This is a genomic window from Rhizobiales bacterium NRL2 (assembly GCA_001664005.1).
GTDB lineage: Bacteria > Pseudomonadota > Alphaproteobacteria > Minwuiales > Minwuiaceae > Minwuia.
In genome coordinates, this window is the sequence record CP016093.1 from 3,309,250 (window position 1) to 3,539,935 (window position 230,686).

At 65.5% G+C, this 230,686-nt stretch carries 208 protein-coding genes, 2 tRNA genes and 2 pseudogenes (2 of these 212 running past the window's edge); 105 read left to right on the forward strand and 107 right to left on the reverse strand.

Annotated features, from left to right (window positions below; genetic code table 11):
• The 4 genes in view from TEF_15415 to TEF_15430 are tightly spaced (at most 14 nt apart) and all read left to right on the forward strand, a layout consistent with a single transcriptional unit that may run on beyond the window.
• On the forward strand, nt 1-1,262 hold the 3' portion of the coding sequence (locus TEF_15415) for an allophanate hydrolase (GenBank protein ANK83530.1). 556 nt of this gene lie to the left of the window's left edge; only the last 1,262 of its 1,818 coding nucleotides appear in the window; its start codon lies off the left edge, out of view; the stop codon is at nt 1,260-1,262.
• The gene (locus tag TEF_15420; protein ID ANK82023.1) at nt 1,243-1,926 is read left to right on the forward strand and encodes an isochorismatase; all 684 of its coding nucleotides are present in this window, start codon (nt 1,243-1,245) and stop codon (nt 1,924-1,926) included. Before TEF_15415 ends, TEF_15420 begins: the two co-directional genes overlap by 20 nt.
• Entirely contained in the window at nt 1,926-2,129 is a 204-nt protein-coding gene (locus TEF_15425; protein ID ANK82024.1) for a hypothetical protein, read from the forward strand. The genes TEF_15420 and TEF_15425 overlap by 1 nt, the downstream gene beginning before the upstream one ends.
• A gap of 14 nt (nt 2,130-2,143) precedes the next feature.
• Nucleotides 2,144-3,520, forward strand: a complete 1,377-nt coding sequence (locus TEF_15430) for an amidase (protein ID ANK83531.1) — start codon at nt 2,144-2,146, stop codon at nt 3,518-3,520.
• A 4-nt stretch (nt 3,521-3,524) separates the two neighbouring features.
• Here TEF_15430 and TEF_15435 read toward each other — a convergent pair whose 3' ends face one another.
• The 4 genes from TEF_15435 to TEF_15450 form a co-directional block, all read right to left on the reverse strand.
• Complete coding sequence (locus tag TEF_15435) at nt 3,525-4,442, reverse strand: ABC transporter permease (GenBank protein ID ANK82025.1); 918 nt, start codon at nt 4,440-4,442, stop codon at nt 3,525-3,527.
• Nucleotides 4,439-5,512 (reverse strand): ABC transporter permease, encoded by a 1,074-nt coding sequence (locus TEF_15440; GenBank protein ANK82026.1) that lies wholly within the window; start codon nt 5,510-5,512, stop codon nt 4,439-4,441. The genes TEF_15435 and TEF_15440 overlap by 4 nt, the downstream gene beginning before the upstream one ends.
• Nucleotides 5,509-7,041 carry an ABC transporter ATP-binding protein gene (locus TEF_15445; protein ID ANK82027.1) on the reverse strand — a complete coding sequence of 511 codons (1,533 nt, stop codon included), beginning with the start codon at nt 7,039-7,041 and terminating at the stop codon, nt 5,509-5,511. Before TEF_15445 ends, TEF_15440 begins: the two co-directional genes overlap by 4 nt.
• Nucleotides 7,042-7,115: 74 nt before the next feature.
• Nucleotides 7,116-8,081 carry a BMP family ABC transporter substrate-binding protein gene (locus tag TEF_15450; protein ID ANK82028.1) on the reverse strand — a complete coding sequence of 322 codons (966 nt, stop codon included), beginning with the start codon at nt 8,079-8,081 and terminating at the stop codon, nt 7,116-7,118.
• Nucleotides 8,082-8,365: 284 nt separating this feature from the next.
• On the opposite strand from TEF_15450, the gene TEF_15455 reads away from it, so the two are divergent.
• The 9 genes from TEF_15455 (at nt 8,366) to gabD (ending at nt 16,649) form a co-directional block, all read left to right on the forward strand.
• Complete coding sequence (locus tag TEF_15455) at nt 8,366-9,148, forward strand: molybdate ABC transporter substrate-binding protein (GenBank protein ID ANK82029.1); 783 nt, start codon at nt 8,366-8,368, stop codon at nt 9,146-9,148.
• A gap of 9 nt (nt 9,149-9,157) precedes the next feature.
• Entirely contained in the window at nt 9,158-9,853 is a 696-nt protein-coding gene (locus TEF_15460) for a molybdate ABC transporter permease (protein ANK82030.1), read from the forward strand.
• A complete protein-coding gene (locus tag TEF_15465) occupies nt 9,850-10,947 on the forward strand; it encodes a molybdenum ABC transporter ATP-binding protein (protein ANK82031.1) in 1,098 nt (365 codons plus the stop codon). Before TEF_15460 ends, TEF_15465 begins: the two co-directional genes overlap by 4 nt.
• A 21-nt stretch (nt 10,948-10,968) precedes the next feature.
• The gene (locus tag TEF_15470; protein ID ANK82032.1) at nt 10,969-11,748 is read left to right on the forward strand and encodes a hypothetical protein; all 780 of its coding nucleotides are present in this window, start codon (nt 10,969-10,971) and stop codon (nt 11,746-11,748) included.
• 187 nt (nt 11,749-11,935) lie between these two features.
• Nucleotides 11,936-12,151, forward strand: a complete 216-nt coding sequence (locus tag TEF_15475) for a hypothetical protein (protein ID ANK82033.1) — start codon at nt 11,936-11,938, stop codon at nt 12,149-12,151.
• A gap of 15 nt (nt 12,152-12,166) precedes the next feature.
• Complete coding sequence (locus TEF_15480; protein ID ANK82034.1) at nt 12,167-13,024, forward strand: hypothetical protein; 858 nt, start codon at nt 12,167-12,169, stop codon at nt 13,022-13,024.
• A gap of 115 nt (nt 13,025-13,139) precedes the next feature.
• Nucleotides 13,140-14,087 carry a sodium:calcium antiporter gene (locus TEF_15485; GenBank protein ANK83532.1) on the forward strand — a complete coding sequence of 316 codons (948 nt, stop codon included), beginning with the start codon at nt 13,140-13,142 and terminating at the stop codon, nt 14,085-14,087.
• A 107-nt stretch (nt 14,088-14,194) separates the two neighbouring features.
• The gene (locus tag TEF_15490; protein ANK82035.1) at nt 14,195-15,154 is read left to right on the forward strand and encodes a lipase; all 960 of its coding nucleotides are present in this window, start codon (nt 14,195-14,197) and stop codon (nt 15,152-15,154) included.
• A gap of 67 nt (nt 15,155-15,221) precedes the next feature.
• A complete protein-coding gene (gabD, locus tag TEF_15495; protein ANK82036.1) occupies nt 15,222-16,649 on the forward strand; it encodes a succinate-semialdehyde dehydrogenase (NADP(+)) in 1,428 nt (475 codons plus the stop codon).
• On the opposite strand, the gene TEF_15500 is transcribed toward gabD, so the two are convergent.
• Nucleotides 16,646-17,017 carry a hypothetical protein gene (locus TEF_15500; GenBank protein ANK82037.1) on the reverse strand — a complete coding sequence of 124 codons (372 nt, stop codon included), beginning with the start codon at nt 17,015-17,017 and terminating at the stop codon, nt 16,646-16,648. The genes gabD and TEF_15500 overlap by 4 nt on opposite strands.
• A 243-nt stretch (nt 17,018-17,260) precedes the next feature.
• Here TEF_15500 and TEF_15505 point away from each other — a divergent pair, with 243 nt between their 5' ends.
• The gene (locus tag TEF_15505; protein ID ANK82038.1) at nt 17,261-19,552 is read left to right on the forward strand and encodes a nitric oxide reductase large subunit; all 2,292 of its coding nucleotides are present in this window, start codon (nt 17,261-17,263) and stop codon (nt 19,550-19,552) included.
• Nucleotides 19,553-19,629: 77 nt separating this feature from the next.
• Nucleotides 19,630-20,100 carry a hypothetical protein gene (locus tag TEF_15510; GenBank protein ID ANK82039.1) on the forward strand — a complete coding sequence of 157 codons (471 nt, stop codon included), beginning with the start codon at nt 19,630-19,632 and terminating at the stop codon, nt 20,098-20,100.
• Nucleotides 20,101-20,106: 6 nt separating this feature from the next.
• Here TEF_15510 and TEF_15515 read toward each other — a convergent pair whose 3' ends face one another.
• The gene (locus TEF_15515; protein ANK82040.1) at nt 20,107-20,943 is read right to left on the reverse strand and encodes a 2,5-dichloro-2,5-cyclohexadiene-1,4-diol dehydrogenase; all 837 of its coding nucleotides are present in this window, start codon (nt 20,941-20,943) and stop codon (nt 20,107-20,109) included.
• 167 nt (nt 20,944-21,110) lie between these two features.
• On the opposite strand from TEF_15515, the gene TEF_15520 reads away from it, so the two are divergent.
• From TEF_15520 to TEF_15530, 3 genes are all read left to right on the forward strand, one after another.
• Nucleotides 21,111-21,716 carry a hypothetical protein gene (locus TEF_15520; protein ID ANK82041.1) on the forward strand — a complete coding sequence of 202 codons (606 nt, stop codon included), beginning with the start codon at nt 21,111-21,113 and terminating at the stop codon, nt 21,714-21,716.
• A gap of 24 nt (nt 21,717-21,740) precedes the next feature.
• On the forward strand, nt 21,741-22,922 hold the full coding sequence (locus TEF_15525; protein ANK82042.1) for a hypothetical protein: 1,182 nt from the start codon (nt 21,741-21,743) through the stop codon (nt 22,920-22,922).
• Between the two features lie 235 nt (nt 22,923-23,157).
• Nucleotides 23,158-24,291: a hypothetical protein gene (locus TEF_15530; protein ID ANK83533.1), complete on the forward strand. Its 1,134-nt coding sequence runs from the start codon at nt 23,158-23,160 to the stop codon at nt 24,289-24,291.
• Nucleotides 24,292-24,300: 9 nt separating this feature from the next.
• On the opposite strand, the gene TEF_15535 is transcribed toward TEF_15530, so the two are convergent.
• Nucleotides 24,301-25,080 carry an enoyl-CoA hydratase gene (locus TEF_15535; protein ID ANK82043.1) on the reverse strand — a complete coding sequence of 260 codons (780 nt, stop codon included), beginning with the start codon at nt 25,078-25,080 and terminating at the stop codon, nt 24,301-24,303.
• The gene (locus TEF_15540; GenBank protein ANK82044.1) at nt 25,080-25,847 is read right to left on the reverse strand and encodes an alpha/beta hydrolase; all 768 of its coding nucleotides are present in this window, start codon (nt 25,845-25,847) and stop codon (nt 25,080-25,082) included. The genes TEF_15535 and TEF_15540 overlap by 1 nt, the downstream gene beginning before the upstream one ends.
• 214 nt (nt 25,848-26,061) lie before the next feature.
• Here TEF_15540 and TEF_15545 point away from each other — a divergent pair, with 214 nt between their 5' ends.
• Nucleotides 26,062-26,751, forward strand: a complete 690-nt coding sequence (locus TEF_15545; GenBank protein ANK82045.1) for a hypothetical protein — start codon at nt 26,062-26,064, stop codon at nt 26,749-26,751.
• Nucleotides 26,752-27,093: 342 nt separating this feature from the next.
• On the opposite strand, the gene TEF_15550 is transcribed toward TEF_15545, so the two are convergent.
• Nucleotides 27,094-28,110 carry a taurine dioxygenase gene (locus TEF_15550; GenBank protein ANK83534.1) on the reverse strand — a complete coding sequence of 339 codons (1,017 nt, stop codon included), beginning with the start codon at nt 28,108-28,110 and terminating at the stop codon, nt 27,094-27,096.
• Between the two features lie 40 nt (nt 28,111-28,150).
• Nucleotides 28,151-32,110: a hypothetical protein gene (locus tag TEF_15555; protein ANK82046.1), complete on the reverse strand. Its 3,960-nt coding sequence runs from the start codon at nt 32,108-32,110 to the stop codon at nt 28,151-28,153.
• 193 nt (nt 32,111-32,303) lie between these two features.
• Between TEF_15555 and TEF_15560 the strand changes: the two genes are divergently transcribed.
• The 5 genes from TEF_15560 to TEF_15580 all read left to right on the forward strand — a co-directional run bounded on the left by TEF_15560 (nt 32,304) and on the right by TEF_15580 (nt 38,093).
• Entirely contained in the window at nt 32,304-34,106 is a 1,803-nt protein-coding gene (locus TEF_15560) for a hypothetical protein (protein ANK82047.1), read from the forward strand.
• 386 nt (nt 34,107-34,492) lie between these two features.
• Nucleotides 34,493-36,031, forward strand: a complete 1,539-nt coding sequence (locus TEF_15565) for an AMP-dependent synthetase (GenBank protein ANK82048.1) — start codon at nt 34,493-34,495, stop codon at nt 36,029-36,031.
• Nucleotides 36,032-36,274: 243 nt separating this feature from the next.
• Nucleotides 36,275-36,844, forward strand: a complete 570-nt coding sequence (locus TEF_15570) for a hypothetical protein (protein ID ANK82049.1) — start codon at nt 36,275-36,277, stop codon at nt 36,842-36,844.
• 156 nt (nt 36,845-37,000) lie between these two features.
• Nucleotides 37,001-37,867 (forward strand): hypothetical protein, encoded by an 867-nt coding sequence (locus tag TEF_15575; GenBank protein ID ANK82050.1) that lies wholly within the window; start codon nt 37,001-37,003, stop codon nt 37,865-37,867.
• Nucleotides 37,868-37,901: 34 nt separating this feature from the next.
• A complete protein-coding gene (locus TEF_15580; GenBank protein ID ANK82051.1) occupies nt 37,902-38,093 on the forward strand; it encodes a hypothetical protein in 192 nt (63 codons plus the stop codon).
• 90 nt (nt 38,094-38,183) lie between these two features.
• Here TEF_15580 and TEF_15585 read toward each other — a convergent pair whose 3' ends face one another.
• The 3 genes from TEF_15585 to TEF_15595 form a co-directional block, all read right to left on the reverse strand.
• The gene (locus TEF_15585) at nt 38,184-38,438 is read right to left on the reverse strand and encodes a prevent-host-death protein (protein ANK82052.1); all 255 of its coding nucleotides are present in this window, start codon (nt 38,436-38,438) and stop codon (nt 38,184-38,186) included.
• Nucleotides 38,439-38,889: 451 nt separating this feature from the next.
• Nucleotides 38,890-39,672, reverse strand: a complete 783-nt coding sequence (locus tag TEF_15590) for a hypothetical protein (protein ID ANK82053.1) — start codon at nt 39,670-39,672, stop codon at nt 38,890-38,892.
• Between the two features lie 27 nt (nt 39,673-39,699).
• Nucleotides 39,700-41,007: a hypothetical protein gene (locus tag TEF_15595; protein ID ANK82054.1), complete on the reverse strand. Its 1,308-nt coding sequence runs from the start codon at nt 41,005-41,007 to the stop codon at nt 39,700-39,702.
• Between the two features lie 304 nt (nt 41,008-41,311).
• On the opposite strand from TEF_15595, the gene TEF_15600 reads away from it, so the two are divergent.
• Entirely contained in the window at nt 41,312-41,989 is a 678-nt protein-coding gene (locus TEF_15600; protein ANK83535.1) for a hypothetical protein, read from the forward strand.
• Entirely contained in the window at nt 41,986-43,029 is a 1,044-nt protein-coding gene (locus TEF_15605) for a hypothetical protein (protein ANK82055.1), read from the forward strand. The genes TEF_15600 and TEF_15605 overlap by 4 nt, the downstream gene beginning before the upstream one ends.
• 38 nt (nt 43,030-43,067) lie before the next feature.
• Here TEF_15605 and TEF_15610 read toward each other — a convergent pair whose 3' ends face one another.
• From TEF_15610 to TEF_15670, 13 genes are read right to left on the reverse strand one after another with little or no spacing between them, the layout of a single operon-like run.
• Nucleotides 43,068-43,388 (reverse strand): hypothetical protein, encoded by a 321-nt coding sequence (locus TEF_15610; GenBank protein ID ANK82056.1) that lies wholly within the window; start codon nt 43,386-43,388, stop codon nt 43,068-43,070.
• Between the two features lie 24 nt (nt 43,389-43,412).
• Nucleotides 43,413-43,646, reverse strand: a complete 234-nt coding sequence (locus tag TEF_15615; protein ID ANK82057.1) for a transposase — start codon at nt 43,644-43,646, stop codon at nt 43,413-43,415.
• A gap of 16 nt (nt 43,647-43,662) precedes the next feature.
• A complete protein-coding gene (locus TEF_15620; GenBank protein ANK82058.1) occupies nt 43,663-44,913 on the reverse strand; it encodes a conjugal transfer protein TrbI in 1,251 nt (416 codons plus the stop codon).
• Nucleotides 44,913-45,932, reverse strand: a complete 1,020-nt coding sequence (locus TEF_15625) for a P-type conjugative transfer protein TrbG (GenBank protein ID ANK82059.1) — start codon at nt 45,930-45,932, stop codon at nt 44,913-44,915. The genes TEF_15620 and TEF_15625 overlap by 1 nt, the downstream gene beginning before the upstream one ends.
• Nucleotides 45,929-46,624, reverse strand: a complete 696-nt coding sequence (locus TEF_15630; GenBank protein ANK82060.1) for a conjugal transfer protein TrbF — start codon at nt 46,622-46,624, stop codon at nt 45,929-45,931. The genes TEF_15625 and TEF_15630 overlap by 4 nt, the downstream gene beginning before the upstream one ends.
• A 3-nt stretch (nt 46,625-46,627) precedes the next feature.
• Nucleotides 46,628-47,950: a P-type conjugative transfer protein TrbL gene (locus tag TEF_15635; GenBank protein ANK82061.1), complete on the reverse strand. Its 1,323-nt coding sequence runs from the start codon at nt 47,948-47,950 to the stop codon at nt 46,628-46,630.
• A 20-nt stretch (nt 47,951-47,970) separates the two neighbouring features.
• On the reverse strand, nt 47,971-48,684 hold the full coding sequence (locus tag TEF_15640; GenBank protein ANK82062.1) for a P-type conjugative transfer protein TrbJ: 714 nt from the start codon (nt 48,682-48,684) through the stop codon (nt 47,971-47,973).
• The gene (locus TEF_15645; protein ID ANK82063.1) at nt 48,681-51,146 is read right to left on the reverse strand and encodes a conjugal transfer protein TrbE; all 2,466 of its coding nucleotides are present in this window, start codon (nt 51,144-51,146) and stop codon (nt 48,681-48,683) included. Before TEF_15645 ends, TEF_15640 begins: the two co-directional genes overlap by 4 nt.
• Nucleotides 51,140-51,403: a conjugal transfer protein gene (locus TEF_15650; protein ID ANK82064.1), complete on the reverse strand. Its 264-nt coding sequence runs from the start codon at nt 51,401-51,403 to the stop codon at nt 51,140-51,142. Before TEF_15650 ends, TEF_15645 begins: the two co-directional genes overlap by 7 nt.
• Nucleotides 51,400-51,726, reverse strand: a complete 327-nt coding sequence (locus tag TEF_15655; protein ID ANK82065.1) for a conjugal transfer protein TrbC — start codon at nt 51,724-51,726, stop codon at nt 51,400-51,402. The genes TEF_15650 and TEF_15655 overlap by 4 nt, the downstream gene beginning before the upstream one ends.
• 17 nt (nt 51,727-51,743) lie before the next feature.
• Nucleotides 51,744-52,724, reverse strand: a complete 981-nt coding sequence (locus TEF_15660) for a P-type conjugative transfer ATPase TrbB (GenBank protein ID ANK82066.1) — start codon at nt 52,722-52,724, stop codon at nt 51,744-51,746.
• On the reverse strand, nt 52,721-53,140 hold the full coding sequence (locus TEF_15665) for a CopG family transcriptional regulator (GenBank protein ANK82067.1): 420 nt from the start codon (nt 53,138-53,140) through the stop codon (nt 52,721-52,723). The genes TEF_15660 and TEF_15665 overlap by 4 nt, the downstream gene beginning before the upstream one ends.
• A gap of 9 nt (nt 53,141-53,149) precedes the next feature.
• Complete coding sequence (locus tag TEF_15670; protein ID ANK82068.1) at nt 53,150-55,198, reverse strand: conjugal transfer protein TraG; 2,049 nt, start codon at nt 55,196-55,198, stop codon at nt 53,150-53,152.
• A gap of 283 nt (nt 55,199-55,481) precedes the next feature.
• Here TEF_15670 and TEF_15675 point away from each other — a divergent pair, with 283 nt between their 5' ends.
• Complete coding sequence (locus TEF_15675; protein ANK82069.1) at nt 55,482-56,096, forward strand: hypothetical protein; 615 nt, start codon at nt 55,482-55,484, stop codon at nt 56,094-56,096.
• Nucleotides 56,097-56,394: 298 nt separating this feature from the next.
• On the opposite strand, the gene TEF_15680 is transcribed toward TEF_15675, so the two are convergent.
• From TEF_15680 to TEF_15710, 7 genes are all read right to left on the reverse strand, one after another.
• Nucleotides 56,395-57,579, reverse strand: coding sequence for a hypothetical protein (locus TEF_15680; protein ID ANK83536.1), 1,185 nt, complete (start codon nt 57,577-57,579; stop codon nt 56,395-56,397).
• 275 nt (nt 57,580-57,854) lie between these two features.
• Nucleotides 57,855-59,834: a conjugal transfer protein TraI gene (locus TEF_15685; GenBank protein ANK82070.1), complete on the reverse strand. Its 1,980-nt coding sequence runs from the start codon at nt 59,832-59,834 to the stop codon at nt 57,855-57,857.
• Between the two features lie 355 nt (nt 59,835-60,189).
• Nucleotides 60,190-60,552: a hypothetical protein gene (locus tag TEF_15690; GenBank protein ANK82071.1), complete on the reverse strand. Its 363-nt coding sequence runs from the start codon at nt 60,550-60,552 to the stop codon at nt 60,190-60,192.
• Nucleotides 60,553-60,806: 254 nt separating this feature from the next.
• Nucleotides 60,807-61,457 (reverse strand): lytic transglycosylase, encoded by a 651-nt coding sequence (locus TEF_15695; GenBank protein ANK82072.1) that lies wholly within the window; start codon nt 61,455-61,457, stop codon nt 60,807-60,809.
• Nucleotides 61,445-62,008, reverse strand: a complete 564-nt coding sequence (locus TEF_15700; GenBank protein ANK82073.1) for a hypothetical protein — start codon at nt 62,006-62,008, stop codon at nt 61,445-61,447. The genes TEF_15695 and TEF_15700 overlap by 13 nt, the downstream gene beginning before the upstream one ends.
• Entirely contained in the window at nt 62,001-62,231 is a 231-nt protein-coding gene (locus TEF_15705; GenBank protein ID ANK82074.1) for a hypothetical protein, read from the reverse strand. Before TEF_15705 ends, TEF_15700 begins: the two co-directional genes overlap by 8 nt.
• A 179-nt stretch (nt 62,232-62,410) precedes the next feature.
• Nucleotides 62,411-62,743, reverse strand: coding sequence for a hypothetical protein (locus TEF_15710; GenBank protein ID ANK82075.1), 333 nt, complete (start codon nt 62,741-62,743; stop codon nt 62,411-62,413).
• A 733-nt stretch (nt 62,744-63,476) separates the two neighbouring features.
• On the opposite strand from TEF_15710, the gene TEF_15715 reads away from it, so the two are divergent.
• Nucleotides 63,477-64,451 carry a cation diffusion facilitator family transporter gene (locus tag TEF_15715; GenBank protein ID ANK82076.1) on the forward strand — a complete coding sequence of 325 codons (975 nt, stop codon included), beginning with the start codon at nt 63,477-63,479 and terminating at the stop codon, nt 64,449-64,451.
• Nucleotides 64,452-64,891: 440 nt separating this feature from the next.
• Here the strand turns inward: TEF_15715 and TEF_15720 are convergent, their stop codons facing one another.
• The 4 genes from TEF_15720 to TEF_15735 form a co-directional block, all read right to left on the reverse strand.
• Nucleotides 64,892-66,631, reverse strand: coding sequence for a chromosome partitioning protein ParB (locus TEF_15720; GenBank protein ID ANK83537.1), 1,740 nt, complete (start codon nt 66,629-66,631; stop codon nt 64,892-64,894).
• A gap of 71 nt (nt 66,632-66,702) precedes the next feature.
• Nucleotides 66,703-67,125, reverse strand: a complete 423-nt coding sequence (locus tag TEF_15725) for a single-stranded DNA endonuclease (GenBank protein ID ANK82077.1) — start codon at nt 67,123-67,125, stop codon at nt 66,703-66,705.
• A 14-nt stretch (nt 67,126-67,139) separates the two neighbouring features.
• Nucleotides 67,140-67,343: a hypothetical protein gene (locus TEF_15730; GenBank protein ID ANK82078.1), complete on the reverse strand. Its 204-nt coding sequence runs from the start codon at nt 67,341-67,343 to the stop codon at nt 67,140-67,142.
• Nucleotides 67,340-68,245 (reverse strand): antirepressor, encoded by a 906-nt coding sequence (locus tag TEF_15735; GenBank protein ID ANK82079.1) that lies wholly within the window; start codon nt 68,243-68,245, stop codon nt 67,340-67,342. The genes TEF_15730 and TEF_15735 overlap by 4 nt, the downstream gene beginning before the upstream one ends.
• A 1,599-nt stretch (nt 68,246-69,844) precedes the next feature.
• Here TEF_15735 and TEF_15740 point away from each other — a divergent pair.
• The 4 genes from TEF_15740 to TEF_15755 all read left to right on the forward strand — a co-directional run bounded on the left by TEF_15740 (nt 69,845) and on the right by TEF_15755 (nt 73,693).
• Nucleotides 69,845-71,821: a hypothetical protein gene (locus TEF_15740; protein ANK83538.1), complete on the forward strand. Its 1,977-nt coding sequence runs from the start codon at nt 69,845-69,847 to the stop codon at nt 71,819-71,821.
• Nucleotides 71,822-71,836: 15 nt separating this feature from the next.
• The gene (locus tag TEF_15745) at nt 71,837-72,568 is read left to right on the forward strand and encodes a copper resistance protein CopB (GenBank protein ANK82080.1); all 732 of its coding nucleotides are present in this window, start codon (nt 71,837-71,839) and stop codon (nt 72,566-72,568) included.
• A 45-nt stretch (nt 72,569-72,613) separates the two neighbouring features.
• The gene (locus TEF_15750) at nt 72,614-73,063 is read left to right on the forward strand and encodes a pseudoazurin (protein ANK82081.1); all 450 of its coding nucleotides are present in this window, start codon (nt 72,614-72,616) and stop codon (nt 73,061-73,063) included.
• A 63-nt stretch (nt 73,064-73,126) separates the two neighbouring features.
• Nucleotides 73,127-73,693, forward strand: coding sequence for a hypothetical protein (locus TEF_15755; protein ANK82082.1), 567 nt, complete (start codon nt 73,127-73,129; stop codon nt 73,691-73,693).
• Between the two features lie 221 nt (nt 73,694-73,914).
• On the opposite strand, the gene TEF_15760 is transcribed toward TEF_15755, so the two are convergent.
• Nucleotides 73,915-74,190 (reverse strand): transcriptional regulator, encoded by a 276-nt coding sequence (locus tag TEF_15760; protein ID ANK82083.1) that lies wholly within the window; start codon nt 74,188-74,190, stop codon nt 73,915-73,917.
• Nucleotides 74,191-74,319: 129 nt separating this feature from the next.
• Between TEF_15760 and TEF_15765 the strand changes: the two genes are divergently transcribed.
• A complete protein-coding gene (locus tag TEF_15765) occupies nt 74,320-74,586 on the forward strand; it encodes a DUF2285 domain-containing protein (GenBank protein ANK82084.1) in 267 nt (88 codons plus the stop codon).
• A gap of 8 nt (nt 74,587-74,594) precedes the next feature.
• On the opposite strand, the gene TEF_15770 is transcribed toward TEF_15765, so the two are convergent.
• The 23 genes from TEF_15770 to TEF_15880 form a co-directional block, all read right to left on the reverse strand.
• Nucleotides 74,595-75,014 carry a hypothetical protein gene (locus TEF_15770; GenBank protein ID ANK82085.1) on the reverse strand — a complete coding sequence of 140 codons (420 nt, stop codon included), beginning with the start codon at nt 75,012-75,014 and terminating at the stop codon, nt 74,595-74,597.
• A 509-nt stretch (nt 75,015-75,523) separates the two neighbouring features.
• Entirely contained in the window at nt 75,524-76,156 is a 633-nt protein-coding gene (locus TEF_15775; protein ANK83539.1) for a conjugal transfer protein TraI, read from the reverse strand.
• Between the two features lie 96 nt (nt 76,157-76,252).
• Nucleotides 76,253-76,978 (reverse strand): transcriptional regulator, encoded by a 726-nt coding sequence (locus TEF_15780; GenBank protein ANK82086.1) that lies wholly within the window; start codon nt 76,976-76,978, stop codon nt 76,253-76,255.
• 261 nt (nt 76,979-77,239) lie between these two features.
• Nucleotides 77,240-77,995, reverse strand: coding sequence for a hypothetical protein (locus TEF_15785; protein ID ANK82087.1), 756 nt, complete (start codon nt 77,993-77,995; stop codon nt 77,240-77,242).
• Between the two features lie 670 nt (nt 77,996-78,665).
• Nucleotides 78,666-79,337: an isoprenylcysteine carboxyl methyltransferase gene (locus TEF_15790; protein ID ANK82088.1), complete on the reverse strand. Its 672-nt coding sequence runs from the start codon at nt 79,335-79,337 to the stop codon at nt 78,666-78,668.
• A complete protein-coding gene (locus TEF_15795; protein ID ANK82089.1) occupies nt 79,334-79,576 on the reverse strand; it encodes a hypothetical protein in 243 nt (80 codons plus the stop codon). The genes TEF_15790 and TEF_15795 overlap by 4 nt, the downstream gene beginning before the upstream one ends.
• A gap of 48 nt (nt 79,577-79,624) precedes the next feature.
• Nucleotides 79,625-80,701: a hypothetical protein gene (locus TEF_15800; protein ID ANK82090.1), complete on the reverse strand. Its 1,077-nt coding sequence runs from the start codon at nt 80,699-80,701 to the stop codon at nt 79,625-79,627.
• 52 nt (nt 80,702-80,753) lie between these two features.
• Complete coding sequence (locus tag TEF_15805) at nt 80,754-83,021, reverse strand: ATPase P (GenBank protein ID ANK82091.1); 2,268 nt, start codon at nt 83,019-83,021, stop codon at nt 80,754-80,756.
• 173 nt (nt 83,022-83,194) lie between these two features.
• Nucleotides 83,195-83,476 (reverse strand): hypothetical protein, encoded by a 282-nt coding sequence (locus tag TEF_15810; GenBank protein ID ANK83540.1) that lies wholly within the window; start codon nt 83,474-83,476, stop codon nt 83,195-83,197.
• A gap of 478 nt (nt 83,477-83,954) precedes the next feature.
• Nucleotides 83,955-84,140: a hypothetical protein gene (locus TEF_15815; protein ANK83541.1), complete on the reverse strand. Its 186-nt coding sequence runs from the start codon at nt 84,138-84,140 to the stop codon at nt 83,955-83,957.
• Between the two features lie 29 nt (nt 84,141-84,169).
• Entirely contained in the window at nt 84,170-84,952 is a 783-nt protein-coding gene (locus TEF_15820; GenBank protein ANK82092.1) for an enoyl-[acyl-carrier-protein] reductase, read from the reverse strand.
• Nucleotides 84,953-85,063: 111 nt separating this feature from the next.
• The gene (locus TEF_15825; GenBank protein ANK82093.1) at nt 85,064-86,848 is read right to left on the reverse strand and encodes a poly-beta-hydroxybutyrate polymerase; all 1,785 of its coding nucleotides are present in this window, start codon (nt 86,846-86,848) and stop codon (nt 85,064-85,066) included.
• Nucleotides 86,849-86,851: 3 nt separating this feature from the next.
• Entirely contained in the window at nt 86,852-87,862 is a 1,011-nt protein-coding gene (locus tag TEF_15830; GenBank protein ID ANK83542.1) for a phosphate acetyltransferase, read from the reverse strand.
• The gene (locus tag TEF_15835; GenBank protein ID ANK82094.1) at nt 87,855-89,072 is read right to left on the reverse strand and encodes an acetate kinase; all 1,218 of its coding nucleotides are present in this window, start codon (nt 89,070-89,072) and stop codon (nt 87,855-87,857) included. Before TEF_15835 ends, TEF_15830 begins: the two co-directional genes overlap by 8 nt.
• Nucleotides 89,062-90,885 carry a poly(3-hydroxyalkanoate) synthetase gene (locus TEF_15840; GenBank protein ID ANK82095.1) on the reverse strand — a complete coding sequence of 608 codons (1,824 nt, stop codon included), beginning with the start codon at nt 90,883-90,885 and terminating at the stop codon, nt 89,062-89,064. The genes TEF_15835 and TEF_15840 overlap by 11 nt, the downstream gene beginning before the upstream one ends.
• A complete protein-coding gene (locus tag TEF_15845) occupies nt 90,882-91,136 on the reverse strand; it encodes a hypothetical protein (protein ID ANK82096.1) in 255 nt (84 codons plus the stop codon). The genes TEF_15840 and TEF_15845 overlap by 4 nt, the downstream gene beginning before the upstream one ends.
• Before the next feature lie 76 nt (nt 91,137-91,212).
• Nucleotides 91,213-91,572 carry a cation transporter gene (locus TEF_15850; GenBank protein ID ANK82097.1) on the reverse strand — a complete coding sequence of 120 codons (360 nt, stop codon included), beginning with the start codon at nt 91,570-91,572 and terminating at the stop codon, nt 91,213-91,215.
• A gap of 15 nt (nt 91,573-91,587) precedes the next feature.
• Nucleotides 91,588-92,058 carry a hypothetical protein gene (locus TEF_15855; GenBank protein ANK82098.1) on the reverse strand — a complete coding sequence of 157 codons (471 nt, stop codon included), beginning with the start codon at nt 92,056-92,058 and terminating at the stop codon, nt 91,588-91,590.
• 92 nt (nt 92,059-92,150) lie between these two features.
• Entirely contained in the window at nt 92,151-92,789 is a 639-nt protein-coding gene (locus tag TEF_15860) for an RNA polymerase subunit sigma-24 (protein ID ANK82099.1), read from the reverse strand.
• 83 nt (nt 92,790-92,872) lie between these two features.
• A complete protein-coding gene (locus tag TEF_15865; protein ANK82100.1) occupies nt 92,873-94,186 on the reverse strand; it encodes an amino acid permease in 1,314 nt (437 codons plus the stop codon).
• Nucleotides 94,187-94,287: 101 nt separating this feature from the next.
• Nucleotides 94,288-94,797 carry a hypothetical protein gene (locus TEF_15870; GenBank protein ANK82101.1) on the reverse strand — a complete coding sequence of 170 codons (510 nt, stop codon included), beginning with the start codon at nt 94,795-94,797 and terminating at the stop codon, nt 94,288-94,290.
• Nucleotides 94,798-94,954: 157 nt separating this feature from the next.
• Nucleotides 94,955-96,142: an acetyl-CoA acetyltransferase gene (locus TEF_15875; protein ANK82102.1), complete on the reverse strand. Its 1,188-nt coding sequence runs from the start codon at nt 96,140-96,142 to the stop codon at nt 94,955-94,957.
• Nucleotides 96,143-96,193: 51 nt separating this feature from the next.
• A complete protein-coding gene (locus TEF_15880) occupies nt 96,194-96,916 on the reverse strand; it encodes a beta-ketoacyl-ACP reductase (protein ANK82103.1) in 723 nt (240 codons plus the stop codon).
• 503 nt (nt 96,917-97,419) lie between these two features.
• On the opposite strand from TEF_15880, the gene TEF_15885 reads away from it, so the two are divergent.
• The 6 genes from TEF_15885 to TEF_15910 all read left to right on the forward strand — a co-directional run bounded on the left by TEF_15885 (nt 97,420) and on the right by TEF_15910 (nt 103,953).
• Nucleotides 97,420-97,731, forward strand: coding sequence for a hypothetical protein (locus TEF_15885; protein ANK82104.1), 312 nt, complete (start codon nt 97,420-97,422; stop codon nt 97,729-97,731).
• A 314-nt stretch (nt 97,732-98,045) separates the two neighbouring features.
• Nucleotides 98,046-98,981, forward strand: a complete 936-nt coding sequence (locus TEF_15890) for a zinc ABC transporter (protein ANK82105.1) — start codon at nt 98,046-98,048, stop codon at nt 98,979-98,981.
• Nucleotides 98,978-99,892, forward strand: coding sequence for a hypothetical protein (locus TEF_15895; GenBank protein ID ANK82106.1), 915 nt, complete (start codon nt 98,978-98,980; stop codon nt 99,890-99,892). Before TEF_15890 ends, TEF_15895 begins: the two co-directional genes overlap by 4 nt.
• 117 nt (nt 99,893-100,009) lie before the next feature.
• Complete coding sequence (locus TEF_15900; GenBank protein ANK82107.1) at nt 100,010-100,903, forward strand: transporter; 894 nt, start codon at nt 100,010-100,012, stop codon at nt 100,901-100,903.
• Between the two features lie 1,592 nt (nt 100,904-102,495).
• Complete coding sequence (locus TEF_15905) at nt 102,496-103,008, forward strand: hypothetical protein (protein ID ANK82108.1); 513 nt, start codon at nt 102,496-102,498, stop codon at nt 103,006-103,008.
• Between the two features lie 264 nt (nt 103,009-103,272).
• Nucleotides 103,273-103,953: a hypothetical protein gene (locus TEF_15910; protein ANK83543.1), complete on the forward strand. Its 681-nt coding sequence runs from the start codon at nt 103,273-103,275 to the stop codon at nt 103,951-103,953.
• A gap of 442 nt (nt 103,954-104,395) precedes the next feature.
• Here TEF_15910 and TEF_15915 read toward each other — a convergent pair whose 3' ends face one another.
• Nucleotides 104,396-104,818, reverse strand: a complete 423-nt coding sequence (locus TEF_15915; GenBank protein ID ANK82109.1) for a transcriptional regulator — start codon at nt 104,816-104,818, stop codon at nt 104,396-104,398.
• Nucleotides 104,819-104,925: 107 nt separating this feature from the next.
• Here TEF_15915 and TEF_15920 point away from each other — a divergent pair, with 107 nt between their 5' ends.
• The 19 genes from TEF_15920 (at nt 104,926) to TEF_16010 (ending at nt 124,119) form a co-directional block, all read left to right on the forward strand.
• A complete protein-coding gene (locus tag TEF_15920) occupies nt 104,926-105,306 on the forward strand; it encodes a mercury transporter MerT (protein ANK83544.1) in 381 nt (126 codons plus the stop codon).
• A 19-nt stretch (nt 105,307-105,325) separates the two neighbouring features.
• Nucleotides 105,326-105,610, forward strand: coding sequence for a mercuric transport protein periplasmic component (locus tag TEF_15925; protein ID ANK82110.1), 285 nt, complete (start codon nt 105,326-105,328; stop codon nt 105,608-105,610).
• Nucleotides 105,611-105,614: 4 nt separating this feature from the next.
• Nucleotides 105,615-105,869 carry a transporter gene (locus TEF_15930; GenBank protein ID ANK82111.1) on the forward strand — a complete coding sequence of 85 codons (255 nt, stop codon included), beginning with the start codon at nt 105,615-105,617 and terminating at the stop codon, nt 105,867-105,869.
• Nucleotides 105,866-107,311, forward strand: coding sequence for a mercury(II) reductase (locus TEF_15935; GenBank protein ANK82112.1), 1,446 nt, complete (start codon nt 105,866-105,868; stop codon nt 107,309-107,311). Before TEF_15930 ends, TEF_15935 begins: the two co-directional genes overlap by 4 nt.
• An 8-nt stretch (nt 107,312-107,319) precedes the next feature.
• Nucleotides 107,320-107,535 (forward strand): hypothetical protein, encoded by a 216-nt coding sequence (locus TEF_15940; GenBank protein ID ANK82113.1) that lies wholly within the window; start codon nt 107,320-107,322, stop codon nt 107,533-107,535.
• Between the two features lie 68 nt (nt 107,536-107,603).
• The gene (locus TEF_15945; protein ID ANK82114.1) at nt 107,604-108,956 is read left to right on the forward strand and encodes a pyridine nucleotide-disulfide oxidoreductase; all 1,353 of its coding nucleotides are present in this window, start codon (nt 107,604-107,606) and stop codon (nt 108,954-108,956) included.
• Between the two features lie 196 nt (nt 108,957-109,152).
• Complete coding sequence (locus TEF_15950) at nt 109,153-109,611, forward strand: heavy metal-responsive transcriptional regulator (GenBank protein ANK82115.1); 459 nt, start codon at nt 109,153-109,155, stop codon at nt 109,609-109,611.
• On the forward strand, nt 109,608-110,360 hold the full coding sequence (locus TEF_15955; GenBank protein ID ANK82116.1) for a cytochrome C biogenesis protein: 753 nt from the start codon (nt 109,608-109,610) through the stop codon (nt 110,358-110,360). The genes TEF_15950 and TEF_15955 overlap by 4 nt, the downstream gene beginning before the upstream one ends.
• A 14-nt stretch (nt 110,361-110,374) precedes the next feature.
• Nucleotides 110,375-110,593, forward strand: a complete 219-nt coding sequence (locus tag TEF_15960) for a cation transporter (protein ID ANK82117.1) — start codon at nt 110,375-110,377, stop codon at nt 110,591-110,593.
• Complete coding sequence (locus TEF_15965; GenBank protein ID ANK82118.1) at nt 110,590-111,270, forward strand: hypothetical protein; 681 nt, start codon at nt 110,590-110,592, stop codon at nt 111,268-111,270. The genes TEF_15960 and TEF_15965 overlap by 4 nt, the downstream gene beginning before the upstream one ends.
• Nucleotides 111,267-112,736, forward strand: a complete 1,470-nt coding sequence (locus tag TEF_15970; protein ANK82119.1) for a hypothetical protein — start codon at nt 111,267-111,269, stop codon at nt 112,734-112,736. Before TEF_15965 ends, TEF_15970 begins: the two co-directional genes overlap by 4 nt.
• Nucleotides 112,737-112,745: 9 nt before the next feature.
• Nucleotides 112,746-115,283 carry a copper-translocating P-type ATPase gene (locus TEF_15975; GenBank protein ANK82120.1) on the forward strand — a complete coding sequence of 846 codons (2,538 nt, stop codon included), beginning with the start codon at nt 112,746-112,748 and terminating at the stop codon, nt 115,281-115,283.
• 48 nt (nt 115,284-115,331) lie between these two features.
• A complete protein-coding gene (locus tag TEF_15980; GenBank protein ID ANK82121.1) occupies nt 115,332-115,847 on the forward strand; it encodes a hypothetical protein in 516 nt (171 codons plus the stop codon).
• Nucleotides 115,844-116,443 (forward strand): hypothetical protein, encoded by a 600-nt coding sequence (locus TEF_15985; protein ANK82122.1) that lies wholly within the window; start codon nt 115,844-115,846, stop codon nt 116,441-116,443. The genes TEF_15980 and TEF_15985 overlap by 4 nt, the downstream gene beginning before the upstream one ends.
• Nucleotides 116,440-117,501, forward strand: a complete 1,062-nt coding sequence (locus tag TEF_15990) for a hypothetical protein (protein ID ANK82123.1) — start codon at nt 116,440-116,442, stop codon at nt 117,499-117,501. The genes TEF_15985 and TEF_15990 overlap by 4 nt, the downstream gene beginning before the upstream one ends.
• Nucleotides 117,488-118,753: an MFS transporter gene (locus tag TEF_15995; GenBank protein ID ANK82124.1), complete on the forward strand. Its 1,266-nt coding sequence runs from the start codon at nt 117,488-117,490 to the stop codon at nt 118,751-118,753. Before TEF_15990 ends, TEF_15995 begins: the two co-directional genes overlap by 14 nt.
• Nucleotides 118,744-119,310: a gamma-glutamylcyclotransferase gene (locus tag TEF_16000; protein ID ANK82125.1), complete on the forward strand. Its 567-nt coding sequence runs from the start codon at nt 118,744-118,746 to the stop codon at nt 119,308-119,310. The genes TEF_15995 and TEF_16000 overlap by 10 nt, the downstream gene beginning before the upstream one ends.
• A gap of 397 nt (nt 119,311-119,707) precedes the next feature.
• Complete coding sequence (locus tag TEF_16005; GenBank protein ID ANK82126.1) at nt 119,708-122,776, forward strand: hypothetical protein; 3,069 nt, start codon at nt 119,708-119,710, stop codon at nt 122,774-122,776.
• Nucleotides 122,773-124,119 carry a restriction endonuclease gene (locus TEF_16010; protein ANK82127.1) on the forward strand — a complete coding sequence of 449 codons (1,347 nt, stop codon included), beginning with the start codon at nt 122,773-122,775 and terminating at the stop codon, nt 124,117-124,119. The genes TEF_16005 and TEF_16010 overlap by 4 nt, the downstream gene beginning before the upstream one ends.
• A gap of 183 nt (nt 124,120-124,302) precedes the next feature.
• On the opposite strand, the gene TEF_16015 is transcribed toward TEF_16010, so the two are convergent.
• The 4 genes from TEF_16015 to TEF_16030 form a co-directional block, all read right to left on the reverse strand.
• Complete coding sequence (locus tag TEF_16015; protein ID ANK82128.1) at nt 124,303-125,703, reverse strand: hypothetical protein; 1,401 nt, start codon at nt 125,701-125,703, stop codon at nt 124,303-124,305.
• A gap of 331 nt (nt 125,704-126,034) precedes the next feature.
• Nucleotides 126,035-128,863, reverse strand: coding sequence for a hypothetical protein (locus tag TEF_16020; GenBank protein ID ANK82129.1), 2,829 nt, complete (start codon nt 128,861-128,863; stop codon nt 126,035-126,037).
• A 951-nt stretch (nt 128,864-129,814) separates the two neighbouring features.
• Nucleotides 129,815-130,906: an addiction module antidote protein, HigA family gene (locus tag TEF_16025; protein ANK82130.1), complete on the reverse strand. Its 1,092-nt coding sequence runs from the start codon at nt 130,904-130,906 to the stop codon at nt 129,815-129,817.
• Between the two features lie 14 nt (nt 130,907-130,920).
• Nucleotides 130,921-131,256, reverse strand: coding sequence for a hypothetical protein (locus TEF_16030; GenBank protein ID ANK82131.1), 336 nt, complete (start codon nt 131,254-131,256; stop codon nt 130,921-130,923).
• A gap of 107 nt (nt 131,257-131,363) precedes the next feature.
• Here TEF_16030 and TEF_16035 point away from each other — a divergent pair.
• From TEF_16035 to TEF_16090, 12 genes and pseudogenes are all read left to right on the forward strand, one after another.
• Nucleotides 131,364-131,899: pseudogene (locus TEF_16035) on the forward strand (ATPase).
• 180 nt (nt 131,900-132,079) lie between these two features.
• Nucleotides 132,080-133,641 (forward strand): annotated as a pseudogene (locus tag TEF_16040) (hypothetical protein).
• Nucleotides 133,642-133,952: 311 nt separating this feature from the next.
• Nucleotides 133,953-139,133 (forward strand): ATP-dependent helicase, encoded by a 5,181-nt coding sequence (locus tag TEF_16045; GenBank protein ID ANK82132.1) that lies wholly within the window; start codon nt 133,953-133,955, stop codon nt 139,131-139,133.
• A gap of 2 nt (nt 139,134-139,135) precedes the next feature.
• A complete protein-coding gene (locus TEF_16050; protein ID ANK82133.1) occupies nt 139,136-141,901 on the forward strand; it encodes a helicase in 2,766 nt (921 codons plus the stop codon).
• 2 nt (nt 141,902-141,903) lie between these two features.
• A complete protein-coding gene (locus tag TEF_16055; protein ID ANK82134.1) occupies nt 141,904-146,361 on the forward strand; it encodes a restriction endonuclease in 4,458 nt (1,485 codons plus the stop codon).
• Nucleotides 146,362-146,686: 325 nt separating this feature from the next.
• Nucleotides 146,687-148,321, forward strand: a complete 1,635-nt coding sequence (locus TEF_16060; protein ID ANK83545.1) for a hypothetical protein — start codon at nt 146,687-146,689, stop codon at nt 148,319-148,321.
• Nucleotides 148,322-148,334: 13 nt separating this feature from the next.
• Nucleotides 148,335-149,087, forward strand: coding sequence for a restriction endonuclease (locus TEF_16065; protein ANK82135.1), 753 nt, complete (start codon nt 148,335-148,337; stop codon nt 149,085-149,087).
• Nucleotides 149,088-149,300: 213 nt separating this feature from the next.
• On the forward strand, nt 149,301-149,756 hold the full coding sequence (locus tag TEF_16070) for a hypothetical protein (GenBank protein ANK82136.1): 456 nt from the start codon (nt 149,301-149,303) through the stop codon (nt 149,754-149,756).
• A 252-nt stretch (nt 149,757-150,008) separates the two neighbouring features.
• Nucleotides 150,009-150,206 carry a hypothetical protein gene (locus TEF_16075; protein ANK82137.1) on the forward strand — a complete coding sequence of 66 codons (198 nt, stop codon included), beginning with the start codon at nt 150,009-150,011 and terminating at the stop codon, nt 150,204-150,206.
• Between the two features lie 190 nt (nt 150,207-150,396).
• A complete protein-coding gene (locus tag TEF_16080; GenBank protein ANK82138.1) occupies nt 150,397-152,094 on the forward strand; it encodes a hypothetical protein in 1,698 nt (565 codons plus the stop codon).
• Complete coding sequence (locus tag TEF_16085) at nt 152,087-153,160, forward strand: hypothetical protein (GenBank protein ID ANK82139.1); 1,074 nt, start codon at nt 152,087-152,089, stop codon at nt 153,158-153,160. The genes TEF_16080 and TEF_16085 overlap by 8 nt, the downstream gene beginning before the upstream one ends.
• Before the next feature lie 17 nt (nt 153,161-153,177).
• Nucleotides 153,178-154,815 (forward strand): hypothetical protein, encoded by a 1,638-nt coding sequence (locus TEF_16090; GenBank protein ANK83546.1) that lies wholly within the window; start codon nt 153,178-153,180, stop codon nt 154,813-154,815.
• A gap of 2,749 nt (nt 154,816-157,564) precedes the next feature.
• Here TEF_16090 and TEF_16095 read toward each other — a convergent pair.
• The 4 genes from TEF_16095 to TEF_16110 form a co-directional block, all read right to left on the reverse strand.
• Nucleotides 157,565-157,641, reverse strand: a tRNA-Met gene (locus tag TEF_16095).
• Between the two features lie 67 nt (nt 157,642-157,708).
• A complete protein-coding gene (locus tag TEF_16100) occupies nt 157,709-158,677 on the reverse strand; it encodes a hypothetical protein (GenBank protein ID ANK82140.1) in 969 nt (322 codons plus the stop codon).
• Between the two features lie 176 nt (nt 158,678-158,853).
• Nucleotides 158,854-160,407, reverse strand: a complete 1,554-nt coding sequence (locus TEF_16105) for a fatty-acid--CoA ligase (protein ANK83547.1) — start codon at nt 160,405-160,407, stop codon at nt 158,854-158,856.
• A 127-nt stretch (nt 160,408-160,534) separates the two neighbouring features.
• Nucleotides 160,535-161,815, reverse strand: coding sequence for a hypothetical protein (locus TEF_16110; protein ID ANK82141.1), 1,281 nt, complete (start codon nt 161,813-161,815; stop codon nt 160,535-160,537).
• An 84-nt stretch (nt 161,816-161,899) separates the two neighbouring features.
• On the opposite strand from TEF_16110, the gene TEF_16115 reads away from it, so the two are divergent.
• The 8 genes from TEF_16115 to TEF_16150 all read left to right on the forward strand — a co-directional run bounded on the left by TEF_16115 (nt 161,900) and on the right by TEF_16150 (nt 169,595).
• Nucleotides 161,900-162,412 carry a phosphonopyruvate decarboxylase gene (locus TEF_16115; GenBank protein ANK82142.1) on the forward strand — a complete coding sequence of 171 codons (513 nt, stop codon included), beginning with the start codon at nt 161,900-161,902 and terminating at the stop codon, nt 162,410-162,412.
• A gap of 4 nt (nt 162,413-162,416) precedes the next feature.
• On the forward strand, nt 162,417-163,025 hold the full coding sequence (locus tag TEF_16120; GenBank protein ANK82143.1) for an aldehyde dehydrogenase: 609 nt from the start codon (nt 162,417-162,419) through the stop codon (nt 163,023-163,025).
• An 82-nt stretch (nt 163,026-163,107) separates the two neighbouring features.
• On the forward strand, nt 163,108-164,943 hold the full coding sequence (locus TEF_16125; GenBank protein ID ANK83548.1) for an ABC transporter: 1,836 nt from the start codon (nt 163,108-163,110) through the stop codon (nt 164,941-164,943).
• A gap of 37 nt (nt 164,944-164,980) precedes the next feature.
• Nucleotides 164,981-165,526 carry a hypothetical protein gene (locus TEF_16130; GenBank protein ANK82144.1) on the forward strand — a complete coding sequence of 182 codons (546 nt, stop codon included), beginning with the start codon at nt 164,981-164,983 and terminating at the stop codon, nt 165,524-165,526.
• Between the two features lie 23 nt (nt 165,527-165,549).
• Nucleotides 165,550-165,852: a sterol-binding protein gene (locus TEF_16135; GenBank protein ID ANK82145.1), complete on the forward strand. Its 303-nt coding sequence runs from the start codon at nt 165,550-165,552 to the stop codon at nt 165,850-165,852.
• Nucleotides 165,853-166,195: 343 nt separating this feature from the next.
• The gene (locus tag TEF_16140) at nt 166,196-167,146 is read left to right on the forward strand and encodes a serine/threonine dehydratase (GenBank protein ID ANK82146.1); all 951 of its coding nucleotides are present in this window, start codon (nt 166,196-166,198) and stop codon (nt 167,144-167,146) included.
• An 18-nt stretch (nt 167,147-167,164) separates the two neighbouring features.
• Nucleotides 167,165-168,277 (forward strand): serine/threonine protein kinase, encoded by a 1,113-nt coding sequence (locus tag TEF_16145; GenBank protein ID ANK82147.1) that lies wholly within the window; start codon nt 167,165-167,167, stop codon nt 168,275-168,277.
• Nucleotides 168,278-168,389: 112 nt separating this feature from the next.
• Entirely contained in the window at nt 168,390-169,595 is a 1,206-nt protein-coding gene (locus TEF_16150) for a pimeloyl-CoA dehydrogenase large subunit (GenBank protein ID ANK82148.1), read from the forward strand.
• Between the two features lie 141 nt (nt 169,596-169,736).
• Here the strand turns inward: TEF_16150 and TEF_16155 are convergent, their stop codons facing one another.
• From TEF_16155 to TEF_16165, 3 genes are read right to left on the reverse strand one after another with little or no spacing between them, the layout of a single operon-like run.
• Complete coding sequence (locus TEF_16155; GenBank protein ID ANK82149.1) at nt 169,737-170,171, reverse strand: hypothetical protein; 435 nt, start codon at nt 170,169-170,171, stop codon at nt 169,737-169,739.
• Nucleotides 170,171-171,193 carry a 2-oxoacid:ferredoxin oxidoreductase subunit beta gene (locus TEF_16160; GenBank protein ID ANK83549.1) on the reverse strand — a complete coding sequence of 341 codons (1,023 nt, stop codon included), beginning with the start codon at nt 171,191-171,193 and terminating at the stop codon, nt 170,171-170,173. The genes TEF_16155 and TEF_16160 overlap by 1 nt, the downstream gene beginning before the upstream one ends.
• 4 nt (nt 171,194-171,197) lie before the next feature.
• On the reverse strand, nt 171,198-173,078 hold the full coding sequence (locus tag TEF_16165) for a 2-oxoglutarate ferredoxin oxidoreductase subunit alpha (protein ID ANK82150.1): 1,881 nt from the start codon (nt 173,076-173,078) through the stop codon (nt 171,198-171,200).
• Nucleotides 173,079-173,296: 218 nt separating this feature from the next.
• Between TEF_16165 and TEF_16170 the strand changes: the two genes are divergently transcribed.
• The 3 genes from TEF_16170 to TEF_16180 all read left to right on the forward strand — a co-directional run bounded on the left by TEF_16170 (nt 173,297) and on the right by TEF_16180 (nt 174,902).
• On the forward strand, nt 173,297-174,055 hold the full coding sequence (locus TEF_16170) for a pseudouridine synthase (GenBank protein ID ANK82151.1): 759 nt from the start codon (nt 173,297-173,299) through the stop codon (nt 174,053-174,055).
• A complete protein-coding gene (locus TEF_16175) occupies nt 174,036-174,602 on the forward strand; it encodes a 16S rRNA (guanine(966)-N(2))-methyltransferase RsmD (protein ID ANK82152.1) in 567 nt (188 codons plus the stop codon). The genes TEF_16170 and TEF_16175 overlap by 20 nt, the downstream gene beginning before the upstream one ends.
• 90 nt (nt 174,603-174,692) lie before the next feature.
• On the forward strand, nt 174,693-174,902 hold the full coding sequence (locus tag TEF_16180) for a dodecin flavoprotein (protein ANK82153.1): 210 nt from the start codon (nt 174,693-174,695) through the stop codon (nt 174,900-174,902).
• Nucleotides 174,903-174,945: 43 nt separating this feature from the next.
• Here the strand turns inward: TEF_16180 and TEF_16185 are convergent, their stop codons facing one another.
• From TEF_16185 to TEF_16195, 3 genes are all read right to left on the reverse strand, one after another.
• Entirely contained in the window at nt 174,946-175,536 is a 591-nt protein-coding gene (locus TEF_16185; GenBank protein ID ANK82154.1) for a GCN5 family acetyltransferase, read from the reverse strand.
• A gap of 71 nt (nt 175,537-175,607) precedes the next feature.
• Nucleotides 175,608-176,870 carry a peptidase M16 gene (locus TEF_16190; GenBank protein ANK82155.1) on the reverse strand — a complete coding sequence of 421 codons (1,263 nt, stop codon included), beginning with the start codon at nt 176,868-176,870 and terminating at the stop codon, nt 175,608-175,610.
• Nucleotides 176,867-178,270, reverse strand: a complete 1,404-nt coding sequence (locus TEF_16195; GenBank protein ANK82156.1) for a threonine synthase — start codon at nt 178,268-178,270, stop codon at nt 176,867-176,869. Before TEF_16195 ends, TEF_16190 begins: the two co-directional genes overlap by 4 nt.
• 149 nt (nt 178,271-178,419) lie before the next feature.
• Between TEF_16195 and TEF_16200 the strand changes: the two genes are divergently transcribed.
• The gene (locus tag TEF_16200) at nt 178,420-179,745 is read left to right on the forward strand and encodes an omega amino acid--pyruvate aminotransferase (protein ID ANK82157.1); all 1,326 of its coding nucleotides are present in this window, start codon (nt 178,420-178,422) and stop codon (nt 179,743-179,745) included.
• A gap of 118 nt (nt 179,746-179,863) precedes the next feature.
• On the opposite strand, the gene TEF_16205 is transcribed toward TEF_16200, so the two are convergent.
• From TEF_16205 to TEF_16215, 3 genes are read right to left on the reverse strand one after another with little or no spacing between them, the layout of a single operon-like run.
• Nucleotides 179,864-181,120 (reverse strand): hypothetical protein, encoded by a 1,257-nt coding sequence (locus tag TEF_16205; GenBank protein ANK82158.1) that lies wholly within the window; start codon nt 181,118-181,120, stop codon nt 179,864-179,866.
• Nucleotides 181,117-181,626, reverse strand: a complete 510-nt coding sequence (locus TEF_16210; protein ID ANK82159.1) for a hypothetical protein — start codon at nt 181,624-181,626, stop codon at nt 181,117-181,119. The genes TEF_16205 and TEF_16210 overlap by 4 nt, the downstream gene beginning before the upstream one ends.
• A 43-nt stretch (nt 181,627-181,669) precedes the next feature.
• A complete protein-coding gene (locus TEF_16215) occupies nt 181,670-181,948 on the reverse strand; it encodes a hypothetical protein (protein ANK82160.1) in 279 nt (92 codons plus the stop codon).
• A 199-nt stretch (nt 181,949-182,147) separates the two neighbouring features.
• Here TEF_16215 and TEF_16220 point away from each other — a divergent pair, with 199 nt between their 5' ends.
• Together TEF_16220 and TEF_16225 are read left to right on the forward strand one after the other, a co-directional pair.
• On the forward strand, nt 182,148-183,128 hold the full coding sequence (locus tag TEF_16220; GenBank protein ID ANK82161.1) for a hypothetical protein: 981 nt from the start codon (nt 182,148-182,150) through the stop codon (nt 183,126-183,128).
• Nucleotides 183,128-183,898: a short chain dehydrogenase gene (locus TEF_16225; GenBank protein ANK82162.1), complete on the forward strand. Its 771-nt coding sequence runs from the start codon at nt 183,128-183,130 to the stop codon at nt 183,896-183,898. The genes TEF_16220 and TEF_16225 overlap by 1 nt, the downstream gene beginning before the upstream one ends.
• A gap of 356 nt (nt 183,899-184,254) precedes the next feature.
• Here the strand turns inward: TEF_16225 and TEF_16230 are convergent, their stop codons facing one another.
• The 8 genes from TEF_16230 to TEF_16265 all read right to left on the reverse strand — a co-directional run bounded on the left by TEF_16230 (nt 184,255) and on the right by TEF_16265 (nt 191,798).
• Nucleotides 184,255-185,136, reverse strand: coding sequence for a haloalkane dehalogenase (locus TEF_16230; GenBank protein ID ANK82163.1), 882 nt, complete (start codon nt 185,134-185,136; stop codon nt 184,255-184,257).
• Nucleotides 185,137-185,323: 187 nt separating this feature from the next.
• Complete coding sequence (locus tag TEF_16235; protein ANK82164.1) at nt 185,324-185,536, reverse strand: hypothetical protein; 213 nt, start codon at nt 185,534-185,536, stop codon at nt 185,324-185,326.
• A 153-nt stretch (nt 185,537-185,689) separates the two neighbouring features.
• On the reverse strand, nt 185,690-186,451 hold the full coding sequence (locus TEF_16240; GenBank protein ID ANK82165.1) for a precorrin-4 C(11)-methyltransferase: 762 nt from the start codon (nt 186,449-186,451) through the stop codon (nt 185,690-185,692).
• Nucleotides 186,448-188,232 (reverse strand): precorrin-3B C(17)-methyltransferase, encoded by a 1,785-nt coding sequence (locus TEF_16245; GenBank protein ID ANK82166.1) that lies wholly within the window; start codon nt 188,230-188,232, stop codon nt 186,448-186,450. The genes TEF_16240 and TEF_16245 overlap by 4 nt, the downstream gene beginning before the upstream one ends.
• Nucleotides 188,229-188,927, reverse strand: coding sequence for a precorrin-2 C(20)-methyltransferase (locus TEF_16250; protein ID ANK83550.1), 699 nt, complete (start codon nt 188,925-188,927; stop codon nt 188,229-188,231). Before TEF_16250 ends, TEF_16245 begins: the two co-directional genes overlap by 4 nt.
• The gene (locus TEF_16255; GenBank protein ID ANK82167.1) at nt 188,924-190,129 is read right to left on the reverse strand and encodes a precorrin-6Y C5,15-methyltransferase; all 1,206 of its coding nucleotides are present in this window, start codon (nt 190,127-190,129) and stop codon (nt 188,924-188,926) included. Before TEF_16255 ends, TEF_16250 begins: the two co-directional genes overlap by 4 nt.
• Nucleotides 190,126-190,761 carry a precorrin-8X methylmutase gene (locus TEF_16260; GenBank protein ID ANK83551.1) on the reverse strand — a complete coding sequence of 212 codons (636 nt, stop codon included), beginning with the start codon at nt 190,759-190,761 and terminating at the stop codon, nt 190,126-190,128. Before TEF_16260 ends, TEF_16255 begins: the two co-directional genes overlap by 4 nt.
• Nucleotides 190,762-190,766: 5 nt before the next feature.
• A complete protein-coding gene (locus TEF_16265) occupies nt 190,767-191,798 on the reverse strand; it encodes a sirohydrochlorin cobaltochelatase (GenBank protein ANK82168.1) in 1,032 nt (343 codons plus the stop codon).
• A gap of 266 nt (nt 191,799-192,064) precedes the next feature.
• Between TEF_16265 and TEF_16270 the strand changes: the two genes are divergently transcribed.
• Both TEF_16270 and TEF_16275 read left to right on the forward strand, forming a co-directional pair.
• Nucleotides 192,065-193,042, forward strand: coding sequence for a threonine-phosphate decarboxylase (locus TEF_16270; GenBank protein ANK83552.1), 978 nt, complete (start codon nt 192,065-192,067; stop codon nt 193,040-193,042).
• Nucleotides 193,039-193,980 (forward strand): cobalamin biosynthesis protein CobD, encoded by a 942-nt coding sequence (locus tag TEF_16275; protein ANK82169.1) that lies wholly within the window; start codon nt 193,039-193,041, stop codon nt 193,978-193,980. Before TEF_16270 ends, TEF_16275 begins: the two co-directional genes overlap by 4 nt.
• 176 nt (nt 193,981-194,156) lie before the next feature.
• Here TEF_16275 and TEF_16280 read toward each other — a convergent pair whose 3' ends face one another.
• From TEF_16280 to TEF_16295, 4 genes are all read right to left on the reverse strand, one after another.
• On the reverse strand, nt 194,157-195,542 hold the full coding sequence (locus TEF_16280) for a phosphomannomutase (GenBank protein ANK82170.1): 1,386 nt from the start codon (nt 195,540-195,542) through the stop codon (nt 194,157-194,159).
• 3 nt (nt 195,543-195,545) lie between these two features.
• Entirely contained in the window at nt 195,546-196,868 is a 1,323-nt protein-coding gene (locus TEF_16285) for a UDP-glucose 6-dehydrogenase (GenBank protein ANK82171.1), read from the reverse strand.
• Nucleotides 196,869-196,888: 20 nt separating this feature from the next.
• A complete protein-coding gene (locus TEF_16290) occupies nt 196,889-197,767 on the reverse strand; it encodes a UTP--glucose-1-phosphate uridylyltransferase (GenBank protein ANK82172.1) in 879 nt (292 codons plus the stop codon).
• Between the two features lie 76 nt (nt 197,768-197,843).
• Nucleotides 197,844-198,581: a hypothetical protein gene (locus TEF_16295; protein ID ANK82173.1), complete on the reverse strand. Its 738-nt coding sequence runs from the start codon at nt 198,579-198,581 to the stop codon at nt 197,844-197,846.
• 98 nt (nt 198,582-198,679) lie between these two features.
• Here TEF_16295 and TEF_16300 point away from each other — a divergent pair, with 98 nt between their 5' ends.
• From TEF_16300 to TEF_16310, 3 genes are all read left to right on the forward strand, one after another.
• Nucleotides 198,680-199,264: a 5-formyltetrahydrofolate cyclo-ligase gene (locus TEF_16300; GenBank protein ANK82174.1), complete on the forward strand. Its 585-nt coding sequence runs from the start codon at nt 198,680-198,682 to the stop codon at nt 199,262-199,264.
• The gene (locus tag TEF_16305; protein ID ANK82175.1) at nt 199,261-200,079 is read left to right on the forward strand and encodes a metallophosphoesterase; all 819 of its coding nucleotides are present in this window, start codon (nt 199,261-199,263) and stop codon (nt 200,077-200,079) included. Before TEF_16300 ends, TEF_16305 begins: the two co-directional genes overlap by 4 nt.
• A gap of 92 nt (nt 200,080-200,171) precedes the next feature.
• Entirely contained in the window at nt 200,172-201,926 is a 1,755-nt protein-coding gene (locus TEF_16310) for a hypothetical protein (protein ID ANK82176.1), read from the forward strand.
• A gap of 13 nt (nt 201,927-201,939) precedes the next feature.
• On the opposite strand, the gene TEF_16315 is transcribed toward TEF_16310, so the two are convergent.
• Genes TEF_16315 through TEF_16325 form a run of 3 tightly spaced genes read right to left on the reverse strand, consistent with a single transcriptional unit; the run spans nt 201,940 to nt 203,562 of the window.
• On the reverse strand, nt 201,940-202,899 hold the full coding sequence (locus TEF_16315) for an ornithine cyclodeaminase (protein ID ANK82177.1): 960 nt from the start codon (nt 202,897-202,899) through the stop codon (nt 201,940-201,942).
• On the reverse strand, nt 202,899-203,219 hold the full coding sequence (locus tag TEF_16320) for a hypothetical protein (protein ID ANK82178.1): 321 nt from the start codon (nt 203,217-203,219) through the stop codon (nt 202,899-202,901). The genes TEF_16315 and TEF_16320 overlap by 1 nt, the downstream gene beginning before the upstream one ends.
• Before the next feature lie 31 nt (nt 203,220-203,250).
• On the reverse strand, nt 203,251-203,562 hold the full coding sequence (locus tag TEF_16325) for an integration host factor subunit beta (protein ANK82179.1): 312 nt from the start codon (nt 203,560-203,562) through the stop codon (nt 203,251-203,253).
• Between the two features lie 228 nt (nt 203,563-203,790).
• Here TEF_16325 and TEF_16330 point away from each other — a divergent pair, with 228 nt between their 5' ends.
• From TEF_16330 to TEF_16345, 4 genes are all read left to right on the forward strand, one after another.
• Entirely contained in the window at nt 203,791-205,179 is a 1,389-nt protein-coding gene (locus TEF_16330; protein ANK83553.1) for a hypothetical protein, read from the forward strand.
• A gap of 40 nt (nt 205,180-205,219) precedes the next feature.
• On the forward strand, nt 205,220-205,516 hold the full coding sequence (locus TEF_16335) for a hypothetical protein (GenBank protein ANK82180.1): 297 nt from the start codon (nt 205,220-205,222) through the stop codon (nt 205,514-205,516).
• 68 nt (nt 205,517-205,584) lie between these two features.
• Complete coding sequence (locus TEF_16340) at nt 205,585-206,211, forward strand: cobyrinic acid a,c-diamide synthase (GenBank protein ANK82181.1); 627 nt, start codon at nt 205,585-205,587, stop codon at nt 206,209-206,211.
• Nucleotides 206,204-207,388, forward strand: a complete 1,185-nt coding sequence (locus TEF_16345; GenBank protein ANK82182.1) for a hypothetical protein — start codon at nt 206,204-206,206, stop codon at nt 207,386-207,388. The genes TEF_16340 and TEF_16345 overlap by 8 nt, the downstream gene beginning before the upstream one ends.
• Nucleotides 207,389-207,403: 15 nt before the next feature.
• On the opposite strand, the gene TEF_16350 is transcribed toward TEF_16345, so the two are convergent.
• The 4 genes from TEF_16350 to TEF_16365 all read right to left on the reverse strand — a co-directional run bounded on the left by TEF_16350 (nt 207,404) and on the right by TEF_16365 (nt 213,424).
• Nucleotides 207,404-208,342 carry a hypothetical protein gene (locus TEF_16350; protein ID ANK82183.1) on the reverse strand — a complete coding sequence of 313 codons (939 nt, stop codon included), beginning with the start codon at nt 208,340-208,342 and terminating at the stop codon, nt 207,404-207,406.
• A 98-nt stretch (nt 208,343-208,440) separates the two neighbouring features.
• The gene (locus tag TEF_16355) at nt 208,441-208,914 is read right to left on the reverse strand and encodes a transcription elongation factor GreA (protein ANK82184.1); all 474 of its coding nucleotides are present in this window, start codon (nt 208,912-208,914) and stop codon (nt 208,441-208,443) included.
• Nucleotides 208,915-208,996: 82 nt separating this feature from the next.
• Nucleotides 208,997-212,245: a carbamoyl phosphate synthase large subunit gene (locus TEF_16360; GenBank protein ID ANK82185.1), complete on the reverse strand. Its 3,249-nt coding sequence runs from the start codon at nt 212,243-212,245 to the stop codon at nt 208,997-208,999.
• 6 nt (nt 212,246-212,251) lie between these two features.
• A complete protein-coding gene (locus TEF_16365) occupies nt 212,252-213,424 on the reverse strand; it encodes a carbamoyl phosphate synthase small subunit (protein ANK82186.1) in 1,173 nt (390 codons plus the stop codon).
• 237 nt (nt 213,425-213,661) lie between these two features.
• Between TEF_16365 and TEF_16370 the strand changes: the two genes are divergently transcribed.
• Nucleotides 213,662-214,117 (forward strand): glutamyl-tRNA amidotransferase, encoded by a 456-nt coding sequence (locus TEF_16370; GenBank protein ANK82187.1) that lies wholly within the window; start codon nt 213,662-213,664, stop codon nt 214,115-214,117.
• Nucleotides 214,118-214,231: 114 nt separating this feature from the next.
• Here TEF_16370 and TEF_16375 read toward each other — a convergent pair whose 3' ends face one another.
• The 5 genes from TEF_16375 to TEF_16395 all read right to left on the reverse strand — a co-directional run bounded on the left by TEF_16375 (nt 214,232) and on the right by TEF_16395 (nt 219,373).
• Nucleotides 214,232-215,824, reverse strand: coding sequence for a hypothetical protein (locus TEF_16375; GenBank protein ID ANK82188.1), 1,593 nt, complete (start codon nt 215,822-215,824; stop codon nt 214,232-214,234).
• An 82-nt stretch (nt 215,825-215,906) separates the two neighbouring features.
• On the reverse strand, nt 215,907-216,851 hold the full coding sequence (locus TEF_16380; GenBank protein ID ANK82189.1) for a polyketide cyclase: 945 nt from the start codon (nt 216,849-216,851) through the stop codon (nt 215,907-215,909).
• Between the two features lie 204 nt (nt 216,852-217,055).
• Entirely contained in the window at nt 217,056-217,955 is a 900-nt protein-coding gene (locus TEF_16385) for a hydroxyacid dehydrogenase (protein ANK82190.1), read from the reverse strand.
• Nucleotides 217,956-217,958: 3 nt separating this feature from the next.
• Complete coding sequence (locus TEF_16390) at nt 217,959-218,918, reverse strand: riboflavin biosynthesis protein RibF (protein ID ANK82191.1); 960 nt, start codon at nt 218,916-218,918, stop codon at nt 217,959-217,961.
• A gap of 11 nt (nt 218,919-218,929) precedes the next feature.
• Nucleotides 218,930-219,373, reverse strand: coding sequence for a hypothetical protein (locus tag TEF_16395; GenBank protein ANK82192.1), 444 nt, complete (start codon nt 219,371-219,373; stop codon nt 218,930-218,932).
• Between the two features lie 160 nt (nt 219,374-219,533).
• Here TEF_16395 and TEF_16400 point away from each other — a divergent pair, with 160 nt between their 5' ends.
• The 3 genes from TEF_16400 to TEF_16410 all read left to right on the forward strand — a co-directional run bounded on the left by TEF_16400 (nt 219,534) and on the right by TEF_16410 (nt 221,246).
• Entirely contained in the window at nt 219,534-219,920 is a 387-nt protein-coding gene (locus tag TEF_16400; GenBank protein ID ANK82193.1) for a two-component system response regulator, read from the forward strand.
• Between the two features lie 130 nt (nt 219,921-220,050).
• The gene (locus tag TEF_16405; protein ID ANK82194.1) at nt 220,051-220,602 is read left to right on the forward strand and encodes a hypothetical protein; all 552 of its coding nucleotides are present in this window, start codon (nt 220,051-220,053) and stop codon (nt 220,600-220,602) included.
• 41 nt (nt 220,603-220,643) lie between these two features.
• Nucleotides 220,644-221,246, forward strand: a complete 603-nt coding sequence (locus tag TEF_16410) for an alkaline phosphatase (protein ID ANK82195.1) — start codon at nt 220,644-220,646, stop codon at nt 221,244-221,246.
• Between the two features lie 9 nt (nt 221,247-221,255).
• Here TEF_16410 and TEF_16415 read toward each other — a convergent pair whose 3' ends face one another.
• Both TEF_16415 and TEF_16420 read right to left on the reverse strand, forming a co-directional pair.
• Nucleotides 221,256-222,020, reverse strand: a complete 765-nt coding sequence (locus TEF_16415; protein ID ANK82196.1) for a CoA synthetase — start codon at nt 222,018-222,020, stop codon at nt 221,256-221,258.
• Complete coding sequence (locus tag TEF_16420) at nt 222,017-222,853, reverse strand: CoA synthetase (protein ANK82197.1); 837 nt, start codon at nt 222,851-222,853, stop codon at nt 222,017-222,019. Before TEF_16420 ends, TEF_16415 begins: the two co-directional genes overlap by 4 nt.
• Before the next feature lie 147 nt (nt 222,854-223,000).
• Between TEF_16420 and TEF_16425 the strand changes: the two genes are divergently transcribed.
• The 3 genes from TEF_16425 (at nt 223,001) to TEF_16435 (ending at nt 224,675) form a co-directional block, all read left to right on the forward strand.
• Nucleotides 223,001-223,225 carry a hypothetical protein gene (locus TEF_16425; protein ID ANK82198.1) on the forward strand — a complete coding sequence of 75 codons (225 nt, stop codon included), beginning with the start codon at nt 223,001-223,003 and terminating at the stop codon, nt 223,223-223,225.
• 74 nt (nt 223,226-223,299) lie between these two features.
• Nucleotides 223,300-224,169 (forward strand): hypothetical protein, encoded by an 870-nt coding sequence (locus TEF_16430; GenBank protein ID ANK82199.1) that lies wholly within the window; start codon nt 223,300-223,302, stop codon nt 224,167-224,169.
• Nucleotides 224,166-224,675: a hypothetical protein gene (locus TEF_16435; protein ID ANK82200.1), complete on the forward strand. Its 510-nt coding sequence runs from the start codon at nt 224,166-224,168 to the stop codon at nt 224,673-224,675. Before TEF_16430 ends, TEF_16435 begins: the two co-directional genes overlap by 4 nt.
• Before the next feature lie 7 nt (nt 224,676-224,682).
• Here the strand turns inward: TEF_16435 and TEF_16440 are convergent, their stop codons facing one another.
• Nucleotides 224,683-225,228 carry a hypothetical protein gene (locus TEF_16440; protein ID ANK82201.1) on the reverse strand — a complete coding sequence of 182 codons (546 nt, stop codon included), beginning with the start codon at nt 225,226-225,228 and terminating at the stop codon, nt 224,683-224,685.
• A gap of 64 nt (nt 225,229-225,292) precedes the next feature.
• Between TEF_16440 and TEF_16445 the strand changes: the two genes are divergently transcribed.
• From TEF_16445 to TEF_16460, 4 genes are all read left to right on the forward strand, one after another.
• Nucleotides 225,293-225,805 carry a hypothetical protein gene (locus TEF_16445; protein ID ANK82202.1) on the forward strand — a complete coding sequence of 171 codons (513 nt, stop codon included), beginning with the start codon at nt 225,293-225,295 and terminating at the stop codon, nt 225,803-225,805.
• 94 nt (nt 225,806-225,899) lie between these two features.
• A complete protein-coding gene (locus TEF_16450) occupies nt 225,900-226,670 on the forward strand; it encodes an enoyl-CoA hydratase (GenBank protein ANK82203.1) in 771 nt (256 codons plus the stop codon).
• Between the two features lie 54 nt (nt 226,671-226,724).
• Nucleotides 226,725-226,799: transfer RNA gene (locus TEF_16455), tRNA-Gln, on the forward strand.
• Between the two features lie 99 nt (nt 226,800-226,898).
• Nucleotides 226,899-228,431, forward strand: a complete 1,533-nt coding sequence (locus TEF_16460) for a multidrug transporter (protein ANK82204.1) — start codon at nt 226,899-226,901, stop codon at nt 228,429-228,431.
• On the opposite strand, the gene TEF_16465 is transcribed toward TEF_16460, so the two are convergent.
• On the reverse strand, nt 228,428-229,222 hold the full coding sequence (locus TEF_16465) for an enoyl-CoA hydratase (protein ID ANK82205.1): 795 nt from the start codon (nt 229,220-229,222) through the stop codon (nt 228,428-228,430). The two genes, TEF_16460 and TEF_16465, sit on opposite strands and share 4 nt — an antisense overlap.
• A gap of 243 nt (nt 229,223-229,465) precedes the next feature.
• On the opposite strand from TEF_16465, the gene TEF_16470 reads away from it, so the two are divergent.
• A protein-coding gene (locus TEF_16470; GenBank protein ID ANK82206.1) for a peptide ABC transporter substrate-binding protein crosses the window boundary here: on the forward strand, nt 229,466-230,686 show its 5' portion. Its footprint extends 357 nt past the window's final position; the window shows 1,221 of its 1,578 coding nt (coding positions 1-1,221); it begins with the start codon at nt 229,466-229,468; the stop codon falls past the right edge of the window.

The following is a 230,686-nucleotide window of genomic DNA, read 5'->3' on the forward strand; positions in this document are numbered from 1 at the left end:
AGGGCCTGCTTTCGACCACGGGACTGGTGCCGGCCTGTCGCTCGCTCGACTGCACCTCCGTCTTCGCACTGACCGCGGCGGATGCCGCGGCGGTCGCCGGCGTCGTGACAGCCTATGACGATGCGGACCCGTTCTCCCGCGCCATGCCGAAGGACATCACGGGCCCGTCCGACTGGCGCGGCGCCCGCTTCGGCGTGCCCCTGGCAGCCAATCTCGACTTCTTCGGCGACAGGGACTGCGAAAAGCTGTTCCACGAGGCCGTCGCCGCCGCGGAACGGCTCGGTGGCGAGCCGGTCACAATTGACATCACGCCCTTCCTCGACGCAGCGCGCCTGCTCTACGAAGGACCATGGGTGGCCGAACGCTATATCGCGGTCCAGGAGCTGATCGAGCGCGATCCCGACGCCCTGCACCCGGTCACGCGGGAGATCACGCTCGGCGGCCGCGACCCGAAGGCGACCGATCTGTTCCGCGCGGAGTATCGCCTCGCCGAACTGCGCCGCGCCGCCGACGACATCCTCGCCGGGCTCGATCTGATGCTGCTGCCGACCGCGGCCACCATCTACCGCATCGCCGAGGTCGAGGCCGACCCGATCCGTCTGAATTCCAATCTCGGACGCTATACCAATTTCATGAACCTGCTCGATCTCGCGGGGGTAGCCGTGCCGGCGGGATTCCGGCCCGACGGCATGCCGTTCGGGGTGACACTGGCCGCACCGGCCTTCCATGACCGCCGCCTGCTGGCGCTGGCTGGCGCGCTGCATGAGGAGACCTCCCCTTTCGTCGGAGCCATGCGGTCGCCGCTCACCGCCGCGCCTCCGAAACACGACAGCGAAACGGACGTGCTCGAGATCGCCGTCTGCGGCGCACACATGTCCGGCCTGCCGCTCAACGGCGAGCTGAGGGAGCTAGGCGCAACGCTGGTCGGTCAGGCCAGGACCGCCGAGAAGTACCGCTTCTACGCTCTCGCGGGACCCGAGCCGGCCCGGCCCGGACTCGTCCGCGTCCCGCAAGGCGGCGGCGCGGTGGAAGTGGAAATCTGGCGGCTGCCCGCGCACGCGGTCGGCGCCCTGCTGGCGGCGATCCCCGCCCCGCTCGGCCTGGGGTCCATCGCCCTGGCGGACGGCACAACGGTGAAGGGCTTTCTCTGCGAGGCCGCGGCGACCGGAGACGCGCGCGACATTACCGCCTTCGGAAGCTGGCGGCGCTATCTCGACGCGCGGCACACAGGGAGCGCCGAACTTGCCGAAACCGCTGATTGAGGCCCGGCCGGGCGCTATCGAAATCGACCCGGCGCGCACGGCGCTGATCATCATCGACATGCAGCGGGATTTCCTTGAGCCTGGTGGTTTCGGCGAAACGCTGGGCAATGACGTCGGGCTGCTGGCCGCCGCCATCGGTCCGTGTGCGCGCGTGCTGGAGGCGGCGCGGCGAACCGGCCTGGCGGTCATCCACACCCGCGAAGGTCACCGCCCCGATCTCAGCGATGCGCCGCCGGCCAAGATCGAGCGCGGCGCGCCCGCCATGCGGATCGGCGACCGCGGTCCCATGGGCCGCATCCTGGTGCGCGGCGAGCCAGGTCACCAGATCGTATCCGCGCTCGCGCCCGCACCGGGAGAGCCGGTGGTCGACAAGCCCGGCAAGGGCGCTTTCTACCAGACCGATCTGGAACTGATGCTGCAGAACCGCGGCATCGAATCGCTGCTGGTCTGCGGCGTGACCACCGAGGTCTGCGTCCACACCACCGTACGCGAAGCCAACGACCGGGGATTCCGCTGTATCGTCGTCGGCGACGCCTGCGGCTCCTATTTTCCGGAGTTCCACGAGGTTGGACTCAGAATGATCGCCGCGCAGGGCGGGATCTTCGGCTGGGTCACCGACGCCGCCGCCGTGGTTCGGGCGCTCGAGGCGATGGAGACGAATTGATGGCCAAAGCGTTCGACGCCGAAACCCACATGCGCGCCATGGCGGCCACACTGGACCTCGGGATAACACCCGCTCAGGAAGCCGGCGTCCGGCAGTTTCTGGAACTCGCCGCGCGGATGAACGCGTTGCTGGAAGCCGCGCCTTTACCTGCCGACAGCCTGGAACTCGCGCCGGTCTTCACCCCACCGGAGCGGGGCGCGTGACGCTGCCGCCCTACATGACCGCGGCGGCCATCGCCGGCGGCGTCGCGGCGGGCGAGATGAGCGCGGTCGAGGTCGTGCGCGGACACCTGGAGCGGATCGAACGGCTCAACCCGTTGCTGAACGCCTATACCGACATCACCGCGCGCAGAGCGCTTCGCCAGGCCGCGGAGATCGACCGGAGACGTACGGCTGGCCAGGCCGTCGGCCCGCTCGCCGGCGTCCCCTTTGCAGTCAAGAACCTGTTCGACGTCGAGGGACTGACGACCCGCGCGGGTTCGAAGATCAACCGTGAGAACCCGCCCGCGGGCGCCGACGCAGAACTCGTCCGCCGTCTCGAAGCCGCCGGCGCCGTGCTGCTGGGCGCGCTCAACATGGGCGAATACGCCTACGACTTCACCGGCGAGAACGCCCATCACGGCGCCTGCCGCAATCCCCACGACGCGGACCGGATGTCCGGCGGCTCCAGCTCCGGCAGCGGTGCGGCGACGGCGGCCGGGCTGGCGCCGCTCAGTCTCGGCTCCGACACCAACGGCTCGATCCGCGTGCCCGCGTCCCTCTGCGGTATCTTCGGACTGAAACCGACCTACGGCCGGCTGACGCGCCACGGCACCTTCCCCTTCGTCGATAGTCTCGACCATCTGGGGCCGTTCGCCCGTTCGGTCGGCGATCTCGCGCTGGCCTACGACGCCATGCAGGGCCCGGACCCGCGCGATCCGGTCGTGGCCGGCCGCCCGGCCGAGCCCATCACGGCCACACTCGGCCACGGCATCGAGGGTCTGCGCATCGCGATCGCCGGCGGCTGGTTCGACACCGGCGGCCTGCCCGACGCCGCGGCGGCGGTTGAAGCCGCGGCAAACGGGCTCGGCGCGGACCGGACTGTCGAAGTGCCGGGCGCTGAAGCGGGCCGAGCCGCCGCCTTCATCATCACCAATGCGGAGAGCGCGGCCCTTCACCTGAACCGGCTGCGCCAACGCCCCGACGATTTCGACCCCGACACGCGCGACCGCTTTCTCGCCGGCGCGATGCTGCCGGCCGGCTGGCTGGTGCGGGCGCAGCAGGTGCGGCGCTGGTACCTGGAGCAGGTCATGGCGCTGTTCCGCGACGTCGATCTTCTGATTGCGCCGTCGACACCCTTCAGCGCGCCCCTGATCGGCCAGAAGACCATGGAACTGCGCGGCGAGGAACTGTCGGTCCGGCCCAATCTGGGGCTGTTCACGCAGCCGATCTCCTGCATCGGACTGCCGGTCGCCGCGACGCCCATCGAGTGCGGCACCGCCATGCCCATCGGTGTGCAGATCATCGCCCCGCCCTGGCGCGAGGATCTGGCGTTGCGCGCCGCACGGCATCTGGAACGCGAGGGCGTCGCCGCCGCCCGCACGCCGAAGCTCTGAACGGCTACTTCCAGTACGGCTGGGCCAGGGTCCGGGGCGCGCTCTGCCGACCCACCAGACCGGAGACGGCGATGAAGGCCAGCAGGTAGGGCATCATGATCAGCAGCGCGTTGGGCGCGTCGATGCCCAGCGCGGGCAGCTGGAACTGCAGCGCCGTCGCCGCGCCGAAGACCAGGCACGCCACGATGGTCTGACCCAGCTTCCAGTTGCCGAAGATCACCGCCGCGATGGCGAGATAGCCCGCGCCGCGCGTCATCCCCTCGGTGAAGGTGTGGATATCGCCGATGGAGAGGAAGATGCCGCCCAGCGCGGCCAGCAGGCCGGTCGCCATGATGACGCCATAGCGGATCAGCGTGACCGAAAGCCCCGAATGAGCGACCGTCCGTGGCGCGGCGCCGGCGGCCTTGATGGCCACCCCCAGCCCCGTGCGGGCGAGCAGATACCAGACCGCGACGGCGACCGGGATCACCAGATAGACCAGCCAGACCTGTTCGAAGATCGTCTGCCCGATCACCGGGATGTCGCTCAGGACCGGCGGGTTCCACTTGTCGAAGCCCGGGATGACCTCCCGCGAGCGCGCGCCGAACAGCTCGCGGTAGCCCAGCGTCGTCGCGCCGAGCACGAAAATGTTGATGCCCAGGCCGGTGACGATCTGGTTGGCGCGGAGCGTGTTGGTCAGGAACGCCTGTAGCAGCGACAGCGGAATGACCGCGACCAGCCCGCAGACCAGCCCGACGACAGGGCTGCCCGAGAGCGACGCGCCCGCAGCGGCGGCGAAGGCGCCGGTCAGCATCATGCCTTCGACCGACATGTTGAGGACGCCGGCCTTCTCGCTCAACAGTTCGCCGATCGCGGCCAGAAGGAGCGGCGTGGCGAGCCGGATGGTGGAGGCCACGAAGACCGCCAGCAGTTCCTCGTTCATCGGCTCGCTCTCCTGTCCATCCAGTAGGCCGCGCCGGCGATCGAGATCACGATCAGGCCCTGTACGATCTGCACCAGCGCCGTCGGCACGCCGGCCGCCATTTCCATGGTGATGCCGCCCGAGCGCAGGAAGCCGAACAGCAACGCGCCGGCGATGACGCCGGAAATCCGGCCCCGGGCCAGCAGGCCGACAACGAGGCCGTCGAAACCGTAGCCCGACGAAAAACCGGTCTTCAGCGAGTGCTGTTCGCCCAGCAGCATGATCGCGCCGGCCAACCCGCCCAGCGCGCCCGCGATGAACAGGGCCAGCACGGTCATGCGCTCGACCGGTATGCCCGCGCGGGCGGCGGCGGTCGGATTGAGCCCGACAAAGCGGAGACGGAAGCCGAACACGGAGCGCGCCAGCAGGACCGCCGCGACGACGGCGAGGATCAGTGCGATCACGACGCCGACGGTGACCGGCGCGGCGTAGGAGCCCGTCAGCAGCGGCACCATGGTCGAAGCCGGCACCGTCGCCGATTCCGGCAGGGTCGCGGCGCTGGTCATGGGCTGGCGCAGCAGGTCCGTCGACTGGACGCACCAGTAGACGATCCAGATGGCGATGAAGGAGAGCAGCAGGGTCGAGATGACCTCATTGGTGCCGGCCCTGACCTTCAGCACGCCCGCCAGCCCGCCCCAGAGGCCGCCGGCCAGCGAAGCGGCCAGCACGGGCAGGATGACGGCCAGGCCCAACGGCAGGCCCGCGACCCCGCCATGCACGGCGACCGCCGTCGCCACGATGCCGCCGACGGCGATCTGTCCCTCGCCCCCGACATTGGTCAGGCCCGCGCGCGCGGCGATGACGAAACCGATGCCGACCAGGGCGTAGACCGTCGCGCGGTTGAGCGAGACCGAGATGGCGTAGGCCGAACCGAAGGCGCCCTGGCTGAAGGCGGAGATCGCCTGACCCAGCGACGCCCCCGTGGCGACGATCAGCAGGAGCCCCACGGCGAAAGCAGCGAGAACCGCCAGCACGGGGATGGCCGCCGGCGCACCCAGGATCCGGCCCGAGGCGGCGAGCGCGGCGTTCATGCGCCCTGCCCCGCCATCATGGCGCCGATGGCGTCCTTCTCGGACGGATCGGCGGGTCGTTCGTTGACGATACGGCCGCGGTACATCACCAGCACCCGGTCGGCCACGGCCAGGATCTCGTCCAGTTCCGAGGAGATCAGGAGCACGCCCGCGCCCTTCTCGCAGGCGGCGCGAATCAGGCCGTAGACCGCTTCCACCGCGCCGACGTCGAGGCCGCGGGTCGGCTGCGCGGCCAGCATGAATTTCAGTCCCGGCATGGTCAGTTCCCGCGCCAGCACCGCCTTCTGCTGATTGCCGCCCGAGAGGCTGCCGAAGCGGACGTCGGGCCCGGCGGCGCGCACGTCGAAGCGCTCGATCAGATCGGCGGCTTCCGCACGGACCGAACGCCGGTCGATCAGCCCGAAGCGCGTGTGTGCGCCCATCCTGTTGTTCAGCATGGTCTCGGCGAGGCTCATGTCGTCCGCGGCGGCGACGAGGTGGCGGTCCTCGGGCACGATGCCGACACCGGCGGCCGTGATCCGGGACGGCGTGGCTCTTGTCAGCTCACTGTCGCCTGCGAACCAGCGCCCCGCGCTCGGATGCGCCAGACCGGCGAGGATACTGCCCAGTTCGCTCTGGCCGTTGCCTTCGACGCCGGCGACGCCGACGATCTCGCCCGGCCGCACCGTGAGCGTCACATTGTCGAGCCGTTGCGCGCCGCCGGCGTCCCTGAAGGAGACGCCATCGACCTGCAGGGCGAGCCCCCCGGCGTCCGACATCCTGCGGCGAGCCCTGGGCGCGGCCGTATCGCCGCCCATGCCCAGGGTCGACATCATCGAGGCGTCCAGGCTTCCGGCGTCGCGGCGGATCATCGCCTTCACCAGCCGGTCGATCTCGCCGGACGGGTTATCGGAGGTCGTCGCGATATGTCCCGCGCGCAGCACCGAGACCCGGCTGGCCACCTGCTTGATCTCCGCCAGCTTGTGCGTGACCAGCACGACCGCCGTGCCTTCGGCGGCGACCCGGCGGCAGGTTTCGATCAGCGCGGCGATCTCGTCGGGTAGCAGGACGGCGGTAGGTTCGTCCAGGATCAGCAGCCGGGGCTCGCGCATCAGGCATTTCACGATCTCGACACGCTGGCGCTCCCCAATCGACAGGTCGCCGACGATGCGGAACGGCTCGAGACTGAGACCGTAGAGCGCCGAGAGCTCGGCCAGCCGCGCGGCATAGGCGGCGCGGTCGACCCGGCCCAGCCCCCGGCCCAGTAGCAGGTTGTCCACCACCGAGAGCTCGTTCACCAGGCTGAAATGCTGGTGAACCATGGCGATGCCGTTCTCCAGCGCCTCGCGCGGTCCGGCCGGCGCATAGGGCGCGCCTTCGAAACGCATCTCCCCCGCCGTCGGCTGATGGACGCCGAAAATCAGATTGCAGAGCGTCGACTTGCCGGCGCCGTTTTCGCCCAGCAGGCAGTGGATCTCGCCGGCGCGGAATTCGATGTCGATATCGGCAAGCGCGTCGAAATCGCCGAAGCGCTTGCCGACGCCGCGCATCGCGAACCGGGCGTCTCCGGCCACGGCCACGGGGGCCGCCGCCGGAGACGCCGTCACGGTTCCCGCGTCGGGTGTCACCCTTCCAGAACCTTGATCCTGCCGGCCTGGATGTCGGCCTTGATCTGCTCCAGCTTCTCCATCATTTCAGCCGAGCTCTCGCAGACGGCGATGTCGGAAGCTTCCGGGCCCATGGCGAGGCCGAAGGGCTTGTAGCCGGGGGCCCATTCGCCCGCCATCAGCTCGTCGATGGCGTAGCGCACCTGGAAGCCGACGCCGGTGATCGAATAGGCGACATACAGAGGATCGGAGCCGCAGCGGTCGGTGTAGCTGCCGATGATGTGGGTGCTCTTCTCCCGGGCCGCCTGCTCCATGCCGCGCAGTCCGAGATTGAGGATGTGGTAGTGGACATCCGCACCCTGGGCGATGGCGGCCAGGGTCGCCTCCTTGGACTTGGCCACGTCGTCGAAGTCGCCGGTGTAGTTCTCGAAGTACTTGATGTCGGGGTTGATGTAGCGCGCGCCGTTGCCGAACTCGGCGCCGGCGTTGACGATGGAGGGGATCTCCATACCGCCGACATAGCTGACCGCGCCGTTGGTCGAGAGCATCGCCGCGGCGGCGCCGGCGACGAAGGCGATCTCGGCCTGCTTGACGTCGTAGCTGGCGATGTTGGCCGGGGCCTCGCCCTCGTTACCGCCGACGATGGAGAAGCTCGTGTCGGGGAAGCGCGGCGCGATCTTGTAGATCGCCGCCTGGGTCTGGCCGCCGACGCCGATCACCAGTTCGTTGCCGATGGCGAGCTGGGTGATGGCCTGCTCCATGTCGGCGTAGTTGATGTTCTCGATCATCTGGACTTCCAGCCTGTCGCCGTACTTTTCCTGTGCGGCGACGAGACCGTCATAACCGGACTCCATCCAGCCCTTGTCCGACTTCGATCCCGGAATGAGGATTCCGACCTTCTTCGCCTCATCGGCGAGCGCCGGCCCCGTGACCAGCATCGCGGCGGCGGCAGCCGCCATGAACATGCGTCGGGTGAAATTCATCTGATAGCTCCCTCTCAGGCCCTCGGGGCGCGCCTGGCGCCGGGCGGTACATCAACGCAGGAGCAAGACGCACGCCGGATATCAACTTATTGAAAACAATACATTTTTCGAAAATTCCGGCAAAAGGAGGGCCGGATTGCATACAATCTGCGCAGAAGCCAGACCACATCTGGCGAGAATTTCACCAGTGCCGGGAAAACGGGATCTGCCGCCGCGTTTGACAGCCCGTCACGTGGCCATCGATAGTCCCAGCCGCTATCGGGCGACAAATCGGGAGGCCGTTCATGCGCCTGTTCTCCGGACGCGGAATCGTGCGTGCACTGGCCGCGTGCCTGCTGGCGCTGGGTCTCGTGACCACGGTTCGCGCTGCCGAACCGGTCACGGTCTTCGCCGCGGCCAGCCTGCGGAACGCGATGGACGCGGCGATGGCGGCCTGGCGGGCAGAAGCCGGGCAGCCGGCGATCGCCGCCTATGCCGGCAGTTCCGCCCTCGCCCGTCAGATACAGCAAGGCGCCCCGGCCGACATATTCGTCTCCGCCAATCCAGACTGGATGGACGTGCTGGAACAGGATGGCCTGATCCGCGCCGGAACACGTGTCGATCTGCTGACCAACGCCATCGTCCTGATCGCCCATGGCCGCGAGGCCGGGCCGGTCGACGTGGGACCATCGCTCGATCTCCCCGCACTGCTGGGTGACGGGCGGCTGGCGATGGCGCTGGTCGAGGCGGTCCCCGCAGGCGTCTACGGCCGCGCCGCGCTGGAAAATCTCGGCTTGTGGGACAAGATTGAGGCCCGTGTCGTCCAGGCGCCGAACGTCCGCGCCGCCCTTGCACTGGTCGCCACCGGCGAAGCGCCATACGGCATCGTCTACCGCACCGATGCAGCCGCCAGCGACAACGTCTCGGTCGTCGGAACCTTCGCCGCCGGGACCCACCCGCCCATCGTCTATCCGGCGGCCGTGACGGCGGAGAGCGGCAATCGCCACGCCGCAGCCTTCCTCGCGTTCCTCAAGGGCCCGGCGGCACGCGCGATTTTCGAGCGACACGGTTTCGGCGTGATCAGGTAGAAGGAAGCCATGGACTGGCTTGGACCCGACGCCTGGCAGGCGGTGGCGCTTTCGATCAGGGTCGCCTTCTGGGCGACGCTGGCGAGCCTGCCGCTCGCGGTTGCGACGGCGCTGCTGCTGGCGCGGGGCCGGTTTCCCGGCCGCCAGATATTGAACGTCATCGTCCATCTGCCGCTGGTCATGCCGCCCGTGGTGACGGGCTATCTGCTGTTGCTGACCTTCGGCCGAAGGGGTGCGGTCGGCTCGTTCCTGGCCGAGCACTTCGACATCGTCTTCGCCTTCCGCTGGACCGGCGCAGCCCTGGCCGCCGCCGTCATGGGCTTCCCTCTGATGGTGCGGGCAATCCGCATCGCGGTGGAGGCGGTGGACCCGGGTCTGGAGCAGGCGGCCGGTACGCTGGGCGCCAACCGCTGCTGGGTCTTCCTCACCGTGACCCTGCCCATGATCCTGCCCGGCGTCATCGCCGGCGCGCTGCTCACCTTCGCCAAGGCGATGGGCGAGTTCGGCGCGACCATCACCTTCGTTTCCAGCATCCCCGGCGAGACGCAGACCATAGCCTCAGCCGTCTACACCTTCCTGCAAGTGCCGGGCGGCGAGCCGGCGGCGCTCCGGCTGGTCGTCGTCTCCATCGTCATCTCCATGGGCGCACTGCTGGTCTCCGAGACGCTGGCACAGCGCGCCACGCGGCGGGCGCAAGGCCAATGACCCTCTCGGTCGCGCTCCGCCATCGCTTCCCGGGCTTCGAGCTCGACGTCGCCTTCGAGGCGCCGGCGGGCGTGACGGCCCTGTTCGGGCGCTCCGGCGCCGGCAAGACCACCGTGGTCAACGCCGTCGCCGGCCTGCTCAGACCGCAGGCGGGAAGGGTCGCCGTCAATGGCTGGGAACTGTTCGACACCGAAAGCGGCCTCTGGCTGCCGCCGCACCGGCGCCGTGTCGGCTATGTCTTCCAAGACGGGCGGCTGTTCCCGCATCTCAGCGTGGCGCGGAACCTGCGCTACGGCCGCTGGTTCGCGGGCAGACGCGCAGAAGACGACAGGTTTGACGATATCGTCGACATGCTGGGGATCGAGCCGCTGCTGGCGCGGCGGCCGGGCGCCCTTTCGGGGGGCGAGAAGCAACGGGTGGCGATCGGAAGGGCGCTGCTGGCCGCGCCGCGCCTGCTGCTGATGGACGAGCCCCTGGCCTCCCTCGACGAGGCGCGCAAGGCCGAGATCCTGCCCTATCTGGAACGCCTGCGGGACCGCACCGAGGTTCCCGTTCTCTATGTCAGCCATTCGGTGCCGGAGGTGGCGCGGCTGGCGACGACGGTGGTCACCCTGCGCGACGGCCGGGTCGCCGCCGCCGGGCCAGCCGCCGCCGTCCTTTCGGAACCCGACAGCATCCCCGATCTGGGTGTGCGGGAGGCGGGCGCGATCATCCCCGCGACCGTCGTCGCCCATCACGCCGATGGACTGACCGAGTTCGAGGCGGCCGGCGGGCGGCTGCTGCTGCCGCGCATCGAGGCCGAGCCGGGGCGGCGCATCGCCGTCCGCATCCACGCCCAGGATGTGATCCTGTCTCGGACGCGGCCCGAAGGCCTGTCGGCGCTCAACATCCTCGCCGGCCGCGTCGCCGCGGTCCGCCGGGGCGAAGGTCCCGGGGTGATGGTGCAGCTCGACTGCGGCGGAGAGCGTCTGCTGGCGCGGCTGACGCGGCGTTCGGCCGAGACGCTTGAGCTTGCGCCCGGCGCCCCGTGCTATGCCATCCTGAAATCCGTCGCCGTCGCACGCGGCGACGTCTGGGCGCCCATGTCCGGCTGAGCGTTTATGGGAGAGGTAATCATGGCCGTGATCGAGGAGACCCGCCGCGACGGCGTTCTGGAGTTGCGCCTGAACCGGCCGGAACAGCTCAACGCCTTCAACGACGAGCTCTACAACGCCGCCGCCGGCGCGCTGCGGGCCGCCGCCGGAGACGGTTCGATCGCCTGCGTCCTGCTCACCGGCGCGGGCCGCGCCTTCTCCGCCGGCCAGGACCTGGCCGAACTGGCCGACGACCGCGACCACGAGAGCCGCATGAATGCGGGATTCCGTCCCTTCATATCGACGATCGAGTCCTTTCCGAAACCCCTGATCGCCGCGGTCAACGGCGTCGGCGTCGGCATCGGCCTGACTGTCCTGCCCCATTGCGACATCGTGCTGATGGCGGAAAGCGCGAAGCTGCGCGCGCCCTTCGTCAATCTGGGCGTCACCGCGGAGGCCGCGAGCAGCCTGATGCTGCCGGAGCGGCTGGGCTGGAACCGGGCGGCGGAGCTTCTGTTCACCGGCGGCTGGATGGACGCGCGGGAGGCCGTGGCAAGCGGCCTCGCCCTGCGCGCGCTGCCCGATCACGAACTGATGGACGCGGCGCGCGAACTGGCCGCGCGCATCGCCCGCATGCCCGTCGAGTCCCTGACAGCCACCAAGAAGCTGATGCTTGATGCCCGGATCGAGGCCGTGCGCAATGCGCGCCGGCGCGAGGAGGCCGCGTTCAGCCAGCTGATCGGCGGGCCGGTCAACCTGGAAGCCATCGCCGCCTTCGGCGAGGGCCGGCAGCCGGATTTCGCCGGCCTGCGGAAGCGCTGAAGGCAGCGCGACTCATTGCCGAATGCCCCGCCTGAGCAGGACATGCGAGAATCAACCCATCGATTGAGGAGGCAGCTCGATGAAGCGGAAACTCGGCTTCGCAGCCGCAACGGCAGCTCTGACATTGGCTTGTACAGGTGCCGCAATCGCCCAAGGCTACGGTCATGGCGACTGGGGCTGGGGCCACATGATCTTCGGCGGAATCATGATGGTGCTGTTCTGGGGTGGCGTGATCGCGCTGATCATCCTTCTCGTCCGCTGGCTCGGTTCCAGCCATGGCCAGTCGTTTACCGGCGGAAACGGTCAACGTTCGAGCGCGCGCCATATTCTGGACGAACGCTTCGCCCGCGGCGAGATAGACCGCGAGGAGTACGAGGAACGCCGCCGGGCGCTCGACCAGTAGGCTGAGGCGGACAATTTGGTGGCTGAGTTCCTGAACGGTCTCACCAGCTGGGAACGGATCGCCGTCGCGCTCGCCCTGGCGGTGGCGGCGCACATCTTCGTCCGTGCCGTCCGCATGCTCAGCGCACGCGCCATGACCAGCGGCGTGGCCCGACGTTCCACCAAGACGCGGACCCTGATCAGCCTGATCACCAGCAGCGCGGTCTTCGCCCTCTACTTCACCGCCTTCGGTTTCGTCCTGAACGAAATCGGCGTGCCGCTCTCGACCTACCTGGCCAGCGCCTCGATCATCGGCCTGGCCGTGGCCTTCGGCTCCCAGGGCATGGTCCAGGACGTAGTCAGCGGCGTCACCATCGTCTTCACCGACCTGTTCGACATCGGCGACGTCATCGAGGTCAGCGGCCAGGTGGGCATCGTAGAGCGCTTCGGGATGCGCTTCACGGTGCTGCGCAACCCGATGGGGGCCGAGGTCTTCGTGCCCAACCGCAGCATCCTGAACGTCACCACCTACCCCAGGGGCTATGTCCGCTGCTTCATCGACGTCACCCTGCCCGAAGACACCGAGAAGGGGGAACAACTGGCGCAGGAGGCGTCGCTGCTGTCTGATACGGCGCTCGAGCTCTATCCCGGCATCTTCCGGGCCCAGCCGGAAATCATGGCGCGCCAGACGACACGCACGGGCCGCAGTTTCGTGCGCATCAAGTTCCGCATCTGGCCGGGCCGCGGCGGACCTCTGGAGGGGCCATTCCGCCAGGAACTGCTGCAGATGGCGAAGCGCATAGATCCCGACTACGCCGACTGGATGATCGCCGTGAACTTCGAGGTCGAGAAATACCGGCCGCCGCCGCGGGGCTATCGCGTGCCGGGCGACTGATTTCCTCGGTCGCCCGACGCGGCCGATTGCACTCCGCCCGGCGAACCACCATGTCTCGCGCCGCGTTCACCACAGCGCGCCCGCCGTGCCGCGCCTTCCTCGAATGGTCCCCTTCATGAGCTTCCTCGAACTCGCCGCCGGTCTGGTTCTTCTCGTTCTGGGCGGCGACATGCTCGTCCGCGGCGCCGTCGGCCTCGCCCGCCGGCTCGGCGTCTCGCCCCTGCTCATCGGCCTCACCCTTGTCGGTTTCGGCACCTCCATGCCGGAACTCGTCACCAGCGTGGAGGCCGCCCTGGTCGGCTCGCCCGGTATCGCCGTCGGCAATGTCGTCGGCAGCAATATTGCCAACATCCTGCTGATCCTGGGTCTCGCCGCGCTGATCCGGCCCGTCCAGGCCAGCCTGAACTCGCTGCGCCGCGATGGCGTGGTCATGACCATCGCCGCCATCGCCTGCGCCGCCGTGGTGCTGTACGGGGAAATGAGCCGCCTGGTCGGCGTCGGTCTGATCGCCGGCCTCATCGTCTATCTGATCGTCGCCTATCGCGCCGAGCGCACCGTGCCCGGCCTTGCCGCCGAGGTGGACCTGCCGGCGCCGGCGCCGCTCCGGTCGGAGCGGTTATGGGTAGCCGGGCCGCTCTTCCTGGGCGGTCTGGCGCTGACGGTCTTCGGCGCGAAGATGCTGGTGGCCGCCGCCATCGACCTGGCGCAGCTGGCAGGCGTCTCCGAGGCGACGATCGGGCTCACCGTCGTCGCGGTCGGCACCTCGCTGCCCGAGCTGGTGACCTCCGTCGTCGCGGCCATCCGGCGTCAGGGCGACGTCGCGCTCGGTAACATCCTGGGCAGCAACATCTACAACATCTTCGGCATCCTGGGCGTCACCGCGATCCTGCAACCCATCGCCGTGCCCGAGGTGATCGCGGCGTTCGACATCTGGGCGATGCTCGCCGCGACCGTGGCGATGATGGTCATGGCGGTCACCGGACTCCGGGTGAACCGCTTCGAGGGCGGCGCGCTGCTGGCCGGCTACATGGCCTATATCGGACTGGTCGTGATCCAGACATAGGTCTGCGTCTCCCGCGCGGGCCCTCCCCGTCCTGACCGGTTTGCGGGACCCCCGGCCTGCGCTAGCCTCGCCTCAGGGGAGAAACCGGCTTCAAGGGGAGAAGAAGCATGTCGGCACTGGACCGGATCGATCCGGAATCGCGGGAGGGCCTGAAGGTCCTGCTTGAGGCGATGCCCGGCGGACTGAACGGCATTGCCGAGATCGGCGCACGGCGGCGGAAGCTGAGCGACACGATGCGGGAGATGACCGCCCACATCGAGCCGAACCCGAACGTCTCGATCGAGGACCGCACCATCCCCGGGCCCCAGGGCGCGCCGGACGTCGCGGTGCGCATCTACCGGCCCGTCGGGGCCGGGGGGCCGCTGCCCGCCGTCTGCTACATCCATGGCGGCGGCATGATCATGGGCGACCTCCAGATGGGCGAACTCTCGGCCATCCGCATGTGCGAGGTCAGCCAGGCGGTCTTCGTCTCGGTCGACTACCGGCTGGCGCCGGAGGATCCCTACCCGGCGGCGGTCGAGGACTGTTATGCCGCGCTGAAATGGATGGCGGACAATGCCGAAGAACTCGGCATCCGGCGCGACCGCCTCGCGATCAACGGCGGCAGCGCCGGTGGCGGACTGACCATCGCGACGGCGCTGATGGCCCGCGACCGCGGCGGTCCGGGGCTCTGCTTCATGATGCCATTCTATCCGATGATCGACGACCGCAACGAAACACCGTCCAGCCACGAGATCGTCGACATCGGCGTCTGGGACCGGCCCGGAAATCTGGAAGCCTGGGACTGGTACCTGGGCGGCAAACCGGCCGACGGCTACGCCGCGCCGGCCCGAATGGAGAACCTCGCCGGCCTGCCGCCGACCTACATGGACGTCGGCGACATGGACCTCTTCCGCGACGAGAACATCGCCTTCGCGCAGCGTCTGATTCAGGCGGGCGTCCCCTGCGAGTTCCATCTCTGGCCCGGCGCCTTCCACGCTTCGGAGACCTTTGCGCCCGGGGCGAAGCTCAGCCGCCGGATATGGGCGGCGCGGCTCGACGCGCTGAAGCGCGCGCTGGACGGCTGACGGGACTGTCGCGGCGGCGCGGCTTCGGCTAGACAGCGGAAACTGCGGACCAAGGGGAGCGAGAACGATGTTCATTCAGGGCGCATGGACCGAGGCGGCCTCGGGCAAGACCTTCTCCGTCGTCAATCCGGCGACCGGCGAAACCATCAAGGAAGTGCCGGACGGCGACCGCGAGGCGGCCCGTCGCGCCATCGACGCCGCCCACGGCGCCTTCCGCGACTGGGCCGGAACCACGGCCTATCACCGCGCTGAAGTCCTGCGCCGGGCCTACGACCTGATGATCGAGCGCAAGGAGCACCTGGCGCGGACCATGACCGAAGAGCAGGGCAAGCCGCTCCGCGCCGCGCGCACCGAGGTCCAGTACGGCGCCGACTTCCTGCTCTGGTTCTCCGAGGAGGCCAAGCGGAACTACGGCGAGACCATCCCTTCGCCGCGGGCCGACCAGCGCTTCATCGTGCTGCATCAGCCGGTCGGCGTCGTGGCCGCGATCACGCCGTGGAACTACCCCGTCTCCATGATCACGCGGAAGGTCGGGCCGGCGCTGGCCGCGGGCTGCACGGTGGTGCTGAAGCCGGCGGAGGCGACGCCGCTCTGCGCCATCGAGGTCTTCAAGATCCTGACCGAGGCCGGCGTCCCGGACGGGGTGATCAACCTGGTTACGGCCCTGGATCCGAAACCCATCGGCGAGGAATTCACGACCAATCCCAAGGTGCGCAAGCTGACCTTCACCGGCTCCACCGCGGTCGGCCGCATGCTGGCCGGCCAGGCCGCGGCGAACATGAAGCGCGTCTCCTGCGAACTGGGGGGCCATGCGCCCTTCATCGTCTTCAAGGACGCGGACCCGGTTCATGCCGCCAAGGGCGCGCAGCTGGTGAAGTTCCTCAATACCGGTCAGGCCTGCATCAGCCCCAACAGGCTCTACGTCCACAGCTCCCAGGCCGACGCCTTCACCGAGACGCTGGCGGGTCGCGTGAGCAAGATGAAGGCAGGCTCCGGCTTCGACGAGAGTGTCGCCATCGGCCCGCTGGTCAATGCCGCCGCTGTCGACAAGGTGGCCCGTCAGGTCGACGACGCGAAGGCGAAGGGCGCGGACGTGGTCCTGGGTGGCCACCGTCTGACCGAGGGCGCGCTTGGCGGCGGTTTCTTCTACGCGCCGACGATCCTGCACGGCGTCAACAACCAGATGGAGATCTACCGCGAGGAGACCTTCGGCCCCGTCGCGCCGATCATTCCCTTCGATGACGAGGAGGAGGCGCTGAGCCTCGCCAACGACACCCATTACGGCCTCGCCGCCTATGTCTACACCCGCGATATCGGCCGCGCCTTCCGCATGTTCGAAGGGCTGGACTTCGGCATCATCGGGATCAACGACATCAATCCCAGCGCCGCGGCGGCGCCCTTCGGCGGCATGAAGGACTCGGGCCTGGGCCGCGAGGGCGCGCGCGAAGGCATCGCCGAGTACCTGGAGACGAAGCTGGGCGGTTTCTCGATCTAGTTTTCGGTCGAGCCGGCCGGATGCGGCCGGGTCAGGATGAACAGCGCCACCAGGCCGAGCACAGCGGCCTGGATCGCGATTACCGTGTTCGAAAGCCCGGCCGCCCAGCCTCCGGCGAGCACAACCAGCATGGCGGCGACCGCGATGGCCTTGATCCGGGGCGCGATGCAACCGCCCTCGCGCCAGTGCGCGATCGGCGGGCCCAACCTGGGATGCCCGGTCAGCCAGTGGTGCAGACGCGGGCTGGACCGCGCGAAGGCGAAGGCGGCGAGCAGCAGGAAGGGTGTCGTCGGCACCAGCGGCAGGACGATGCCGGCGATGCCGCCGCCGAGCGAGAAGAACCCCAGTCCGAGATAGAACAGGCGCATCGCCGACCTTCAGATCCGGAAACGGGCGGCCCCGCCAGGGGCCGCGCCACCGTCTGTTTCCATAACTGGTGACTGGCCACGGCATTTGTCCAGCGGAAAATCGCCCGCGGAAACCGGCAGGCACGGGCACCGACTCCGAACTCCACCGTATTTGCGCCCGCGCAAATCGCCCCGCCCCCTTGCGTGAAAGCCTGTTCCGGTGAAGGCGGCAATGCGGCCGCCCGGTAAAGGAGGTTCGAAGCCATGCCGACCCGTTCGCTCACGCGTCTCTGGGTGGCCCTCGCGCTCATACTGGTGGCCTCGTTCAGCACGCTGCTGCTGCTCGGACGGGAAATCCACCGGGAGGCCCCGCCCATCCCCGAAGCCGTTCTCAGCCTAGACGGCGCCACGATATACACCAGGGAAGACATCCAGACCGGCCGGCAGGTCTACCAGTCGATGGGCGGCCAGCAGGTCGGCTCGATCTGGGGCCATGGCGGCTACCTCGCCCCCGACTGGTCGGCCGACTGGCTGCACCGGGAGGCAGTGACGCTGCTCGACATGTGGGCGGCCCGCGAATACGGCAAGGCCGGTTTCGACGCGCTCGACGCCTATCAGCAGGGTGCGCTCAAGGAACGCCTGAAGCAGGAACTCAGGGCCAACACCTACGATCCGGAAACCGCATCGATCTACGTATCCGAGGACCGTGCGGCGGCCATCCGGACTGTCGCGGCGCACTACGTCGACCTGTTCGGCGACGCGGCGGCGCTGGAGGCGCTCAGAGAAGACTACGCCATCCCCAACGGCGCGATTCCGGACCTGGAGCGGCGCCAGAAGCTGGCAGCCTTCTTCCAGTGGGCGGCCTGGGCCACCACGACCGAAAGACCGGACAGCGACGTCACCTATACGGCCAACTGGCCGCACGAGCCGCTGGTCGGGAACGCGCCGTCGACACCGAACATCGTCTGGTCGATCGCCAGCATCATCCTGCTGGTGGCCGGCATCGGCGCACTGTCCTGGTGGCACGCCGCGCGCAAGCACGAGCCGGCGCCCGTACCGCCGACCGAGGATCCGCTCGGACTGCTGAACCCGACGCCCTCGATGCGGGCGACGGCGAAGTATTTCTGGACCGTGATCGCCCTGTTCTGCGGCCAGATCGCGCTCGGCGCGATCACCGCGCACTACGCGGTGGAAGGCCATGATTTCTACGGCTACCCGCTGTCCGAGATCCTGCCTTATGCCGTGACCCGCACCTGGCACACGCAGCTCGCCGTGTTCTGGATCGCCACGGCCTGGCTGGCCACAGGCCTCTACCTGGCGCCTGCGCTGGGCGGACGCGAGCCGCGTTTCCAGAAGCTCGGCGTCGATCTGCTCTACGTGGCGCTGGTGCTGGTCGTCGTCGGATCGATGGCCGGCGAGTGGCTGGGCGTGCAGCAGGTCCTCGACCTCGACACCAACTTCTGGTTCGGCCATCAGGGCTGGGAATATGTCGATCTCGGCCGCTTCTGGCAGATCGGACTGTTCACGGGCCTGATGCTCTGGCTGGCGCTGGTGGGCCGGGCGCTCTGGCCGGCCCTCAGCCACAAGGGCGAAGCGCAGCCGCTGATCGTCATCCTGTTCCTGTCGACGGTCGCGATCGGCCTGTTCTACGGAGCCGGCCTGACCTGGGGCAAGCACACCCACCTGTCGATGATCGAGTACTGGCGCTGGTGGGTGGTGCACCTGTGGGTGGAGGGCTTCTTCGAGGTCTTCGCCACGGCGGCCATCGCCCTGCTGACCGTCAAGCTCGGCCTGGTCCGGGCCCGGACGGCCAACGGCGCGGTGCTGTTCGCCACGGTGATCTTCCTCACCGGCGGCGTGCTCGGCACCCTGCACCATCTCTACTTCTCGGGCACCACCACCGGCGTCATCGCCGTCGGCGCGGTGTTCTCCGCCCTGGAAGTGGTGCCGCTGGCGCTGGTCGGCCACGAGGCCTACGAGAACTGGAAGCTGACGAAATCGGCCCCCTGGGTGGAGACCTACAAGTGGCCGCTCCTGTTCTTCGTCGCGGTCGCCTTCTGGAACCTAGTGGGCGCCGGCCTGTTCGGCTTCCTCATCAACCCGCCGATCTCGCTCTACTACGTACAGGGCCTCAACCTGACGGCGACCCACGCTCACGCCGCCCTGTTCGGGGTCTACGGCCTGCTGGGCATCGGCCTGATGCTGTTCTGCCTGCGCGGGCTGTTCCCGCGCACGGCCTGGAGCGACAGGCCACTGGCGTGGTCCTTCTGGCTGCTCAACGGCGGCCTGGCGATGATGGTGCTGATGAGCCTGTTCCCCGTCGGCATCGTCCAGGCCTGGGCGAGCGTTTCGGAGGGGCTGTGGTACGCCCGTTCGGCGGAGTTCCTGCAGCAGCCGCTGATCCACTTCCTGGTGTGGATGCGGGTGCCGGGCGACATCGTCTTCAGCGCCGGCGCCGGCGTGCTGGCGGTGTTCGCCGCGCGGCTCGCCTTCGCACGGCTGAGACAGCCCCGGCCTGCAGCGCCCGTTGACGCCGCGGTCGAACCCGGCGACTGAGGACAGCGAAAGGCGCCAGCGGCGGTTCGGCCGGGGCCTGCGCCCCGGCCGTTCCGCTTCGCGCAGGAGAGACGAACATGGACGACCTGACCATCGCCCGCGCCATCCACGTTCTCGCTGTCGTTCACTGGATCGGCGGCGTCTTCATGGTGACGGGGGTGATCCTGCCCGCGGTCCGCCGCTTCGCCGAGCCGTCTCGCCGGATGGAACTGTTCGAGGCGGTCGAGGGCCGGTTCTCGGCGCAGGCGAAGATCTCCGTCGCCCTCGCCGGCCTCTCCGGCTTCTGGATGACCTGGCGGCTGGACGCTTGGCATCGCTTCGCCGAGGCGGGCTTCTGGTGGATGCACGCCATGCTCGCCGTCTGGCTGGTCTTCGCGGCCGTCCTGTTCGTGGCGGAGCCGCTGTTCCTGCACGACTGGTTCCGCCGCCGCGCCCGGACCGCGCCGGAGGCGACCATGGCGCTGGTGCAGCGACTTCACTGGGCGCTGCTCACTGTCAGCCTGATCACCACGGCTGCCGCCGTCCTCGGCGCCCACGGCATGATCTGAAGTGGGTCAGCCTTTCAGAAATTCGTGCATGGCCTGACGGCCCGCGTCGGATTCGGAGAACCGCCTTCCCCAGATCATGCCGCCGTCGACCAGGATGTCCTGCGCGTTGATGTAGCTCGACTCGTCGGAGGCCAGATAGACCGCAGCCCATGCGACGTCGTCGACGAGGCCGGCCCTGGGGATCGGCGTTGCCTTCGCCAGCCGGTCCTTGACCTTCTCCGCCGTACCTTCCGACGCGGCGTCATCCATGCCCGCGAACTTGGCGAAGATGTCGGTGGCGATGGGGCCCGGCGAGATCGAGTTTACCCGCACGAAGTCCTCGCCCAGCTCCAGCGCCGCCAGCTTGGTGAAATGCACCACCGCGCCCTTGAACAGGCTGTAGACCATCGAGGAACTGAACCCGGCGCGATAGCCGGCGACCGAGCCGTTGTTGATGATCGAACCCGCCTGCTGCGCCCGCATGATCGGCGCGGCGTACTTGGTGCAGGCGAAGACGCTGCGCAGCAGCACGTTGTAGGCGGCGTCCAGATCGGCCAGGTCGATGTCCTGCACCCGCCCCAGTGCGGCGGGTCCGCCGGCATTGTTGAACAGCACGTCCAGCCTGCCGTGCCGTTCGGCCGCGCCCTCGATCAGCGCCCTGACTTCCGCCTCGTCGGTGACGTCGCAGCGCATGAAACTGGCGCCGTGGCCGATCCGGGCCGCCGCCTGCTCCCCCAGGTCGGCTCGCCGCCCCGACAGCACCACCGTCGCGCCCTCAGCCGCGTAGAGTTCCGCGGTGCGAAGTCCCATGCCGCTGGTCGCGCCGGTCACGACCGCCACCTTGTTCTTCAGCCTGTCTGCCATCCCGATTTCCTCCCCGGTTCCCGTCGATGGACGATCCGACAGTCTGGCCGGTCGCCCGTCGGGAAAAAATCCAAAATTTGTTCTGGCTCAAATCGCCTGCGGATGGCGCCGCTAGGCTGGATTTCGATGGCGGACGGCAAGTCCGCCTCGAGCCATGGGAGACGGCCATGAACGCGATCACGATAATCCAGGACGAACATCGGCGCATGGGGGCGGTCCTGACCTGCCTGGCGCAGCTCTCGCACGAGTTGCTGGACCCGGAGGTGCAGCCCGATCTGGCGCCGTTCGAAGCCATTCTCGCCTATCTCGAGGCCTTTCCCGCGCGCTTCCACCACCCGAAGGAAGAGACCTACCTGTTCAGGGCGCTGGATGCCCGCGCGCCCGACCTGAAGCCGGTTCTCGACACCCTGCGCGACGAGCACGACCAGGGCGAGCGGCGGCTGGTCGATCTGGAGCGCGCGCTGGAGCGGCTCAGGGCGCGGCCCACCAAGGAGGCCGGGAACTTCTGCAAGGCCGTGGACGACTATGTCGCCTTCGAGAAGGCCCACATCCGCCTGGAAGAGACGGAAATCCTGCCCCAGGCGGCCAGCCGGCTGACCGCCGAAGAACTTGCGCTGCTGGAGGAGGCCTTCCTCGGCAACGAGGATCCGCTGTTCAGCGCCGACCGGCAGCAGAAGTACAGGGATCTGTATTCCTATGTCCTGGCCGCCGTACCGCAGCCCCACGGGTTCGCCGACCCCTGGAAGCGCCAACCTGCACCGCTCCGCGCCTGAGAGAGCATCGGAAGGAGAGTGAACATGGCGCGCCATGGCGACAGATCGGAAGGCGAACGGGCCTTCACCGCCTCGGTGCGCCGCTTCCTGGACGAGAACCTGACCCCCGACCTGCAGGCCGCCGGCCGCGCGACGGTCGGGACACATTCGGAGATCGGCGCCTGCCGCGCGTGGCATCAGCGGCTGCATCGCCGAGGCTGGATCGCGCCGGCCTGGCCCATTGAGTACGGTGGCACGGGCTGGCCGGCGCGCCAGCGACTGATCTTCGAACACGAATGCGCCGAGCGCGACGCGCCGGTGCTGTTCGCCGGCGGGCTGCGCAATGTCGGTCCCATCCTGATCGCGCGCGGTGACGCGGACCAGAGGCGCCGCTACCTGCCGCGCATCCTCTCCGGCGCCGATCTCTGGTGCCAGGGCTATTCCGAGCCGGGCGCGGGCTCCGATCTCGCCGCCCTCGACACCCGCGCTGTCCGCGACGGCGACCGCTACATCGTCACCGGCCGCAAGGTCTGGACGACCGGCGCGCAGCACGCCAACCGCATGTTCGCCCTGGTCCGCACCTCGCGGCAGGGCAAGCCGCAGGAGGGCATCACCTTCCTGCTGATCGACATGGCCACGCCCGGAATCGAGGTCCGTCCGATCCCGACCATGTACGGCGAGGCCGAGTTCAACGAAGTCACCTTCGACGGCGTCGCGGTGCCGGCCGCCGACCGTGTCGGGCCCGAGAACGGCGGCTGGGGCGTGGCCAAGGACCTGATGAACTTCGCCCGCGCCAGCAACACGACCACCGGCCTGCTGCGCCGGACCTTCCGGCGGGTCCGGGCGATCGCGGCGACCGTGGACGCCGACGGCGAAGAACAGGTCCGCCTGGCGGCTCTGGCGGCGGAACTGACGGCGCTCGAGCAGATCGAACGCCACGCCGCCTCCCGCGCGCCCGGCGCGCCGGCGCCGGAAGCCGAGGCTTCCCTGCTGAAACTCACAGCCACGGAGCTGCATCAGCGGATCACCGCGCTTGGCGTGGCGCTGGCAGGACCGTCGGCCTTTGCCTGTCTCGACCCTGAGAGCGCCGGGGCGCCGTTCTTCGCCGAGGCCGGCATCCGGCACCTCGCCACGCGCGCGGCCACGATCTATTCCGGAACCAGCGAGATCCACCGCAACGTCATGGCGCGGCATCTGCTGGATTTCCGGCCCAACGCCCCCGCCTGAGAGGCGGTCGGGCGCGCAGGACCCGGCGGCGGGATCTCCGCCCCTCTCCTCCTCACCAGAGACCGCCGCCGGCGTCTGTTCCCACCAAAGAACCAGAAGCCAGGGGTTGCGGCGCGTCTGAGACTGTCCACCTGTCAGGGAAAAGAAACAAAGCCCGGCGACGGGGTCTTTCCGTCCCAACCGGGCAGAAAGCGCCCTGCAAATGTCTCTTCGCACCGAAGAAGAATCCGCCGCGATGACGGCTGCCCGGATCATGGAGGGTTTTGCCGACAGGACGGGCCTCGGACACGGCTCGGACGCGGCGACCCGATATCTCTGGACCGACGCCTTCGCCCTCTGCATTTTCCTGGAGCTGCACGCGCGCACCGGGAATGGGCGCTATCGGGACCTGGCCTACCGGCTGATCGATCAGGTGCATGCCACACTGGGGCGGTTCCGCACCGATGACCCGCGCAATGGCTGGATCAGCGGTCTGGACGACGCAGAGGGACAGCGCAGCCCGACGGCCGGCGGCCTGCGCATCGGAAAACCCCTGCCGGAGCGCCGCCCGGAAGAGCCCTTCGACGACCGCCTGGAGTGGGAACGGGACGGGCAGTACTTCCACTATCTGACCAGATGGATGCATGCTCTCGCGCGCGCGGCCCGGGCCCTCGAACAGCCGGTCTATCTGCGCTGGGCCATGGAACTGGCCGCCGTGGCCTTCGACGGCTTCGCCCGCCGGGATGCCGACGGCGAGGTCGCCGGCCTTTACTGGAAGATGAACACCGATCTCTCCCGGCCGCAGGTTCCTTCCATGGGCCTGCACGACGCCCTGGATGGGCTGCTGAGCTTCAGCGACCTGCAGCGTATCGCCGACGAGTTCCAGGAGATGACGGCCGCGCCGCCGCTGGACGACCGCACCGACGCACTCGCGCGACTTTGCCGCGGCCGCGACTGGACCACCGACGACCCTCTCGGTCTCGGAGGGTTGCTCTGCGACGCCGCGCGGGCCGCCCAACTTTCCGAATGGGGCGCGCCGCTCGAACCGGAATTGCTGCCCCGATTGCTGGACGGCTGCACCAGGGGCCTGCGCCTGTACCGGGCCGGCCGGCCGCTGGAACAGCCGGCGGCCCACCGCCTCGCCTTCCGCGAACTGGGTCTGGCCATCGGCCTGAGCGCCCTGCCGCTGATCGCCCGCCGGCTCGAAGACGGCCCGACGGGCCCGCGCGACACGCTGTCGGTTCTGGACGGCGACAGCGAACTGGCCGACGACATCGTCCGCTTCTGGCTCTCGGGCGCCGCGCAGCGGGCGGCGTCGTGGGACGCGCACCGCGAGATCAACGAGGTGATGCTCGCCACCGCGCTGGTCCCCGACACCTATCTGAACTGAAAGCCTGCGTCAGCGGCCCTTGAAATTCGGAACGCGGCGTTCCGAGACCGCCCTGATACCCTCCTGGAAGTCCTCGGTCTGACGCAGGCGGTCCTGTATCGCCAGTTCGTGGTCCGTCGCCCGCTTGACCCGGTCAGCCAGGTCGCCACGCAGGGTCGCGCGGGTCTCGACCACGCCCAGCGGCGAGTTCTCGGCGATTTCCGCGGCCAGGGCGTGGGCCGTTTCGCGCAGCTTGTCCTGGGGCACCAGCACGTCGACCAGACCCATCTCGTGCGCTTCCTCGCCCTTGATGCGGCGCGAGGTATAGAACATCAGCGCCGCCTGGCTCTTGCCGATGACCTCCGGCAGGGTCACCGTCAGGCCGAAGCCGGGATGGAAGCCGAGGCGGGTGAAGTTGGCCGAGAAGCGCGCTTCCGGGCTGGCGACGCGGAAATCCGGCATCAGGGCAAGCCCCAGCCCGCCGCCGATCGCCGCGCCCTGGATGGCGCCGACGACCGGCTTCGGCGTCCGGAACAACCGCACCGCTTCCTGGTAGAGATGGCCGGAGTTGCGGTCCAGTTCCTGCTCGCCGCCGCCGCCGAAGTTCGCGCCAGCGCAGAATGCCTTGCCCTGGGCGCACAGCATGATCGCGCGGCAGGCGTCGTCGCGGCCCAGATCCTCGAAGGCGCTGGCGAGACTTGCGATCAGTTGGAAGTCGAAGAAATTGTGCGGCGGGCGCTGGATCTCCACCACCGCCACGTGATCGTCGAGGGTGACCCCCAGGTCCTTGTAGTCGCCATAGCTGGCCATCAGTTGCTCCCCTTCAGCTTGTCCAGAAATCCGATCACGGCGGCATTGAAGGCCGCCGGCTGATCCACGTTCGCGGCATGTCCGGCATCGGCGATCACCGCCTTCGACGCGCCGGGAATCTTCGCCGCCATGTAATCGCTGGCGGCCAGGAACGGTTCGTCACGGTCGCCGACCACCACCAGCGTCGGCACGGCGATGGCCGGCAGCGAAGTGATGGCGTCCGCGGTCCGCTGGGTCAACATGCCGTAGGCCGCATTCCGCAGCCCCTGGTAGTTCTGCGTCTGCAGCCGCGTCTCCGCGCTGGCCGACAGCGCCGCCTCGCCCTTCGCCGCCAGTTCGTCGCCGCGGCCGCGGGCGTAGGCGTTCCATTTCTCCCGCGCCTCGTCGTTCCTGAAGCCCGGTCCCGTGTCGATCAGCAGAAGCGACCGCACCCGGGCGCCATGCGCCAGGTTGTAGGCCAGCGACATGTAGCCGCCGAGCGACATGCCGCCGACAACCGCCGTCTCTGCGCCCACGGCGTCCAGCAGGGCGTCGATGTCGGCCACCGTCAGATCGGCGGTGTAGAGCGCCGGATCTTCGGGCGAATCGCTCTGCCCGTGGCCGCGCATGTCCCAGGTCACGACCTTCCAGCCCGCGGCGGCCAGCGCCGGCGCATTCTCCCGCCACATCGCCGCGGAGGCGCAGAAGCCGTGCGTCAGCAGCAGCACCGGCCCCTCGCCGGTGACCTCGTAGTGGATGTTCACGCCATCGCGCGCGAGTTTCGGCATAGGGTCGTCCTCCCCTGATCGTCGCGGACTTCTCCCCCGCTGACCGCCATTATGGACGGCACCGCCCCCGGATGGCGATGGCTTTGCGCGCCGGGCCGGGTCCCGGGATTTGGGAAGCCGCGCCGGAAACCTATCTGGTAGGGGGAACGACGGTCGAGCGAAGGGGTGACGGCATGCGGCGATCCGGCGGCGGAGACAGGCGAGGGAAGCGGAAATGAAGGTTCCGCGCCGGCAGCCCCATATCGTGCGCTATCTGCTCAGCGGCATCCTCGCGATCGTGCCGCTGTGGCTGACATGGATCATCTTCGACTTCATCCTGGGCCAGCTTGCCCGGATCGGCATGCCCGGGCTGCGGCTGACGGCGCGGCGGCTGGAAGGGAATTATCCGGACCTGGCGGAATGGATGCTGCAGTCCTGGATCGACGACGTGCTGGCGGCGCTGATCACGCTGCTGGGACTCTATCTGATCGGCTGGGTCGTCAACCAGGTGATCGGGCGGCGGCTGTTCACCCTGTTCGAGAACGCGCTCCGCCGCCTGCCGCTGGTGGAGACCATCTACGGCAGCATCCAGCAGGCCATCGCGGCGCTGAAGACCAAGCCCGAGGGCACGCAGCGCGTGGTGCTGATCAACTTCCCTTCGCCGGAAATGCAGGCGGTGGGCTTCGTCACCAAGATCATCACCGAGGAAGGCTCGGGCCGCCAGCTCGCGGCCGTCTACGTGCCGACCACGCCGAACCCGACCTCGGGCTATCTGGAGCTGGTTCCCGTCGAGAACCTGACGCCGACCGACTGGACCCTGGACGAGGCGATGAACTTCGTCATCTCGGCCGGGTCGGCCGGCCCGTCACGGCTCAACACCACCACACTCGCCGCCGCTCTGGAAGACGCGCCGCCGCGGGCATGACGGGAGCGAGCAATCGGAAACGAAGAACGCCGCCAACCCATCGAGAGACGGCATCTTGTTGGTTGCGGGGGCAGGATCATCCCACGTACCCATGGTCGCGGTATCTGTCTGAAGTGACACCGCCGAGTTCCATCGTGGGGCCGTTTCCGAGAGCTGATTTGACGCCAACTGCGCCGTGCGATCCGGTTCGGAAACCGGTTGACCTGACACGGGGCCGGGCCGCTGCCAAGGATTGCACCAGCAAGACTCAGCAAGCGCGCCGCAGGATCGGCCGCCGGCGGCGCGACCACAACCCTGTTCCAGCGCACTCATCGCCGGGCGGGCTGATCGGCAGGAAGCGGCTCAATTCTGCATGGGAACACCGTCATCCCAGCGGAAGCCGACGCCGCCGCCCTGCCAGACGCCATCCCCGAGCGGATTGGGTCCATGGATATTCACCTGGAGTGGCAGCCCGAAGTCCGGAGCGAAATTCCCGGTGCCGCGAACGGTGCTGCGATGCAGGATCCGCAACCCCTGTTGTTCGACTGGCAGGTGGGCCTCCGGCGAAGCTCGATGCGCCACCGCCAGATTATCGACGAACACGCAGTCCCGTTCCCGGTATTCGTAGGAAATGGCGTACCCGTCATCCAGACCGGCGTTCAGGATCTGGTTGTACTCGTGGCAGAGTTGCGTCAGTTCAGCAGAATCGAGCAGGCGGAAGCCATCCTCTTCGGCTGCCTTTTCGATGACTGCTCCTGTCATGCCCAGATGCAGCCAGATCGATTTTCGTCCCGATATGGGGTGCACGTGAACCAGCGGATGGACAACGCCTGACGCGGAATTCACCGACGAAAGCCGGCTCCAGAACGCCTTCGTTTCCTCCGGCAGGGCATCATATGCGGCGCCCTGATGGGCGAAACTCGTGCCGCCACCTTTCTCGGCGGGGCGGATGATGTGGTAGCCCGCATGGGAAAAGGTGTCCGGAACGAAGCTGCCATCATTGTGCCATTGGGGGCCGACACCCGGGATCCCGTGACGCTGATCGTTCGAGAGGCGGAAGATATGGCGGTTGCCACCGGGAGTCGCGGGATGGACGCCATGGGTGCTGTGCAATCGCCTGCCGCCCCACCAACAGCTGGCACGGAGGAAGTCCTCGACCTCCAGTTCCTTCTCGTTCCTGAAAACGAGAAATCCGCGATGCGCCATTTCCTTTTCGAGCGCGTCCAGGACGTGGTCTGGCGGCGGTTCCCGGGATGCCAGGTCAATGCCCTGAACCTGCGCGCCGATCGGATCGAGCGGGGTGATTTCTCCGCCGAATTTCTCGATCGCAGCCACGCGTGCCGGATCGGGCGGGCGGAGTCTCGAAGACTGTGTATTCAATGCCGGCCTCCATTCCTTGTTGTACAGATGGGAATGAACCTCAGCGCCGTGAACGGCGGGCATAGGCTGCACTGCGTTCCACAAGGTTCTCGGCGGCGGTCGACTGATGGCGCGACAGATAGGCTTCTGCCGCGCGTCTCGCCATCGCCGCCGCTGCACGGAAATCATTGCCATCGCGTGCAAGCGCCCGGGCCCGATGCTCGAGCACCGCCGGCAGACCGGCATCCACGCCTTTCTGCAGCAGATCGCCCGATGTTTCATCGAGATGACCCGCGTCTGCCATTCGGGAGAGGACAATCCAGGCAATACCGGCCCCGCCCTCGGCCGCTTCCCGCAAACGCCGGATCAGCGCCTGCTTGTCACCGGGCGCACGCCCCTGGAGCATCAGCACAGCCAGCGTGTAACCGGCGGCTGCGTAACCTTGATCCGCGAGGCCGGCAAGCAGCCTGGCGGTCTCGTCAGCCCGTTCCGGCGCATGCAGCGTGGCGGCACGGGCAAGCTGGAACAGCGTGACCGGGTCCGGATCGGCCTTGCCGGCTGCTTCTCCGCACACGATCATGGCCTCGGGCGGAATGCGGTCGTAGGCGACGCCGTCCGCCCTTGCCTCAGGGTCGTTCACGAAAGCCGCCAGACGGTCGCACGCGTCGGCGGTGTCAGCTTCCCTTGTTTCGACTTCTTCCGGAAAACGCATCCGGATCGCGGTTAGAAGGCCATCCGGATCAAGCATCGCATCTGAAAGATCGACCACCGCCGGCCGGACGACATCCGATACCGTCACCGCGGAAAAATCGGCAGAAGGCCTGAACACACCGCCGAGACTTTCACGCCGTGGCACCGATGCCCGGACCTCACCGGTTGCAGTATCGATCAGCCGGAGCATGTCGGCGCCGCCGTTCACCCCGATCGCCCAGCGCTCATCCGCACCAAGGAAGGGGCGTGCAGGAACTGGCGTCGAGCCGCCATCGCCGGGGATCCGGTGCAGAACCCGACCGGTCTGCGCGTTCCGCACCGCGACTTCCCCCCGCGCGTCTTCGGAAACAATGATCCGGTCCTGCGCACCCATTGCGTAGGCCGCCCCCCAGTCGAGGTCGAAGCGCTTTTCACCGGTTTCGAGATCGATCAACCAGGACGTGCGCGTGTCGTCCTCGAATCTGTGCAGCACAGCCGAATGGGGGCCTGCCGCCATGATGCGGACCGCGCCGTCCTGTTCGCCGAAGGGCACAGTCGTCCCGGTCACCGTGTCATGCCGCCACAGACCGTTCCGGTGAACCAGAAGAGCCGATTTGCCGCTGGCCGAGAAATACATGTCCGACGCTTCCGACGGCAGAGTTCGGGTCGCATCGAGGCCGCCATTGTCAACGCTCGCCAGAAGGAGCCGGGCATCATCGGTCAGCACTGCAAGACGCCCTTCCGGCAGGAACGACATCTTGCGGACATTCCGCGCCGCCGCCCCTGACTCCGCATCGATCATTGCCAGCCGCTCGCCGCTCGACGTCCTGAAGATTCCGATACCGTCATCCGAAACCAGGGCCAGAAGGCCGTGAGACCCCCAGGCGACCTGGCTGCTTTCGAAGCGCTCGCCGCCCTCCAGCGGCACAGGTGCAGTGCCGTCTCTGGACAATACGGCCATACGAAACCCGGAGAGCCGAAGCAGCTCCCTGCCGGATGCCGGATCGGCGTCCAGCTGGACAGCATCGTCGATCGTGCGCACCGCACTGGCGGAGGCCATGTCCCAATAGATCAGCGGTTCGCCATAGCCACCATTGACCGCGACCGTATCGCCGCGCGGCGCGGCGGTGGCAGAGACTCCCCCGCCGAAGGTCAGATCGAGGGGCTCGATCCGCCACAGGCCCAACCGCCCCTTGCCGTCATGGACGGCCAGAACGGGGCCGGCGGGCCGCTGCAGTATCTGTATCCAGCTTGCGCCGCCGTCCGGATTCACGGCCAGCACTTCGCGTCCGCTCCCGGTCGACCACACCGAAACGAAGCCGTTCTGATGCACGATGGCCAGGTAGAGTCCGTCGCCGGAAAGATGAAATCCACCCGCAGGCGGCGCATTCCTGCCGATCCTGTGAACAAGCTCGCCGCTCTGGCCATCCAGCACCGAGAACTGCTGATCGTGGCGCAGGATGAACCGCTCGCCACCGTTCGCCACGCCGGCCAGGCCGAACACGGTGGAGACCGACAGAGGCGTCCCGGAAGCCGGATCGGCCGCGCTGGTCAGGCTCACGCTGTTCAGATCAGCGCGCGCCACAAGCCGGCCTTCGCCAAGCAAGAGTACATCTTCGGCCGGTTCGCCGCCGCTGAAAATCCGGACAGGTGATTGGCCGGCCGTCCAGAGCCACCAGGAATCCTGCGCCTCGAAGACCAGTTTTCCGCTGGATGGCTCGAACGCCAGCCCGCTCGCTCTGGCCATATGATCGTCAACCAGTTCGCCTCGCCTGTCCCGCAGTTCCACTCTGTCGGGATTTCGATAGGCCAGCGCGACGAACTCCCCGTCCCCGGAAACCGCCACGGCCTCGAATTGTGCCGGCGCCGCCAGATCGAACATCATCGAACCGTCGGAAAGACGGAGCGCCAGCGTCCTGTGGTCGCCATCCCGGTACTCGCTGGCAACGACGATATCCTGCGCCGGATGAATGACGGCGTCTGCGAACTGACGGTCGTAGTCCGTCTCGGCAACCACCTCGCCAGTGCCGGGATCGAAGACCGTCAGGCTGCCCCAGGCGCCCGGCCGACGCCTGCTGCGAACCGCTGCGAGCTGGCCGTTGTCCAACCAGGCGATGGCTTCGACATCGGGTATCGCCAACGGCGTCGCGTCGCCCGTCCGGAAGGACCAGACCTTCAGGTCAAGCAGGTGACGGGTTGCGATGAACGAACCGTCGGGACTTATGCTGGTCTCGGCAAAGCCGATGTCAGGCGCAGGCGCGGTTTCGAGATAGCCGAGGAACCGGTCTGTGAAGAGCAGGTGGCGGGCGACCGCCGCGCCATCCTTCAACAGCGGCGCATCATCCAGGGTTTGCGCCGTTTCCAGCGCGTCGCGCACCATCGGCGCGGCCTGGATATGCGCACCATCGCCGATCAACGCTGTGGCGTCGGAAAGGTTCCGCCGGGTCCGTTGGACCAAGGCTTCCCGAAGGCGCCGTTCGGCAAGGTCTCTCTGTTCTTCCGCCCGTTGCCGTTCGGCTTCCGCGCGGTCCCGCTCGGATTCCGCCGTGGCGCGTTGCCGTTCCGCCTCGGCGCGCTGGATCTCCGCTTCGACCCGCTGGCTTTCGGCTTCGATGGATTGCAGCCAGGCGAAAACCGAGAGGCCCGCAGTGATCAGCGCGACGGCGATCGAACCGGCAATCCAGCCCCTTTGCCGCGCCTGGGACGCCCGTCGGCTCTCCCGGATCAGGGCGATGTGGGATTCGGTGATGTCAGGCGAATCCTTCGGCCGGCTGTCGCGCCAGGCTTCGGCGTCGGCAATGTCCTGCCCGCGGAGCAACAACCGCTTCGGGCGGCCTGCGTCCTGCCATCGACGGGCGAGACCGGAGAGCCGGGTATGTTCGCGCACCCAGTCGATGTCCGTGCTGAGCGCCGACGACAGGGTGTCGATGGCGTTCTCGAACGGATCGCGTTCGGTGCAGAAGATGAAGTTGAGCCGCGAAAGCAGCGGCGGAATGGCGCTTCCCTCCACCTCCTCAATGACGATGGGCGCGATCCGCTTGTTCAGACTGGTTGCGTACTCGACCTCCCAGGCACAGACCTCGGAAGCTATCGATTGCGGACTCATCAGGAAAACGATCGTATCGGCTTCCTCGATCAGCTGTTGCAGCCGCTCCCGCCACTCCTCGGTGGGCAGGATGTCCTCGGTATCGCGAAAGACACCGAAATGCCGGCTGCGCAGCGCATCGGCGATCCCCTGTGCCCGCTCCCGGTCCTTCCGCGAATAGGACAGGAATACCTTCGGCTCGTCCTGCGGCAGGTCTTCGTCAATGGGTGCAACGGAATCGGTCATGGCGCCGATGCGAGCTTAGAGGCTGCCGGGCGGCCGCCCAACAGTCCATTGCCTGTTCCCCGGAACCGGACGTCGCCCGCAATGGTCAGGGCCAATCCGATTTACGCTGAGGCGGGCCACGTGACATCATCGAAAGCGGATAGGCGGACTGCCGAGACAAGAGGCTGCAAGGCCCGCAACCAGAGGGACCGAGATGGATTTGGACCAGGCCGCTACAGGCCAGGAGGCCTGGGCGGCGGCGAAGGCCGAACTGTCCAGAGGGGAAAACCTGCACGCCCACGACCTGGCGGTGCGCGCGCGAGAGAAGTGGCCCGACCATGAGGGCCTGAAACATCTCGCCGTCCTCGCCCTCGCCCGTTCCGGAGCGGTCGATCTGGCTCGAAGACGGTTCGGCGAATATGGCCTGGACGAAGCCCGGAGCGAGGAGTCGTTCTCTCTGGACGCGCGCCTGCACAAGGATCGGGCATTGGCCAATCCGGACCGCCCCGACCACGAAGCGCTCGATCATTCCATCGCGGCCTATGAAAGCGGGTACGAAGTCGATCGTGGCTATTATCCCGCGATCAATATCGCCACGCTTTCGTTGCTGGCAGGATATGCAGAGAAGGCCCGCTCCTGGGCCACTGCGGCGCTGACCGATGCCGAGGCAAAACGGGAGCGCGACGGCTACTACGCCGAGGCCACGCGCGCCGAAGCGCTTCTGCTGCTCGACCGGCCCGAGGAGGCGGCGGCCTCGGCGGCGCAGGCAGCGGCGCTGGCCGGCGCCAATTACGCCGAACGCGCGACAACCTTCCGGCAACTGCAGATGATATGCCGCCACAAGGGGTTGGAAGCGTCCCTGTTGGAAAGTCTCCGACCGCCACCGGTGATCCATTTCTGTGGCCATATCATCGCCCCTCCCGGCGCCGCCGGGCGGTTCCCCGCCGACCAGGAAGGTGATGTCCGGGAGGCGCTGCGAGAAGCATTCGCCGCCCTTTCCTGCAGCTACGCGATCGGCAGCCTCGCCGCTGGCGCCGATATCCTGGCGGCAGAGACGGCACTCGACGCCGGTGTGGCGCTGGATGTGGTCATGCCTTTCGATCGGGACGAGTTCATCGAACTGTCCGTCGCCCCCGCCGGCCGGCGTTGGGTGGCGCGGTTCGAGCGCTGCTACGCCAGGGCGCACAAGATCCACCATGTCACCAGGGATGCCTATCTGGGTGACGACGAGCTGTTCGGATATGCGTCCGAATATGCGCTCGGCCTCGCCAGGCTTCGTGCGCAATGGCTCTCCGCGGAGCTGAACCAGATCGCCATCTGGGACGGCAAGCGCGGTTCGGCGGCGGCCGGCACATATCACGACCTCGAGCTCGGCCGCCGGGCCGGCTGTTTCCAACATGTCATTCGTGTCCGCCCGGAAACTCCCGCAGCGCCGCCGCCGGCGTTCGCTTCGGAAAGCGCGGGCGAGCAGCCCGGTCAGCTGAAGCGCACACGGAATACCCTGATCTTCGGCGACCTGAAGGGCTTCAGCAGATTGTCGGACGCCCAGATGCCGTCCTTCGTGCAACATGTCCTGGGGGCCATCGCGCAGGTTCTCGAAGCGCAAGGCGACCAGCTGATCCTGCAGAATACCTGGGGCGATGGCATCTTCCTGGTATTCAGGGATCCGGGCAATGCAGCCGCATGCGCCTTTGCGCTGCAGGAAGCCATGGCCGCCATCGACTTCGCGAAAACCGGACTGCCCGACGATCTCGGGCTCCGGCTGGGCTGCCATTACGGGCCGGTCTATGTGACTCGCGATCCGATCCTGCAACACGACAACTGCTTCGGCTTCCACGTCACCCGCGCCGCCCGCATCGAGCCGATTACACCCGAAGGCTCCGTCTACGTGACCGAACAGATGGCCGCCGCCCTTGCCCTGTCCTGTCCTGAACAATATCGATCCGACTATGTCGGCCAGCAGCCGCTCGCGAAGAACTACGGCTCGTTCGGAATGTATCATCTCAATCAGTGTTGATCGAGCCGGGCCGAAAATACCCGTCAGCCATCCCGACGAGATGCGTATTCCGCGCGGCTATTCCGAAGCCCGGCCACGCCGCAGAAGTTCATCTTCATCCACGATCACTTCAAACTCGATCGCCACCTGATCCGTCGCAGCACCTTCAAGCAGAGACGTGATGCGGCCATTGCGGGTTGGCGGCAACCGGCAGCCTGAGTCCGTTGAAATCGGTCCTTGGCACGACCAGTCCGCGTCAGTCTGCCAATGCCTTTCGACGGTATCAAAGGGGAGCAGCTCAGTCTCCGGTGGACCATCCATCACGAGAGCCGCGTGCACAACCGTGTCATTCCGGGCTAGCATCCCGCCTGCATCTGCATACCGGGTTGCAAGGGGAGGATACTTGGATGGACATGCGGACCCTGATGGCGCGTTCGGCGCGCTTCTATTCCGACCGGGAGGCGGTGGTCTGGCGCGACCGGCGGCTGACCTTCGGCGAGGCCTGGAAACGGGGCCTCAGGATGGCGAACGCGCTGCTGGAAATGGGATTGAAGCCCGGCGACCGCGTCGGCGTCCTGGAGGACAACTCCGTCGAGGCGTCCGACATGTTTCTCGGCGCGGCGGCTGCGAATCTCGTGCGTGTACCGCTCTATCCGCGGAATGCGCGGGAAGCCCATGTGCACATGCTCTCCCACACCGACTGCCGTGTCCTAGTGGTCTCAGGCAACCATGCCGCGGAGGCCGCCGGGCTGGAGGACGAGGTGCCGTCGCTGGAACGCGTGCTGATCCGCGACGAGAACTACGAGGACTGGCTGGCGCAGCAGGATGACAGCGATCCGGGCGTGGAGGCAGACGCGGACGACCTTTTCATCATCCGCCACACCGGCGGCACGACCGGCCTGCCCAAGGGCGTGGCCTACACGCACAGGGCCTGGCTCGCCGCGGGCCGCGACTGGCACTACCTCTTTCCGCCGATCGTGCCCGGCGACAAATGCCTGCACATCGGGCCGATCAGCCACGCTTCGGGCTATTCCTTCGTGCCCGTCTGGCTCGGCGGCGGCTGCAACGTGCTGCTCGATCACTTCGATCCCGGCGACACGCTGGACATCATGGAGCAGGAAGAGATCAGCATCATGTTCGCCGTGCCCACCATGGTGAACATGCTGGTCCATCATCCCGGCGTCGGCGGGCGGAATTTCCCGAAACTGAAATGCATGCAGATCGGGGCGGCGCCGATCACCGAGACGACCGCGCTCAAGGCCCACGAGATCTTCGGGCATCGCCTCTGGCAGGTCTACGGGCAGACCGAGGCCGTACCGATCACCGTCATGGGACCGGACCAGTGGTTCGCCAAGGTCGAAGGCTCCAACCCCCTGCAGGCCTGCGGCATGCCCCTGCCCTTCGCCGACCTCAAGATCTGCGACGGGGACGGCAATGAGGTGCCGCTTGGCGAGGAAGGCGAGCTGGTCGCCCGGTGCGACGGGCAGATGACCGGATTCTGGAAGGACCCGGAAGCCACCGCCGAACGGATGATCGACGGCTGGGTCCGCACCGGCGACATCGGCCGGATCGACGAGAACGGTTATGTCTACATGCTGGACCGCGCCGGCGACATGATCGTCTCCGGCGGCTTCAACATCTACCCGGCGGAGATCGAGAACGCCCTGGCCTCCCATCCCGCGGTGATCGAGGCGGCCGTCTTCGGCATCCCGAGCGAACGCTGGGGCGAGAGCCCGATGGCGATCTGCGTCACCGACGGCAAGACGCCGGTGACCGAGGAAGAACTGATCCGGCTCTGTGCGGACCGGCTGGGCTCCTACAAACGGCCGGCGAGGATCGAGCTGCAGACCGATCCGCTGCCCCGGTCGCCGGTCGGCAAGGTGAAGCGAAAGGACCTCCGCGAACCGCACTGGCGCGGCCAGAGCCGGCGGGTCGCCGGCAACTGACCGGAAGCAGAAACCGAACGGGCCGCCCTCGATGAGAGGACGGCCCGTTGGGTACAAGTGGTTGCGGGGGCCCGCAGCCGCGTTTGTTAAAACTTCAGGTCCGGGAGCGCTTTTCTCTTCGGCAACCAAGCCCAGAATCCCAAGCAACGCGCCGCGTAAAACGGCCGTAAACTCGCCTCTCGCCGCGCCCGGCGTGATCACCACTTCCCCGATCAAAGCACGAACATCCGCGGCTGCTTCGGCATGCGTATCGGGGCTCGCCAGCGCATCGGTCAACCGGGCGACCTGCGCGCGGTAAAGTTCAGCGATGTTCGGATGCACGTCAGGCACGTCGGCTGGCGTCTCGGACAAGCGTGCCGTGATCTCGGCCTTCTCCCGCTCCAACTCCTCCATCCGTGTTTTCATGGAGGGCTGGTACATGCCGTCTTCGATCGCCCGCATAATGCCCTGGATCGCACGGTCGATCTTCTCGAGGGCCTGACGGTCGACCTCCCCCTGGGCACGGCGCTCCTGGTTCTGCCGGTTGGTCTGCTCGACATAGGCGCGCACTGCCCGGGCCACGGCATCGGCCGAAACGAGCTTGTCCTGCAGGCCCGCCAGAGCCCGTCGCTCGATCACCTGCCGGGCCACCGTGCGGTTGTTGTCGCACGTGCTGCGCCGGTAGTGGTTCAGGCAGCCATAGCGATCACGCGCGATGATCCCGTATTTCCCGCCGCAGCAGCCACAAGTCAGCAGGCCGGACAACAGGAAGGCTGGCCGACGCAAGCTATGGATGCGCTTCGCCCGCGCCTCCCGCACTCCGATGGTGGTTGACTCGAACTGCTTCGCAAGCTCGGCCTGCCGGTCTTTCGCTGCGCGCCAGAGCGCGTCATCCACGATGCGCAGCTCCGGGACATTCGTCCTGATCCATTCGGTTTCGGGGTTCGGCCGCGAGACACGCCGGCCGGTGCTCGGATCCTTGACGTAGCGTTGACGGTTCCAGACGAGTACGCCGACGTAGAGCTCGTTGTTGAGAATGCCGGTTCCGCGGGAGACATGACCGCGGATCGTCGTATCTCCCCAGGCGCGGCCGAGCGGACCGGGAACGCCCTCATGATTCAGGTCGGCCGCGATCGCCCGTGGGCTCCGTCCGGCCGCAAATTCGCGGAAGATGCGCCGGACGATCCGTGCTTCGGCCTCGTTGATCGCACGCTCGCCGCGGAGCGGCTCGCCCTCGCCGTTCGTGCGCTTGACAACGTCATAGCCGTAGCAGAGTCCCCCACCCGCCTTGCCCTTCTCGACGCGCCCCTGGAGACCGCGATGGGTCTTGGCCGCGAGATCCTTCAAAAAAAGCGCGTTCATCGTGCCTTTCAGTCCGACATGCAGCTCGGAGATGTCCCCCTCGGCCAGCGTGACGATCTGCACGCCGGCGAAGCGCAGATGCTTGAACAAGGTCGCGATATCGGCCTGGTCGCGGGAGATGCGGTCGAGCGCCTCGGCCAGCACGATGTCGAACTTCCTCTGGCGGGCGTCTTGCAGGAGCGCCTGAATGCCCGGCCGCAAGGTCACGCTGGCACCCGAGATGGCCGGATCCTGGTAGGTGTCTACGACGCGCCACTTCTCGCGTACGGCGTGGTCGCGGCAAACGCGGAGCTGATCATCAATCGAGGCAACGCTCTGATTGTCGGAGGAGTAGCGGGCGTAGAGCGCAACCTTGATCATCGTCATCAATCCCCTTTATCGGCGGACGCCGCTGCTCCGGCGCTGCTCGCTCAATTCCAGGAACTTCTCCTTAACCTGCCCGAAAAGGCGCGGTGGGATGAAGCCGTAACTGAACACGTCAGGACGGCCGGGTAACGGAGCGAGGCCGCCGTTCGGCCATTCATCCACGTTGTACTCCGATACGATCACCCAACTCGGCGCATCGTCCAGCCCGAGCACCTGCTTCACCCTCGCCGGGATCTCGATGCTGACCGTGTCATTGTCCGGCGGCGAGTGCGTGATCGGCAGAATGACCACGAACCGCGGGCGCAGGCTGGAGTCGCTCGCTGCCACCAGGCAAGCCGGACGCTCCTTTCCCTGATCGCGGCCGGCGGCGGCCTCATGGGACCAGAGATAGTCGTAGCGGATCACCAGACCCGGTTTCGGCTCCGGGAGAGCCACCGGCCCCGCCTCACTTCATGAGGTCGTCCAGCGGCGCATGCTCCGGGTCCATCTCGGCCCGGCGCACGGCGTCCACGACAACCTCTGGCGCCTCCGTCGTCCGGCCGGTCCGGCGCGCCGCCGCCACCAGCCAGTCATAGTGGTCGGCCGACATCAGGACCAGTTCGCGCCGGCCATGGCGGGTGATCTCGACCGGCTCCCGCTGGGCCTGATGCTGGAACTCGCCAAACTTGCGCTGAAATTCCATCGCCGTGGTTCGAGCCATAATATCCTCAGCGTGCAACATTCTAACCATCTGTATTCTCCGTATAATGCGAGGATTGTCAAGTCTGATGGGCTCAAGGCCGTCCATGTCACTCATCGCGCGGCTCGTTGTCATTGACCGGAGGCGGATGCTTGGCATGCTCTCGCGCCAGATGCCGGCCGATCGCCTCGGCGATGCGGCCGATGCGAGGATCGAGGGGCTCGCCACCCGCCCGACCGTTGTCATTGGCGGGCACCCTGGGCTCCGACTGGCGATCGCTCCTCGTCATGGCGCATCCCTTCCAAGGGGGAACCGATTGACCAGTTCACCCAAGTAGAGATTCACCAGAGTGGCAGAATCTAAAATCGCCTTTATGCGCGCCCTCTTACGCGCTCTTCGGATGATTCTTCGAAGAGCGGGCTGGAGCGTATAAGAACGCACTGAAGCCAAGAGAAGAACGGGCCTAGCCCATTCAACGACGCTTCTCTTGGGTGTACTCCTCGAAGCTCGAAAAAGACCGTCGCCCTTTGGAGGCGTTCAACTTGGCAAGACGCGTCTTCATGATCCGCCCTTGGAGATACGCGCACAGATCGGCGAAATCCTCCATTGAAAGCAATTTCCACTGCGATCCGAACTTGTGTTCGATGTTCTTAGAAATCGCCCCGTAGCTGAACTTGGTTGCGCGGGTCGGCTCCTTGGATGCGAACTCGTTGTAACGGTTGATCAAGTGCTGAATGTAACGGCTGGTATTTTGATCGGCCCCAATCGTACCCGCAGCAGGGTGGATGGTAACGGCTCGGCGGGACGCCTTCAGACTGACGGTGCTCCCCACGATGGCACCCGGGCTGTCAACCACGACGTTCCCGCTGTTGTTGTTGACTTCGACGCGCCGCATCGCATTCAGTAAAATCTTGGCATAGAAGGCATCGTTCGGTTGCTCGGGTCGGCCCAGCCGCGCCGCCTGGATGGCTTTGATTTCCTGTAGCGCCTCGACGGAGTACACGTCCGGTTCTGCGTCGACGACCTTGTGATGCCGCCGACAGAGCAGGATCAGATTGTCGAAGGCATGCCGTTCCGCCTCCGACTGCGTCTCATCGAACCGCGGGCCGCCTCTGCTTTGCGCGCGGATATGGCAAACTTCTCCGGTAATCGTCCCTGCGTCTTCGACGATAGGCGACGGGCAATCGGGAAACGCGCATACGTTTCCGGACAGCGCAAACAGTCTTCGTATCGTCTTTTCCGAAGGTCCCGACAAATGCCCCTCCCGAACCCATTCAAGTGATCAAGTGTATTGATCCGAAGCTATACTACTACTGTTGTGCCGTGGTCCCGTCCGTCGCGATGGGAACATGTCCGGAAAAAGCCCAAGGGCGATGCGACCGATGATACTCTGTGGATCGTCCTGACGGACGGCGAGCGCCGTTGCCAACTTCGCTTGAACGCTTCGGGCCTTCAGCGCTTCACTACGACCGGCAAGCTCGGCAAACCGACGCACGAGGCGCGCGTAGCGATGCCGTCGGCCGGCATAGAAGAAGGTATTCAGCACTTCGACCAGGTTCTTCTGCTGAGAGCCGACCGGATGACCGTCCAGCAGCGAAAGCAGGCAGTTTATCAGGGAATCGATGTCGGCCTCTTCGAGCGCGTAACTATCGGTGTCGCCGAGAGACAGCTTGGTGACGAGCTCGGCGAGAAGCGTTTCACGCTCCGGCCATCGCGTACCGTGGTCGCCAGTGGCGGCTCGCCATCGGGTGAGAAAATCTTCATGCCAGGGCGGCGCCGGCGCGACGGCAAAAGCGCGGCCACTCGGGAGCCAGTACAGCTCGGACAGTCTGACGAGCTTGGACATCCACACATGATCGCGCGTCCAGAATGCGCGAAGAACTACCTCGCCTTCTTGCCGGGAGAGGCGGACCGTCTCGTCATCCATCGCGAACAGGTTTTTGTTGTGCGAATAGAATATGTCCTCGAAGGAGCTGAGCAGGCGGCCATCCACGGGCGGCGGCTCGAAATTCCACGTCAGCCACAGAAGCCGATAGGCCTGGCTGTCATAGAAATCCTCGCGCTGGATGATGATCGGGATCTGCGTCGTCGCGAGCTGGACCTCCACGACGATCGGCGAGCCGTCGTAGACGGCACGCACATCGGGGCGCCGACGGCCACTGTCGGTGACAAGATATTCGTCAACGATCACGCTGCCCGGTCTGGTGCGGGCATCCGCGTTCAGCAACTCCCCGACAATGTTCTTGATCTTCGCGTGGAGCGGGCTCTCTTGAGCGCCGTCGAACTGCCGGCCACTGATGCCATCCACGTCAGACGGCACCCCTGTCCACCATGGGCAGTCCTCGGGGGCGCCGGGATGATGCTTCCAATATGGGAGGCCGGTACGCGGCTCGCGCGGCGCATAAACCGCGTGCCCGCATAGACCACACGCATAGCGCGGCCGATGATCGAGCCGGGCCCTGGTCGCCAGTCTGCGGATGACTTGATAGTCATCCTTATGCATGCCCATCAAGTCTTCACTGGAGATGGACTGCATGGTCTCCAGATCGACAGCTTGTTTCAGCGTTCTTCTGAATCGCCGTTCCGCCATAGCCACGAACAGTCTCGATCAGTTCTCGCTCTCTGGCATGGAGCGACCGGCATCATATCGGGGAATCCATTCTATGAGGATTTGTATCGCAGAGGGCTGGGAGGGCCGGCCCTCTCGATACCCCTGCGTTGCCGCGACGCTCCGGCGCTTGGTACCCCGCGCTGGGCGGTGCAGAACTCGGGGCCATTGATCCATGACTGTCGGCGCATGTTCCGCCTTCAGAAGTACCTTGAACCTCGACCATTTTGTCCGAAGAATGTCGCATTCTTCGGACTCTCTTGCATCTGTCCGAAAAATGTATCATATTTCGGACATGCCTTCCATGACGCGAAAGAGCGACCTCCGCTCCCGGTTGCTCGACCGGATTGAATCCAACCCCGATCAGGTCTGGACACCCGGCGACTTCGCCGACCTCGGCAGCCGCGCCGCTATAGACAAGACCCTGCAGCGCCTCGCGTCCGCCGGCGAACTGCGCCGAATCGACCGAGGCCTCTACGACAAGCCGCGTAAGAACGAGCTGACCGGTCGCCCGACCGTCCCGGACTATCGCGCCGTCATCCGCGCCGTCGCCCGCCGCGACAAAGCGCGTACCGTCATCGACGGTATGACCGCCGCCAATGATCTTGGACTCACCACCGCCGTGCCGGCCCGGATCGAAGTGCTCGTGGATGCGCGCCTGAAACCGATCAAGCTCGGCAGTCAGGAGATCCATTTCAAGTTCGCCGCGCCCAGCCGCCTCTACTGGGCCGATCGGCCTGCCGTGCGCGTTGTCCAGGCGCTACACTGGATGCAGGACATGCTGGACCAGGATAGCGAGCGTCGGCGCGTCCGGACCGTGTTGCGCCGCCTCTTCGCCGACCCTCGACATGGCCAAGCGATCCGCGACGATCTGCGGGCCGGCCTCTCCGCCTTGCCGATCTGGATGCAGGAGTTCCTGCGCGGGCTGCTGGACCCAGCCGAGACGGACGAGGCACGGCAATGACCTCCGCGGCCTTCAAACAGATCATCACTGCAGCGCCGCGTGACCGGCTCGACCTGTTTCTCGCTACCGCCAATCGGCTCAGCGCGCCAGTCGGCAATGTCGAAAAAGACTTCTGGGTCTGCTGGACGCTGAACGCGCTCTATCATGAACGACCGGCTGACGGACCACGGCTCCTGTTCAAGGGCGGCACCTCGCTGTCGAAAGCCTATGGCCTGATCCGGCGTTTTTCCGAAGACATCGACGTTACCGTTTTTCGCGACGACCTGGACGAGACGGCATCGGTCGAGGAACTTGAGGCCCTGTCGAACAAGAAGCGTCGGGCCAGACTGGATGCAATCCGGGACGCATGCCGGGCTTACATCACCGACCCGCTCCGGGAATTCCTCAGCGCCCAACTCGCCGACGCCACCGGCGGCGCCGGCCATATTGAGATCGACGAAGCCGATCCGGACGGCCAGACATTGCTCGTCTGGTATCCCGAGGTCGAGCCGCGCGATGATGCCTATGTCCGACCAGCCGTGCGAATCGAATCCGGCGCAAAATCGGCTCTCGATCCCAACCGCCCCGTCACGGTCCGGCCTTATATCAGTGAGGAAACCGAAGGGTTGGACCTGACGATTGCCAGCGTGACCACCATCGAAGCGACCCGTACCTTCTGGGACAAGGTCGTGATCGCCCATGGGCTACGCCGCTGGCACGAACGGCGCGGCGTCCTCCGCCAGGAAGGCCAACGTGTATCGCGGCATTATTACGACCTCCATTGCCTGCTGGACTCGGAGGTCGGAAAAACGGCACTCGCGGACCGCGACCTCGGTGCCGACTGCGTGCGCCATGCACGCATGTTTTTCAACCGTCCCGATTTTGATCTCGCAAACGCGGTTCCCGGCACATTCGCAATCGCCCCCACTACCGGGATGATTGACGCCCTCCGCCGCGACTACGCGAACACCACCGCCATGATCTTTGGAGCGGCTCCCGAATTCGAGAAGATTCTGGCATCCGCCAAGAAGATCGAGCAGGTTCTAAATGATGGAGCTTAGCCGAAAATCGCGACATCGCCTGTATCGCGCGACCGAAATCATTCGAGCCGCCGTCGCGTCCATACGAGCTGGGCCATCCCACCGTCAGCGGCCTCAAACATGGCCGCAGAGATCGGTTCCACCATACTCGGATCGTCCAGGCGAACGCTGAGATAGTCCCGCGGGTTTTCTCCGCTCGTGCGCTCGCGCCAGGCAGCCCCGAGTTCCGAGCGCCCGGCGAACACCCGGAAGTCCGGTGCCCGGTCGTTGTCGCGGTTGTCGTTGGGGACGAACCGCGCCTTCACGTCGATGGTGAGTGTGCGGATGGTCCCGGTCCAACCGCCGTCCTTGGTGGGCGTAAATGTCCCGATGATCGACATGGCTTTGCCTCCTTCCGTTAACGGTTAGCCGCGCTTCGGGGACGAGCGCTCTCGTCGCGCCTTCGCAAATCCGCGGTCGGCGGCGAGGAAGCTCTCCAGCATGTAGGGGATGAGCTCGGCGACGGGCTCCGCCTCGCCATAGGTCTCGCGGTAGAGCTCGGCATAGGCCTGGAGCGCCTTGTTCAGCTCGGGCGTGACCGTGACGGTGATCTTGACCGGCGTCCGGTCGGGGAGCTTGGACAGCTTCAGGTCGGGCATGGCTCTATTTCCTCCGTCAGCCGCGATAGGGTCTCAGCACCAGGTCCTTGTGGACGATGACACGCAGCGGCCAGCCAGGCCGGACGGTGATGGTCGGCTGGATGTTGAGGTTGCGCTCGGTGATGCGCTGGCCGGCGCGGTTGGCGTCGCGCTGGGCGGACTCGCGGATCGCCCGGAGGAGATCGCCTTCCTCCCCGCCGAAGGTCAGCTCGGTGCCGACGCCCAGCAGCGTCGAGAGCGCCACGCCGGCGACCAGCCGCCAGGTGTGGTAGTCGACCTCGTCCTCGAGCCCGGCATAGCCCGCGGTGTCGGTCGCCGGCAGGTTCTCGATCACGACCGAGGAGCCGTCCGGCATAACGATCCGGTTCCAGATCACCAGCGCCCGGCTCTGGCCGAAGGCGACGACACTGTCGTACTTACCGATCAGGCGCGCGCCCTGCGGGATCAGGAGATGCCGGCCGGTCGGCGTGTCGTAGACGTTACCGGTGACCTGGGCGATAACCAGTCCCGGCAGGTCGGAGTTGATGCCTGTAACGAGGCTCGCCGGGATCGCCGTGCCGGCCATCACCACGTAGGGCGAGATGAGATCCTGTAACGGATGCGGGTTGTAGACGGCGTCGTCGACACGCTGCTCCAGGAAGTCGAGCTTGCGGCCCTGATGGTTCTGGTCGCGAGTCGGGTCGAGCGCGAGGCGGTTGCCGGCATCCGAATCTACGGTCGAGCGATCGGTACCCTGCCCCGCTGCCGGGTTCGTCGTTGTATCGTCAGCTCCCTGCCGTGCGGAGATCTGAAAGAACACTTCCGACTCGCGTGCCTTCCGCGCCTGCTGCGCGAGACGCAGGCGTTCGGCCCGGGCGGCATCGGCTTCCGGGTCGGGGCGGAACGCCGTGCCCGCACCCCCCGGCGGGACCACGCCGAGGTTGCGCTCCATGTCGACCACGGGCGGCCCGACGTCGCCGGGTAGCGGCGGTCCGAGTGCGGGCGCCGACTTCGGCATGTCCCCATAATCACGGGGCAGCTCGGCCAAACCTTCGGCGGTCGGCTTGTTCTGGGTGCTGTAGAGTTCGTCGCCGCGCCGGTCCTCGCGGAACGTCGGCGGGTCGAGCGCGACCAGTGTCGCGCCGAGAATCGCCGCCGAGCCGAGTGCCGCACCCGCAATCAGGACCTTGCGGTTGAAGCGCGTGACGGGCCGCGGCCGGGCTCGCAGCGTCAAGCTCTCCGGGTCGGTCTTCGGCGGGTTGCCGCCCGGTTCGGCCTGGTCCGACATCACCGGACCTCCGTCTCGTCCCGCGCCGGCGCCGCGTTCACCTGGCGCCCGTCCGTGCGATTGATCCGGACCACCTGTTGCGGATCCTCGCCGAGGCGAAGCTCGGCCGCGGCGAACAGGCGGTCGACGATGTAGTAGTTGCCGCGTACCCGGTAGTTGACGAGCTCCGCCCCGCCCTCGGGGCCGACCACGAACAGTGGCGGCGCCTCGCCCTGGTCGATGCGCCGGGGGAACTCGATGTAGACCTTATAGGTGTCGTCGAACGCCCGCAGCGGTCGCCACGGCGGATTGTCGCCGGTGATCTCATAGCGGAAGCGCAGGCGATCGAGCGCGAGATCCTGCGCGACACTCTGCGTCTCGTTCGCCCGCTCGTTCTGCCGGCGGAGGGTGACGAGCTCTTCCTGCGGATAGTGCCAGGAGACCGAGGCCATGTAGGTCTCCTCGGTGCTCTCCAACTCCAGGTGATAGGCGCGCCGGTCAGTGGTGATGACGAGGTTGGTCCGCAGGTCCGGCGCCACCGGCTTCACCAGCACATGGACCTGCTGCCGCTCACCGGTGCCGCTGGTGGTATCGCCCACCACCCAGCGCACCGTGTCGCCGGCCGAGACCGCGACCAGCTCCTCACCCGGCTGCAGCGCAATGTCGCTCACCTGCTCCGGCGACGCATAGAGGCGGTAGAGCGCGCCCTTCGTGAAGGGGTAGACTTGGATTGCGTTGATATAGCCGTCCTCGGTCGGCTCCAGGCGCGCGGCATCGTTCGCGTCGTCGACCCGATCCTTCGGCGGCCTCTTGTCGGGCGAGGCCGGCTCGTCCTTCGGCGCCGGCTTGAGCTGACCGGGCAGCGGCAACGGTTCGGGCACCGCGACGATCTCAACCGGCTTCGGCGGCTCGGGCTCGACGGCGGCAGACGCAAAATCGCCGGTATCGTAGGTGATCTCCGGGGGCGGCGTGCCCTTGGCGGCACAGGCAGCGAGCGCCAGCGCCGACACGCCGCAGAGCAGGATGCGAACAGGAGTCATGGCGATTCTCCGGGGTTGAGCTCGCGCGACCAGTCGAGGCCGTGCACGTAGATGCCAAGCGGGTTCTTGCGCAGCGTCGCCACCTCGCGCGGCTGGCGGATGACGATGGAGAGGATGCCGGTCCAGCGCTCGGTCTTGGCGAGGCTGCCGCCCTCCCAGGTCCGCTCGGTCCATTTCACCTGGAAGGACTCGTCCGAGGCGCGCACCACGCTCGTCACCTCGACGGAGACGCTGCGCTCGCCCACCGCCTTGAACGGGTCGTTGACGCGGGCGAACTCGTTGAGGGTCTGGGCGGCTCGGTCGGTGGCGTAGTCGTAGGCCTCGAGCCAGCGCTTGCGCACGACGATGGGGTCGATGGAGAGCGAGCGGACGTTGCGCACGAAGCGCGCCAGATGGTGGGCGATCTGGGCATCGGTCGGCTCGTAGGGCTGGATGGCCGGCGCCACGGCCTGGGCGGCGCCGAGCGCGTCAACCTCGACGACATAGGGCGTGATCCGGCTCTGCGCCGACTGCCAGATGAGGGCTCCCGCGAATCCGGTGGCGAGCGTCAGGCAGAAGAACGCCATGAGGCGCCAGTTCCGCGCCTGCACGCGCGCCGAGCCGAGACGTTCGTCCCAGAGCTGGGCCGCTTTCTGGTACGGGGTGACGGGCTCGGGGGTATCGCCATAGCGGTTGGTCGCACGCCGGAACATGGCTCACTCCCTCTCGGACAGGTCGGGATTGGCGCCGGCGCCGGGCCGGTCCCCTTCCCGAACCGCCTGCTCGGTCGAATGAAGGCGGGCGCGGCGGCGCTGCTCCGCGCGCAGGCGCCGCGCCCACATCGGGACACCACCATCGCCCGGCGACGCAGAGGCGATTGCGGGACCACCTGCCGATCGCCCGCCACCGGTCGCCTGCCACGCCGCAGCGCGGCCGCGCTGCGCGCTCTCGGTGAAGCCGCCGACCATGTGCGCGCCGGCGGCACGGGCCGTGCCAGCCCCTGCGCTGGCGACACCGGCCATACCGGCAGCCACGCCAGCCGCACCGGTGGCGCCCGACGCGGCCTTGCCCATCCCGTAGGCCGCACCGGTGCCGGCAGAGAGCGCCGTCCCGGCGCGCACGGCGGACAATCCGCCCGCACCGGCCATACGGGTGATACCGAGCGCGGCCGTGCCGCCGGCGAGCGTGCCCCCGGCCACCGCGCCCGCCGTGCCGACGGCGGCACCGGCCCCCAGTTGAGGTGCGCCGGAGACCAGGCCAGCGGCAATGCCGGGCCCGAAGATGCCGAGACCGAACAGCGCGAGTGAGGCCAGCACCATGGACATCGCCTGCTCGAGGCTGGGCTCCTCGCCGTCGAGCGCGCCGATGAAGTCGCCGAACAGGGTGGTGCCGATGCCGATGATGACGGCGAGCACCATCACCTTGATGCCGGAGGCGACCACGTTGCCGAGCACCCGCTCGGCGAGGAAAGCTGTCTTGTTCCAGAGCGCGAAGGGCACCAGCACGAAGCCGGCAAGCGTGGTCAGCTTGAATTCGATGATGGTGATGAAGAGCTGGATGGCGAGAATGAAGAAGGCGAGCACGACCACCAGCCAGGCGAAGACCAGCACGACGATCGTCACCGCGTTGTCGAAGAAGGTGGTGAAGCCGAGGAGCTCGCCCGCCTGCCGGATCAACGGATAGGCGGCCTCGAACCCAGTGCCGGCAACGAAACCGGGCCTGAGAAGATCACCGGCACTGAGGCTGTTGTTGGTCGCCTGCAGGCCGAGGCCCGAAAATGAATCGAAGATGGTGCTGGCAAAGAACTGCCAATTGTTCAGGATCAGCGCGAAGGCGCCGATGTAGAGCACCTTGCGGATGAGCCGGGCGAGGACGTTGGAGCCCTCGTCCAGCGCCCACCAGAGTCCGGCGAGCGTGATGTCGATGGCGACCAGGATGGAAGTGAGGAACGCGACGTCGCCCGTCAGCAGACCGAAGCCCGAGTCGATATAGGTGACGAAGGTCTGCGTGAAGCGGTCGATGACGTTGATGTCGTCCATGGCCAGTCGCCTCGCTCACCTCAGTCAAGCGGCGTGTAGGCCTTGCCGTCGCCGAGGAAGCGGTCGAACTGGGCCCGCGCCTGCTCCTGAGCGGCGGCCGTCCGGGCGCGCTCCAGCGCCTCGGCCCGGTATTGCGCGGCGACCAGCTCCTGGGTCTGGAGCTGCTGCTTGGTCGAGAGCGCGACGAGTTGGTTGGTCGCCTGTTGCGCCTGGAGACTGCCGATGGCGGCCTGGGACTCGGCGACGAGGCGCGCGAGCTCGCCGCTATCGGCCTCCACGTTCTGCACGACCTCGGCCTGCACCAGCATGGTCTGGCGCAGCGCGTCCATCGAATGCTCCCAGCGGCCGCGCGCGTCGCGGGCGAGCTCGTCGGTGGTGACGGTCGCCGCGTACTCCTTGGGGTAAAGCCGCGCGAATTCCTGCTCGGTGCGATCGACCCGAAACGCGATGCCCTCGGCCTGCGCCATCAGCAGGTTGATCCGGCCGAGCGCCGCCTGGATCGCGCCGAGGGAGGAATAGTCGAGGCGCTCCAGGTGCTTCGCCATATTCTGCAGCATCAGCACCTGGTTCTGCAGGCTGCGGATCTGGTTGTTGATCTGCTGCAGTGCCCGGGCGGCCTGCAGGACGTTTTGGCTGTAGTTGGAGGGATCGAACACGGTCAGCGCCTGCGCCGGCTGGATCGAGACAAGGGCGAAACACATCGCGAGGCACACAACAGCGAGATGCCGCTTCATGGCTGTCCTCCTTGTTCGGTGGGGAAGTCACACAGCAGGTCCGCCGCCCAGTCGAGGTCCCGTGCGAGGAGCCAGGCTTCGGCGAACCGTTCCGATCCGGCTTCCGCCAGCACACGGTCGACGAGCGCCTGGTCGGACGGCTGGGAGGCCGCGCAGAAGGCGAGCGCCACCGGCCCGAGGCCGAGCTCGAACAGCCGGTTGCCGCGCCAGGACTGCAGGTAGTAGTCGCGCTTCGGCTGGGCGGCGGAGATCAGCTCGACCTGACGGGCATTGAGGCCGAAGCGCTCGTAGGCGTCCCGGCTCTGCGGCTCAAGCGCCCGGTCGTTGGGCAGGAAGATGCGCTGCGGGCAAGACTCGATCAGCGCCGGCGCGATGCTGCTGTCGGCGATATCGGCGAGCGACTGGGTGGCGAAGACGACGGCGACGTTCTTTTTGCGCAGCGTCTTCAGCCAGTCGCGGATGCGCCCGGCGAATAGCGGGTTGTCGAGGAAGAGCCAGGCCTCGTCGAGCACGAGCAGCGTCGGGCGCCCATCGAACCGCGCCTCCAGGCGGTGGAAGAGATAGGTCAGCACCGGCAGGACGGCGCCCGCCTCCTGCATCAACGCTTCCATCTCGAAGCACTGCACGTCGGCCAGCGCGAGCGCGTCCGCCTCGGCGTCGAGCAGCGCGCCGTAGGAACCTTCGAGCGTGTAGGGTGCGAGTGCCGACCGCAGAGCATTCGACTGCAGGACGACAGAGAGCCCCGTAATGGTGCGCTCCGCCGGCGGGGCCGAGGCGAGGTTGCCGAGCGCCGACCAGACGACCTCCTTCACTTCCGGCGTGAGGACGACCTTCTCGTGGGCGAGCAGGCCGGCGATCCACTCGGCGGCCCAGCTCCGGACCACGGGATCGTCGATGTGCCGCAGCGGCTGGAACGCGAGCGCGCCGCCGATGCCGAGCGCATGGTGCCGTCCGCTCATGGCGAGCACTGCGGCGCGGGCGGAGCCGCCCTTGTCGAAGATATAGACCTGGGCGCCCGCGTAGCGCCGGAACTGCAAGGCCATCAGCGCCAGCAGCACCGACTTGCCGGCGCCCGTCGGACCGACCACCAGCATGTGCCCGACGTCGCCGACATGGGTCGAGAAGCGGAACGGCGTGGTGCCGCCCGTCTCGGCGAGCAGCAGCGGCGGTCCGTCGAGGTGGTCGTTCCACGCCGGCCCGGCCCAGACCGCGGACAGCGGCACGAGATGCGCCAGATTCAGCGTGTGGACCAGTGGCTGGCGGACGTTGGCATAGACGTGTCCCGGTAGGCTGCCGAGCCAGGCCTCGACGGCGTTGACCGTCTCTCGGATGGTGGTGAAGCCGCGCGCGTTGATGACGCGCTCGACCGCGCGCACCTTTTCGGCGGCCTGGGCCCGGCTCTCATCCCAGACCGTGACGGTCGCAGTCAGATAACCAAAGGAAACATGATCGCCGCCCAGCTCCTGCAGCGCCGCGTCGGCATCGACCGCCTTGTTATCGGCATCGGAGTCGAGGAGCGGCGCCGGCTCGTTGTAGAGCACCTCGCGCAACAGCACGCCGATCGACTTGCGCTTGGCGAACCACTGGCGCCGCATCCGTGTGAGCGCGCTGTTGGCCGCGGTCTTGTCGAGCGGGATGAAGCGGGTGACCCAGCGATACGGGAAGCCCAAGTGGTTGAGGTCGTCGAGCAGCCCAGGCCGGGTCGTGTTGGGGAATCCGAGCACCGTGACGGTACGGAGGTGATGCTCGCCAAGCATCGGCTCGAGCCCACCCGCGAGCGGCGTGTCGGCGAGCACTGCGTCCAGGTACATCGGCGTCTCCGGCACGGCGACCGGATGCTGCCGGGTCGAGACGGTGCCGTGCAGGTAGGTGAGCGTCTCGGCGTCGTCGAGCGGTGCGCAGACCGGCATCAGGCTGGAGAGCAGGTCGAGCGCCCGGTCGGTCTCGGCGACGAAGGCCTCGAGAGGGTCGCGGTAGTCGATGCCGCGCTCGTCGGGCGGCGTCTCCAGCAGCGCCCGCTCGGCCCGGTTCACCTGGTCCGGCGGCGGGAGATAGAGGAGCGTCAGATGATAGCTGCTCTCGAAGTGCGCCCGGCCTCGATATGCCGATTCGCCGTCATGCGCGCCCATGGTTTGCTCGAATGCGGCGCGGCGCTCCCGGTCGACCAGCCAGGACGCCGGATCGGGGAACTCGGACGCCGGATAGCTGGGCGCGGGGTGACGCTCGGCCTCGAAGAACAGCGCCCAGCCCGAGCCGAAGCGCCGCAACACGTTGTTGAGCCGCGCGCAGGTGGCGACGAGTTCGGGCTCGGTGGCGCTCTCCAGGTCGGGCCCGCGGAAGCGGAAGGTCCGCTGGAAGCTGCCGTCCTTGTTGAGCAACACGCCGGGCGCGATGAGCGCCGCCCAGGGCAGGTAGTCGGCAAGCCGCTGCGGCTTGCCGCGGTATTCGGCGAGGCTCAGCATCCGAGCCACCCCTTGTTCCGGAGGTGGCGGCTCAGCACCTGGCCGAACTGCGGATCGCGCTTCGCCGCAAATACCGCGAGTGAGTGGCCCATCGCCCAGACCAGGAGCCCGGCGATCCAGAGCCGGAGGCCGAGGCCGAGCGCGGCCGCCAGCGTGCCATTGACGATGGCGACGGTACGCGGTGCACCCGCGAGCAGGATCGGCTCGGTGAGCGCGCGATGCAGCGGCACCTCGAAACCATCAGCGTGGTCCGTCATGTGACCAGCGCCCCGCCGCCGAAGGAGAAGAAGGTCAGGAAGAAGCTCGTCGCCGCGAAGGCAATCGTGAGACCGAAAACGATCTGCAGCAGGCGCCGGAAGCCGCCCGAGGTGTCGCCGAAGGCGAGCGAGAGGCCGGTGATAATGATGATGATCACCGCGATGATGCGCGCCACCGGCCCCTCGATCGATTGCAGGATCGATTCCAGCGGCGCCTCCCACGGCATGCCCGAGCCGGCGGCGAACGCCGGCGTGGCGATGCCGAGGACAACGAGTGCGGCCAATGCCGGGAGTGCAATATGCCGATGGCAGGGTTGACGCATGAGCCTGCTCCTCCGATTCACAAGGTGCTTAGACGGGCCGGCGAGAGCTCGACGACGCGGTAGTCGCCATGGGCGTCGAGCCCCTCGACCCCGGCGATGGTCTCGACGCGGCGCCCCTCGCCCCGGCCGCGGATGAAGACCACGAGGTCGATCGCCTGGGCGACGAGCCGGCGGGGTACCGTGACCACCGCCTCCTCGATCAGCTGCTCCAGCCGGTAGAGGGCCGAATGGGCCGCGTTGGCATGGACCGTGGCGATGCCGCCGGGGTGGCCGGTGTTCCAGGCCTTTAGCATGTCGAGGGCTTCCGGTCCCCGGACCTCGCCGACGATGATGCGGTCGGGCCGGAGCCGTAGGGTCGAGCGCACGAGGTCGGCGAGGCCGACCACACCCGGCTTGGTGCGCAGCGCCACGCAGTCGGGTGCCGCGCATTGCAGCTCGCGCGTATCCTCGATCAGGATCACCCGCTCGTCGGCCCGCGCGATCTCGGCGAGTAGGGCGTTGGCAAGCGTGGTCTTGCCCGAGCTGGTGCTGCCCGCGATCAGGATATTGCGCCGGTCGCGGACGGCCCGGCGCAGGGCGTCCGCCTGCAACGGCATCATGATCCGACCCGCGACGTAGTCCTCGAGCGTGTAGATCTTGGCCGCCGGCTTCCGGATCGCGAAGCAGGGCGCGGTCGAGACCGGCGGCAGCAGCCCCTCGAAACGCTCGCCCGTCTCCGGCAGCTCGGCGCTCACCACCGGATTAGCGGCATGGGCCTCGACGCGGAGATGGCTCGCCACCAGGCGGATGATCCGCTCGACCTCGGCCGCCTCCAGCCGCTCGCCAGTGTCGACCCTGCCCTCGCCCAGTCGGTCGAGACGCAGGCTGCCGTCCGGGTTCACCATCACCTCGATGACGGCGGGATCGGCGAGCGCCACGCCGATGGCCGGGCCCATGGCCGTGCGCAGCATGGCGCGGCGACGCTGGCGGCTTTCCGCGTGCCCGTCGGTGCCGCTCATGGCTCGGCCTCCTCCTCGGACGTCTGCGCCAGCACCTCGCCCGCCAGCGTCCGGCCGCCGGCAATGCGCCGGCCGACCTGGTCGATGAAGGCTTGGAAGCGCTCGTGGCCGAGCGCGCGGGCGGCCTCCTGGTCTGCTTCCGGGAGCGGCGCCGTCACGGTGAGGTAGTAGCGGACGAAGAGCGCCAGGCTCTCCAGCAGGATCTGCTGGTCGCGTTCGATCCGGTTGAGCTGGCGGCTGAACCGGTCGAGCCGGACCTTGAGGCGATCATCGAGCTCGGTGGCGCCGCGCCGCGCGAGGAAGCTGCGCAGCGCGTCCGAGACGATCGCCGACTTGGACGAGCCGGGCTTGGCGGCAAGCGCTTCGAGCTGCTCCGTCAGCTCGTCGTCGAGATAGAGGTGATGGCGCGGTTTCATGGCATCCCCTCAGAATCCCGGCAGCAGGTCGTCGTCGCGTCGGCCCGGGTCGCCGTCGATACCGTAGGCGCGGGTGACGGTGGGGAGCCTGCGGGCGCGATCCATGGTCTTGGTCTGGGCAGGGGCGTCGGCCTCGTCGTCCAGGAGGTCGAGGTCGCTCTGCCGCGCGGGTTCGACCGGCTTCGAGACCTCGGGCTCCGGCATGCCGGGATGGCGCTGGTGCTGCAGCCCGCCCTCGTCGTCCGCGTCGGCGAGGCCGAGTTCGCGATCCGCCGCGGCGGCAAGACGGCTGTCGGTCCCGCGGATCCGCCCGGTCCAGTCGCCTACGCGCGGCGCCGGCCGGTCGCGGTAGCCGTTCTCGGCAAGCGCCGGCGCGTCCGCGATCCGAGCGGTGAAGTTGCCATCCTCGTAGTAGCGGAGCTTTTTAGCGCGGAGCGGCGGCAGGCCGGAGACGAGCACCAGCTCGTCGGAGGGTGGGAGCTGCATGACCTCGCCCGGCGTCAACAACGGGCGCGCCGTCTCCTGGCGCGAGACCATGACGTGACTGAGCCAGGGGGCGAGCCGGTGGCCCGCGTAGTTGCGCTGCGCACGCAGTTCGGTGGCGGTGCCGAGCGCGTCGGAGATGCGCTTGGCCGTGCGCTCGTCATTGGACGAGAACGCGATCCGGACATGACAGTTGTCGAGGATCGCGTTGTTTTCGCCGTAGGCCTTGGAGATCTGGTTCAGGGACTGCGCGATCAGGTAGGCGCGGATGCCATAGCCCGCCATGAAGGCCAGTGCCGTCTCGAAGAAGTCGAGGCGGCCCAGCGCCGGGAACTCGTCCAGCATCATGAGGAGTTGATACCGGCGGCGCTTATCCGGACTGCCTTCCAGGCGCTCGGTCAGTCGCCGCCCGATCTGGTTCAGGACCAGTCGCACCAGCGGCTTGGTGCGGGAGATGTCCGACGGTGGGATGACCAGGTAGAGCGAGACCGGCCGCTCGGCGTCCACCAGGTCGGCGATGCGCCAGTCGCAGGCGGCGGTAGTTGCCGCGACGGTCGGGTCTCGATAGAGCCCGAGGAAGCTCATGGCGGTCGACAGCACGCCCGAGCGCTCGTTCTCGGACTTGTTGAGCGCCTCGCGCGCCGCCTGGGCGACCACCGGATGCACCACCGGATTCTGCGGCGTACCCAGATGGTTGGTCGCCATCATGGCGCGCAGCGTGTGCTCGAAGGACCGGCGCGGGTCGGAGAGGAAGCTCGCGACGCGCGCCAGCGTCTTCTCCTCTTCGGCGTAGAGGACATGGAGGATGGCGCCGACCAGCAGCGTGTGGCTGGTCTTCTCCCAGTGGTTCCGGCGCTCCAGCATCCCTTCCGGGTCGACCAGGATGTCGGCGATGTTCTGGACGTCGCGGACCTCGTGCGGCCCCTTGCGCACCTCGAGGAGCGGGTTGTAGCGGGCCGAGCGCGGGTCGGTCGGGTTGAACAGCAGGCAATGCGAGAACCGCGACCGCCAGCCGGCCGTAAGCTGCCAGTTCTCGCCCTTGATGTCGTGGATGACGGCCGAGCCGGTCCAGGACAACAGCGTCGGAATGACCAGCCCCACGCCCTTGCCCGAGCGCGTCGGTGCGAAGGCCATGACGTGCTCGGGACCGTCGTGGCGCAGGTAGCCGCCTCCCAGCCGGCCGAGGAACACGCCGCGCGGCTCGAACAGGCCAGCCCGCTCCACCTCCTTGCGGGTCGCCCAGCGCGAGGAGCCGTAGGTGGTGACGAACCGCCCCTGCCGCGCCCGCCACAGCGAGCCGACGACGGCGACCACCGTGCCGAGCAGACCACTGGTGCCGGCCAGCAGGCCCGCGCGCCGGAACAAGTCTGGTGCATAGGGCTCGTAGGCGTACCACCACTCGAACAGGCGCCAGGGGTAGTAGACCGGCCACTGCAGGAGTTCGAACCAGGGCGCACCGAGCCGCGGCTGGTAGCCCAGCATCGCCGCGGTCCATTGCGTCGTCGCCCACACCCCGCCGATCACAATGGCGAAGACGATGAGCGCCTGGCCGATGAGGAGCTTGGTCGGTGTCATGCCCTTGAGTCCACACGTCGGCGCGACTTGTGCGTCGCGTCACGCCCCAAGAGATTCCTCAGACCGGCGGAATCGAAAATCGCATTTATTTACGCTGATCTACGCTCTCTTCGGCGCTTGCCAAGTAGGGGTAATAAGAGCGTAGCTGGCCGAGCGAAACGTGGAACTGAATTCGAGGACGGGGTAAAATCCTCACCTAAACGACATCCGAGTTCGAAGACGGCAGACGGTTGCCGCGGAAGAGGGATTCGGTAGGCAAGATTTGCATTTAGGGAGCTGGTGAATGAAGGCGCGATCAGCCCTTCTCGGTCTCATCATCTGGACCGCTGTCGTGGCTGCGGATGCCACGCAGGCCTCAGCCGCAGATTCGAGCGCGTACCAGGTAAGTGGGTTCAGGCTTGGAGCGACCGTGGAGAAGATCCAAGCAGCCGCGACCAAGAGTGGTCTCATCACTCAGAATGTCGTCCGTGGTCCGTCCTTCGAGCAAGCGATCATGCAGGCGCAGAGCAAGCTGATCCCAGGGCGGGACTACGCAGGTGTACGGATGGTTCGGGCGCGAGGTGAAGCGGCCGAGGCTCAAGTCACGTTCGCACCAACGCCAGAAGGTCCGCGGGCGATCAAGATCGTATACGATGTACTGCCTGGTGGCCCCGACATACCGACACTGGAAGCCAAGCTCCTCAATGACTACGGTGCGCCGAACCAGAGGAGCGAACGGGAATGGGTGTGGGGCGACACGGGGGCCTTTTACAGCCGCAAGAACGCTTATCTTGAATTTCGGCCGAACCCGGTCAGCGCCGGCGTACGAAGGCCTATCGCAACCTTGATCCTCGCTGACCCGGCCCTCCAGGAGCGCTCTCGGGAAACTATTGCTGTCGAAGCAGCAAAAGGTAGCTGATTAATACCTCCTCAGCGGCTGCAAACGATGAAGAGTTTTGCCTTACGCGGAGCTAGAAAGCCCAACGCTTGCCTGAAAGAGGTCGTTCCTTGTGTTGGGAAGATTGTCGGAAATGGGTGGATTTCGGGCTTTCGCTGCGCTCCGCCTCAATGCTCGTAAGGACCGATTACCAGCTCTGCCGTTGCCAGAGAATTGCCCGATCCTGGCTGAGCAATCCGTTCGTCAGGGCTGGGACATCAATTCAAGGCGAACGCTCTCTCGTGGTGATCACCCACAGCCGTTCTGCGAGTTTCCGAAGTCACCGGTAGCGAGCCCCTTCCTGCCGGCAGTGCTCCAGAACCCGCTCGATCCAGCGGTCATACCAGACCCACGTGTTCTTGTAATCGCCCTGGCAACCGTATCCCTTCGCTGGGTTCTTTGCGTCGAGTTCCTGCATGAGCTTCGTGTGGTCCCCGGGGCCGAATTTCGGGAAACCAGCCTCCTTGACTGCCGCGAGCACGTCCTTCCTGATGAACCGCGCCCGGTTCACCTCCTTGAAGATCACCTCGCCGACCTCTTGTGCCGTATCACTGCCAGGCTTCACGGTAACAACCGCGACATCAGAGCCGGCAGCCTTCTTCGCGGCGACGGGCACGAAAGCGACCTTGAGGCGGAAGGCCGGGTCCTTAACTTGGTCGTCGGACAGTCCATGCTCAAACGCGCTGATGAAGGACGAGACATGCAGGGGCAGTGAGGACGCCGTCTTCAAGCTGCTCCGCTGGTCAGGCCCAAACGACACGAACTGGAGAGCGATCGGCAGTCGCTTCTCAAGACCGAACTGCTTCCCGAAGAACCCCTTCAGTGCATCGTTGAAGTTCAGGGCACATGACTGGAGCTCAGCGCCAACCGCATCATCGATGCGGCTGGTCGACTGGTGCTCAATCTCGTTCCGTAGCTCGATGAGAAAGCGAAGGTTCGTCTTCGCTCCCTCGGAGAGCGGGCACTTGCCCGTGCTGATGCACTGGCTCAGATCCCAGTAGCGGTCGGCGCCGTGGGCCGTCTGCTTGCCCTTGTATTTGTAGGGGATGCCCTCGCGCTTGTAGTAGGCGTGAAGCAAGTAGGTCCAGGCGACGATGGCGGTCGTGATGAAGAGTTCGGCGCGGAACATCAGTCCGGCGGAGTTAAAGGTGTGGACTGCGGCGATCATAGCTTCTCGGGCCTTGATCAGGAGTTCGTCGCCTCGGGCGCTCAAGCCTGTTCCGGGGTCGACATCGGGCCAAGTCGACAGGAACTCGTCGAGGGCTTCGTCGGAAGCAGGCTTGACGCTCTTGTGCTTCTTCCTCGCCCTGATCTCTCCTATGAGTCGGTGGTTAATGGAGCGGGTCGGGCGGGTGAAGTAGGCCAGAATGTCCTGATCGTTCGTGAAGCCGCCCCCGCGATGAATCATCCCCTTGACGATCTCGACCTCCCACCGCTCGAGGGTGTTACCGCGCCGCCGCTTGATTCTTCTTGGTTTCGCCTCGTCTGCCATCGCCCTTTTCTCCGAGAAGGGAGCTAACACTACGGCTATGGAGTGGTCAAACTTCCGACGAACGCAACCGGTCACTTACTGATAGATCGGGCAATAGGAGTAGGATGGTCGGTATAACGCCTGGATGGCTGCTCCGCACTGGACGTTCTCGGACAGCCGCTATGAGACACGAGCATGCGCGGCCACGCCAGGTTCGGAGGGCTGCTTCGGGGTCGACAGCGGGCACGCCTACGAGCCTGATCGCAATCCTACGAGATGCCCGGACCGCGCCGCTTGCGCCCAAGCGACCAGGAGATCGTGTCGCCGCGCAGCGTACCGGACACTTGCTTCCCGAGGTTGCGCTCCAGTACCGGCCGCCATGGCACCAGCGTGAATTCGCGCGACTTCTCAATCACGGCAAACCGGCCGCTGACGAGGTCCAGCCGCCGGCGGTAGACGCCCTCGATCCGCTTGCCGGGCTCGCTTTCAGCGTATTGCAGGCCAAGTTCGCCGGAGAGCTGGTCCGCGACCCGCGTCAGGTCGCGTCGGCGCAGGAGACCGAGCATGTTGGCACGGTAGACGATCCGGTCCTGCTCCTGGCGGGCAAGCTCCTGCTCAATTAACCACTGCCGGCGCCGGTCGAGCGCCTGGCGTACCTGGCGCCCGAAGCCCGCGTCGCGGAGGCTGGTCGGCGTGTCGGCGAGCAGCTCCCGGTCGAGCCAGGTCGCGCCGTCGGCGCCGACCTGCCGGTCGAGCGCCACCGCGGACAGCATCGCGACGATGACCGGGCTCGCCCGTGCCCGGCTTCGTTCGTACGCCGCCGCCCGATCCAAATGATCAGGCGCGATCGTCCAGGTGCCATCCGGCTGGCGGTCGACGCCGATGTCCCGCCGCCGCATCGCCTCGAGCCGTCGCACGTGGGTCTCGGCGAACGCGGCCGTGGCCGTGGGGTCGTGCCGCAGGTGGATGTCAACGCTGTACTGCCCGTCGTTCGCGGCGGCGATCTCGGCGATGGTTCGGTCGACGTCTCTCGGCGCGGCCCGCTTCGGTGCGATCGCAATGATCGCACCGTCCGGCAACGGCTCGGTCGTGTCGGCCCTGCCGATATCGACGTAATGGGCGCGGCCGTCGACACCGTCTACGATCAGGTAGTGGCGGTCGTTGATCTCGTCGGAGAGACCGCGCGCGACGACGCGGCCGACCAGTCGCCGCGCCTCTGTGTCGGCCGGGTCGTAGATGGCGTACTCCGAGGTCGCCCTGTCCCGACCCTCGCGGGTCATCTCACGGTGCATGGTCTTGATGATGTCGCCGCGCTCGCCCATCCGGCGCAGCACCGGCTCCAGGTCGTCGGCCAGCCGCCACCGGCCCGGCTCTATCTCCTCGGCGAGTCCGAGGCGATGGAGCTTGTGCAGCCGGCCGGCGCGCAGCGTCTGGCGGAAGGCGTCGCCGGCCGCGGTGCCAGACCGGACAAGCCCGTCCTCGCCGATGTCGCCCAGCAGGCCGCGGTCGAGGCTGGTAAAGCGCTCCTGCTCCACCTCCCAGCGCAGGCGGTGCTCGATCTCCAGATCGGAGCGCGGCCCGAGATCCAGCTCAACGATCTCTGCCGCCCGCTCGCGCATCCCCCTGGCGAGGTAGTCGCGGGCGATGACGAGATCCTTCCCCTGGTCGTCGCGGCCGCGCAGCACGACATGGGTGTGGGGATGGCCGGTGTTGTAGTGGTCGACCGCCACCCAATCGAGCCGGGTGCCGAGGTCGTCCTCCATCTGTCGCATTAGCCGACGGGTGAACCCTTTCAGCTCGTCGTACTCGGCGGCGTCCTCGGCCGAGACGATGAAGCGGAACTGGTGCCGGTCGCCCTCGCCGCGCTCGAGGAACGCCCGGCCGTCGGCACGATCGGACTCGGCGTCGTACAGATCGCCGGGCAACCCCTCGCGGGTGACACCGTCGCGCTGGATGTAGCGCAGATGGAGCTGGGCCGCCTTCCGCCCCTGCCCCGTCAGCTTCACGATGCGCGACTTCACGATCACCCGGCGCGCCCGGTAGGCGGCATAGCGGTCGCGGGCGGCGAGCACCCGGCCGACGCCGGACCCACGACCGATGCGGTTGCCCTGGAAGGTACCGCGGCTCGGCAACGACCGGCCGCCGGCAAGCGCCATCGACCGCAGCACCTGGTGCAGGTAGCGACGCCCGCGCTTGCTGCCGCGGCTGCGGATCCGGCCGAGCCTCGGCGTGAAGTCGTCATCCTTCATGATCGCCGCCGGTCATGTTGCATCGTGATCCACGAGTAGACGGCGGCCAGCCGAAGCCGCAAGCCGGCGCCATGAAGATCGCGGCAGACCAAGGACTTACTCCCGCACTGGCGCCATCCTGGACGGGCATGGCGCCAGGGAAAACGATGTGCAGCCAACGACATAGGCGTCTCATGGCGCCATCCTTTTATCTTGCCCTACCGGGCTTCTGAGCCACCTGCCGTCCCTCCTACGATCACCTGCGATCTCTGACCGGACCTTGACTCGGGCGACCGGTCGCGCGCCGGCCAGGATCACCACACAAGGAAGTCGGGAGCGGCACCTGACGGTATCGCTCCCAGGGTGGCCGGTGGCATCATCCGCCACTCGCCAGGAACGCCTGTTCGGCGCTCTCAAAGCACTCGAAATGGCGCAGACCGAGCATCCAATGGACGTCTCGGTCGCCATCGACGAGACACGTCGCGACGTAGTAGCGGGCGCGGAAGTAGCCGAGAATCGTCACCCGCTCGAACATCTCGTTCTCGTCGTCGAGGCTCTCCCAGGCGCCGAGATTCATCTCCGCGATGCGTCCGTCCCAGTGGAAATCGGCGCGCTCGGCGGCGATAAATAGCTCGATAGCGGCGTCGATTCCGTCCGTTCCGAACTCGGCGATCAGGTCGCGGCGGAGCTGCGGGAAGCGGTCGAACGCGGCGTGCGGATGCGTGTGAAGTGTGGTCATCGGAACCTCCGTGGTTGCTGTCCTCCTCATCGAGGACAGCTCCCGCCATCGGCCGGCGAAGCGGCTGTCAAGGACGCCGGAGGCGCCGCGAAGCGGGGCGCGGGGGAGCCGAAATGCGGAGCGGAGCGCCAGCGCAGTGGAGCATTTTGGGGGGACCGCGCATCCTTGACGGGCGCTTCGTCCTGGCTGGTACGCTGGGACAACCGAGACGAGGTCCTCTCTCTCCGACAGGGCACCGGCCGCGCCGTCGCGGTTCATCGGTCCTCGCCCGGCACGGTACGCAAGGGCACGAACAGGCTGTCCGTGGCCACCGTCGACGACGACTCGCGACCGTCCGTCACCGTCGCGCGCAGAGGGAAGAAGAGACGCCGATCCGTTTCCGCGGCCCCTGCGGCCTCTGTTGCCAGACGCGACGGATCGAGCCGCGCGAGGTAGGCACGGGTCTCGCGCGGCAGCGGTCGCCCGTCGGTCAGATGCTCTTGGTAGCGACCGGGCCCGGCATTGTAGGCGGCGAAGAGGCCGGGGAACCCGAAGCGCTCGTAAAGGGTGCAGAGATAGGCGGTCCCGGCCAAGATGTTGTCGCGTGGGTCGTGCGGATCGCCACCAAGACCATGTCGCCGACGCATCTCTTCATAGGTCCCCGGCATCACCTGCATGAGCCCCATGGCGCCGGCGGACGAAGTGATCGGACGGCCGTCGAGCATAATTCGCCCCGCGCTCTCGGCCGCGATAACCGCGCGTATCCAAGTCTTCGGGACGGCGAACCGGGCGGAGGCCTCGGCGATGAACGGCTCCCAGCGGTCGAGCCGCTGCTCGACGGGGGCCGGTTCAGCGACGACGGAGGACGAGCAGGCAAAAGTCGCAAGGGCAACCGCGCCCAGCGCCAGGACGGTCACCCGGTCCATAGCGGCACGAGCCTCCCGATGACCCTGGCGCGCCGTACCGGCCCGAAGTACCGGCCGTCGAACGAGCCGGAGACACCGGCCATCAGCAGGAACAGTTCGTCGGCGGCGAGCGTGCGACAGCCGGTCCAGCGCGGCAGCGCACGGCCGAAGGAGTCGCGATTGCGACGCGTGGCGACATACGTGCCGTTGACGAAGACGGCATCGCCGACGGCGCAGACGACGTCGTCCGCAACCGCCACGAGACGCTTCACCAGGGGTGTCCCGACCGGCAGATAGCCACGGTCGGCCGCAAGCCTGCGGGCGTCGGGCGGCAAGGTGGCGAGCACCAGATCGTCGCGTGCCGGAACCGTGCGGCTGACCCAGTAGAGCCCCACGGGCGCGCTGGCGCTGGCATTCCAGACCAGGCGCGGCGCCGGCGCGGCGAGTGTTGCGAAGCCGAGGGCGGCGAGCCCGAGGCCCGCGAGGGCGAGCGGGACGCGCGGGCGGCGACGCCCGCGCCGGCGCCGCGTCGGCCGCAGAGCGCCGGACAGCAGGAGCCGGTCCTCACGCATCGGAGGTCGATCCCTTGGACCGGGAGTCGGACCACGCGTCGAGGTCGTCGATGTGGTAGCGGACGTAGCGCCCGTGTTTACGGTACTTCGGCCCGCTGCCGGTCACGCGCATCTTCTCGAGCGTCCGGCCCGACAGGCCAACATAGTGGGCGGCTTGGGCGGTGTTGAGGAAGGGGCTGCCCTTCTTCGCGCGGGCGGCGCGTTCGTGTTCGTCATCGCTCATTGTCGTCACCTCGTCGCTTGAAGCGCGCGACCGGCGGGGTCGCGCCGATGACGGCGAGGATGGGCGCGCGAGGAGGCGGTCCGGGACGGGCGAAAATGGCCGTCGGGGAATTCGCCTCCCTTTCCGGGACAGGCGAAAGGCCCCGCGCCCGGCAGGGCGCGGGGCCAAGGCGGCGGCCGTCAGTCGACCGGGTTCCAGATGATCGCGAAGGTGTCGGGATCGTCCTGCCCGGCGGCGCGGCCGAGGTTGGCGTAGAGCTTGCGCGGCCCGAACTCCGGGGCGGCCAGGCTCAGCGAGACATAGCTGTTGCCCGAGTTCTGGCCCACCCGCTTCCAGGCGGCGCCGAGCTCGACCCGCTCGCGGTCGTCGGTGAAGACCCGGAAGTCCGGCTGGTTGTCGGCGTCCTTGTCGCGGTTCGGCAGGAGCACGACGCTGCGGCGGATGCTGAGGGTGTTGATGAAGCCCTTGTAGGAGCCGTCCGCCTGGCGGTTGACGTATCCGATGGCTGCCATGTTCTGATCCTCCTTTGATCGTGCAGGGCGCCCATCGCCCTGCTCACGGCGGACCGTCCATGGCGGGCGCCGGACCGGCGCACCCGGAGGGCCGGAGCGCCAGCGGAGGACCGGTGGAGGCGGCTATTTTGGAGCGCAGCGGCCGCGAGGAAGCCCGCCGGAGCACCGCGTAGGCGGGCGGGGAAAATAGTCGCCGCAGCCGGTTTCGCCGCGACGGGGACCGCCATAGGTCCACCAGCCGGAGCAGGCGCATGGGCGGTTGCAACGACGGAGGATCACGACCCGAGGCAGCCGGTTTGATCAAGCGTGGACGGCGAACGTGGGCGCCGCTTCGACCACGCACAACCCTCGCGTCCGCTCATACAAGCCGCACAGGAACGCAGGCAACACGCCACCCGGCCCGGCATTCGGGCTGCCCGGGCAGCCGCCCCGGAGGCAAGCGGGTGGGGCGGACCGAAGGCAATCTCCCGTCACCCGCCGCCAGAACGGGGACCGGGAAACGCCCAGCCAACGAGCTTCGGTGCGCCGAGCCGGGTGCAAGACCCGTCTTGCCGGCGCCGCCAACGCGGTTTGTCAGCTATCGCACGGCGATCCCCCGGGCGTCAGCGCGACGGGCCGTTGGTCACCGGGAGCTTGATCCCCGGGTGACCGTCTGGTTCAACAGAACCATGCCGAAAGTTTTTCGGGAGCGGCTTGAGTATCCGTGTTTGGCCCGTGCCCGTGGAGAAGTGGAATGCATACCGACACGGTCGAGCCCTGGACGCACGATCACACCTTTGGACAGGATCGGCGGCGCAAAGGCGAGCGTCCCACACTGATCGTCACAGTCCTGACCATCGTGACGATGGTTGCCGAGATCGTCGCGGGGTGGGCCTTCGGCTCGATGGCACTGCTCGCCGACGGCATGCACATGGGCTCCCACGCGGTGGCGCTCGGGCTGAGCGTCTTCACCTATGGGTACGCGCGGCGGCACGCCGGCGACGCCCGATTCACCTTCGGCACCGGCAAGGTCAACGCGCTCGGGGCGTATACGAGCGCCATCATCCTTGCCGGCTTCGCAGTGATCATGGCCTGGGAGAGCGGCGCGCGGTTCCTGAATCCGGTCCCGATAGTTTTCGATTGGGCACTGGCCGTGGCGGTGATCGGGCTCCTCGTTAATGGCGTCAGCGCCATGCTGCTGACGGGCCGCGAGTCAGGCGCTCCCCGTGCCGATAACAGCCACCATCACCATGGACATAAGCATCAGCACACGCATCACCATCATCACCGGCACGACCACAACCTGCGCTCGGCCTATCTTCATGTGCTCGCGGACGCCCTGACGTCCGTCCTGGCCATCGTCGCCCTGCTGGCTGGGAAATACTTCGGCGCCGTCTGGCTCGATCCCTTCATGGGACTGGTCGGCGCCGTGCTCGTCGCACGGTGGGCCTGGCATCTGCTGCGCGATACCAGCGGCGTGCTGCTCGACCACCGAGCCGAAGAGCCTGTTCGCCGAAACGTGCGCCAGGCCATCGAGGGCGACGCCGACAACCGACTCGCCGACCTGCATATCTGGTCGGTCGGACCGGGAATCTATGCCGCCGCGCTCAGCATCGTCACGCATGAGCCACGGGAGCCGGAGCACTACCGGGCGCTGCTGCCCAACGAACTCGGCATCGTGCATTTGACCATCGAGGTCCATCGGTGCCAGGAAACCGTCGCGGCCTGAGGGCGTGCCGACGATCGGCAGGCGGCGCATCGTGGCTTTGCCAACGTCCGATTGCGTCGGCAAAAACCATCAGCGGATCACGGGGCCGGAACCGGTGTCGGACGCAGCATCGACAAGCCAGACTCGCGCATAAGGCAACAGCGGCTCCGGCAGTGCGTCGGGCGCGAACCAGCCCCACTCGGTGGCCTCGTCCGACCGGCGCTGGACGCCGCCGGTGAAGAAGCGTCCGCCCGTCAGGATCATAAGTCATCGCCGCGACACCCGGCCGGATGTCCGTGATCGCATGATCGGAGTCGTCGCCTTCGCTCACCATTTCGCGCCGGAGGATCGGCCGTCACCAGACGCGAATCAACCGGTGCCAACAACTTGCGCTCTCGGCCAGCCAACCACGAGTCGGCCGAAAAGCGGGCGGCGGCCGTCAGGCCGCCGCCCGCGACGGATCACGCGCCATCGAACAGGGACCGCACCCGCGCCCATTCGTCGACGGTGGCGAGCGTGCCGTTCTCGGTGCAGGTCCGCACCGGGAAGGCCAGCCAGCCGGGCAGCCAGCCCTCGACCTTGGCACGGCCGTTCGCCCCGTCGAGGCAGTCACGGACGATCTTCTTCTGCGTCTTGGCCTTCTCCGCGATGTTGGAGTCGGCACACCGCTTGCCCGCGACCTCGGCAAGCATGGCGTTGAGTACGGCCTTGTCGCGGATCATATCGAAGAAGGCGTCATCGGGCTGCCAATGCTGCCCCGCGTCCACGCCCAAGTGGTTGCCGACCGCCTCGACCACGGCGCTGCCCGCCTCAATCGTCTCGGCCATGACGCAGGCGGCGATGCGCAGCACGTCCTCGTCGGAGAGCCCCAGCAGCTTCGCGAACACCACGGCCGTGGGATAGGCGTCGTAGCCCGGCTGCGTGACGGAGTGGTGATAGTCGGGCCGTTCCAGCAAGGCCAGCACTGCCTGCCGCTCTGCGTCGAAGGCCTGCTGCGCCGAACTGGTTGCCACGCTCTCGGCGATGGCGTCGCTGCGCGCCTGCTGCGGCTCGGGCTTCACCTGCCAGTGGCCGGAGGATGCCACGGCGTGCGCCACCATGAGCCGCAACGCCACGCCCGGATGGGCCACAAGCGCGAGGCGGACCACGGCTTGGCGGTGCAGGTCGAGGTAGTTTTGCATCGCCTTGGTGACCTCGGGCCGCGCGGCGGGTGCGACCTCGGTCGCCTCGCCGTCCGCGTCCGCCGACGCGGCCTTCCGCGCCGCGCGGCGGGCCTCCTTGCGGCCGAGCCAGCCCTCGTGGAGTTCGACCTCGCCCCGGTGGGAGACGGCGATGAACACCTTGCCGCCCTTCTTCTTCGGGGTCTTCTCGTGCTCCCAGCTATGGAAGTACTGGCCGGGCTCCAGCACCACGACCTCGGCCCATCCGGCTTCGAGATACTCGTCCCGCTTCGCCGCGATGGCCTCGTTCTGCTTCTGCCAGAACAGGTCCGCGTCGGCGAAGTAGGCATCCTCGCCGAACAGGTCGGCGACGATCTGGCCGGGATAGTCCTCGACCGGGAACAGGGCGACGGAGGTGGGGATCGACTGGCCGCCGAACAGCCACTGCTTCAACTGGAAGCCGCGCGGCGCGTACTGCTCGGGATCGGCGAACAGGGCGAGCCAGTCCTTCTGCTGTGCCGTCGAGGCCAGGGTGAGATGGCGCACCGTCTCGGCGTCGATCTCGCCCCTGCGGTAGGCCGTCCTGATCCTCGGCAAGAGGTTACCGAGGGCGAGGCGGCGCTTCACCATGATCTCGGTGATGCCGAAGGTCTCGGCGATCTCCGCGACCGACTTCCCTTCCTTGGAGAGCCGCACGAAGGTCTCGTACTGGCTCATCTCGTCGGGGTCGAGCCGGGCGGCGTTCTCGATCAACGAGGCCTCGAGCGCGCCCGCGTCGTCGCCCGGCTCCATCACGGCGCAGGGCACGGGCTCGACCCCGCCGCCTTCCTCGGCGACCGCCTTGGCGGCGAAGTAGCGCCGCCGCCCGGCGACGATCTCGAAGCGCTCGTCCTCGCCGTTGGGCCGCACCAGCAGCGGCTGCAGGATGCCGCGCGCGCGGACGCTCGGCAGGATGTCGGAGACGTCCGGCGCGCGCTTGGCGTTCCGCATGTTGAACGCGGAGACGTCCAGTTTGTCGATCGGGATGTGTTGCAGTTGCATGGTCACTCTCCTTGGCTCTTGGGTCAGCGGCCCCACCGGAAGCGCAAGCCACGGGCGGGGCCGTGCGCCGCCTATCGGCGCGTCGGTCCCGCCCCATCGGGTGGAATTTCGGGGTTGCGGGTGCGGAGCGCGGCGGCGGCCTGCGCCAGTGCGCGCTCGGCCTCGGTGATGCGGCCCGCGATCCGCGCCGCCTCGGCAAATACCGAGAGCGGGAAGCGGGGTTCGAAATGGAGGTCGCGCTCGATGCCGAGACCGAGCGGTCCCTTGACGCTCTCAAGCTCGGCGAGGCTCACATAGCCAAGCTCGGGGCAGCCGAAGCCGAGGTCACAGAGCCCGAACAGGATGTCGGGCTCGTCCGGCATCATCTCGGTGATCAGCCATGTGGCCGCGCCGGTCGGCTCGAACAGCTTCACGACCGGCACGTGATCGGTCTCGCGCTCGGTAGCACCGTTGGCGAGAAGACGGTCGCGGATGTCGTCGGGGATCAGGATCATGGCGGACCTCCGGGTCAGAACAGGTCGAGCTGGTTGCGCGCGTCTTCGTCGAACAGGCCGACGTTCAGCGGCTTCTGCGGGACGCGCGGGGTGAGCGGCGCGACCATCCGCGCCTCGATGCGTTCGCGCTGGCTGATCGGGCGGACGCCGGGCACGAGGGTCTGCTCGCCCTCGGGCGTCGGCTCGCTGGCGAGCGGCACGGCAGCGGGCGCGCTCATGCCGCCGCTCCCTCCGCGCCGGCCGTCTCGCGGAAGGCCAGCAGGTAATCGGCGGCCTTGGAGGCGAGGCTCGCGGCGCGGAAGATGGCGCGATTGTCCTCGCGCAAGACCTCGAGCCAGGACCCGATGTAATCGGCGTGGCGCACGGTGGGCGTGATACTGAGGCTGGCGCACACGAACGCGGACGCCATCTCGGCGACCAGTTCTTCGCGGGCGTAGCTCTTGCAGCCGAACGAACCGGACAGGTCGCGGGCGAGCCGGGACGCGTGTCCCGTCCAGTGCCCAAGCTCGTGAAAACAGGTCCGGTAGTAGTTGATCTGCTCGAAGAAAGCGGGCTGCGGCGGCACCTGTATGAAGTCCGCGCTCGGCACGTAGAAGGCGCGCTCGCCGCCGATCCGAAAGTCCGCGCCGGTCGCGGCAATGAGTGCCTCGGCCTCCGGGACGGTCTCGCGTTCGGGCAGCGGTTCCGCCCCGCCAAGAACCCGCTCGGGCAGGCCGTCGCACTGCGCGACGTTGAACACGGTGAAACGCTTGAGGAAGGGCACCGCCTGCGGCTCGTCGCCTTCCTCCGCTGCGCGCTTCTGCTCGTCCTTGGGGATGAAGCGGTCGGCATAGACGACGGTGGTGCCGCGCTCGCCCTTGCGCACATGCCCGCCCAAGGCAAGGGCTTGGCGGAAGGTCAGCCAATGCTGGGCGGGGTATCCCTTCTCGATGACCGCGCCCCACAGGATCAGGATGTTGATCCCGGAATAGGCGCGCTCGGTCGCCGCGTTCCGGGGCAGCCCGATCCCGGCCTTGGCCTTGCCCCAAGGCTGGACCCAGGGCACCCGCCCGGCCTCCAACTCGGCAATAATCCGGTCGGTGACCTCCTGATAGATCGTCTCCCGCTTGCGCTCCGGCATGGCACACCTCCGCTCGCAAAAACTCGCGCGCCTTTCCCCGGAAGCGGGGTGGGCGGCGAGATGCGACCGGAAAGGCCCGCCAAAGGGGCGGGCCGCACCCGGAGGGCCGGAACGGAGTGGAGGACCCGGAGCGGAGCGGAGGGTTGCGGCGCGCCGCGGCGGGCCTAGAAGGGAGCGCCGCCCACCCCGCGCCACCGGGAAAGGCAATAGAAAGAACTTCACCGCCCGCGAGGGCGGCGGCCGTCGGGCAGCCCGCAGGGCTGCCTATCGCGCCAGGGATCGAAGCCCGAAGGGCCGAGACCGGTGAGGAGGAAACGCGATCAGTCCGGTGGACTGATCGCCCGACGAACGCGGGCTCGGTTCACGAGAGCCCGGCGGCCGGCCGCAGGCCGGGCGGGCGCCCGTCACATCCGGGACGAGGATATAAGGGAGCAGTCAGCCCTCTTTTGCCGCAGCAGGAGCAGTGGCTTCCATCGAGTGCGGTGCCAGCTTACGCACACGAGTTGGAGGCCATCGGCGCCGACGACGTTGCGGCTGTCTGTCTAAACGGAATGATGGAGGCGCCTCTGCGTCAGCAGGCCCTTCCCCCATTGTGGTCGATGACTCTGCCTTGTGGCGCTGATGTTACCTCGCAGCGACGGGAAAAACGCCCGTGGGCCCGGTGGACTGCCACAGGTTGACCACACAGAGGGGGTGCGGATTCGAGTTCGCCTGGGTGCAAGACGGTTATCGCCACGACTCGTCGCGCTGCTCCACGTAACCTGCACGCTGATCCGTCGGCAGCGCTCGGCACGATCGACGTTGCAGATACGCGGCGCGTCGATCCACGCAATCCGGCGGCGTCATGAAATCAGCTTAATCCTCCGTTAAGCACGTGGTGCTATCTGTAGGAAAATGTGCGCCTGTGCGAGCCATGGCGGATAAAACTTTCGTGACGAAGGCCGATGCGTCTTGACCGGCACGATGTCGGCCCCTAGATAGGCAACGCCTTGGTGTGCTGCGAGTGAGTCGCCGTTTGTTGGCTGTTACGGTATTGCAAAATAGAATGTGGCGTTTGCTGACAGCACTCTTAGTCGTTGTAGGGCTTTTATTGGCCCAGAGTCCTGCCCATGCCTCGCCGCATCATGCGATGCCGGCTTCCGTCACCACCACGGATACTCTGGGCGCGCCAGCGCCAGCGCCACCGAGCGACCATTCCCACGGCGAGCACGCCGGCTCCGGTCATTGTATTACCCCGTCGTGTGGGCCCTCGTTTGCAGGGCCTGGAAGCTCTTTCGCCCTGATTCACTCAAACCGCTATGAGCGGTTTCGGCCCGCTGGCGCCGATAGAGATCTGCGCTCCGTCGCCTTGGACCGCGATCCTCCCGTCCCCCGATCCACCGTCTGATCCCGTTTCTGTCGACGCGGCCACGCCGCGTGCCATGACGCACGTCGTGATGCGGCGCTAGCGAGGCCGCAAGGCATCCGGCCGCGGCTGGACAGAAGCCTCTTTTGAAACCTCACGGCCGTAAGGCCGGCTGGAACAGACACGTATCTTCCGTTGCGCAGACCGTGGGCATGAGCCCGAGGGCAGCAGGACGGGGAGCGGAGAGGATGAAAATGCGCCTCAAAGGCATTCTGGTGTCAACGCTGGCAGCGTTGGCCGTCGCGGGCCCGGCGCTCGCCGGCGAGTACGACCTCGTCATCGAGGAAAAGACCGTCAACGTCACCGGCCGGGAGCGGCCGGCCATGACCGTCAACGGATCGATCCCCGGCCCCGTCCTGCGCATGCGCGAGGGCGAGGAGGTGACGATCCGGGTCACCAACCGGCTCTCCGAGCTCACGTCCATCCACTGGCACGGGATACTTCTCCCGGCGAACATGGACGGCGTGCCCATCCTGAGCTTCGACGGGATCGCGCCCGGCGAGACCTTCACCTACCGCTTCCCCGTCAAGCAGAGCGGCACATACTGGTACCACAGCCATTCCGGCTTGCAGGAGCAGTCGGGCGTCTACGGCCCGCTCGTGATCGATCCCGCGGAGCCGGCGCCGTACCGCTACGACCGCGAATACGTGGTCATGCTCTCGGACTGGACGGACGAGGACCCGCACCGGGTGCTCTCCAACCTCAAGAAGCAGAGCGACTACTACAATTGGAACAAGCGCACAGTCTTCGACTTCTTCCGCGACGTCGGGGACAAGGGCTGGGACGTCACGGTCCGCGACCGCCTCGACTGGGGTGCGATGCGGATGGACCCGACCGACATCGCGGACGTGAGCGGCTACACCTTCCTCGTCAACGGCCAGCCGCCGGCCGCCAACTGGACGGCGCTGTTCAAGCCGGGCGAACGGGTGCGGTTGCGCTTCATCAACGGCTCGGCGATGAGCTTCTTCGACGTGCGCATTCCTGGGCTGCGCATGCAGGTCGTCCAGGCCGACGGCCAGGACGTGGCACCGGTGACGGTTGACAAGTTCCGCATCGCCGTCGCCGAGACCTACGACGTGATCGTCGAGCCCAAGAAACACCGCGCCTACACGGTCTTCGCCGAGAGCATCGACCGCAGCGGTTACGCCCGCGCCACACTGGCACCGCGCGAGGGCATGGCGGCCGAGATCCCGACGATGCGGCCGCGCCAGATCCTCACGATGGCCGACATGGGAGCGGCGCACGGCGGCATGAGCGGCATGCAGCACGACATGCCGGCCCAGGACCAGCAGCCGGGCGGCGCCCACGGTGCGGGGCACGAACCGCCAGGTGCGATGCCGGCGATGGACCACGGCAGCATGGGCGGCATGCAGCATAAGCCCGGCACGCAGAAGACGTGGCCCGCAGGCGACACTGCCTCGGACCAGCCCCAGGGCTCGACGGCGCCGCACAGCGCCGCCGGCGCCGGAGACCACAGCGGCATGACCATGCCGATGCAGCACGGCGCCATGCAGGAAGCACCGGCGGGCGGCGGCGCCACAGCGATGGGCCATTCGGCGATGGGCCATGGGTCGGCCGGGCAACCGGCCGCACAGCCGATGGAGCAAGAAGGCCACGGCATAGCCACTGCCGCGGGCCGGAGTGGCCCGGAACATGTCGGGCATCAAATGCCCCCCAGGGGCGAAACCGCGCCGGCCGGCGCAGCCCACGGCGGGATGGCGATGGATGACGGCTCGCCAAAGATTCTCAGCTACGCCGACCTCCGGGCCGTCGTGCCCAATTACGATACGCGACCGCCGGAACGGGAGATCCTGGTCCGCCTCACCGGCAACATGGAGCGGTACTTCTGGTCGATCAACGACAAGAAGTTCTCCAAAGCGGAGCCGATCAAGCTCCGCCACGGCGAGCGCGTGCGCATCAAGTTCGTCAACGAGACCATGATGAACCATCCCATGCATCTGCACGGCATGTGGATGGAGATCGAGAACGGCAACGGTGCCAATAACCCCCGCAAGCACACCGTTAACGTGCCGCCAGGGCAGACGGTCTACGCCGACGTGACGGCGGACGCTTTGGGCCAGTGGGCGTTCCACTGCCACCTGCTCTACCACATGGACACCGGCATGTTCCGGACCGTGGTTGTCGCCAACGTCGTCGCGCAAGCCGAGTGAGTGGGGTGGGAGACGATGATCAAGAACGGCATATGGCACCGGCCGCTGCTCGCTGTGGCAGCGGCCACGCTCCTGCTCACGGGCGCCCAGATGGCGCAGGCCCAGGTCGCCGACGAAGAGGTCTTCACGTTCCTGCAGGTGGAGCGGTTCGAGTACCGAGCGACAGACGGCAAGGATCTCTTGAACTGGGAGGCCCAGGGCTGGGCCGGGACCGACACCAACAAGGCTTGGCTCAAGACCGAGGGCGAGAAGCTTGTTGGCGGCAAGGTGGAAGACGCCGAGGTGCAGCTCCTCTACAGCCGGATGATCGCCCCGTTCTGGGACCTGCAGGTCGGCGCGCGTTATGACATCCGGCCGGACCCATCGCGCGGCTTCGCCGTCTTCGGCGTCCAGGGCTTTGCACCCTACTTCTTCGAGGTGGACGCCGCGGGCTTCGTCAGCGAGGACGGCGACGTCTCGGCCCGGATCGAGGCGGAGTACGAGCTCCTGCTCACACAACGGCTCATCTTGCAGCCGTCGGCCGAACTCAACTTCGCCGTCCAGGAGGTCGAGCGGCTCGGCATCGGGCGCGGCCTCAGCGATGTCGAGCTGGGGCTGAGGCTTCGTTACGAGATCGTCCGGGAGTTCGCGCCTTATGTCGGCGTCTCCTGGGAACGCAAGGTCGGACGGACGGCCGACTTTGCCCGACGAGAGGGCGAGGACGTCGACAGCCTCGCGCTCGTCGCCGGTGTCCGGTTCTGGTTCTGAGCCGCAGACATCGGTCTGACCACCACTGAAGCATAGGAGGTAACAATGCGCGCATTACGCACGCTCACCGGAACTCTGCTCGCGATGGCCGTGGCGGGCGGGATCGCCACGGCTAACGCGGCAGAAGCCACAATCGAAATGCTCAACAAGGGCGAGGACGGCCGCTTCGTCTATTCGCCGCAGCTCGTCCGCATCAAGCCGGGCGAGACCGTCACCTTCGTCGCGACCGACAAGGGACACGACGCTGTGTCGATCGCCGGCATGCTGCCCGGCGGCGCACAGCCGCTCAAGGTCCCGTTCAACAAGGACGGATCCTTCACCCTGACGGAACCCGGCGTCTACGGGATCCGGTGCACGCCACACGTCGGTCTGGGGATGGTGACCGTGATTGTCGTAGGCGAGCCGACGAATCTCGAGGCCGCCGAGGCCGCCGCCAGCAAGCTTCCCCCGAAGGCGAGAGAGCGCATGCAGGCGCTCCTCTCGCAAGTCTCGTGAGTGCAACTCAACCTACAGGAGTGTAAGCCTATGAAACTCACAAGCTTTGTATCTATGCGTCACATGCTCGTCGCATCCGCCGCCGTCCTGGCGCTGGGCATCGCCGGTGCGCAGGCCGGCCCGTCCGGCCATGGCGGAGACCACCACGGTAGTGGTCACGCCACGAGCTTTGGCAAGCCGGGCGACCCGGCCAAGGTCGACCGGACAATAGAGGTGGTGGCCAAAGGTCTGGACTACGGCATCGACAAGCTCCAGTTCCGGGCCGGCGAAACGGTCCGCTTCGTCGTCACCAACGAGAGCGAGCTCGTCCACGACTTCACCATCGGCGATGCCGCGACGCAGAAGGCCCATCGCGAAGAGATGATGAAGATGATGGACCAAGGCGGTATGGCGAGCGGAGAAATGAAGCACGACGACACGAACGCCGTGTTCCTTCGGCCCGGCGAGACCAAGGAGCTGGTCTGGACTTTCACTGAATCCGGCACGCTCGAGTACGCCTGCAACGTCCCCGGGCACTATGAGGCCGGCATGAAGGGGCCAATTGTCGTGGCCGACTCCGGTGCATCATCATCTTCGGCGTCTGAGGGTCACGACCCAGGACACGATACGGGGGCCATGCATAAGAACTAGGCGCGGGAAGTAGGACGGCGTGGCGAGCCGATGGGGCTCGCCACGTCTACCGTTCATACCGCTCGGCCAACCGCTATCGTTTGGGTTCAAATCGTGCTGCACGAGAGATACGCGGGCAGCCGCGAAGAGCCCAAGGGCGGCGCACGCATGCTTCGTGCCGGCTGGTTTCGCCTACTCTGGGATTGTCGAGAGCGTCGGCCTTGTAGAGGGCGATAAGGACATTAATCACCGTCTCGATTTCTCGGGCGTCCTTCATTCGAGAGAGTGTTGCCGGTGTCGCCGGCAGGAGAAGACCTGCGGAGGAGATCCGCCGCCTCCATCCCAAGACCTTGGGCGAGTCTCTCGACTACCTCGATGCTGGCGGCATAGACGCTGCGCTCAATGGCGCTGATGTAGGTGCGGTCGATATCTGCGCGGTGAGCCAATTCTTCCTGCGACAGGCCTTGGGCCTGCCGGCATTTTCGCAAGTTGAGCGCGAGCACCTCTCGTATCTCCATGGACGAGAGAGCAGCGGCTTGTCGAGTATTTCACCACGGAGTATTTTCGACAATCGATGGCAGCGAAGGTGGTGTGCTTTAAGACTACCGAATAGCCGGTAACGGACACGGCATAGGGAATAGCTCGTAATGGCGAAGGAAGAGCAGAAACCCGAAGTTGCCGACCACGTCCCCTGGGTGGAGCGGATCACGCCCTACGACGAGGCGCATTTTGTCACCTACCTCCGGCTGCTGGACGCCGAAGCGGACGGGGCCGAGTGGAAGGAGGTCGCCCGGCTGGTGCTCGGACGGGAGCCCGACACGGATGCCGCCGCCCGGCACTGTTGGGAAGACCACCTTGCGCGGGCGCATTGGATGACACGATCCGGCTACAGGCAACTGCTCAAGGACGCCTGAGCGGCGTGTCAGAGGAGAAACTTGCGGTATCCACCGCGCATGAGCGCCCGTCCGCGGCGGACGGCGCGGCGGACATGGTCGCGCAAGTGGTCGCGCGGATCGCGCCAGTCGGCCTCGACGCGCGCCTCGCCGAAGAGCGCGATGGCGATGTCACGATAGGGCGCGCCGTCGAGCCATCCGTCGAGCGCCTGCAGCACCACGCGGAGCCGCCGCCCGTGCGGCTCGATCATCCGATGGTCTGGAAATCGGCCGCGCCCCATAATGTTGGCGAGGCCTTCGAGCGCAACGAGACGGGCTCGGAGATGCGCGGCCGGAAGAACGGCATCGGTCAGCAGGCGCACCGGCTCGGACAGGCTTGTGCCGCGGATGTCGAGTTGAAGCGCGCAGCCGGCTTCCGAAAAGAGAAGGTGCTGTCGCCCATCAGGCATCCGGAGGAGCGCCGCCCGGCATGGGGTTTCCGACAAGCTGAAGCGGCCGGTATCGCCCCGTGCACCGGCGGGAAGCGCGCGGGTTGGCAGAACGTGCGGACACGCGCGCGAATCCCAGAAGACAACGGCCTCGGTCGCTGTCCGCTGGGGCGCATCGGCGAAAAAACAGGCACCAGTCGGCCAGCTCGGGCAGCTCCGTCCGCGCCGTCATGATTGTCAGGTTCGGCGCGGGCCGCTCGATCGTGACGGCAGGCGAGGCCTCGGACCAGGCCTGCCGGTAGTCTGCGTCGCGGCGCAGGAACTCCCACGCCCACCCCCGCCGCGGCAAGGCGGCGGTGTAGTCGTAGGCCGCGCATCGGCGCCAGTCCCCACCGGGGCTGATGTTCGGCGGCTTGACCATGCCGGCAGGCTTCCGCGTCGAGCGCGGGAGAAGACCGCCACCTGCCCCCGATATCCCCCGTTGTCTGCAGTCTCCTCCCCAGTGCCTGATTCCGAGCGCCGGGCCGAGCTCACGCGGCGGCGGACGCGACCGGCGCCCAGAGCACCGGGTCCGTGAGGTCGCCGCGCCGTCGCACGTTGGCGAGGCTGGCCGGGGAGACCTCGAGATAGCCGGCGACCGATCGCGTGCCGGCGAACGACCGTGGCGCCGCGATGCGCCGCAGGGGCCAGCCTGCCCGCCTCAGGATCCGTTCCATGGCGACGTCGGTGACGGTGACGATGTCGGAGAGGCCGCGGGACAGCCCGAACTCGATCATGCCCGCGAAGAGCTCGAAGGTCGCCCGGGCGACGCCATGCGCGCCTTCAGGGCCGTCGCGTTCGACGTCGAGCGCGAAGCGGCTGCTCTCCCACACGGCCGGGTCCGACGGCGCCGGCGCCCCGGCCAGCAGCGCGGCGAAGGTCTCCGTCAGCATGGTCGGGCCAATCGTCGGCAACAGCCGCACGCAGCCCTGGACGCGGCCGCCGGCGCCACGCTGCAGGAGATAGACGGGGTGGAGCGCGTCGAAGGTGTCGATCTCCATGTCGCCGCTGACCTCGACGTCCCAGTCGAGCCGCTGCTTGAAGACGCGGTAACGTAGGCGGTACATCTCGGCGAGATCATCGGCGAACGCGCCGTACCGGTCGGACGTGATGAGTTGCATCATGATCGCCTCCTGCGAAGGGGAACTTTCGCGCATTGGAGGCGAACAGCTGGCGCGAGACACCCTGTGCACTTGCACGGGGTGACGAGGTGCCCCCGCTCAGTGCAACGTCGGCTTGGATGCGGACAGGCGTGCCACGGCCTGGCAGACCGTGCGGACGTTGAGCTTCATTTTCGCGTTGTCGAGGTGGAACGCCACCGTGCGGCGGGAGATCCCGAGGATGCGGCCGATTTCCCAGGCGGACTTGCCCTGGGCCGCCCACTCCAGGCACTCGAACTCGCGCGGCGACAGCGCGGCGCCGTCGACGACGCGGTCGGCGGCAAGCTTGCGGCGGGCATGGGCGTGGAAATACAGCGCCATGAGCTGCAGGGCCGTGGCGTGCGCCTCGACGCTGCGGCGGAACGCCGGATGACGCTCGTCGGCGGCGAAGGTCACGGCGGCGACCGGCCCACGCCCGTCGTGGATCGGAATGGTGAAGCCGCAGCGGATGCCGAAGGCGGCCGCCTCGTCGAAGAACTGCTGTTGCCGCTTGGTGAGCTCAGACTGCCCGGCGCCGGGCCCCCATTCGAAGGGGTCGGCACCGCGCGTCGCCTGGAGGATGACCGGGTCGACGCGCTCGTAGTGGCTTTCGACGTAGTGGCCGATCCAGGCGGCCGGATAGGTGGAGACCACCAGCGCCTCCGCCCCACGCCGGTGGGGCATGGACAGATAGGCGAAGCAGGTGAGGTCGAGCGCGGCCGCCGCGTCGGCCATGGCCTTGTGCAGGTCGTCGAGGTCGACGCTTTCCGCGAGGCGGTCGATGAAGGTCTGAAAGATGCGATGCATCCGTCTTCCTTCCGATCGACGCGAATGGGGCCTTCCATTTCGGATCGTCTTGCCGTCGCCTGCCCAGGGCCCATACGCGAAATCCGTTGCAGGAATTCTATCGCTGGTGCGCTCGACGAAACAAGCAACGAACCAAAACTTGTGAGGACTGTTATTGGCCATACGCCTCGGAAACAACGGCCGATCTTCGGTTTCCTGCCCTCCTCCGGACGATGTCGGCATCGTCGGCCACCGTCGCCGGCGGTCACCGTGATCGTCGCTTCACGTCACGACGCCAGGGGGTCCCCCTTCCGACCATTGCCGGTCAAACGGCTGCCCTTGGCGGAGCGCTTCCATGAGCGGCGTGAGGAATTCCCTGATGGAGCCGACCACATCGGGGAGCGCCGGTGGCGGAAGAGCCGGGCGTCCCCAGCGTTGGAATGCCTGCCACTGCTGCTGCTTGCCCCGGTCGCTCGCGAACTCGTCGCTCAGCCCCACCGGGGTGACCTCGGGCAGCGCGGTGCCGCGCCGGTCGAAGGTGACGCGGACCGCCGGGGCGAGCGTCTGTCCATCGAACGGGAAGGACGACGCCAGCACCCAGAGATCGTAGTAGTCCTTCATCCGGCTGTTCAGCATGCCGAGCGGGACGATCGCCTCGTACTTTTCGGCGACTACCGTCTCCCGTGGATAGGCGCGGATGCGCGGGGCGGGAAGCGCGAGAAGCGACGGGGACTCGATCTCCTCGGCCTTCGGCGTCACGGCGTCGCCGAAACCGATGTTGACCTGAACCGACAGGCGGGCACTGGCGAGCTGTGCCTCGAGGCGCACGCGGGCGCCGGGGTGCCCTTCCTCGTCCCGCATCGGCTCGACCTGGACGGACTCGGTGATGAACTCAAGGCCGTCGTCTTCCTCCACGGGCGTATCGCAGAGCGCCCGGAAGGTCGTGGTCAGCGCCTCGATGTTCCGTTCGCCGAAGCCGAGAAGGTCGAGGTCGCGCGTGGCGCGATACGGTTCACCGGCCCAGAGGATGAAGAGCAGGGCGCCTTTCAGGATGAAGCGGTCCCGATGACCAGACGTCCCGAGGCGATAGAGAAGCCGTTCCAGGGCGTAGCGGATGAAGACGAGATCGACGTCCTCGCCGCGCTCGCGGGCGCGGTTGGTGAGACGCTGGCGAACGGACGCCGAGAGGTGGCTCGGCTTGTCTGAACAGTTTCGGGGCTGTCGCTAAGTGGATGTCCGCCTTGGTTATGCTGCGGCCGGGATTGGCTGCTGCGTCGTGAGATATGCCTGATCGGGGGCCTGCCCGCCAAGCGATGATTGAGGTCTCCGGCCGTTGTAGAACGCCAGGTACCGGCTGATCGAGGCGCGGGCCTCCGGTACGTTGGCATAGGCGCGCAGTTGGCGTCGAACGCCGCCTTGCCTGCTCTTGCGAGGGGCAGAGCCTCGGAACGGTGACGTCAGTCGTCGTGTCGCGCGACAATGGTGCGATGGCTTTCCATCCGACAAAGACAGCACCGGCAGCGACCACGGTGATGACAAAAATGGCGGCCGGACTTGAACGGCGCTGCAGGTCCGTGGCTGAGCGCTTATACTTCTTTTGGTTCATGTCTAATCTCTTCCGATGCGTTGGCATCCAGTCGAGAGTCGTGCGGGCGCCGTCGACAACCGGTCATTCCGACTGGTCTATGGAGCCGATAATGAATTCGGCTCATTGTCGGTCCCCCTCAACGGCCGGGCTGGTGAAAATGTCTTTGAGGCGGGGCATAAACCGGGGCACTCTCTCGGCGTAGCGTCGGTACACGTCACCCAATTCGGCTTCGACTTCCCGCTCTTCGCGCAGGGAAAGACGCCAGTACATGACAAGCAGAACGGGAAACATCGCCAGTGTGAGAATGGTCGGCCACTGGAACAGGAACCCAACCAGAATCAGGACGAAGCCGACATATTGAGGATGGCGAATGCGGGCGTAAGGCCCCGTGGTCGCGAGCGTTCCCGTCCGTTGTGCTTGGTAAAGGACACGCCAAGCGGCCGAGAGCAGGATGAACCCGCCGCCGATGAAGCCGAAACTCAGAATGTGGAAGGGCCCGAGGTGCGGGTTTGCCTTCCAGCCAAACAGCATTTCCAGGAGATGGCCGGAATCATGGGCAAGCCAGTCGACGCTTGGGTAGTTGGTCTGCAACCAGCCCGATAGGAAATATATGGTGAGCGGGAAGCCGTACATCTCAGTGAAAAGCGCGACCAGAAAGGCGCTGAAAGCACCGAATGAGCGCCAGTCCCGGCCAGTCTTCGGCTTAAAGAAGCTAAAGGCGAACAGGATGAAGATCGCCGAGTTGATCACCACCAATAACCAGAGACCGTAGGCTGGAACTTCGTTGCTCATCTGTCGTCCTCCCGCGGTTCGTCGCGGTGCGATCCGTGATCGCCCCCGTGGCTGCCATGCATGAAGAAATGCATGCCCACGCAGAGTCCGAGAATGAGGAGGAGCGGCAGATAGCCCAGAATATGCGCGGCATGCTCTTCCCACAGGAAGTAACCCGCCACTGCCAGGAATCCGAGCAACACCATGCCGGAACGGGAGAAAATGAAGCTCCGGAAGCCGCTGGTTTCATGCTGCGCCATGTCGCGTCACCTCTTCCGACCCTCGTCGTTTCCGAAATACGGTCGAGGTCATCCGCCCGCGCCCTGAACCATCTGATGGCCTTTGCCGCCGATCTGGATCTCTCCGCGAATCCTGAGATCCCGCTGATCGATCACCCAAATTTTCGGCTCATCGGCGCTGGAGACGTAGAGCTTGCCCGTCCCGCGAACGACGGCGAGGTGGTACGGGGCGGGAGCCAAGGGAACACTGCGCTGGGCGCCGGTAGCGAGATCGATGGCAACCACCTTGTCGCCACCAAGGACCGCGATGAAGAGCGTGCCGCCATCATCGGACAGGTCGATCCCGTGGAGGGCCGTTTCGAGGCGAATCGTCTTCACAACCGTTTGGTCGCCGACCTCAACGACGGAGACCGTGCCGTCGTCGACGTTGTTGACGTAGAGAGTGACGCCATCTCTGGACAGAACGATGTGTTCAGGGCTGCCGCCGACAACGGTATTCGACCGGACGATCCACCGTGCCGTGTCGATCTCGCTGACCGTGTCGTTGCCGGTGTTGCTGACGTAAAGGCGGTCACCGCCAGGAGCGAAGGCCGCGTAATTGGGTAGAGGCCCGGTGGCGACCGTCGCGACCACCTCATAGGAGCCGAGGTCGATGGCACTGATTGATCCGGCGTTGGGATGGGTGACGACGGCGAACCGGCCATCGTCACTGACCGCGACGTGGTGGACGGCGCCGGGTACATCGATGCGCCGGACCACGGAGCCGTCGGCCGTTCGAACGACCGAGACCGTGCTGAATTCCGCAACGGCGTTCCTGGCATCGGCGGACGCGGCGCCATGGTGCGCGGCATGCTCATCTTCGGATACGCCCGCCGGCTTCGCTGGCGCCTCGCCGCCTGATGCTCGCGTCTCGAAGCTTCCGGCTAGCAGGAACTGCCCATCGGGCGTCCCCGCGAGGCCATGAACTGCCGCCAAGCCGGTTATCGTATCGACGATTTCGTCCGGCGCGGCATCGACAGCGACAATCTTGTTCTCTCCGCCGAGGGGCACATACACGAACGGCTCGGCAAGAGCCGCTTGCGCTCCCAACACCAGGATCATCAGTCCTGTCCAGGCGGCGACTCGGGGAATCGATATGGCGTTCATAGATGGTCGTTCCTTTCCGTAAGGCGCATTGCCGCGATGGGTTGGACTCTTTCTAGATCTTGACCGAACGCAGCCGGAGAGCGTTGCCGACTACCGATACGGACGACAGACTCATCGCCGCGGCCGCGAATATCGGTGAGATCAAAATCCCGAAGTACGGGAAGAGGATCCCCGCCGCCACCGGCACGCCCGCGGCGTTGTAGACCAAGGCGAAAAACAGGTTTTGCTTGATGTTGCGCATCGTCGCACGAGAGAGCTTCCTGGCCCGGACGATGCCGTTGAGATCGCCTTTGACCAGGGTAAAACCCGCGCTCTCGATCGCCACGTCGGCGCCGGTGCCCATGGCGATGCCGACATCGGCCTGGGCCAGTGCAGGTGCGTCGTTGACGCCATCGCCCGCCATCGCGACCTTTCGGCCTTCGTCTTGCAGCTCCTTGATGATGTGCGCCTTGTCTTCGGGCAACACGTCGGCACGGATCTCGTCGATCCCGAGTTTTCCAGCCACCGCCTTCGCGGTACGCTCGTTGTCGCCAGTCGCCATGACGATGCGGAAGCCTTGTTCGTGCAGCGCCTTCAGCGCGTCCGGCGTCGTCTCCTTGACCGGATCGGCGACCGACACGAGACCGGCGATTTCGGACCCGACGATGACGAACATCACCGTTTCGCCTTCGTCACGTCGAGCATTGGCGGTCTCGGAGAGCTTGCCGCCGTCGAGCCCCAGATCGGCGAGAAGCTTTGCGTTGCCGAGCGCCACTGATTTGCCGTCGACGATGCCTTTTACCCCTTTGCCGGTGACGGCTTCGAATTCATTCGCGTTAGCCAGCGCAACATCGCGTTCTTCGGCCCCGGTGACGATGGCTTCGGCGAGTGGGTGCTCCGAGCCCCGCTCCAGGCTTGCGGCCAAGCGCAGCACGTCGTCCTCCTCATGCCCGGGTTGCGGCAAGACGGCGACGAGCTTCGGCTTGCCGACGGTCAGCGTCCCCGTCTTGTCGACGATCAGCGTGTCGACCTTGGCGAAGCGTTCCAGCGCCTCGGCGTTCTTGATCAGCACGCCGGCTTGTGCGCCTCGGCCCGTTGCCGTCATGATCGACATCGGCGTTGCCAGGCCCAGCGCGCACGGACAGGCGATGATCAAAACGGCGACTGCCGAGACCAGTCCATATGAGAGTGCCGGGGCAGGCCCCCAAAGAGACCATGCGATGAATGAGAGAATTGCAATGACGATCACGGCTGGTACGAACTTGCCCGCCACAGAGTCGGCAAGTTTCTGGATCGGGGCACGGCTGCGCTGCGCGTTCGCGACCATCTCGACGATCTGGCTCAGCATGGTGTCGGAGCCGACGCGTTCGGCTTCGATCACGAGACTGCCCGTGCCGTTGATTGTGGCGCCGGTTACCTTGTCGCCCTCGACTTTCTCGACCGGAACCGGTTCGCCGGAGATCATCGATTCATCGATCGACGAACGTCCCTCGACCACCACGCCGTCGACGGGCACCTTGTCGCCCGGGCGGACGCGCAGCCGATCGCCGACCTCGACGTCCTCGAGCGGGATTTCCTCCTCGCTCCCGTCCTTGCGGATCACCCGGGCGGTCTTGGCGGCCATATCCAAAAGGGCGCGAATCGCCGAGCCCGTTCGCTCGCGCGCGCCGAGCTCCATCACCTGGCCGAGCAGCACCAGCACGACGATCACCGCGCCGGCTTCAAAATAGACCCCGACATGGCCCTCCGCATCGCGGAATCCGTCCGGGAAAATCTCCGGCACGAGCACGGCGACGACACTGAAGAGATAGGCCGCGCCGACGCCCATCCCGATGAGCGTGAACATGTTGAGACTGCGGTTGATCACCGACTTGACGCCACGCACGAAGAATGGCCAACCGGCCCAGAGAATGACCGGTGTCCCCAAAGCGAGTTCGATCCACAGCGTTACACGCTCGCCGAAGATGTCGCGGACGAAACCGAGCCCAACAAAGGGGCCCATCGTCAGCACAAGAAGCGGAACCGTCAGCACGGCGCCGATCCAAAACCGGCGCTTGAAATCGACAAGCTCGGGATTCGGTCCGTCATCGGGGGCTGGAACCCCCATAGGCTCCAGCGCCATGCCGCAGATCGGACATTCTCCCGGTTCGTCCCGCACGATCTCGGGATGCATCGGGCAGGTATATTTCGTGCCCTTAGGCGCTGTTTCGGCCTTGTGCTCGCCGGCGAGATAATGCTCCGGGTCGGCCGCGAACTTATCGTGGCACTTTTGAGAACAAAAGTGATAGGTCTCACCCTCGTACTCTCGGCTCGGCTTGTCCTGATCCACCTGCACCGTCATTCCGCAAACCGGATCTCTGGCCGTCATAGCCTTGACCGAAGCTGTTGCACCGTCAGAGCGATGGCTGTGATCGTGATCATCGTGCTTGTTCATTGGCTTGTTCCGGCTTTCCGGTTCGATTGACGATGTATGCTGCGGTCTTCCGCGACTCTGGCTTTTGTTGGACGACGGTTTCAGTCGGAGAGCAGACGCTTTCGTTCTTCGAACTCCTCCTTGTCAATCTCGCCGCGGGCAAAGCGTTCGTGAAGGATGTCGAGGGGCCCGTTCGTTCGTGATTGCGATCGGGCTACCCGTCCTGAATCGCCACCTAGCCAGCGGGCCGCGAGTATGATCGCGAGGATGATCCCGCCCCAGAAGACGATCATCATGACGGAGCCAAAAATCATGTGTCCCCAGCCCCAGCCATAGTGCCAATAGTCGGATCGATCGGCCGGGGTTTGCGCAAGTGCCGGCATCGATACCACCGCGGTGGGCAGCGCCAGGGCCAAATTCGTCAATTGTCTTCTCATTTGACGCTCCTTTCGTGGTACATGGCCTGTCCAATCATCTCTTCGATGTGAAATGCGACTTCGGCGTACAAACCGTCACCGCTGTCGGTATTCGCGGAAACGTTCGCAGGATCTCTGTTCTCACATCTATAAGGACGGCGAGAGACGCTCAGCGTTACAGTGACGGGGATTCGAGGCAGTGATGGACTGAGGCGGCAGAGATCGTCTGAAGCTCTTTGGGAGCCTCGCCTGCCGTGCCTGAACAGGCGTAGAGCGAAGGCGGAACAGCGGCACTCGGCCCGAAATCGGCTGCCGATCGTCCATAGATCGGTCGTTCGAAACCCTACAAAATTGTGTTCCGGATACTCGTAAAGGTCCTCTGCAAGAGACGCATCGCTAAGCTTTCACGACGATCCGTTCTTCGTCTGACGTCACAGGTCTGCGGCTACGTATCCTTACCGGCCGATGGCTGCGAGAAATAGGCCAGTGAGGAGGAGTATCGTTCCGGCGCTGTGAGAAAGAGCTTGTGACAGCCCTCCGAGCAGAAAAAATACGCCCAGCCCTCACACTCCTCCTGGGCGACGGCCTTTTCGGGCGTCAGGCGCATGCCGCATACTGGGTCGGTTACCATTACGTCTTTTTCGGGTTCGAAGCCGGCCATCAGTGAAACACCATCCCTTCGATGTGAAAGCCCGCGTCGACGTAGAGCGTTTCCCCGGTGATGGCGCTCGTATAATCGCTCGCCAGCATAAGCGCCGTACGTCCCACCTCGCAGGCGTCCACCGTGCGCCGCAGCGGCGCCTTGCGGACGGTCTCATTCAATAGTTCGTCGAAATGCTCGATGCCCGAGGCCGCACGTGTCGCGACCGCCCCGGCCGAAATCGCGTTCACCCGGATCGCCTTGCCACCGTGTTCATGGGCCAGGTAGCGTACAGACGCTTCAAGGGCGGCCTTCACTGGCCCCATGACATTGTAATGATCGACCACTTTTTCTGCGCCGTAGTAGCTGAGCGTCGTCAAGCTGCCACCTTTGTCCATGAGCGGCTCGGCGAGCTTCGCCATACGGATGAAGGAGTGGCACGAGATAAGCATCGATTCAGCGAAGCCTTCTCCCGAACAATCGGTCAACCGGCCATGGAGATCTTCCTTACGGGCCCATGCGATCGCATGAAACAGAAAATCCAATCGGCCCCATTTCTGCTCGATCTCCCCGAAGACGGCCTCCAATTGTCCCGGCTCGGCGACATTGCAGGGCAGGAAAAGTTGCGCGTCCACCTGTTGCGAAAGCGGCTCAACAAAGGGCTTGGCCTTGTCGTTCAGATAGGTGATGGCAAGATCGGCGCCGGCGTTCCCAAAATGCTGGGCCGCCGACCAGGCCAAACTGTGTTCGTTGGCAATTCCCACCACCAACCCCTTCCGGCCTTTCATATCGATGAGTTCCATTTTTGCGCTTGCTCCTTTCTCCGGCCAGGCGGGCCAGGCGCGATCCGTCTCGCCGCGCACGATATTATTCGGGACCAGACATAGCTGCGGACGACAGGGTCACAGCCTGGGTCAGGGCATCAGCACATAGGTGCCGGGCGCTTCGCCCAGCCGCCGATAGCCCTTGCGCGCCGCCCCCAGGCCAGGGGGCTTAACGGGTTCACCCGAATGGTCGCTAAGCCACCCTAGCCAACAGGGCCACCATGAACCCTCATGGTGGGTGGCCCGCGCCTGCCAGGCGTCAGGGTCCAGGTAGGCCGCGAGATCATCGTGGGTGGCGATCTGGTGACGACGCCGGGTGTTGCCAGGTGGGCTCACAATGCCGGCATTGTGGCCGCCATTGGATAGTACGAAGGTAACATCGGCATTGGTTTGGCTGTGGATCTTGTAAACCGACCGCCACGGCGCGACATGGTCCGAGAGCGTGCTGACCGCAAAAATCGGAATGCGGATGTCATGCAACGACACCGGGCGACCGTCGACGCGATAGCGTTCGTCCGCCAGATCATTGTCGAGGAACAGCTGCCGGAGATATTCGGAGTGCATCCTGGCAGGCATGCGCGTGGCGTCAGCATTCCACGCCATCAGGTCGAACATCGGTCGGCGCTCTCCCATGAGATAATTCTGAACCATGGCCGACCAGATGAGGTCGTTGGAGCGAAGCAGCTGGAACGTGCCGGCCATCTGCTTGGTATCGAGACAGCCCTGCTCGGCCATGATGTCCTCGAGAAAGCTGACCTGGGCCTCGTCAATGAACAGCATCAATTCGCCGGCTTCCGTGAAGTCCGTCTGCGCGGCGAAGAGGGTCATGGTTGCCAGCCGGTCGTCGCCATCGCGGACCATGGCCGCCGCAGCAATCGACAAGAGCGTTCCACCGAGGCAGTAGCCGACGCCGTGGACGCGGCTTTCCGGCGCGATAGCTGACACCGCGTCGAGCGCGGCCATGACGCCCAGCCGGCGATAGTCCTCCATACCAAGGTCGCGATCTTCGACCGTCGGATTTTTCCAGGAGATCATGAAGACCGTGTGACCCTTCTCGACCAAGTATTTCACCAGCGAGTTCTCGGGGCTAAGGTCGAGGATATAGTATTTCATGATCCAGGCAGGCACGATCAGGATAGGCTCGGGATGAACCTTATCCGTCGCCGGCATGTATTGGATCAGTTCGATCAATTCGTTACGGAAAATCACTTGGCCCGGTGTAACCGCCAGGTTGTCGCCGACCGCGAACCGTTCCGTGCCGGCAGGTCGCCCCCCACTGACCGCGCGTTGCCAGTCTTCGAAGAAGTTCACCGCGCCGCGCACCAGATTTTGGCCCCCGGTATCGAGGGTCTCCTTCAGGACCTCGGGGTTGCTCGACGGAAAATTCGCAGGCGACATCATATCGAGCAACTGCCGGGCAACGAAGGAAACGACCTCTTCATGGTGCCTGGAGACGCCGGAGATGCCGGTTGTGGCGTTGTGCCACCATTGCTGGGTCAGGAGAAAACCTTGATAGATCGCGTTATATGGCCATGCCTGCCACGGATCGCCGGCAAAGCGTTTGTCCTGCGGCAGGGGCTCGATGCAGGCCTCGCAATGAGGATCCGAGCAAGCCCGTGAACAGTATTCCAGATAGCGCGCCCATTTGCGGACGGCCTTCTGAACTAGTTCTATTTGCTTGTCGGGCGACATGACGAGATGCTGCGCCCAGTCCGTATACGCTTGAGCAAGCGCCACGGGTGACACACCGGCGGTGATCTGCCCGAGTGTCGCATGGAGAGGTTGATCCAGGGATAAACCCCTCCCCAACGGTTCGTTGCGAGGCGTTGCCAGCGCGGTTTGCTCCGTTCGTACTTTCGTTGGATGGTGCCCCATGGTTCACGCTCCCATCGGACAGCACGCGGCTTCAGGTTGAGCCGCGCAATGAATGGCCGATTCCGATTCTCCTCGTTGCAACTGCTGCGACCGAGGCAGCGCAGATTGATGCATCAGGACGGCGAGCGCCAGCGCCGCCAACCGGGCGGCCGGCGGATCGGCGCGGGAGCTGAGCACCACCGGCGTGGCGAGGCCCATGACGACGCCCGCCGCCGTGGCGCCGGCCAGATATTCGAGATTCTTGGTCAAGATGTTGCCGGAAACGAGATCGGGGACCAGCAGGATATCGACATCTCCGGAGACCTCCGAGACGATGCCTTTCTCGCGGGCTGCGACGGCTGAGATGGCGTTGTCAAAGGCCATTGGGCCGTCGACGATCGCACCTGCAATCTGGCCCCGTTTGGCCATCAAAGCGAGACAGGCCGCGTCGAGGGTTGATGCAATGGCCGGATTGACCGTCTCGACTGCGGACAACACAGCTGCCTTCGGTGTTTCTATGCCAAGGAGCGTGAAAAGCGCGATGGCGTTCTCAAGAATCTGCGCTTTCGCGTTGAGGTCCGGCATGATGTTGATGGCCGCGTCCGTGATCGCGAGGAGCTTCGGATAGGCTGGAATGTCGACCATGAAGACGTGGCTGACGCGGCGACCTGGGAGTCTGAGGCCGCGGTCCGTGTCTAGCAGGGCCCGCATGAAGGCATCGGTGTGAATGTGACCCTTCATGACCGCGTCGGCATCGCCGTTTCGGACGAGATCGACACCGGCGCGGGCCATATCGGGGTCGCTCTTTGCGGAGATGATCGCAGCCCGGTCGATCTCCACATTGGAGGAGGCTGCGCAGTCCAGAATCGCGTCGGGATCGCCGACGAGCCGGGGTACGATCAGGCCAAGCGCCACAGCTTCCTGAACCGTTTCGAGGACAAGGCCTTGATCGGCGGCGACCACGGCGACGCGGATTGGCGTGCGCTCCTTCGCACGTGCGACGAGATCCTCGAGAGTGGCGGGATGATCAACCATGGGCTCGCACATTCTCCTTTCCGGATGCGCTCAGAATGTTTTGCGTGTGACACGCGATGACCAACTCCTCGTCAGTCTTGAAGGCTTCGATGAGCACACCGCTGTCATCGGTCGATATGAGGTGTTGTTGACCGGCGTTCCGCTCCGCGTCGAGCGTGAGACCGAGATAGTCAAGCCCCTCGCAGATGCTGGCGCGGATTTCGGGCGAGTTAGCGCCGATACCGCCGGTGAAAATCAACCGATCGAGACCGCCGAGCGCGGCCGTCAGGCCAGCCAGGTGCCGGCGTGCATGGTGGCTGAAGAAATCGATCGCCTCCGCCGCCTCTGGAACGTCCCGCCGGGCCAGGAGATCGGCCATGTTGCGGCTCAAGCCGGACAGACCGAGCAGGCCCGATTCGGTGTAGAGCACCTGTTGAAGGGCGTCGGGAGTCATTTGCTTTTCGATCAGGAGGTGCAGGAGAACGCCGGGATCGAGATCGCCGGGACGCGTCCCCATGGGAAGGCCGGCAAGTGTACTGAAGCCCATGGTGGTCTCGACGCTGTGTCCGTTCCTGATCGCCGCCATCGACGCGCCGTTGCCGAGATGGGCAACAATGATTCGTTCCTCCGCAGCTGCGTCGCCGTCACGCCGGCGTACCTCGCCGATGACATACTCATAAGACAGGCCGTGAAAACCGTAGCGCCGGATACCCTCTTGCTCGAAACGGCGCGGCAAGCCGGTCAAGCGCGCCACGCGTGACAAGCCATGGTGAAACGCGGTGTCGAAGCAGGCGACCTGCGGGAGATCGGGCCGTTGTCGTCGGACCGCTGTGATGCCGGCCAGGTTATGGGGCAGATGGAGGGGCGCGAGCGGGACCAGTTGCTTCAGCCGGACCTCGAGCGCGGGCGTGACCACACGCGAACAATCACAGCCCTCTCCGCCATGTACCAACCGGTGGCCAACGGCAACGGGTGTCGCTTGCGTGTCGCGATCCTCGGCCCAGTTCAGAAGCAGGTCGAGGGCCGCGTCATGGTCGGGAATTGCCCGCGTTTCATCGACCAGTGCCGTCCTGTCCGCTGCCCTCACAAGGAAACGTCCTTCGTCGAAGCCAATGCGTTCCAGAGAACCCGACCAGGTTCGCTGGGGCTCGGCGGGAGCCGCGTCGAACAGCGCGAACTTGACGCTGGAGGATCCGCTATTGATGACCAGGATCGCGCCATCAACGGCCATCGTTCTTCGCCTCGCCTTCATTCCCTACTGTTCCCGCCGCGGATGTCTCCTGGCCGTAAAGCTGCCCGAACGCCTGTTCGTAGCCGGCGTCGCGCCACTCGCGGACCTCCTCGATCGCCCCGGAAAATTCGGCGAAAAGCTCTCGTTCCCTTTCCAGCAAAGGATGATCCTCGGGCAGCGGTTTCCGCGTCTTGGCAATACCATCTGCCAGAGCCGCGACACCGCGCATCCATGGGTTGAACGACTCGGAAAACAAGTAACGGCTCGTTCGCATCGGATGCAGCCACTTCAACGACTCCGCGGTCCATGGATTGCTCGCCATCTGAACCCACGGACTGACGAAGCTCCGGTAGAACGCCTCGCCCGCCTCGGAAACAGCCCGCACTTGTTCGAATGCCTGGCTTTGCTCCGGAAACTTCAGATCCTCGACCCGCCGCTCGTCAAACCGCACGGTGAATTGCGGCTTGTGGCAGTCGGGGTCGCCGCTCGGGTTGTCGATCTTCATCTCGTAGAGGCCCGGGGCGAGGGCTTCGATCTCATCGAGGTTTTCGAGAATGGCGCGATGTTCAAGGCGGGCGACCTTGGCCGACACGAAGATGCCGAGATGGCCCACATGCGGATTGGTCAGATAGACGATCCGTTGACCCGCCTTCTTCAGATCGGCCGTATCCTCATATACGGTCGGAATCCAGCCCAGAGCCTGATGCGGCGGCGTGATGTTGTCTCCGTAGGAGGCAAAGATGACCAACGGATTGCGGATGCGGCGCAAATCGGCGATGCAGCCGTCGCAGATGCGCATGATGCCCTGTTCCAGCTTGTTGCCGATGAACAGGTTTTCGACGATCGCCAGTATTTCTTCGCGGCTGAGGAAATAGAACCCGTTCCACCAGCGCTCGAACTCGAGGAAGCGCTCGCTCTCGGTATCGACCTTGTGGAACAGACCGGCGTATTTCTCCCAAATAGCCTTTTCCGGCTTCAGGTTCTCGAAATTCAGGGCCAGCCACGCGCCATCGAAGCGGCCGTTGCCGAGATCGGCCGTCAAATGCGTGAGCCAGGCGCCGCCGAGCAGTCCTCCGGTCACCCGCATCGGATTGACGCCGGCCTCGCCTGACCAATAGGACAGCGGCGAGCCGTTCAGCACAGCAGGGCCGACCAGACCCTCACAGTCGGCCGAGAGCAGAGTCATCGCCCAACCGGCCTGACAGTTGCCGTAAAGGACAGGCGGCGTGCCGGAATGGCGTCCGGCGACCTCCTCCACGAAGCGCCTGAGTGCATGTAACACGTCGGCCAGTGTCTGGCCGGGCGATGGCTCCGGGAAAAAGATCACGAAATATGTTGGATGCCCCTCGTGGAGCGCCATGCCGACTTCGGAATCGTGCTTGAACCCGCCGATCCCCGGCCCGTGCCCGGCGCGCGGATCGACCACGATGACCGGCGGCTTGTCGGAATCGACGCAGTCGTCCCAGCAGTCATCGCCGACTTCCGTAATCCGCAGGAGCGCATAGTTCGCGGGAGGCTCGAAGCGCCGTGCGTCGAGGATCGTCTCGTATTTGAAGTCGAGCAACGGCGGCAAACCGGCGCGTTCATGCTCGAGCATATTGTCGGCGCGTTGTCTGAGCGTGTCCCAGAAAAGGATCGTCCGCTGCCAGAGGTCGACCTGGTAGTCGACGAGATCCTGGCCCGGCAGTCGAGCGTCCGAAGCATCCCCCACACGCTTCTGACGCCGGGCATCCGCCTGGCTTACCAGTTTAAGTGCGGGTGCCCGTTTGTCGCCGGCATCGGTTGTGGCTTTTTGCCTCTTTGCCGTCGTCATGGCCGGCCTCCCCGGCCACTGTGCGCGGCAAAGAAATTGTAAAGCGGCGCGAAGACCAGTGCTACATACCAGCCATAGGCGAAGCTCTCGGCCAGGCCGAGGAAAAAGCTCTGCCAGCTCAGCCAAGTGAAGCCAGGAAGGAGCCGGAACCAGCTTTGATACATCGCCTGGCCGGGAAACAAAAGGTCGAAGCCGACGCAAAGAGCGAAGGTGACGGCCAGGAAGAGGCCTAGGCTCAAGCCGAGCGCCATCACGGGTATTCTTGAAGCAGACTGAACCGGCAGGGGCGTCCCCGCGCGCGGCGGCGTCCTCGAAGAGATATTGAGATCAGACATGGCGGTCCTCCAACTGGGGCGTCGGCGTCTCGGTCTTGGCACCGGGTCCGACATATTGCTCGGGCGCAGCCTCAAAGCGCTCCCGGCATTCCCGCGAGCAAAAATAATAAACATTGCCGTCATGGACGCTCGGCTTGGCCTTGTCGGTACTGACGGTCTTGCCGCAGACGGGATCGACGTCCTTGGTTGGGGGAATCCACCGCAACTCCTCGGCATTCTTTTGCCGGCTGTGGTTCGCATCGCCGTGCTTGGCCTTGCCGTGCCCATGTCCCATGACATGGGCGCCGCAGCCGAAGCGCATCATCACGAAGATGATCACCGCCCAGATCAGGAAGTAGAAAAGCGCGTTCATGAACCCTGCCCGCGACTACTTTTTCGCTGCGCTTGTCTTCGAGGCTGCGGTGCCGTCGTTCTCCGACCGCTTCACGGCAGCGCTCTCGTCGTCCTGGCCCGCCGCCGCTCGGCTCGCCTCGTGCACCAGCCCGGCGCAGCATTTGGACGTGATCTCGGCAAGCTCCCCAACATGGCTGGCGAGCGCCCCGAAGAGATCGCGATAGGCCTCGGCTTGCCGTTCGAAAAGAGCCTTTGGATCCGAAGCGTTTTCGCCAGGCTCGAACGCCGCGCTCATCTGGCCGACGCGGGATTCAAGGAATTCGGCCTGGCGCCTAGTGACCGCTTCCGTCGTGTCGAACATGAGATTCGTCATGCTCCGGAGCGCTTCAACATTACGCATTTGCAGGGCCGTGATGGCTTCGAGGTCGAGCCCCCGATACTGCAGAACTGCGGGATTGGTGGGTTTGGATGTGTTTGGCATGGTCGTCTCCTTCGGATGGTCCATCAGATTGAGAACGGGTGACCTGAAGCTGGTGCGCGACGGCGCGCCAATGTATTCAGGCCGACGTTCAGATAGACGGTCCGGGGAGCAATTCGTTACAGTTCGGAGGGTCCTTCCCCGATCTCCGCACGAACATGGCCGGCGTAGTCGCACTCGCAATCGAGATAGCCATGAATTGGGCAGGTCCGACAGGTCTCTTCCAGCCGCTGCCGCAAGGCCTGGCGGGCCCGGTGCAGACGCACGCGAAAATTGCTCTCCGTGATGCCGAGCGTGCCAGCGATACTTTGGCGGGACTCGCCGATCAAGTCGGCGCGCCACAAGATTTCCGCATACTCCGACTTTAGGGTCGGAAGAAGTTTGTAAAGGCACACACAGACAAAGAGATCGAGATCGCTCTTGGCTTCGCCGGTCAAGAGCACCGACTCCAGATAGTGGTATTCCGCGTCCCTTTGACGCTTCTTGCCTTGGGCGCGGTAATAGTCGACTAACGTCGTCTCCAACACCCGGCGCATCCAGGCGCGCAGCTTTTCCGTGTCGCGAACATCGCCAACCCGGGCAAGCACCTTGACGTAGAAATCGTGCAGAACGTCGGCGGCCTCCTCTTCATTGCCGAGCCGCCGCGCGAGAAAGCGAAAGAAGTCCTGCTGAATTTCCACCATGACTGCATGGACGGCGTCTCGTGGTGAATCACTGTCTTGATCGTCAGTCATGTTCTCTCCCGGCCTCGTAGATATGGCGAGAGATCATTTTCACCTGTTGCGACATAAATCTCGAAAATGGCGTGATCGCCGGATGATGAGCGGGGCTTGGCAACTGCTCAGTGACCGCCATGTTTTTCCTCCGCGGTCCAGCGCGACAGAAAGACGCGCTCATAGGCGAACACTGCGGCGATGGCGGCAACCGCGATGACCACGATAAGCGGATCTGATTGCAGCTTTATGGCGCCAAAGACGCCGAGCACGAGCGCGTCGAGCGCGATAGCCATAATCAGTACCCAGCCGCTCGCGTCGATCTCGTGGCGCAGGCGGCGGAACACGCCCCAATGGATCAGGATATCCATCACCAGGTAGAAGAAGGCGCCGAGCGATGCGATGCGGCTGAGATCAAAAAGCACCGTCAGGACTCCCGCAATCACCACGGTGTAAACCAACGTGTGCTCGCGGATCGGACCGGACATGCCGAAATGACTGTGGGGGATCATCTTCATGTCGGTCAGCATCGCCAGCATGCGCGAGACGGCAAAGACACTGGCGAGCAGCCCCGAGGCGGTCGCGACAACAGCAAGCGCGATGGTGAAATAGAAACCGTAAGGACCGAGGGCCGGTTCGGCTGCCTCCGCGAGCGAATAGTCTTTCGCGGCGACGATCTCGTCGAGCGAGAGACTGGAACCGACCGCGAACGCGACCAGCAGATAGACCACCACGCAAATCGCGATTGAAATGATGATCGTGCGGCCGACATTGCGATGCGGATCGACGATCTCGGCGCCACTGTTGGTGATCGTCGTGAAGCCCTTGAATGCGAGGATCGAAAACGCGATCGACGCCGTGAAGCCGGCGATCGGGATGGATTGCGACGACCCTGACGCCGGCTCGAAGGTGAAGCCGCCGGCCACCAGCGCGGCAATGCCGAAGGCGGCGATGCCACCGATTTTCAGGAATGCCATGACGACTGAGAACAGGCCAACGGAGCGATTGCCCGATATGTTAACAAGATAGGCGAAGACGATCAGCCCGACGCCAAGCGCGGGCACGAGAATGCTGCCTGCCTCTAATTCGAATGGCCTGAGAACGTAGGCGCCGAAAGTCCGCGCGACGAGACTCTCGTTGATCACCATGGAGAGCGCCATCAGCAAAGCGGCGGCGGCCGCAATTGCCCCCGGCCCATAGGCCTTCTGCAAGATCATTGCGATTCCGCCAGCGGACGGGAAAGCATTCGACATCTTCACATAGGTATAGGCGCTGAATCCGGTAACGATCCCGCCGGCGATGAAGGAAAGCGGAAACCACGGGCCCGCAAGTTCTGCAATCTGACCGGTAAGCGCGAAGATTCCCGCTCCGATCATGACGCCGGTGCCCATCGAGACACCGCCGGTCAGAGTGATGCTGTTCGCCTGGTAATCAGATTTCATCAGATCCTCTCGCCCACTCTATAGAATATGGGCATTCCTATACTGCACATTGTCTCTGCCGTTCTGCCCACACCAGAAATATTCTATGAGCATTTGGAAGGCTAATTCATACTGTCCGTATTTTGAGGTGGCATCGGGGCCGACTTGAACCTCTTGTCCGCGTTGCCGCGAGTCGGCTCGGTGCAGGATCGCCACGGCCAAAGACGTGCCATCGCGATATATATGAAGGATCCCGACCAAGCGATCAGCAACAGGCCGTTCAAGGCCTCAACGCCGGTGATGAAGCGGAGGTGATCAGAAGGAAACACATCGCCGAGCCCGAGCGAGGTGTAGCTCACGATCGAAAAATAGAGGTAGTCGAGCGGCTCGGCGACGGCCAGGCCGCCGAAACCGCCGAGGGCGAGGACGCCATCACCAAGCGCATAGGCGACCGCATAAATCCCAATCTCGATGAGATGCGCTGCGGTCACCATAAGAACGATGACCAGGATACGCACACCAGCGGTCATCGCGATGCGCGCCATGCCACCGGACAGCCAACGCAGAACCGCATAATGAAATAAGAACGTCAATATGGCGAGTGACAGCGCCAGTATTGTCGCGACAAGCATTTTGGCCCCTATCCTTCGGCATTCTTGTTTTTAAGTATCTTTGTGGCCGCTTGAACGCGGAGAAAACGGCATGAAGCACTATGGTCACGCAGCGACGGTAGGTTTGAACGGCATCTTCAAGCTACCTGCCCGTCACCTGCGGATCCGACAGTCAGCATCAGGACGTCCGCTCCAAGGTGAGTGCGATGCCCTGCCCGCCGCCGATGCAGAGCGTCACCAAGCCCCGCTTGACCCCATTGCGCTCCATTGCATGCAGGAGTCGCGTCGTCAAAACGGCCCCCGTTGCGCCGATCGGATGACCGTGGGCAATAGCGCCGCCTTCGACGTTGACGATGTCTTGTTCGATTCCGATCTCACGCGCGAGCGCAACGGCAATGGCGGCAAAGGCCTCATTGATCTCGACGCGGTCGAGATCGCCAACGCTCCAGCCCGCCCGCTCCAGAGCCTGAAAGACGGCCGGTACCGGTCCGAGGCCGAACATGCCGGGATCGACCGCGCCCACACCGTAGGAAACCAACCTGGCCATGGGTTTAAGACCGTTCTTCTCCGCCCAAGTCGCCTCGGCGATTATCATCGCCGCCGCGCCGCTGTTGAGTCCCGGCGCATTGCCAGCCGTAATCGTACCCTCCTTGCGGAAGGCAGGCCTGAGCTTGCTCAGACTGTCGAGGGTCGTGTCGGGTCGGTTGTGTTCATCGGCGTCGAATGTGGTCGTCTCCTTACGAGTCTTGAGTTCTACCGGAGCGATCTCTTGCTTGAAATTGCCAGCAGCCTGCGCCTCGGAAAAGCGCCGCTGAGAGCGTTCGGCCCAGCGATCCTGATCTTCGCGCGTAATCTGAGCCTTCTTCACCAAGTCTTCCGTGTGCCAGCCGGAGTGCTCGCTGGAAAAGGCGTCGTTCAGGCCGTCACGGAGCATGCTGTCGTGCATCTGGGCATCACCCATGCGATAACCCCAGCGCCCGTTTTGAACGATGTAGGGGGCCTGGTCCATGTTCTCCATGCCGCCGGCGACCGCGCAGTCGATATGTCCGAGCATGATCTCCTGGGCCGCCGAGGCGATCGCCTGAGCCCCAGAGCCGCACACCCGATTGACGGTCATCGCTGGCACGCCAACCGGAATGTCAGCACCGATTGCCGCCTGGCGTGAAGGGTTCATTCTGGCGCCCGCCTGGATCACCTGTCCCATGACCACGGTTTGAACGAGCGAGGGATCGACGCCCGACCGCTCGATCGTCGCGCGGATCGCCGTTGCGCCGAGCTCGGTCGCCGGCAGATCTTTCAAGGATCCTCCATAGGTGCCGATCGCGGTGCGCACGGGGGTACAAAGCATAACCTGCTTGTGAGTCATCGGTGTGCTTTCCTTCTTGTCTCGCTTGAGTGGATTGGTTCCTGATTCCGCTCAGATCAGGTACTGGCCGCCATTGACGGTCAGTGTCGAACCCGTGATGAAACCCGCGTCGTCGCTCGCCAGAAACACCACGGCCCGGGCAATTTCCTCGGGTTGGCCGAGGCGGCCGACCGGGATCTGGGCGACGATGCTATCGAGAACCTTAGGGGGAACGTCGGCGACCATGTCGGTCTCGATATAGCCCGGGGCAATGGCGTTGACGGTGACGCCTTTGGCGGCGCTCTCGAGCGCTAGCGCCTTGGTGAATCCCAGAAGACCGGCTTTCGCCGCCGCATAGTTGGTCTGGCCCAGTTGGCCCTTCTGGCCATTAATCGAGCTGATGTTGATAATGCGGCCGTAACCGCGCTCCCGCATCGGGGAAATGACGGTGCGGCACATAGTGAAACAAGCGGTCAAATCGGTATCGATTACCGCGCGCCAGTGCTCTGACGTTAATTTATGGAGCATAGCGTCGCGGGTGATCCCCGCATTGTTCACGAGAATCTCGACCGGGCCATATGCGGTGGTGATTTTCGCGACGGCGGCGGCGCAGGCCTCGTCATCGGCCACATCCCATTTGAAAACAGGGATGCCCGTTGCCGCCTTGAAGTCTTCGGCCGCCAGATCGTTGCCGTGGTAGCTAGCGGCGACCGTATAGCCCGCATCGCGCAGGGTTCTGGCAATCGCGGAGCCGATTCCGCGCGTGCCGCCGGTCACCAATGCCGTTCGTCCCATGATTTCAACCCCCGTAAGAGATACCAGCCGCTCTGCAACGGCCGTTGCAGCCTTGTGCGAAAACTGCAGATTGCGTTGTGTCGCGTTGGGCAAGGTCTTTGATCACGTTCATTCCTCCTGACGGGCTCAATCCTTCGGGGTCCTCCATGTCTAGAAGACGATGCCCGGCTGGCTCCGTTACACAAGGAGCGCTGATCGCATAGTCGTTCGACGGGAAGGAAAGCTCCGACCCGCTCCGGTGGCCGTGAAGGATTTGTGTAACTTTCGGCGACCCATTCACGTCTTATGTGACGCCAATGAAAATCCGGGTGGGCACACCGTCCCGGTTTTGAGCAGCGGAGGAGCGAGGCCAAGTGATCGAGACGATGGAAGATGGAATCCGTGCCGCTTCAAAAGCCGGCCTGATTGATCCAGATAACGAACAGCTCGTTCATCCAGAAGGGTTTTTAACCCCAAGGTGCCAGCCATGCCGACGCCAGCGCGACAGCCTTGATGGTGGCGTTTTGGCGGCACACAAAGGCCGGAACGGAAATAGCGACGGGGAGGGAGATTCTGGGTGTCCACCGGACTCGGACGGCTCCGACGACACCGAGATGGAGGCAATTCTGCAGGAGTTTATCGAAACGCTTATGCGTCTCTTGGAACCCCGCTACGCCGAGGTGGTGTGGCGCGCGGAAATTCTGAATCATCCGCCCACCAGGATCGCCACAGATCTCGGTCTCAGCGAACAGATAGTCATCAGACGACTTCAGCTAGGCCGCCGGACCCTCCTACACCTCGTCATGTTGACGCTGGAACCCCCTCTTGAGGTTTGATGCCCAAACATTTTGACTGTTCCGTGCTGGGAAATAAAACGGCAATCAAGAATTTACTTGGAATCGACAGTAGCGACAGATCAATTGGCAATAACTCTCGAGTTTCTGCGAATTTACCCCTGTCCCGTCCAATCAAGGGATGAGATAGGGGCTGATCTCGAAGAGGGGAGTGACAGGTCGTCTGATGCGATGCAATGATCCTGGATCCTTTCACGCTGAAGCCGGTGGTAGCCGCGGGAGCGTCTGCCTCGCCGTGGCGCGAAATGAACGCAGAACTTTGTAGTCAAAGAGTACGTGAAGAGAGGATAGAATCAATGAGCCAAGCCCATAGCGGCCATGCCGGCCACATGCCGTCAAGCGGACGGGGAATGGTGATCTCGGCTTGGCTGACCGGCATCTATTTCGTAATCGAGATGGGCATCGGCCTCTGGACGGGCTCGATCGCGGTGATTTCCGACGCCTTCCACACCTTCTCGGCGGTGGGTGGCGTACTAGTCGCGATCGTCGCCGCCAAGCTTGCCCGCCGCCCCGCCGACGAGGATCGCAGTTTCGGCTGGTACCGCGCCGAGATTATCGGAGCGCTCGTCAATGGCGGCTTCCTTCTGGGCATGGCGCTCATCGTGATCGTAATGGGTGCGATGCGGCTGTCCGACCCGATCGAGCTGCCTACCGGGCCGATGCTTTGGGCCGCGGCGGGCGGGCTTTTCACCGAGTTTATTTCGCTCGGCTTGATCTGGAAGCAGAGCCAGAGCGACCTGAACGTGAAAGGCGCACTTTGGCACATCATTCAAACCTTCGTCGGCAGCCTGCTCATTATCGTGACGGCACTCGTGATTCAATTCACCGGGTTCCTGCTGATCGATCCGATCCTTGGTATGGGCTTCGGCTTCGTGCTGCTCTGGGCCAGCTGGGGCATTCTGCGCGACGCTGCTCACCTATTGATGGAAGGCACACCGGCCGACGTCGGCCTGTCCGATGTCACCGGCGCGCTGGAGCAGGTCGAAGGCGTTGCGAATGCCCACCACGTTCATGCCTGGGCTCTGACCAGCGGCCGTTACGTCTTCTCCGGTCATGTGCGCGTCGCCGACGAGACCGATCCCCAAGCGGTCCTGGCGGCAGCGCACGCCATGCTCAAAGAAAAATTCGGATTCTTCTTCGTCACCTTGCAGGTCGAGGACACCTGCCTTGATGAGTCCGGGGCTGAAGCCATCGACGTGACGCGCACGGCAGGGGGCCGCAGCCGGAAATGAAGATCGTTCTCCTGCTCCTGCTGATCACGCTATCGGAGGCCACAATCGGCGTGTTCGTGAAGCTCACCGACGGACTGATCCCGATCCAGACGCTGAATTTCTACGCTCTGAGCTTCGCGGCCGCCTTTCTGATGGCGGTCATGCCGCTGGCGACCGGCCGGCCCTTGCGCTTTCCGAAAGGCAACCTGAAAGACACCGCGATCATCGGCGTGCTGATCGCCACGCAGATCAGCGTTTTCAACTACGCCATGACGCTGGTGCCCATCGCCAATGCGGTGATCTTCTGGAGCGTCGCGCCCTTCTTCGTGTTCATCTTCTCGGCGCTGTTTCTCGGCGAAAAGGCACGCAAGAGCTACATCCTGATCTTCGCCGTCGCGCTGACCGGTATCGTCCTCGCCAAGCCGCTTGAGGGCGGCCACATGGTCGGCAACCTCGTCGCACTCGGCGACGGCGCGATCTACGCCGCCATGGTCACCTACATGCGCTACGAAGGAAAGACCGAGGCCGGCAACGACATCGCCTGGTCGATGCTCGCGGGGGCGCTGATCCTGTCGCCAGCGCTCATCCTCGCCGGCCCCGGCACGCCCGCCGCGACCATCTCCTATGCCGCACTCGGGATGGACCTGCCGGTGATGCTCTGGGCAGCGGGGCTGGGCATCGTCTCGACCGGCTTCGCCTATTTCGGCATCTCCATCGTCCTCAAGACGCTCAACGCCAATGTCTATGCGCTCGTCGATATCATCGTCTCGCCGGTCGTGGCGTCAACGCTGGGCTACCTTATCTTCGCCGAAATCCCGGCGCAGGGCATGATCTATGGTGGCGCATTGCTGCTCGGGGCCGGTTTCTGGTTGACCCGCGAGATGTCGCGCGGCGCGGAAAACCGGGCCGTTCATCCCTGCCAGTGTGCGTGAACCGAACGGATCAACTCGTGTGAATCCAATCAGCAACGACACGAGACTTGGCAGACAAACGCCAGTAGGTCGTGATGGTGGTGTCGCGGGACGGATAGACGATGGGATGAAAGTCGAGTGACCGTTGGAATCATCGCGCAAATCATTCTGGTCATGTTGCTTTGGGCTGCCTGCTTCCCGCTGATAACCGTCGGCATTGAATTTGCCCCTCACCTGACATTCGCCACGCTGCGCGCGTTCCTGGCAGGCGCAGCGTTGATCATCGTCGCGCTTGCATTGCGGCAGCCCCTGCCCAAAAGTCGTCGAATCTGGACAATGTTGGCCATCGTTGGCGCAGGTGCCACCAGCCTGGGCTTCTTGGGGATGTTCCATGCCGCGGAATTCGTTTCCCCGGGCATCGCCACTGTAGTCGCCAACACCCAACCGCTGTTGGCGGCGGGTCTGGCGGGTATCATCCTCAAAGAACAGTTGACCGCGCTGGGCAAAGCAGGCCTTGCCTTGGGCTTTATGGGGATACTCGTCATCACTTCGCCCCAGATACTCACCGGCGGGCAAGAAAATTACATTCTAGGAGTAGCCTATATTGTCCTGGCTGCACTCGGCGTCACGGTCAGCAACGTTGTAATTAAACGAATTGCCGGAAACGTCGACGCCCTTATGGCAATGGGCCTCCAGTTGCTCATCGGCAGTGTTCCGCTCGCTATTGTCGCCTGGGCCACGGAGGAGCCAACAACGATCCGATGGACGTTGCCATTTGTAGGCGCGCTCCTTGTTCTCAGTCTGTTCGGGTCGGCGTTGGTATACTGGCTATGGTTCTCCGTGCTGGAGAAAGCGCCTCTCAACCGCGCGAACGCGTTCAGCTTCCTGATCCCGATTTTCGGCCTTGCAATGGGCGCTTTGTTTTACGGTGAGACCCTTGGCTGGATGCAGATCGCCGGCATTGTCCTTGCGATTCTTGGGGTCGTGTTGGTGACGCGCAGAGGGACTAAGCCGGCCAGAATGGCCGGATAAGGGCAACCGTGTTGGTTCGCTGCTGCCCGGCCTAGGTTCGCGCCCAGCTTCCACCACAGATTTCTCTCGACTTACCTTCGACCACGGCGGTTGCCCTCACTGAACTACTGTACCGTTACTCTTTATGGCTTTGATTTAGATCAATGCCGTTGCTCTCGATTCTCGCATTATGAGCCCGAAACTCGACCCCTATGGTGGGTTTTAGCGCAAGGCTGAGCGTGGGGTGTTGTTGTGCGTTGACCTAAGGCGCTCAGCCCGAAGATGTTTCCGGATCGCCCGATCTTGCCAACTCGGGCCGAGGTTTTGAGCATGACTGTAGCAGCACATAAGACGATTGAAACCGACCCACTTTCCGATGAGCTCGGCAACACGTCACGGCCGATGACGCCGGAAATAGAAATGGCACTCACCGACTATTATCACGAATTTCGTCGCTATCTCGTGCGTCGGGTCGGGGATTCGGTCACTGCGGAGGATGTGCTTCAAACTTTCTGCGTGCGAGTCATCAACAGCGGGACAGTACTTAGGAATAGCGAAAGTGTGGTCGCCTGGTTGTATACGGTGCTGCGCTCGGTGCTGACCGATCATTACCGCAGTGAGGCTGCACGGCGGCGCCGAAAAGACAGCTACATGCAAGACCAGATGGTATTGGGCGATGGCCAGATAGATCTTGCGAACGAGAAAAGCGTTTGCAGCTGTCTTCGAGAGCTTGTGCCGGGGTTGCGCCCGGACTATGCAGAGATTCTTGAACGGATCGATCTGTCGGATGAACCGCGTGAACGAGCCGCAGCTGATCTTGGGATCACACCATCGAATGCGAGAGTGCGCCTGCATCGGGCGCGCCAAGCACTGCGTGTTTCTCTAGCAGCGTTCTGCACCGATTGCTCCGAAGGTAGATTTGACGACTGCACCTGTGAATCAATGCGCAACGGCAAGAGCTGTAGTTTGTAACTATCACAAAGTTCTACAACTGCCCTTCTATCGGCGGGCTGAACCGCGCCGGGTTTGCCGAAGGCTTTAACTCTCAAGAGGATGGAGCGATGAAAGAGAACGAACCCTTGCCGACATACTCAGGCTGAAGTGCGCGCGAGGTGGTGAGTCCAAATGATCTCGAAGCCTTCTCGACCGAGACCGACGCGGAATTCGGCGACGGGATATGCAACTGTCTCCCCACAGCCTCCTTGTCCACGCTCAGGCCAGAATGCGCCGACTTGATGTCGCGCGTAGAGCTGTTGGGAGATTCGCGGAATTGTGCGGCAGCGCCTCGGCGCCGACTTGAAGAATGTCGCTGTGAGGCTGCATCACGACCAAGCAAGCACTGGAAAAGCAGCAGCAGGGGGTTTGTTTGTGCCTGATCTGCCCGATCCATGGTTTCCTCGACTGCCGCTGTGAAGAGACGGATTGTGCACGGGGCCGGCAGGTGGGCTGAAGCTGTAACGGCGGGCAAGTCGTTCCGTCTGTAAGTCCAGATGGTTGTGCCTTCGGGTCACCATAGCGATCCGATGTCCGACGCTGCACCGGTTGCGCCCCCTCCACCCCTACAGCGTCTTTCATCCCAACCAAGGAGACCGGAGATGACAGATTCACGGCCGATGATACCTTCCAGCACGATGCGTTTGCCGGGTTTGAAAGCTCTCGCCATAGCCGCGGGCCTCACCGTCCTCACCGCGGCAGGTGCATTGGCGGCCCAGCATGGAGCAAAGCCACAGCAAGGCCAATCCCAGCAGATGCAGCAGCAGATGCAAGGCGGGCCGTCCTTCGAGCGCATGCAGGAGATGATGCAGCAGGCCCGCGAGACAACAGACCCCGCCGAGCGCCGTCAGCTCACGCGCCAGCACATGCAGATGATGGTCGAGAAGATGCAGGCGATGCACGGCATGATGGGGAACATGCCCATGCAGGGCCAGATGGGCGGCCGGATGTCGGGCGATCAGGGATCCGGCAGTCAGGGCATGGGCATGTCCGGGGACATGTCGGGCGATATGTCCGAACGGATGCAGCAGATGATGGGGCGCATGCAAGAGCAGCAGGGCATGATGCAGCAGATGATGCAACAGATGCTCGAACAGCAGCGCATGATGATGGAGATGGACGAAGACCGCTAACGTCTGGAAGGCGGCTGCCGCATCCTGGATGCGGCAGCCGCCCCCAAGGAGAGAAAGGGACGGTTCTGTGATGCTGATGCAGTTCGACTTCGTCTGTAACGGTCCCTTCGGCCAGGACACGGCCGAGGCGATGGACGGGCTGGCGCCCGCCATCGAAAACCTCAACGCCAAGCTGTTCGACGTGCACCGTCCCCTGAGCGAAATCACCAAAGGACCAATGTGAACGAAGGGCAGGACACACGACCCAATCCACCCTGGCCCCGCATCATCGCCGGTCTGGCGGTGTTGGCCGTCTTCCTCGCGACCGTCCTTGTGTTATGGCGCATCGGCATACTGGACCGCCTGCGCGACGGCGCAGCGCTTGAGCAGGCTGTGATGCAATTCGGCCCGCTCGGTCCCTTTTTGATCATCGGCCTGATGACCGTCGCCATTGTCATGAGCCCGATTCCAAGCGCGCCGATCGCGCTCGCCTCCGGCGCGGCCTACGGCCATTACTGGGGCGCGTTCTACGTTGCCATTGGCTCCGAGATCGGCGCCCTAACCGCTTTTGGCGTCGCGCGCCTCATCGGATACGACGCACTCAAGGCATGGCTCGGCACGCGGCTGTCGATGGGTGTCCTGCACCGCTTCATCACGTCCCAGAACGCCCTCATGGCGGTCGTGTTCGCGACACGGCTCATGCCGTTCCTGTCCTTCGACATCATCAGCTACGCCGCCGGTCTGACGCCGCTCAGGACTTGGCGCTTTGCCGTTGCGACCCTGTTCGGTATCATCCCGGCGAGCTTCCTGCTCGCGCATTTCGGAGATGAGCTCGCCTCCGGTGACTGGCGGCGTGCCGGGTTAACGGTGCTCGCCCTTGGGCTCATAACCCTGCTTCCTCTTGCCTGGAAGACTGCTCCGGCGCGCTACCGACTAGCTCTGAAGCGCTTATTAAAGCTTGGATAAGCGAGGAACCCCGCGTCGCAATAGCAGTTCTGGCGGTATGTCAGCGTGAATCCCAACGTGACTTGCTTGTGCAACCTCGCCAAGCCGCATTAGTCGGCCCGATTTTACAGAACACAACCTTGCCATGCGTAGGCGACATCAACACCTATGGCGCCATCGCGCCATGAGCAAAAGTTCCAGAAATACCGAACACTCCTCCTCCGAGTATGGCTACAGCTTGATTTTTAGTGGTTCCCATATGGTACCCGATCGCATTTCCGGACTATAGCTTGAGAGTCGAAAAGCTCGCTAGCGTGCTGTACTAGCGGGCTTAATTTGGTTGCAGGGGCAGAAAGCCACCGGCAGCCAAACTCGCTAGTCGTGGCCGTATGATGGCAGCAAGCCATCCTCCGTAGGATGAAGGACACCGCTCTAATCGGTGCCACGGTGGACAAGAACCTTCTCATGCGGACAACGCATCCACGATCGGACATTCCGGTACGTCGCCGCCATCGCACTTCGCCGCCATGTCCTTGAGCACGCGCTCCATGCGCCTGAGATCGGCAATCTTGCGGCGGATGTCGGCGATGTGGGCCAGCGTCATCTCCTGTACCTCTCCACAGCTGTAGTCGCCACCATCAACGAGCCGCAGCAGTGCGCGGATCTCGTCGAGCGAGAAGCCCAGTTCTCGGCTCCGGCGGATGAAGGCGAGCCGCTTGAGATGCGCGGTTTCATAAATCCGCTGTCCGCCGGCGGTGCGCGGCGGCTTGGGCATGATGCCGATCCGCTCGTAGTAGCGGATCGTCTCGATGTTGACCCCGGTATGTTTCGAGATCGTTCCGATTCCATAACTGGCGGTCGTCATCTCATTGTCCTGTCTCACCATTTTCTCCCTTGAACCTGTAGCGACTACAGCTCCTATCTTAACATGGCAAGACCGAACTGGTGAGGACCAAGCCAATGGCTCGAGCGGACGAAACGGCGGTCGGCGCAATGGAAATCGGGCAGGAGACGGAAGCCGCTCAACGGCGCACCGGCTGGGCGGCCGCCGGCGGCGTTCTCGGTGCCGTCAGCGCGTCGTCCTGCTGCATCCTGCCGTTGGTGCTATTCAGCCTCGGGGCCGGCGGCGCCTGGATCGGCAACCTGACGGCGCTGGCGCCCTATCAGCCGATCTTCATAGCCATCACCCTCGGCTTCCTCGGGTACGGTTTCTACGCCGTCTACTGGAGACCGAGAAAAGCCTGTGCCGAAGGCGCGGCGTGCGCGCGCCCCCTCCCGGGCCGCACCGTCAAGGCCGCCCTTTGGGTCGCGACGGCACTGGTCGCCGCCGCGGTTGCTTTTCCCTACGTCGCACCAACACTGCTTGGCGTTTGAATTGAAGGAGGTCCGACGGATGGTTCGCGCGCTTTTCGCTGCCTTGGTCCTTACAAGCCTCTTTGTCGGTACGGCGGCCATCGCCGCCCAACGGACGGTGACGCTCGCCGTCGACGGCATGACGTGCGCGAGCTGCCCCTACATCGTGAAACAGTCACTATCCCGCGTGCCGGGCGTCGAGCGGGTCGAGGTCTCGTACGCGGACAAGCGGGCCGTCGTAACCTTCGACGACTCGAAAACCGACGTTGCTGCGCTGACGAAGGCCACCGCCAGCGTCGGCTTTCCCTCCGAGCTCGCGGAGTAACGCGATGGCGCTGGACGACCGCAAAGTGCTCGTCACGGGTGTCGTCGGCTCCGTCATCGCGGCGATCTGCTGCTTCACGCCAGTGCTCGTCGTGGTGCTCGGCGCCGCCGGGCTCGCGGCTTGGCTCGGCTGGATCGACTACGTGCTGCTGCCCGCGCTCGCACTATTCCTCGGAATCACGGCCTACGGCCTCTATCTGCGCCGCTGCCGCGTGAAAGCCGCGGCCGCCGGAACATCGACCACGGAGCATTCGACATGACCCTGATGACCGACGACTGCTGCACCACCGGCCAGACCGGACGCCGCGGCACCTATGATCTCGCCGTGATCGGAGCGGGCTCGGCCGGCTTCTCGGCCGCGATCACGGCCGCCGAGCTGGGCGTACGGGTGGCGCTGATCGGCCACGGCACGATCGGCGGCACCTGCGTCAACGTCGGCTGCGTGCCGTCCAAGACCCTGATCCGGGCGGCGGAGACACTGCACCAGGCGCGCACGGCCGCGCGCTTCTCCGGCATCGAGGCCCGCGTCGGGCTTATCGACTGGTCCGCTACCGTCGCGCAGAAGGACGAGCTGGTGGGCGCGCTGCGTCAGGCGAAGTACACGGATCTGCTCGCGGCGTACGAAGGGATCACCTACGTCGAAGGACGGGCGCGGCTCGCCACTGACGGCGTCCTGGTCGAGGGAAAGCCGCTGCGGGCCGGCAAGGTGGTGATCACCACCGGGGCACGCCCTGCCCTGCCGTCGATCCCTGGCATAGAGGAAGTGTCCTACCTCACCAGCACCACGGCACTCGAGATCGAGAAGTTGCCGCGGTCCTTACTCATCGTCGGCGGCGGTTATATTGGCTGCGAACTGGCACAGCTCTTCGCGCGCGCCGGCGTCGCGGTGACGATCGCCTGCCGCCGCGGCCTGCTGCCGGAGGCCGAGCCGGAGATCGGTGCCGCGCTGACGGAATACTTCGAGATCGAAGGTATCAGGGTGAGAAGCGGCCTCGAATATCGCCAGATCCGCGAGACAGAGGCCGGCGTGGTCCTGAACGCGCTCGAGGACAGTGGCGAGGTGCGCCTCGAAGCCGAGCGGGTCCTGATCGCCAGTGGCCGGCGGCCCAATACGGAGGAGATGGGCCTCGCCGAGGCAGGCGTTGTCCTGTTACCGAACGGCGGCATCGAGGTCGACGACCGCCTGCGCACGACGAAGGCCGACATCTACGCCGCCGGCGACGTCACCGGCCGCGACCAGTTCGTCTACATGGCCGCCTACGGTGCCCGGATCGCGGCGGAGAACGCGCTCAACGGCGACAGCCGGCGCTACGACAACGCGGCGATGCCGGCTGTGGTGTTCACCGATCCCCAGGTCGCCAGCGTCGGCCTGACCGAGGCCGCGGCGGGCCAGGCCGGCCACCGGGTCAAGACCTCTCTCCTGTCGCTCGACCAGGTGCCGCGCGCGTTGGCAGCGCGCGACACGCGCGGCCTGATCAAGCTCGTGGCGGAGGAGGAGACGGACCGGCTGCTCGGCGCGCACATTCTCGCGCCCGAAGGCGCCGACAGCATCCAGACGGCCGTTCTCGCCATCAAGCAGGGGCTCACGGTTGCCGAGCTCGCGGAGACGATCTTCCCCTATCTCACCACCGTCGAGGGCCTGAAGCTCGCCGCCCAGACGTTCACGCGCGATGTCGCGAAGCTTTCCTGCTGCGCGGGGTAACGGGGGCCATGGAGACCGGCGACAAGGTCCCGGCGTTGCTCGGTGCGAAGGTGCTCTGCTGCGTCGCGCTGGTCCTCGCCGCCACCGGTGTCCTGGGAGGGTTCGGCGCCTGGCTGATCGACGGCCCGGGCCGGTGGCTCGTCGCCGGCCTGCTCGTCGCGACCATCGTGGCTCTCATGCTCGGGCACCGACAGGAGCGGACGAAGACGCGCCATCCCGGATGAGGCACCCTATATGAGGCGACAGGAACCTGCCGCTACGCGCCCCGTTTTCGACTTAGGACGAGAATAGGATGACCCAACGCTTCGACCTCGTGGTAATCGGCACCGGCACCGCCGCGAGCGGCGTGGCGAGCCGCTGTCGCAATGCTGGCTGGTCGGTGGCCATCGTCGACGAACGCCCCTTCGGCGGGACCTGCGCGTTGCGCGGCTGCGATCCCAAGAAGGTGCTGCGGCGGGCGGCCGAGGTGGTGGATGCCGCGCGGCTCATGAACGGACACGGCATCGCTGGTCCCGCCCCCACGGTGGATTGGCCCGCCCTCATGGCCTTCAAGCGGAGCTTCACCGATCCGGTCCCCGAGGCGCGGGAGAAGGCCTTCGCGGACAAGGGCATTGCCACCTTCAACGGCACGGCGCAGTTTATTGGCGAAAACACGATTTCCGTCGGCGAGGACCGGCTCGAAGCCCGATACATCGTGATCGCAAGCGGGGCGAAGCCGGTGCCGCTCTCCATGCCCGGCGCGGAGCACGTCATCACTAGCGACGACTTCCTCGAGCTGGCGGCTCTGCCGAAGCGCGTGCTTCTGATCGGCGGCGGGTACGTCTCCTTCGAGTTCGCCCATATCGCCGCACGCGCTGGTGCCGAGGTGGTCATGCTCGACCGGGGCGAACGGCCGCTTAAGGCGTTCGATCCCGACCTCGTCGAAATGCTGGTCGAGCGCACGCGGGCCCTCGGCATCACCTTCCGCGCCAAGGCCGAAGTGACGGCGATCGAGCAGGCGAACGGCGGGCTTGGCGTCATTGCCAGGATCGACAGGGCCGAAGAGCGGTTCGAGACGGCCCTCGTCGTGCACGGCGCCGGCCGGGCCGCGGCGATCAGCGCGCTGGCGCTCGACAAGGCGAACGTCAAAGGCAACGGTAAAGGCGTCGAGGTCAATGAGTATCTGCAGAGCATCACGAACCCGGTGGTCTATGCCGCCGGCGATGCCGCGGCGACGGCCGGGCCGCCGCTTACGCCGGTTGCCAGCGTGGAGGCCAAGGCGGTGGCCGCGAACCTGCTGGAAGGGAACCACGCCACGCCCGACTACACCGGTGTGCCGAGCGCCGTGTTCACCGTTCCCGAGTTGGTGCGCGTCGGCCTGACCGAAGCCGACGCAGCGGCACAGGGCTTCGACTTCGAATGCAAATTCTCGGACATGCGGGACTGGTTCTCCGTCCGCCGCGTCGGAGAAACCCACGCCGCGGCCAAGGTGCTGGTCGAAAACGGGTCCGGACGGATCCTTGGCGTGCACATCCTCGGGCCGGAAGCGAGCGAGACCATCAACCTCTTCGGCCTCGCCATGCGCACCGGTCTGAAGGCGGATGACCTCAAGGGCCTGGTCAGCGCCTATCCGTCGGCGGGGTCGGATATCGGCTCTCTGATCTGACGCCGCGCCCGTCATGGTCTGAGACAGGCGCAAAGCCTTCCGCGGCGCTGGAAGCGCTTCCCAGGCGGATGCAGCGTTCCTGATCGGCTTCCAGACGGAATAGCCACCGTTTCTCCTTTCCCGGCACGACTCCGATCCCTTGACTCTGTACCATGGTACGGAGCGTAGCCTGCAGTTAGCAATTGAGGTGAGAGACATGAATGGCATGACCATCAGCAGGGCCGCGCAGGCGGCCGGCGTTGGCGTGGAGACGGTCCGCTTCTACGAGCGCAAGGACCTGATCGAGCAGCCGCCGAAGCCCGCCGCCTCGGGATTTCGGAGCTATCCCGAGGAGACCATCGAGCGCATCCGGTTCATCCGGCAGGCGCAAGAGCTGGGCTTCTCGTTGCGCGAGGTTCGGGAGCTTCTGGAGCTGCGTGCCGATCCCGGGGCGGATGCAGCCGACGTCAGGGCTCGGGCTACGGCGAAGCTCGACGATGTGAACGAGAAAATGCGCCAGCTCCAGCGCATCGGACAGGCCTTGGAGGCACTGATCGCGTCTTGTCCCGGCCACGGCGAGCTCGGCTGCTGCTCGATCATGGAAGCCCTTGAAGGCCACGAAAAGGCGGACGTCGGGGCCACGCAAGCCGTTGATACAAAGCCAAGATCAGGATGACGGAGCTCCTCGCGCAGTTTCAGGCACTTCCGACGATCTCGCTAGCGGCGTTCGCCCTGGTGGCCGCGGCCGGCTTGCTCATGGGCGTGGCCCCGAGCTCGCTGCCGCTGGTTTCGGTGGTCGTCGGCTCCGTCGCCGGCCGCGGAACCGCGGAGGCCAAGCCGGCGAGTCGCCAGGGTCTCGTGTTCGCTGGTGGGTTCGTGCTCGGCATCGCCACAATCGACGCCGTCATGGGCGGGCTATTCGGACTCATTGGCGACGCGGTCATTCGGGCGCTCGCCGGCTCGCTTGTCATCACCAACTCAGTGCTGGCGGCGATACTCGTGGTAATGGGCCTCGCGCTCCTGCGGGTGATCTATGTGCCATGGCTGCGGCTGCAGGCGCGGCCGCGCGAGGTGACCTCGTTCGGCGGGGCCTATGCGCTGGGCATCCCGTTTGGGCTCTCCACCTGCCCCGCCTGCACACCGATGGTGCTGCCCGTCCTCGGCGCCGCCGCGGCAACCGGCGAGGCCTGGGTCGGCGCGGCGCTCCTGTTCACCTTCGGCATCGCGCGCGGCGTGCCGCTGCTGATCGCCGGGGCGGCGACCGGGGCAGCGATGCGCCTGCATCGCGCGGCGCTCTGGGCGCCCCGCATCGAGCGCGCCGGCGGTGTGCTGCTTCTGCTGGCGGCCCTTTACTTCCTCTACGAGGGCGCGGCGGCCGCCGGTGCGGTGCCGCCGCTGGCGTTCCTCCTCGCCGAAATGACGTAGAAAGGAAAACTTCCATGGACACGACGACCTTCAGGATCGACGGCATGCACTGCGACGGTTGTGCCGATCGCATCCGCACGCTTCTGGGCAAGGAGCCCGGTGTCCGCGAGGCGCGCGTTTCCTTCGCGGAAGGATCGGCGGCAGTCCGCTTTAACCCGCACACGGTGAGCGAGGCTCGGCTTCGCGAGATCATCGAGACGGGCGGCTTCCATGTGGTCGAGACGACGGCGTGACGGAGTTCGAGCTTCTGAACCTGGTGGTGCTGCCGGTCGGGCTCGGGTTGCTCGGTTTCGTCGAGCCGTGCTCGATCGGCTCGAGCCTCGTCTTCGTCAAGTACCTGGAGGGCAAGGGCCGGATCGCCAAGCTGTCGCAGGTCGCGGTCTTCGCGCTGACGCGGGGCGTCTTCATCGGTTTGCTCGGGGCGGCAGCGGCCGGGATCGGCACGGCCTTCCTCGGTTTCCAGAAAGCCGCCTGGATCGTGCTTGGCACGATCTATGCCATGATCGGCCTGTTCTACTTGGCGGGAAAGGCCGGGTTCCTGATGCGGACGATCGGACCGCGTCTCTCCGCCCTATCTGGCGGCAGAGGCTCCGCGACCCTCGGCCTGCTGTTCGGGCTCAACATCCCGGCCTGCGCGGCACCACTCATCTTTGCGCTGTTCGGCGCCGCGGCGGCGGGCGGCGCGGCCGGACGGCCGATTGCCAACGGATTCGTGTCGCTGGGACTGTTCGGCTTGGCGCTGTCGCTGCCGCTGGTGCTGGCCGCCGCGTTTCAGCCGGCACGCCGGGCGCTCGACTGGCTCGCCGGCCTGTCGCGCCGCCTTCCCTTCTGGACCGGCGTGGTGCTGATCATCCTCGGGGCGTGGTCGATCTGGTTCGGGTTGTTCGTGAACCTGGAGGACTGGACATGACGACATGCACCCGCGCTTTTCGCGCCACGGCCGTGGTTGCCGGCGGCCTGATGCTGGCTGCGACTTTCGGCTCTGGCTCCGTCAGAGCCGACGACGACGTCCATTACGGACCGGATACCGTCGACATCGCGGCCCATTGGGCGGCGCGCTCGACCCTCGCCAACGCGGTGATGTTCAGCGGCCTGGGCGAGCCGCTCTCGATCTCCATGTCGACGGCGGACGACATCCTGAAACACGCGGGCTATATCGCCCGACCGCCGATGCCCGACATGGCCACCGTCGGGACCGTTTATGCCGCCGGAAGCCCGGCGCTGAAACAGAAGCCCGACTTTTCGAAGTTGCAGACGTTGCGGTGGGATCCGGCGAGCTTCGACCGGACGCTGGAGCCGGCCGCCCAGGCCTGGGCGCTGATCAAGATCACCAGCCCGGCGTTCCACCTCAATTTCCATGACGACAAGGCGGACAGGCGCGTCGCCCTGATGATGCTGCCTCAGGCCCGGGCGCAGGCCGAGGTGCTGGCAGAGCGGCTTCTCACGGAGCAGGGCCTGTTCGCGGCCCGCTCTCCGGACGGCACCTTCGCCGAGCCCCGCGCCCGCGACCAGGCCGTGGTGCTGTGGGGTGTGTCCAACCTGATCCTCGCCGCGACGAGCGAGCGCGAGGACTACTGGCACACAGCCTACCGCGAGCTCGTCGACGCCGATGACTATCGCGACCTGTCGGACCGCGCCCTCGCGGCTGTCGAGCAGTTGCCGCCCGAGACCGCGGGGGACCGGGCCCTGGCGATCGAGGCGCTGGGCCGTTACGGGCTCGCCACGAACGACCAGAAACGCCGCAAAAAAGCCCTGGCGCTGGCACGTCGCCACGCAGACGCGTTGCAAAAGATCCAGGACCCGTCCTTGGAAGACGCCGCGCTTGCCGTTTACGGCCTCGTCGAGGCCGGCCGGCTGCTACCGGACGATGGGTTCGCGACGGCGGCGGCCACCACATTCGAGACCGAGCTGCTGCCGAAGTGGGACGACCGGCTCGGCGCGTTCCGCACGGGCGAGCCCGTCAGCTACACGCCGTCCACCACGGCCGCCGTCGTGGCAGCGCTGAACGCGATGCGCTGGCACGGCTCGGGCGATCTCGCGATGGACGCGAACCGCATTTACCCGAGGTTCCTGGAAACCGTTCTGGTCGAAGCGGGCCTGCAGCTCGCGAGCCCGCTGCCGCTGGTCCCGGCCCGGTACCGCGAGGGCCGACCCGATACGGCCTTCGCGCATCCAGCGCTGCCGACACCGGAGAAAGCCGGCCTCGCACCGGTCTTCGCCGGCGAGGTCGTATACGAGGACGGGACGTGGCGCGTCTCCGATCGCCGCTTCCGGACGGCCGACGCGATGTTCCTCGCCAACATGCTGGTGATGCCGCACGAGGGACAGGCCGACGCGTTCCTGGCCGCGGACCGGCTCGAGAGCCTCGACAGATAGGAGCAGGATATGGCTGAAGCCGTCGCGCAACAGGCACAGGACCGGGGCGTCGAAAGCCTGCAACTCAAGATCGGGGGCATGAGCTGCTCGTTCTGCACGAACGCGATCGAGCGTGGGCTCGGCCGCGAGAAGGGCATCGAGGAGGTGCATGTCTCCCTCGCCCACGAAGAGGCCCTGGTGCGATTCCGGTCGGACGAGACCGACGAGACGCGGATCAAGGACACGTTGCGCGCCCTCGGCTTCATCGTCCGCGACCCGCGCAAGGTCGGCGCCTTCGACGAGCAGCTCGACCTCAGGCGCAGGGAGCGCAACGACCTGATCTCGGCGGCGAGCCTCGCCCTCGTCCTGTTCGGGGCGATGGTCGCCATGTGGCTCGACCTCTGGCGGATGCAGGACTGGCACGCCTGGACGGCGTGGGCGTTCGCCACTTACGTCTTCGCCTGGAACGGCCGGCGCATCGTCCGCATGGCCTGGGGCGCCGCGTGGCGCGGCATCACCAACCAGCACGTGCTGCTCTCGGTGGGCGCTATCGGCGCCTATATCGGCGGCCTCCTCGGGGCGCCGCTGCCGTTCCTCGGCTGGTACGGCTTCGTCGGCTTCCCGCCCGTCGACTTCTTCGGCGTGGTGGTGTTCCTGACCACCTATCACCTGCTGTCGGGCTACGTCTCGCTCGTGGTGCGCACCAAGGCGTCGGAAAGCGTGCGTCGGCTCCTGGAGATGCAGCCGCCGACCGCCCGGGTGGTCCGCGACGGCCGGGAAGAGGATGTCGCGATCGATGAGATCGTCGTCGACGATCTCGTGCGCGTGCGTCCGGGCGACCGGATCCCGGTGGACGGCACGGTGGAGGACGGAACCTCCGCGGTCGACCAGTCGATCGTCACGGGCGAGCCGATCCCCGAGGAGAAGAAACAGGGCGACGAGGTGATCGGCGGCAGCGTCAATCAAACCGGCACCCTGCTCGTTCGCGTCACGCGCACCGGCGACGACAGCTTCCTGCGCCAGATCGCGCGCCACGTGGAGGAGGCCAAGGCGATGAAGCCCGGCATCATCGTGCTGGTCGACCGGGTGCTGCTCTTCTACGTGCCGGCGGTGCTCGGAATCTCGGCGGCGGCACTGCTGTTCTGGGGTTTCGCGCCGCTGGCCTGGGGCAATGCGATGCAATGGGTCACGGCGATCTACGCCGCGGTCACGGTGCTCGTGATGGGCTATCCCTGCGCGCTGGGCATGGCGACGCCGCTGGCGCTGATCCGCGGCGGCGGCATGGCGGCCGAGCGCGGCATCCTGATGCGCTCGGGCGAGGCCTTCCAGATCCTCAAGGACATCACCCACGTCGTGCTCGACAAGACCGGCACGATCACCGAGGGCAAGCCGCGGCTCGTCGCCGTGGAGGCAGTCGGCGAGCTGGGGCGCGACGAAGTCCTGCGCCTGGCCGCCGCCACCGAGGCGGTCTCGGAGCACCCGCTCGCCCGCGCCATTGTCGATGCGGCCGACGAGCTGGGGCTCGACCTGCCGGACGCGCACGACTTCCAGGCGACTGCCGGACAGGGCGTCGAAGCGACCGTCGAAGGACACACGATCCTGGTCGGCACGCCCCGCTTCCTGCGCGCGCGCGATATCGACGTCGCGCCGGCCGAGGAACGGCTCGACCGGCACGAGGCGCAGGCGCATACGGCTGTGCTCGTCGGCATCGACGGGACGGTCGCCGGCGTGATCGCCATCGCCGACGCGGTCAAGCCGGACGCCGGGGACGCGATCGCGGAGCTCAAGCGTCGGGCTATCGTGCCGGTGATGCTGACCGGCGACAACCAACGCACTGCCCGGGCCGTCGCCGGTCAGGTCGGTATCGAAGAGGTCCATGCCCAGATCGTGCCGCAGGACAAGGCGGCACGGGTCCGCACGCTCCAGGAGCAGGGCGCACAGGTCGCCATGGTCGGCGACGGCATCAACGACGCGCCGGCCCTGATGCAGGCGCATGTCGGCATCGCCATCGGCGCGGGCACCGACATCGCGATCGAGTCCTCCGACATCGTGCTGATCGGCGAGCGCCTCGGCGCCGTGCCCGAGGCGATCACGATCGGCGGTATGAGCTATCGCAAAACGGTGCAGAACCTTTGGCTCGCGTTCTTCTTCAACGGCGTCGGCGTGCCGCTCGCGGCCACCGGGGTCGTGCACCCCTCCTGGGCCATGGCCGCCATGGCGGCCAGCGTCACCCTCGTGCTCGCCAACTCGTTCGGCGGTCGGGTGTTCACGCGCAGCAAGGCGCAGACCGATCATGTGCCGGAACGCCCGAGCTCGGGCCCACCGAAGGAAGCTGGTTTAGCCCAGGCCGATGGGGCGCTCACCCTTTCTGTGCCGAGCATCCACTGCCAGGGCTGCGTCGAGACCATCGAGGCCAACCTGCGGCTCGAGCCGGGGATCGGTCGTATCGAGGGGGACGTGAGATCAAAGACGCTCCGCGTCACCTACAACGACTCCGACACCTCCCCGGACACGATCGAGGCCGCCGTCACAAGGCTGGGGCACAGGGTGGAGAAGCGGTCCGCTTGACGGGCGAAGGTTGAACCTCCTCCTACGGGAGGTTCTATATGAGTGGATATGAAAGACCAGAGACCCTATTCGATCGGCGAGGCGGCCGAGGCCACCGGCCTGTCGGTGAAGGCGATCCGCCATTATGAAGAGGTCGGCCTGATCCCGCGGCCGCGCCGACACGACGGCAACGCCCGGACGGGCGGCAACCGCCTCTATACCGAACAGGAGCTCGCCAGGCTCCGGTTCGTCAGGCAGGCCCGGCATCTCGACCTGGGGCTGGACGAGATCCGTCGCCTTCTCGAGATCGCCGAGGAGACGTGCCCGGGCCGACATCCCGAATTTCGCCGGATTCTGACCGGCCACCTGGAGATGGTGACCCGCCGCATTGCCCAGTTGAGCGACTTGCAGTCCCGGCTGACGGCACTGCTGTCGAAGGATGAATCCGGGCGTGTCCAACGCTGCTCCGGCAACGGCTGTGGCTGCCTCGACGCAAACCCCGCTCCTGGCCGCCAGCGCGTCGGCGGTGAAGATGATGCCCACAGGAGCCGACGGAGAAAGGGCCGGGACCCCGGCTCTCCATGAACCGGTTGATCCGGTCCGCACTCCGGAGATGGCTGTATCTGCGCCGCGGCCGTATGCCGCCGGCCCGTCTGAACGGACCGATGTGGTATTTTGCGTTCGGCTCCAACATGAACGAGCGCCTGTTCCGCGAGCGCCGTCACATGACGCCGATCGAGACCCGGATCGCCCGGCTGGACGGCTACCGCCTGCGGTTCGCCGTTGCAGGGCGGCGAAGTCCGGGCGCCTCGGCCCGTTTCGTGGAGCTTGTCCAGGGGATCGACCAGGTCGCCGCGGGCGGACGCAAGCCGGGTGTCTCGGCTCCGGCCGATATCGTGGAAGCACCCGGCGAACACGTCTGGGGCGCACTCTATCTGCTTCCGTTCCGCAAGTTCGTCCGGCTCGACGCGAGCGAGGGGCGGCAGTACGCCTATCTGTGGGTCGACGTCGAGGACCAGGATGGCCAAACGGTCCATGCCCTCACGTACCACGTCCCCTATCCCGCTCCGGAAGGGCGCCCCTCGCGCGGTTATCTGGAGTTAATCCGCACCGCCGCACAGGAGCGAGGTATGCCCGAAAGCTATGTCGCTTTCCTGGATCGCGTGGAGCCGCGTCCGTGATCGAGCTGGACGAAACTCCCCCCGCCGCGGCGACGCGGCAGCCCCGCCACCGTTGGCTCAACTGGCTGGGCGCGGCGATCGGCCTCGGCCTGATCGCCCTTCTCGCCTGGCGGCTCGACTGGCGCCAGTTCGCCGAGGTACTGCAATCCGCCCGGCCGGAGTTCGTGCTGGCCACCTTCCTGGCGATCACCCTGGAGCAGGTCATCCGGGGCTGGAAGTGGCGCCAGATCCTGACGCCGCTCTGCGACTGCCGGACATCGCACCTGTTCGGCGCGACCATGGCCGGCTATCTCGCCAACCTCCTCGTCCCGCTCGGCCTCAGCCCCTTCGTCCGCTCATGGCTCGTCGCCCGCAAACAGAAGATTTCGATGAGCTGCGCGCTGGCCACGGTCGCCATCGACCGGCTGGTCGACGGGCTGGTGTTCGCGGGCATCGTCGTCGTCGTGGTGCTGGCCGCGGTCATCCCCGACCCGAACGGCAACATCGGCCTCGGCCTCCTCCTCGGCGCCGGCGGCAGCGCGGCGGCGATCGTCGCGGCGCTCGTCCTGCTCGCGCACCACAAGCGCCGATCGGCGTCCGGCATCGGGGTCCCCCTCGCCCTCGCCGACCGCCTGCCGGGGCGCCTGGCGGTCCGCGCGCGATCGCTCGCGATCGCCTTCGCCGACGGGATCGTCTGGCCGCGGGAGCGCTGGCGCGGTGTCGCCATCGTAATGGCCGGCATCGTTATCAAGCTGATCGCGACCTCGCATCTTTTCTGGGCGGGTCTCGCCTTCGGCGTCGTGCTGGAGCCGCTCGTCTATCTCGCCTTGCTGGCGATCCTCGGCTTCATCGTCATTCTCGCGCATATGGCCAGGGTGCCCGCCGGCTTCGTCGTCGGCGCCGTGTTCTCGCTCGGCCTCTTCGGGGTCGGGGACGCCGCCGCTCTGGCCATGGTCACCGTCGTCATGGCGGCCAACATGCTGGCCGTTGCCGTCTTTGGCGGCTGGGGGCTCTGGAACCACGGCGTCGGTCTCGGCGATCTCGGCCGGCGGAAGATTGCAAGCGATGCCGGCCCGTGAGCAATCCGGCCGCTTCGTGCGCATCGCCACCGCCGGCGCCTTCTTCCAGGGCGGCGCCGCGGCGGTCGATACCGGCACGATCATGGCAAGCCTCGTCCACGGCCTCACCGGCAGCTCCGTCGCGGTCGGCGCGGCCGCCGCGATCGCCCGCTACGGCTGGCTGTTCCCGCAGTTGTTCGTCGCCTGGTTCGCTCAGGCCCGGCGGCGGCGCATGCCGTTCTACGCCCTGGGGGCGTTCGGCCGGGTCGCCTGCCTGATCGGCGTTGCCGGGATCGTCGTTATGGCCGGTCCCAACCCGGCGTCCATCTTGATCGTCGTCTTCTTCGTACTCTGGACGCTCTACGCCTTCGTCGGCGGTATCCTCGCGGTCCCCTACAACGACATCGTCGCCCGTTCGATTCCCTCCGCCCGGCGCAGCCGTCTCCTGGCGCTGCGGTTCTTCGCGGGCGGACTGCTGGCGCTCGGCGTCGCCGCCGTCGCCGGCCGGGCGATCGACGCGCTGGCGTTTCCCGCCGGGCATGCGGTGGTTCTGCTGACCGGGGCCGGACTGCTGCTGGTCTCGGCGATCTCCTTCGTCTCCGCCGGCGAGCCGTTGGCGCCTGAGCCGAAGCAAACGACCGGCTTCGGGCCCTTCCTCCGGGAGGGGTTGGACGTGTTCCGGCAGGATCGGCGCTTTCGCCTGTTCGTGGGCGTGCGCTGGCTCGACGGCACCGTCATGATGGCGCTGCCCTTCTACGTGGTGGCAGCGACGCAGGCCGGGGTCACCGCGGCGGAGGTCGCGACGCTGCTCGGCGCGCAGACGGCGGGCGCGCTCCTGTCCAACCCGCTCTGGGGCTGGTGGGGCGACCGGCTCGGCAAGCGGCGGCTGCTCGGCGTCACGGCGGTGCTCGCGATCGCCGCCCCCCTGCTCACGGTCCTCTGGATGAGCGTGGTGCCGCCGGGCGGAATCCCCGCCCTTCCCGCCTTCGCGGCGATCTTCCTGGTCCTCGGCGCGGTAAACAACGGCGGTAACATCGCCCATCTGGGATATCTCTGGGAGATCTCGCCGGACGACCGGCGGCCGGCCTACAGCGGCTACTTCAACGCGCTGGTGGCGCCGGCGGCGCTGTCGCCGCTCGCCGGTGCGGCGGTGGTCGAGGCAATCGGGCTGTCTGCGGTCTTCGTGGCGGGTGTCATGGCCGCCGTCGGCCAGGTCATCGCCGTCCATCGCCTTCGACATGTCGAAGAGGGCATGGTGGGCCGATGTTCCTGACCCTGAAACGCACGCTCCGGCGCGGCATCGCCCGGTCTTGGTGGCTGTCCAGGCTCTGGTATCGCCGCTTCGGCCTCCGGGTAGAGGGACGGCCGGCGGATGAGGTGTGGTACTTCGCCTTCGGCGCCAACATGCACGACAGCGCGTTCCGCGTGCGCCGCCGCATGCGCCCCCTCGAATGGCGTCCCGGACGGATCAGGGACTACCGCCTGCGCTTCAATCTCGAGGGGCGCCCGAAGGGCAAGGCCGCGCCGGCGAACGTCGAGCCCTCACCAGGCGCCGAGGTCTGGGGCGTGCTCTACAAGATCACCCGCCGCGACCTGATCTGGCTCGACAGCACCGAAGGAGTTCCCGGCCCGCGCTACCGCCAGATCCGGATCGAGGCGGAGGACAGGGAAGGGAACCATATGCCCTGTGTCACCTATATCGCAGAGGGCAAGGAGACGGATGGCAACCCGTCGCTGCGCTACATCACGCTGCTCCGCGAGGGGGCCCGTGCCCATGACCTGCCAGAGCACTGGGTACGGTTCCTCGACAATGTGGAGCACGCTGAGTGACCAAAAAACAAAGGCCCCGCAAGCGGTTAAGCTTGCGGGGCCTCCATTAGATGTGGATTTCGAGCGAGTTATAACAAAAGTGGTTGCGGGGGCAGGATTAACTCAAGCACCTACGCTCGCAGTCCCGGTCTGACGCGATTGCAGGCGCTTGCGATTCCGACCAACCTTGGCACTTGGACAGCGCATCTTCAACGCAAGCTGCTCACTTGCGGCTGCCTCGATCAAATAGGAGAGTCCTCCGTCAGATGGAGTGACAACTAGGAAGTCGTGTCTAGGAATGACGGACGAACTCGAATTTAAGGCATGGCTCGAACGGGGCGGTGCTCAAACCGAGGCGGGACGTAGATCGCGCGCATATGCGATCCGAGCCATTGAACGGAGTCTTGCCGCGCTCGGCATGCCGTATCAGGACCTCGACGAAGCATGGAAAGCTGACAGGTTTGAAACGCTTCGGGAGCGTCTGCGGAAAATGCGAGAGGACGCTCGCGACGGTGGGCAGGATTACCGCATCCTGATGCCGGACTCCGAGAATCCCCACAACAGGCTCTCCAACTGGGGCAGCTGGTTGGGTCAGTATGGGCGTTTTTTGGCAGGCGACCCTCCGGGAGCCGCGAAGGATGCTGACCGGATACGGCAGTACGTCCTTGAGCACTACATCGAGCCCGCACAGGACGAAGGTCGGGACCACGTCGAAGTATTGGTCCGCGATGTGAACGAGGCTCTCGGCCTCAAGGAAGCGTGGCCCAACATCTGTCAATCACTTGGCGGGCGTATGTTTCGAGAAATGGCGCAGATCCCTGAACCGGAACGGATCGGAGCCGACCAAAGCTCTGCCACTGTTTTTCGCTTTAACCTCGGTGAAACAGCCCAGTCCGGTGACGAGCGACCGTTTGTTCTGTTCGATGCGACAGATGCACCTTTCCAGCCGGTCAGGAACTTCAACCGCAACACCCGCGTCTCGGCCTTTCGGATCAAGCCACAAGGTGCCGGCAACAAGGCGGATGAGGTGATTGAGACAGAAGACATCGTCGATGTCGCCCGTGCGATGCTCGTCGACGGCCTGGCATCGAGGGTCAAGGCGATCGCGGGTGGGCGGGTAAACTATCTGACCTACGGAGGCGACAAGCTCGTTCGGTATGAACTCGCTCCCGAAATTGCTCAAGCGATTGGCGTTCCACCACGGGGTGGCACCAGCCAACCGGCGCTGGAGAAACTACGTGAAAGGTTCGTTGCCCTTTGCCCCGACTTTCGGAGTTTCGTCGAACCTGGCACCGGCTGGGCCAAGAAGGAGAAAGCCTACAAGGTCGCGGCAATCGATAGGGTCCAGTCGGCGCTTGCAGAAAATGCAACTGACGAGATTCTCGGCAAAAACGTCTTTGAGATCCTGAAGACCGCCGCGAAGGACGGCCCTCTTGTCAGATGGCAGACCGAGGACGCAATCGCCAAGAATGCCGCGGATTTGCTCGCAGAATTCCACGCGATCATTGGTCGGTTGGTCCGATCCGAGGAGCCGCCAGAGATTGCCTTGGCAACGGCGCATGACTCTCTCGATGCGCTACGCGCGCGTGGTGCTACATCGCTTACCTACGGTGAGCGGATCAATATTCTGTCTTCCGCATTGGCCATGGTGCGACCGAGCGCAATAGCCCCACTCAAGATCACCCGGATCAACGAGGCGTGGGAAGCGCTGACCGGGGAAAAATTGTTCGTAGAAGCCAAGGCAGATATGGTGACGGATTATCGACGCTTGGCTGACGGCTTCGCAAAAATATTCGAAATCATGCGCGACGCGTGGCGGTGGGAACCGCAGGATTGGCTGGACATCCAGGGTTTCCTTTGGATCGCCAACGACAAAACCGTCACCGCACCGGTGGACGCGGACGAAACCGCCGACAAAAGTGAACCCCCGGAGAAGCCGATGTCGATCTCGCCCGTAAACCTCATTCTTTACGGCCCGCCCGGGACAGGAAAGACTTTTTCGACCGCAGTCGAGGCGGTGGAGTTGTGCGGCGAGCTGGTCCCGGAAGATCGCGCCGAGCTCATGACAGCCTACCAACGGCTTTTGGCGGCCGGGCGCATCGAGTTCGTCACCTTCCACCAGTCGATGAGCTACGAGGAGTTCGTCGAGGGCCTGCGACCGGAGACACAGGGCGCAGAAGGCCAAGAACTGGACGCCGACGAACTAGATGCAGCCGGTTTCCGCCTCAAGGTCGAGGATGGCATTTTCAAGCGGATCTGCGAACGGGCTCGCTTGGACCCAGGCGAAGATTCGGGCGATGGCCGGCTCGATCGCACGCGTCCAATCTTTAAGGTCGCCCTCGGAAGACGGCTCCAGGAAGAGGAGCAAATCAAGACCGCTCTTGATGCTAACGAAATCCGCCATGGCTGGGGTGGAGAGATCGATTGGTCGGATGAGCAGTTTGAAGACTGGACGGAAATCAAGGCCGAGTTGAAACGCCAGACTGGCAAGGAAGTCAGCGGCCATGCTGGCGAGCTCGTCTGCACCTTTTCCTTTCGCTCGGATATGCAGGTAGGTGACTACGTCGTCGTTTCAGATGGGCGTGACAGAATGCGCGCCTTCGGCACGATCACGAGCAACTACTTCTTTGACGCTGATGCCGAACGTCATCCCCACCGTCGGAAGGTCGAATGGCTCTGGCGCGATGACCAAGGAACGGAGCGTGCGAGATTTTATCCCAATGGTTTCCGGCAACACACCGTCTACAAATTGAATGGCGCTCTGGTCGACTGGGATGGCTTGGAGAATATTGTTTTCGGCGTGGACAGATCGGTCCCCGCGGAAAGCGCTCGCCCCCACGTCCTCATCATCGATGAGATCAATCGGGCGAACATCTCTAAGGTCTTCGGCGAGCTCATTACGCTTCTAGAGCCCGACAAGAGGCTGCGGGCTGAAAACGAGATCCGGCTCACGCTGTCCTATTCCAAGCGTCTTTTCGGCGTGCCGGCAAACCTCCATGTGATTGGCACAATGAACACCGCCGACCGTTCGATTGCGCTACTCGACACCGCACTCAGGCGCCGCTTCACCTTCCGCGAGATGATGCCAGACGCATCCGTCCTCAAAGAAGCTGCCCAGAAATGCGGGGCCGCCCTGCCGCAAATTCTCTCCACGATCAACGAGCGGATCGAGTACCTCTACGACCGTGAACATCAGATCGGTCATGCCTATTTCACTGCGTGCATCTCCCGAACTGATGTCGACGAGGTCATGCGCCACAAGGTCATCCCACTCTTGGCAGAATATTTCTTCGAAGACTGGGCCAAGATCGCAGCAGTGCTCGGCGATTTGGAGTCGCACGAGGGCTCGATCACTGGCGGCTTTCTCAAGCGCTCGGTCCTGAAGGCACCTCCAGGTCTTGAGGATGGTGACGCGGCTCCCCGGTTTCGTTGGGAAGTGCGCTCGAAAGTTGAAGGCTTCGACTACGGTAAGTTGGTCAGTCCATGATCCGCCGTACGATCCGCGAATGGGAGCGCATCGGCTACGGATCTGGCAACGCCGAGATTCCCGAAGCGCAGGCAGATCGCCTCGCCGCGGTCGCGCGGGCGTCGGTCTTTTCCGGTCGCGGGGGCGAGGGTGTGCTGGAGCATGGACGCAAAGGACTTCGCGCACGTGGCGTCGTTGGCGTCATTGCCACTCCAGACTGCCAGCTCGAGATTCTTCCAAAGATCGAGGGAGGCGGAGAGACCGAAGTCTCCGATACAACCCTCCGTGCGCGACTCATCCACATGCTCGCGGTGACCTACGATCTGCCAATCGAAGCCGGCACCATGACGCAGCTCGGTTGGCAGCGCGAGACAGTGCTCGAATTGCTAATCCGCCTGTTCTGCACGAAGTTAACGGATGCGGTCCGCCAAGGGATGCCGCGCCACTACCTCGAACACGAAGATAACCTGCCCGCCCTCCGAGGTCGGCTGGACGTAACTCGTCAATTCTCCACGCTCGCGCTCTCTCCACAGAAGCTTGCGTGCCGTTTCGACGCCCTTTCGCCGGACATCGCGCTGAACCAGGTCATGCGAGCAGCGGTCCGCAAGCTGTCGCGGCAGACCGCGGCGCCGGATAACCAACGCGCGTTGCGCGAATTGGCTTTCGTGTACGCCGACGTCGCCGACGTCCCCCCGATCGCGCTTCAGTGGGATCGGATTGTCCTCGATCGTACGAACCGGCGTTGGCGGGATCTTCTGTCCCTAGCCCGTCTCTTTCTTTCGGATCGGCACCAGAAGACGAGCGCCGGGGCTATCGACGGCCATGCACTGCTCTTTGAGATGAACGTTCTGTTCGAAATGTATGTCGAACGGATCCTGTCGCGGGCTCTTTCTGGCACGGAATTCCGCGCATCATCGCAAGGGGGACACCGGGATTGTCTTTACGAGGGCGACATCGGCCGGTTCCGGACGCGTCCCGACCTCATCATCCGGAAAGGCGAGCAGATCGCGCTCATCATCGATACTAAGTGGAAACGCATGACCCCGCGCATCGACGACCCTAAGCAAGGCGTCAGCCAAGCGGACGTGTACCAGCTGATGGCCTACGGCAGACTTTACAACTGTCCGAAGGTCATACTGCTCTATCCGCACCATGGGGACTTACCTACCGAACCGATCCGCCGATGGTATTCAATCGCGACAACGGACTCGGACGAGAAGTTGATCGTAGCGACGCAGGATCTCGCCGGCACTCAGCGAGACCACAGGGACGCCCTTCGACAGCTGGTCCTGAGTTGCTTGGATCATGAAGACAGACCAGAAGCACATGGCAAGGCGGGGGAACCGCTTGTCGAAGCGCTATGACGGTTTTTGACCCGACCTGCGTCCACGGGTGATTGTGGACTTCACCCTTCAAACTGGTCCGATTGGGATGCGAATTTTCGGGGGTCACGTCACTGGGTCTAGATCGACACTGGCCGAATTCGGTTGCAGATATAGAACAGCAAGGCCGCCCCTTGTCGACCAGTGCACCATTTTACAAATCGATTAGGTCAGTTCCTTTCCGACAAAGCGGCTGTCGGCGAGCCAAGTCGATTGCTTGGGGTTCATGTCGTCGATCTCTCGCGGAAAGGCGACTTTGAGGATTTCGTGCGCTGGCCTCGCCAAACCTATCGCGACAAGCAGCCTTTGAGCCTCATCGTCGGAACAAAGTTCGTGCTGCAAATTGCTGGGCGGAGAAAGCTCCGCGACCTCGATCCCGCCGCCGGTCGTATCCTTGGTGCTCGATCTGTACCAGGCATCCAGGTTTGCCGTGGCTTGCTTGTGGGGCTTCGACGCGATGCCGCCGCCGACCACGAATACCGGCAAGCCGGATTTCCAACGGGGACTGGATGGGTACCGAAGGCGCTTCGTGGCCCAAATGACTTTCTGCGCCATGCCTTGTACGGCCTGACGGAAATGACGCTGAAGCCCCCCCACTTCCCTCCAACGCTTCGAGACCTCGACGCCGAGCGGAAGGACGTCAGCCTCGAATATCGGGCATTCGATGTCACCCGAAGATTTTTGGATGAGATTGAATGTGCAGCAATCGACGGTCATCCCACCGATGTCCACCAGCCCGAAGAGTCCGTCTTCGAAGCGACCGGCATGTGCGAAGCCGGACACCGCCGCCGTCATCTCCGGTACGACACCGGAGCCGTGTTCCTCCAGGACGGTCCCGTATGACGAAGCCACCCGGTCCAACGCGGCGGTGACGGTCTCGATTGAAATCGGCTTTCCGCTGCGCTCCAGATCGAGAGCCGCCGCACAACATCGCTGGAAACGAACGGCCACTTCGTCGTCGTCCAACGAACTGGCGGGGTATCCGAAATTCACGGTCCACTCCGCCCGCGGCACTTCGAAATACGCCGGATAGGTATTCACGAGGTGGCCCTTCATCTGTCGCAAATGCAAGGCGAGCAGGGCTGCGGCCGCAACGGACGGTGAGACACCCGGATTGTCGGACTCGTACGGTTTGACGATCAGCCTGTTCTTGATCCCGGCAACTGGAGTGTCCGGACCTCTGTCGTAGAGGGAGAAGGAGGCCTCGGCATCTGACGAAACCCATACCGCCGACGGCCAAAGGTAAGCGTGCTTCTCCTGCGCCAGACTTCCCGGCGCCGGAACGGCGACGACGGGTTCGCCGGCCTGATAGGGGAAGAACGCTGCGCACTTGATGCAGCTGGTTCCGAAATCGATCCCGAGGTGGATATCTTGAAGACCGGGTTCGTTCTTCGTCTCGGGGTTGGCGGTCAGGCCAATTCGCAGACGACCTTCAATTTCGTGCGCAACATCTTGGCTGGGCGGCGGAGGTGCTTCGCCTGACGGCGCGGGAAGTTCCATCGTCAGTAGGGCGGCCGCGTGGTCGAGGACGAGTTCCAGCGCTGCGCCTTCCGATATCTCTCCCACCTTCGGGATCCTCGGAAGATTCGCCGGAATCTTCCTCGCGCCGCCCCGTGTCCCGGGTGTCGATTTCGGTTCGGTTCTCGTAGATGTCGGAGGTGACACGTCGGCGCTCCTCTCGTCAGGTCTCGGGGTGTCCAGGTCAGGGCATTTCACCGGTTCGGCTTTGGGTGACGTCGATGAAGTCGGAGTTTCCGCCAGAACCTGAGCGATGCCTCGTGGCACCTCGATCCGTCGTTGTTGACCGTCCTTCGCGCTCCGAAAAAGCAGGGCTCGCAGCCATCCGAAAATTCCGCTTCGCCGTCGTTTCATCCGCCACGTTCCTTGATCGGCCCGTCTATTTGACCGAAACAAGCACGACGGCGAGCCGCTCACTTTCGGGATCGAGCTTCTTGTTCTCTTCGATCGTCTTCCGTCCTTCTTCCAGGTTCCGATCGATCTTGCGTAGCTTGCCTTCGTTCATCCGAATGATGGCCTCGGTTTTTCGGGCCGCCTTGCCGCCTAGGGAATGCCTATAGCGTTGATTGGCGAGCGTAGCCTCGACACGTTCCTTCGCCGTCGCGTGCCGTCGTTCGAGCGTCTGAAGTTGAATGTCGGCCCGATCTTCGAGGCTCGCTCTCTTCTCGGCCTCCTCGTTTCCGAAACGATCATCCAGTCGGGTGAAAAGCTTGCTCTTGCAGAGGTCGGCCGCATTCTCGAGATCCACCTCCAACCTGGCGTTGGGCCAAAGTCGTCCATTTGCCGCAGCGACTTGGGTCAAACTCTCGGCGGCCTGGTCCTCGATGAACTCGCCATTCTGGAGGTCGAGTGCCGCGTAGGCGATCTTCTGTTCGTCATAGGCGCCACCAAATCTCCAGAACTCGACGCCGACTAGATAATATCCCGGTGGCAGCCTGTGGTTCTTCGGCAGTGTCGAGGTGTCCAGGGCGATCGCGATCGCCGGCCTGACCCCGACCTCTTCGGTTTGTGATTTTTTGCCAGACAGGAACCGGAGTAAGGGATGTGTCTGACCGACGGTTTCGGCATTTGCCGTTTCCTTGACGTCGCGGTCGGGCCGACCGAACCGACACTTCACGCCGCCGGACCCTTCGGTGAGCTGGCCGCGAGGCAGTTTGTGATCCTTCAAGAAACGGGAGAATTGACTGCGTGCCTCGTCGGACAGTTTGATCGTCCAATTGCCGGCCTTGTCCGGACCCTGCACCTGGCTACCCGGGTAGAATTGCCTCAAACCGTCTTCGACGTAGTCGGCGAGGTCTTCCGCCGACAGCCATCGATGCATGTCTCTGGCCGAGTGGATCGATTGGAGGATGTGATCCCCGTGCGCGATGAGTGACCCCGCATGCTTTTCTAGACTGTCTTCCTCCTTCCGCTTGTTCTCGATCGCCATCGCCGTTTGCTCGAGCCGATCTTCGATCTCGGTGTCGTCCAGCGCGCCCTTGAGAAGGAGCCCTGTGATCGTTTCGATCTCCTTGCCCAGAACGGACTCGAATCCGCCGAGAGCCCTCTCGCAAATTTCCAAACGAGTGTAGAGGCGGCCGTAGATTTGTTCGTCGATCGAATGCCGGTAGTAGAGATTGATCACGCGGACGAACTCGGACTTCTGACCGAGCCTGTCCACACGGCCGATCCTCTGTTCTACCTTCATCGGGTTCCAGGGCAGGTCGTAGTTGATGACGGTCCTGCAAAACTGGAGATCGATACCCTCGCTTCCGACTTCCGAAGAGAGGAGCACCCGCGTTTCGGGATCGTCCCGGAAGTAGCGAACGGTCGCGGCACGGTCTCTCGTATCTCCGTGCATTTGTATGCAAGGAAATCCGACCTCATCGAGCCTCTCCGCCAGATAGGCGATCGTCGGCCGAAATGTCGAGAATACGATCACTTTTTCCTCTGGATTTTGCCGGAAGAACGTCTCGAGTGCATGCTTCAACTCGACGAATTTCGTGTCGTTTGAAACGACTTCTAGGAGGTCATCGAGGGGATTGAGGGCCGACCGAATGGCATTGTTGATCGGCTTGTCCTCGACTTCACTTTCGTCATCGTCGGAAAGGGAACCGCCGATCGAGTCACCGACGCCCCAGTGTCTCAAGGCGGCGGGAATGCTGGAGCAGAGTAGCCGTTGCGGGGTCGACAACAGGAAACCCTGGGGTACGTCGTTGATGAGGGCGAAATTCTGGATCGACACGGTCACTCGGTCGTAGATCTCCCGCTCCCGTTCGTTCATTGTCGCCGGGTATTGGCCGACCTCACGTCGGACGCGGAACTCTTCGACATCCCTTCGGCGCGTTCGGTTGACGAGGTTGGCGAGCAGGTTCACCTGTTCGAAACGCGACGCGAAAGCGGCACGGCTGTCGTTCGTCAGCCTCGACACTTCTCCAAGTTCGGTCATGAGCTGGTCGAGCTGCCGGTTGCCCTTCAGGAGCTTGTGATGCCGCGCGTCAGAGGCGATCTCCAGTACCTCTTCTTTCGAAGCGTGCTTCAATATCGCCTCTCTTGCGCGGATCAGCGGTTCGTTGGCCTGCACGATTTCGTTGAGCACGGTTTGGTCCCGGAACGTCGCCGGATCCACGAGTTTCAGTAGCGCATAGAGGTTCTCGTTACCGAGGTGAATCGGCGTCGCGGAGAGAAACAGAAGGTGCTGGGTCGTGGGCTGAAGGAGACGAACCAACTCATGCGACTTGGTGTCGTCGTTCCGCATGTGATGGGCCTCGTCGACGATGACGAGGTCGAAGAGCGGTTCGTCCTCCGCCCTTTCGTCCAGGAGTCGCGCGAAGGCGTTGGAGGGTCGTCCTGACGATTCGGCGTCCCAGCCGGCGTTGGGGCGAAGGGATTGGAAGCCGCAGATGGCGGCGAAACCCCGTCGACGAGACTCGTCACCGATATCCGAGAGTAAATCTTTCGGGGTGACGACATGGGCGTCGACGTCGAAACGTTCCCGAAGTTCCGACCGCCACTTCTCGTTGAGGACTTTCGGGCAAACGACCAGCAGTCTGTTGAGGTCGAACCGAGCTTTCAGTTCTGCCCAGATCAGACCGGCTTCGATCGTCTTGCCCAGACCAACTTCGTCGGCGATGAGAAGGGCGCCGGTCGGCGAGGCCAGCATCTTGAGCACCGGTTTGAACTGATGCGCGTAAAAATCGGTATCCGAGACTTCCATGCTGTAGAGCATGTCCGAGAGGCGTCCGGTCAGGCGGATGTGCGATATCAGGCGCCGAAGGGAAGACGGATCGCTCAGTTGACCGGCTTCGAGCATGTCCGCCGGATCTTCCTGCGCTTTCGGCACCAGAACCAGCTGATCGACGCGGACGTTCCGCTTGACCTGATTGGTTTGCACGAGGCGTAGCGAACAGCGGTTTGGATCCGTCGGATAGATTTCTGTGACGATGCCGACGCGGTCAGGATCGTTACGGAATCTAACCACATCACCCGGCTCGAACGGCCTAGGCTCAATTCCGTCGTCACCGCAGGCAGGTGTGGTGTCCATGATGCCTCGCGCCCTCATTCCAGCCAGAGAACGATGAATGAACTCCCATTACAATTCAAGGATGGAGAGATCCTTGTCCTGCTTCCCCGGAAGGTCTTCGATTTGAAAATAGGCTGTTCTTCAAACAAGAATTAGTCGCTGAAGAAACGCCTTTTTAGCGAGGCACAGATCATAGGGGTCCTGAAGGAGCAATAGGCCGGCATGACTAGCCGCGGATCTTTGCCGCAAGCACGGGGTCAGTGATGCGATCCTCTACAAATGACGGCGGAAATATGGCGGCATGGAGATCGCAGACGCGAAACGCCTCAAGACGCTGGAGGCGAGGAACGCGAAGCTGAGGAAGATACTGGCCGTGTGAATTGTGGACGTCGCGACGCTGGAAGAGATTCTTGGTCTGGAGCCCCTTGGCTCCCTCGTTCAGAACGAGAGCCCTTCCGTTTGTGCGCCGGCTCAGTACGCTGGCTGGCCAGAATCGATCCACGCGTCTACCGGCGCCGCTCGAAGCGTTCGGAGGATACCGAGACGCGTGTGCGTCTGCAGGAACTGTCACAGGAGAGGCGAAGCCCAATCATCAATCGCGTCAAAATCGATCTCGGCCATTCGTACCCAATCCTCAATCGGCTGCTCTACCCAGGGCTACGCCTCGTCTTTCCAAGTCAGTCTGACCTTGAGGCGATTTAGATGTGTCCAGGGAAGGACGCCTTGGTGTTGAAGCATCCCAACAACGATTCCTGGCGAAATGCCCTGCTCCTCCGCAAATGTCCGAACTGCGATCTCCCTGCGAGGAGAGCTCTGAACGAACCGTTCCCAGGCAGCTCGGGGAACCAAAGTGTCCGCCGCCCAAGCGTTCGCCTCGGCTTCGAGTTCAGCGTCACCCCCGTTCACTTCATCGACGAAAACGTTCTTCTTACTATGCAGCAGAATATGAGCTGCTTCGTGGAAGAAGCTGAACCACAGGTGATCGTCTGACTTGTGACGAGCGCTCAGTTGGATCACGGCCTTTCTTGGAGATTGCCACCATGCCGCACCGCTCAGGGCCGTTTTCGGCAATGGCTTGACCAATACCAGCGCGACACCTGACTGATTGCAAAGCTGGCGCGAGCGGGGCAGTGCCTGTTCGATCGACGAACGAGTTAATTCGCGGATTCCCTTCAGCGCCTTTTTGAACCGGTTCTCACTGTAGTCGGCGCACTCCTGCCCTTCAGCTTCAATCTCCCCAAGACGGAGCCACGTTGCCAAGGCCGTCTCGTCGCTCTTAAAACTCGGCGAATGGCGATAGGCGACGTTCGCCAATCCATATTTGAGATTCCAAGCGTCGACCGATCCAACTCGGAAAAACGCTAGGAGCTCTGAGACCGCATCTGCATCGGTTTTGGGCCGACGAATAGCGCCGCGTTTCGCTAGCTCCTTGACCGGAAATCCCTTCACCCATGCACTGGAGCCCTCGGAGTCTGCCGCTTCACTCTCCCGCGCCCGGTGGAGTTGGTAATCGGCCTCGATACCAAGCCAGATGCTCGCATCCACCCCGAGTACCTTCTCAAACTGGAGAGCTGTTTCCGGCTCAAGGGATGCCTTCCCCGCGATGATCTCACTGATCAGTTTGGGAGAGCGGCCGCATCGCCGAGCGAACTCAGCGTGCGAGATGCCTTGCACCTCCAGGCGTTCCTCCAGGACCCACCCCGGCGGTACAGCATAGTCCGGCCGAAACTGATTGATTGCTGTCGCCATGTCTCTCTCCTCCTTCAGTGATAGTCGATCACGTTGGTGATCGTGATCGCGGTCACCTGTTCCACATCGATCCCTCCATCCTCCTTGCGGGGGACCGGATCATGATTGGCCTCGAAAACGAGCCTGTGCGGGTGCACGAGATCGACGGCAAACTGCTCGTCCCGATCTCCTCGCAGCTGATGCCGCCGGTCGGGCGGCGTCGTAGGCACCAGGGCTAAGGCGCGAGCCGCCTTCAGGACGGCAAGGCGATTCATGATGGTCCTGGCCATCCGAGCACCATACGCCTTCTGGAGCCCGTCAGCTGAGTTGAAGGTCTTCTCGAGCTTTCGGGTCCGGAAGGCGATGTCCAACGGATCGTCTCTTTTTCGTTACGTATTACGTAATGTTTTATCCCGTCACATCAAGGGGTGCAAGCTCAATCTGAGCGTAAGCGTCCGGTGAGACGGCTCAGACGTATCTGCCGCTGGCCAAGGAAGTCGACGAGTTCGACTTCGAGGACGCCCCGGTCAACGAGACGCTGGTGCGCGACCTCGCCGGCGGCGCGTTCCTCGAGCATCAGCGCAACGTCTTGCTGATCGGCGGCACCGGAACCGGCAAGTCGCACCTGGCCGTCGGCATCGCGCGCGCCTGCATCCGGAGTGGCAAAGGGGCCGCTTCTTCAACGTGGTTGACCTCGTGAACAAGCTTGATGCCGAGGCGCGCGATGACCGCCAGGGCCGCACGGCCGATCTGCTCTGTTGCCTCGACTTTGTGATCCTCGACGAGCTCGGCTATCTGCCCTTCGCCCAGACCGGCGGGCAGCTCCTCTTCCATCTGATCAGCCGTCTCTATGAACGCACCTCCATCATCGTCACCACCAACCTCGACTTCGGTGAATGGCCCAGCGTCTTCGGCGATGTGAAGATGACGACGGCGCTCCTCGACCGGCTCACTCACCACTGCGACATCGTCGAGACCGGCAACGGGAGCTGGCGCTTCAAGACCCGCGCGTAAGGCCCGGCATCCTGCTGGCCCGGTCCGGCTGCGCGACCTGGAAGCTACGCCGGATCGGGCCAGCCATCCGTTCACCGAAGGGGGTCAATGTTCGGGTCTGGCGCAAAGTTCGTGCAGGTGAGCGGGATTCCCGACCTTTGAAGCGCCGTATACGGTAGAGTAAAGGGAGGACTCTACCAGATGTTGCATAAATCCAGCTTGTTGAAGCTGATCCCGCGGGGCTTGGTGGCGAACCGGTGGGCGGTCGACGGTGACGAGCTGATCGTGAATGCCGTCGGTGCCGGAGGTGACGCCGCATGTCCTGACTGCGGGGTTGCCAGCGATCATCTTCACAGCCGCTACCAACGCACGTTCCAGGACCTGCCGGCCCATGGTCGTCGCATGGTGATCCGGGTCACGGCGCGCCGGTTTCGATGTCGTGAAGCCGAGTGTCCACGGAAAACCTTCTCTGAACCGTTCACCGGGGTGACCGCCGGCCGGTATGCCCGCCGAACCGCACGATCCGAAACGCTCGTCCATCAGATCGCCCTGGCGATGGGCGGACGTCCGGGCGAACGCCTGACCACGCGGCTCTGCGTCGATGCGAGCCGCGACACCTTGCTCCGTCTCATCCGGCGTCGCGCGCAGGATACCGATCGGCGCGCCGAGGTGACCGCGGTCGGGATCGATGACTGGGCGTGGCGCAAGGGTGCGACTTACGGCACGATCCTGTACAACCTCGAAGGCCGACGGGTGCTTGGCCTACTCGCTGACCGAGATGCCACGAGCGTCGAAGCGTGGCTGAGCGCGCATACGGGGATCGCCGTGATCGCCCGCGACCGCGGCGGGACCTACGCCCGTGCAGCGACGAAGTGCCGGACGCGGTTCAGGTCGCCGACCGCTGGCATCTGATGGCGAACGCCAGCGCCGCGTTCCTGGAGGCGGTGCGCCGGTCCATGAAGCCGCTGCGCGAGGCGCTCGGCGTCGGTACCGTTGATCCCGAGCTGTTGACCAGCGTGGAACACCGACAGCTGGACGGGGCCAAACGGCGCGATGCGGAGAACGCCACGGTGCTCACCCTCGCGGAAGCGGGCATATCGTTGAAGGAGATCCGCCGGCGCACCGGCCTCAGCCGCGGGACCGTCCGGCGTATCGTGCGCGGCGAACGCGAGGACGTGTTCCGGCCGCGCCGGAGCACGCTGGCGCCCTACGAGCAAATGCTCGACAAACTCTGGAACGAGGGCTTCCGCAACGGGGCCGAATTGCACCGCCAGGTCCGTGCGGCCGGGTTCAGGGGCAGCCTCCGGGTCGTCACGGAGTGGACGACACGCAGACGGCAGGATCTGAAAGCCGCAGAAACGTGCGTGCCCCGCAAGGCGCCCGCCGCGCGCACGGTGGCGAAAATGCTGACGACGCACCGCCACAGCGACACTCGGCAGCAGATCGCGCTCCTCGCCATCATCACGAAGTCGACGCCGGACATCATCACCGCGCGCGACCAACTGGACGCTTTCCAGGCAATCGTTCGCGATCGCAAGGCAGTGGCGCTCGCTCCTTGGCTGGCTGAAGCCGAAGGTGGACCGCTCGCATCTTTTGTAACCGGCCTGCGCGCCGACCTTGCCGCGGTTGATGCCGCTCTCCGTGAGCCGTGGTCCAGCGGTCAGGTCGAGGGCACGATCAACAAGCTGAAGCTGCTCAAGCGCCAGATGTACGGCCGGGCGAACCTGGACCTGCTGGAGGCCCGTCTCATGAGCGCGGCGTAGTCGCCGCGAAAATGCACGAAAATTGAGTCAGAGCCAATGTTCAACACCGATTGACAGCGCTACCCAGCATATGTCGACAGGAACGTTAGCTACTGCCAATCTGAGGCCAGTTTATCTCCAGGCAACATACGAAGGCTCGAGCAGAAGCGAGGTCATGACGGGGAAATGAACCGCGCCGAGTTTCCCGGAGGCTCCGACTTGTGAGAAGAAGGAGCTGTTATGGGAACACAATCGACACGGTATCCGACGGAGGTTCGCGAGCGGGCGGTCCTTCAAACAAGAGAGGCCGCCAACAGCCACCAGGAGCTTTCATGCGAGCCTTCGAATTCGATCATCACTTGATCAACTCCTACGAGCGTTTTTCGCGCTCGTTCAGCAGCATTCGATCAGAAGATCTTCGAGCCGCGATCGACGCGCAATATGACGATGGGCGGTTCTGGCCCTCTTCTCTCCTCTCCTTGAATCCACGCTACCTCTCAGGTCCCAGCGTGGATGACCTCGTCGCCTCTGGTGACTTGGAGGAAGGCACGGGGAAGGTATTCCGATTCGGCGAAACACCTCTGTGCTTTCACCGACACCAGGCGGAGTCGATTGCCAAGGCGACATCTGGAAAGAGCTTTGTCGTCACGACTGGCACCGGCTCCGGCAAATCGTTGTGCTTCTTCGTGCCAGTCGTAGACGCCATCATTCGCGCGCTGAGTGTCGGCAAACCGCGAACCACCCGAGCGATTATCGTCTATCCGATGAACGCCTTGGCGAACAGCCAAATGAAGGAAATCGACAAGTTCATCGCGCAGTCGGACCTACCAGGCAGCCTGAAGCCGATTGTGAAGCGATATACTGGGCAGGAAAGCCGAGAGGAGCGCAAAAGGATAGCGGCCAATCCACCGGACATCCTCCTTACGAACTACATGATGGCGGAATTGCTATTGACCCGCCAAGACGACCTAGACTCTCAGGTCATAAGCAACGCGGCCGGCCTCCAGTTCATCGTCCTCGATGAACTCCACACCTACAGAGGGCGCCAAGGTGCAGATGTGGCGGTACTCGTGCGAAGGCTACGAGACCGATGCACCCCAGACAAGGCTCCGGTCTGTATCGGCACATCGGCAACGATGGCCTCGGAGGGAACCGAAGAAAGCCGAGCCGTTGCCGTGGCCAAAGTTGCAACCAGGCTTTTCGGCTCCGAGATCGGTCCTGACGCCGTCATCGATGAGTCCCTTCAGCGGGCTACTGACGACACCATCACTCTTGCGCAAGCGACCGCCGGGCTGGCTGACGTGTTGCGACAGCCTATCCCAACGAACCTGGATGACGTGCAGCTCAGGACGCATCCCCTCGCGGTATGGGCGGAGCTTGCTCTCGGACTCGATGACGGGTTGGAGCTAAAACGAAAGAAGCCTATCCCCCTCGAAGACGCCGTCAAGCGGCTGGCCGATGATAGTAGGGTCGACGCGGAACAATGCAGAAAGCATCTCGAAGAGTTCCTGACGCTGGTAAGCCTTCCCGAAAATCAGCGCGGTGGCACCGGAGATCGGGCGTTCCTCGCCTTCAAGCTACATAGGTTCATCTCCGGCGCGGGTGAGATCTTCACAACGCTGACTGGCAAGCCTCGGACAGTTCTGTTCGAGGGTCAGCTTGAGGATCCAGATGCTCCGGGAAACCGACTTTATCCGACGCGCTTCTGCCGGAACTGCGGGCACGAATACCACGTCGTCACCAAGAATGAAGATGATGGCCACATAAGGTTTCTTCCCCGGAACATCGACGAGACACCACTTGAAGCCGAAGACGACGACGACATAGCCGGGTATCTTTGTCCGACCCAAGGCAATGATCCCGATTTCGCCTTCGATGGTCAATTGGATGGCTATCCTGAGAGCTGGCTGGAAGAACGCAACGGCATTGAACGGCTTCGTTCATATCGCAAGAAGCGCGCGCCCATCTCCTATGTTGTAACGCCGGAGGGCCGGCATGGCGCCGATGGCAGAGAATTTTGGTTCATCCCTGGAAAGTTTGCCTTCTGTCTGTGCTGCAAGGATGAACCCAACCAGGGGATGCGTGAGCGCAGCAAGCTGGCCGGCCTATCCGGTGAAGGCCGGAGCTCCGCGACGACTCTGCTCATATCGAGCGCTCTCGAATGGATGAACAAGCCGACGAGCGCTGTCCCAAAGACGAAACGCAAGCTTCTGGGTTTCACAGACAACCGGCAAGACGCAGCACTTCAGTCCGGGCACTTCAACGATTTTCTGTTCGTGAGCCTTCTCCGTGGGGCCGTTTTGCGGGCTATAGTTGCAGCGGGGGCCGACGGCTTGACCGAGGATGGGTTCGGTCTGAGTGTCGTAAAGGCGCTTGGCTTCACGTCTGCGAACAAGGAAGCGCGCGGCCACTGGATGCTCGATCCATCGGCTGGTGCAGTCATTCGGGAAGACGCTCAGCGCGCACTCGCAAAAGTCCTTGCTCATCGGGTCTGGACTGATCTCCGCAGGGGATGGCGGTACACCAACCCCAGCCTCTCTGTTCTGAATCTCCTCGATGTCGAGTTTGTCGGCGTCACCGACATGGCTTCAGACCAGGAAAGGCTCATGACTGTCCTCCCCGAGCTTGGTGGTCAAACAGAAGAGCAGAGGACCGACCTGCTGACGACCGTGCTGGGCGCAATGCTCGAAGGACTGGCCGTCAATACGGAAGCCCTAGATCTGACAGTCCTCGACGGTGTCGCACAGAAATCCCGTTCGCTGTTGCGCGCTCCCTGGGCGATTGATGCCAAGGAGAACCCACGCGGACGATCATCTCTGCTTCTACGCGCGCCCGGCAAGAATGCTGTGGGCCTTCGTGAGGAACAGACCCTCGTTCGCGCGGGCCACAATTCGCGTATTGCTCGGCTGATCAACAAGAAGAGTGTGCTGGGCACGAAGCTCGGGCGAGACGACTACCTTGAGTTCTTCTCGCGCCTGCTGGAGCTATTCGCGGATGAGGGTCTGATCGTTCCGGTCGAACTGGACGCTGATCTCGTAGGCTGGCGGTTGACACCCTCCGCCGTCCGCCTTGTTCCTGGCCCCGCGCTTTCAGACGAAAGCAAACGGGGAAATCGATACTTCCATGACCTATATGCTTCGATTGCGGAGGATCTTGCATCGGGTCATAGCGCCTATTGGGGGCTGGAAGGTCGCGAGCACACCGCGCAGGTGTCTCAAAGGCAGAGGGAATGGCGCGAGTGGCGCTTTAGGTACGAAGATGACGACCTGGAGCATCTCAGCACCTCTGATTATCGAACCGAAATCAAGGCAACCGGGGAGTCCGACCAGTTCCTCCCGGCGCTGTTCTGCTCGCCGACAATGGAGCTCGGGGTCGACATCTCTGCTCTCAACGCGGTCTACCTAAGAAATGTTCCACCGACCCCAGCCAACTACGCTCAGCGCGCTGGCCGTTCGGGACGGTCCGGACAGGCGGCGGTTGTCGTGACCTACTGTGCATCCGGTTCTCCACATGACCAGTACTTCTTTGAGCGCCGCAACGATATGGTTGCCGGCGTCGTTCGCCCGCCAGCGTTGGACATCACGAACGAGGAACTGGTGCGGTCGCACCTGCACGCTGTCTGGCTCGCGGAGACGCGCCTCGCTCTCTCCCCCGATATTCCAGAAATCCTCGACCTCAGTAGCGATCGGTATCCGCTCAAGGGAGAGATCCGGACCACCATTTCGAAAGCGGATCTGGTCTCCCGTGCTCGCGCACCGATGCAGCGTGTGCTCGAACAAATCCTGGCCGCCGATGAAGGAGCAATACCGGTCTGGATGGATGACCCGGAAGAGTTCGTGCTTCATGTGGCAATGAGCGCTCCGAAGGAGTTCGATCGAGCGTTCGACCGCTGGCGCGAACTTTACAATTCTGCCCGCACTCAGCTTGCCGAAGCCAACGCACGCTCGGAGATAACGGGTCTCTCAGCCGCCGACCGCCGCAAGATCAAGGCGGCTCAAATGCAGGCAAGCGATCAGATCGCGATCCTTGAGCAAGGGAAGGCCTCAAACGGTTCTGACTTCTACTCATACCGCTACCTCGCGACGGAAGGATTCCTGCCCGGCTACAACTTCCCGAGGCTGCCGCTATACGCCTTTGTGCCCGGCGAAGGGAAAACCGGCTCTTACCTCTCTCGTGCACGATTTCTCGCTATCTCGGAGTTTGGGCCGCGGAGCCTAATTTACCATGAAGGTCGCGCGTACCGGGTAATGAAGGCAAAGCTCGCTCCGGAAGTTCGGGAGGGAGATGGGTCAGAACTTGCAACCAAGGACATTTACATCTGCGCGAACTGCGGAGCCTGCCATGAGGAAGAAGTGGAGCGCTGCCATGGCTGCGCCTCGCATATGGCTGGTGAAGTCCCAATCAAGCGTACGCTCCGCATCGACAACGTAGAGGCTGCACCCACCGAGCGCATCACCGCCAATGATGAGGAGAGGGTACGCCAGGGCTTCGACATCCAGACCGTGTTCGCATGGCCCATGAAGGACGATAAGCTCCAGGTCGCGAGCGCCGAATTCAAGTGTGATGACACTGCGCTGCTGGCGCTCCAATACGCGAACAGCGCTGAGATTAGCCGTCTGAACAAGGGCTTGAAGCGTCGAAAGGATCAGACGGTTTTCGGCTTCAATATCGATCCTCGAACTGGCTACTGGGCAAAATCTGAAGACGAGAATACGGAGACCGACCCTCCACCCGACGCGGTTAAGCCGGTTCGGATCGTGCCGATCGTGAGAGATCGCAAGAACGCGCTTCTGTTTCGCTTCAAGAAACCGGAAGACTTCGACCCCAGCACGATTACCACCGTTCAGCATGCGCTCCTGCGGGGCATTGAGGTCGTGTACCAGCTTGAAGAGGGGGAAATCCTCGGCGAGCCGCTTCCGGCCCGAGACAACCGCCGTGCCATCCTTGCGTACGAAGCGACGGAAGGCGGCGCCGGTGTTCTTACTCGCTTGATGGATAATCCGGACGCGATCGGTGAAGTTGCTCGGACGGCTCTCGGGCTGATGCATTTCGAGAACATCGACGCGGCTGTCTCAAGCGGAAATGCTGATCTCTTGTCCAGAAAAACAGACGAGGCCTGCGTCAGAGGCTGCTACCGCTGCCTGTTGTCATATTTTAACCAGCCGGACCATGAGCAGATTGACCGTAGCAGCGGGGAAGTTATCCAGCTGTTGGTTGATCTCGCTCGCGGCCGCACGGTGCTCGAGAAGCGCGCTACGCGCGATAGCACGTCGTCGCCGTGGCTGAAGGCTTTCGACGAAGCCAGTCTCCCTAGTGTCGATAAAATGGGCATCAGCTTTGCCGGCATGGAAGCTGAATTCGTATGGCGAGAGCACTTTGTGGCCGCCACCACCCAGCCGATTTCCTCTGAAGTGGTCAGTGAAGCAGCAAAAAAAGGGTGGGAGCTGGTCGAGCTATCAGCCTCGCCTGAAGCTGGCGTACCGCAGAAACTACTTGATCTCTTGAAGGGATAAGCATGGTGCTGAGTTTCTCACCCGGCGATCTGGTGCGCGCTCGCGGCCGCGAATGGGTGGCTCTCCCGGCGTCGCGCCAAGGCGTTCTCGTGCTTCGCCCGCTGTCAGGAAACGAGAACGACGTCGTTGTTCTGGACCCCTCGCTAGAAATCTCATCGGTCGAAGCAGCGCGGTTCGATTTGCCCGAGGATGCACGGAGCACCGTCCAGGCCAAGGCAGCACTCTTGGCAGACGCGCTACGTCTCACATTGCGCCGCGGCGCGGGCCCTTTCCGATCTGCCGCTCAGCTGGCTTTCGAGCCTCGGATCTATCAGCTTGTGCCGCTGCTCATGGCCCTGAGACTTCAAGTACCTCGGCTTTTGATCGCCGACGATGTCGGTATCGGCAAGACGATCGAGGCGGGGCTGATCCTTCGGGAATTCATGGATCGCGGCGAAGTCGACGCCTTCTCCGTTCTTTGCCCTCCCCATCTGGTGGATCAATGGCTCATCGAGCTCAAGGATCGGTTCGGAATCGACGCAGTACCCGTGACTTCCGGTACCGCGGCACGCCTCGAACGCAACCTACCGCTCGCACAGACGCTCTTTGACGCCTATCCCTACACGGTCGTTAGCCTTGATTACATCAAGGCCGAGAAGCGCCGGGAGGGGTTCGCCCGGGCCTGTCCCGACTTCGTGATCGTCGATGAAGCCCACGCTTGCGTCGGAACTCACAAGGGCAAGCAGCAGCGGTTTGAATTGCTTCTGGGACTTGCGAGGGACGCCGAGCGGCGGATCATCATGCTGACCGCCACGCCGCATTCAGGCGACGAAGAAGCGTTTTCGCGACTGCTATCGCTGATTGACCTGGACTTCGCCACGCTGGACTTCGACAGCACGAGATATCGAGAGCGCCTTGCAAGGCATTATGTCCAGCGGCGTCGAGTGGACCTCGTCGAGGGGGATTGGCACGAGGACAGATCATTCCCGAAACACGAAACCACCGAGCACCCCTACCGGCTATCGCCCGAGCACTTGGCGTTCCAGGAAGCGGTCCTGGACTATTGCCTTTCGGTGGTGTCGAAAGCCGGGGAGCAGAAGAGGGATCAGCGCCTCGCGTTTTGGGGCACCCTCGCTCTCATGCGTTGCGTTGGTTCCTCGCCTGCTGCAGCGCTGAGTGCGCTGAGAAATCGCGCCGCCAACGAGGCAGACCGGCTCGAACCGCAGATCTATGACGAAGACGGCGACGATGAAGATGCCGTGGACATCGAGCCGAGTACGGCCTTCTCGGATGATCCCGCACTCGCTGCTCTCATCGACCAGGCAACCGATCTTCTCGATGCAAAGGATCCCAAGCTTGATGCCCTGATCGGTGCGCTCAAACCGCTGGTGAAGAGTGGTGCCAACCCCGTCGTTTTTTGTCGGTATCTGGCAACCGCCGATCACGTAAAGACGGGACTGCGAAAGGCGTTCCCAAAGCTCATCATCGAGTCCGTTACCGGAGAGTTGACCCCGGACGAACGCCGCGATCGCGTTGCCGAGATGGCTCTGGAAGATGCGGAAGATGGCGCCCAGAGGATCCTGGTGGCGACCGACTGCCTCTCCGAAGGCATCAACCTGCAGCAGCTCTTTGACACGGTCGTGCACTACGACCTCTCGTGGAATCCGACCCGGCATCAGCAGCGTGAAGGTCGGGTTGACCGCTTTGGTCAGCCGGCCGAGCTGGTTCGCTCGATCATGATGTTCTCGCCCGACAGTGCCATCGATGGCGCAGTTCTCGATGTGATCCTGCGGAAAGCCGAGGAAATCAGGAAGGCAACCGGGGTGACCGTTCCGCTGCCTGACGAGCGCGGGCCGGTCACGGACGCCTTGATGTCTGCGATGATGCTCCGCCGTGGCGGGCACAAGCAGCTCACACTCGACCTTCGCCTGGGGGACGGCACCAAGGTGATGGAGGCGCGTTGGCGCGACGCGAGCGAGAACGAGAAGAAGTCGCGTGCGCGGTTCGCCCAGAACGCTATGAAGCCTTCAGAAGTCGCACCGGAGTGGGACAAGGTCAGAGACCTGCTCGGCTCGCCCGAGGACACGAGGCTTTTCGTCGAGCGCGCGATGTCGCGGTTCGGGGTTCCGCTTGAGAAGAAGCGCAACGTCTATGTCGCTCACGTCCACGCCCTTCAGCAGACCCTGAAGGAGAAGCTCGAACAGCGCGGCCTGGAGAAGTCTGTCCGACTTGCCGCAGCTGAGCCTGCTCCCTCCGGTACGTCCCTCTTGACGAGAACCCATCCATTGACGGCGTCTCTTGCCGAGAGCCTTGTCGAGGCTTCGCTGGATCAGGAGGCGCTTCCGGATCTCGGCATCGGCCGCGTCGGTGCGTGGCCGATAATTGCGGTCTCGGCGATGACGCGCGTCGCACTCCTCCGCGTTCGATACAAACTCACAATCCACGCGCGAAAGGAGCGGCTCCTGCTGGCTGAAGAAGCAACTCTGGTTGCTCTTCAGGGGCAAAGCATCGTGGCGATTGGCGAAGAAGTCCGCGAATTGCTCAACACGCCGGCCACCGCCGATCTCGCAACGATCGCACGGGATCGGATGATCAATGCCGCAAAGGCGGAACTGCCCGATCTGCTCGCAGGCCCACTTGCGGATTTCGTCAGGCAACGGGCGGCGGAACTCGTCGAGGATCACGCTCGCCTGCGTACCGCGGCCGGATCCATCTCGCGCGTCAGCGTGGAGGCAGTCCTGCCGCCTGACGTCATTGGCTTGTTCGTTCTCATGCCGGGCGAGGTTTGATTATGGCGCGCAAACCGATCTCCGACATGTCCGCATGGGCCTCGCTCAGCCTCGAGGGCAACCTGATCGCGCCGGCGATGATTGCCAGGATCGATCAGCGTGACGCCCCGGAACAGGCGCCGGAGGATTACGCTGTCCGCAAGGGCCTGACGATCCGCGAGGAAATCTCGACAGCCTTCCGTGTCGGCCAGTCGCATTTCGATGCCTTCGCGAAGCTCGACGCGCCCTCTCAGGACGCGACCCGCCGTTTCGTTACCGGCTTTTTCAGGGAGACCTTCGGCTTTCACGATCTGTCCGCCGCCGACACGCCGATCGCCATGACCGCCAGCGGGCGCGTTCCCGTGGTTGTGGTTCCGCCCGACGAGACGCTGGACCGCCGCAGCCCGACCCTGTCCGTCGACCGTTCCCGTTCACCGGCCTTCGCGCTTCAGGATTACCTCAACGACAGGGAGGAAGCGCTGTGGGGCGTCGCCACAAATGGCACCCACCTTCGCCTCATGCGGGACAACGCGTCCCTGACGCGCCCGGCCTACATCGAGGCGGACCTCGCCCAGATTTTCTCGAACGAGGACATCGCCTCTTTCGCCGCTCTATGGCTTCTGATCCACCGGTCCCGTTTCGGCGCCGCCGACACCCCGGCAACCGACTGCCCGCTCGAGCGCTGGCGCGAGGCGGGCTCGCGTGAAGGGGAGGCTGCGCGGGACCGCCTGGCCGGCCAGGTGCAGATTGCACTCAAGGTTCTCGGTTCGGGCTTCCTCGAAGCGAACCCCGACCTCGCCGCCAGGCTGAAGTCCGGCGAGGTCAATCTCACAACCTGGTTCAACGAGCTGTTGCGTCTCGTCTACCGGCTGATCTTCCTGATGGTCGCCGAGGACCGGAACCTCCTTCACCCACCGAAGTCGAAGGCCGAGGCCCGCGCACTCTATGCCGAGGGTTACAGCCTCACCGCCCTGCGCAAGCAATGCTACCGCGCCGCCACCTGGGACAGACACCACGACCGCTACGAGGGCATCAAGATCGTCTTCCGGGCACTCGCGCAGGGACAGGAGGCGCTCGCCCTCCCAGCGCTTGGGGGCCTCTTCGCCGAGGACGGGCTGCCCCACCTCGAAACCGCCCGCCTGCGCAACCGCGCTTTCATGGAGGCGCTCTACCGCCTCTCCTGGCTCGCCGACAAGACCGGCATGGTCCCCGTCAACTGGCGTGCGATGGAGACAGAGGAACTGGGCTCGGTCTACGAATCCCTCCTCGAACTCCAGCCGCAGCTGGGCGATGACGGCAAGACCCTGCTTTTCGCCTCCGAGGCGGCCGAGCAGAAGGGCAACCAGCGAAAGACCACCGGCTCCTACTACACGCCCGACAGCCTCGTTCAGGCGCTGCTCGACACTGCGCTCGACCCCGTCCTCGACAACACCGAGGCCGAGTCGGACGATCCCGCCAGGGCGCTGCTGAAGCTTTCGATCATCGATCCCGCCTGTGGTTCTGGACACTTCCTGCTGGCGGCCGCCCGCCGCATTGCCACACGCCTGGCCCGCATCCGGGCCGAGGGCACGCCCTCGCTCGCTGACTTCCGCCACGCACTGCGCGATGTTGCGCGCTGCTGCATCCACGGGGTGGACCGCAACCCGATGGCGGTGGAGTTGACCAAGGTCGCGCTCTGGATCGAGACGGTGGACCCGGGCCTTCCCCTCGGCTTCTTCGATGCGCAGATCCGGTGCGGCGATGCGCTGCTCGGCGTCTTCGACCTGAAGGTGCTTGAGGAGGGTATTCCCGACGCCGCCTACAAGACGCTGACCGGCGACCACAAGGACGTCGCCAAGTTCTACGAACGCGCCAACAAGGACGCGAAGAAGGGTCAGAGCACGTTCGACTTCACCGGTGGCCGGTCCGACCTGCCGACCGCGCCCCTTTCGGCCGAGTTCTCCGATCTGCGCGATCTGCCGGAGGACACCGTGGAGGATGTCGAGGCCAAGGCGAAAGCCTACCGCTCGCTCCGGAAGCAGGACGCCTTCTTGCGGGCGCGCACGGGCTGCAACCTCTACACCGCGGCGTTTCTGCTGCTGAAGTCGGGCGAGGTGCCGAGCGGCAACTCCGAGCGGACCGTGCCCATCTCGCAGGATGTCTGGCTCGCGATTGGTCAGGGCAAAGGGCGCAAGCCCATCATGGAGAACGCAAAGGCGGCGACACAGGCTCGGGCGTTGCACTGGCCACTGGAATTTCCTGACATCATCGGGCGCGGTGGCTTCGATGTGGTGCTTGGCAACCCGCCGTGGGAGCGGATCAAGCTTCAAGAGAAAGAGTTCTTCGCCGCGCGTGATGCCGATATCGCCTCTGCACCTAACGCAGCAGCTCGCACCCGCAAAATCAACGCGCTGCGCGACGCTGAAGCAGGCACTCCGCAACGAGCGCTCTGGGACGCTTTCCAGGCTGAGAAACGCTTCTCTGATGCGATTTCAACCTTTGCTCGCGTCGACGGCGAAGACGGTGGCCGGTTCCCTTTCACAGGTACGGGCGATGTGAATACATATCAGTTGTTTGCCGAGCTGTTTTCCTGCCTAGCTGGACCTAACGGCCGCGCTGGCGTGATCGTTCCCACTGGCATCGCTACAGACGCAACGACAGCGCCATTCTTTTCTCATCTTGTGGATAAGCAGCGCCTTTCAAGCTTGGTGGATTTCGAGAACCGAGCGGGGTTATTCCCGGCTGTTGATAGCCGCATGAAGTTCTGCCTTCTTACTATCGGAAGAAACGAGCCAGCGGCACGCTTCGCATTCTTCCTTACTGAACCTGCACAATTGGCGGAGGCGGAGCGGAACTTCACCCTTAGCCCTGAACAACTCGCAGCCATAAACCCGAATACAAAGACAGCACCGGTCTTCCGCTCCCGTTGGGACGCCGAGTTGACGGCGAAGATTTACCAAAATACGCCAGTTCTAATTGATGAACGCCCTAAGTCGAAATCAAACCCTTGGATTTTGGATTTCCACACCAGAATCTGGCATATGTCTGAAGACTCTGGGTGGTTCCTAACACACTCTGATCTGGTCGAAAAAGGAGCAGAGCAGCGGGGTGTAAACTGGATTGTTAGAGGTTCGGGTGAAATCTTTGTCCCTCTGCTTGAAGCCAAGATGTTTCATCATTTTGATCATAGATGGGCTTCTTACGGCTCGAATGGAGACGACTTTGGGGAAGTCCAAATTAATCAGAAGCGGGATTCAGACTTTGAGGTCTTTCCTCGCTATTGGGTGCCGCAAGCAGAAGTGAAACGACGCTTGTCGGCAAAATCGTGGTCCGCTCAATGGCTCACGGGTTGGCGAGACATTACAAATGCCACCAACGAGAGGACAGCGATATGCGCGATCGCTCCATTGCGCGCAATAAACAACAAATTCCCATTGATGTTCCCAAGGGTGCCGCCACGACAGATTTCGGGGCTAATTGCGAATTTTTCCGCCTTTGCCTTGGACTTTGTGGCCAGGCAAAAAGTGGGCGGCACAAACCTTACACTCTTCATGCTGTTCCAGCTGCCGATTTTTCGCCCAGACTACTATACGCCCGAAAGGCAAGCGTTCGTTACCCCCAGAGTTCTCGAACTCACCTACACCTCGCGCAGCCTCGCCCCCTTCGCCCGCGATCTGCGCCATGACGGCCCGCCCTTCGCCTGGGACGAGGACCGCCGCGCGCTCCTCCGCGCCGAGCTCGACGCCTTCTACGCCCGCGCCTACGGCCTAACCCGCGACGAGCTGCGCTACATCCTCGACCCTGCCGACGTGAAGGGCCCCGACTACCCCTCGGAAACCTTCCGCGTCCTGAAGGAAAAGGAAATCCGCAAATATGGCGAGTACCGCACCCGCCGCCTCGTCCTCGAAGCCTGGGACCGTATGGAAGCGGATGGTACCTTCGTCGACCTCGGCCTCGCCGACGCTGTCGCCATGCCCGGCCCGCCACCCATTCAACTCCCGCCACTTGAGCAACTTCCCGACGCTGCTTGGGCACGCTCGGTACCGTCTCCGCGGCACGATCCGTCGGCGACACTCGCGGCAATTCTGAAGTCGCTGGATCGCCCAACGCCAATCCGCACGGTCCGTCTGACCGCAGCGATCATGCTCGAACCCCACCTTTTGACACCCCTTCTTCCGCCTGAGGATCAGACCCAATGGCGGCGTCTGGTAGGCCAGGAGGCAGAGCCTCATTCCGGAAACGTTATCGGCTTCGCCGCGCGGACCGCGCCGGGATGGAATGCCGCCATCACAAACCATCGCGGCAATGGCCGACTGATTGAGGACCTCGCAGCCGGAACCTGGGCGCCGGGCACAGGTCTGGAAGCCTTTGACACGGCGGGCTGGCCAGAAGGGCGCGCCGGGTTCGTCATCAACGCACTGCGAAACCTGAACATCGACGCAACCATGAACGCTGCCCCCGACGAGGTTCGGGACTGGATCGCGAATGCCGCAGCAGGATGATCTCTTTCCGGTTCCGCCACTGAGCGTTGAGGTTCCGAAAGACCTCACGGAGCCGCGGTTTTGGGTGCGGCGGCTGAAACTCTGGAAAGAGCCGGGCAGCGAGATCATTCGAGACATCGAGTTGCGGCCGGGGCTCAATATCATCTGGTCGCCGGACGGAGATGACGATCCGGAAGGGGGCGGGCGTGCAATCGGCCATGGCAGCGGGAAGACGCTGTTCTGCCGCTTGCTGCGCTATTGCCTCGGCGAGTCCCGCTTGGCCGATGAGGTCCAGCGCGATGCCATCTCGACGAGATTTCTGAACGGCGTCGTCGGCGCTGAAGTGATGCTTGACGGAGTCTGTTGGGCGGTAGCGAGACCACTCGGCATCGGCCGCAAGCACTTCGCGATTGAGGACGGTAACCTCGATGCTGTTGCGAAAATGGAGGGCACGTCGACCGGAATAGAGCCGCTCATCGACGCCATCGAGACCAAGATCCTCGGCGAAGGGACTTCCCAATTGGCGAGACTTTCGGTTGCACAGCGGGCCTGGCCGGTTGCTCTGGCGTGGGCGGCGCGCGATCAGGAATGCCGTTTCGACGACGTCCTCGACTGGCGCTCGTCGGCATCAGGATCGGATGCGCCGCAACCCGCAAGTGGTGATGCCAAGGGGCCTCGGCTGCTCGCGATGCGGGCGTTTCTGAACGCTATTACGGAAGAAGAGCAAGCCGCACGGCGCCAGGAGCAGGACGTTGAAAGCCAACTCGATCAAGCAAAACGGCAGAGGTCGTTTCTCGAATGGGATCAGGGGCGGCGCGTGGAACGTCTCGTTCGCGATCTTGGTCTTAGCGATGCATCGCTGCCGGACATGCCGCTTCTTTTGGATTCCCTAAAGTCGGTCGCGGAGGAAAAACTTGCGGCGGCTGCAAAACTTCCATCCGGAGTTAGCGCCGAACTCGATGAAGCTCGGCGTACCTCTCAGAACGCTCGCATTGCATTGCGCGACGCTGAACTGAAGGCAGCCGAACTCGATGCGAAATTGCCTCTCGAAGAAAAGCTACTCACACAGATGAGTAGTGAAATTCCGGGGCTTTCGGCAGCCGCTCAATCTGCGGCTAGTCCGATCTGTCCCATCTGTGAGGTGCCAATCGATACAGCGCTCGCGGAAGGCTGCAAGCTGTCTCACAAATTTCCTGATCAAGCGCAGTGTCGTGCTCGATGGGAAGCAAAACGTGAGGAAGTCGATGCCCAGCAAAAGGCGATAGTGAGCTTTAAGGCTGAGATTGATGCCCTAAAGCCCAAAATCGCTTTGGTCCGCCAGAAGGCTCAGCAGGCGGAAGAGCGCGTGGATCGCCTCGAAAAGGCTGCTGACGCCAGAAACACAAGCTGGCGCACTGCAACCCGCAATGTCGAAGATGTTCAGCGTTCCGTAGAACTGGTCGATGAGCTGGCGCGTGCAGAGTCTACGATCGGAAAACTGGATGAGGATCTGCAGCGCGTCCGCGACCAGCTTCGGGGGTTCGAGGATAAGCAGGCAAAGGCAATCGGTGCGATATCGCAAAAATTCTCAGCCATCATTCGGCGCCTGCTCGGTGACGATGCCAAGGGTATTGTGCGTCTGACCGGCAAAGGTCTTGAGATTAGTGTGGAAGCCGGGGGCGACAGGCGAACAGCCGCAATTCAGTCTTTGAAAATTCTTGCCTTCGATCTGGCTTGCCTTTGCCTGAGTATCGAAGGCCGAACGCGCATTCCCGCATTTCTAATCCATGACAGTCCGCGGGAGGCCGATCTGGGGCAAACGATCTATGATGCGCATTTCCGGCTGTTGCGAGCACTTGAAGAAGAACTGGCGGGTAGAACTTTTCAATATGTGATCACAACGACAACCAGACCGCCACAGGACCTCAACAAAGCGCCCTGGCGTCGTGAGGTTTTACGAGGAGCACCAGGCAGTGAGCGGTTGTTGGGCTGCGACCTATGAAGATCGATATGGAATGATCGAAATCTCTCAATCCTTCGTTGTCTCAACCGAGTGCAGCAAGGCCGCTGAGCAGCATGGCTTTCGGCGTCGGCTTGGTGAGACCGATGGATGGGCGGCGTTCCAGTCGACGACGGCACGGGGAACGATCTGGCTGGCCGCCGAAGGGCCAGCTGGCCCATGGTTTCTCGCGCTCGATCACACAGGCGTCATGGAAGAGCACGATATACCGGCCGTGGATATGCCAGGGCCGGGTCTTGCCCGCTATGCCTTCGAGACGCTCGGCCAGCTCTATGGTGTATTGCCGCGCATTTACCAGCTGGCCGCGAGCCTTCCCGATGCGCCGCTTCGGGAGTTCCAGGCGAAGGTCAATGGTCTGCCGAAGACGACCGAGGCCGAACGGCTCGTCGTCCAGCGCATCGGTCAGGACATTTTCCGTGCCGGGCTGATGGATTATTGGCAGGGCCGATGCCCACTCACCGGCATCACCGATACAGCGCTGCTGCGCGCGTCGCACATCGTGCCGTGGAAGGACTGCACGAGCGACGCCGAGCGTCTGGATGTTCACAACGGCCTTCTGCTCTCAGCCCTGTGGGATGCCGCTTTCGACCGGGGGCTCGTGGCCTTCGATGACAAAGGCCGGCCCCAATTCTCACCATCCTTGAGCGATGTTGCTGGCGCCGAATTGCGCTGGCAGAACCCGATCCCGCTGACCGACAAGCATCGAAAGCGGCTGACCTGGCACCGAACGAATATGTTCGCTAGCTAAGAGACAGCATAAAAAAAGTATCATGCTCTCGCCGAAAATGGTTCGGATGCCGCTTCCGTAGGAGCGCGCCTGTTACTAAAGTGAGTGGCAATGGCTGCCGGCAATGACAGGCAATACTGGATACTCTCGGAGGCCGCCGCGTGGGTCGTTTTCCGTAGTGACCAAGTCGTACAGAAGTTTGCGCCACCCAACCCGCACGACTTCCGAGCCTTCATGTTCTATCCGTCCATGCGACCGGACCATCCAGAAATCGGCAGAGTGTCGGATCTCTTCGATGCGCTTCGCGCCGGACGACTGAAAGCGCTTGCCCGCCGCAACGTGCCCGGCGGAACCGTCGAGGAAATCCCGGTTGCGGAATGGTCCGATCTTGTACCGGACGTGAGGGGTCCTTACCGGCACCTGGACGGCGGCGGCAAGGACCACCCCTGGACCAACATCCAGGTCCGGCGGGCCGATGTCGAAAAGCTCTGGCGCCGCTCCTCCGAGAAACAGGGCCGAACGAAGTTCGATTGGTTTCAGCTCCGCGACATGTTCCTGGAGCTCCGTGCCCGCAATACCGGCCTCTCGCGGAACGAATTGATCGTCGAGCTGCAAGGCACCTACTGGGACAAGACCGGCAAGGAACCGCCTTCACGCAGTTCAATCCAGCGCCAGATGCGCCACTGGTGACCCGGCCCACGACACCCGCTCATTCTAGCGGGCCAATGCCGGGCTGACGGGCCGGCAACGACCTCCCGAAAATGATGCCTGAAGTTCCGAAGAGGACGACAGGCATGGCCTCTGGCCAACCCCAAACAGACAAGAATGACCTAAGGGCCCAGGACGCCCTCTCGACGCTCGTTCGCCTGCTCGCCGTCCAGGCCGCCCGCGAAGCCGTTGCGTCCCATTCGGAACCAGCCCGAACGGACGAGGATCCCGAGAATGAACAAGAACAAGATCACCGCTGACCGCCCCGAGCGGCTGCTCACCATCCCCGACATCGCTGACCTCCACCAGGTCTCGGAGAAGACCGTGCGACGCTGGATCGAGGCCCGCGAACTGCCGGCCGCGAAGCTCGGCAACCAGTGGCGCATCCGTCCGCGCGACCTCGAGCGCTTCGTTCACGACCGGCTGTACTGATGGCCAACGCTGTCCATCAAAGTCCTGTTTTGTCAGTGACTTGTGGACCAATCGGGACGACGGCGCCGCGCAATCAGAGCCCGATTTTCGTGCTACGTCGTCCCGAACTTGGCGCGCTGACCACCCGAGGCGTCCCGTGTCCAACCCTGACCAGGAGAGAGGCTGCCCGATGACCCAGCCCAACCCAAACATGGCGAACGGCGATCCCTTCGTCGATCCCGCGACGCCGCGCATGTCGGCCGTGCTCGGGCAACTCGAGGAACTCGATCTCTCGCCGACCAGGCGCCGGGACCTGCGCTCCGCCATCCGCTCGCTTTGCCGGCTGATCGGCAAGACGCCGGAAGAGGTGCCCGCCAATATCAACTGGGTCCATGTCCGGCTCCGCCGGGTCCACCCGGTCTCGGCCGGGATCAGCGATAAGAGGGTGAAGAACATCAAGGCCGATGTCATCAAGGCGCTCGGCCTCTGCGGCTGTTCGCGGGAGCGGTCGGACTGGCTGCGCCAGCCCTCGCCCCACTGGCAGGTCCTTCTCGACCGGATCCCCGATAAGCACGATCGCTGGAAGCTCATGCAGCTGGCCCAGTACTGTACCGCCCTCGGCGTCGCACCGGGCGAGGTGGACAACGAGCATCCGGCCGGCCTGCTGGCCGTGCTGGAGACCGAGACCTTCGTCGACAAGCCGGCGGGAAAGGTCGGTGCCGCCGTTGGGGTCTGGAACCGCCTGCGCGAGACCATCGAGGGCTGGCCGGCCCGGGTCCTGGTGGCGCCGCGCAAGAAGGAACCCTGGACGATCCCGCTGGCAACCTTCCCGGAGAGCTTCCAGGCCGATGTCGAACGCTGGATTGAGCGGCTGGCGCGTCCGTGTCTCCTCGACGAGGACGGGCCGGTGAAGCCGCTTAGGCCGAGCACCATCCGCCACCGCCGCTTCCAGATCCAGGAGATCGCCTCGGCGCTTGTTCTCAGCGGGCGCGAGATGTCTTCGATCGATTCTCTGGCTGCCTTGGTGGACCTGGACGCATTCAAGACCGGCCTGCGCTTCATGATCGGCCGATTTGGAGACAAGCCCACCGAGGCAATCCACGGCCTCGCCATGGGCATGAAGGCCATCGCCACCCACCATGTCCGCGTCGACGACGGCCACCTGAAGGAGATGCGGCGCATCTGCCAGCGCCTCAATCTGCAGGTCGAGGGGCTGCGGGAGAAGAACCGTCGCCGGCTCGAGCAGTTGGACGACGACATCAATCTCGCGCGCCTCTTGCATCTTCCGGCTCAGCTGTTGAAGGAAGCGAGCAAGCCGGGCTTGAGGGATCACAGGCGCGCCCTGCTCCTGCAGGCCGCGGTGGCGATCGAGATCCTGCTCTACGCGCCCTTGCGCATCGGCAATCTCTCCGCCCTAAGCCTGGAGCGCCACATCCGCTTCGTCACGACCCGCCGCCAGCGCTGCACCACGATCTCGATCCCGGCCCACGAGGTGAAGAACGGCAAGGACCTGAACCATGAACTGAGCCCGGAATCGACGAAGCTGCTCAAGCTTTACCTCGACGAGGCCCGTCCCGTGCTGCTGCAGGAGCCGTCGGATTACCTCTTCCCGGCCCAGAACGGCGGGCCCCGGGTCGCTGCCTCGCTCTCGAACCTGATCAAGACAACGATTAGGGAGTTCACGGGAATGGTGATCCATGCCCACCTCTTCCGCAGCATCGCCGGCAAGATCCACAGCACCGTCCAGCCGGGCGACTTCGTGACCCTGAGCCACGTGATCAGCGACTCGCTCAAGACGGCGATGAAGTCCTACGCCCAGTTCGAACAGAAGGCAGCGCTCCGCCACTACCAGGGTTCAGTGGATGCCGCGCGTCGCCGCTACCGCCCGGAGGACGTTCACCATGGCTGAGCTCTGGCCCTTCCAGGATCCGGCCCGCCGATGCCTTAAAGTCGAGGATTGGCCCGAGGCCGACCGGCTGGCCTGGGAGGCCGCGATGCAGCCCGGCGACATCCTCGACGGCACGGTCGGCCCCGGCCACCATTGGTCGGATCAGACGCGCGAGAAGTATCGCAAGGGATATGGGCGCTGGCTGACGTTCCTGATCACATCCGGTCGCTTCGACGGCACCGTGGCGCCGGCAGCCCGGGTGACCCGCGAGGCGGTCGGCGCCTACCTGGAGGAACTCGAGGACGAGGTTGCCAGCTGGACACGTTGGGGCCGGCTGGCGGAGCTCCTGGCCGCCATCAAGGCTATCGCGCCCGATGAGGACTGGTCCTGGTTGCGGCGCGTCGTCCGGCGCCTCGAGGGTCTGGTCCGGGACAGCCGCAACAAGCTCCAGCGCCTGCGCAGCCCCGAAGAGATCGTCACCTGGGCGTTCCGCGAGATGGAAGCCGCCCGGGCCGACCTGTCGGCCCGCAACGCGCTGACCACCTATCGCACGTCCCTGATGATCGCCCTCCTCGCTCACTGCCCGATCCGTCTCGGCAATCTCACCATGATCGAGATTGATCGGCATCTGGTCAGCCAGAAGGACGGATACCGCCTCGCCTTCGACCGCGCGGAGACCAAGACCCGCAAACCGCTCACCCTGCCTGTTCCGGCGTCGCTTACGCCGCATATCGCGTTCTATCTGGAGGCGGTGCGCCCTCTCCTGCTGCAGGGCAATGAAACACCGCGCCTCTGGATAACGCGCTATGGTCTGCCGATGGAGCCAAAGACGATCCACAACGCCATTACCGACGCCACTCGGCAGGCCTTCGGCGAGCCGATCAATCCGCACCTGTTCCGGGACTGCGCGGTAACCTTCGTCGCCCTCGACGACCCGAAGCACATCGGCATCGCCGCGCCGATCCTCGGCCACACCGATCCCCGGACCACCGAACGGCACTATATCCAGGCCAATCAGCTCGCAGCCGGCCGGCGCCTGCGTTCGTCCATCGACGAATTGCGACGCCGCCTGCAGCCGCCTCGCTGATGAAGGAGACCTCGACCATGCGCGCAGCCATCTACGCCCGCTACTCCTCCGAGCTTCAGTCCGACGCGTCGATCGAGGACCAGGTTCGAGCGTGTCGTGAACGGGCTGTCTCCGACGGCTTCTCGATAGTAGAGGTGTTCAGCGACTTCGCGATCAGCGGCGGCTTCCTCAAGAACCGGCCCGGCATCATGAGCCTGATGGGTCAGGCGAGATCAGGCGAATTCGATGTCGTATTTGCCGAGGCTCTCGACCGGATCAGCCGCGACCAGGAAGACATCGCAGCCATCTTCAAGCGCCTGGGTCACGCACGCGTTCGGATTATCACCCTTGCCGAAGGCGAGATCAGCGAACTGCACATCGGGCTCAAGGGCACCATGAACGCGCTGTTCCTTAAGGACCTGGCGCAGAAGACTCGGCGAGGTCAGCGTGGCCGCGTCGAGGCCGGCAAGATCCCGGGTGGCAAGAGTTATGGCTACGAAATGGTCCGGGCCCTGAAGGACGACGGCTCGGTGACCACCGGGGAACGCACCATCCATGAGCCGGAAGCTCGGATCGTGCGCCGCATCTTCAGCGATTACGCCGACGGCCTGGCGCCACGCAAGATCGCATCCCGTCTGAACGACGAGGGCGTTCCTAGCCCGCGTGGCGGGCTCTGGAACGCTTCGACGATCAACGGCAATCGCCAGCGCCGGAACGGCGTCCTGAACAACGAGCTCTATCGAGGCCACATCATCTACAATCGCCAGAGCTTCGTGAAAGACCCGGAGACCGGCAAGCGAGTGTCTCGCCTCAACCCCGAATCGGAATGGATCACCACCCGGGTCCCAGATCTGCGGATCATCGACGAGGGAACCTGGGAGGCCGTACAGGCGATCAAGGAGCGCTACAGCTCGCTCCGCGGCAACCGTCGCCAGACAAAGAAGCGGCTATTGTCCGGGCTCGTTCGCTGCGGGGCCTGTGGCGGGACCATGACCATCGTCAATCGCGAGCGCTACTCATGCTCTGCAAAGCGGGAACGTGGAACTTGTTCCAACCCGGTAGGCATCAAGGTTACTGAGCTTGAGGAGCGCGTGCTTGACGGTCTTCGCGAAATCTTGCTCGGTCGTCAGGATCTGATCGAGGAGTTCGCGACTGCCTACCGGGCAGAGATTGACCGGCTCCGCCGCTCGCGCACAAATGACAGCACTCGCCTGCGGAAGGAACTCGCCAAGGTGCAGCGCGGCATTGATCGCTGCCTCGCCTACATCACCGACGGCGACGGCGATCCAGGCGCCGTTCGCGAGTCGCTCAAGGAACTTGAAAACCGCAAGAGGGCATTGGCGCGGCAGCTGATGCAGGCTGGCTCGGAGACGAAGATCGAGATCCACCCGAACGTCGCCGAATTGTATCGCCGCAAGGTAATGGAACTCCAAACCCTGATCGCCGACGACGCAACACGCCCGCAGGCTATGGAGAACATCCGCTCACTGATCGACCGCATTGAAGTTCACTCGGGTGAGAAGCGCGGCAAGCCCGATGTCATCCTTGTTGGTGCCCTCGCGAGCATCCTGGAGTATGCTTGTGCCCAAACCAAAACCGCCGCCTCCATGGGAGACGGCGGTAGGGTCTTGGTGGTTGCGGGGGCAGGATTTGAACCTGCGACCTTCAGGTTATGAGTTTGGAGCGTGGAACGCGACGAACCTGATCTGGAAGTCTGGCGCGTCGAAGTCCGAGCCGGCAAAAAGCATTTGAAAGACGTCTACAACATCCGAACGCTGGACGACTTTGAAAATAGCATTGGCGATACAATATTAAACAACCTGAACCACATCCGATACGTGTCCGAAGTCCAAACTGATAGCAATATTACTCGCCGCACTCTTCATCCAATATGGCAATCTGCACTCAAAGCCGCGTCAGGCAACTTACTCGAACACCAATCTGGACTCACATCGGATCAAATTCGCCATGTTGACAGAACCGGGACCGCATCTCGATATGAGCAGCAAACCATCGGTAACGCAATCGGACTCGCACTATCCCTCGGAATAAGTTCCACCAACCTGGACGCACTTCACCCAGATCTCATCGCCAATCGCCTGCGTCGGATAATAAGAAACGACAAAACGTCATTTACAAACGCTGCAAATCGCGCTGCCAACCGCCTTCATTTTAAGAACTAGGGCCATCCTCATAACTGTAAATCTTGTTTCCATTATCATCCAATTTCCCTGTATCCATGACTTTCCAAAAACTAGTTGGGCCACCGCGCCAAGAAGGAGCATTCCACTTTTTCTTCAAAAAGTCTAACCACCTATCTGATCCGCTCGCTGCCGGACCCAGATTCGACCGGGAACGCGAATTCAAATAATTGTCTAACGAATATTCCGACAACCTATTTTCCTCGACAATAAATCTCATGTCTTTCAACCATTTTGACCGCCGCAATATACCTAGCAAGTTGGTATCAAAAAAACTAGCTTCTCTCAAAAACAGATCCGCGCCATTACAGCATGACAAGAATTCATTGCGAAGCAAAAATTCATTATCTGCATGTCCATAGTGAATATCATGACTTCTGGCTACTTCGCACAAATAATCGTGGCCTGATATTTTTTCTTCTGCCGGCAAAATAAATTCTCGACCATTCCGTGTCGCGCTATGCAGTTTAAAATATTCACGAATATTTGGCAGCTCCCTATCAAGAATTTTTGCTTGCGTAGTTACTCTTTCCATCGGGAGCTTGAGATACTCTACAGAAACATGGCGGACCCCAACTCTAGCAGCCTGAAGCATCAATCTCTCAGCGCTCTCCTCATGCCCTGGAATTAAGGGTTGGAGCCGCGCTGAAATTGGAACGCCCACACTGGCCAAGGCCTCAATCGCCGACAGACGGCAAGCCAGATCCCCTACACCGGCCTCAAGTCTCTGTGCCAGCTGTGGCTCCGCACCAGTAAAGGACACTCGTATGTAAAAATTTCCACGTTGCAACACATCTACATACTCGGTCATTCCAAAAATCGAGCCTTTTGTGCTAATTATCGTCGGATAATCGAACTTTTTAAGAATTTCTAGCAAATATAGGGAGATTCTATGCTCTAATTCCCACTCGCTAAAAGGGTCTGTCATTCCACCGAATTGAATAGGAATTCTATTCATTAAGAAATAATCTAATGCACTATTTATTTCTCCCCTTGATACACGCTCTAATCGAGCCCTTAAAGAGTCTGGATTTGCCATTTTCAACTTGGTATTCGGGAAATTTCCCCCTCTACTTTTGGCGAAACAATAAACACAGCCAAATTGACATGCATTATAGGAGTCTAAACGCAGGGGCGTACTACAAAAAGGCAATTGACTCGTAACCGATAAGTAATATTTATAGCTCATCTATTCATCATAAAATACTGTATTATTGAGTATATGTTCTGTCCGACTGCAAACGCAAATAACAACACCGCTACGACCATAAGAATCCAAACTAAATTACGTGATATCGGCCTACTTCCAGACAGCTTTCCAAACAATTCCCAAAATATATCTCCAACAACATCATCTTTTTCCCCCTCCTTTAAGCACACCTCATAGCTACTCGACAGTGTGCCGAAAACCCAAACAGTCCCCCGTTTCGCGACTACAGGCTCGTGGCTAAAATTACCCACTTTTGGGATAGAATCTAGCGGTTTTGCGTATCCTTTGGCCTTCAGTCTCTCCAACAATCCCTTTTTATCGCCAATAATCTGCCATGCATAATATAATTCCCAAACAATCCAACGAGCAGAATGCTTGCTTTCTGAATATATTCCATAACTACCATACTTTTTTATGAAACCAGGACATCTAATAACATAAATTGAAAGGGACATAGCATATAGAAAAGATGATAACCATAATATTTCCCAGTTAAATGGAAGTGTTGTCTTAATAGTATGGGCGTTATTAGAAATTAATATCTGAATTTCTGAAGGAATCTCAGATAGTGCGTGGGCAACAATTGGAACAAGGGCAAACCACGACACAAAAAAACGAATCGCAGATAGTTTGAAAAAGGCAGCCAGTTCCTGCCAGTGACCGCGAACCCTTGTCCACTGTTCCCAAATAGTCGTAATTTGCTGGCAAACATTAATCATTTGGAGGACGTTTCGATCTCTCTCAATCCACATTCAGATATTGTACTGAATTCATACCTGTCTTGACCAAAATTGCACTCCGTTCTCACGTCATCATAAGGCGATGGCACTAGGGAAGCGCGCGCCATTGGTCATACGCTGCGACCGCACACCACTGATTCCACATGATGACTATCGTGCATTTCCGGGAGCAAATTTCCAACGGCGAACATTGTTGGATTGAGAGAGACGCTCCAGACTGCTTCCGGAAACGAATCAAGGGGTCACGCGATTTCGCGTAACCCCTTGATATTGTTGGTTGCGGGGGCAGGATTTGAACCTGCGACCTTCAGGTTATGAGCCTGACGAGCTACCGGGCTGCTCCACCCCGCGTCAGTGGTGCGGAGCGCTGATATAGACCCTGGCAGAGGGCTTGTGAACCCCTCTGACCCGAAAAATCCTACAGTCCCGTGACACCGCCCCGGCGGCCGCGGAAACGCTGCGTCAAGCGGTCGAAGGCGGGCACCACGCCCTCGGGCGCCAGCATGATCAGGGCGATCAGGACGAAGCCGTAGAGCGGGAAAGCGACGTAGCTCGAGAGCGATGCCGACAGCGACGAGACCGCGGCCAGCACCACCGCGCCGGCGAAAGCGCCCCTGAGCGTGGCGATGCCGCCGGCCACTGCCCCGATCAGCAGACTGATGGAGAAGAAGACCGAATAGGCGTCCGGGGCCACGAAGTCGGTCAGCAGCCCGCCCAGCGCCCCGGCAATGCCGGTCACGGCGCCCGACAGCCCGAACGCCAGCGAGCGCCAGAGCGTCACGTGCAGCCCCATGGTCGAGGCCGCGAGCGGATGGTCCTTCACCGCCCGGAAGGCGCGCCCGAAGCGACCGTCGACCACATTGCGCAGCAACCAGAAGACGACGCCCGTTGTGGTCAGGGCGACGAACCACCACCACTGATCGTCGCTGAGCCCCAGCCCCGCCGGCGCGGCCGGCCGCTCCAGGTAGATGCCCTGCACCCCACCCGTCCACGGCGCCAGGATGTCGGACTTCAGCAGCCGCGGCATGGAGACGGCGAGTCCCCAGGTCAGCAGGGCGAGATGCACCGGGCCCAGCCGCGCCGCCGGCCAGCCGAACAGGAATCCGACCGCGAAACCGCTCAGGCCGGCCAGCGGAATGGCGAGATAGGGGGAGATCCCGGCCTCGACCCCTGCGACGCCCACCGTGTAGGCGCCCAGGGCGAAGAAGGCGCTGTGCCCGATGGAGAACAGCCCGGCGACCCCGGTCAGCAGGTTGAGGCCGGCGATGGCGATAGCCATGACCAGAAGCTGCGTCAGGCCATAGAGCGTATAGCCCTCGACCAGGAACGGCACGATGCAGGCGGCGGCGAGACCGCCGGCGAGCCCGATGCGGGCGGTTTGGCTCATGGCGCGCTCAGCCGCCGCCGATCATCGGGCGCAGAAATCCGCTGTCGCCTCGATGGCGGCGACGGTCAGCACCAGGTGGTCGAGCCGGTCGATGGCGATCATGCGGGCGCGCCCCTCCTCCGGGCGGCGGGAGACTTACACCGCCCCGCCGCGCGCCGCAATCGCAGGACCGCGGATCAACTCACCTGCTTGCCCCGGCCTTCCCAGAAGGGCTTGCGCAGCTCCGTCTTCAGGATCTTGCCGGCGCCGGACAGCGGCATCGGTTCGTCGCGGAAGGAGACGCTGCGCGGGCACTTGTAGTTGGCGATCAGCTCGTGACAGAAGTCGATGATCTCGCGCTCGCTCGCGCTCCGGCCCTCGTGGCAGCGGACGATGGCGTGGACGCGCTCGCCCCACTTGTCGTCGGGCACGCCGATCACCGCGCACTCGACCACCGCCGGGTGCTGGTAGACCGCGTTCTCCACCTCCGCCGAATAGACGTTCTCGCCGCCGGAGATGATCATGTCCTTCACGCGGTCGACGATGTAGACGAAGCCGTCCTCATCCATGTAGCCGCCGTCGCCCGTGTGGACCCAGCCCCCGCGCAGGGTTTCGGCAGAAAGCTCGGGCTTGTTCCAGTAGCCCTGCATGACGTTCGGCCCCCTGGCGCAGACCTCGCCTACCGTGCCGCGGGACACGTCGTTGTCGTTCTCGTCCCTGATCGTCAGTTCGATGCCGATGGCGGCGCGGCCCACGGACTTGGCCTTGCCCTGGTCGTCGAAGGTGTGCAGGTGCGGCTTCAGGATCGTCAGCAGCGGCGAACATTCCGTCTGGCCATAGGCGTGATAGAAGCCGACCGAGGGGATCAGCTCCATGGCCTTGCGGATCACCGCCTCCGGCATGGGCGAGGCGCCGTAGAGGATGCCGCGCATGCTGGAGAGGTCGCGCTTCGCAATGTCGGGATGGTTGACGACCATGTTCATCATCGTCGGCACGAACAGGCCGTTGGTCACCCGATGCGTCTCGATGGCCGCCAACGCCTCGCCGGGGTCAAACTTCGGGATGAAGCGGTGGCTGCCGCCCAGCATGGTGGCGGCGAAGGTCGCCGTGCCGTCCGCCAGGTGGAACATCGGCGCGGAATGCAGCCAGATCATGTCCTCCTGGAAGTCCATCTCCGGAATCACGTGCAGGGCGTTGGAAACGAGGTTGCGGTGGCTCAGCATCACGCCCTTGGAGACGCCCGTGGTCCCGCCAGTATAGAACAGCCCGGCCAGATCCTCGCCGGCGCGGCCGGCGTCTTCCATCGGTGCACTGCCCTCGATCAGGCTCTCGTAGTGGACCAGCCCGTCCGGCGCCTCCCCGTCGCCGACATAGACGATGGTCTCGACCGAGGGCATCTGGCCCTCCAGCCGCGGCAGGAAGGGCAGGAAGTCGTCGTCGATGAACAGCACCCGGCTTTCCGAATCGCCCAGCCAGTAGGCGACCTCCGGCGGCGCGAGCCGGGTGTTGACGGGCACGAACACCGCCCCCGCCCAGGGCACGGCGAAGAAATACTCCAGATAGCGGTCGGAGTTGTTGGCCAGCAGCGCCACGCGGTCGCCCTCCCCGACGCCCAGGCCGCGGATGCCCGCCGCCAGCCGGGCGATGCGGTCCCAGAACGCGCTCCAGCTGCGGGTGCGGTCGCCGAACACCGTGGCGGCGTCGTTGCGCCGGACCTGGGCGGCGCGGCGGATGAATTGCGTCAGCGCCATCTGCATGGCCGTTCTCCTCCCCTGTGTATTCGTTGCGCGAAACTCTAGAACAGTCGCCGGGGCCGTGTCAGCGGGTCTCCGCCGCAGATCAGGCCAGCGGCGCAGCGTCGGCCAACGTTGTCCGCGGTCAGTCCTGCGCCGGACCGAAGCGGGCTTCCCGCCAGGCGGTCGGGGACTTCGGCAGGACGATCAGCGCAGTGGCGATCAGACAGAGGATCGCGCCGACCATGATCGGCCACTGGTAGGTGCCGAAGATGTCGTAGAGATAGCCTGCGATCGCCGGCCCGAGCAGCGCGCCCAGCGCGACCGATGCATAGACATTGCCGACGATGCTGCCGATATGGCCGACGCCGAAATAATCGGCGAGGACCGTCGGCGACAACGCGACGAAACCGCCGTAGAGCGTGCCGAAGGCGATGGAGAAGGTCATCAGCTCGATGAAGGTGGTGGCGAAGTTCCAGCCCACGAAGCCGACGGCCAGCCCGAGATAGAGAAAGGCGAGCACCGGCTGGCGGCCCCAGGCCTGAGCGACAGGGCCCAGCGCCATGCGGCCGAAGATGGAGCCGATGCCGACACCGCTGAAGACCGTCGCCGCCTCCGCGGGCGACAGGCCGAGGTCCAGCGCGAAAGGCACCAGATGGCCGAAGGGCACGAAGAGACCGATCGAGATCGTCGAGGCGCTGACCAGGATCATCCAGAACGGAAGGGTCCGCCGCGCTTCGCGCACACTGAGCGACGGGCCGCCCTCGGCGCCGCCCGGCGCACGGTCGGCGCCGTCCGGGAACTGGCCCCGGGAAGCGGGCGAATTGACCAGCACCGCGCCCGCCGCCACGCCCAGCACGGCGACGACGACCGCCAGGCCCACATAGGCCGTTCGCCAGTCCGACACCACGATCAGCTCGTGCGCGACCAGCGGCCCGAAAAAGGTGCCGACGCCGATGCCGGTGATGGCCAGGCCCGAGGCGGTGGACCTTTTCCGCGCGAACCAGCGCTGCACCACGCCGACGGCCGGTACGTACATGCAGCCAACGCCGACGCCGACGCCCAGGCCATAGCCCCAGTAGACCTGCCACAGCGACTCCGCGCGGGAGGCCAGCAACAGCCCGGCCGCGCAGACCAGGGTGCCGAAAATCACCACCGGGCGCGCGCCGATGCGGTCGCTCGCCGTGCCGCTCCAGAGCCCCAGAAAGAAGTAGAGAAAGCCGGAAATCGACAGGATCATCGAGGTGTCGCCGCGGCCGGCGGCGAACTCGCTGGCTAGAGGTTCGAAGAAGACAGGGAAGCTGTAGGCCGCGCCGAATCCGGCCATCATCACGACGAACGCCGCCACCACCATGTACCAGCCGTGAAACGGCCGGCGTCCGGTTTCGCGCCGTTCTCCCGTCAGTTCGATCGCGGAATCCGCCATTGTCTCCCCCCTCCCGGCGGTCAGTCTGGGTGGACGCGCGCAAATCCGCAACTATCATCCCGCAGGCTTGAGGGGAGGGTCGAATTGGACGACTGGCAGGACGGAATCTATCGCGAACTGAAGAATGCCGGGGTCCGGCAGGTGGCCTATGTGCCCGATGCCGGGCATCGCAGCCTGATCGACGCCTGCCGCGCCGACGGCGACATGGCGGCCATTCCCCTGACCACGGAAATGGAAGGGCCGGCGGTCCTGGCCGGCGCCTGGCTGGGCGGCGAGAAGGGCGTGCTGCTGATGCAGTCGAGCGGTGTCGGCAACTGCCCCAACATGATCGCGACCGCCGTGACCTGCCGCTTTCCGCTGCTGATGCTGGTGACCATGCGCGGCGAACATGGCGAGTTCAATCCATGGCAGTTGCCCATGGGCGGAGCCGCGGGGCCGATGCTGGAGCAGATGGGCACGCGCGTCTTCCGCGCGGAAACGCCCGGAAGCGTCGCCGAAACCGTGCGCGCCGCTGCCGGCATCGCCTTCGAGGGGCTGATGCCCGTCGCGGTCCTGCTGGCGCAGAAGCTGATCGGCACCAAGACATTCGGGAAGTGAGGCCATGAACGAACGCGCCAACGATTATCCGATTCGCCGCCGCGAACTGGCCGCCGCCATCATGGCCGACAACCCGGACGCCCTGTTTATCGCCGGACTCGGCGCCACGGCCTGGGACCTGACGGCTGCAGGCGACCGGCCGACGACCTTTCCGCTGTGGGGCGCGATGGGCGGCGCGGCGGCGATGGGGCTGGGTCTCGCCCTGGCCCAGCCGGACAGGCGCGTCATCGTTGTCACCGGCGACGGCGAGCAGCTCATGGGTCTGGGGGCGCTGGCGACGATCGCCGTGCAGCGGCCCGCCAACCTGGCCGTCGTTGTCTTCGACAACGAATCCTATGGCGAGACCGGCATGCAGGCGACCCACACCGCCGCCGGGGTGGACCTCGCCGGCGTGGCCCGCGCCGCGGGCTTCCCTCTGGTGCGGACGGCGGCGACGCCCGAGGACGCCCGGGCGGTGCTGCCCGACATCCGGGCGGGCCGCGGCCCGGTCTTCGCAGCGTTCAAGGTGCGCGCCGAAGTTCTGCCCTTCGCCCTGCCGCCCAAGGACGGCGCCTGGTTGAAGGACCGCTTCCGCCGCGCGCTGCTGGGTCCGGCCGCCGTGGGCGAGACGTGACCGCGGCGACAGCCGCAGCCCCTTGGCGCATCGGCGCACTGCCGTTAGTTTCGGCGCGATTTCCCGGAACGGACAAGAGAGCATCGTGAGCGGCGACAAGGACGACAAGAGCGGGCGCCCGAAGACGCGGAAGATCGGCGCGCTCAAGCAACTCTGGCCCTTCGCCAGACGCTACAAGGTGCTCATCGGCTTTGCCGGCTTTGCGCTGGTGGGCGCCGCGGGCGCGACGCTGGCAATCGGGCAGGCCGTCCGCCGCATGGTCGACTACGGCTTCGGCGGTCCCGGCGATGCCCCCGCCGGCTATCTGGACGAGTATTTCCTAGCGCTGTTCGGCGTCTTCGCGCTGCTGGCGGCCTTCACCTTCGCGCGCTACTGGTCGGTGACCTGGCTGGGTGAGCGGATGGTCGCCGACATCCGCGACGCGGTCTACCGCCACGTGCTCAGGCTGGATCCGGCCTTCTTCGAGAACACCAAGACCGGCGAGGTGATGAGCCGTCTCACGGTCGACACGGAGCTGATCCAGACCGTCGTCGGGTCCAGCGCATCCATGGCTCTGCGCAACCTGCTGATGTTCATCGGCGGCCTGGCGATGCTGATCGTCACCAGCCCGAAGCTCGCCGGCATGGTGCTGGCCATCGTGCCGATCGTGATCATCCCCATCATCTTCTTCGGCCGCCGCCTGCGCGGTCTCTCCAGAACCAGCCAGGACCGGGTCGCCGCCGTCAACGCCCGCGCCGAGGAAAGCCTGAACGCGGTGCAGACGGTCCAGGCCTTCACCCAGGAAGCCTATGAGGAGAAGCGGTTCTCCCAGGCTGTCAGCGACACGCTCACGGTGGCGCGCAAGCGCATCCACGTACGCGCCTGGCTGACCGCGGTGGTGATCCTGCTGATCTTCGGCGCCATCGACGTGGTGCTCTGGCTCGGCGCGACGGACGTGGCGACCGGCGCCATGACCTCGGGCGAGCTGACCGCCTTCGTCTTCTACGCCATCGTCGTCGCCGGCTCGGTCGGCACGCTCTCGGAGATGTGGGGCGATCTGCAGCGCGCCGCCGGGGCAACCGAACGGCTGATGGAACTGCTCACCGTGAACGCCTCGATTGCGGTGCCCGAAAATCCAGTGCCCCTGCCGGAGCGCTCGGAGGGCCGGATCGAGTTCGACAATGTCGTCTTCCGCTATCCCTCGCGCCCGGAGATCGCCGCACTGGACGGCTTCAGCCTGGCGGTGAGCCCGGGCGAGAAGGTCGCGATCGTCGGCCCCAGCGGCGCCGGCAAGTCCACGGTCTTCCAGTTGATGCTGCGGTTCTACGACGCCGAGGCGGGGCGCATCCTGGTCGACGGCGCCGACATCATGCAGGCGGACCCGGTGGAAGTCCGCCGCCGCTACGGCCTGGTCGCCCAGGATCCGGTGATGTTCGCGGCCACGGCCATGGAGAACATCCGTTATGGCCGACCCGAGGCGAGCAACGAGGAGGTCTTCCGCGCGGCACAGGCCGCCGGCGCGGCGGAGTTTCTGGACCGCCTGCCGGAAGGCTATGACACGCCGCTGGGCGAGCGGGGCCAGCGTCTCTCGGGCGGCCAGCGCCAGCGCATCGCCATCGCGCGGGCGCTGCTGCGCGATCCCTCGATCCTGCTGCTCGACGAAGCCACCTCCGCCCTCGACGCCGAATCGGAACGCATGGTGCAGGGCGCGCTGGAACTGCTGATGCAGGGCCGCACCACGCTGGTGATCGCCCATCGCCTCGCCACGGTGCTGAAGGCCGACCGCATCATCGTCATGGACCAGGGCCGCGTGGTCGCCTCCGGTACGCACAAGGAACTGATGGCCCAGGAAGGGCTCTACGCCCGTCTGGCGAAACTTCAGTTCGACACCGGCCGCGACGCCCTCGGCGCCGAGCAGCCGGCCGATGCGGCCGAGTAGGCGGCCCCGGATCTTCCACGTCTTCGCCGACGGATTCATGATCGTGGACGGTCGCCGCCTGCCCTGCGCCCTGGGCCGCGGCGGCGTCCGGACCGACAAGCGCGAGGGCGACGGCGCGACGCCGGCGGGCCTGTTCCCCCTGCGCTGCGTGCACTATCGCACGCACCGCGCCGGGACGCCGCTCACCGCGCTGTCCCGCCAGCCGATCCTGCGCAGCCATGGCTGGTGCGACGATCCCGCCTCCCCGCTCTACAACCGGCTCGTCCGGCTGCCCTTCCCGGCCCGCCACGAACGGCTCTGGCGGCAGGACAGGCTCTACGACGCCCTTGTCACGATCGGCCACAACGACCGTCCCGCCCGACCGGGGCGGGGCAGCGCGGTCTTCATCCATATAATGCATCCCGAAGGGGAGCCCACCGATGGCTGCGTGGCGCTGCGGCCCCCCGACATGCGCTGGCTGCTCCGGCGGACGAAGCCCGGCGATATGGTGCGCATCGCGCCGCCGGAGCGGAAATCGCCCGGCCTGCCGCTACGGCAGGACTTGCGGAAGCGCCGGCCTTGTGCTGGCGTTGCGATTAACTGACCGGCATTCAGCAGGAGATGACAATGGCTACGCTGGAAGAGATCACCGAGGGCATGCGTCAGCGGGTAGGCGACGATTCGGGTCTCGACGCCACGCTGAAGTTCGATTTCGGCGATGACGGGGTGATCTATGTCGACGGCGAATCCACGCCGAACACCGTCTCCAACGAGGACAAGGAGGCCGACTGCACCATGAAGATCTCCAAGGAGAACTTCCTGAAGATGGTGAACGGCGAACTCGATGGCACCACCGCCTTCATGATGGGCAAGCTGAAGATCGAGGGCAACATGGGCGTGGCGATGAAATTGCAGAGCGTCCTGAAATAGTTCGGGAGCGCTGACCGCTTCATCGGCCTTTGTGCAAAGAGAAAGGGCGGCCTGGGGAGGAGACGGCCGCCCTTTCCTTGCATTCGAGCCGAGCGCCATTTTGGGGAGGAGACGCGACCTTGTCGGCTCGAAACCGGCGATGTTCTAAAAACGAATCAATTCAGCTACTACAAAGTCTGACGCAAGAAAATCCAAAAACCAACCCGAACGTATTTTGCGCCGCAGCACGTTTGCTGCACCGCAACAATTAAGCAGGCGCCCTTCCCCTGTCAAGCACCGGGCACTGGAAAATTTCCGCATCTGCGTATATCGAGGTCGCCCCCGGCCGCGCGGAGACCAGAACATGACGGACGTCACACTTGCCGACATCGAGGCAGCCGCCGACCGCATCCGCGGCGCGGTGCGGCGCACGCCGCTGTTCCGTCCCGACCCGGTGGCGGGCCGCCAGGCCGGCTGCGCCCTCCACCTGAAACTCGAGAACCTGCAGCTGGCCGGCTCCTTCAAGGCGCGCGGCGCGGCCAACACCGCGCTCTCGCTGCCGCCGGAGGAACTGCGCCGGGGGCTGGTCACGGCCTCGGGGGGCAATCACGGGCTGGGCGTGGCGGCGGCGGCGAAGGCCGCCGGCATCCCGGCCGCGATCTATCTCTCGTCGAACGCCACGCCCGACAAGATCAGCCGCCTGGAGAGTTTCGGCGCGGAGGTCATCGTCGAGGGCGAGGTCTGGGATGACGCCAACGCCCTGGCGCTGGCCCGCGCGGAACGCGACGGGCGGACCTATGTCCATCCCTTCGCACAGGCTTCGGTCATCGCCGGTCAGGGCACGGTGGCGCTGGAACTGCTCGAGGATCTGCCGGACGTCGAGACCGTCGCCATCGCCATCGGCGGCGGCGGGCTGATTTCCGGCGTCGCCACTGCGCTGAAGGCCCGCAACCCAGGTATCCGCATCATCGGCGTCGAGGCCGAAGGTGCGCCGACCCTGAAGCGTTCGCGCGACGCCGGCGCTCTGGTCACGCTGGAGAAGATCACCACACGCGTCGCCACGCTCGCGCCGCGGCGCTCCGCCCAGATCAATCTCGACATCGTCTCCCGCCTGGTCGACGACATCGTCCTGGTGTCGGACGAGGAGATGATCGACGCCGCGCGCTGGCTCTGGTCGCAATGCGCCATCGCCGCGGAGATGGCTGGAGCCGCCGGACTCGCCGCCGTGCTGCAGCGCCGCTTCGCCTTCCGCGCGGACGAGAAGGTCGGCGTCCTGGTCTGCGGTGCCGGCACCGACGGTCTTCCCCGCCGCTGATTCCCGGAGGTGACGTCAATGAGCCAACCGACCGTGGTCGAAAGCTGGAACGAATGGGACCCGCTCCGTCACGTCATCGTCGGCCGCGCCGACGGCGGCTGCATTCCCCCGCCCGAACCGGCGCTGGACGCCAAGGTGCCCGAGGACAGCGACATGCGCGGCCAGTGGGGACCGCGACCGCAGGAGACGGTCGACCGCGCCAACGAGCGGCTCGACGCCTTCGCGAGGCTTCTGGAACAGCGCGGCGTCCGCGTCGACCGGCCGACGCCGATCGACTTCAACCAGCCCATCGCCACGCCGGACTGGCGCACCGAGAGCATGTTCGGCTGCATGCCGCCGCGCGACGTGCTGCTGACCGTCGGCAAGGAGATGCTGGAAGCCACCATGTCCTACCGCTGCCGCTGGTTCGAATATCTCTGCTATCGCCCACTGCTGCAGCGCTACTTCGAAGAAGATCCGGGCATGCGGCACGAGGCGGCGCCCAAGCCCCGGCTCACCGACGCCGACTACCGGTCGGACTATCTGTCGGAGCGGATAGGCGTCGAGCAGCGGCTGAAATGGACGGCGGAGAAACACTTCGTCACCACCGAGGAAGAGCCGCTCTTCGACGCCGCGGACGTGCTCCGCTTCGGCCGCGACCTGGTGGTCCAGCATGGCTTTACCACCAATCTGAAGGGCATCGACTGGCTCCGCCGCCACTTCCCCGACCACCGGGTCCATGCGGTGAACTTCCCCGGCGATCCCTACCCCATCCACATCGATGCGACCTTCACACCGATCCGTCCCGGGCTGATCCTGAACAATCCGGACCGCCGCCTGCCCGATGACCAGCGCGGCCTGTTCGAGCGCAATGGCTGGGAGATCGTCGACGCCGCGCGGCCGGCCCACAACAGCCCGCCGCCGCTCTGTTATTCATCCGTGTGGCTGTCGATGAACGTCCTCGTGCTCGACCCGAAGACGGTCTGCGTCGAGGCCACCGAGGTCCACCAGATGGAGCAGCTCGACCGGCTGGGCATGGAAGTGATCCCGGTCGATCTGCGCGACGCCTACGCCTTCGGCGGCGGCCTGCACTGCGCCACGGCCGATGTCCGCCGCGAGGGCGTCCGCGAGGACTACTTCCCGAAGGGATGACGCCGGCAGAAAATACGCGTTCGACCTTACGTGGCGGTAAACCGTTTGCCTTGAAGACACCGTAGGAATGGGCAACATTGCCCTCACAGAACAACACCCGGGAGACGCCGTCATGGACCTCAATTTCGCCGCCGAAGACGAGGCTTTCCGCCAGGAAGTCCGCGACTTCCTCGACAAGGCCTTCGACGACGAACTCCGCGCGGCGATGAAGAAGACCCGCGCCGGCTACATGCCCAAGCACCTGCACATCCGCTGGCAGAAGGCGCTGCACGAGAAGGGCTGGGCCACGCCGCACTGGCCGGTCGAGTACGGCGGCTGCGGCTGGACGCCGACGCAGAAGTACATCTTCGACGCCGAGATGTCGGCCGCCGGCGCGCCGATCACCATCCCCTTCGGCCCGCGCATGCTGGCGCCCGTGCTGATGAAGTTCGGCTCCCAGAAGCAGAAGGACGAGTTCCTGCCGAAGATCCAGTCCTCCGACATCATCTTCTGCCAGGGCTATTCCGAGCCCGGTTCCGGCTCCGACCTCGCCAGCCTGAAGATGAAGTGCGAGGACAAGGGCGATCACTGGCTGCTGAACGGCTCCAAGATCTGGACGTCGGTCGCCCAGTACGCCGACTGGATCTTCTGCCTGGTGCGCACCTCCAACGAGGGCAAGCCGCAGGAGGGCATCTCCTTCGTGCTGGTGCCGATGGACGCCGACGGCGTGACCGTCGACCCGATCATCACCGCCGACCTGCCCGAGAAGGGCTATCAGGAGGTCAACCAGGTCTTCTTCGAGGACGTGAAGATCCCGAAGGAGAACATGGTGGGCGAGCCCAACAAGGGCTGGACCTACGCCAAGTACCTGCTGGAGTTCGAGCGCGGCGGCACCTACAGCCAGGGCCTGAAGCGCGGCATGGAGAAGGTGCGCCAGATCGCCTCGGAAGAGCGCGAGTTCGGCGAACGCGTGATCGACGATCCGGTCTTCCGCAAGAAGATGGCCGACGCGCAGTCGCTGATCAGCGCCATGGAGTTCACCGAACTGCGCGTCCTGGGCCGCCTGTCGCAGGGCCAGAACCCGGGCCCGGAAAGCTCCATGATCAAGTGCCGCGGTTCCGAACTGCAGCAGCTCGTCTCCGAGCTCGCCTTCGAGGCCGCCGGCATCAAGCAGGCGCCGTTCCAGCCGCTGAAATGGGGCTCCAACGAGCCGCCGATCGGCCCCGAATGGGCCTCGGGCGTCGGCCCGCGGATGTACAACTACCGCAAGGTCTCGATCTACGCCGGCTCCAACGAGATCCAGCGCAACATCATGGCCAAGCTGGTGCTGGGCCTCTGATTTCCCGTGCTTGAGGGGACCAGGAAGTGATGGAATCACTTTGGCGTCCCGGGGCTTGACCCCGGGATCCAGTTCTTCGGTTCACTGGGCGCCGGGATCAGGTCCCGGCGCGGGCATGAGAGGCGGGCCCGCTTCAGACGCTCAGCCGCCGGTCCACTTCCGGGCTTCGGCGAGGATGGTGTCGTTGAGCGGGATCGGCCCGTTGGCGTCGAGGAAGACCACCGTGCCGGTGGCCGTGGCGACGCAGACGCCGTCCTTGAAGATGCCCTGGCCCACGGTCATCGAGGTCCGACCGATCCGCGCGATGCGGGTGCCGATCTCGATCTCGCCGGGATAGTGGGTCTCGCGCAGGAAGTTCACGGTCACCGAAGCGGCGATGAAGCGCTCGCCCGGCCCGCAGAGCGGGTGGATATGCCTGCGCATCAGGTCCAGGCGGCCCGTCTCGGCATAGGCGGCGTAGGCCACGTTGTTGACGTGGTTGGCCATGTCGGTGTCCGAGAACCGGATCCGGTCGGTGATCCAGTGGGTATAACCGGACCGGTCCGTCAGGTCCGGCAGCCCCTCGGGACGGTTCATCAGACCGTCCAGGTGGAACCGGAGTTCAGCAGTTCCTCGATCGAGTTGATCTTCGCCGAGGATTTCGCCACCTTGAGCTGCTCGCTCACCGCAGCGTCGTAGGTTTTCTCGGCCGGATTGTCGTAGAGCACGCCGATGGCCACGGGGAAGTCCGGGCGGTCCATCGCCGCCAGCATCTGGGCCAGCATGTGGTTGGTCTGGTCGTGCACCAGGATATCGTCCTCGGTGACGCCGTCCTTGCCGAGCTCGGCGACGGAGAGCTTCAGCGTCTTCGGATCGAGACGCAGGCCCTTGTCGTTGTCCTTGCCGAACAGCAGCGGTTCGCCGTGGCGGACATGGATCTGGGCGTCGCCGGCGATCGCCTTGTCGGTGATGTCGCCGAAGACCTCGTCGTTGTAGACGATGCAGTTCTGCAGGATCTCCACGAAGGACGTGCCCTTGTGGGCATGGGCCTGCTGCAGGATGCCGGGCAGCTCCTTCTGGCCGCGGTCGATGCCGCGGGCGACGAAGCGCGCGCCGACCCCCAGCGCCATGACGCAGGCCGACAGCGGCGCGTCGATGGACCCGGCCGGCGTCGACGGCGAGCGGGTGCCGAGGCGCGAGGTCGGCGAGGCCTGGCCCTTGGTCAGGCCGTAGATCTCGTTGTTGAACAGCAGGAAGTTCACGTCGACGTTGCGCCTGAGCATGTGCATGACGTGATTGCCGCCGATCGAGAGCGCGTCGCCGTCACCGGAGACGATCCAGACGTCCAGTTCCGGATTGGACAGCTTGATGCCCGTCGCGAAGGCCGGCGCGCGGCCGTGGATGGTGTGGAAGCCGTAGGTCTCGATGTAATAGGGGAAGCGCGCGGCGCAGCCGATGCCGGAGACGAAGACGGTCTTCTCCCGCGGCGTGCCGATGTCGGCCAGCGCCTTCTGGACGCCCTTGAGGATGGCGTAGTCGCCGCAGCCCGGACACCAGCGCACTTCCTGGTCGGTCGCGAAGTCCTTGGGCGTCAGCTTGATGGCTGTCTGCTCGTTCATCTTCTTACGCTCCTTCGCCATCAAGCGCGCGGCGGATGGCGGCTTCGATCTCGCGGATCTTGAAGGGCTGGCCCTGCACCTTGGTCAGGGGCTCCACGTCGAGCACGTACTCGGCGCGCAGCACGGTGGAGAGCTGCCCGGTGTTCAGTTCGGGACAGATGACCTTGTCGAAACCGCGCAACAGATCGCCAAGATTGCGCGGCAGCGGCCAGATGTGGCGCAGGTGGGCGTGAGCCACCTTGTAGCCCTGCTCGCGCATGTTGCTGACCGCGCGGGAAATGGCCCCGAAGGTCGAACCCCAGCCGACGATCACCAGATCGTCGTCCGCCTCGCCCTGCTCCAGCGCCTGTTCAGGAATGAAGTCGGCGACACGGGCGATCTTGTCGTGGCGCACGTCGGTCATGCGCTGATGGTTCATCGCATCGTAGGAGATGTGGCCCGAATCGTAGTCCTTCTCGATGCCGCCGATGCGGTGCATCAGCTCGGGCGTCCCGGGCACCGCCCAGGCGCGCGCCAGGGTCTCCTTGTCACGCAGATAGGGCGAAAAGCCTTCCGCCTTCTCGTGGAACTTCACCGGAAACTTCTCGTAGGTGGAGAAGTCCGGAATCTGCCAGGGTTCGGCCGCGTTGGCGATGTAGCCGTCGGTCAGCAGCATGACGGGCGTCATGAACTTCACCGCCAGCCGGCAGGCCTCGATCGCGGCATCGAAACAGTCGCCCGGGCCGTGCGCCGCCACCACCACCAGCGGGCTGTCGGCGTTGCGGCCGTAGACGGCCTGATAGAGATCGGACTGCTCGGTCTTGGTCGGCATGCCCGTCGAGGGGCCCGCGCGCTGCGAGTTCACGACCACCAGCGGCAGTTCGACCATGATGGCGAGGCCGATGGCTTCGGTCTTCAGCGCGATGCCGGGCCCGGAGCTGGAGGTGATGCCGAGCTGTCCGGCATAGGAGGCGCCGATGGCCGAACAGACGGCCGCGATCTCGTCCTCCGCCTGGAAGGTGGTGATGCCGAACTGCTTCAGCCGCGAGAGGGTGTGCAGCAGCGACGACGCCGGCGTGATCGGATAGGAGCCGAAGAACATCGGCAGTTCGGCGAGCTGCGCACCGGCGACCAGGCCCCAGGCCAGCGCCTCGGCGCCGGCGACGTTGCGGTACCGGCCCGGCTCGATCTTCGCCTGGGGCACCTGGTAGCCCAGGATCTCGCCCGGCAGCTCCACGGTCTCGCCATAGGCGTGCCCGGCGTTCAGCGCGGCGATATTGGCCGCCGCGGTCTCGGGCTTGGACTTGAACTTGTCCTCGAGCCAGTCGATCGACGGCTGGCGGTCGCGGCCGTAGAGCCAGTAGATCAGCCCCAGCAGCCACATGTTCTTGCAGCGCAGGCCGTCCTTGTTGCCCAGACCGAATTCCTTCACCGCTTCCAGCACCAGCCGCGAGACGTCGATCTCGATGACCTCGTAGCCGTCGAGGGAGCCGTCTTCCAGCGGATTGCTGTCATAGCCGGCCTTGCGCAGGTCGCGGTCCTTGAAGGTGCCGGCGTCGACGATGACCAGCCCGCCATCGCGCAGGCCGTCCAGGTTCACCTTCAGCGCCGCCGGGTTCATCGCCACCAGCACGTCGGGCTGGTCGCCGGCTGTCAGGATCTCCCGGCCGCCGAAATTGATCTGGAATGCCGAGACGCCGAAGGTGGTGCCGGCCGGAGCGCGAATCTCTGCCGGAAAATCCGGAAACGTCGCAAGGTCGTTGCCCGTCAGCGCCGTCGAATGGGTGAACTGCGAGCCTGTGAGCTGCATGCCGTCACCGGAGTCGCCGGCGAAACGCACGACGACCGATTCCAGTACCTCGCGCTTACCGCCGCGCGGCTCGATGATCTCTGCCGTATTGGACATGAAGACTGTCTGCCTGGTTCCTGATGATCACTCGCGTCCTCCCCGACGCGATTAGCGGTACCGAACATGTCGTGGCTCGGCCCGGACCGCAAACATAAGGCTATGGGGTTCGTGCGGCAACGGTTGCGGTCAACAAACCGCCGTGCGCGCCCCGCATGGCGCCGGTCCGGGCAAATTGCCGCTGGGAAGTGCGCCCGTTCGGACATAGGGTCCGGCGCATGGATGACAAGGAGCGGATCGCCAAGCGTCTGGCCCGGGCGGGCATCGCCAGCCGCCGGGAGGCCGAACGCATGATCGAGGCCGGCCGGGTGAAACTGAATGGTCAGGTACTGAAGTCGCCCGCGGTCAATGTCGGGCCCGATGACACGATCGAGGTCGACGGCAAGGCGGTCGGCGAACCCGATTCGATTCGTCTCTGGCGCTATCACAAGCCGGCGGGCCTTCTGACGACGGCGCGCGACGACCTGGGACGGGCCACGATCTACGATCACCTTCCGAAACGCCTGCCCCGGGTGGTGCCGGTGGGCAGGCTGGACCTGAATTCGGAGGGGCTGCTGCTGCTCACCAATGACGGCGGCCTGAAGCGCGGTCTGGAACTGCCCGGCAATGCCTGGACGCGCACCTACCGCGTGCGCGCTTACGGCGCGGTGAAACCGGAATTGCTGGAAGACCTGAAACGGGGCATCACCGTCGACGGCGAGAAGTTCGGCGCCATCGAGGTCACTGCGGAACGCAGCGGCGGACGCAACACGTGGCTCACGGTCTCCCTCAACGAAGGCCGCAACCGGGAGGTCCGCCGCGCCCTGGACGCCGTGGGCCTGACGGTGAACCGGCTGATACGCACCGCCTATGGCCCCTTCCGTCTGGGCGAACTGGGCAGCGGCCAGGTGGTCGAGGTGCCGGGCAACGAACTGCGCCGGGCCGCGCGCGGTCTGGTCGACATGCCGAGGACGCGGGATGCGGATCGTCGGCGGTAGTTTCCGCGGGCTGACGCTGGCGGAGGTGGATGCCGGCGGCATCCGTCCGACCTCCGACCGCAGCCGGGAGGGACTGTTCAACATCTTGGCGCACAACCCCGCCTATGCGGGCGAAAACGGCCCCGCCCCGGCCGGGCTGGACGTGCTCGACGTCTTCGCCGGCACCGGCGCGCTGGGCCTGGAGGCGCTCTCGCGCGGCGCGGCCAGCGTCGCATTCATGGAGAACGCGCCCGCGGCGCTGAAGATCCTGCGGGCCAACATCGCCCGCGCCGGCGCTGGCCCCGCAACCCGCGTGCTGGAGGCCGACGCCACCCGGCCCGGCCGGGCGCGCGGGACGTTCGGCCTGGTCCTGATGGACCCGCCCTATGGCGTAGGTCTGGCGGCAACGGCGCTCGTGGCGCTGCAGGACGGCGGCTGGCTGGCGGAAGCCGCGCTGGCGGTCATCGAGACGGACCGGCGCGAGGAGCTGACATTGCCCGACGGCTTCGAGAAGCTCGACGAGCGCGTCTACGGCCGCGCCCGCCTGCACTTCGCCCGGCGCGGATAAGTCGCATCAACCACATCGCTTCCGGACCCCACCTGTCGGGTCAAGCCGCCACGCACGCGCGGTGATCGACAAGAACAAGGGAGTAGTCAAATGAGCGACGCTGTGTATCGCCGGATCGAGGTCGTCGGATCGTCCACCAAGAGCGTCGAGGACGCCATCCAGGGCGCCGTCGCCCGCGCCAACGAAACCCTGCGCCATGTCGACTGGTTCGAGGTGGCCGAAACCCGCGGCCATGTCGAGAACGGCAAGATCGCCCACTATCAGGTGGTGGTGAAGGTCGGCTTCCGGATGGACGAGTGACCCGGGAAAGCGGGGCGGGCTTTCCCGCCCCCTGTCCCGCCGGTCAACTGAAGTCGGGCCGGGGATCGCCTTCCAGGATGGCGAACAGCAGGTGGTCGCGCCAGCGGCCATCGATCCTGAGATATTGCCGCGCATAGCCTTCCTCGGAGAATCCGCACTTGCGCAGCAGGTCGCTGCTCGGCTCGTTCTCGGGCAGGCATGCGGCCTCGACGCGGTGAAGCCCCATCTCGCCGAAGGCCCAGTCGACGACAAGCGTGAGCGCCGCGGCCATGTAGCCCCGGCGGGCGAAGCGCCGGCCCATCCAGTAGCCGGCGGAGGCCGACTGGGTAACGCCGCGGCGCACGTTCGACAGGGTCAGCCCGCCCAGAAGCTGGTCGTCGTCAAGGGAGAAGATGAAGAAGGCATAGGCCTGATCGGCGCGCGCATCGCGCTGATAGAGCCTCACGCGGCGGCGGAAGCTGAGCCGCGAGAGCGCGTCGGCGGGCCATGTCGGTTCCCACGGCTCCAGGAAGGCGCGGCTTTCGGCCCGGACCTCGGCCCACATGCGCCAGTCGTTCGCTATGGGCGGCCGCATGTAGATCCGCGGCCCCTTCAGAACCGGTCGCGCGTCCTCGCTCGACATGCCCGCGAACATCGGTCCGCCGCCTCCTCCGTCAAGTGCGGTATCGTACCACAAACGGTGCGGACTGAACCTGCAATGCGGGTCTACCGGAACCGCGCCCTGAGCCGGTCATGGTCTTCCAGCCGGGCCGGGCCGATCGCCGCGACCGCCGGATCGGGCGCATGCTCGAACAGGCGGTGCGCCACACGGCGCACGCCGGCGGCGTCCACCGCATCGACGCGGGCCAGCCATTCGCCGACGTCCTGCGGCGCGCCGTAGATCAGCACCTGCCGGGCGAGCTGCTCCAGCCGCGCCGCCGAGCTTTCCAGCGACATCACCATGCCGGCCTTGATCTGGGCGCGGGACCGGGCGGTTTCCTCCTCGGCGGCATCGTGGGCGACGCGGCGGATCTCCTCGGCCAGCACCGGCACCAGTTCGCCGAGCTGCTCGGGATCGGTGGCGGCGTAGACGCCGATCATGCCGCCGTCGACCATGGAGCCGGCGAAACTGAACACCGAATAGGCCAGGCCGCGGCGTTCGCGCACCTCCTGGAAGAGACGCGAGGACATGCCCCCGCCCAGCAGGTTCGACATCACCTGAACGGCCGTGAAGTCGGCGTCGTGGTAGTCGACACCGTCGATGCCGAGCGCCAGGTGGACCTGCTCGATCTTGCGCTCGTCGACCATCGATCCGCCGTGCCAGCGGGCGGGCTCCGGCGGCGCCATCGTCCGGGCCGGCACATGCCCGAAACGCGCTTCGGCCAGTTTCAGGAAATCGTCGGGATCGACCGCGCCCGCGGCGGCGACCACCAGGCGGGAGGCGTCGTAGCCCCGGTCCATGAATGTCCGCAGTTCATCGCGGCGGAACGCGCCGACGCGCTCGGGCCGGCCCAGGATGGAACGGCCGACGGCCTGGCCGGGAAAGGCAGCCGCCTGCAGATTGTCGAAGATCACGTCGTCGGGCGTGTCGTTGACCTGTGCGATCTCCTGGCGGATCACGTCGCGCTCGCGGCGAAGTTCCTCCTCGGGAAAGGTGGAGGCCAGAACGATGTCGGCGATCAGGTCGACGGCGAGTTCCAGGTCGTCCTTCAGCACCCGGGCGTAATAGGCGGTCTGTTCCCGGCTGGTATAGGCGTTGATGTAGCCGCCCGCCCCCTCGATCTCCTCGGCGATCTGCAGCGCCGAGCGGCGCGCCGTGCCCTTGAAGGCCATGTGTTCCAGCATGTGGGCAAGGCCGTTCTCCTCCTCGCGCTCGTGGCGGGCGCCGATATCGACCCAGACGCCGACGGAAGTGGTCTCGACATGCGGCATGGGCGCGACGGCCACGCGCAGCCCGTTCGAAAGCGTGTGCATCGTCTCCTCGGTCATGCGGCGATCCGCGCCCGCTCGCCGATGAATTTTTGCAGGGTCGCCAGGTCATTGGGCAGATCGGCGGCCCGCTCGGGCCGCTCCATCAGGTCGCCCAGCCGCTCCGGCAGGGCCGGCCGGAAGCCGACGGCGCGCTCGACGGCGTCGGGAAATTTCGCCGGATGCGCGGTCGCCAGGCTGATCAGCGGCGTCTCGGCTGGCACGTCCCCGGCGGCGCGGGCCTTGCGCGCAGCCGCCGTCCCCACGGCGCTGTGCGGGTCGAGGACCTCGCCGGTCTCGGCGTGCATGCGCCGCATCTCGGCCAGTGTCTCCTCCTCGTCGATGCGGGCCGAGGCGAAGCCCGCCTGCACCTGCGCCAGGGCCGCGGGCGGAATCTCGAAGCCGCCCGACTGCCTCAGACTGTCCATCATGGCGCGGACGCGCAGGCCGTCGCGGCCGGTGATCTCGTAGAGCAGCCGCTCGAAATTGGAAGCGACCTGGATGTCCATGGACGGGCTCATGGTCGGAACCACGCCCTGCCGGCGATAGGCGCCGGTCTCGAAGAAACGATGCAGGATGTCGTTGACGTTGGCGCCCACGACCAGGCGATCCACCGGCAGACCCATGCGCCGGGCGATATGGCCGGCGAAGACATTGCCGAAATTGCCCGACGGCACCGAGAACGCGACAGGCCGCCGGCCCTCCCCCAGCGCCATGACGCCGTGGACGTAATAGACGACCTGCGCGGCGACGCGGGCCCAGTTGATCGAGTTCACCGCCGAGAGGTTCATGCGGTCGCGGAAGGCGAGATCGCCGAAGGCCGCCTTGACCAGGGCCTGGCAGTCGTCGAAGTCGCCGTCCACGGCGATGGCGTGAACGTTCGCGTCCTCGACGGTCGTCATCTGCCGGCGCTGCACGTCGGACACCCGCCCCTTCGGGAACAGGATGAAGATGTCGACGGCGTCGCGGCCGCGGCAGCCCTCGATCGCCGCCGAGCCCGTATCGCCGGAGGTCGCGCCGAGGATGGTGACGCGCTCGCCGCGGCGCTTCAGGGCGTGGTCGAACAGCCGGCCCAGGGCCTGCAGGGCGAAATCCTTGAACGCCAGCGTCGGACCGTGGAACAGCTCCATCAGCCAGTCGTTGGGGCCGATCTGCTTCAGCGGCGCGATCGCCGCGTGATCGAAGACGGCATAGGTGTCGCGCGTCAGGCGTTCGAGATCGCCGCGCGGCATGGCGTCGTCGACGAAGGGCGCCAGCACCGCCGCCGCGAGGCCTGCATAGTCCAGGCCGGCCAGCCCGTCCGTGCCCAGCGCCGGCACGGATTCGGGCACATAGAGCCCACCATCACGGGCCAGCCCCGTCAGCAGGACATCCTCGAAATTCAGATCGGGGGCCTCGCCCCGCGTGCTCACATAGTTCAAGACGCTCTCACTCCGTCGCCGCCGCGCCCTTCTAGTGCAATTGCGCCGCGGGCGAAACCACGCGCGAGCGGCGCGTGCGCCGCTGCCGTGCTGCTGATAGTCTGCCGCGCTGTATCGACGAAGAACGACAACAAGAGGGAGTGGTTCCGATGACCTACCAGCCATCCGTTCCCAACGATCTGGACGCCTTCTGGCTGCCCTTCACGCCCAACCGGCAGTTCAAGAAAGAGCCCCGCCTCGTGGTGTCGGCGAAGGACATGCACTACACTTCCGCCGACGGTCGCCGGATCCTGGACGGCTCCGCCGGTCTCTGGTGCGTCAACGCCGGCCACGCCCGCGAGAGGATCGTGGACGCCATCAAGCGCAGCGCCGAGACGCTCGATTTCGCGCCGTCCTTCATGTACGCGAACCCGATGGCGTTCGAGCTGGCGACGAAGATCGCCGAGCTGACGCCGGACCCGCTGAATCGCATCTTCTTCACCAACTCGGGTTCCGAGGCCGTCGACACGGCACTGAAGATCGCACTGGCGTATCACCGCGCCCGCGGCGAAGGACAGCGCACCCGGCTGATCGGGCGGGAGCGCGGCTATCATGGCGTCGGCTTCGGCGGCGTCTCGGTGGGCGGCATCGTCAAGAACCGCAACGTTTTCGGTTCCCTGCTGACCGGCGTCGATCACCTGCCCCACACCCATCTGCCGGCGAAGAACGCCTTCACGAAGGGCGAGCCGGAGCACGGCGCCGAACTGGCCGACGAACTGGAGCGGATCGTGCAGCTTCACGACCCGTCCACCGTCGCCGCTGTGATCGTGGAGCCCATGGCCGGCTCCACCGGCGTGCTGGTGCCGCCGAAGGGCTATCTGAAGCGCCTCCGGGAGATCTGCGACCGTCATGGCATCCTGCTGATCTTCGACGAGGTCATCACCGGGTTCGGCCGTCTGGGCACCGCCTTCGCCGCCCAGTGTTTCGGCGTGACGCCGGACCTGATGACCATGGCCAAGGGCCTGACCAACGCCGCCGTGCCGATGGGCGCGGTCGCCGCGCGCGACGACATCTACGAGACCTTCATGACCGGGCCGGAGCACGTGATCGAGCTGTTCCACGGCTATACCTATTCCGCTCATCCGATGGCCTGCGCGGCCGGCATCGCCGCCCTCGACCTCTACAAGGAGGAGAAGCTGTTCGACCGGGTCGCCGGACTGGAGGACTACTGGCAGGAAGCCGTCCACGGCCTGGCCGACGCGCCCAACGTCATCGACATCCGCAATATCGGCCTGGTCGGAGCCATCGAGCTGAAGGCGAAGGAGGGCGCGCCGGGCAAGCGCGGCTTCGACGCCATGGTGCGCGCCTTCGAGAAGGGCGCGATGATCCGGGTGACCGCCGACATCATCGCGCTGTCGCCGCCGTTCATCATCTCGAAGGATCAGATCGACGAACTCATGGCGACCGTCCGCGAGGTGCTGGAGGACGTCGAGTAGAACACCTGACCGCCCCGGGACTCGATCCCGGGGCCCAGTCGCTCGAACGCTCGTACTGGGTACCGGGGTCAAGCCCCGGTACGGGCCAGCAGTTCACATGCGGGCATGACTACGAAGATCAGGGATCCAGCGACGGGCGGCTGTTCAGCGTCTCCACGTCGAAGCCGGCAGTCATCTTGTATTGCCTGGCCGTCTCGGCCAGTTCGTCCTCGCCGATGACGTCATGGACGTCGGCGAAGCCTTCCGGTGCACGTTCCTCGACCAGTTGCATCACCTGCTCCGGCCCGTTGCCGCGGTTCGCCAGGACGATGGCCGAGGCCGGCGGGCGGCGTTCGGCGTCATAGGCCGCGAGAGCCGCCACGGGGTCCTCCCTGCGCGCCAGCTCCAGCGCCAGCACACGGGCGTCGATGATGGCCTGCGACGCGCCATTGGAGCCGATGGGATACATCGGATGGGCGGCGTCGCCCAGCAGCGTGACCCGGCCGAAGCTCCATTGCGGGACGGGATCGCGATCGACCATGGGGTATTCGTATATCGCCCGCGCGCCGCGGATGATCTCCGGCACGTCGAGCCAGCCGAAGTCCCAGCTCTCGAAGGCGGGCAGGAACTCCTCGATCCGGCCGGGCCGGTTCCAGTCCTCGCGCCGCCAGGGCGGGTCGGTGGGATAACGGATCTCGGCGATCCAGTTGATCAGCGCGCGGCCCTCGTCCAGATGCCTGCGCGAGATCGGGTAGCAGACGAACTTCTGGTTGGCATGGCCCGCCATGACCATGGAGCGGCCCGTCAGGTAGGCCGGTCCCTCCGTGGTCGCCCGCCAGAGCACGCACCCGTTCCAGATCGGCGCGCCCTCGTCCGGATAGAAGCCGGCGCGGACCGCCGAATGGATGCCGTCGGCGCCGATCAGGATGTCGCCCTGCACCTCGTCGCGCGCCGCGCCGCCCGCGCGGCTGCGGAAATGCGCGGTGACGCCGGCGCCGTCCTGCTCGAAGCCCGTCAGCTCGTGATCGGTCTTCAGCCGCGCCGCGCCAAGACGTTCGATCACAGCGTCGCGCAGGATCACCTGCAGCTCACCCCGTGAGATCGAGAACTGCGGCCAGTTGTAGCCCGCGTCCCGTCCGCGCGGCTCGCGCCAGATGCGCTGGCCGTGGCGGTTGGCGTAGATCAGTTCGGCTGTCGGGATGGCGGCTGTCTCGAGCCTTTCCGCCAGACCGAGCTCGGTCAGTTCGCGCACGGCGTGCGGCAGCAGGTTGATGCCGACGCCCAGCGCCTGGATCTCGGGCACCGCTTCGAACACCGCGCAGTCGATACCGGCCCTGTGCAGGCTGAGCGCCGTGACCAGGCCGCCAATGCCGCCGCCCGCGATCAGTACCTTCATTCCCTGACCTCTCCCGCCGCTTCGCCGTCGTTCTCGCCGCCATAGATCGCCGCCCCCGGCATCCATCCGGCGCGGCCGTCGATGCTGAGGCGGCACCAGCCGGCGCGGCACAGTTCCAGCGTGCCGATGATGCGGCGCTCAGCATAGAGCACGATTTCGGCCGCCGGCGACGGCTCCCGTTTCAGCGGCGTCAGATCCTGCATCACCATCGCCGTGCGCCGGCCCGACAGCAGGCTCTTGTGCAGCCAGCCTTCCCCGCCCCAGGGATCGCGCACGGCGCGCCAGTGGCCCCATTCGTCGACGATCTGCACAGGCAGGTGCTCGCGGCGGTAGACCCAGCGCACGGGATAGTCGGTGCCCGGGCCCGCGCGCAGGTTCGCCCTGTCCGCCTTCACGGAGACGAAGCGCGGCAGGGGCAGGCCGGTTTCCGGTCCGGTCCCGGCTGCCAGCGCGGCCAGCGGCAGCAGGCCGACAAGAAGAAGGAGGACGATCCGGGCGCACAGCATCAGCCTTGATGGTCCGATTCGGACGCCCGGTCAAAAGGCGGCGTCAGTCCTTCGGTTCCCGCATGCGCTCCAGCACACGCCGGGCGATGCGCCCGGCCCTCTCGGTGCGGGGCGTCTCGGGCGCGGCCGTGATCTCGACGAAGTCAATGTCGGCGCGCAACGCCTCCGACTGGCGGCGTACGGTCTCCCCGGTCCGGCGGGCAGCGCCGCGGGCCGCGGGAAGTACATGGTCGCGCGTCACTTCTGCCGCCTTCGCGCGGATGGCCGGATCGCTGGCGATCCGTCTCGCGGCGTGAAACAGCAGGCTTCGAACGAAAGGCATGACCCCACTCCGAATCGATGCTTGTCTTCAGCGGTCACTATAGCGTCCGTCACGTCAACGGCGAACACTCACCGAACTCTCTGTCACATAAGGCAATCTGCGGTTCAATCCGCAAGGTTCGTCGCTATATAAGCCAGTCGAGGGGAGCGCATCGCGCAATGCCGATCGCCAGAAAAATGGACCGGGAAGCCAGCAACGCATGATGTATCTGATGGTCGCCGCGGGCCTGATCCTGCTCCTGCTGGGTGGCGAGGCGCTGGTCCGCGCCGCCGTGACGCTGGCCGACCGTCTGGGGGTTTCCAAGCTGATCATCGGACTGACCGTGGTCGCCTTCGGCACCTCGGCGCCGGAACTTCTGGTCTGCGTCCAGGCGGTGCTGGATGACGCCCCGGCCATCGCCATCGGCAATATCGTCGGCTCCAACATCGCCAATATCCTGCTGGTCGTCGGCGCGCCGGCGCTGATTGCGCCGTTCTTCTGCGAACGCTCCACGATGAAGCGGGAAGGCGTGGCCATGTTCGGCGCAACCGTCATCCTGATCGGCGTGATGGCGTTCGACGCCCTGATGTTCTGGGGCGGGCTGGGCCTGTTCGTTCTGCTGATCGTCTTCCTCACCAGCGCCTACCGCAGCGCCCGGAAGTCGGGCGCCGGCGAGTTCGCCGAGGAAGTCGAGGAACTGAGCGAAGGCGTGCCCCGTTCCGGGATGGCCATCGCCGCCCTGCTCGTCCTCGGGCTGGCCGGTCTGGTCGCCGGCTCCGGTCTGCTCGTCGACGGCGCGCGCGATATCGCGCTGGCCGCCGGCCTGTCGGAAACGGTCATCGGCATCACGCTGGTCGCCCTCGGAACATCCCTGCCGGAGCTGGCGACATCCATCGTCGCCGCCATGCGCCGCCACGGCGACGTCGCCATCGGCAATGTCATCGGTTCGAACCTGTTCAACATCCTGGGTATCCTGGGGATTACCGCCATGGTCGCGCCCGTGCCGGTGCCGCCTCAGGTGATGCTGTTCGACGTCTGGGTGATGCTGATCTGCGCCGTGCTGCTGTTCCCGCTGGCCTTCGCGCGGCTACCGATCGGACGCGCGGCGGGCGCTGTCTTCCTCCTCGGCTACGGCGGTTATATGTGGGCGCAGTTCGCCGGCCTCTCCGGCATGCCGATCGACAAGATGGCGGGGGGCTGATGACGACGGCGGGCGCGGCCCTGATCACCGGCGCCGCGAAACGGATCGGCCGCGCCATCGCCCTCGCTCTGGCCGCGGACGGCCGCCCCGTGGCGGTCCACTACAACGGCTCGCAGGCGGAGGCCGAGGCCACGGTGCGCGAAATCGAGGCGGCTGGCGGCCGCGCGGCGGCGCTGCAGGCCGATCTGGCGGATCACGACGCGGTAACCGGCCTGGCGGCTGCCGCGGCGGCACGGCTCGGCTGCCCGGTCGAGGTGCTGGTCAACAACGCCTCGCTGTTCGAAAACGACAACATTCGCAGCGTCAGCCGTGAAAGCTTCGATCGCCACATGGCGGTCAACCTGCGTGCGCCGCTGTTCCTGGCCCAGGGCTTCGCCGCGGCCCTGCCGGAAGACCGCAGGGGCAATATCATCAACCTGATCGACATGCGGGTCTGGAAGCCGACGCCGGGCTTCATGTCCTATACCCTCAGCAAGTCGGGTCTGGAGATGCTGACCCGCACCCTGGCCATGGGCCTGGCGCCCAGGATCAGGGTGAACGCCATCGGGCCGGGTCCCGTACTGGCCAACGAACGCCAGACCGATGCGCAATTCGAGCGGCAATGGCGTTCGACGCTGCTCCGCCGTGGCGCCGAGCCGGAGGAAATCGCCGAGGGCGTCAGGTTCATCCTCTCGGCGCCCTCGTTGACGGGACAGATGATTGCGCTCGACGGCGGCCAGCACATTCCGTGGCCGCCGGCGCGGGCCGGCGACGACAGCCTGGACGGCTGAAGCGCGCCTGCGCGGCGAATGTGACAGCAGTGAAATCTTTGTCTTTTCGCGGAAGGTTCCGGTTGACACAGGCGGAATTCTTTCACACCGACGTTGCCCTTCCCGCCAAACCCGCGGAATCCCGGCGATCACGCCACAATCGCGTCATATTCCCCCTTCTCGATAAAATTTATCCAATAATATCAATATGTTATTTTGATTGCATATTTTTTGTGCAACGTAGGGAAAGCGCAATAAAATCGGTGTGATAGTGGAGCGCCCCGAAAACCGCCAACAGGGTTATCCACAGAATTGGGGGATACTGGCGGGTCGCTTTTTCTGTTGCATGCCTGTCATACTGGCATCCGGCCCGGCGTTCAGCGGATCTCCCGCAGCCAGCCGGCCAGCGCCTGGCCGATCTCTTCGGGGCTGTCCTCCTGGACGAAATGGCTGCCCTTGACGGTGACTTCCCTCTGGTTCTTCCAGCTTCGGCAGAACTCGCGCTGCGCCCCGATCAGGATCGCTCCGGGCTCGGCATTGACGAAAAGCTTCGGCAGCTCGTTCGCGGCCATCCAGTCCGCATAGTCGCCGACGATGGCGACCACGTCCTCTGGTTCGCCGTCGAGCGGAATCTGCCGCGGCCAGGTCAGCGTCGGCCGCCGACCCTCGCCGGGCTCCGCGAAGGGCCGGCGATAGACGGCCATTTCGTCCTCAGTCAGGCCGCGCAGCACCGATCCGGGCAGCACGCGTTCGACGAAGGTGTTCTTGTCCAGCACCATCTTCTCGCCGGCCTCCGAACGGAAACCTTCGAAGACCGGACGAGCGTCTTGGTTGAACTCGTCCCAGTCCATGGGGCGCACGATGGCCTCCATGTAGCAGATGCCCTGCACCGCCCCGCGATGGCGGTTGGCCCAGTCGAAACCCAGCGCCGAACCCCAGTCGTGAATGACGAAGACCGCGTTGCGCTCAACGCCCACGGCCTCGAGGAAGCCATCCAGATACCGGCGATGCTCCACGAAGCGGTAACGGTCGGGTCCGGAGTCAGGCAGCTTCTCGGAATCGCCCATGCCGATCAGGTCCGGCGCGATGCAGCGGCCCAGCCCGGCGGCGTGGGGCATGATGTTCCGCCAGAGATAAGAGGATGTCGGATTGCCGTGAAGAAAGACGATCGGATCGCCTTCGCCCATCTCCACAAATGCCATCTTGCGGCCATGGACAGTGACCGACTGCTTCGGATGTTCGTCTGCCGATGGCGCCATGATCTCGTCCCTCCTGAGCGTTCGATCTGACAACTCGTGCGTCCTGCGCCGGAGGTCAAGCCGGACCGCGGCGAACAGCCAGGAAAAAAAGGGCGGATGCCAAGGGTTCGGAGGGAGGGATGGCATCCGCCCAGTTCCGGAACGGATTCGATCGCGTTCCGGCAGGGGACCGGTGATCGGGAACAGGCTACATGGCGCCGACGGCCATCGCCGGCCGGTAGCCGATGAACTGGCCGGTGGGATCCTGGACCATGGTCTGGGCGGCGCGCGGGGTCATGACCCGCTCCTTCGCCGAGGCCGTGCCCACGGTGTCGTCGCAGGCCGAAGCGACGCCGAGGCCAGCGAACATGACGCCGGCGATCAGCCACAGACCCAGATGTTCAGCAACGATGCGCTTCATTCTACCCTCGCTCGCGGGCCTTCGGGCCCGCTGGTTAATCCGTCGATAACCGCGATATGGGTGGGCGAAATAGCAAATCAATATATATCGAAATGATATAATGACACAATTTTGTGAGCAGGCCGTCAGCCCGCTCTGAGGCGCCTGAACAGATCAGCCGCGGCCTGTCCGGAGGACGTGGGCGTGATTGGCGTCGTAAAGCGCGGAATCCCTGAAGCCGTGGGCTGCGAGCGCCGGCCCGACCAGGATCAGCGCCGTGCGCGTGATCTTGGCCGCCCGCACCTTGGCGCGGATGTCCGCCAGGGTGCCGTGGATGAACTGCTGGTCCGGCCAGCCCACGCGATAGGCGACGACGACGGGGCAGTCGGCGCCGTAATGCGGCGTCAATCGCGCTTCGACCTCGCGCAGATTGCGCACGGATAAATGGATGGCCAGCGTCGCGCCGGTGCGGCCGATGGTGTCCAGATCCTCCCCGGGCGGCATCGCCGAGGCCTTCATCGACGTCCGGGTCAGCACCACCGTCTGGGCGATCTCCGGCACCGTCAGTTCCTTGCCGATGGCGGCGGCGGCGGCGGCAAAGGCCGGCACGCCCGGGATCACCTGCCAATCGATGCCGAGTGCGTCGAGGCGGCGAATCTGCTCGGCGATGGCGCCGTAGAGCGACGGATCGCCGGAATGCACGCGGGCGACGTCCTCCCCCCTTTCGTCGGCCGCCTGCAGCTCGGCGACGATCTGATCCAGTGTCATGGGCGCGGTATCCATCACCGCTGCCCCCTCGGGCGCGGCTTCGACGACCGCACGCGGCACCAGCGAACCGGCATAGAGGCAGACCGGGCAGGACCGGATGAGCCGCAGGCCCTTGACGGTGATGAGTTCCGGATCCCCGGGACCGGCGCCGATGAAGTAGACGGTCATGCGCTTTCCTCCTTGGCGGCATAGCCGCGCGGTGTGTAGACGCGCGTCCGGCCGGCGGCGCGATAGGTCCGGCTGGCCGTGGAGCCGACAAGCACGACGGTCAGCATGTCGACCTCGTCGACGCTCAGCGCCCCCAGCGTGGTGACGCGGACGGCTTCCGCCGGGCGGCCCAGGTCGGTCGCCAGAACGACCGGTGTCTCCGGCGGGCGGCGGGTCAGCAGGATCTCGCGCGCCTCGGCGAGCTGATGGCGGCGACGGCGCGAGACGGGATTGTAGAAGGCGACGACGAAGTCCCCGGCGGCGGCGGCCTCGACGCGGGCGCGGATCGTCGCCCAGGGCGTCAGCAGGTCCGACAGGGAGACGGTGCAGAAGTCATGGCCCAGCGGCGCCCCGATCCGGGCGGCCGCGGCCTGCAGCGCGGAGATGCCCGGGCTGACATGCACGGCGACCCGGCGGGCGGCGTCGGAGACCTTCCCCTCGGCCACCAGTTCCTCCACCAGCGCCGCCATGGCGTAGATGCCGGCGTCGCCAGACGAGACCAGCGCCACCCGCCGGCCCTTCCCCGCCTGTTCCAGGGCCCAGGCGCAGCGCGCCGTCTCCTCGCCCAGCGGGAAGGCGGTCATGCGGGCGCGCGGCGCAATGTCGGCGATGAGGTCGAGATAGAGGCCGTAGCCGACGATTTCGTCGGCGGCGGCGATCAGGCGGACGGCCTCCGGTGTCCGCCAGGCCGGCGTGCCCGGCCCGATGCCGACGACGTCGAGCCGGCCCGGCGGGCGGCCGATCCGGTCAGCGTCCAGCGCCGCCGGCGCGCGGGCGACCGCGACCGTGGCGTTCGCCGATTTCCGCTTCTCGACCACCAGAATGCCCTCGGGTCCCGCGCCGGCCAGGGCCGCGGCCTCGGCGACGCCGTGACAGCCGACCTCGGCGAACACGACGTCGGAGGGGTTGGCAAGGCGCGGCGTCTCGGCCTCCAGCGTGGCCGCGTCGAAAAGCCGGAATGGCCGGTCGAGTTCGGCCGCCAGCGCCAGGATCGCCGCCTCGTCGGCCTTGATATCGATGGAGGCAATGCAGGCCGCCGCCCCCGAGGCGACCTCCGCGCCGGCCAGGGCCGACACCACCAGATCGCGCAGTTCCTCTGGCGGGCAGTCCCGGGCGCAGCCGACGCCGATCACATGCCGCTGCGGATGGTAGACCAGCGTCCGGTCGTCACCGGCCACCGGGGCGTGGGTTCCGATCAGCCGCACGGCATCGCCGGCGGGGATGGCGTCGGCTGGCCAGGGCAGCTCGCCCTCGACGGCCGCGCCGCCGCCGGCCACGAGCGCCGCCATCACGCTCTTCGCGTTTGCCGGATTGCCCAGCCGCCAGCCCGCAGGCGGCGCGTCCAGCGCCACGCCGAAGGCGGCCTCCCCCGCCGTGGTCAGTGCCGCGTGACCGCCGACCACCCCGGCGATCCGACGGGCCAGTTCGTTGGCGCCGCGGTGACCGCCAAGCAATGGGACGACGCTTGCCCCGTCGCCGGAGACGGCCAGCACGGGGGGCTCCGCGCGTTTGTCCGTGAGGTGCGGCCCGAGGGCGCGGATCAGGATGCCGGCGGCGCAGACTCCGATCACGGGCCGGCCGGCGAGAAAGAGCGCAGCGACGTGTTCGGCCACGCGCTCGAACCGGTGATCGGCCTCGGCAACGCGGCCTGCCAGCCCGTGGACCTCAGCCCCGAGCTGGGCCGCCAGCCGCCGGGCCAGCGCCGCGCCATTCTCATCCAGCACGATGATGGCAGGAGTCATTTCGGGCCGCTCCGATGCGCGATGATCAACGCGAAATAGGGCAGGGTCTCATCCGTCCACTCCGCCAGCGGGACGATCTTCTCGGCCGGCATCGACGCCTCCAGCACCGCCACCGCACCTTCAAGCATGCCGGTCTCGGCCAGCGCGCGGCGCACCTTGTCCAGGTGGCGGCCGGTCTTCAGGATCGCGGCGCAATCCGCCACCGCCAGCCGCGCGGCGAGCTCGGGTTCGGCCAGGGTGGCGGGGATCAGCGTCAGGACCTCGTTTCGACGCACCAGCGGCAGGCGCGCCGCGGCCGCTGCAGCGACTATCGAGGGCAGGCCCGGCACGATCTCCACCTCGCAGCGCCCGGCGAGACGATCCATGAACTGGATGAAGGAGCCGTAGAGCAGCGGGTCGCCCTCGCACAGCAGCGCCACGTCGGTCCCGCGCTCCAGAATGTCCGCGATCCGTTCCGCTGCCTTGTCGTAGACCGCGGCGGCCGCTTCGGGCTCGGGCCGCATGGGCAGCGCGAAGGCGATCTCCTCGACGTCAATGGGAACCGCCGGATCGGCCGTCATGCGGGCCCTGGAAGGGCGGCCCTCCGCATGGACGAAGGCCACCACCGCACACGCGGCGATGACATTATGCGCGCGGAAGGTCATCAGGTCCGGGTCGCCCGGGCCGACGCCGACACCGTAGAGCCGCCCCGTCACCGTTTCACCGCCGACCACTGCATGACCGGCATGGCCGGCCGCCAACCGGTCATGGTCCCGACCGGCGCGGCGCGCTCGACGGCGATGCGCACCAGCTCGCCGCCATGGTCCCGGAAGGCGCGCTGCAGTTCGGCCTGTCCTTCCAGCGTGACCGCGTTGGCCACGATCCGCCCGCCCGCCGCCAGCGCCTCCCGGCAGGCGGGGATCACTGCGGGGTCCGAGACCCCGCCGCCCACGAATATCGCGTCGGGCCGTGGCAGGCCCGCCAGCGCAGCAGGCGCGCGACCGTCAATCAGTTCGAGTTCGGGCACACCGAGCGCGATGGCGTTGTCCGCGGCCATGGCCCGACGGCCGGCGTCGGGCTCCAGCGCGACCGCTCTCGCCTCGGGCGCGGCGCGCATCCACTCGATGGCGACCGAGCCGCAGCCGGCGCCCACGTCCCAGAGCAACGCATTCCGATGCGGCGCGAGCTTCGCGAGCGTGATCGCGCGGACCTCCCGCTTGGTCATCTTGCCGTCGTGACGGAACAGATCGTCGGCGAGGCCCGGCGTGCGCGGCACGGGCGCAAGGCCCTGATCGGCCACGCATTCGACCGCCATGGTGTTGAGGTCCGGGATGGCCGGTCCCCATTCGGCGGCGAGCGCCTCGTTGCGGCTCTCCCTCGGCCCGCCGACATGGCCGAACACAGTCATGCGGCTCCGGCCGTAACCCGCCTCTGCCAGCATCTTCGCGACCTGCGGCGGCGTCTCCGCATCGCCCGAAAGCGCGATGATCCTGAGCCCCGGAGCGGGCCAGGCGCGGAAACGGTCGGCAGGGCGGCCATGCAGGCTGATGCACTCGACGTCCGGCAGCGACCAGCCCATGCGCGCGGCGATCAGGCTGAAGGCCGACGGCGACGGCGCGATCACCATCTCCTCGATCGGCACATGCCGCAGCAGCTTGGCGGCAACGCCGAAGTTGAGCGGATCGCCTGTCGCCAGCACGGCCACACGGCGGCCGCGGAACTCGCCGATGCGTTCGGCCAGATGCTTCAGCGGGCGGGTCCAGGTCAGACGTTCCCGGCCATCCTCGGGAAACATGGCCAGATGCCGTTCGCCGCCGATCAGCACCTCGGCATCATCGACCAGGCGCCGCGACGACGGTGGCAACGCGGCCGTGCCTTCCTCGGTGACGCCGACGACGGAGAGCCAGGGCGCGGTCATGGCCGCGCCGCCAGGATGGCGAGCGCGTTGACGGCCGCCGAGGCCATGGCGCTGCCGCCGCGCCTGCCGTGCAGCATCAGGAACGGGGCACCGCGCGGGTCACGCGCCAGTTCGGCCTTCGATTCGGCCGCGCCGACGAAGCCGACCGGAAAGCCCAGGATCGCGGCCGGCCGCGGCCAGCCCTCGTCCAGCAGTTCCAGCAGGTGGAACAGCGCCGTCGGCGCGTTGCCGATGGCCACCACCGCGCCCTCGATCCGGGGCCGCCACAGCTCAACCGCCGCAGCCGAGCGGGTATTGGCGATTTCCTTCGCCCGCGCAGGGGTTTCGGGCGCGGCGATCGTCGTCAGCACCTCGTTCTCCGCCGGCAGAAGGCGGCGGATGACACCGGCGCGGACCATCTCGCAATCGCAGAGCACCGGCGCACCGCGGCGGAGCGCTGCCGTGGCGCGCTCCACCAGGTCATCAGAGCCCTCTATATCGGGCACGATCTCGACCATGCCGCAGGCGTGGATCAGACGCACCGCGACCGGCCGGAGCGCCGCCGGCAGCCCGGAGAGATCGGCCTCGGCCTCCACGGTGGCGAAGGAACGGTCGTAGATCGCCTGCGGGTCCCGCTCGTAGTCGAGCGCCACGATGCTCACCCCGTCTTCTTCATGCTGCGCGGCCCCAGCGGGTGATCGGCATGGGGATAGGGGTGATGATGGCCGTGGTCATGCGAATGGCCGTGATCGTGGTCGTGATCATGGGCGTGTTCGTGATGGTGGTGATGTCCGCCGCCGTCGCCGGAACCGATCCCCTCGACATGGTGGTGGTGGCTTTCCTGCGGCAGGCCGACCTCCGCCTCGAAACCCAGCACCTGCGCGCGGTACTTGCACATCTGACAGTTCATGAGGTTGGCGCCGTCGACGATCTCGTGGACCCTGTCGACGAAGGTGTCGATCACCTTCGGATGGTCGTTGAGATAGCCCGCCTTGACGAACTCGATGCCGGGATGGCGCGCCGCGACCTGGTCGGTGTAGCCGTAGATCCGCTCCACCAGGATGCCGGTGAACAGGAAGTACGGGAAGACGACGATTCGGCGATAGCCGAGCTTCACCGCGTGCTCCAGGGCCGGTTCGACCAGCGGGAAGGTAACGCCCGAATAGGCGACCTCGCACCAGCCGAAGCCCATGCCTTCCCAGAGCATCCGGGCCATCTTGGCGACGTTGGAGTTGGCGTCCGGATCGGAGGCGCCGCGGCCGACCACGACCAGCAGCGTCTCCTCGCGCGGGACATCGCCGCCCGCCGCAGCCAGCGCTTCGGCCACGCGGTCGCCGGCGGCCTGCAGCATCTTCAGATCGACCGCCAGTTCCCGCCCATAGGCGATCTCCAACCCGTTCTGCGCGGCGTAGGTGTTCAGGACAGACGGGATATCGTTCTTGGCGTGGCCGGCCGCGAACAGCATGCCGGGCACCGCCAGCACCCTTTCGACGCCGCGTTCGCGCAAGGCGTCCAGACCGTCGCGGATCACCGGGGTGGCGAACTCCAGATAGCCATAGTCCACGGGCGTGTCGGGAAACCGCTCCCGCAGGCGGTGGGACAGCTGGGCGAACTCGTCGACGGCGCGCTGATCGCGGCTGCCATGGCCGCAGATCATGATCCCGGTCTTGTCCGGCAGAGTGCTGGTCATAACGATCGTCCCCTTCCCGCGGTTCACGGACGCCACGGGCGGGGACCGGCCCGCTTCACGGGCCGGCTGACAGCTGGACGGTTCCGGACTTGGCCCCCTGATTGGGTCGACCGCACCGGAGTCGTTTCCAGCCCCTGCCGGGGCGCCATCCGAGCGCCCCTCATAACGGAGCCGGCCCCGTGCTGGCAAACGCAATCCGGGCGGCGGCGGCGATTGTCGAAGATATCGCATTGACCGGAACCGGCCGCGCGCGCTTCAAGACAGCCATGGGCAGGCGGGAACATGGCGGGGACCTTGCGGCGGCGATGGCGCGCTTCGGCGGCGGCCGGGCCGACTGGCTCGATCTCTCGACCGGCATCAATCCGAATCCCTGGCCGATGCCCGAAATCCCGCAGCGCTTTCTCACGGCCCTGCCCGAACGGGCCGACGTCGAGACGCTTGTCGCGGCGGCGCGCACGGCCTATGGCGTCCACTCCGGCAACCGCATCGTCCCGGCAGGCGGCGCACAGGCCCTGATCCAGATCATGCCGGCTCTGGCGGAAGGCCGCGATGCGCGCGTTCTCGCGCCGACCTACAACGAGCATGCCGGCCGCTTCGCCGACAGCGGCCGGGCGCCGCGGGACGTCGCGGACGTGGCGGATCTGGAGGGCGCAGACGCCGCCGTGCTGGTCAATCCCAACAACCCCGACGGCCGACGGACGAAACCGGCGCGGCTGCTGGATCTGGCCGGCCAGGTCGGCTTCCTGGTGGTCGACGAATCCTTCTGCGACGTCACGCCGGCGCTGTCTCTCTGTCCGGAGAAATTGCCGGAGAACGTCATCGTGCTCCGTTCCTTCGGCAAGTTCTTCGGCCTCGCCGGGCTCAGGCTCGGCTTCGCCGTGGCGGCCGAAGACGCAGCCGAGCGGCTTGCGCGCACGCTGGGGCCCTGGGCGGTATCCGGGCCGGCGCTGTTCGCGGGCGCCGCCGCCCTGGCCGACACCGCCTGGATCGAAGCAACCCGGCGTGATCTCGCGGCGGCAATGGCGCGGTTCCGGAACCTGCTGGAGGACGCGGGTTTCGAGATCGTCGGCGGCACTGACCTGTTCGTCACCGCAAGGTCCGGCGACACCGGCGGCTGGCTGACCCGCTTCGCCGCGCATCACGTCCACGTCCGCCCCTTCGGCTACGCGCCCGACTGGCTCCGTTTCGGCCTCCCGCCCGACGAAGCCGGCTGGCGCCAGATCGAGACGGCTCTCACGTCATGAGCGATCCCGGCCATATCCTGCTGCTGCTCGCCATCGCGCTGGCCCTGGACGCCGCGCTGGGCGAACCGGAATGGCTGTGGTCGCGGATCATGCACCCCATCGTCGCCGTCGGGCGGGTCATCGGCTGGCTCGACTGGCGGTTGAACCGCCCGTCGGATGCACCGCGCCAGCAGAAGATCGCCGGGATCATGGCGACGGCGCTGATCGTCGCCGGCAGCGTCATGCTGGGTCTGGCTCTCGAAACCCTGCCACTCGCGGACATCATCGCCGCCGTCTCCGCCGCGATCCTCATGTCCCATCGCTCGCTCATGAACCATGTCGGCGACGTCGCGCGTGGCCTTGACCGGGGGCTGGACGAGGGACGCGCCGCAGTCGGCCGCATTGTCGGGCGCAGCCCCCAGAGCCTGGATGAAGCCGGCGTGGCGCGCGCCGCGGTCGAGAGCGGCGCGGAGAACTTTTCCGACGGCGTCATCGCGCCCGCCTTCTGGTTCATTGTCGGCGGCCTGCCCGGCCTGATCGCCTACAAGGCCGTGAACACCGCCGACAGCATGATCGGCCACCGCAATACCAAATACCGCGATTTCGGCTGGGCCGCGGCGCGGCTGGACGACGCCATGAACTTCATTCCCGCGCGGCTGACGGCGGCGCTGTTCGCGCTGGCCGACCTCAAACTGCGGGGATTGAAGGCCGCCATCCGCGACGCGCGCGGACACCGCTCCCCCAACGCCGGCTGGCCGGAGGCGGCGGCGGCGAGAATACTGGGCCTCGCCCTGGCCGGGCCGCGCACCTATGCGGGGCAGTTCATCGACGATCCGTGGATGAACCCGGAGGGCCGTCAGGAAGCCACGCCCCGGGACATCCGGGAAAGCCTCGACCTCTACTGGCGCGCCTGGGCGATCCTGCTGGCGTTCGCGATCCTGGGGGCGTTGATCCTGTAGCTACGCAAGTGATCCAGAGAGCAGACTCCTGCCGGTGTATGTCATCCCCGGCTTGCCCGGGGATCGAGAGAAGGCGTACCGGAGACTTCCACATGCCCGATCCCCGCGCGCTGGCGGGGAAGACACATGAAAGGTGCGCTCCCCGTTCGGGATGACGGCGGTCGGCCGACAGAGACCTACAATCCCTTCGGAGCCTCGACGCCGCTCTTCGACAGCTGCTCGACCAGCAGCGCCTTGAGGCGGCCCAGGCCGTCCTCGCTGGACGCCTCGCAGCGGGCGACAAGGACCGGTTGGGTATTGGAGGCGCGGATCAGCCACCAGCCGTCGTCGGTTATCACCCGCGCGCCGTCGACATCGGAGAACTTGATCCCGCCCTGCCGCAGGCGGCCGACGATCTCCTCGACCACGGTGAACTTGCGCACGTCATCGCAGTCGAAGCGGAGTTCCGGCGTGTTCACGGTGGCCGGCATGGCGCGGCGCAGGTCGGCCAGCGTCGTCTGCTGCTTCGCCAGCACGGCGAGGAACCGCACGCCCGCATAGAGCGCATCGTCGAAGCCATACCAGCGGTCGGCGAAGAAGATGTGCCCAGACATCTCGCCGGCCAGCGGGCTCTTCAGTTCAGCCATCTTCGCCTTGATGAGCGAATGGCCGGTCCGGTACATCAGCGGCTTGCCGCCGGCCTCGGCGATGCCGTCGAACAGCACCTGGCTGGCCTTCACGTCGGCGATGATGGTCGCGCCCGGCCGCTCGGCCAACACGTCACGCGCCAGCAGCAGCAGGATCTGGTCGCCCCACAGCACCTCGCCCTCATTGTCGATCACGCCGACGCGGTCGCCGTCGCCGTCGAAGGCAATGCCGAGATCCGCGCCGACGCCGCGCACGGTCGAGCGAAGCTGTGTCAGGTTCTCAGGCACTGTCGGGTCGGGGTGGTGGTTCGGAAAGGTGCCGTCGACCTCGCCATAGAGGACCACGTGGCGGCCCGGCAGACGGCGCACGATCTCGTCGATCACCGCGCCGGCGGCCCCGTTGCCACAGTCCCAGACGACCGAAAGCTGGCGTTCGCCAACGAAGGCGGCCACGACTTCCTCGACATAGGCGGCCGAGACGTCGCGCGGGCCGACCGCACCGGCGCCTGTTTCCCAGTCGGCAGCCGCCGCCAGTTCGCCCAGCTTCTGGATGTCGTCGCCGAAGAAGGGCTTGCCGGCCATCATCATCTTGAAGCCGTTCATGTCCGGCGGGTTGTGCGAACCGGTGACCATCACCCCGGCGTCCGCCGGCAGGTGAAAGGGCGCGAAGTAGAGCATCGGCGTCGGGCCCAGTCCGATGTCCGTGACATCGCAGCCGGTGGAGGCCAGCCCTTCGATCAGCGCCGCGGCAAGGGCCGGCGAACTGATCCGCCCGTCGCGGCCAACGGCGACATGGCTGCCCCCGCCGCGCCGCACCAGGGTGCCGAAGGAGCGGCCCAGCGCCCGGGCGTCCGCCTCGGTCAGGCTTTCGCCCCAGGTTCCGCGGACATCGTACTCGCGAAGGGTCGTGGGATTGAAACGGTGTCCCGCGGCCATGGCTCAGTCCTCCGCCCGGACTTCGGATCGGCCGATGCTGACATAGCGGAAACCCGCCGCGCGCATCTCGTCCAGGGTGTAGATATTGCGCAGGTCGACCATCACCGGACGCTTCAGCAGTTTCTTCACCCTGTCGAGGTCGAGCGCGCGGAAAATATTCCACTCGGTCAGGATGGCGACCGCGTCGGCGCCCTCCATCGCGTCATAGGCGTCCTCGCACCACGTGACGCCGTCCAGCAGCTTCGCCGCCTCGTCCATGCCTTCCGGATCGTAGGCCCGGATCATGGCCCCAGCCCGCTGCAGCGCCGGAACGATGTCCAGGCTGGGGCTCTCGCGCATGTCGTCGGTATTGGGCTTGAAGGTCACCCCCAGGACCGCGACGGTCCGACCCGCGAGGTCGCCGTCCAGCGCCCGGGCGATCTTGTCGGCCATCGCCTTCTTGCGGCTCTCGTTGACGTCGTTGACGGCGTCGACGATGCGCAGCGGCGCGCCATGGTTCTCGGCTGTGGCCGCCAGCGCGCGGATGTCCTTCGGAAAGCAGGAGCCGCCGAAGCCCGGACCGGGGTGCAGGAACAGGTTGCCGATCCGCTTGTCGAGCCCGATGCCCCGGGCGACCGCCTGGACGTCGGCGCCGACCTTCTCGCAGAGGTCGGCCATCTCGTTGATGAAGGTGATCTTCGTCGCCAGGAAGCAATTGGCGGCGTACTTGATCAGTTCCGACGATTCCAGGGTCGTGAAGACGATGGGCGTCTCGTTGAGAAACAGTGGACGGTAGAGTTCGCGCATGACCTGCCGCGCATGCTCGCTGTCGACGCCGCAGACGACGCGGTTGGGCCGCATGAAGTCCTCGATCGCCGCGCCCTCGCGCAGGAACTCCGGGTTGGAAACGACGTGGAATTCCACTGCCGGATTGGCCTCGGCCAGAATGCGTCTCACCGCCGCGCCGGTGCCGACGGGCACCGTCGACTTGGTCACCACCACCTTGCGGCCGCCGGATGCAGCGGCGATATCGCGGGCGGCCTGGTGGACATAGCTCAGATCCGCCTCTCCGCCCCCCCGGCGGCTGGGCGTGCCGACGGCGATGAAGACAGCCTCCGCAGGCCCCACGGCAGCGGCCAGATCGGTAGTGAAGGACAGCCGTCCCGCCTGCACGTTCTTCTCGACCAGTTGTTCGAGCCCCGGTTCGAAGATCGGGATATCGCCCTTCTCCAGCCGGCCGATCTTCGAAGGATCCACGTCGACGCAGATCACCTCGTGGCCGAACTCGGAGAAACAGGCGCCCGAGACCAGGCCGACATAGCCCGCGCCGATCATTGCGACTTTCATGTAATTTCAGTCCCGTCGATCTAGAGGGTGGCGGCCAGTTCGCCGAGATGGGCCTTCAGACCGTCGCCGATCTCCCGATGGGCCAGACCGAAGGCGATCGTGGCCTGCAGGAAACCCAGCTTGTCGCCGCAGTCGAAGCGCCGGCCCTCGAAGGCGATGGCGAAGAAGGGCTGACGGCCGATCAGGGCGGCCATGGAATCGGTAAGCTGGATCTCGTTGCCGGCCCCCGGCCCCTGACGCTCCAGCACCTCGAAGACCTCGGGCTGCAGGATGTAGCGTCCGATGATCGCACGGTTCGACGGCGCCTGATCCGGCTTCGGCTTCTCCACCAGCGCCGTCACCTCGATCAGGTTGCCGTGCTGGAAGCCCGGCGAAATGATGCCGTAGCGGTCCGTATGCGCCGCAGGCACGTCCATCGCCGCGATCATGTTGCCGCCCTGGCGCGCCTGGGCATCGACCATCTGTTTCAGACAGGGGGTCCGGGCCTGGATCAGGTCGTCGGCCAGAAGCACGGCAAACGGCTCGTCGCCGACCAGATTGCGCGCGCACCACACCGCATGACCCAGGCCGAGCGGCTCCTGCTGGCGGGTATAGGCGATGGTGCCGGCCCTGGGCATCATGGAGGTCGCGATCTCCAGCATGTCCTGCTTGCCGCGCTCCTCCAGCATCGACTGCAGTTCGAAGCTGTGATCGAAATGATCCTCGATCGCCGTCTTGCCGCGGCCGGTGACGAAGATGAACTCCTCGATCCCGGCGGCGATCGCCTCCTCGACGGCGTACTGGATCAGCGGCTTGTCGACGACGGGCAGCATCTCCTTGGGCAGGGCCTTGGTCGCCGGCAGGAACCGCGTGCCCATGCCGCCGACCGGAAATACGGCCTTTCTCACTCTTCTGCCCATGTCACCGCTTCCGTCTTTTCCAACTTGTTATCGCGGGTTTTCTGCCACGCGGCGGCGGGCGCGACAAGCGCGCGCCTTACCGCTCCAGCAGCGCGTCCTTGGCCTCGTTCAGCTTGGCGGCGTACCACGCCGAGCCGCCCTGATCGGGATGGTACTTCTTCATCAGGCGCCGATAGGCCTCGCGCACGTCGTCATCCGAGGCGTCGTCGGGCAGTTCCAGGATCTCCAGCGCCTCGTGAACCGGCATGGCACCGGCCCGGCGCGCGCCGGCTTCCCGGCGCTCGCCGCCCGACGACCGGGCTTCTTCTCCACCGCCGGCTTCGCCGGGATGGGCGCGGGCCATATAGGCCTCGACCAGCCGGGCCGAATCGTCGTCCTCCATCCGGCAGGTCCGCAACAGATCGTCGAGTTCCCCGAATCCGAGCTCTGACAGCCGCCGGCCTTCGAATGGTCCCTCGCGCACCAGGCCGTCCATCTCGCCGGTGCTGTGGTCCAGCGTCATGTCGAGAAACCGCGTGCGCACGTCCGATGCGCCCTGGCCGGACGCGGAACCGCTGCCGAGACCCGGAATGCCGAGGCCCGGCATCCCCTGCCAGCCCAGACCCCGCGCCAGCAGCATCAGGCCGAACAGCCCCACCGGACCGCCCACGACGAACAGGCCGCGCAGCGTCAGCAACAGGCCGACGGCGCCCAGCACCACACCGCCGCCCAGGCGGATCGCCTGGGCGATGGTCTTCGGGTCTGCCTTCAACAGCGCCTTGCCCGCCAGCGCCGCGGCCAGCAGCACGCAGAATCCCAATACAAGCCAACTCACCTGCGACCCTCCGCGAACGGCTTCGCCTGTCGGCCCAAGACTGACAAGTCTTCCATCTCCCGTATATAGGATGCGGCAAACGGGATTGGGAGTTGAGGTTGACGGGGAGCCCGGAGGACCTGACGGCGCTGAAGAAGCGCCTGCGCGCGGATCTGCTGCGCCGCCGGGCGCACCGCGGCGGCAAGGGGCGCGCGCGGGCGGCGCTGAACCGCTGCCTGGCCCTCCGTGCCAGCTGGGCCGGCGTCCGCGTCGGCGTCTATCTCGGCTTCGGCCACGAACTGGATCCCCTGCCGCTGGTGCGGGCGCTGGTCCGCCGCGGCGCGGTGGTCGGCCTGCCGGTCGTTGTGCGCAACCGCCATCCACTTGTCTTTCGCCGCTATTTGCCCAATGTGCTGATGCAGCAATCGGGGTTCGGCATCTCCGAGCCCGGCGTCCGGGCCCGGCCGATCCGGCCGGATCTGGTGCTGGCGCCCCTGGTGGGGGTCGACCGGACCGGCACGCGGCTGGGCTATGGCGGCGGCTTCTACGACCGCACGTTCGAGCGGTGGCGGCGGCGCGGCCATCACCCCGAGATCATCGGGCTGGCCTTCGAAGCCCAGTTCGTGCCAAGGCTGCCGGCCGGCCGCCATGACGTCAGACTGCACGGCCTTATCACAGAGGCCGCATTCAGGAGATTCACGTGAAGGTCCTTTATCTGGGAGATCTCGTCGGACGCCAGGGACGCGACGCGGCGGTCGCGCGGATCCCCGAACTCCGTAAACGGCTCGCACTCGATTTCGTGGTCGTCAACGGGGAGAACGCCGCCGGCGGCTTCGGCATCACGCCGCCGATCTGCGACGAGCTGTTCGCCGCCGGAACCGACGTGATCGTCACCGGCAACCACGTCTGGGACAACCGCGACATCCTTCCCCATTTCCAGCGCGAGAACCGTCTGCTGCGGCCGGCGAACTTTCCCGAAGGCGCCCCGGGCCGCGGCGTCGGCGTCTATGACGCGCCCGGCGGGCGGCGCGTCGCCGTCGTCCAGGTGATGGGCCGGGTGTTCATGGACCCGCTCGACTGCCCCTTCCGCGCCGCCGACAAGGCCATCGAGGCCCATCCGCTGGGCCGCGCCGTCAGCTTCACACTGGTCGACATCCACGCCGAGGCGACCAGCGAGAAGATGGCCATGGGCCACCACATGGACGGCCGCGCTTCGCTGGTGGCAGGCACCCACAGCCACGTGCCGACCGCGGATCACCAGATCCTGCCGGGCGGCACCGCCTACATGACCGATGTCGGCATGTGCGGCGACTACAATTCCGTGATCGGCATGGACAAGCAGGAGCCGCTCCGCCGCTTCATGCAGAAGACGCCCGGCGGCCGCTTCTCCCCCGCAGGCGGCGAGGCGACGGTCTGCGGCGTCTATGTCGAGAGCGACGACCGTACGGGCCTCGCCCGCCGTGTTGAACCGCTCCGCATCGGCGGCCGTCTGGCCGAGGTCGTACCCGCCATCGCGTAGGCGCCACAGCCCGACATGTTAAATGGTCCGTTAACCTGACCGGACGTAATCTCCGGACGGCGGCAGCTCCCGTCGGGCTGGTGGAACGGGCAATGAAGGCGAACAACGTCCACTACGAAATTCTCGGACAGCGCGGCACCACCTGGACCATCCTGGCGGTCGCGGACGACCAGGACGAGGCGATCGCGAAGGCCAAGGAGGTCCGGGCCTCCTATCGCGCCGTCAAGGTCATGCGGGAGCGTTTCGACAAGGCGAGCAACACCTACCGCGCCGGCCAGATATTCTTCTCGGGCGCCCAGGCCAAACCGTCGAAGTACAATTCCGAGGAAGTGCCCAGCGTCTGCTGGAAGGTCGAGGACTTCTATTCCTACGAAGGCCGCCGCGCGATCAACCGCCTGCTCCGCACCGAACTGGTCGAATGGGGCATCACGGCGACCGAACTGATCCACTCCCTCGACCACGTCGAGAAGCTGCAGGACAACGGCACGTCGCTGCAGCGCGCGGTCCAGCAGACCGCCATCGCCCAGATCCGCGAAACCGGCCAGGGCGTGCAGGAGCGGATCAAGCAGATCTACGAACTGATCGACAAGGGCGTGAAGATCCTGCGGCGCGAGGCGCCCGCCTTCCCCGAGATCGGGCCCGACGGCCTGGACGGCGTGATCGAGCGCGTCCGGGATCAGGAAAGTCGCTCGTTCATGCTGCACGCCGCCCTGGTCCGCCATCTGACCAGCGCGACGACCTATGCCGAGAAGATGACCCGGCTGCTGGGCATGCTGCGCACCGACCACCCCGCCTGGGTTCACGAGGTCGCGGACAGCTTCGTCGCCGAACTGCTGTCGCTCGGCCGGGTGATCCACCTGCTGGTCGGGGAACGGAAGAACCTGAAGGAAGAACTCGCCGCCGCGGCGTCCCTGGTCATCGGCAGGGCCGATCCGGAGGACACGCTCTACACCGCCGAGGCGCGCATGGTGAGCCGGCTGATCGCCGCCGGCAAGCTGCCCAACACGCAGCAGTCGCTGACCCGCTACCTGATCGAGAACCTGAAGGGCAAGAAACGGCTGGTCGACGGGGATGTGGCCCAGGAAAGCACGGCCGTGCGGGAACTGGTCGGCACGCTGAAGAAGCCCGACGGCAGCTGGATCGGCGAAGTGCCGATGATGGAAGCCGCGGGACAGCGCTGCGCCCGCTGGCTGCATCCGGAAGCGGTCTCGGAATATCTTGCGCCGGTGGATACGCCGGACGGCAAGGCGGACCTGCTGCTGCAGCTGGAAGGCAACATCGTCGGCAACGCCAACCGCCGCAAGCTGGCCGAGTTCCTGGTGCCCATCATCATCTCGCCCCAGGGCGAGCTGTTCCTCACCCGCGAGGGCGGCTCGGTGACCGAGCGGCTCGTCAGGCTGCGCGCGTTGCAGGTACAGGTGCTGCACAGCACCCTGCAGGACATGCACCGCCGCAAGCTCGCCGAAAAGCTGGACGACTACGCCTGCAAGGTGATCCGCAATGCCAAGCTGATCGAGCGCGTGACGTCGGGCGACGGCCCGATCGTGGAGAAGTGCTTCCGCCTGCTCCGGATGCTGGTGGAGAACTACTTCACCCTGGGCAAGGCGACGGTCCTCGTGCGCGACGCCATCCGCCGCTGCCTCGCCACGCCCGATTTCGTGAGCGACTTTCTCGCCTCGACCCCGTCGAAGCAGGAAAAGCTGGTCAAGCTCGAGGCGCTGCAGAAACTGTTGCGGCAGGCCGGCATCGACGACATGGAGCCGGGCGGGCCAGCGCCGCCCCCGGAAACCGAGAACGACGGCGAAGCCGGGGAACCGGACGCCGAGAGCGCCGCCGCCGGCGGCTGAGGCACATGGCCGGTCAGGTCCGGCCGGCTTCCTTCGCCACCCTTTCGGCGACCAGACGCGCCGCGGCGAGATCCTCCAGCGCCGCGCCCACCGACTTGAACAGGGTGATCTGTTCCGCCCCCTCCCGTCCCGGGTGACGGCCCCCGCACAGCTCAAAGAGGTCGGCGGCGATGTCATCGGCCTTGAAGACGCCGTCGGCGACGGGGCGGACGATGTCGCCGCCTTCCTTGGTGGCGCCGGGACGGGTGTCGACGAAGACGCTGGCACGCCGCAGCGCCTCGTCGTCGCTCTCCCGCATGTCCGGGCGGAAAGCGCCCACCAGGTCCAGGTGCGCGCCGGGCTTCAGCCATGCGCCCCGGATGATCGGCTCGGTCGACAGCGTCGCGCAGGAGATCAGGTCCGCGCTCCGCGCCGCCTGCTCCAGATTCTCAGCCGCCTCGGCCGCCACGCCTTCCCGCGAAAGTTCCTCCGCCAGTGCCGCCGCCTTGTCCCGGTTGCGGTTCCAGATGCGCACCCGCGCCAGCGAAGGCCGTGCCGCGCGGTGCGCGCGGATCAGCATGGGCGCCAGCGCGCCGGCGCCGACCATCAGCATCTCGGCGGCGTCCTGCCGCGCCAGAAAGCGCGCCGCCAGCGCCGAAGCGGCGGCGGTGCGCCAGACGGTCAGCCGCGTACCGTCAATGATCGCCTGCGGCCGGCCCGTGCCGGCATCCAGCAACAGGTATTGCGCCATCACTGCCGGCAGGCCGCGGTCATTGTTGCCGGGAAAGACAGTCGCCACCTTGACGCCCAGCGCATCGCCCGGACGCCAGGCCGGCATCAGCAACAGGGTGGCATTGGCCTCGCCCGGCACGGCGACGTCGTGATGATGGCGCACGGGCTGCTCGCAGCCGTCCCGGAACATCGCCTCCAGCGCGTCGGCGACCGCGGTCTCGTCCAGCACACGGTCCACCGCCGCCGCGTCGATGACCTCCATCAGGCCGCCTTCGGCTTCTGCAGCGCCGGCCGTTCCACCCGCTCGCCATCACCGCTCTGCCTGACCTCGCGCTCCAGGTCGTGGGCGCGGTGCTCGGCCTGGCGGGCGCGCCGCCGCACGCGGCCATCGCGCAGCCACATCGCCAGCGCGCCGATCAGAAGGCCGGCGAACATGGCAGCAAAGATCACGACGAACAGCGGCAGGTCGATGGCGTAGGGCACGGGCTCCAGGCGCAGCTCGACGGCCTGGCGGTTGGAAAGCCCGATGGAGACGCCGATCACCAGAACCGCGAGAAAAAGCAGAATTTTCAGAAACTTCAAGACGTTACGCTCCACTGTCCGGCCGGGAGGCTCAGTCGGTGTTCAGGCGTTCCCTGAGTTCCTTGCCGGTCTTGAAGAAGGGCACGTACTTCTCCTGCACCTCGACCGATTCGCCGGTGCGCGGATTGCGCCCGACGCGCGCCGGCCGCCGCTTGACAGAGAAGGCGCCAAAGCCACGCAGCTCCACCCGATCCCCGCGCGACAGCGCCGCGGTAATCTCGTCGAAGACGGTCGATACGACGCGTTCGAAATCCCGATGGCTGAGCTGCCTTTCCGGATCCTCGTCGACATGGCGACGCCGGTGACGTTCAGCAATGCGATTGATCAGTTCCGACTTGATCATGCGCGGCCCGATCCAGGTTGTTCAGCCCAATTCCGAAGCATGCCAAAGACCGCGCGAAACCGTCAAGCGACGGTCTCGCCGCGCATGCCCGGAAATTCCAGTCTGCCACTACTAGCCTTCTCCGAAGCCCGCAGCCACATTTTTCGCTTCCGGAACATGGATTGCCGGGGCGCCAGAACGATTCCAGCCGGTCCGGATTTGCTCTAGTCTCGCGCCATGAACGGCGACATGTCACGGGAACGGCGGCCCTCGATCCGGAACAGCCTGTCGTCGCGGCTGCTGATCCTGACCGTCATCTTCGTCATGCTGGCGGAAGTGATGATCTTCGTGCCCTCGGTGGCGCGCTATCGCGTCAGCTATCTGGAACAGATGCTGGCGGAGGCCAATCTGGCGGCGCTCTCGGTGCTGGCGGCCCCCGGCAACACGATCTCGCGGGATCTGGAACACCGCCTGTTGCGTGCGGTCGGCGTCAACGGCGTGGTCATGAAGCTGCCCCAGCGGCGCATGCTGCTGCTGGCCGAAGAAATGCCGCCGGCCGTGGACGCGACCTACGACCTGCGCGGGGCGGAACCGATGGAACTGATCGGCGACGCGCTCAGGACCATGATCATGGCCGACGGGCGGACGCTCAGGATCATCGGCGACGCCCGCAACGCCGAGGACGCCTATGTCGAGATCATCATGCCGGAGGCGTCGCTGCGTGCGGCGTTGCTGGACTATGGCTGGAACATCTTCAGCTTGAGCCTGTTCATCTCCATCGTCAGCGCCACGCTGCTGTTCCTGACGCTGCGCTGGATGCTTGTGCGGCCGATGCGCCGGCTGACGGCGAACATCCTGGCCTTCCGCCGCAATCCGGAAGCGGCGCATCTGCCCGAACTGCCGACCGGGCGCGGCGACGAGATCTCGCTGGCCGCGCACGAGCTGGCAGAGATGGAGCGCGACCTGCGCCAGGCCCTGGTGCAGAAGAACCACCTCGCCGCCCTGGGCGCCGCGGTCAGCAAGATCAGCCACGACCTGCGCAACATCCTGGCGACCTCGCAGGTGATTTCCGAACTGCTCTCCGATTCCCTCGACCCGACCGTCAAGCGCCTGGCGCCGCGGCTGATCCAGTCCCTGGACCGCGCCATCGAGCTCTGCCAGCGCTCGCTGAAATACGGCAGCGCCGACGAACCGCCGCCCCGGCCGGCCCGGTTCCGTCTGCGGAGCCTGGTCGCGGAGGTCGGCGACACGCTGACTCTGGACGCCAGCCAGTCGCCTGTGTGGAAGAACCTCGTGGCCGACGAGCTGGAGGTCCATGCCGACCGCGACCAGCTCTACCGGGTGCTGATGAACCTGGGCCGCAATGCCGCCGAAGCCGCCGGCGAGGAGGGGGAGGTCCGCGTCAGCGCCCATGAGCAGGACGGCCATGTCGCCATCCGCGTCTCCGACAACGGTTCCGGCGTGCCGGAAAAGGCCCGCGAGAACCTGTTCCGTCCCTTCGTCAGCTCGGCGCGGGAAGGCGGCACCGGCCTGGGCCTCACCATCGCCCGCGACCTGGTGCAGGCCCATGGCGGGACGCTGGAACTGGAAAGCACAGGCCCTTCGGGCACCTGCTTCCGGATATTGCTGCCGCTCTAGAGTTTACGAATTCTCAGCCTTTGAGGCGTTAGCTGTCGGCATGTCGAAGACGCTCGCCATCGCCATTATCGGATTCGCTCTCGCAGCCTGCGAGGCGAGACTGTTCGACGAGCCGCCGCCCATCACCGCGACGGACTACGTGGCCGATGTCTGCGAGGGCGCCGGAACCGACTCCCAGTCCTGCCGTGACGCGGGGCAGTTGCTGGCGCTGCGCTGCTTCCGGACCATCGGAACGGTGGACTGCTACCTGTCGGAGAACCCCTTCGGCACCAGCACTTCCGGGCGTTTCTTCGTCACGCCCGTCGACAGGCGTCAGCCGACACCCTCCCCCGGCTGATTCGCAATTGTCGGAATCGCGCCCGCGCCTCTAAGCTCCCTGCTCCGGTCAGGAGGGTGGATTAAGTCATGGACGGCGCGATTCTCGCAATCGCCCAGCAGAAGGGCGGCGCGGGCAAGACCACGCTCACGATTCAGCTCGGCGTGGCCCTCGCCACGCTTGGCCGCCGCGTCGCGCTGGTCGACATCGATCCACAGCAAAGTCTGACCGCCTGGCACGCATTGCGCGCCCGCCGCGACGACGTCGCCGCCATCGAGATGCGGCAGGTCTCCGGCTGGCGCACAGGCAGCGAAGTCGGACGGCTGCGCCGCGATTTCGACGTCGTGCTGATCGACAGCCCGCCGCATGGCGAAACCGACACCAAGTCGGCGGTCCGCGCCGCCGACCGCGTGCTGATGCCGATCCAGCCCAGCCCCATGGACTACTGGGCGGCGAAGAACACCGTCGACCTGGCCGAGCGGGAAAAGCGCGACTTCCTGCTGGTGCTCAACCGCGTGCCCGCCCGCAGCCGCCTTTCGGACCGGATCCGCGCCATGATCGCCGCAGACGGCCTGGCCGTCGCCGAGACCACGCTGGGCAACCGTCAGCCCTTCGCTTCGACGATCCTGGAGGGCCGCGGCGTCGCCGAGGCGCAGCCGAACAGCCAGGCGGCGCGGGAAATCGTTTCACTGGCGCGGGAGGTAGCGCATGTCTGAAGGTTCCAGGCCCCGGCCGATGGAGGGCCTGACCGTGGTCGACTTCACGGCCTTCGTCGCGGGCCCCTACGCCACGCGGCTGATGGCCGACATGGGCGCCAACGTGATCAAGGTGGAACCGCCCGAAGGCGAAACCCTGCGCGGCACGCCGCCCCAGGTGAACGGCATGAGCGGCTTCTTCTCCCAGCTCAATTGCGGCAAGAAGAGCGTGACGCTCAATCTGAAGTCGGCGCAAGGGCGCGAGCTGGCCGCCGACCTGGCGGCGAAAGCGGACGTGCTGATCGAGAACTTCCGTCCCGGCGTCATGCAGCGGCTGAATCTGGACTACGAGAGCCTGTCGGCGCGCAACCCGCGGCTGATCTACTGTTCGATCTCGGGCTACGGACAGACCGGCCCGGACGCGCAACGCCCGGCCTTTGCGCCGATCATCAACGCGGCCAGCGGCTACACCATGGCGGAGTTCCGCTATCAGCGCGCGACCGACAAGCCCGAAAGCTCCCGCACCCTGGCGGCCGACGTGCTCGGCGCGAATCACGCGCTGATCGCGATCACCACCGCGCTCTACCGCCGCGAGATCACGGGCGAGGGCGACCGTATCGACGTCGAGTTGCTCGCCGGGCTGATGAACATGATCCCGTTCGAACTGCAGGAGGCGCAGTTTCCGATCGAGAAGCTGAACATTCCGGTCTTCGACCCGATCAAGGCGCAGGACGGCTATTTCGTCGTCGCCCCGGTGACGGTAAAGAACTTCGCCGCCCTGGCGGAGGCCTGCGGCCATCCGGAATGGCTGACCGATCCGCGGTTTTCCACCACCGGCGAGCGCATGGCGCACTGGATGGAGCTGTTCGGCGAGGTCGAGAAATGGGCCGCCGGGAAGAGCGCCCAGGACGCGGCGCGAACCATCGAGGCGGCGGGCTGCCCGGCGCGGCGCTACCTGACGCCGAAGCAGGCCCTGGAAAATCCGCACATGCTGGAGCGCGGCAGCATCGTCGAGGTCAACGATCAGATGGGCCGCCACAAGGTGGTCAACACGCCCTTCCGCTTTGCCCGGGCCGAGGCCGGCGTCAGCGCCGGCGCGCCGAGCCTGGGGGCGCAGACCGACGGCGTGCTCGCCGAGGTCCTCGATCTGGACCCGGCAGAGATCGAAAGGCTGCGCGGCGACGGGGCGCTCGGATAGAGCGCCCCCGCCCGGCTACTCCAGCAGCTTGATGCGGACCGCGTCCATGCCGTGGCGACCGTTGGCGTTGACCATACGGAAACCGTCGAAGGGATCGCGGAACCCATTGTCGATCAGGTTGAACTTCTCGACGCCATCCACCCAGACCTGCATGCGCCCGTTCTCGGACCGCCGCCAGCGCACATCGTAGGGCTCGGGGCGGGTTGAATTGGCCACGGCGGCAGGGAACGTGAAGTCCGCCTGACGCAGCGTCGCGATAGAGCTGCCGACCCGGACCAGGCGCATCCAGCCCTCCTCAGAGAACTGGAGCCGGTAGCCGTTGCGGCCATCGCTGCCCTGATAGACGCCGATCTCCAGCAAGCCTTCGGCGCCGCTGAAGAGCCGCGTCTCCAGATCGAAGGCGTTGGAGATGTCGTGCGTCAGGAAGATCGAGGACGCGACGTTGACGGCGCGGCCGCCCTCGCGCCCCTCCCGGCCCCGGTTGTTGCCCAGCAGCCCCTCGAAGAGACGCTTTATGCCCTCCTCCGGCGTCGCGCTGCGCGAAACATCGACATGAGAAGCCAGTTGATTCTCCCGGGTCACGAACCATTCGCCCTGGGCGACGGTCCAGGCCGGATCGGCGGTGAAGTTTCCGTCCGAGAAGTCGTCGGCGATCTCGGGATAGGTCACGGCGCGGCCGTTACGGCCGGCCCCCTGCGCCAGGCGGTTGTCCGCCGCCTCGTGACGCTGCAGGGCCTCACGCAGATCCCGGAGGAAGCCCGGACTCGCCGCCCGGTCGCGCTCGGCCTGGCGAATCAGGTCATTCAGCTGTTCGACCAGGCGTTCCGTATGTTCTGGCGTCTCGTAGCCGCCGCGCCAGCGCTCATAGCGCCGGTCGTCGTCATTCTGGGCGAATGCGGGAAGACTGAGGCTGAGCACGGCCGCAGATACCGTGGCGATCATCAGGCGTTTCATGGGGCCACCCTCTCGTTGTTCTTGTTCTCAACGATATGGGGTAGCGTCCGGATACCGGCAATGGCGGCGGATACGTCGCGGTCAGGGCCGGGCCCGGCTCAGAGCCACTTCACCTCGAGAATTTCATAGGATTTTTCGCCGCGCGGGGTCTGGACGTCGACGACGTCGCCTTCGGACTTGCCGATCAGCGCCCGCGCAATGGGCGAGGTGATGGAGACCAGGCCGCTGTCGATGTCCGCCTCGTCCACACCCACGATCTGGTAGGTGCTTTCCTCGTCATTGTCGACATCGGCCAGCTTGACGGTGGCGCCGAAGCGCACGGTGTCCCCGGACATCTGCGAGGAATCGATCACCTCCGCCCGTCCGAGCGCGCTCTCCAGTTCCATGACGCGGCTCTCGATAAAGCCCTGCTTCTCCTTGGCGGCGTGATACTCGGCGTTTTCCGACAGGTCGCCGTGAGCGCGCGCCTCGGCGATCGCCTGGATCACCGCCGGGCGCTCGACGGACTTCAAATTCTTCAGTTCAGCCTCGAGTCTCCTGTGGCCCCGAAGCGTCATTGGCACGCGTTCCATAGCGCTCACCCCGTTTGTTTCCGGCAGATGGCTGGAAATAGCTGCGCCGGTCGCTTTCAGAGCAACCGGCGCTTGGTGTCCATCAATAGTAGGACTGCAGGGGAGCGACTTCAAGACGCCCCGTTTTCAGGGCGTGCAAGGCCGCGACGGCCGCCTTGGCGCCGGCTGCGGTGGTGTAGTAGGGGATGTGGAACTGCAGCGCCGTACGCCGGAGCGAGAAGCTGTCGTGGATCGCCTTCTCGCCGTCGGTGGTGTTGAAGACGAGTTGCACTTCGCCGTTCTTGAGCGCGTCGACAATGTGCGGGCGGCCTTCCAGAACCTTGTTGATCGCCCGGCATTCGATGCCGTTGTCATTGAGGTACCGCGCGGTGCCGTGCGTCGCCACGATCGAGAAGCCGAGCGCCCGGAGCTGGCTCGCCATCGCCACGGCCAGAGGCTTGTCGCTGTCGCGCAGCGAGATGAAGACCGCCCCGCCCGTCGGCAGGCGGGCGCCGGCGCCTAGCTGCGATTTCAGGAAGGCCATCTCGTAGTCCCTGGCGATGCCCATGACCTCGCCGGTGGAACGCATCTCGGGGCCGAGAATGATGTCGACGCCGGGGAACCGCGCGAAGGGGAACACCGCTTCCTTCACCGCGGTATAGGGCAGCTTCGTGACATCCCAGTCGAGGCCGAAGGTGGCGAGCTTCTCTCCGGCCATCAGCCGCGCCGCGATCTTGGCGATCGGCTTGCCGATGGTCTTGGCGACGAACGGCACGGTGCGCGAGGCCCGCGGATTGACCTCCAGGATGTATACCAGCCCGTCCTGCACGGCGAACTGCACGTTCATCAGGCCGATGACGTTCAGCTCCCGCGCCAGCACTGCGGCCTGGCGCTTGATCTCGTCGATGATCTCGCCGTTGAGCGAGAACGGCGGCAGGGCGCAGGCGCTGTCGCCCGAATGCACCCCGGCCTCCTCGATGTGCTCCATGATGCCGGCGACGAACACGTCCTCGCCGTCGGAGAGCACGTCGGCATCGACCTCGATGGCGTTGGCCAGGTAGGAATCGACCAGCACCGGATTGGCGCCGGAGACCTTCACGGCCTCGCGGATGTAGCGGTCGAGGCCGGCGATGTCATGGACGATCTCCATGGCCCGGCCGCCCAGCACATAGGAGGGCCGGAGCAGCACGGGGAAGCCCAGCCGCTGGGCCACGGCCTGCGCCTCGGCGTGGCTCCGCGCGATGCCGTTGGGCGGCTGGCGCAGACCCAGCTTGCTCAGCATCTGCTGGAACAGGTCGCGGTCCTCGGCGCGGTCGATCGCTTCGACCGAGGTGCCCAGGATCGGCACGCCCGCGTCCAGCAGCCCCTGCGCCAGGCGGAGCGGCGTCTGCCCGCCGAACTGCACGATGGCGCCGACGACCTCGCCCGACTCCTCCTCGGCGCGGACGATCTCCAGCACCGTCTCGATCGTCAGGGGCTCGAAATAGAGCCGGTCGGAGGTGTCGTAGTCGGTCGAGACCGTCTCCGGATTGCAATTGACCATGATGGTCTCGTAGCCCGCCTCCTTCAGGGCGAAGGCGGCGTGGACACAGCAATAGTCGAACTCGATGCCCTGCCCGATGCGGTTCGGACCGCCGCCGAGGATGATGATCTTCCTGCGGTCGGTGGGCCGGGATTCGCATTCAGCCGGCTGGATCGAGCCGTCCGGGGCGGGCCAGCCCTCATAGGTCGAGTACATGTAGGGCGTCTCGGATTCGAACTCGGCGGCGCAGGTGTCGATCCGCTTGTAGACCGGCCGGATTCCGGCCATGCGCCGCGCCGCCGCGGCCTTGGATTCCGAGGTTCCGGTCAGCTTCCCGATGCGCCGGTCGCCAAAGCCGAGCTTCTTCACCGCCAGCCAGCCCGCCGGTGTCCGCGGCAGGCCCTCGAGCCTGAGCGTCTCCTCGGCGGTGACGATCTCGTCGAGGCGGTCGATGAACCACGGGTCGTAGCCCGTGATCCGCGCGATGCGCTCCTTGTCCAGGCCGAAGCGGAGCGCCTCCGCCGTCAGCAGCAGCCTTTCCGGTGTCGGCCGGCCCAGGGCCGCGATCAGCGCGTCCTCGTCATCGCTGTCGAGGGGCATGTCGTCCAGACCGTCGAGCCCGGTTTCCATCGAGCGGAGCGCCTTCTGCAGGCTTTCGTGGAAGCTGCGGCCGACGGCCATCGCCTCGCCCACCGACTTCATCGCCGTGGTCAGGACCGGCTCCGCGCCGGGGAACTTCTCGAAGGTGAAACGCGGGATCTTGGTCACGACATAGTCGATCGTCGGCTCGAAACTGGCCGGCGTGACCTTCGTGATGTCGTTCTGCAGTTCGTCCAGCGTGTAGCCCACCGCCAGCTTGGCGGCGACCTTGGCGATGGGAAAGCCCGTCGCCTTGGACGCCAGGGCCGAGGAGCGGCTGACGCGCGGGTTCATCTCGATCACCACCAGACGGCCGGTCTCCGGATCGACGGCGAACTGCACGTTGGAGCCGCCCGTGTCGACGCCGATCTCGCGCAGCACCGCGATCGAGGCGTCGCGCATGATCTGGTATTCCTTGTCCGTCAGCGTCAGCGCAGGCGCGACAGTGATGGAATCGCCGGTATGCACGCCCATCGGATCGACGTTCTCGATGGAGCAGATGATGATGCAGTTGTCCGCGTGGTCGCGGACCACCTCCATCTCGTACTCCTTCCAGCCGAGTACCGATTCCTCGATCAGGATCTGCTTGGCCGGCGAGGCGTCGAGTCCGCTGGTGACGATGGCATCGAACTCGTCGCGGTTATAGGCGATGCCGCCGCCCTGGCCGCCCAGGGTGAAGGACGGCCGCACGATGGTCGGCAGGCCCACGATCTCCAGCGCCGCCCGCGCTTCCTCCAGCGTCGTCGCGATCTCCGAACGCGGCATCTCCAGGCCGATCCGGTTCATCGCCGCACGGAACAGGTCGCGGTCTTCCGCCATGGCGATGGCTTCCCGGTCGGCGCCGATCAGTTCCACGCCGAGGCGCTCCAGCGTGCCGTCCGCGGCCAGCGCCAGCGCCGTGTTCAGCGCCGTCTGACCGCCCATGGTGGGCAGGATCGCGTCCGGGCGCTCCTTCTCCAGGATGCGCGCCACGACCTCCGGGATGACCGGTTCCACATAGGTCGCGTCGGCGAACTCGGGATCGGTCATGATCGTCGCCGGGTTCGAGTTCACCAGGATGATGCGGTAGCCCTCGTCGCGCAGCGCCTTGCACGCCTGGGTGCCGGAATAGTCGAACTCGCAGGCCTGGCCGATGATGATCGGGCCCGCGCCGATGATCATGATCGATTCGATGTCGGTGCGTTTGGGCATCGGCGGTCAGCCTTCCTTTCCGTCGATGAAGTCCGTGAAGCGGCGGAACAGGTAGTGACTGTCCTTCGGTCCCGGGCTCGCCTCCGGGTGGTACTGGACGGAGAAGACCGGTCGATCCTTCAGCCGGATGCCCTCCAGCGTGCCGTCGAACAGCGACCGATGCGTCTCCTCGACCGTCTCCGGCAGGCTTTCCCGGATCACGCGGAAGCCGTGGTTCTGGCTGGTGATCTCGACCTTGCCGGTGGTGAAGTCCTTGACCGGCTGGTTGGCGCCGCGGTGGCCGAGCTTCATCTTCTCGGTGTCGCAGCCAAGCGCCAGGGCCAGCAGCTGGTGGCCGAAGCAGATGCCGAAGACCGGCTTGCCCGCATCCACGATCTTCCTGATTTCCGGCACGGCGTAGCCGGCGCTGGCCGCCGGATCGCCCGGTCCGTTGGACAGGAAGACGCCGTCGGGCTCGTGCCCCAGCACCTCTTCGGCGGTGGCGGTGGCGGGCACGACGGTGACCTCGCAGCCGAGATCGGTCAGGCAGCGCAGGATGTTGCGCTTGGTGCCGTAGTCGATGGCGACGACCTTGCGCGTGGCGGGCACCGACTTGGCGTAGCCCTGGCCCAGCGTCCAGCCGCCCTCTTTCCAGCGATAGGTCTGATGACAGGTGACGTCGCGGGCGAGGTCCATGCCCTTCAGGCCCGGGAACCCGCGGGCCTGTTCGACCAGCGCGTCGATGTCGAACTTCCCGTCCGGGCTGTGCGCGACGACGCCGTTGGGCGGGCCGCCGTCGCGGATCCGGCGGGTGAGCGCACGCACGTCGACGCCGGCGATGCCGGGCAGGTCGTAGGATTTCAGCCACTGGTCCAGATGGCGCGTCGCGCGCCAGTTGGATGGCTCGGTGATGTCCATGCGCAGGATCACGCCGCGGGCCGCGGGCGTGGTGCTTTCCAGATCCTCCTCGTTCGCGCCCACATTGCCGATGTGGGGGAAGGTGAAGGCGATGATCTGGCCGGCATAGGAAGGATCGGTGACGATCTCCTGGTAACCGGTCATGGAGGTGTTGAAGCAGAGCTCCCCCACCGCCGTGCGCGCGGCGCCGATTCCGATGCCGTACGTCACGGTGCCGTCGGCCAGCACCAGCGCAGCCGTGCTGGACGACGCCCCGCCGGTCGGTGTCGGCGGCGCGGTCATTTTTTCATTGTCTGCCATGAGTCTACGGCTTGATAAGTCGGAGGTAAGGTGCGCCCGCAGAGGGTCCGCCGACGCGCAAATTGCCGGGAACTTAATGTCTCGCGGCAAAGGGGTCAAGCCGCGCCCCGAATGTAAAAATAATTAAAAATCAACAACTTAGTTCCTGGATTTACTTTTTGCCACACCCCCGTATTTGGACTATGTTGCGCGCCCTCACATTGGGCGTGGGTGGCAGGAATGCTGAAACAGAAGCTGAATGACGATCTGAAGGACGCGATGCGCGCCAGGGATTCGCGCCGCGTCGCGACGCTTCGCCTGATCGCCGCCGCGATCAAGGAGCAGGAAATCAGCAACCGCGGCGAGGCGGACAGCCAGGGCCTGTCCGACGAGGCCATCATCCAGATCCTGTCGAAGATGGTGAAACAGCGCCGCGAGTCGATCCGCCTCTACGAGGAGGGCGGCCGCGTCGACCTGGCCCAGCAGGAACAGGGCGAGATCGCCATCATCGAAGGCTATCTGCCGAAGCAGATGGACGCCGCCGAGATCCGGCAGGTCTGCAGCCAGGTGAAGTCGGAACTCAACGCCTCGGGCCTGAAGGACATGGGCCGCTGCATGGGCGTCATCAAGGACCGCTATGCCGGCCGCATCGACATGGGCGAAGCCAGCAAGACCATGAAGTCGGAGCTGAGCTAGGCCGTTCCACGAAGAGACTGAATCACCCGGCGTCCTGCGCGGCGGAATCGAGAGGCGGGGCAGCCGGTTCAGAAGGCGTGCGAGCCAGCCATGCCACCCTTCGCGCCCGACCGGTCATCCTCTCATCGCCTCGAACTGACCGCCATAGCCCGACGGGTCGATCCTGATATCGATCAGCTTCGGCAGATCGTACGTCGCCAGCAGATCCAGCGCCGGCTGCAGCCTGTCCAGCCGGTCGACCGTCGCCGCGGCCCAGCCGAAGGCCCGCGCCATCGCCGCGAAGTCGAAGGTTTCCGAGGCGACGCCCGCGCGCGGGCGCTGCTGATTGCGCTGCTTGACGTCGATCAGCGACAGCGCGGAATCGTTCAGGATCACATAGGTGAGGTCAGCGTTCAGTTCGGTGGCGGTGGCGAGTTCGCCCAGGCACATCATCGCGCCGCCATCGCCGGTGATCGCGACCACCGGCCGGTCCGGTTCGGCGCAGGCGCTGCCGATCGCCGCCGGCAGGGCGTAGCCCATCGTGGACAGCCCGTTCGACTTGAGCACGCCGGCGGGCTCGCGGGCGATCCACTGCGCCAGGGTCGGGATCATGTGCGCGCCCGCATCGACCGCCAGCCGGGCCGAAGGGTCGGAAGCGGTCTGGAGCATGCGGACGGCATCGTCGGGGGAGACGCCTTCGACCGCCGGATAGGCGACGCGCGCCCGGTAGGCCGCGCGATGACCGGCGATGGCCTCGTCCCAGTCCGCGCCCCGCGCCGTCCGCGCAAGCTCCACGGCCATCGGGCCGATGTCGCCCACGGCCATGATTTCCGGCGCCGGATGCCCGCCGGCCGCGGCCCAGTCCCAGGCCGAGAGCGCCAGCACCGGCGCATCGTACATCCAGCGGCCGGGAATGGCCTCGACCGGGTCGTGGCCCACCAGCAGGATCAGGTCGGCGTCGTTGAGGATCGCCGCCTCTGCCGTACCGCCGGTGAAGGTGGCGACGAAATGACTGTCGTCGTCGGCGATGGTGCCCTTGGCCTTGTAGGTGGTCAGGCAGGCTGCGTTCAGCGCCCGGGCCAGGGCGCGCACCGGCTCGCCCGCATGGCGCGCCTGCAGGCCGACGATCATCGCCACCCTGCACGATCCGTCGAGACGTTCGGCGATGCGGGCGATCTCCGGCGGCGGGCCAGCATCCTGCTCCGCCGGCCCCGGAACGGCATCCTCGAAGGGCAGGCCGGCCTCGGCGGCGGTCATGTCGACATGGACAGGCCCCTGTGGATCGGCGGTCATCATGTCCATCAGAGCCGCGATCTCCGCCCCCGGTGTCGACGGAGTCAGCCAGGCCGCCGCCTTGGCGACGGGGCGGAACATCGCTGGCTGGTCGAATTTCTGGTGCCAGCTCGGCCGGTTCGGATCCTCGGGCACCCGGTCGGTGAACAGCATCGCCGGCGCGCGCTCCAGCGCGCAGTAGGCCATGCCGTTGACGGCGCTCGCCGCCCCAGGGCCGACGCCGGCCAGCGCCGCGCCCGGCGCGCCGGTAATCTCCGCGGTCGCCGCCGCCGCCAGCATGGCCGCCGTCTCGGTCCGCGTCAGCACGAAGCGCACGCCCAGCTTCCCGCAGGCCTCGATCAGGTCAAGGCTGGAGCCGCCGCCGGGCACCCCGAACAGGTGCCGCGTCCCCCGCTCACGCAACGCGCCGACCAGCGCCTCGGCGAATGTCGTCATCTCTCCCCTCCCCCCGAAAGAAGAAGGGGGCCGAAGCCCCCTTCCCCGTCATCCGGCATGATGCGTCAGATCGGACCGTCCGTCACCACAGGGCGACGGGGTTGATGATCATCTGCACCGCGCCCTTCACGCGCGCCTGGCCGAGCACGAACATGAACTCCTGCACGCCCTGTGACACCAGCGGACCGGTGTTCATGGTCTCCAGGATGTAGATGCCGTTCTCCTTCAGGAAGGTGACATGGCCATAGAAGACCTTGTCGCCCTTCGCCGGCGGCACGGCTTCCACGCCCCAGGTGTCGGCGCCGACAGCGACCGGGTTCTTGTCCGCCAGCCAGACGGCGGCGGCGTTGTTCAGACCCGGCTCACCGCTGACCCAGGCCTTGGGATCGCTTTCCAGCTTGGCGTCGGTCCAGCCCGTATGCACCAGGATGATGTCGCCATCCTTGAAGGTGACGCCCTGCGCCTTGGAGGCGGCCTCGAGATCCTCCGGCGTGATCGCCTCGCCGGCGGCCATCGTTTCGACGCCCCTGTGCTTGGCCATGTCGATGATAACGCCACGGCCGACCAGCGGCGGGACGTTGTGGATACCCAGCTTCTTCAGGCCGGTGACGAAGGCGATATCCGCAGGCGAGTTGCAGTTGTAGTAGGTGCCTTCACCCAGATGGCCGAGGCCGTCGAGCTGCGGGCCGATACCGAACCAGAGCTGGGCGACATCGTCGTTGTAGATCGAGCTCCAGCCGAAGTCCTGAGCCAGATCGCGGCCGCCCTGCTGTCCGGGCGAGACGACCTGCAGCATCATCCCGCGCGGCGGGAAGGCCGGCATGTTGGGATCGATCACGATGCCCAGCGGGTGGGTCATGCCCTGTTTGACCAGGCCGGCGGCGGCCTTCACCCGCTCCGGCGTGATCAGGTTCGCGGCGCCGATCTCGTCGTCCGCGCCGTATTTCGACGGCTGGCATTCCTGCGCCAGCACGGGGCCGGCGGCAAGCGCGAGCCCGAGTGTCGCGCCAATCAGCAGTCTCTTCATGGTGACGTCTCCTCCGTGTCTTCTTGCAACGCCGACCGATAGCCGGCGCCAGCCCCCCTTGTTGGGAAGGTCACGGGAGGAATGATCGGAAGTCACTCGCCAACATTGCAAGGAATTTCTTGCGCCACGTAACTCTGTTACATGGAGAGCGTGATGTTATTACGTTGTATATGTAATAACATTACATGAAACGCGATGCCGGGTTCATGTGCGGGGCGGTTTCAGCCCGGCCAGCGAGCAGACATGGTCGAGCAATGCCGAGAAGTCCCGGCCCGCAAAGGCCGCGTCGCCCTTGGCCAGGGCCAGCGATTCACGCACCGCCGCGCCCGCGAACATGGGGATGCCGGCCTCCCGCGCCGCCTCCAGCGCCAGGCTGACGTCCTTGTGGGCCAGCGCAATGCGGAAGCCGGGCTCGGTGTCGCCTTTCAGTACCTTGTTCGGCCAGGCGCTGACCAGATGGCCGTTGGTGGCCGTGGTGCCGTTGATCACATCCAGCGTGGTGGCGATGTCGAGCCCGAAGGCCTGAGCCAGGGAAATCGCCTCCGCGTCGATCTGGCAGACGGCGATCGCGATCAGGTTGTTGACCAGCTTGGTGCGGATGCCGGCGCCGGGCCCGCCACAATGGTGGATGGTCGATCCCATCGCTTCCAGCAGCGGTTTCACGCGGCCGAAGTCGTTGCCCGAAGCGCCCACCATGAACAGCGACTCGCCGGCGATGGCGTGGGCGACCAGGCGGCCCACCGGCGCGTCGACGAAGCCGATGCCGGCCTCGTGGAGCTCCCGGGAGAGCCTGTCGGTCGTCGCCGGCGCGATGGTCGACATGTCCATCAGCAGCTGATCCGGCCGGCCGTGGGCGCGCAAACCCTCTGCGCCCAGAACGACCGCCTCCACGTCCGGCGAATCCGGCAGCATGGTGACGATGATGTCGGCCTTCTCCGCCACCTCTGCGACGGAACCGGCCACCGCGGCGCCCAGTTCCGCGACCTCGATCTCCTTCGAACGGTCCGCATCGAAGACCACAAGATTGTGGCCGGCGCGCGCCAGGTTCGCCGCCATCGGGCCGCCCATGGCGCCCAGGCCGATGAAACCGATCGTTTCCGTCATGGCTCAGTCTCCCGCTTCGAGGACAGGCAGGTTGCGCAGCACTTCGCGCGCCTGCGCCGCATCGGCGGCGATCTGCGCCTTCAGCGCCTCCAGCCCGTCGAACTTCCGTTCCGGCCTGAGGAAGTCGATGAAGCGCACCTCGGCGCGCTTGCCGTAGAGATCGCCCGAATAGTCGAAGACATGCACTTCCAGCAGCACGTCGGATTTCTCGAAGGTCGGCCGACGGCCCAGATTGGCGACGCCGTCGCGCCACACGACCCGACCGTTCTCGGGCCAGCCGATCTGGACCGCGTAGACGCCGAACTGCGGCTCCAGGTAGCCGCCGAGCGAAATGTTGGCCGTGGGAAAGCCGATGGTGCGGCCGCGCTGGTCGCCCCGGCGCACGCGGCCGTGGACCTCCCACCAGTGGCCCAGCAGTTCGGCAGCGCGGCGGGGCTCACCCTGCCAGAGCGCATCGCGGATACGTGTCGACGAAATCACTTCCTGGCCCTCGTGCACCGGCTCGACGACACTGACGCCGAAGCCGCGCTCGGCCGCCGCGTGACGGAGCAGCGCGACATTTCCGGCACGCTTGTGCCCGAAGGCGAAATCGTAGCCGACGACGATGTGGCCGACACCCAGACGGCGGCAGAGCACATCCTCGATGAAGTCCGTCGCCGACATGCGCGCGACCGGTTCGTCGAAACGCAACACGGCCATCACGTCGATGCCGGTCTCGCAGAGCCCGACGACGCGGGCGCGGAAATTGGTCAGGCGGAAAGGCGGCGCCTTGGGCGCGAAGTACTCCCTGGGGTGCGGCTCGAACGTGAGCACGCCCGATGGCGCGCCGCGCGCCCGGGCGTGATCGCGGGCCATGCCGATGAGCACCCGGTGGCCGCGGTGGACGCCGTCGAAATTGCCGATGGCGACCGTTGCGCCGCGGAGGCTCTCCGGGGCCGGGGTGTTGAGCCGTACGAGCCGCATGGACCGCCGGGTCACTTGCCGCGGCGCGGCGGCATGATCCAGGCGTCGCCGACGATGACGTTCCTGCCGCCGACGGTGCAGGTGCAGGTGAAGTGCACCCGGCCCTTGTCGGCCAGCACCTCGTCGACCTCGGCGCGGGCGGTGACCACGTCGCCGATGCGCACGGGCGCCACGAACTTCAGATTCTGGCCGAGATAGATGCCCCCCGGCCCCGGGAATATGGTGCCGAAGATGGTCGACAGAAAGCTGCCCGAGAGCATGCCGTGGGCGATGCGGCCCTTGAACATGGTCGTCTTCGCGTAGTCCTCGTCCAGGTGCAGCGGGTTGTCGTCGCCGGAGGCGTCGGCGAAGGACTGGATCAGATCCCCTGTGACCTCGCGGGTGTACTCCGCGGCCATGCCGACGGAGATATCCTCCAGATAGTAGGTCGTGCCCTTTTCGGTGATTGCCGGCATCGCTTCCCCTTTCCCCTGCGCCGTTCCCCGCCGGCGCGGGCGGACTATAGGCGCGCGTCCCGGAGGCGACAAGACGGCCGGCGCACGGCCCGGTTTACGCAAAATTCAGGAAACCCGGCGATGGTGGGGGCCGGCCTCTGCATCCCCCCTGCGGTGAGTAATGCGTATCGACCAGAACATGCCGATCCTGATCGTGGACGACTACCTGCAGATGCTGCGGATCATCGGCAACCTGCTCCGCCAGATCGGCTTCACCAACATCGACACCGCGATGGACGGCGCCGCCGCCCTGCGCAAGCTGCGCGAGAACGACTACGGCCTGATCATCTCCGACTGGAACATGGAGCCGATCACGGGCTACCAACTGCTGGAGGAGATCCGCGCCGACGAGGAACTGCACGATCTGCCGTTCATCATGGTCACCGCGGAGAGCAAGACCGAGCACGTCATCGCCGCCAAGCAGGCGGGCGTGAACAACTACATCGTCAAGCCCTTCACGGCCCAGACGCTGCGGGAGAAGATGGAACTGGTCTTCTCCGATTACTGAACGCTGCCGCACCGCCGCTGCGGTGTGGACAATCGGCTTCCAGATACCGACATGGCCTCTCCAGGCGGTTCCTGCGGGAACCGCTGGCGCAGAAAAACGGATCTGGAGAACAAGAACGATGCGCAATCGAATGACCGCAATCGCCGCCGCCCTCGCCCTCGGAGCCGGCGTCACCGCAGCCGGCGCCCAGTCTGCCGGCGAAAGCCACATGGAACTCGAGGGCGCCAACGTCCTCAGCGTCGGCGGCGAGGATATCGGCGAGATCGAGGAAGCCATCATCGACGGCACCGGCCGCGTGGTCGGCGTCGTGGTCGAGTTCGGCGATTTCTTCGACCTGGACGACCGCGAGGTGCTGATGACGCTGGACGAACTGGACTACAGCCCCGACGGCTTCGTCACCGATATCACCGAAGCGGAGGCCGAGGCGCTGATCGAATGGGACCGCGAGATCGATGACATGGACGTCGTCGACGTCAACGGCCACGAGATCGGCGAGATCGAGAAGGCGCTGGTCGACCGCTCCGGTCAGGTATCCGCGCTGGTCGTCGAGGTCGGCGGCTTTCTCGGCATGGGCGACCGCGAGGTGATCATGTCTCTGGAGAAGCTCGAATACGCCAAGGGCGACTACATGACCCGCCTGCCGAAGGCCGAGATCGAGAAACTGCCCGAATGGGAGGGCTGAAGCGCCCCATCCGGCCGGCCGCCTGACGGAGGAGCTGCGTCATCTTCGACTGGATCACGGGCGTCATCGAGCAGGGCGGCTATTTCGGCATCGCCTTCCTGATGTTCGCGGAGAACGTCTTTCCGCCCATCCCCTCGGAGCTGATCATGCCGCTCGCCGGCTTCAGCGCCGCCCGCGGGGAGCTGGACATCGTTCTGGCGACCCTTGCCGGCTCGGCCGGTTCCCTGCTGGGCGCGCTGTTCTGGTACGGCATCGGACGCTGGCTGGGCGAGCACGAACGGCTGAAGCGTTTCGCCGATCGCCACGGACGCTGGCTGACCCTGACGCCGAAGGAGATCGACCGGGCCCGCGACTGGTTCGAACGCCATGGCGGCAAGGCGGTCTTCCTCGGCCGCCTCGTGCCCGCCGTGCGCACGCTGATCTCCGTGCCGGCCGGCGTGGCCCGCATGCCCCTGGCCCGCGTCACGCTCTATTCGGCGCTGGGCACGGTGATCTGGACGGCGCTGCTTGCAGGTGCCGGCTTCCTTCTGGAGGACCAGTACCAGCGCGTCGCCGACTGGGCCAACCCGGTATCGAACGCCGTCGTGGCCATTCTCGTGATCTGGTACCTCTACCGTGTGATCAACTTCCGCAAGGGAGTCTGAGCGGCCCGTTCAGGCCGCCTGCATCGCCTCGGGAAAGACCCGCTGGGCGAAGCGCGGATAGGTTTCCGCGATCTCCAGCGAGACGTGCCGGCGGATCTCGTCCAGCGTGGCGCGGTCGGGCAACACGGTCTCCGGGACGTCATCAGGAATGTCGAAATCGAAGCCGGTGTTGTCGCGCACCTCCTCGACCGTATGGCCGGGATGGACGCTTTTCAGATGGAAGCGCGCGCGCGCCGCGTCGAACCCCATCAGACACAGCGGCGTGACCATCGCGTAGGGCCCGCCGGTGCGGTAGATGTCCTTGCCGCTGGTGCCCGGCGTGGAGACGAAATCCACCTTCGGTACGAAGACGCGGCGGCTGTGCTCCTCCCGGAACAGGATCACCCGCGGCACCAGATAGTAGAGATACGCGCTGCCGAAGGAGCCGGGCCAGCGGATGTCGTTGTTCGGATAGTCGCCGGTTCCGACGAGGTTGATGTTGGCCTGACCGTCGATCTGCCCCCCGCCCAGGAAGAAGGCGTCCAGCCGGCCCTGTCCGGCCCAGTCGAACAGTTCCACCCCGCCATTGGTCATCAGGTTGTTGGCCCGGCTGCCGAGAATGTTGACGTGCATCGCGTCGCCACTCTGCCGCCGCGCAAGCAGGCAGCCGCCGCCCGGAATGGGCGAGGACGCGCCGGCCGCCACCAGACGGCAGCCCTCCAGCAGGCGCGCGATGATGGCGATCAGCAGTTCTTCCGGCTTGACCTCGTCCGGGGAGGGCCGGGCCGGGCTCATTCCGCGGCTGCCTGCGCGCTCTCGCCCAGGACATGGGCGCGCAGATAGTCGGCGAAGCCTTCCTCCGAGCGGGCCCCGGCGACATAGCCCTGCATGTGCGCGTCGTCGGTGGCGTATTCGTTCCAGAACGGCAGCGGCCAGGCGCCGTGCCTGGCTTCGGCGACTCCGCCGACATAAATGGATGACAGCGTGCCGGCGGCGGTGGCGTCGTCTTCCAGCAGATTGCCTTCGACGATTTCCTCGACCGTCACCAGCGACTGCCTGGCTGCGCCGGCCATGGCGAACAGCTCCCGGCGGATGCCGAGATAGACATTACCCTGCCGGTCGGCCTTGAGGCCGTGGAAAATCGCGAAATCGGGCCGCAGCGCCGGCAGCAGGACGATCGGATCCTCGTCGGCCGAGAACGGGTTCTGCTGCACCAGCCAGTCGTCGCGGTTGGCCAGGATGTCGGAACCGATCATGCCCCTGAGCGGCATGTAGGGAATGCCCTTCTGGCCGGCCTGGATGGCCGCGTGAACCGCCGGACAGGTGGCGTCCTTCACCTTCAGGGTGCCGGCCTTCAGCGCCGCCTGGAACCTCGGCGCGCCGCCGAACTCGCCCAGTGTCACCGCCGAGGTCTCGATGGTCGATACCGCGCCAGCGCCGATCAGCATGTCGCCCTGCAGGCCGGTGACCGGCACGCAGACCAGATGCAGGTTCTTCACCCCGCGCCGCACCAGCGCCCGGGTGAGTTCCATCGCAACGCCGGAATAGTCGGGCGGCACCGCAATCTGCGCCCCGTCGGGCACCATCGCGGCCAGTTCCTCGGCGGATGAGCGGATCGCGTCGGCCATGTCACTTGTCTCCCCGGAAGCGCATCTGTCAGAAACATATCATGTTCCAGTGATGCAAAACAGTCACGATGCCCGACAAACCCCTGTGTTCTCTTGCAAATTCGGCCTGGAAATGGTAATTAAGTACAAATTGCAAGTGGATATTCGATGGCGCGCGCGAAAATTGCGACGGTGAAGGGCAGCAAGGCAGTCGTCCTGCCGGACGACATAGCCCGGCGGCTGCATCTGATGGCGGGAGACACCGTCTACATCCGGGAGACCAGCCGGGGGATCGAAATCAGCGCCATGAGCCCGATGGAGGAAGACGACCTCCGCAGCGCCCAGGAAGCCATGCGCGCCTACCGGGAGAAATGGCGCTTCGCCGGCGGCTGACCGCCGACGGGTTTCCCCTGCATCGAAGGCGCACTACTCTCCCCGGACCCATGGCGACCGGGAGACCGCCCCGAATGAACGAACGCGTCCAGCGCTGGCTGATCAGCGCCGCCGATCTGCAGGATCGCCTCGGCGATCCGGATCTCCGCATCTTCGATTGCACCACGCGGCTGGAGCCCGATCCGCAGAGCACCTACCGCGTCATGCCCTGCCGCGACGAATACGAGGCCGCCCATGTTCCCGGCGCCGCGTTCATCGACATCCAGCAGGATCTTTGCAGGCCCCATCCGACGCTGCGCTTCACCTTCCCCGATGCGGACACCTTCGCCCGCGGCGCGGGAGCGCTGGGCATCGGCGACGGCAGCCGGGTCGTGCTCTACAGCCGCCACCATCCCATGTGGGCCACCCGCGTCTGGTGGATGCTGCGCGCCTTCGGTTTCGACAACGCGGCCGTGCTCGACGGCGGCATCGACAAGTGGGAAGCCGAGGGACGGCCGATCGAGCAGGGCGCGAACAGCTATCCGCCGGCCACCTTCACGCCCGCGCCTCGGCCGGAACTCGTCTACGACCGGGAGCAGGTGCTCACCGCACTGGCGGACAAGGGCTCGGTCGTGGTCAACGCCCTGTCCCGCGAGCAGCACGAGGGCGGTGGCACGCACTACGGCCGGCCCGGCCGGATTGCCGGCTCGGCCAATGCGCCCGCGCGGGAGATGGTGCGGCCCGACCGCACCTTCCGGCCGCTGCCGGAACTGCGGCAGTTGCTCGACGAGGCCGGCGCCGACGAGTCCAAACGGGCCGTCACCTATTGCGGCGGCGGCATCGCCGCCACGACACCGGCCTTCGTGATGGCCCTGCTGGGCCAGGACGAGGTCTCGCTCTACGACAACTCCCTCAGCGAATGGTGTGTCCACCCCGAACTGCCCATGGAGAGCGACCGGTCATGAAACATCTCGTAGCGTTCTGCCTCGGACTGATGCTTCTCGTCCCCGCCGGCGTGCACGCCGCCGACCCCAGCCTGGTGGGCGAACTCGATCCGGGGCTGATCGACGCGATCGGCAACCGTGCGCTGGACAACATCCATCTGGGCCAGTGCGGCCCGGAAAGGAACTGCCAGCCGGCGACGCCCGCGGAGAAGCGGCGCGGCGTGATCACCGGCAACATGACGGCGGACGCGATCCGGCGCGGTGCTGGCTCCGCATTCGCCGACCACTGCGGCTTCGAGTGGGGCGAACGCTCCTTCCTGCCGCTGATGGAGCGGGAGCAGAACAGCGGCTGCTGGAACCCGCGGCAGCTCGCCCTGATCTCCATCACGCACGGCCTCGCCATGGCGCTGTTCCGGGACGAGTTGAAGTCCAAGGGCCATATCTGCGATCCCGCCACGCAGGAGCGGGTGGAGGCCTATCTGCTGCAGATCGGCGGCATGACGCGGCGGAACGACTGCCGCGAGTAGCGCCGGGTCAGCTCTCGCCCGCAAGGCCCTCGAGAGCGTCGCCGCACAGCAGGCGGATGTCCGCGGCCTCGTCGCCGGCGCCCAGCTTGTCGTAGAAGCGCCGGCCACCGGCGTTGTCGCGCCGCACGCCCCAGAACACCGCGTCGCAGCCTGTCGCCAGCGCATGGCGCGACACGGCCGCCATCAGGGCCCGGGCGACGCCGCCGCCCCGCCATTCGGGCGTGACATAGAGATTCTCCAGCCACCGAGCGGGCCGCGCCGTCTCGGCGTGATAGGCCAGATTGTGCGCCGCGTAGCCGACGACGATCCCGCCGGCCACGGCGACTTCCGTGGCCAGGATCGCGTTCTCGCAGATGAAATCCCGTATCATGACGGAGGCGTCGAAAGGACGGAGCGCCTGTTCGCCAAGATCTTCGAAATCCAGCGCGTTCGCCAGTTCCGCCAGACGCGCCGCATCCTCCGGCGCCGCCCGCCTGATCGTCCACGCTCCATCGTTCATCCGCCGCCCCCGTTTCGCCGCGCCGTAGATAGCGCCGGTGCCGGCGGTTCCCAAGCGGCGCTTGCAATCTTCTTTTGATAATGATTATCATTTTCATATCAGTTGAGAGGAGCGGATCATGATTCTCGCCATGCAGCCACCGTCCCTGCGCATCGAAACCGCCCAGCTCGGCGAATGCGAGCGGCTGTTTCTCTGGTGCGTGCGAAGCTGGGTCCACGCCGCCTTCCGCCGTACCAGTTCGGAAGACCTGCGTCTGGCGCTGCTGGCCCATCGGCTGGAGTCCGCCGTTGCGGACATCGACGGCCTGATGCGCCAGATCGCGGCCCATGCCAGCGGCACCGTCGACATCCGCATCCGCCGTGCGACCGAACTGAGCGGCGACGAGATCCGTCTGCTTCGCGCTCTGCGCGCCGGCTTCCTGGGCCTGCCGGAACTGGGCGACGCGCTGCTGGCGCCGCTGGTGCAACAACCGGGAAGGGCGGCGGCGATGCAGCGCCTCTGGACACTGGCGGAGTCCTTCCGTTCCGCCGGGCTCGACGCCTGCGACTGGCCGCAGCCGGAGGGCCGGGCCGACCGAACCGGCGACGAACGCCGCGGCCGCCGCAGCGCACCCGGCAACGACGTGGCCTGACAGGTCACCCGCCTCCCGCTTCCCTGCCGCCGGGGAAGCTGCATTATCATGCGGGCAATGGCCCGGAGCGGCCGGCTGAGGGAGAACATCGGCAATGGCGATCATCACGACCCGCGAGGACGGAATCACCACCATCCTGATCGACAGGGCGGCGGTCAGGAATTGCGTCAACCACGAGACCGCGCTGGAACTGCGGGAGGCATTCCGCACGTTCGACGAGGACGGCAGCCAGAAGGTCGCCGTGCTGGGCGGCGTCGGCGGCTGTTTCTGCGCAGGCTACGACCTGAAGGAGGCCGCGGACGGCGCCGGCGCGCTCAACTACGAACCGGAGGGCGAAGGCCCGATGGGCCCGACACGAATGCTGCTCGACAAGCCGGTGATCGCCGCGGTGGACGGCTACGCGGTCGCAGGCGGGCTGGAGCTGGCGCTGTGGTGCGATATGCGCGTGATGGAGGAGGACGCCACCTTCGGCGTCTTCTGCCGGCGCTGGGGCGTGCCGCTGATCGACGGCGGCACCGTGCGCCTGCCGCGGCTGATCGGCCAGTCGCGGGCGCTCGACATGATCCTGACCGGCCGCGCGGTTGGCGCCGAGGAGGCGATGGCCTGGGGCCTCGCCAACCGGGTGGTGGCGAAAGGGCGGGCGCACGAGGCGGCGACGGAACTGGCGCGGGAGATCGCGCGCTTCCCCGAAATCTGCATGCGCGCCGACCGCCGTTCCGCCCACGAACAATGGGGCCTGGACCTGGGCGAGGCGCTGAACAACGAAGGCCGCGGCGGGCTGAAGCCGCTGATGGAGGAGACGGCGAAGGGCGCGGCCCGGTTCCGGGACGGCAAGGGCCGGGGCGGCGATTTCGGCACCATCTGACGTCCGCCGCGCGCTTGCGCGCCGCCGGCGGAGCGCCTAGTTTCCGCATCGGATTGGGGCGTGGCCAAGTGGTAAGGCAGCGGCTTTTGGTGCCGCCATTCGCAGGTTCGAATCCTGCCGCCCCAGCCAGCCCTCCCGCGCCGGACCGAACCGGCTCCGGCGGCGCGGCCCGCCCATGCGTCAGGCCCGGTTGCGCATGCCGTGCGGGGCACGGATCATGAGGTCCGCATGGCACTATCCGAAAACCCAGCCGCGGAAGGGGGAGCCGGGCTGACCGCGTTCCAGCGCTGGGCCATCCTGTCCTGCATCGTCCTCTCCGGCACCCTCTACAGCCTGGCCATCCTGGTCGTCTCGGTCCTGTTGCCGCAGATGCAGGGCAGCCTGTCGGCGACCCAGGACCAGATCTCCTGGGCGATGACATTCAACATCCTGGCCACCGCCGTGGTCACGCCCATGACGGGCTGGCTCACCGCGCGCTTCGGCCGGCGCCCGGTCATGCTCTGGAGCACGGGCGGATTCACCCTGGCGACGCTCGGCTGCGGCCTGTCCGACAGCCTGCTGACCATGGTGCTGTGGCGCATCGTGCAGGGCGGCTGCGGCGCGCCGCTGGTGCCGCTGGGCCAGGCCGTGATCCTCGACACCTTCCCCAGGGAGCAGCACGGCAAGGTCACGGCGATCTTCGGCATGGGCGTGGTCGTCGGGCCGGTCATCGGTCCGGCGCTGGGCGGCTACCTGGCCGAGCTCTACAACTGGCGCTGGGCGTTCTACATGATCGTGCCGCTGGGCCTGATGGCACTGCTCGGCCTGGCGCTGTTTCTCACCGACAAGGGGAAGGAAGACGACGCGCGGCTGGACTGGACCGGCTTCCTGGCCCTTTCCGTGGCGGTGATCTGCCTGCAGCTCATGCTCAGCCGCGGCCAGCGCCAGGGTTGGTTCGAGAGCCCCGAGATCGTTATCGAATCGGCGATGGCCGTCCTCGCCTTCTACGTCTTCGCCGCGCACACGTTCACGGCCCGGCGGCCGTTCCTCAACCCGAAGCTGCTGCTGGACCGGAACTACGCGGTCGGGCTGGTCGTGGTCACGATCTACGGCATGCTGAATTTCACGCCGATGGTGCTGCTGCCGCCCATGCTGCAGGACCTGCTGGGGTTTCCGGATTCGGCCATCGGCCTGATCCTGGGCTTTCGCGGCGTCGGCGCGGTAGGCGGCTTTTTCGCCGCCATGTGGCTGTCGAAGCTCGATCCCCGCGTCGGCATGTGCCTCGGCTACTCGATGCAGGCGGTCTCCGGCTGGTTCATGGCCGAATTCGGGCTGGAGATCACGATCACCGACGTCGCCGTTCACAGCATCGTCCAGGGTCTGGCGGTCGGCATCATCTGGGTGCCGCTCACGGTCGCGACATTCTCCACCCTCGACCCCCGGCATCTGGCGGAGAGCTCCGCCGTCTTCCACCTGCTGCGCAATCTGGGAAGCTCGGTCTTCATCTCCCTCTCGGTCACCATCGTGATCGTCACCGGCGCCATGAACTACGCGGACCTCACCGAATTCATCAATCCCTTCAACGAGCTGCTGCGGATGCCGGAGGTCATGGGCGGCTGGAGCACGGGGCCGGAAGGCGGCCTGGCGCGGCTGGAGAACGAGGTCGCCCGCCAGGCGGCGCTGATCGGCTACGTCAACGCCTTCTACCTCTATTCCCTGACCAGTGCGGCCGCGGTGCCACTGATCCTGCTGATGCGCGTGAAGCGCCGGAAGGCGACCTAGCGCCCGGTAAAGCGCGGCGTGCGCTTCTCGTTGAAGGCGGCCAGCCCCTCGGCGCGGTCGGCGGAGCGGGCGTGCAGTGCATTGAGCGCCAGTTCGTAGGACAGGGCGGCGTCCAGCGGCTGCTCCAGACCATCGTCGACCATGCGCTTCATGCGCTCCAGGCCGACGGGACTGCGTCCGGCCAGCCGCTCGACCATCTCCCCCGTCGCGTTCAGCATTTCGGCGTCGGCCACGACGCGGTTGACCAGCCCCCATTCGGCCAGGGTCGCGGCAGGCAGGAAGTCGCCGGAGAAGATCAGCTGCTTGGCGCGGTTGGGTCCGACCTTGCGCGGCAGGCGGACAGAGGAGCCGCCACCCGGCACCAGGCCATAGTTGGCGTGGGCGTCACCCAGCCGCGCGCTCTCCGCCGCGACGACCAGATCGCAGCAGAGCACCAGTTCCAGGCCGCCGGCGAGGGCGAGGCCGTTGACCGCGGCGATCACCGGCCGGGGGAAGCGCTCCACCTTGACCAGAACGTCCCGCAGGCGTTCCAGGAAGGCGGCGTTCGCGGCCGGGCCGTCGTCGCCGCTGACCCGCTCCTGCGCGGCCTTCAGATCGACGCCCGCACAGAAGGCGCGGCCCGCGCCGGTGAAGACCAGCGCCCGCAATTCGCGCCGGGCGGCAAGCGCGGCCATGAGGTTCTCCAGATCCTCCAGCATGCCCGCCGAAATGCTGTTCATCTTGTCCGGGCGGTTCAGCGTCACCCAGACCGAAGTCGCCCGGTCATCGACGATCAGCGTGCCGTTATCCATGTCGAATGCCCCCTTCTCCGTTGCCCGGCGGCGAGACTACCGCGCGCGGTTCGCCGGCGCATCCGGCCCGTTTCTTTGTGCTGCTCCGCCAATGGGGTACCATGCCGGACGCCGACCGAATGGAGAGGGAACCGCCCTCACGTCCCGAAGGGACCGCCACCGGCGCTCCCTCCGACGCCATTGCCGCGTCAGGAGGCGCCGGTTTCCGACGAGGGGTCCGTGCAACAGGAGAGACAGCGAGACATGACATACAGGGAACTCAAGCGACGTTACGAAACCGGCCGGCTCGACCGCCGGTCCTTCCTGCAGGGCGCCGCCGCCGTCGGTGCGCTGGGCGCCGCGAGCATGCTGGCCGCTCCCCAGGCGCAGGCCCAGAAGAAGGGCGGCACCATGCGTATGGGCAAGGCGCACGGCCAGACGACGGACACGCTGGATCCCGGCACGGCCGAGAACGGCTTCACCATCGCGTTGCTCTACGGCGTGCACGGCTTCATGACCGAGGTCGGCCAGGACGGATCACTGAAGCCCGGCGTCGCCGAAAGCTGGGAGGCCTCGCCCGACGCCGCGGTCTGGACCTTCAAGCTGCGGCCCGGCGTGACGTTTCACAGCGGCAAGGCCCTGGAGGCGAGCGACGTCGTCGCCTCGATCAACCACCATCGCGGCGAGGGTTCCACGTCGGCCGCCGGTCCGCTGGTCAAGCCGGTCACCGACATCCGTGCCGAGGGCACGGACACGGTCGTCTTCGAGCTGGAAGCCGGCAATGCCGACTTCCCCTTCGTGCTGAGCGACTATCATCTGGTCATCGGGCCGGCGAAGGACGGCAAGCTGGACTGGAAGTCCGGCGACGGCTGCGGCGCCTACCGGCTGACTCGTTTCGATCCCGGCGTCACCGCCGAACTGGAGAAGTTCGGCGATTTCTGGGACGACGGCCGCGGCTTCTTCGACGAGATCGAGATGCTCTGCCTGGTCGATCTCAATGCGCGCACCACGGCGCTGGTTTCCGGCGATGTGGACGCCATCGACCGGCTGGACCTGAAGACGGTGGGGCTGCTGGGCCGCCGGCCCGGCGTCGACATCCACTCGGTGGCGGGCAACCAGCACTACACCTTCGCCATGTCGACCAACCAGGATCCCTACACCGACAACAATGTCCGTCTCGCCCTGAAGCACGCGGTGAACCGCGAGGAACTGGTGGAGAAGATCCTGTTCGGCTATGGCACGGTCGGCAACGATCATCCGATCGGCCGCGGGCAGCGTTACTACAACGACGAGCTGGCGCAGACCAGCTACGACCCCGACAAGGCGAAATACCACCTGAAGCAGGCCGGGATGGACAGCCTGGAGGTCAGCCTGTCCGCCGCTGACGCGGCCTTCGGCGGCGCCGTCGACGCTGCCGTCCTGTTCCAGAACTCCGCCAAGGAGGCCGGCATCGAGGTGAATGTATCCCGCGAGCCGAACGACGGT

Coding starts and splice junctions, on each gene's coding strand:
- TEF_16365 (ANK82186.1), bottom strand. CDS start 213,424: ATGACCGCGCCGCCGACACCGACCGGCGGGGCGTCGTCCAGCACGGCT.
- TEF_15565 (ANK82048.1), top strand. CDS start 34,493: ATGGACATGCGGACCCTGATGGCGCGTTCGGCGCGCTTCTATTCCGAC.
- TEF_15790 (ANK82088.1), bottom strand. CDS start 79,337: ATGAGCAACGAAGTTCCAGCCTACGGTCTCTGGTTATTGGTGGTGATC.
- TEF_15750 (ANK82081.1), top strand. CDS start 72,614: ATGCGCGCATTACGCACGCTCACCGGAACTCTGCTCGCGATGGCCGTG.
- TEF_15465 (ANK82031.1), top strand. CDS start 9,850: ATGACCCTCTCGGTCGCGCTCCGCCATCGCTTCCCGGGCTTCGAGCTC.
- TEF_15715 (ANK82076.1), top strand. CDS start 63,477: ATGCATACCGACACGGTCGAGCCCTGGACGCACGATCACACCTTTGGA.
- TEF_16055 (ANK82134.1), top strand. CDS start 141,904: ATGGCGCGCAAACCGATCTCCGACATGTCCGCATGGGCCTCGCTCAGC.
- TEF_15925 (ANK82110.1), top strand. CDS start 105,326: ATGGTTCGCGCGCTTTTCGCTGCCTTGGTCCTTACAAGCCTCTTTGTC.
- TEF_16000 (ANK82125.1), top strand. CDS start 118,744: ATGTTCCTGACCCTGAAACGCACGCTCCGGCGCGGCATCGCCCGGTCT.
- TEF_15595 (ANK82054.1), bottom strand. CDS start 41,007: ATGGCGGAACGGCGATTCAGAAGAACGCTGAAACAAGCTGTCGATCTG.
- TEF_15810 (ANK83540.1), bottom strand. CDS start 83,476: ATGCCGGCACTTGCGCAAACCCCGGCCGATCGATCCGACTATTGGCAC.
- TEF_15745 (ANK82080.1), top strand. CDS start 71,837: ATGATCAAGAACGGCATATGGCACCGGCCGCTGCTCGCTGTGGCAGCG.
- TEF_15865 (ANK82100.1), bottom strand. CDS start 94,186: ATGAAATCTGATTACCAGGCGAACAGCATCACTCTGACCGGCGGTGTC.
- TEF_16005 (ANK82126.1), top strand. CDS start 119,708: ATGCCGTATCAGGACCTCGACGAAGCATGGAAAGCTGACAGGTTTGAA.
- TEF_16335 (ANK82180.1), top strand. CDS start 205,220: ATGTCGAAGACGCTCGCCATCGCCATTATCGGATTCGCTCTCGCAGCC.
- TEF_15945 (ANK82114.1), top strand. CDS start 107,604: ATGACCCAACGCTTCGACCTCGTGGTAATCGGCACCGGCACCGCCGCG.
- TEF_16160 (ANK83549.1), bottom strand. CDS start 171,193: ATGAACGAGCAGACAGCCATCAAGCTGACGCCCAAGGACTTCGCGACC.
- TEF_15510 (ANK82039.1), top strand. CDS start 19,630: ATGGACGACCTGACCATCGCCCGCGCCATCCACGTTCTCGCTGTCGTT.
- TEF_15740 (ANK83538.1), top strand. CDS start 69,845: ATGCGCCTCAAAGGCATTCTGGTGTCAACGCTGGCAGCGTTGGCCGTC.
- TEF_16220 (ANK82161.1), top strand. CDS start 182,148: ATGATGTATCTGATGGTCGCCGCGGGCCTGATCCTGCTCCTGCTGGGT.
- TEF_15690 (ANK82071.1), bottom strand. CDS start 60,552: ATGACCACACTTCACACGCATCCGCACGCCGCGTTCGACCGCTTCCCG.
- TEF_16215 (ANK82160.1), bottom strand. CDS start 181,948: ATGCCTTTCGTTCGAAGCCTGCTGTTTCACGCCGCGAGACGGATCGCC.
- TEF_15430 (ANK83531.1), top strand. CDS start 2,144: ATGACCGCGGCGGCCATCGCCGGCGGCGTCGCGGCGGGCGAGATGAGC.
- TEF_15935 (ANK82112.1), top strand. CDS start 105,866: ATGACCCTGATGACCGACGACTGCTGCACCACCGGCCAGACCGGACGC.
- TEF_15555 (ANK82046.1), bottom strand. CDS start 32,110: ATGACCGATTCCGTTGCACCCATTGACGAAGACCTGCCGCAGGACGAG.
- TEF_16105 (ANK83547.1), bottom strand. CDS start 160,407: ATGGCGCTGACGCAATTCATCCGCCGCGCCGCCCAGGTCCGGCGCAAC.
- TEF_15825 (ANK82093.1), bottom strand. CDS start 86,848: ATGGGGCACCATCCAACGAAAGTACGAACGGAGCAAACCGCGCTGGCA.
- TEF_16345 (ANK82182.1), top strand. CDS start 206,204: ATGTCTGAAGGTTCCAGGCCCCGGCCGATGGAGGGCCTGACCGTGGTC.
- TEF_16460 (ANK82204.1), top strand. CDS start 226,899: ATGGCACTATCCGAAAACCCAGCCGCGGAAGGGGGAGCCGGGCTGACC.
- TEF_16075 (ANK82137.1), top strand. CDS start 150,009: ATGAACAAGAACAAGATCACCGCTGACCGCCCCGAGCGGCTGCTCACC.
- TEF_16370 (ANK82187.1), top strand. CDS start 213,662: ATGCTGAAACAGAAGCTGAATGACGATCTGAAGGACGCGATGCGCGCC.
- TEF_15500 (ANK82037.1), bottom strand. CDS start 17,017: ATGCGCCTGTTCTATCTCGGACTGGGGTTCTTCTCGCTCGGCGGCGGC.
- TEF_16325 (ANK82179.1), bottom strand. CDS start 203,562: ATGATCAAGTCGGAACTGATCAATCGCATTGCTGAACGTCACCGGCGT.
- TEF_16310 (ANK82176.1), top strand. CDS start 200,172: ATGAAGGCGAACAACGTCCACTACGAAATTCTCGGACAGCGCGGCACC.
- TEF_15735 (ANK82079.1), bottom strand. CDS start 68,245: ATGCCGGAGCGCAAGCGGGAGACGATCTATCAGGAGGTCACCGACCGG.
- TEF_16230 (ANK82163.1), bottom strand. CDS start 185,136: ATGGCGCCATCGGCAGACGAACATCCGAAGCAGTCGGTCACTGTCCAT.
- TEF_15835 (ANK82094.1), bottom strand. CDS start 89,072: ATGGCCGTTGATGGCGCGATCCTGGTCATCAATAGCGGATCCTCCAGC.
- TEF_16355 (ANK82184.1), bottom strand. CDS start 208,914: ATGGAACGCGTGCCAATGACGCTTCGGGGCCACAGGAGACTCGAGGCT.
- TEF_16395 (ANK82192.1), bottom strand. CDS start 219,373: ATGCCGGCAATCACCGAAAAGGGCACGACCTACTATCTGGAGGATATC.
- TEF_16415 (ANK82196.1), bottom strand. CDS start 222,020: ATGAGCCCGGCCCGGCCCTCCCCGGACGAGGTCAAGCCGGAAGAACTG.
- TEF_16145 (ANK82147.1), top strand. CDS start 167,165: ATGAGCCAACCGACCGTGGTCGAAAGCTGGAACGAATGGGACCCGCTC.
- TEF_15985 (ANK82122.1), top strand. CDS start 115,844: ATGAACCGGTTGATCCGGTCCGCACTCCGGAGATGGCTGTATCTGCGC.
- TEF_16450 (ANK82203.1), top strand. CDS start 225,900: ATGGCGATCATCACGACCCGCGAGGACGGAATCACCACCATCCTGATC.
- TEF_16280 (ANK82170.1), bottom strand. CDS start 195,542: ATGGCCGCGGGACACCGTTTCAATCCCACGACCCTTCGCGAGTACGAT.
- TEF_16445 (ANK82202.1), top strand. CDS start 225,293: ATGATTCTCGCCATGCAGCCACCGTCCCTGCGCATCGAAACCGCCCAG.
- TEF_15445 (ANK82027.1), bottom strand. CDS start 7,041: ATGCGCGGCGTCGGCAAGCGCTTCGGCGATTTCGACGCGCTTGCCGAT.
- TEF_16405 (ANK82194.1), top strand. CDS start 220,051: ATGACCGCAATCGCCGCCGCCCTCGCCCTCGGAGCCGGCGTCACCGCA.
- TEF_15775 (ANK83539.1), bottom strand. CDS start 76,156: ATGATGCAACTCATCACGTCCGACCGGTACGGCGCGTTCGCCGATGAT.
- TEF_15950 (ANK82115.1), top strand. CDS start 109,153: ATGAATGGCATGACCATCAGCAGGGCCGCGCAGGCGGCCGGCGTTGGC.
- TEF_15525 (ANK82042.1), top strand. CDS start 21,741: ATGGCGCGCCATGGCGACAGATCGGAAGGCGAACGGGCCTTCACCGCC.
- TEF_16340 (ANK82181.1), top strand. CDS start 205,585: ATGGACGGCGCGATTCTCGCAATCGCCCAGCAGAAGGGCGGCGCGGGC.
- TEF_15895 (ANK82106.1), top strand. CDS start 98,978: ATGAAGATCGTTCTCCTGCTCCTGCTGATCACGCTATCGGAGGCCACA.
- TEF_16375 (ANK82188.1), bottom strand. CDS start 215,824: ATGACGACATTCGCCGAGGCGCTGGTCGGCGCGTTGCGTGAGCGGGGG.
- TEF_15820 (ANK82092.1), bottom strand. CDS start 84,952: ATGGAACTCATCGATATGAAAGGCCGGAAGGGGTTGGTGGTGGGAATT.
- TEF_16175 (ANK82152.1), top strand. CDS start 174,036: ATGCGGATCGTCGGCGGTAGTTTCCGCGGGCTGACGCTGGCGGAGGTG.
- TEF_15920 (ANK83544.1), top strand. CDS start 104,926: ATGGAAATCGGGCAGGAGACGGAAGCCGCTCAACGGCGCACCGGCTGG.
- TEF_16465 (ANK82205.1), bottom strand. CDS start 229,222: ATGGATAACGGCACGCTGATCGTCGATGACCGGGCGACTTCGGTCTGG.
- TEF_16050 (ANK82133.1), top strand. CDS start 139,136: ATGGTGCTGAGTTTCTCACCCGGCGATCTGGTGCGCGCTCGCGGCCGC.
- TEF_16060 (ANK83545.1), top strand. CDS start 146,687: ATGCTTGACGGAGTCTGTTGGGCGGTAGCGAGACCACTCGGCATCGGC.
- TEF_15665 (ANK82067.1), bottom strand. CDS start 53,140: ATGAAACCGCGCCATCACCTCTATCTCGACGACGAGCTGACGGAGCAG.
- TEF_15970 (ANK82119.1), top strand. CDS start 111,267: ATGACGACATGCACCCGCGCTTTTCGCGCCACGGCCGTGGTTGCCGGC.
- TEF_15670 (ANK82068.1), bottom strand. CDS start 55,198: ATGACACCGACCAAGCTCCTCATCGGCCAGGCGCTCATCGTCTTCGCC.
- TEF_16120 (ANK82143.1), top strand. CDS start 162,417: ATGAACGAACGCGCCAACGATTATCCGATTCGCCGCCGCGAACTGGCC.
- TEF_15980 (ANK82121.1), top strand. CDS start 115,332: ATGAAAGACCAGAGACCCTATTCGATCGGCGAGGCGGCCGAGGCCACC.
- TEF_15800 (ANK82090.1), bottom strand. CDS start 80,701: ATGAACGCCATATCGATTCCCCGAGTCGCCGCCTGGACAGGACTGATG.
- TEF_16380 (ANK82189.1), bottom strand. CDS start 216,851: ATGAAGAGACTGCTGATTGGCGCGACACTCGGGCTCGCGCTTGCCGCC.
- TEF_15625 (ANK82059.1), bottom strand. CDS start 45,932: ATGACTCCTGTTCGCATCCTGCTCTGCGGCGTGTCGGCGCTGGCGCTC.
- TEF_15425 (ANK82024.1), top strand. CDS start 1,926: ATGGCCAAAGCGTTCGACGCCGAAACCCACATGCGCGCCATGGCGGCC.
- TEF_15875 (ANK82102.1), bottom strand. CDS start 96,142: ATGACTCACAAGCAGGTTATGCTTTGTACCCCCGTGCGCACCGCGATC.
- TEF_15765 (ANK82084.1), top strand. CDS start 74,320: ATGGCGAAGGAAGAGCAGAAACCCGAAGTTGCCGACCACGTCCCCTGG.
- TEF_15855 (ANK82098.1), bottom strand. CDS start 92,058: ATGGACCATCCGAAGGAGACGACCATGCCAAACACATCCAAACCCACC.
- TEF_15640 (ANK82062.1), bottom strand. CDS start 48,684: ATGAAGCGGCATCTCGCTGTTGTGTGCCTCGCGATGTGTTTCGCCCTT.
- TEF_15760 (ANK82083.1), bottom strand. CDS start 74,190: ATGGAGATACGAGAGGTGCTCGCGCTCAACTTGCGAAAATGCCGGCAG.
- TEF_15695 (ANK82072.1), bottom strand. CDS start 61,457: ATGGACCGGGTGACCGTCCTGGCGCTGGGCGCGGTTGCCCTTGCGACT.
- TEF_16385 (ANK82190.1), bottom strand. CDS start 217,955: ATGACGGAAACGATCGGTTTCATCGGCCTGGGCGCCATGGGCGGCCCG.
- TEF_15840 (ANK82095.1), bottom strand. CDS start 90,885: ATGACGACGGCAAAGAGGCAAAAAGCCACAACCGATGCCGGCGACAAA.
- TEF_15845 (ANK82096.1), bottom strand. CDS start 91,136: ATGGCGCTCGGCTTGAGCCTAGGCCTCTTCCTGGCCGTCACCTTCGCT.
- TEF_16100 (ANK82140.1), bottom strand. CDS start 158,677: ATGAGCCAAACCGCCCGCATCGGGCTCGCCGGCGGTCTCGCCGCCGCC.
- TEF_16085 (ANK82139.1), top strand. CDS start 152,087: ATGGCTGAGCTCTGGCCCTTCCAGGATCCGGCCCGCCGATGCCTTAAA.
- TEF_15605 (ANK82055.1), top strand. CDS start 41,986: ATGACCTCCGCGGCCTTCAAACAGATCATCACTGCAGCGCCGCGTGAC.
- TEF_15730 (ANK82078.1), bottom strand. CDS start 67,343: ATGAGCGCGCCCGCTGCCGTGCCGCTCGCCAGCGAGCCGACGCCCGAG.
- TEF_16200 (ANK82157.1), top strand. CDS start 178,420: ATGACCTACCAGCCATCCGTTCCCAACGATCTGGACGCCTTCTGGCTG.
- TEF_16165 (ANK82150.1), bottom strand. CDS start 173,078: ATGTCCAATACGGCAGAGATCATCGAGCCGCGCGGCGGTAAGCGCGAG.
- TEF_15615 (ANK82057.1), bottom strand. CDS start 43,646: ATGCCCGACCTGAAGCTGTCCAAGCTCCCCGACCGGACGCCGGTCAAG.
- TEF_16020 (ANK82129.1), bottom strand. CDS start 128,863: ATGCTCTACAGCATGGAAGTCTCGGATACCGATTTTTACGCGCATCAG.
- TEF_15585 (ANK82052.1), bottom strand. CDS start 38,438: ATGGCTCGAACCACGGCGATGGAATTTCAGCGCAAGTTTGGCGAGTTC.
- TEF_15960 (ANK82117.1), top strand. CDS start 110,375: ATGGACACGACGACCTTCAGGATCGACGGCATGCACTGCGACGGTTGT.
- TEF_16150 (ANK82148.1), top strand. CDS start 168,390: ATGGACCTCAATTTCGCCGCCGAAGACGAGGCTTTCCGCCAGGAAGTC.
- TEF_16290 (ANK82172.1), bottom strand. CDS start 197,767: ATGGGCAGAAGAGTGAGAAAGGCCGTATTTCCGGTCGGCGGCATGGGC.
- TEF_15490 (ANK82035.1), top strand. CDS start 14,195: ATGTCGGCACTGGACCGGATCGATCCGGAATCGCGGGAGGGCCTGAAG.
- TEF_15435 (ANK82025.1), bottom strand. CDS start 4,442: ATGAACGAGGAACTGCTGGCGGTCTTCGTGGCCTCCACCATCCGGCTC.
- TEF_16135 (ANK82145.1), top strand. CDS start 165,550: ATGGCTACGCTGGAAGAGATCACCGAGGGCATGCGTCAGCGGGTAGGC.
- TEF_15630 (ANK82060.1), bottom strand. CDS start 46,624: ATGTTCCGGCGTGCGACCAACCGCTATGGCGATACCCCCGAGCCCGTC.
- TEF_15930 (ANK82111.1), top strand. CDS start 105,615: ATGGCGCTGGACGACCGCAAAGTGCTCGTCACGGGTGTCGTCGGCTCC.
- TEF_16265 (ANK82168.1), bottom strand. CDS start 191,798: ATGACCAGCACTCTGCCGGACAAGACCGGGATCATGATCTGCGGCCAT.
- TEF_15770 (ANK82085.1), bottom strand. CDS start 75,014: ATGCCTGATGGGCGACAGCACCTTCTCTTTTCGGAAGCCGGCTGCGCG.
- TEF_15995 (ANK82124.1), top strand. CDS start 117,488: ATGCCGGCCCGTGAGCAATCCGGCCGCTTCGTGCGCATCGCCACCGCC.
- TEF_15815 (ANK83541.1), bottom strand. CDS start 84,140: ATGGTAACCGACCCAGTATGCGGCATGCGCCTGACGCCCGAAAAGGCC.
- TEF_15440 (ANK82026.1), bottom strand. CDS start 5,512: ATGAACGCCGCGCTCGCCGCCTCGGGCCGGATCCTGGGTGCGCCGGCG.
- TEF_16225 (ANK82162.1), top strand. CDS start 183,128: ATGACGACGGCGGGCGCGGCCCTGATCACCGGCGCCGCGAAACGGATC.
- TEF_16390 (ANK82191.1), bottom strand. CDS start 218,918: ATGCGGCTCGTACGGCTCAACACCCCGGCCCCGGAGAGCCTCCGCGGC.
- TEF_16210 (ANK82159.1), bottom strand. CDS start 181,626: ATGCTGTGCGCCCGGATCGTCCTCCTTCTTCTTGTCGGCCTGCTGCCG.
- TEF_16240 (ANK82165.1), bottom strand. CDS start 186,451: ATGACCGTCTACTTCATCGGCGCCGGTCCCGGGGATCCGGAACTCATC.
- TEF_16425 (ANK82198.1), top strand. CDS start 223,001: ATGGCGCGCGCGAAAATTGCGACGGTGAAGGGCAGCAAGGCAGTCGTC.
- TEF_15545 (ANK82045.1), top strand. CDS start 26,062: ATGAAGGTTCCGCGCCGGCAGCCCCATATCGTGCGCTATCTGCTCAGC.
- TEF_16010 (ANK82127.1), top strand. CDS start 122,773: ATGATCCGCCGTACGATCCGCGAATGGGAGCGCATCGGCTACGGATCT.
- TEF_16045 (ANK82132.1), top strand. CDS start 133,953: ATGCGAGCCTTCGAATTCGATCATCACTTGATCAACTCCTACGAGCGT.
- TEF_16420 (ANK82197.1), bottom strand. CDS start 222,853: ATGGCCGACGCGATCCGCTCATCCGCCGAGGAACTGGCCGCGATGGTG.
- TEF_16110 (ANK82141.1), bottom strand. CDS start 161,815: ATGGCGGATTCCGCGATCGAACTGACGGGAGAACGGCGCGAAACCGGA.
- TEF_15725 (ANK82077.1), bottom strand. CDS start 67,125: ATGATCCTGATCCCCGACGACATCCGCGACCGTCTTCTCGCCAACGGT.
- TEF_16170 (ANK82151.1), top strand. CDS start 173,297: ATGGATGACAAGGAGCGGATCGCCAAGCGTCTGGCCCGGGCGGGCATC.
- TEF_16275 (ANK82169.1), top strand. CDS start 193,039: ATGAGCGATCCCGGCCATATCCTGCTGCTGCTCGCCATCGCGCTGGCC.
- TEF_16255 (ANK82167.1), bottom strand. CDS start 190,129: ATGACCGCGCCCTGGCTCTCCGTCGTCGGCGTCACCGAGGAAGGCACG.
- TEF_15975 (ANK82120.1), top strand. CDS start 112,746: ATGGCTGAAGCCGTCGCGCAACAGGCACAGGACCGGGGCGTCGAAAGC.
- TEF_15905 (ANK82108.1), top strand. CDS start 102,496: ATGATACCTTCCAGCACGATGCGTTTGCCGGGTTTGAAAGCTCTCGCC.
- TEF_16180 (ANK82153.1), top strand. CDS start 174,693: ATGAGCGACGCTGTGTATCGCCGGATCGAGGTCGTCGGATCGTCCACC.
- TEF_16155 (ANK82149.1), bottom strand. CDS start 170,171: ATGAACCGTCCCGAGGGGCTGCCGGACCTGACGGACCGGTCCGGTTAT.
- TEF_15485 (ANK83532.1), top strand. CDS start 13,140: ATGAGCTTCCTCGAACTCGCCGCCGGTCTGGTTCTTCTCGTTCTGGGC.
- TEF_15530 (ANK83533.1), top strand. CDS start 23,158: ATGACGGCTGCCCGGATCATGGAGGGTTTTGCCGACAGGACGGGCCTC.
- TEF_15535 (ANK82043.1), bottom strand. CDS start 25,080: ATGGCCAGCTATGGCGACTACAAGGACCTGGGGGTCACCCTCGACGAT.
- TEF_15460 (ANK82030.1), top strand. CDS start 9,158: ATGGACTGGCTTGGACCCGACGCCTGGCAGGCGGTGGCGCTTTCGATC.
- TEF_16350 (ANK82183.1), bottom strand. CDS start 208,342: ATGAAACGCCTGATGATCGCCACGGTATCTGCGGCCGTGCTCAGCCTC.
- TEF_15515 (ANK82040.1), bottom strand. CDS start 20,943: ATGGCAGACAGGCTGAAGAACAAGGTGGCGGTCGTGACCGGCGCGACC.
- TEF_15450 (ANK82028.1), bottom strand. CDS start 8,081: ATGAATTTCACCCGACGCATGTTCATGGCGGCTGCCGCCGCCGCGATG.
- TEF_15560 (ANK82047.1), top strand. CDS start 32,304: ATGGATTTGGACCAGGCCGCTACAGGCCAGGAGGCCTGGGCGGCGGCG.
- TEF_16090 (ANK83546.1), top strand. CDS start 153,178: ATGCGCGCAGCCATCTACGCCCGCTACTCCTCCGAGCTTCAGTCCGAC.
- TEF_15620 (ANK82058.1), bottom strand. CDS start 44,913: ATGTCGGACCAGGCCGAACCGGGCGGCAACCCGCCGAAGACCGACCCG.
- TEF_16025 (ANK82130.1), bottom strand. CDS start 130,906: ATGGCGACAGCAATCAATCAGTTTCGGCCGGACTATGCTGTACCGCCG.
- TEF_15540 (ANK82044.1), bottom strand. CDS start 25,847: ATGCCGAAACTCGCGCGCGATGGCGTGAACATCCACTACGAGGTCACC.
- TEF_16070 (ANK82136.1), top strand. CDS start 149,301: ATGTTCTATCCGTCCATGCGACCGGACCATCCAGAAATCGGCAGAGTG.
- TEF_15475 (ANK82033.1), top strand. CDS start 11,936: ATGATCTTCGGCGGAATCATGATGGTGCTGTTCTGGGGTGGCGTGATC.
- TEF_15685 (ANK82070.1), bottom strand. CDS start 59,834: ATGAAGGATGACGACTTCACGCCGAGGCTCGGCCGGATCCGCAGCCGC.
- TEF_15940 (ANK82113.1), top strand. CDS start 107,320: ATGGAGACCGGCGACAAGGTCCCGGCGTTGCTCGGTGCGAAGGTGCTC.
- TEF_15700 (ANK82073.1), bottom strand. CDS start 62,008: ATGCGTGAGGACCGGCTCCTGCTGTCCGGCGCTCTGCGGCCGACGCGG.
- TEF_15880 (ANK82103.1), bottom strand. CDS start 96,916: ATGGGACGAACGGCATTGGTGACCGGCGGCACGCGCGGAATCGGCTCC.
- TEF_15890 (ANK82105.1), top strand. CDS start 98,046: ATGAGCCAAGCCCATAGCGGCCATGCCGGCCACATGCCGTCAAGCGGA.
- TEF_15650 (ANK82064.1), bottom strand. CDS start 51,403: ATGACGGACCACGCTGATGGTTTCGAGGTGCCGCTGCATCGCGCGCTC.
- TEF_16205 (ANK82158.1), bottom strand. CDS start 181,120: ATGAAGGTACTGATCGCGGGCGGCGGCATTGGCGGCCTGGTCACGGCG.
- TEF_15805 (ANK82091.1), bottom strand. CDS start 83,021: ATGACGGTGCAGGTGGATCAGGACAAGCCGAGCCGAGAGTACGAGGGT.
- TEF_16270 (ANK83552.1), top strand. CDS start 192,065: ATGGGCAGGCGGGAACATGGCGGGGACCTTGCGGCGGCGATGGCGCGC.
- TEF_16080 (ANK82138.1), top strand. CDS start 150,397: ATGGCGAACGGCGATCCCTTCGTCGATCCCGCGACGCCGCGCATGTCG.
- TEF_15675 (ANK82069.1), top strand. CDS start 55,482: ATGAAGGCGCGATCAGCCCTTCTCGGTCTCATCATCTGGACCGCTGTC.
- TEF_15655 (ANK82065.1), bottom strand. CDS start 51,726: ATGCGTCAACCCTGCCATCGGCATATTGCACTCCCGGCATTGGCCGCA.
- TEF_15610 (ANK82056.1), bottom strand. CDS start 43,388: ATGTCGATCATCGGGACATTTACGCCCACCAAGGACGGCGGTTGGACC.
- TEF_16235 (ANK82164.1), bottom strand. CDS start 185,536: ATGAAGCGCATCGTTGCTGAACATCTGGGTCTGTGGCTGATCGCCGGC.
- TEF_16140 (ANK82146.1), top strand. CDS start 166,196: ATGACGGACGTCACACTTGCCGACATCGAGGCAGCCGCCGACCGCATC.
- TEF_15780 (ANK82086.1), bottom strand. CDS start 76,978: ATGCATCGCATCTTTCAGACCTTCATCGACCGCCTCGCGGAAAGCGTC.
- TEF_15570 (ANK82049.1), top strand. CDS start 36,275: ATGCGTATCGGGGCTCGCCAGCGCATCGGTCAACCGGGCGACCTGCGC.
- TEF_15520 (ANK82041.1), top strand. CDS start 21,111: ATGAACGCGATCACGATAATCCAGGACGAACATCGGCGCATGGGGGCG.
- TEF_16430 (ANK82199.1), top strand. CDS start 223,300: ATGAACGAACGCGTCCAGCGCTGGCTGATCAGCGCCGCCGATCTGCAG.
- TEF_15705 (ANK82074.1), bottom strand. CDS start 62,231: ATGAGCGATGACGAACACGAACGCGCCGCCCGCGCGAAGAAGGGCAGC.
- TEF_15455 (ANK82029.1), top strand. CDS start 8,366: ATGCGCCTGTTCTCCGGACGCGGAATCGTGCGTGCACTGGCCGCGTGC.
- TEF_15470 (ANK82032.1), top strand. CDS start 10,969: ATGGCCGTGATCGAGGAGACCCGCCGCGACGGCGTTCTGGAGTTGCGC.
- TEF_15830 (ANK83542.1), bottom strand. CDS start 87,862: ATGGTTGATCATCCCGCCACTCTCGAGGATCTCGTCGCACGTGCGAAG.
- TEF_16435 (ANK82200.1), top strand. CDS start 224,166: ATGAAACATCTCGTAGCGTTCTGCCTCGGACTGATGCTTCTCGTCCCC.
- TEF_15795 (ANK82089.1), bottom strand. CDS start 79,576: ATGGCGCAGCATGAAACCAGCGGCTTCCGGAGCTTCATTTTCTCCCGT.
- TEF_15755 (ANK82082.1), top strand. CDS start 73,127: ATGCTCGTCGCATCCGCCGCCGTCCTGGCGCTGGGCATCGCCGGTGCG.
- TEF_16190 (ANK82155.1), bottom strand. CDS start 176,870: ATGACCGAGGAGACGATGCACACGCTTTCGAACGGGCTGCGCGTGGCC.
- TEF_15955 (ANK82116.1), top strand. CDS start 109,608: ATGACGGAGCTCCTCGCGCAGTTTCAGGCACTTCCGACGATCTCGCTA.
- TEF_15635 (ANK82061.1), bottom strand. CDS start 47,950: ATGGACGACATCAACGTCATCGACCGCTTCACGCAGACCTTCGTCACC.
- TEF_15645 (ANK82063.1), bottom strand. CDS start 51,146: ATGCTGAGCCTCGCCGAATACCGCGGCAAGCCGCAGCGGCTTGCCGAC.
- TEF_15720 (ANK83537.1), bottom strand. CDS start 66,631: ATGCAACTGCAACACATCCCGATCGACAAACTGGACGTCTCCGCGTTC.
- TEF_16185 (ANK82154.1), bottom strand. CDS start 175,536: ATGTTCGCGGGCATGTCGAGCGAGGACGCGCGACCGGTTCTGAAGGGG.
- TEF_16130 (ANK82144.1), top strand. CDS start 164,981: ATGATCGTGGACGGTCGCCGCCTGCCCTGCGCCCTGGGCCGCGGCGGC.
- TEF_15870 (ANK82101.1), bottom strand. CDS start 94,797: ATGCTTGTCGCGACAATACTGGCGCTGTCACTCGCCATATTGACGTTC.
- TEF_16315 (ANK82177.1), bottom strand. CDS start 202,899: ATGGAGGTCATCGACGCGGCGGCGGTGGACCGTGTGCTGGACGAGACC.
- TEF_16400 (ANK82193.1), top strand. CDS start 219,534: ATGCGTATCGACCAGAACATGCCGATCCTGATCGTGGACGACTACCTG.
- TEF_15505 (ANK82038.1), top strand. CDS start 17,261: ATGCCGACCCGTTCGCTCACGCGTCTCTGGGTGGCCCTCGCGCTCATA.
- TEF_15660 (ANK82066.1), bottom strand. CDS start 52,724: ATGAGCGGCACCGACGGGCACGCGGAAAGCCGCCAGCGTCGCCGCGCC.
- TEF_15915 (ANK82109.1), bottom strand. CDS start 104,818: ATGGTGAGACAGGACAATGAGATGACGACCGCCAGTTATGGAATCGGA.
- TEF_16065 (ANK82135.1), top strand. CDS start 148,335: ATGATCGAAATCTCTCAATCCTTCGTTGTCTCAACCGAGTGCAGCAAG.
- TEF_16285 (ANK82171.1), bottom strand. CDS start 196,868: ATGAAAGTCGCAATGATCGGCGCGGGCTATGTCGGCCTGGTCTCGGGC.
- TEF_16360 (ANK82185.1), bottom strand. CDS start 212,245: ATGCCCAAACGCACCGACATCGAATCGATCATGATCATCGGCGCGGGC.
- TEF_15850 (ANK82097.1), bottom strand. CDS start 91,572: ATGAACGCGCTTTTCTACTTCCTGATCTGGGCGGTGATCATCTTCGTG.
- gabD (ANK82036.1), top strand. CDS start 15,222: ATGTTCATTCAGGGCGCATGGACCGAGGCGGCCTCGGGCAAGACCTTC.
- TEF_16245 (ANK82166.1), bottom strand. CDS start 188,232: ATGACTCCTGCCATCATCGTGCTGGATGAGAATGGCGCGGCGCTGGCC.
- TEF_15710 (ANK82075.1), bottom strand. CDS start 62,743: ATGGCAGCCATCGGATACGTCAACCGCCAGGCGGACGGCTCCTACAAG.
- TEF_16330 (ANK83553.1), top strand. CDS start 203,791: ATGTCACGGGAACGGCGGCCCTCGATCCGGAACAGCCTGTCGTCGCGG.